The organism is Streptomyces sp. NPDC012510 (genome assembly GCF_042955065.1).
In the GTDB taxonomy this organism is placed as follows: Bacteria; Actinomycetota; Actinomycetes; order Streptomycetales; family Streptomycetaceae; genus Streptomyces.
This window is the reverse complement of the sequence record NZ_JBIBEN010000014.1, coordinates 54,740-261,200: the sequence shown is the minus strand read 5'-3', so window position 1 is coordinate 261,200 and position 206,461 is coordinate 54,740. Positions and strand designations below refer to the sequence as shown.

Annotated in this window: 173 protein-coding genes, 5 pseudogenes and 1 riboswitch (1 of these 179 only partly in view); of the genes and pseudogenes, 98 read left to right on the top strand and 80 right to left on the bottom strand. The window is 70.9% G+C overall.

The features are described from left to right. Nucleotides 1-142 precede the first annotated feature (142 nt). The 7 genes from ACFY9I_RS26205 to ACFY9I_RS26175 all read right to left on the bottom strand — a co-directional run bounded on the left by ACFY9I_RS26205 (nucleotide 143) and on the right by ACFY9I_RS26175 (nucleotide 9,098). Entirely contained in the window at nucleotides 143-784 is a 642-nt protein-coding gene (locus ACFY9I_RS26205) for a dual specificity protein phosphatase family protein (protein ID WP_391005603.1), read from the bottom strand. A gap of 247 nt (nucleotides 785-1,031) precedes the next feature. Further along, nucleotides 1,032-1,919 carry a hypothetical protein gene (locus ACFY9I_RS26200; protein ID WP_391005601.1) on the bottom strand — a complete coding sequence of 296 codons (888 nt, stop codon included), beginning with the start codon at nucleotides 1,917-1,919 and terminating at the stop codon, nucleotides 1,032-1,034. Beyond that, nucleotides 1,919-4,288, bottom strand: a complete 2,370-nt coding sequence (locus tag ACFY9I_RS26195) for a PEP/pyruvate-binding domain-containing protein (protein WP_391005599.1) — start codon at nucleotides 4,286-4,288, stop codon at nucleotides 1,919-1,921. The genes ACFY9I_RS26200 and ACFY9I_RS26195 overlap by 1 nt, the downstream gene beginning before the upstream one ends. Nucleotides 4,289-4,527: 239 nt before the next feature. Further along, nucleotides 4,528-5,940, bottom strand: coding sequence for an aminotransferase class I/II-fold pyridoxal phosphate-dependent enzyme (locus tag ACFY9I_RS26190; RefSeq protein WP_391005598.1), 1,413 nt, complete (start codon nucleotides 5,938-5,940; stop codon nucleotides 4,528-4,530). A 268-nt stretch (nucleotides 5,941-6,208) separates the two neighbouring features. Next, nucleotides 6,209-7,696, bottom strand: a complete 1,488-nt coding sequence (locus tag ACFY9I_RS26185; protein ID WP_391005596.1) for a glutamate synthase small subunit — start codon at nucleotides 7,694-7,696, stop codon at nucleotides 6,209-6,211. 153 nt (nucleotides 7,697-7,849) lie between these two features. Further along, the gene (locus ACFY9I_RS26180; protein ID WP_391005594.1) at nucleotides 7,850-8,329 is read right to left on the bottom strand and encodes an anthrone oxygenase family protein; all 480 of its coding nucleotides are present in this window, start codon (nucleotides 8,327-8,329) and stop codon (nucleotides 7,850-7,852) included. 85 nt (nucleotides 8,330-8,414) lie between these two features. Further along, nucleotides 8,415-9,098, bottom strand: coding sequence for a DUF2293 domain-containing protein (locus tag ACFY9I_RS26175; RefSeq protein ID WP_391005592.1), 684 nt, complete (start codon nucleotides 9,096-9,098; stop codon nucleotides 8,415-8,417). A 92-nt stretch (nucleotides 9,099-9,190) separates the two neighbouring features. Between ACFY9I_RS26175 and ACFY9I_RS26170 the strand changes: the two genes are divergently transcribed. Further along, on the top strand, nucleotides 9,191-9,832 hold the full coding sequence (locus ACFY9I_RS26170) for a uridine kinase (RefSeq protein ID WP_391005590.1): 642 nt from the start codon (nucleotides 9,191-9,193) through the stop codon (nucleotides 9,830-9,832). 166 nt (nucleotides 9,833-9,998) lie between these two features. Next, the gene (locus ACFY9I_RS26165) at nucleotides 9,999-10,427 is read left to right on the top strand and encodes a CBS domain-containing protein (RefSeq protein WP_391005588.1); all 429 of its coding nucleotides are present in this window, start codon (nucleotides 9,999-10,001) and stop codon (nucleotides 10,425-10,427) included. A 16-nt stretch (nucleotides 10,428-10,443) separates the two neighbouring features. Here ACFY9I_RS26165 and corA read toward each other — a convergent pair whose 3' ends face one another. Then, a complete protein-coding gene (gene corA / locus ACFY9I_RS26160) occupies nucleotides 10,444-11,571 on the bottom strand; it encodes a magnesium/cobalt transporter CorA (protein WP_391005586.1) in 1,128 nt (375 codons plus the stop codon). 258 nt (nucleotides 11,572-11,829) lie between these two features. Between corA and ACFY9I_RS26155 the strand changes: the two genes are divergently transcribed. Further along, nucleotides 11,830-12,627, top strand: a complete 798-nt coding sequence (locus ACFY9I_RS26155) for a methyltransferase domain-containing protein (RefSeq protein WP_391005584.1) — start codon at nucleotides 11,830-11,832, stop codon at nucleotides 12,625-12,627. A gap of 281 nt (nucleotides 12,628-12,908) precedes the next feature. Here ACFY9I_RS26155 and ACFY9I_RS26150 read toward each other — a convergent pair whose 3' ends face one another. Both ACFY9I_RS26150 and ACFY9I_RS26145 read right to left on the bottom strand, forming a co-directional pair. Then, entirely contained in the window at nucleotides 12,909-13,811 is a 903-nt protein-coding gene (locus ACFY9I_RS26150; protein WP_391005627.1) for a PfkB family carbohydrate kinase, read from the bottom strand. Between the two features lie 37 nt (nucleotides 13,812-13,848). Continuing rightward, complete coding sequence (locus ACFY9I_RS26145) at nucleotides 13,849-14,787, bottom strand: pseudouridine-5'-phosphate glycosidase (RefSeq protein ID WP_391005582.1); 939 nt, start codon at nucleotides 14,785-14,787, stop codon at nucleotides 13,849-13,851. Nucleotides 14,788-14,853: 66 nt separating this feature from the next. On the opposite strand from ACFY9I_RS26145, the gene ACFY9I_RS26140 reads away from it, so the two are divergent. Further along, nucleotides 14,854-15,282: a VOC family protein gene (locus ACFY9I_RS26140; RefSeq protein ID WP_391005580.1), complete on the top strand. Its 429-nt coding sequence runs from the start codon at nucleotides 14,854-14,856 to the stop codon at nucleotides 15,280-15,282. A 132-nt stretch (nucleotides 15,283-15,414) separates the two neighbouring features. Here the strand turns inward: ACFY9I_RS26140 and ACFY9I_RS26135 are convergent, their stop codons facing one another. Next, nucleotides 15,415-15,969, bottom strand: a complete 555-nt coding sequence (locus ACFY9I_RS26135; protein WP_391005578.1) for a methylated-DNA--[protein]-cysteine S-methyltransferase — start codon at nucleotides 15,967-15,969, stop codon at nucleotides 15,415-15,417. Nucleotides 15,970-16,077: 108 nt separating this feature from the next. Continuing rightward, a complete protein-coding gene (locus ACFY9I_RS26130) occupies nucleotides 16,078-16,947 on the bottom strand; it encodes a glycerophosphodiester phosphodiesterase family protein (protein WP_391005576.1) in 870 nt (289 codons plus the stop codon). A 280-nt stretch (nucleotides 16,948-17,227) separates the two neighbouring features. Here ACFY9I_RS26130 and ACFY9I_RS26125 point away from each other — a divergent pair, with 280 nt between their 5' ends. The 6 genes from ACFY9I_RS26125 (at nucleotide 17,228) to ACFY9I_RS26100 (ending at nucleotide 25,706) form a co-directional block, all read left to right on the top strand. After that, on the top strand, nucleotides 17,228-18,097 hold the full coding sequence (locus ACFY9I_RS26125) for an MHYT domain-containing protein (protein WP_391005574.1): 870 nt from the start codon (nucleotides 17,228-17,230) through the stop codon (nucleotides 18,095-18,097). 127 nt (nucleotides 18,098-18,224) lie between these two features. Further along, the gene (uvrB, locus tag ACFY9I_RS26120) at nucleotides 18,225-20,354 is read left to right on the top strand and encodes an excinuclease ABC subunit UvrB (RefSeq protein ID WP_391005572.1); all 2,130 of its coding nucleotides are present in this window, start codon (nucleotides 18,225-18,227) and stop codon (nucleotides 20,352-20,354) included. A gap of 173 nt (nucleotides 20,355-20,527) precedes the next feature. Next, nucleotides 20,528-21,106 carry a TerD family protein gene (locus ACFY9I_RS26115; protein WP_391005570.1) on the top strand — a complete coding sequence of 193 codons (579 nt, stop codon included), beginning with the start codon at nucleotides 20,528-20,530 and terminating at the stop codon, nucleotides 21,104-21,106. A gap of 46 nt (nucleotides 21,107-21,152) precedes the next feature. Then, entirely contained in the window at nucleotides 21,153-23,213 is a 2,061-nt protein-coding gene (locus ACFY9I_RS26110; RefSeq protein ID WP_391005568.1) for a TerD family protein, read from the top strand. Nucleotides 23,214-23,492: 279 nt separating this feature from the next. Further along, entirely contained in the window at nucleotides 23,493-24,494 is a 1,002-nt protein-coding gene (locus ACFY9I_RS26105) for a TerC/Alx family metal homeostasis membrane protein (protein WP_391005566.1), read from the top strand. 111 nt (nucleotides 24,495-24,605) lie between these two features. Next, entirely contained in the window at nucleotides 24,606-25,706 is a 1,101-nt protein-coding gene (locus ACFY9I_RS26100; RefSeq protein ID WP_391005565.1) for a calcium:proton antiporter, read from the top strand. Between the two features lie 84 nt (nucleotides 25,707-25,790). On the opposite strand, the gene ACFY9I_RS26095 is transcribed toward ACFY9I_RS26100, so the two are convergent. Beyond that, nucleotides 25,791-27,101, bottom strand: coding sequence for an MFS transporter (locus ACFY9I_RS26095; RefSeq protein ID WP_391005563.1), 1,311 nt, complete (start codon nucleotides 27,099-27,101; stop codon nucleotides 25,791-25,793). Between the two features lie 90 nt (nucleotides 27,102-27,191). After that, nucleotides 27,192-28,238 (bottom strand): LD-carboxypeptidase, encoded by a 1,047-nt coding sequence (locus tag ACFY9I_RS26090; protein ID WP_391005561.1) that lies wholly within the window; start codon nucleotides 28,236-28,238, stop codon nucleotides 27,192-27,194. Nucleotides 28,239-28,339: 101 nt separating this feature from the next. Between ACFY9I_RS26090 and aroQ the strand changes: the two genes are divergently transcribed. Beyond that, nucleotides 28,340-28,813 carry a type II 3-dehydroquinate dehydratase gene (aroQ, locus tag ACFY9I_RS26085; RefSeq protein WP_391005559.1) on the top strand — a complete coding sequence of 158 codons (474 nt, stop codon included), beginning with the start codon at nucleotides 28,340-28,342 and terminating at the stop codon, nucleotides 28,811-28,813. A gap of 135 nt (nucleotides 28,814-28,948) precedes the next feature. Here aroQ and ACFY9I_RS26080 read toward each other — a convergent pair. After that, nucleotides 28,949-29,035: pseudogene (locus ACFY9I_RS26080) on the bottom strand (peptide ABC transporter ATP-binding protein); the annotation flags it as partial. Nucleotides 29,036-29,531: 496 nt separating this feature from the next. Then, nucleotides 29,532-29,822, bottom strand: a complete 291-nt coding sequence (locus ACFY9I_RS26075) for a hypothetical protein (protein ID WP_391005557.1) — start codon at nucleotides 29,820-29,822, stop codon at nucleotides 29,532-29,534. Between the two features lie 226 nt (nucleotides 29,823-30,048). Here ACFY9I_RS26075 and ACFY9I_RS26070 point away from each other — a divergent pair, with 226 nt between their 5' ends. Further along, on the top strand, nucleotides 30,049-30,294 hold the full coding sequence (locus ACFY9I_RS26070) for a hypothetical protein (RefSeq protein WP_391005555.1): 246 nt from the start codon (nucleotides 30,049-30,051) through the stop codon (nucleotides 30,292-30,294). Between the two features lie 290 nt (nucleotides 30,295-30,584). On the opposite strand, the gene ACFY9I_RS26065 is transcribed toward ACFY9I_RS26070, so the two are convergent. Continuing rightward, entirely contained in the window at nucleotides 30,585-31,238 is a 654-nt protein-coding gene (locus ACFY9I_RS26065) for an MBL fold metallo-hydrolase (protein WP_391005553.1), read from the bottom strand. Between the two features lie 36 nt (nucleotides 31,239-31,274). Further along, nucleotides 31,275-31,988, bottom strand: a complete 714-nt coding sequence (locus ACFY9I_RS26060) for a maleylpyruvate isomerase family mycothiol-dependent enzyme (protein WP_391005552.1) — start codon at nucleotides 31,986-31,988, stop codon at nucleotides 31,275-31,277. 226 nt (nucleotides 31,989-32,214) lie between these two features. On the opposite strand from ACFY9I_RS26060, the gene uvrA reads away from it, so the two are divergent. Next, nucleotides 32,215-35,277 carry an excinuclease ABC subunit UvrA gene (gene uvrA, locus ACFY9I_RS26055; RefSeq protein WP_391005550.1) on the top strand — a complete coding sequence of 1,021 codons (3,063 nt, stop codon included), beginning with the start codon at nucleotides 32,215-32,217 and terminating at the stop codon, nucleotides 35,275-35,277. A gap of 182 nt (nucleotides 35,278-35,459) precedes the next feature. On the opposite strand, the gene ACFY9I_RS26050 is transcribed toward uvrA, so the two are convergent. Continuing rightward, on the bottom strand, nucleotides 35,460-36,032 hold the full coding sequence (locus ACFY9I_RS26050; RefSeq protein WP_391005548.1) for a YceI family protein: 573 nt from the start codon (nucleotides 36,030-36,032) through the stop codon (nucleotides 35,460-35,462). 101 nt (nucleotides 36,033-36,133) lie between these two features. Between ACFY9I_RS26050 and ACFY9I_RS26045 the strand changes: the two genes are divergently transcribed. After that, nucleotides 36,134-36,988: a helix-turn-helix domain-containing protein gene (locus tag ACFY9I_RS26045; protein WP_391005546.1), complete on the top strand. Its 855-nt coding sequence runs from the start codon at nucleotides 36,134-36,136 to the stop codon at nucleotides 36,986-36,988. 109 nt (nucleotides 36,989-37,097) lie between these two features. Here ACFY9I_RS26045 and ACFY9I_RS26040 read toward each other — a convergent pair whose 3' ends face one another. The 3 genes from ACFY9I_RS26040 to ACFY9I_RS26030 all read right to left on the bottom strand — a co-directional run bounded on the left by ACFY9I_RS26040 (nucleotide 37,098) and on the right by ACFY9I_RS26030 (nucleotide 40,019). After that, on the bottom strand, nucleotides 37,098-38,009 hold the full coding sequence (locus ACFY9I_RS26040) for a PfkB family carbohydrate kinase (protein ID WP_391005544.1): 912 nt from the start codon (nucleotides 38,007-38,009) through the stop codon (nucleotides 37,098-37,100). 440 nt (nucleotides 38,010-38,449) lie between these two features. Next, a complete protein-coding gene (locus ACFY9I_RS26035; protein ID WP_391005542.1) occupies nucleotides 38,450-39,430 on the bottom strand; it encodes a hypothetical protein in 981 nt (326 codons plus the stop codon). A gap of 214 nt (nucleotides 39,431-39,644) precedes the next feature. After that, the gene (locus ACFY9I_RS26030; RefSeq protein ID WP_391005540.1) at nucleotides 39,645-40,019 is read right to left on the bottom strand and encodes a response regulator; all 375 of its coding nucleotides are present in this window, start codon (nucleotides 40,017-40,019) and stop codon (nucleotides 39,645-39,647) included. Nucleotides 40,020-40,223: 204 nt separating this feature from the next. On the opposite strand from ACFY9I_RS26030, the gene ACFY9I_RS26025 reads away from it, so the two are divergent. The 14 genes from ACFY9I_RS26025 to pgi all read left to right on the top strand — a co-directional run bounded on the left by ACFY9I_RS26025 (nucleotide 40,224) and on the right by pgi (nucleotide 61,566). After that, a complete protein-coding gene (locus ACFY9I_RS26025) occupies nucleotides 40,224-41,612 on the top strand; it encodes an extracellular solute-binding protein (RefSeq protein WP_391005538.1) in 1,389 nt (462 codons plus the stop codon). 149 nt (nucleotides 41,613-41,761) lie between these two features. Continuing rightward, nucleotides 41,762-43,063, top strand: coding sequence for an extracellular solute-binding protein (locus tag ACFY9I_RS26020; protein WP_391005536.1), 1,302 nt, complete (start codon nucleotides 41,762-41,764; stop codon nucleotides 43,061-43,063). Between the two features lie 174 nt (nucleotides 43,064-43,237). Beyond that, nucleotides 43,238-45,919, top strand: coding sequence for a PAS domain S-box protein (locus ACFY9I_RS26015; RefSeq protein ID WP_391005626.1), 2,682 nt, complete (start codon nucleotides 43,238-43,240; stop codon nucleotides 45,917-45,919). 328 nt (nucleotides 45,920-46,247) lie between these two features. Next, nucleotides 46,248-46,919, top strand: a complete 672-nt coding sequence (locus tag ACFY9I_RS26010; protein WP_391005535.1) for a response regulator — start codon at nucleotides 46,248-46,250, stop codon at nucleotides 46,917-46,919. 65 nt (nucleotides 46,920-46,984) lie between these two features. Next, entirely contained in the window at nucleotides 46,985-50,161 is a 3,177-nt protein-coding gene (uvrC, locus tag ACFY9I_RS26005) for an excinuclease ABC subunit UvrC (protein WP_391005533.1), read from the top strand. Then, nucleotides 50,158-51,228, top strand: a complete 1,071-nt coding sequence (gene yvcK / locus ACFY9I_RS26000) for a uridine diphosphate-N-acetylglucosamine-binding protein YvcK (RefSeq protein ID WP_391005531.1) — start codon at nucleotides 50,158-50,160, stop codon at nucleotides 51,226-51,228. The genes uvrC and yvcK overlap by 4 nt, the downstream gene beginning before the upstream one ends. Next, nucleotides 51,219-52,208 carry a DNA-binding protein WhiA gene (gene whiA / locus ACFY9I_RS25995; RefSeq protein ID WP_391005529.1) on the top strand — a complete coding sequence of 330 codons (990 nt, stop codon included), beginning with the start codon at nucleotides 51,219-51,221 and terminating at the stop codon, nucleotides 52,206-52,208. Before yvcK ends, whiA begins: the two co-directional genes overlap by 10 nt. 178 nt (nucleotides 52,209-52,386) lie before the next feature. Continuing rightward, nucleotides 52,387-55,341, top strand: coding sequence for a M14 family zinc carboxypeptidase (locus ACFY9I_RS25990; RefSeq protein WP_391005527.1), 2,955 nt, complete (start codon nucleotides 52,387-52,389; stop codon nucleotides 55,339-55,341). A 268-nt stretch (nucleotides 55,342-55,609) separates the two neighbouring features. Beyond that, nucleotides 55,610-56,620, top strand: coding sequence for a type I glyceraldehyde-3-phosphate dehydrogenase (gap, locus tag ACFY9I_RS25985; RefSeq protein WP_391005525.1), 1,011 nt, complete (start codon nucleotides 55,610-55,612; stop codon nucleotides 56,618-56,620). A gap of 136 nt (nucleotides 56,621-56,756) precedes the next feature. Then, the gene (locus ACFY9I_RS25980; protein ID WP_391005523.1) at nucleotides 56,757-57,968 is read left to right on the top strand and encodes a phosphoglycerate kinase; all 1,212 of its coding nucleotides are present in this window, start codon (nucleotides 56,757-56,759) and stop codon (nucleotides 57,966-57,968) included. A 6-nt stretch (nucleotides 57,969-57,974) separates the two neighbouring features. Beyond that, nucleotides 57,975-58,751, top strand: a complete 777-nt coding sequence (gene tpiA, locus ACFY9I_RS25975) for a triose-phosphate isomerase (protein WP_391005521.1) — start codon at nucleotides 57,975-57,977, stop codon at nucleotides 58,749-58,751. 101 nt (nucleotides 58,752-58,852) lie between these two features. Next, complete coding sequence (secG, locus tag ACFY9I_RS25970) at nucleotides 58,853-59,083, top strand: preprotein translocase subunit SecG (protein WP_029181151.1); 231 nt, start codon at nucleotides 58,853-58,855, stop codon at nucleotides 59,081-59,083. A gap of 205 nt (nucleotides 59,084-59,288) precedes the next feature. Continuing rightward, nucleotides 59,289-59,624: an RNA polymerase-binding protein RbpA gene (locus tag ACFY9I_RS25965; RefSeq protein WP_003957010.1), complete on the top strand. Its 336-nt coding sequence runs from the start codon at nucleotides 59,289-59,291 to the stop codon at nucleotides 59,622-59,624. 286 nt (nucleotides 59,625-59,910) lie between these two features. After that, nucleotides 59,911-61,566 carry a glucose-6-phosphate isomerase gene (gene pgi / locus ACFY9I_RS25960; protein WP_391005519.1) on the top strand — a complete coding sequence of 552 codons (1,656 nt, stop codon included), beginning with the start codon at nucleotides 59,911-59,913 and terminating at the stop codon, nucleotides 61,564-61,566. A 51-nt stretch (nucleotides 61,567-61,617) separates the two neighbouring features. Here pgi and fabG read toward each other — a convergent pair whose 3' ends face one another. The 12 genes from fabG to ACFY9I_RS25900 form a co-directional block, all read right to left on the bottom strand. Beyond that, nucleotides 61,618-62,334: a 3-oxoacyl-ACP reductase FabG gene (gene fabG / locus ACFY9I_RS25955; RefSeq protein ID WP_391005517.1), complete on the bottom strand. Its 717-nt coding sequence runs from the start codon at nucleotides 62,332-62,334 to the stop codon at nucleotides 61,618-61,620. Between the two features lie 200 nt (nucleotides 62,335-62,534). Beyond that, nucleotides 62,535-64,121, bottom strand: a complete 1,587-nt coding sequence (locus tag ACFY9I_RS25950) for an MFS transporter (RefSeq protein ID WP_391005515.1) — start codon at nucleotides 64,119-64,121, stop codon at nucleotides 62,535-62,537. A gap of 40 nt (nucleotides 64,122-64,161) precedes the next feature. Next, on the bottom strand, nucleotides 64,162-65,082 hold the full coding sequence (locus tag ACFY9I_RS25945) for an NAD-dependent epimerase/dehydratase family protein (protein ID WP_391005513.1): 921 nt from the start codon (nucleotides 65,080-65,082) through the stop codon (nucleotides 64,162-64,164). Between the two features lie 3 nt (nucleotides 65,083-65,085). Beyond that, nucleotides 65,086-65,640 carry a hypothetical protein gene (locus ACFY9I_RS25940; protein WP_391005511.1) on the bottom strand — a complete coding sequence of 185 codons (555 nt, stop codon included), beginning with the start codon at nucleotides 65,638-65,640 and terminating at the stop codon, nucleotides 65,086-65,088. Next, entirely contained in the window at nucleotides 65,637-67,370 is a 1,734-nt protein-coding gene (locus ACFY9I_RS25935; RefSeq protein WP_391005509.1) for an AMP-binding protein, read from the bottom strand. Before ACFY9I_RS25935 ends, ACFY9I_RS25940 begins: the two co-directional genes overlap by 4 nt. Further along, a complete protein-coding gene (locus ACFY9I_RS25930) occupies nucleotides 67,357-68,208 on the bottom strand; it encodes a hypothetical protein (protein WP_391005508.1) in 852 nt (283 codons plus the stop codon). The genes ACFY9I_RS25935 and ACFY9I_RS25930 overlap by 14 nt, the downstream gene beginning before the upstream one ends. Continuing rightward, a complete protein-coding gene (locus ACFY9I_RS25925) occupies nucleotides 68,205-69,749 on the bottom strand; it encodes a beta-ketoacyl synthase N-terminal-like domain-containing protein (protein WP_391005506.1) in 1,545 nt (514 codons plus the stop codon). The genes ACFY9I_RS25930 and ACFY9I_RS25925 overlap by 4 nt, the downstream gene beginning before the upstream one ends. Continuing rightward, nucleotides 69,739-70,080 carry an acyl carrier protein gene (locus tag ACFY9I_RS25920; protein WP_391005504.1) on the bottom strand — a complete coding sequence of 114 codons (342 nt, stop codon included), beginning with the start codon at nucleotides 70,078-70,080 and terminating at the stop codon, nucleotides 69,739-69,741. The genes ACFY9I_RS25925 and ACFY9I_RS25920 overlap by 11 nt, the downstream gene beginning before the upstream one ends. Continuing rightward, entirely contained in the window at nucleotides 70,077-70,352 is a 276-nt protein-coding gene (locus ACFY9I_RS25915; protein WP_391005502.1) for a phosphopantetheine-binding protein, read from the bottom strand. The genes ACFY9I_RS25920 and ACFY9I_RS25915 overlap by 4 nt, the downstream gene beginning before the upstream one ends. A gap of 76 nt (nucleotides 70,353-70,428) precedes the next feature. Next, complete coding sequence (locus ACFY9I_RS25910) at nucleotides 70,429-71,841, bottom strand: AMP-binding protein (protein ID WP_391005500.1); 1,413 nt, start codon at nucleotides 71,839-71,841, stop codon at nucleotides 70,429-70,431. Between the two features lie 6 nt (nucleotides 71,842-71,847). Beyond that, a complete protein-coding gene (locus tag ACFY9I_RS25905) occupies nucleotides 71,848-73,128 on the bottom strand; it encodes a 3-dehydroquinate synthase II family protein (RefSeq protein WP_391005498.1) in 1,281 nt (426 codons plus the stop codon). After that, nucleotides 73,125-73,955, bottom strand: a complete 831-nt coding sequence (locus ACFY9I_RS25900; RefSeq protein WP_391005496.1) for a 2-amino-3,7-dideoxy-D-threo-hept-6-ulosonate synthase — start codon at nucleotides 73,953-73,955, stop codon at nucleotides 73,125-73,127. Before ACFY9I_RS25900 ends, ACFY9I_RS25905 begins: the two co-directional genes overlap by 4 nt. A gap of 503 nt (nucleotides 73,956-74,458) precedes the next feature. Here ACFY9I_RS25900 and ACFY9I_RS25895 point away from each other — a divergent pair. After that, nucleotides 74,459-75,895, top strand: a complete 1,437-nt coding sequence (locus ACFY9I_RS25895; RefSeq protein WP_391005494.1) for an MFS transporter — start codon at nucleotides 74,459-74,461, stop codon at nucleotides 75,893-75,895. 277 nt (nucleotides 75,896-76,172) lie between these two features. Here the strand turns inward: ACFY9I_RS25895 and pgl are convergent, their stop codons facing one another. The 5 genes from pgl to tkt are packed head-to-tail and all read right to left on the bottom strand — an operon-like array spanning nucleotide 76,173 to nucleotide 82,887. Continuing rightward, the gene (gene pgl / locus ACFY9I_RS25890) at nucleotides 76,173-76,955 is read right to left on the bottom strand and encodes a 6-phosphogluconolactonase (RefSeq protein ID WP_391005492.1); all 783 of its coding nucleotides are present in this window, start codon (nucleotides 76,953-76,955) and stop codon (nucleotides 76,173-76,175) included. Then, entirely contained in the window at nucleotides 76,952-78,106 is a 1,155-nt protein-coding gene (opcA, locus tag ACFY9I_RS25885; RefSeq protein ID WP_391005490.1) for a glucose-6-phosphate dehydrogenase assembly protein OpcA, read from the bottom strand. Before opcA ends, pgl begins: the two co-directional genes overlap by 4 nt. Then, entirely contained in the window at nucleotides 78,103-79,635 is a 1,533-nt protein-coding gene (gene zwf, locus ACFY9I_RS25880; RefSeq protein ID WP_391005624.1) for a glucose-6-phosphate dehydrogenase, read from the bottom strand. Before zwf ends, opcA begins: the two co-directional genes overlap by 4 nt. Further along, nucleotides 79,632-80,750 carry a transaldolase gene (gene tal / locus ACFY9I_RS25875; RefSeq protein ID WP_391005488.1) on the bottom strand — a complete coding sequence of 373 codons (1,119 nt, stop codon included), beginning with the start codon at nucleotides 80,748-80,750 and terminating at the stop codon, nucleotides 79,632-79,634. The genes zwf and tal overlap by 4 nt, the downstream gene beginning before the upstream one ends. 34 nt (nucleotides 80,751-80,784) lie before the next feature. Next, nucleotides 80,785-82,887, bottom strand: coding sequence for a transketolase (tkt, locus tag ACFY9I_RS25870; protein WP_391005486.1), 2,103 nt, complete (start codon nucleotides 82,885-82,887; stop codon nucleotides 80,785-80,787). Nucleotides 82,888-83,260: 373 nt separating this feature from the next. On the opposite strand from tkt, the gene ACFY9I_RS25865 reads away from it, so the two are divergent. From ACFY9I_RS25865 to ACFY9I_RS25850, 4 genes are all read left to right on the top strand, one after another. Further along, entirely contained in the window at nucleotides 83,261-84,217 is a 957-nt protein-coding gene (locus ACFY9I_RS25865) for a heme o synthase (protein WP_391005484.1), read from the top strand. 172 nt (nucleotides 84,218-84,389) lie between these two features. Next, the gene (locus ACFY9I_RS25860) at nucleotides 84,390-84,752 is read left to right on the top strand and encodes a hypothetical protein (protein WP_391005482.1); all 363 of its coding nucleotides are present in this window, start codon (nucleotides 84,390-84,392) and stop codon (nucleotides 84,750-84,752) included. Between the two features lie 57 nt (nucleotides 84,753-84,809). After that, nucleotides 84,810-85,916 (top strand): amidohydrolase family protein, encoded by a 1,107-nt coding sequence (locus tag ACFY9I_RS25855; RefSeq protein WP_391005481.1) that lies wholly within the window; start codon nucleotides 84,810-84,812, stop codon nucleotides 85,914-85,916. 18 nt (nucleotides 85,917-85,934) lie between these two features. Continuing rightward, nucleotides 85,935-86,723: a nucleotidyltransferase domain-containing protein gene (locus ACFY9I_RS25850; RefSeq protein WP_391005479.1), complete on the top strand. Its 789-nt coding sequence runs from the start codon at nucleotides 85,935-85,937 to the stop codon at nucleotides 86,721-86,723. A gap of 32 nt (nucleotides 86,724-86,755) precedes the next feature. Here ACFY9I_RS25850 and ACFY9I_RS25845 read toward each other — a convergent pair whose 3' ends face one another. From ACFY9I_RS25845 to ACFY9I_RS25830, 4 genes are all read right to left on the bottom strand, one after another. Next, on the bottom strand, nucleotides 86,756-87,769 hold the full coding sequence (locus ACFY9I_RS25845; RefSeq protein ID WP_391005477.1) for a COX15/CtaA family protein: 1,014 nt from the start codon (nucleotides 87,767-87,769) through the stop codon (nucleotides 86,756-86,758). 59 nt (nucleotides 87,770-87,828) lie between these two features. Beyond that, nucleotides 87,829-88,608, bottom strand: coding sequence for an ABC transporter permease (locus ACFY9I_RS25840; RefSeq protein ID WP_391005475.1), 780 nt, complete (start codon nucleotides 88,606-88,608; stop codon nucleotides 87,829-87,831). 181 nt (nucleotides 88,609-88,789) lie between these two features. Then, nucleotides 88,790-89,713, bottom strand: coding sequence for an ATP-binding cassette domain-containing protein (locus ACFY9I_RS25835; protein ID WP_391005473.1), 924 nt, complete (start codon nucleotides 89,711-89,713; stop codon nucleotides 88,790-88,792). Nucleotides 89,714-89,723: 10 nt separating this feature from the next. Then, a complete protein-coding gene (locus ACFY9I_RS25830) occupies nucleotides 89,724-90,557 on the bottom strand; it encodes an AAC(3) family N-acetyltransferase (RefSeq protein WP_391005471.1) in 834 nt (277 codons plus the stop codon). 161 nt (nucleotides 90,558-90,718) lie between these two features. Here ACFY9I_RS25830 and ACFY9I_RS25825 point away from each other — a divergent pair, with 161 nt between their 5' ends. From ACFY9I_RS25825 to ACFY9I_RS25790, 8 genes are all read left to right on the top strand, one after another. After that, on the top strand, nucleotides 90,719-91,450 hold the full coding sequence (locus ACFY9I_RS25825) for an ArsR family transcriptional regulator (protein WP_391005469.1): 732 nt from the start codon (nucleotides 90,719-90,721) through the stop codon (nucleotides 91,448-91,450). Then, entirely contained in the window at nucleotides 91,447-92,871 is a 1,425-nt protein-coding gene (gene sufB, locus ACFY9I_RS25820; RefSeq protein WP_045560921.1) for a Fe-S cluster assembly protein SufB, read from the top strand. The genes ACFY9I_RS25825 and sufB overlap by 4 nt, the downstream gene beginning before the upstream one ends. Nucleotides 92,872-92,960: 89 nt before the next feature. Continuing rightward, nucleotides 92,961-94,154, top strand: a complete 1,194-nt coding sequence (gene sufD, locus ACFY9I_RS25815) for a Fe-S cluster assembly protein SufD (protein ID WP_391005467.1) — start codon at nucleotides 92,961-92,963, stop codon at nucleotides 94,152-94,154. Continuing rightward, nucleotides 94,151-94,471, top strand: a complete 321-nt coding sequence (locus ACFY9I_RS25810) for a Rieske 2Fe-2S domain-containing protein (RefSeq protein ID WP_391005465.1) — start codon at nucleotides 94,151-94,153, stop codon at nucleotides 94,469-94,471. Before sufD ends, ACFY9I_RS25810 begins: the two co-directional genes overlap by 4 nt. A gap of 7 nt (nucleotides 94,472-94,478) precedes the next feature. Next, the gene (gene sufC, locus ACFY9I_RS25805) at nucleotides 94,479-95,243 is read left to right on the top strand and encodes a Fe-S cluster assembly ATPase SufC (protein WP_391005463.1); all 765 of its coding nucleotides are present in this window, start codon (nucleotides 94,479-94,481) and stop codon (nucleotides 95,241-95,243) included. Continuing rightward, complete coding sequence (locus ACFY9I_RS25800; protein WP_391005461.1) at nucleotides 95,240-96,496, top strand: SufS family cysteine desulfurase; 1,257 nt, start codon at nucleotides 95,240-95,242, stop codon at nucleotides 96,494-96,496. Before sufC ends, ACFY9I_RS25800 begins: the two co-directional genes overlap by 4 nt. Before the next feature lie 16 nt (nucleotides 96,497-96,512). Next, the gene (gene sufU / locus ACFY9I_RS25795) at nucleotides 96,513-96,977 is read left to right on the top strand and encodes a Fe-S cluster assembly sulfur transfer protein SufU (RefSeq protein WP_391005459.1); all 465 of its coding nucleotides are present in this window, start codon (nucleotides 96,513-96,515) and stop codon (nucleotides 96,975-96,977) included. Further along, nucleotides 96,974-97,306 (top strand): metal-sulfur cluster assembly factor, encoded by a 333-nt coding sequence (locus ACFY9I_RS25790; protein WP_020130530.1) that lies wholly within the window; start codon nucleotides 96,974-96,976, stop codon nucleotides 97,304-97,306. The genes sufU and ACFY9I_RS25790 overlap by 4 nt, the downstream gene beginning before the upstream one ends. A gap of 73 nt (nucleotides 97,307-97,379) precedes the next feature. Here ACFY9I_RS25790 and ACFY9I_RS25785 read toward each other — a convergent pair whose 3' ends face one another. After that, nucleotides 97,380-98,300 (bottom strand): AbfB domain-containing protein, encoded by a 921-nt coding sequence (locus ACFY9I_RS25785; protein ID WP_391005457.1) that lies wholly within the window; start codon nucleotides 98,298-98,300, stop codon nucleotides 97,380-97,382. 334 nt (nucleotides 98,301-98,634) lie between these two features. Here ACFY9I_RS25785 and ACFY9I_RS25780 point away from each other — a divergent pair, with 334 nt between their 5' ends. From ACFY9I_RS25780 to ACFY9I_RS25755, 6 genes are all read left to right on the top strand, one after another. Next, nucleotides 98,635-98,955: an SMR family transporter gene (locus tag ACFY9I_RS25780; protein ID WP_391005455.1), complete on the top strand. Its 321-nt coding sequence runs from the start codon at nucleotides 98,635-98,637 to the stop codon at nucleotides 98,953-98,955. After that, nucleotides 98,955-99,491 carry a TetR family transcriptional regulator gene (locus ACFY9I_RS25775; protein ID WP_391005453.1) on the top strand — a complete coding sequence of 179 codons (537 nt, stop codon included), beginning with the start codon at nucleotides 98,955-98,957 and terminating at the stop codon, nucleotides 99,489-99,491. The genes ACFY9I_RS25780 and ACFY9I_RS25775 overlap by 1 nt, the downstream gene beginning before the upstream one ends. A gap of 391 nt (nucleotides 99,492-99,882) precedes the next feature. Beyond that, nucleotides 99,883-100,863 carry a 2,3,4,5-tetrahydropyridine-2,6-dicarboxylate N-succinyltransferase gene (gene dapD, locus ACFY9I_RS25770; protein WP_391005451.1) on the top strand — a complete coding sequence of 327 codons (981 nt, stop codon included), beginning with the start codon at nucleotides 99,883-99,885 and terminating at the stop codon, nucleotides 100,861-100,863. Nucleotides 100,864-100,967: 104 nt separating this feature from the next. Continuing rightward, a complete protein-coding gene (locus tag ACFY9I_RS25765) occupies nucleotides 100,968-101,192 on the top strand; it encodes a hypothetical protein (protein ID WP_391005449.1) in 225 nt (74 codons plus the stop codon). 168 nt (nucleotides 101,193-101,360) lie between these two features. After that, a complete protein-coding gene (locus tag ACFY9I_RS25760) occupies nucleotides 101,361-101,915 on the top strand; it encodes a SigE family RNA polymerase sigma factor (protein WP_391005622.1) in 555 nt (184 codons plus the stop codon). Continuing rightward, nucleotides 101,912-103,141 (top strand): WD40 repeat domain-containing protein, encoded by a 1,230-nt coding sequence (locus tag ACFY9I_RS25755; protein WP_391005447.1) that lies wholly within the window; start codon nucleotides 101,912-101,914, stop codon nucleotides 103,139-103,141. Before ACFY9I_RS25760 ends, ACFY9I_RS25755 begins: the two co-directional genes overlap by 4 nt. Before the next feature lie 45 nt (nucleotides 103,142-103,186). On the opposite strand, the gene dapA is transcribed toward ACFY9I_RS25755, so the two are convergent. After that, nucleotides 103,187-104,086 (bottom strand): 4-hydroxy-tetrahydrodipicolinate synthase, encoded by a 900-nt coding sequence (gene dapA / locus ACFY9I_RS25750; RefSeq protein ID WP_391005445.1) that lies wholly within the window; start codon nucleotides 104,084-104,086, stop codon nucleotides 103,187-103,189. Nucleotides 104,087-104,330: 244 nt separating this feature from the next. On the opposite strand from dapA, the gene ACFY9I_RS25745 reads away from it, so the two are divergent. The 3 genes and pseudogenes from ACFY9I_RS25745 to ACFY9I_RS25735 all read left to right on the top strand — a co-directional run bounded on the left by ACFY9I_RS25745 (nucleotide 104,331) and on the right by ACFY9I_RS25735 (nucleotide 106,241). Further along, nucleotides 104,331-104,783: a phage holin family protein gene (locus ACFY9I_RS25745; RefSeq protein WP_391005443.1), complete on the top strand. Its 453-nt coding sequence runs from the start codon at nucleotides 104,331-104,333 to the stop codon at nucleotides 104,781-104,783. Then, nucleotides 104,780-105,034: pseudogene (locus ACFY9I_RS25740) on the top strand (DUF3618 domain-containing protein); the annotation flags it as partial. The gene ACFY9I_RS25745 and the pseudogene ACFY9I_RS25740, both read left to right, overlap by 4 nt. Before the next feature lie 34 nt (nucleotides 105,035-105,068). After that, nucleotides 105,069-106,241 carry an amidinotransferase gene (locus ACFY9I_RS25735; RefSeq protein WP_391005441.1) on the top strand — a complete coding sequence of 391 codons (1,173 nt, stop codon included), beginning with the start codon at nucleotides 105,069-105,071 and terminating at the stop codon, nucleotides 106,239-106,241. Nucleotides 106,242-106,328: 87 nt separating this feature from the next. On the opposite strand, the gene ACFY9I_RS25730 is transcribed toward ACFY9I_RS25735, so the two are convergent. Next, nucleotides 106,329-107,372 carry a YhjD/YihY/BrkB family envelope integrity protein gene (locus ACFY9I_RS25730; protein WP_391005439.1) on the bottom strand — a complete coding sequence of 348 codons (1,044 nt, stop codon included), beginning with the start codon at nucleotides 107,370-107,372 and terminating at the stop codon, nucleotides 106,329-106,331. 114 nt (nucleotides 107,373-107,486) lie between these two features. On the opposite strand from ACFY9I_RS25730, the gene ACFY9I_RS25725 reads away from it, so the two are divergent. Further along, complete coding sequence (locus ACFY9I_RS25725; protein WP_391005437.1) at nucleotides 107,487-108,194, top strand: antibiotic biosynthesis monooxygenase; 708 nt, start codon at nucleotides 107,487-107,489, stop codon at nucleotides 108,192-108,194. 98 nt (nucleotides 108,195-108,292) lie between these two features. On the opposite strand, the gene ACFY9I_RS25720 is transcribed toward ACFY9I_RS25725, so the two are convergent. Next, a complete protein-coding gene (locus ACFY9I_RS25720; RefSeq protein ID WP_391005436.1) occupies nucleotides 108,293-110,116 on the bottom strand; it encodes an endonuclease/exonuclease/phosphatase family protein in 1,824 nt (607 codons plus the stop codon). Between the two features lie 460 nt (nucleotides 110,117-110,576). On the opposite strand from ACFY9I_RS25720, the gene ACFY9I_RS25715 reads away from it, so the two are divergent. The 3 genes and pseudogenes from ACFY9I_RS25715 (at nucleotide 110,577) to ACFY9I_RS25705 (ending at nucleotide 114,729) form a co-directional block, all read left to right on the top strand. Next, a complete protein-coding gene (locus tag ACFY9I_RS25715) occupies nucleotides 110,577-112,061 on the top strand; it encodes a hypothetical protein (protein WP_391005434.1) in 1,485 nt (494 codons plus the stop codon). Between the two features lie 629 nt (nucleotides 112,062-112,690). Further along, nucleotides 112,691-113,329 (top strand): annotated as a pseudogene (locus tag ACFY9I_RS25710) (GntR family transcriptional regulator); the annotation flags it as partial. A gap of 380 nt (nucleotides 113,330-113,709) precedes the next feature. Then, on the top strand, nucleotides 113,710-114,729 hold the full coding sequence (locus ACFY9I_RS25705) for a 1-aminocyclopropane-1-carboxylate deaminase (protein WP_391005432.1): 1,020 nt from the start codon (nucleotides 113,710-113,712) through the stop codon (nucleotides 114,727-114,729). 152 nt (nucleotides 114,730-114,881) lie between these two features. Here ACFY9I_RS25705 and ACFY9I_RS25700 read toward each other — a convergent pair whose 3' ends face one another. The 4 genes from ACFY9I_RS25700 to ACFY9I_RS25685 form a co-directional block, all read right to left on the bottom strand. Further along, complete coding sequence (locus tag ACFY9I_RS25700) at nucleotides 114,882-116,105, bottom strand: TerD family protein (RefSeq protein WP_391005620.1); 1,224 nt, start codon at nucleotides 116,103-116,105, stop codon at nucleotides 114,882-114,884. A gap of 351 nt (nucleotides 116,106-116,456) precedes the next feature. Further along, entirely contained in the window at nucleotides 116,457-116,705 is a 249-nt protein-coding gene (locus ACFY9I_RS25695; protein WP_391005430.1) for a hypothetical protein, read from the bottom strand. A gap of 84 nt (nucleotides 116,706-116,789) precedes the next feature. After that, nucleotides 116,790-117,779 (bottom strand): DUF4872 domain-containing protein, encoded by a 990-nt coding sequence (locus ACFY9I_RS25690; protein WP_391005428.1) that lies wholly within the window; start codon nucleotides 117,777-117,779, stop codon nucleotides 116,790-116,792. A gap of 258 nt (nucleotides 117,780-118,037) precedes the next feature. Further along, nucleotides 118,038-118,847, bottom strand: a complete 810-nt coding sequence (locus ACFY9I_RS25685; protein ID WP_391005426.1) for an NAD-dependent epimerase/dehydratase family protein — start codon at nucleotides 118,845-118,847, stop codon at nucleotides 118,038-118,040. A 217-nt stretch (nucleotides 118,848-119,064) separates the two neighbouring features. Between ACFY9I_RS25685 and ACFY9I_RS25680 the strand changes: the two genes are divergently transcribed. Both ACFY9I_RS25680 and ACFY9I_RS25675 read left to right on the top strand, forming a co-directional pair. Further along, nucleotides 119,065-120,024: a 5-dehydro-4-deoxyglucarate dehydratase gene (locus ACFY9I_RS25680; RefSeq protein WP_391005424.1), complete on the top strand. Its 960-nt coding sequence runs from the start codon at nucleotides 119,065-119,067 to the stop codon at nucleotides 120,022-120,024. A gap of 38 nt (nucleotides 120,025-120,062) precedes the next feature. Beyond that, nucleotides 120,063-121,229: a hypothetical protein gene (locus ACFY9I_RS25675; RefSeq protein ID WP_391005422.1), complete on the top strand. Its 1,167-nt coding sequence runs from the start codon at nucleotides 120,063-120,065 to the stop codon at nucleotides 121,227-121,229. A gap of 79 nt (nucleotides 121,230-121,308) precedes the next feature. Here ACFY9I_RS25675 and ACFY9I_RS25670 read toward each other — a convergent pair whose 3' ends face one another. Together ACFY9I_RS25670 and ACFY9I_RS25665 are read right to left on the bottom strand one after the other, a co-directional pair. Continuing rightward, nucleotides 121,309-121,851, bottom strand: a complete 543-nt coding sequence (locus ACFY9I_RS25670; RefSeq protein ID WP_391005420.1) for a GNAT family N-acetyltransferase — start codon at nucleotides 121,849-121,851, stop codon at nucleotides 121,309-121,311. 91 nt (nucleotides 121,852-121,942) lie between these two features. Then, nucleotides 121,943-122,317: a VOC family protein gene (locus ACFY9I_RS25665; RefSeq protein ID WP_391005418.1), complete on the bottom strand. Its 375-nt coding sequence runs from the start codon at nucleotides 122,315-122,317 to the stop codon at nucleotides 121,943-121,945. Nucleotides 122,318-122,757: 440 nt separating this feature from the next. On the opposite strand from ACFY9I_RS25665, the gene ACFY9I_RS25660 reads away from it, so the two are divergent. From ACFY9I_RS25660 to ACFY9I_RS25570, 19 genes are all read left to right on the top strand, one after another. Beyond that, a complete protein-coding gene (locus ACFY9I_RS25660) occupies nucleotides 122,758-123,423 on the top strand; it encodes a TIGR03086 family metal-binding protein (RefSeq protein ID WP_391005416.1) in 666 nt (221 codons plus the stop codon). 78 nt (nucleotides 123,424-123,501) lie between these two features. Beyond that, entirely contained in the window at nucleotides 123,502-124,251 is a 750-nt protein-coding gene (locus ACFY9I_RS25655; protein WP_391005414.1) for an MBL fold metallo-hydrolase, read from the top strand. Between the two features lie 149 nt (nucleotides 124,252-124,400). Next, entirely contained in the window at nucleotides 124,401-125,072 is a 672-nt protein-coding gene (locus ACFY9I_RS25650; RefSeq protein ID WP_391005412.1) for an FCD domain-containing protein, read from the top strand. A gap of 115 nt (nucleotides 125,073-125,187) precedes the next feature. Then, a complete protein-coding gene (locus ACFY9I_RS25645) occupies nucleotides 125,188-126,099 on the top strand; it encodes a dihydrodipicolinate synthase family protein (protein ID WP_391005410.1) in 912 nt (303 codons plus the stop codon). Further along, entirely contained in the window at nucleotides 126,096-127,817 is a 1,722-nt protein-coding gene (gene araD / locus ACFY9I_RS25640) for an L-arabinonate dehydratase (RefSeq protein ID WP_391005408.1), read from the top strand. The genes ACFY9I_RS25645 and araD overlap by 4 nt, the downstream gene beginning before the upstream one ends. Before the next feature lie 186 nt (nucleotides 127,818-128,003). Beyond that, nucleotides 128,004-128,948 carry an ABC transporter permease subunit gene (locus ACFY9I_RS25635; RefSeq protein ID WP_391005406.1) on the top strand — a complete coding sequence of 315 codons (945 nt, stop codon included), beginning with the start codon at nucleotides 128,004-128,006 and terminating at the stop codon, nucleotides 128,946-128,948. Beyond that, nucleotides 128,945-129,847 carry an ABC transporter permease subunit gene (locus ACFY9I_RS25630; protein WP_391005404.1) on the top strand — a complete coding sequence of 301 codons (903 nt, stop codon included), beginning with the start codon at nucleotides 128,945-128,947 and terminating at the stop codon, nucleotides 129,845-129,847. The genes ACFY9I_RS25635 and ACFY9I_RS25630 overlap by 4 nt, the downstream gene beginning before the upstream one ends. Continuing rightward, nucleotides 129,844-131,160 (top strand): polysaccharide lyase family 1 protein, encoded by a 1,317-nt coding sequence (locus ACFY9I_RS25625; protein ID WP_391005402.1) that lies wholly within the window; start codon nucleotides 129,844-129,846, stop codon nucleotides 131,158-131,160. Before ACFY9I_RS25630 ends, ACFY9I_RS25625 begins: the two co-directional genes overlap by 4 nt. Beyond that, on the top strand, nucleotides 131,157-132,332 hold the full coding sequence (locus tag ACFY9I_RS25620) for a Gfo/Idh/MocA family oxidoreductase (protein ID WP_391005400.1): 1,176 nt from the start codon (nucleotides 131,157-131,159) through the stop codon (nucleotides 132,330-132,332). The genes ACFY9I_RS25625 and ACFY9I_RS25620 overlap by 4 nt, the downstream gene beginning before the upstream one ends. Then, nucleotides 132,332-133,177, top strand: a complete 846-nt coding sequence (locus tag ACFY9I_RS25615; protein ID WP_391005618.1) for a DUF6807 family protein — start codon at nucleotides 132,332-132,334, stop codon at nucleotides 133,175-133,177. The genes ACFY9I_RS25620 and ACFY9I_RS25615 overlap by 1 nt, the downstream gene beginning before the upstream one ends. Continuing rightward, complete coding sequence (locus ACFY9I_RS25610) at nucleotides 133,174-134,781, top strand: family 43 glycosylhydrolase (RefSeq protein WP_391005398.1); 1,608 nt, start codon at nucleotides 133,174-133,176, stop codon at nucleotides 134,779-134,781. Before ACFY9I_RS25615 ends, ACFY9I_RS25610 begins: the two co-directional genes overlap by 4 nt. Before the next feature lie 37 nt (nucleotides 134,782-134,818). Then, complete coding sequence (locus ACFY9I_RS25605; protein WP_391005396.1) at nucleotides 134,819-136,879, top strand: pectinesterase family protein; 2,061 nt, start codon at nucleotides 134,819-134,821, stop codon at nucleotides 136,877-136,879. 71 nt (nucleotides 136,880-136,950) lie between these two features. Continuing rightward, a complete protein-coding gene (locus ACFY9I_RS25600) occupies nucleotides 136,951-138,303 on the top strand; it encodes an extracellular solute-binding protein (RefSeq protein ID WP_391005394.1) in 1,353 nt (450 codons plus the stop codon). Between the two features lie 179 nt (nucleotides 138,304-138,482). Further along, complete coding sequence (locus ACFY9I_RS25595) at nucleotides 138,483-139,292, top strand: GDSL-type esterase/lipase family protein (RefSeq protein ID WP_391005392.1); 810 nt, start codon at nucleotides 138,483-138,485, stop codon at nucleotides 139,290-139,292. A 110-nt stretch (nucleotides 139,293-139,402) separates the two neighbouring features. After that, complete coding sequence (locus ACFY9I_RS25590; protein WP_391005390.1) at nucleotides 139,403-140,710, top strand: polysaccharide lyase family 1 protein; 1,308 nt, start codon at nucleotides 139,403-139,405, stop codon at nucleotides 140,708-140,710. After that, nucleotides 140,710-141,843: a pectinesterase family protein gene (locus tag ACFY9I_RS25585; protein ID WP_391005388.1), complete on the top strand. Its 1,134-nt coding sequence runs from the start codon at nucleotides 140,710-140,712 to the stop codon at nucleotides 141,841-141,843. The genes ACFY9I_RS25590 and ACFY9I_RS25585 overlap by 1 nt, the downstream gene beginning before the upstream one ends. Nucleotide 141,844: 1 nt before the next feature. Beyond that, nucleotides 141,845-142,873 (top strand): pectinesterase family protein, encoded by a 1,029-nt coding sequence (locus ACFY9I_RS25580; RefSeq protein WP_391005386.1) that lies wholly within the window; start codon nucleotides 141,845-141,847, stop codon nucleotides 142,871-142,873. Beyond that, nucleotides 142,860-144,065 carry a dienelactone hydrolase family protein gene (locus ACFY9I_RS25575; protein WP_391005384.1) on the top strand — a complete coding sequence of 402 codons (1,206 nt, stop codon included), beginning with the start codon at nucleotides 142,860-142,862 and terminating at the stop codon, nucleotides 144,063-144,065. Before ACFY9I_RS25580 ends, ACFY9I_RS25575 begins: the two co-directional genes overlap by 14 nt. Nucleotides 144,066-144,187: 122 nt before the next feature. Beyond that, entirely contained in the window at nucleotides 144,188-145,306 is a 1,119-nt protein-coding gene (locus ACFY9I_RS25570; protein ID WP_391005382.1) for a right-handed parallel beta-helix repeat-containing protein, read from the top strand. Between the two features lie 23 nt (nucleotides 145,307-145,329). On the opposite strand, the gene ACFY9I_RS25565 is transcribed toward ACFY9I_RS25570, so the two are convergent. The 3 genes from ACFY9I_RS25565 to ACFY9I_RS25555 form a co-directional block, all read right to left on the bottom strand. Beyond that, nucleotides 145,330-145,728, bottom strand: a complete 399-nt coding sequence (locus ACFY9I_RS25565) for a VOC family protein (RefSeq protein WP_391005380.1) — start codon at nucleotides 145,726-145,728, stop codon at nucleotides 145,330-145,332. Further along, a complete protein-coding gene (locus ACFY9I_RS25560; protein ID WP_391005379.1) occupies nucleotides 145,725-146,246 on the bottom strand; it encodes a cupin domain-containing protein in 522 nt (173 codons plus the stop codon). The genes ACFY9I_RS25565 and ACFY9I_RS25560 overlap by 4 nt, the downstream gene beginning before the upstream one ends. Nucleotides 146,247-146,335: 89 nt before the next feature. Beyond that, nucleotides 146,336-148,564, bottom strand: coding sequence for a family 43 glycosylhydrolase (locus ACFY9I_RS25555; RefSeq protein ID WP_391005378.1), 2,229 nt, complete (start codon nucleotides 148,562-148,564; stop codon nucleotides 146,336-146,338). A gap of 248 nt (nucleotides 148,565-148,812) precedes the next feature. Here ACFY9I_RS25555 and ACFY9I_RS25550 point away from each other — a divergent pair, with 248 nt between their 5' ends. Then, a complete protein-coding gene (locus tag ACFY9I_RS25550; RefSeq protein ID WP_391005376.1) occupies nucleotides 148,813-149,967 on the top strand; it encodes a right-handed parallel beta-helix repeat-containing protein in 1,155 nt (384 codons plus the stop codon). 272 nt (nucleotides 149,968-150,239) lie between these two features. On the opposite strand, the pseudogene ACFY9I_RS25545 reads toward ACFY9I_RS25550, so the two are convergent. The 4 genes and pseudogenes from ACFY9I_RS25545 to ACFY9I_RS25530 all read right to left on the bottom strand — a co-directional run. Beyond that, nucleotides 150,240-150,371: pseudogene (locus ACFY9I_RS25545) on the bottom strand (hypothetical protein); the annotation flags it as partial. A gap of 15 nt (nucleotides 150,372-150,386) precedes the next feature. After that, nucleotides 150,387-150,560, bottom strand: coding sequence for a hypothetical protein (locus ACFY9I_RS25540; RefSeq protein ID WP_391005374.1), 174 nt, complete (start codon nucleotides 150,558-150,560; stop codon nucleotides 150,387-150,389). 105 nt (nucleotides 150,561-150,665) lie between these two features. Further along, entirely contained in the window at nucleotides 150,666-151,538 is an 873-nt protein-coding gene (locus ACFY9I_RS25535) for a hypothetical protein (protein ID WP_391005372.1), read from the bottom strand. After that, complete coding sequence (locus ACFY9I_RS25530; RefSeq protein WP_391005371.1) at nucleotides 151,535-152,167, bottom strand: SigE family RNA polymerase sigma factor; 633 nt, start codon at nucleotides 152,165-152,167, stop codon at nucleotides 151,535-151,537. Before ACFY9I_RS25530 ends, ACFY9I_RS25535 begins: the two co-directional genes overlap by 4 nt. A 271-nt stretch (nucleotides 152,168-152,438) precedes the next feature. Between ACFY9I_RS25530 and ACFY9I_RS25525 the strand changes: the two genes are divergently transcribed. Continuing rightward, nucleotides 152,439-153,890 carry a solute carrier family 23 protein gene (locus tag ACFY9I_RS25525; RefSeq protein ID WP_391005369.1) on the top strand — a complete coding sequence of 484 codons (1,452 nt, stop codon included), beginning with the start codon at nucleotides 152,439-152,441 and terminating at the stop codon, nucleotides 153,888-153,890. 156 nt (nucleotides 153,891-154,046) lie between these two features. Here the strand turns inward: ACFY9I_RS25525 and ACFY9I_RS25520 are convergent, their stop codons facing one another. Beyond that, nucleotides 154,047-155,498 carry a penicillin-binding transpeptidase domain-containing protein gene (locus tag ACFY9I_RS25520; protein WP_391005367.1) on the bottom strand — a complete coding sequence of 484 codons (1,452 nt, stop codon included), beginning with the start codon at nucleotides 155,496-155,498 and terminating at the stop codon, nucleotides 154,047-154,049. A 96-nt stretch (nucleotides 155,499-155,594) separates the two neighbouring features. Continuing rightward, a complete protein-coding gene (locus ACFY9I_RS25515; RefSeq protein ID WP_391005365.1) occupies nucleotides 155,595-156,368 on the bottom strand; it encodes an IclR family transcriptional regulator C-terminal domain-containing protein in 774 nt (257 codons plus the stop codon). A gap of 207 nt (nucleotides 156,369-156,575) precedes the next feature. Here ACFY9I_RS25515 and ACFY9I_RS25510 point away from each other — a divergent pair, with 207 nt between their 5' ends. The 7 genes from ACFY9I_RS25510 (at nucleotide 156,576) to ACFY9I_RS25480 (ending at nucleotide 163,217) form a co-directional block, all read left to right on the top strand. Beyond that, on the top strand, nucleotides 156,576-158,042 hold the full coding sequence (locus ACFY9I_RS25510; protein ID WP_391005616.1) for an aldehyde dehydrogenase family protein: 1,467 nt from the start codon (nucleotides 156,576-156,578) through the stop codon (nucleotides 158,040-158,042). Nucleotides 158,043-158,130: 88 nt separating this feature from the next. Continuing rightward, a complete protein-coding gene (locus ACFY9I_RS25505; protein WP_391005363.1) occupies nucleotides 158,131-158,739 on the top strand; it encodes a DUF1349 domain-containing protein in 609 nt (202 codons plus the stop codon). Nucleotides 158,740-158,915: 176 nt separating this feature from the next. Further along, a complete protein-coding gene (locus ACFY9I_RS25500) occupies nucleotides 158,916-159,428 on the top strand; it encodes a GNAT family N-acetyltransferase (RefSeq protein WP_391005361.1) in 513 nt (170 codons plus the stop codon). A 114-nt stretch (nucleotides 159,429-159,542) separates the two neighbouring features. Beyond that, a complete protein-coding gene (locus ACFY9I_RS25495) occupies nucleotides 159,543-160,271 on the top strand; it encodes a DsbA family protein (RefSeq protein WP_391005614.1) in 729 nt (242 codons plus the stop codon). A gap of 126 nt (nucleotides 160,272-160,397) precedes the next feature. Then, on the top strand, nucleotides 160,398-161,447 hold the full coding sequence (locus tag ACFY9I_RS25490; RefSeq protein WP_391005359.1) for an aminotransferase class V-fold PLP-dependent enzyme: 1,050 nt from the start codon (nucleotides 160,398-160,400) through the stop codon (nucleotides 161,445-161,447). Nucleotides 161,448-161,503: 56 nt separating this feature from the next. Then, nucleotides 161,504-162,112, top strand: a complete 609-nt coding sequence (locus ACFY9I_RS25485; RefSeq protein WP_391005357.1) for a sigma-70 family RNA polymerase sigma factor — start codon at nucleotides 161,504-161,506, stop codon at nucleotides 162,110-162,112. 76 nt (nucleotides 162,113-162,188) lie between these two features. Beyond that, a complete protein-coding gene (locus tag ACFY9I_RS25480) occupies nucleotides 162,189-163,217 on the top strand; it encodes a maleylpyruvate isomerase family mycothiol-dependent enzyme (RefSeq protein WP_391005355.1) in 1,029 nt (342 codons plus the stop codon). 230 nt (nucleotides 163,218-163,447) lie between these two features. Here ACFY9I_RS25480 and thpD read toward each other — a convergent pair whose 3' ends face one another. The 5 genes from thpD to ACFY9I_RS25455 form a co-directional block, all read right to left on the bottom strand. Continuing rightward, nucleotides 163,448-164,362 carry an ectoine hydroxylase gene (thpD, locus tag ACFY9I_RS25475; RefSeq protein ID WP_391005353.1) on the bottom strand — a complete coding sequence of 305 codons (915 nt, stop codon included), beginning with the start codon at nucleotides 164,360-164,362 and terminating at the stop codon, nucleotides 163,448-163,450. A 7-nt stretch (nucleotides 164,363-164,369) separates the two neighbouring features. Next, nucleotides 164,370-164,774 (bottom strand): ectoine synthase, encoded by a 405-nt coding sequence (locus ACFY9I_RS25470; protein WP_391005352.1) that lies wholly within the window; start codon nucleotides 164,772-164,774, stop codon nucleotides 164,370-164,372. 127 nt (nucleotides 164,775-164,901) lie between these two features. After that, complete coding sequence (gene ectB / locus ACFY9I_RS25465; RefSeq protein WP_391005351.1) at nucleotides 164,902-166,173, bottom strand: diaminobutyrate--2-oxoglutarate transaminase; 1,272 nt, start codon at nucleotides 166,171-166,173, stop codon at nucleotides 164,902-164,904. Nucleotides 166,174-166,235: 62 nt separating this feature from the next. Beyond that, complete coding sequence (gene ectA, locus ACFY9I_RS25460) at nucleotides 166,236-166,766, bottom strand: diaminobutyrate acetyltransferase (protein WP_391005350.1); 531 nt, start codon at nucleotides 166,764-166,766, stop codon at nucleotides 166,236-166,238. A 271-nt stretch (nucleotides 166,767-167,037) separates the two neighbouring features. Then, nucleotides 167,038-168,207, bottom strand: a complete 1,170-nt coding sequence (locus ACFY9I_RS25455; protein ID WP_391005349.1) for an aminotransferase class V-fold PLP-dependent enzyme — start codon at nucleotides 168,205-168,207, stop codon at nucleotides 167,038-167,040. 190 nt (nucleotides 168,208-168,397) lie between these two features. On the opposite strand from ACFY9I_RS25455, the gene ACFY9I_RS25450 reads away from it, so the two are divergent. The 4 genes from ACFY9I_RS25450 to ACFY9I_RS25435 are packed head-to-tail and all read left to right on the top strand — an operon-like array spanning nucleotide 168,398 to nucleotide 172,017. Further along, complete coding sequence (locus tag ACFY9I_RS25450; RefSeq protein ID WP_391005347.1) at nucleotides 168,398-169,249, top strand: transporter substrate-binding domain-containing protein; 852 nt, start codon at nucleotides 168,398-168,400, stop codon at nucleotides 169,247-169,249. Beyond that, the gene (locus ACFY9I_RS25445; RefSeq protein ID WP_391005345.1) at nucleotides 169,246-170,085 is read left to right on the top strand and encodes an ABC transporter permease subunit; all 840 of its coding nucleotides are present in this window, start codon (nucleotides 169,246-169,248) and stop codon (nucleotides 170,083-170,085) included. Before ACFY9I_RS25450 ends, ACFY9I_RS25445 begins: the two co-directional genes overlap by 4 nt. After that, the gene (locus ACFY9I_RS25440) at nucleotides 170,082-170,915 is read left to right on the top strand and encodes an ATP-binding cassette domain-containing protein (protein ID WP_391005343.1); all 834 of its coding nucleotides are present in this window, start codon (nucleotides 170,082-170,084) and stop codon (nucleotides 170,913-170,915) included. The genes ACFY9I_RS25445 and ACFY9I_RS25440 overlap by 4 nt, the downstream gene beginning before the upstream one ends. A 10-nt stretch (nucleotides 170,916-170,925) precedes the next feature. Continuing rightward, nucleotides 170,926-172,017 carry an amidohydrolase family protein gene (locus ACFY9I_RS25435; RefSeq protein ID WP_391005341.1) on the top strand — a complete coding sequence of 364 codons (1,092 nt, stop codon included), beginning with the start codon at nucleotides 170,926-170,928 and terminating at the stop codon, nucleotides 172,015-172,017. A gap of 24 nt (nucleotides 172,018-172,041) precedes the next feature. On the opposite strand, the gene ACFY9I_RS25430 is transcribed toward ACFY9I_RS25435, so the two are convergent. Both ACFY9I_RS25430 and ACFY9I_RS25425 read right to left on the bottom strand, forming a co-directional pair. After that, complete coding sequence (locus ACFY9I_RS25430; RefSeq protein WP_391005339.1) at nucleotides 172,042-172,419, bottom strand: hypothetical protein; 378 nt, start codon at nucleotides 172,417-172,419, stop codon at nucleotides 172,042-172,044. 10 nt (nucleotides 172,420-172,429) lie between these two features. Beyond that, nucleotides 172,430-179,482 (bottom strand): polymorphic toxin-type HINT domain-containing protein, encoded by a 7,053-nt coding sequence (locus tag ACFY9I_RS25425; protein ID WP_391005337.1) that lies wholly within the window; start codon nucleotides 179,480-179,482, stop codon nucleotides 172,430-172,432. A 425-nt stretch (nucleotides 179,483-179,907) separates the two neighbouring features. On the opposite strand from ACFY9I_RS25425, the gene ACFY9I_RS25420 reads away from it, so the two are divergent. The 5 genes from ACFY9I_RS25420 to ACFY9I_RS25400 all read left to right on the top strand — a co-directional run bounded on the left by ACFY9I_RS25420 (nucleotide 179,908) and on the right by ACFY9I_RS25400 (nucleotide 186,603). Further along, nucleotides 179,908-180,762, top strand: coding sequence for an ABC transporter permease subunit (locus ACFY9I_RS25420; RefSeq protein WP_391005335.1), 855 nt, complete (start codon nucleotides 179,908-179,910; stop codon nucleotides 180,760-180,762). After that, complete coding sequence (locus ACFY9I_RS25415) at nucleotides 180,759-181,691, top strand: ABC transporter permease subunit (RefSeq protein WP_391005333.1); 933 nt, start codon at nucleotides 180,759-180,761, stop codon at nucleotides 181,689-181,691. Before ACFY9I_RS25420 ends, ACFY9I_RS25415 begins: the two co-directional genes overlap by 4 nt. A gap of 38 nt (nucleotides 181,692-181,729) precedes the next feature. Further along, the gene (locus ACFY9I_RS25410; RefSeq protein WP_391005331.1) at nucleotides 181,730-183,379 is read left to right on the top strand and encodes a sugar ABC transporter substrate-binding protein; all 1,650 of its coding nucleotides are present in this window, start codon (nucleotides 181,730-181,732) and stop codon (nucleotides 183,377-183,379) included. A 107-nt stretch (nucleotides 183,380-183,486) separates the two neighbouring features. Further along, on the top strand, nucleotides 183,487-184,602 hold the full coding sequence (locus ACFY9I_RS25405; protein ID WP_391005329.1) for a substrate-binding domain-containing protein: 1,116 nt from the start codon (nucleotides 183,487-183,489) through the stop codon (nucleotides 184,600-184,602). Nucleotides 184,603-184,704: 102 nt separating this feature from the next. Further along, a complete protein-coding gene (locus tag ACFY9I_RS25400; protein ID WP_391005327.1) occupies nucleotides 184,705-186,603 on the top strand; it encodes a DUF2264 domain-containing protein in 1,899 nt (632 codons plus the stop codon). A 110-nt stretch (nucleotides 186,604-186,713) separates the two neighbouring features. Here ACFY9I_RS25400 and cobC read toward each other — a convergent pair whose 3' ends face one another. The 3 genes and pseudogenes from cobC to ACFY9I_RS25385 form a co-directional block, all read right to left on the bottom strand. Beyond that, nucleotides 186,714-187,790, bottom strand: coding sequence for an Rv2231c family pyridoxal phosphate-dependent protein CobC (gene cobC, locus ACFY9I_RS25395; protein ID WP_391005325.1), 1,077 nt, complete (start codon nucleotides 187,788-187,790; stop codon nucleotides 186,714-186,716). Then, nucleotides 187,780-188,715, bottom strand: a complete 936-nt coding sequence (locus ACFY9I_RS25390) for a CbiX/SirB N-terminal domain-containing protein (RefSeq protein ID WP_391005323.1) — start codon at nucleotides 188,713-188,715, stop codon at nucleotides 187,780-187,782. Before ACFY9I_RS25390 ends, cobC begins: the two co-directional genes overlap by 11 nt. Nucleotides 188,716-188,961: 246 nt before the next feature. Continuing rightward, nucleotides 188,962-189,697, bottom strand: a pseudogene (locus ACFY9I_RS25385) (cobalamin biosynthesis protein); the annotation flags it as partial. Between the two features lie 280 nt (nucleotides 189,698-189,977). Between ACFY9I_RS25385 and ACFY9I_RS25380 the strand changes: the two are divergent. Further along, nucleotides 189,978-190,706, top strand: a complete 729-nt coding sequence (locus tag ACFY9I_RS25380) for a ZIP family metal transporter (RefSeq protein ID WP_391005321.1) — start codon at nucleotides 189,978-189,980, stop codon at nucleotides 190,704-190,706. An 80-nt stretch (nucleotides 190,707-190,786) separates the two neighbouring features. On the opposite strand, the gene ACFY9I_RS25375 is transcribed toward ACFY9I_RS25380, so the two are convergent. From ACFY9I_RS25375 to ACFY9I_RS25345, 7 genes are all read right to left on the bottom strand, one after another. Beyond that, entirely contained in the window at nucleotides 190,787-192,346 is a 1,560-nt protein-coding gene (locus ACFY9I_RS25375; RefSeq protein ID WP_391005612.1) for a cobyrinate a,c-diamide synthase, read from the bottom strand. A gap of 94 nt (nucleotides 192,347-192,440) precedes the next feature. Continuing rightward, nucleotides 192,441-193,049 carry a cob(I)yrinic acid a,c-diamide adenosyltransferase gene (gene cobO, locus ACFY9I_RS25370; protein WP_391005319.1) on the bottom strand — a complete coding sequence of 203 codons (609 nt, stop codon included), beginning with the start codon at nucleotides 193,047-193,049 and terminating at the stop codon, nucleotides 192,441-192,443. Next, nucleotides 193,049-195,076: a putative cobaltochelatase gene (locus ACFY9I_RS25365; protein WP_391005317.1), complete on the bottom strand. Its 2,028-nt coding sequence runs from the start codon at nucleotides 195,074-195,076 to the stop codon at nucleotides 193,049-193,051. The genes cobO and ACFY9I_RS25365 overlap by 1 nt, the downstream gene beginning before the upstream one ends. A gap of 406 nt (nucleotides 195,077-195,482) precedes the next feature. Beyond that, entirely contained in the window at nucleotides 195,483-197,015 is a 1,533-nt protein-coding gene (locus ACFY9I_RS25360; RefSeq protein ID WP_391005610.1) for a cobyric acid synthase, read from the bottom strand. Nucleotides 197,016-197,077: 62 nt separating this feature from the next. After that, nucleotides 197,078-198,085, bottom strand: a complete 1,008-nt coding sequence (locus tag ACFY9I_RS25355; protein WP_391005315.1) for a cobalamin biosynthesis protein — start codon at nucleotides 198,083-198,085, stop codon at nucleotides 197,078-197,080. A gap of 99 nt (nucleotides 198,086-198,184) precedes the next feature. Beyond that, nucleotides 198,185-198,328: riboswitch (cobalamin riboswitch) on the bottom strand. Between the two features lie 594 nt (nucleotides 198,329-198,922). Continuing rightward, the gene (locus tag ACFY9I_RS25350) at nucleotides 198,923-199,144 is read right to left on the bottom strand and encodes a hypothetical protein (RefSeq protein ID WP_391005313.1); all 222 of its coding nucleotides are present in this window, start codon (nucleotides 199,142-199,144) and stop codon (nucleotides 198,923-198,925) included. A 31-nt stretch (nucleotides 199,145-199,175) separates the two neighbouring features. Then, complete coding sequence (locus tag ACFY9I_RS25345; protein WP_391005311.1) at nucleotides 199,176-200,441, bottom strand: inorganic phosphate transporter; 1,266 nt, start codon at nucleotides 200,439-200,441, stop codon at nucleotides 199,176-199,178. Nucleotides 200,442-200,943: 502 nt separating this feature from the next. On the opposite strand from ACFY9I_RS25345, the gene ACFY9I_RS25340 reads away from it, so the two are divergent. From ACFY9I_RS25340 to ACFY9I_RS25330, 3 genes are all read left to right on the top strand, one after another. After that, a complete protein-coding gene (locus tag ACFY9I_RS25340; RefSeq protein ID WP_391005309.1) occupies nucleotides 200,944-201,675 on the top strand; it encodes a class II aldolase/adducin family protein in 732 nt (243 codons plus the stop codon). A gap of 107 nt (nucleotides 201,676-201,782) precedes the next feature. Next, on the top strand, nucleotides 201,783-202,910 hold the full coding sequence (locus tag ACFY9I_RS25335; RefSeq protein ID WP_391005307.1) for an alpha/beta fold hydrolase: 1,128 nt from the start codon (nucleotides 201,783-201,785) through the stop codon (nucleotides 202,908-202,910). A 203-nt stretch (nucleotides 202,911-203,113) separates the two neighbouring features. Further along, the gene (locus ACFY9I_RS25330; protein WP_391005305.1) at nucleotides 203,114-204,511 is read left to right on the top strand and encodes a hypothetical protein; all 1,398 of its coding nucleotides are present in this window, start codon (nucleotides 203,114-203,116) and stop codon (nucleotides 204,509-204,511) included. A 23-nt stretch (nucleotides 204,512-204,534) separates the two neighbouring features. Here the strand turns inward: ACFY9I_RS25330 and ACFY9I_RS25325 are convergent, their stop codons facing one another. Beyond that, a complete protein-coding gene (locus ACFY9I_RS25325) occupies nucleotides 204,535-204,948 on the bottom strand; it encodes a VOC family protein (RefSeq protein ID WP_391005608.1) in 414 nt (137 codons plus the stop codon). 253 nt (nucleotides 204,949-205,201) lie between these two features. On the opposite strand from ACFY9I_RS25325, the gene ACFY9I_RS25320 reads away from it, so the two are divergent. Beyond that, nucleotides 205,202-206,461, top strand: partial view of an ATP-binding cassette domain-containing protein gene (locus ACFY9I_RS25320; RefSeq protein WP_391005303.1) — the 5' portion only. Its footprint extends 339 nt past the window's final position; only the first 1,260 of its 1,599 coding nucleotides appear in the window; its start codon is at nucleotides 205,202-205,204; its stop codon lies beyond the right edge, outside the window.

The following is a 206,461-nucleotide window of genomic DNA, read 5'->3' as shown; positions in this document are numbered from 1 at the left end:
CCACCCCCCAGGTCATGCGTTCGACAGGGGGCAAAAGTCATGCCGGGCCCGGAGGCCAGCGGCCCTCTTGCAGGACCGCAAAAAACATAACGGGGCCGGCGCAGCGCACGCACGGCGCTTCATGGGGGCTGTGCACCGGCGTCTACAGGTAGGACCAGATGCGGCGCGGTGCGTCGACGAGACGGCTCACCGCGACCACCGGGAGCGGCGGCTGCACGGTCTCCCGCTCCCGCTCCAGCATCAGCCCGTAGTAGATCTGCTCGACGGACGGGGGTCCGACCGACAGGTTGCGCCAGACCGCTCCCGACGCCTCCTCCTGCCCGGTCCGCACCAGGTAGGCCGCAGCCATCGTGCCCGTACGGCCGACGCCGGCCCCGCAGTGCACGAAGACAGGCCCGGAGCTCTCGGACACGGTGTCCAGCAGGCGCTGCACCTGCTCCGGTGTCGGCGTCTGCCCGTCCCGCATCGGCACCCGTACGACATCGAGCCCCGCCTCGCGCGGCAGGTCGAGCTGAGCGGCGCTCAGGTCCTCGGCGCGCAGGTCGACGACGGTGGTGAAACCGAGGTCGGCGAGTGCCCGGTAACCGGCGGGGGAGGGCGCGGCCCCGCGCCACAGCTCGCCGTCCGTGCCGATGGGCTGGAAGTTGTGGATGCCCTTCACCGAGCGGGTGCCCTCGGGCTCCGAAGTCGTCTCACGCGCCACGTACGACACCGCCAGGACGCCGAGCGAACCCGTGGCCCACAGGGCGAGACAACCGAGCAGCACCCCGACGAGCACCTGCACCGCTCTTCTGCGGAGCGAGCGGGGCCGGGCAGGAGCGGTGTGGAGCGGACCTGGGCGAACGGGCGGCGGTGTGAGGGTGACAGACATGAAGGACCAGAGAGGTTGGGGACGGGGGGTCTGCTCAAAAGCGTAGCCTGCCCGCTATAAGTACTCTGTCTGGTTGTTGTCTATATCACATTACTTGCCGTCACTTGCGTAGATTTATGTCGCTGATGAGGTTTTGTCGGTCTCGTGGAGAAGGCCGGTTTCACTCTTCGCCGGTATCGCCGATGCCCACGACCGTCAAGAAGGCGCGGTCCACCTCGGCGTCCTCCAGGCAGCCCCGCAGCCGCAGGCGGTCGTGGTCGGTGAGGGCGGGGCGGACGACTCCGGCGAACAAGCCGTCGCCGAGTTCGCCGAGTGTGGTCCGCCGCAGAGGCACCGACGTGGAGTTCCGGCAGTGCTCCCACGCCTGGGACGCGGCCATGGACTGCCGCTCGGCGGTCACGGGCACACCGCGCATGTCCACCTGGACCAGCACCGAGGTCGCCTCGGCCCCGCTCCTCTCCTCCTGCCTCGTCTGCGTGAGGTCGGCGAGCCCGACTACGAGCGAGGCCAGCAGTGCGACGCCGACACCCACGGTGACCAGCCGGGCCGCCCGGCTCCGGGTGCCGCCGCCGGGCGGAGGCACGTCCTCCAGATCCGTGTTCTGAGCCGGATCGGGCGAGGTCAGCACGGCCAGCTTCCCGGCAAGGCGCCGCTCGGCCATGGGCCGGGCCGTGACCGACGCGACCCGCTGCACCAGCCAGGCGATCCCGGACAGCACCACTCCGGTGACCATCAGCACCGGCACGAAGACATGACTGCGGCTCGCCGGATCCTCCAGCCACCGGAACCGGTCGCCCCGCTCACGCGTGTGCGTCTGCCGGAGCCGGGCGAGCGCGTCCTCCTGCCGCCGGTCGCTTTCCCGGATCCGTTCCTCGATCCGCGCGAGACGCCCCAGCACCACGATTCCGAGCAGCAGCACCCCGACGATCAGGAGCAGCACCCCGCTGAGGATGGCCCGCTGCCACTGCCACCGGTAGAGGTACACGACGAAGTAGACGCCCGCGCCGATCGCCGCCGCGCCGCCGAAGAGGTAGGCGAGGCGCCGCATCACGCACCCTCCGCCCGCACGTCGCCGGAACCACCGTCCACCGTCAGTCGCGAGCCCGGCGGGAAACGACGTACCGCGTCATCGACACCGACCACCGCGGGTACCCCGAACTCCCGGGCCAGCACCGCGAGATGGGACAGCGGACTGCCCGTCTGCGCGACCAGTCCGGCGAGCCGGGGCAGCAGCGGGGCGAGCGCCGGATCGAGGGTGCGGACCACCAGGACGGCGTCCGGCGGGGCCGCGCCGTCGCCGTCCCACACGGTGCCGAAGCCGCGCCCGGCGGAGACACCGCGGCCTCCGTCGCCTCCGTCGCCTCCCGCACCTCCGTCGCCAGAGGCCCGGGCGGTGGGTTCGGCGACGACCACGCCGCCGTCCGCGAGCCGGAAGCGGTCGGGCAGCGGGGCGGACGCGGCCCGGGGCAGCCGCTCCTCGAAGTCACGGGGCAACCCTCCCGCCTCCAGCGCGGTGACGAACTCGTTCCATCGCAACAGTCCCACCCGTCGGGCATCACCCAGCACGCCCCGCACCTGCAGCCTCCGGCCTGCCTCCCGCACCAACCTGACCTGCAACTCCTGCACCCAGCGAACACGCAGCCGCAGGCCCTCGCGGGGCGGAAGGGCGCCGAGGGAGACGGAAGCGGTGCGGTGACGGGCGAGGGGTGGGGTGGTCGCCGTCTGGGTGGGGGTGGGGGTGGGGGTGGGTGTGGGGGCGGCGGTGGTCGCAGTGGTGGCGGGTGTGGAGGGCGCCGTGCGGGCAGTGGCGGTGGGCGTGGGTGCCGCCGAACCGTCGCGCATCGTAGTCTCGCCGTCGCGAATCGAGGTCTCGGGCCAGGGGAGTGGCAGGTCGCCCCAGAGGCGGGGGGCCGTGAGCGCGAGGAGCACGGGTTCCCTGGCCACCACCTCGTGGTCCGGCATGTCCTGGTGCCAGGTCTCCGCGAGCGTGGCGAGGGCCGTGCCCGCGACCGTGACGTGAGGCTGTGGGAGCAGGGCGCCGGCCAAAGCCTCCTGGGCGTGGAGCGAGACCAGGGTGGCGCGGGTCCAGCGGAGGGTCGTGATCAGCTCGACGGTCGGCAGCTCCGAGGGCGGCGGGGTCTCGGTGAGCCGTCTGTCGACGTCGGCCAGCAGATCCATGGCCAGGCCCGGCAGCGTCGAGGTCAAGCGCCCCACCCGCCAGGCCGTACCCAGCCGCCGGGCCCCCGGCGCCGGATTGAGCCACGCGAGCCGGGGGTGCCTCGGCGGGACGGCGCCCAGCAGCCGCAGGTCCGCCGCGGCCCGACCGCCGACCGTCGTGACGACCGGGGCGGTCCGCAGATGCCGGCGCGGCGCGCTGCCGCCGATGTCGAGAGCGAAGGCGAGCCCACGGGCCATGGGTGCCACCCACAGGTCCTCCTCCAGCGGCTCCAACTGGTCCGGCAGGGTTTCCGCCACCGGCCCGGGACCGAGGAGCCGGGCGCCGCGCGGTGGCCGCGCCGCCATCGCCGTGATCGGCCGACTCTGGAACAGCCACAGCCGCCCGGCCTCGTCGAAGCCGAACTCGATGTCCTGCGGTCCACCGAAGACCCGGGCAGCCCGCCGTGCGAGCCGAGCGAGCCGACGCAGTTCGGAGGGGGTGAGCAAGGGCGTGGAGTCATTCCGCTCCGCCGACTCGGTCCGCAGCAGCCGCCCCCACCTGCTCAGGCAGTAACTCGTCCCCGGCCGATCACCGCCGACCAGCGCGTCGGGTCCGCCCCGCACCGCGCTGACCAGCATGTGATCGGTCCGCCCTGCCACGGGGTCCGCGCCGAACAGCACACCTCCGACCCGGGCCCGGAGCATCGGCTGGACGAGCACCGCCATGGGCGCGCTGCCGCCGTCGGGCCGCCGCGCCGAGCCGAGCACGGTGCGTACCGCCGCGAGGAACTCCTCCCACCCACGCACCCCCAGCACGGAGTCGAACTGCCCCGCCATGGACGAGTCCCGGGTGTCTTCCTGCGGCGAGGAGGACCGTACGACGAGGGGGAGCGCACCGTGTTGCGACAGCTCTTCCCAGGCGCGCGACAGGGCGGACGCCCCGCCCGCGCCCCGCTCCTCGTAGGCGCCGTCCGTGCCGTCCGTGCCGTCCGTGCCGTCAGCGGTGTGTGTGCCCTCCGCGCCGTGCCCGCTGTACGAACCGTCCAGCCGGGGAGGGATCACGAAGCCGGGCAGCACCGGCAGCCCCGCGCGAGCCGCTCGTGCGAGATGCGCCGCCTTGTTACCGGTGAGCAGGGGGAGCGAGGCCGTGGCCCGGCTCAGGGGGACGACATGAGAGCCGAGTGTGCCGCCGCACCGGGACGGCGCCCCGCCGCGCGCACCTTCGTCATGTTTTCCGTGACGTTCGTCGACCGTCGTCATCGAGCACCCTCCGGGACCGGCCGTCAACAGGGGGGACGCGAGGGAGGGGCCCTACGCCTGACGACGGAACGAAGGATGGGGCAGGTCACCGCCGGATTGTCGGGCCCACGGCAGCGGCGACGTACCTCCTGGCATCAATGGTCCCACCGCCGCCGTTTTCCTGTCGACCGGGAACCGGCCCGGCGACCAGGGTCCGACGCCCACGGCCGACCCACCGCCGCTCCACCCCGGCGCGCCGCTCACCTGGGCGGCAGCACGTCGCACAACGCCTCCAACGCCGCCCCGTACGCATGCTCCGGAGGCGTCGCGTATCCGACGACCAGCCCGTCCGGCGCCTCCCCCGTCGCGCCGGGGTGCCGGAACGCCGCCAGCCCGTCGAGCGCGACGCCCCGCCGGGTCGCCGCCTCCACCACGGACCGCTCCGTCCCGGGTGGCAGCCGCAACACGGCGTGCAACCCGGCCGCGATCCCCCTGACCTCGATGTGCGGCGCGTGCGTCGCGAGGGCGACGACCAGACGGTCGCGGCGCGCCCGGTACCGCTGCCGCATCCGCCGTACATGGCGGTCGTACGCCCCCGACACGACGAAGTCCGCGAGCGCCAACTGGTCCGGCGTGCTCGCCCACGCCTCCCGGTCCCCCTTCACCTCCAGCACGGCGTCGACGTACCGCTCCGGCAGCACCATCCACCCCAGCCGCAACGCCGGTGACAGGCTCTTGCTGACCGACCCGATGTGCACGACCCGTTCGGGGTCGAGTCCCTGCACGGCCCCGACGGGCTTACGGTCGTAACGGAACTCCCCGTCGTAGTCGTCCTCCAGGATCACCCCGCCACGCGCGCGTGCCCAGTCGACGACGGCGGCCCGCCGGGCTGGATGCAGCGGCCCACCCGTGGGGAACTGATGTGCGGGCGTGAGCAGCACGGCCCGTTCCCGGCCCAGCCCGTCCACGTCGGCACCGTCCTCGTCGAGTGGCAGTGGAACGGTGCGCACGGAGGCCTCCGCCAACAGCTCACGGTGGAAACCCAGACCGTACGCCTCCACGGCCAGCGGGCCCCGCAGCACCCGGCCGTGGAACAGCAGCCGCAGCGCGTGCGCGAAGCCGGAGCAGATCACGATCCGCGACGGCTCGGTACGCACACCACGCGCGCGTGCCAGGTACTCGGTGAGCGCCTCCCGCAGTTCGACCCGGCCCGCCGGATCACCCGGCCCGAACGCCTCGTTGGGCGCCCGCATCAGAGCCCTGCGGTACGACGCCGCCCACGCCGCTCGCGGGAACGCCGACGCGTCCGGCGTGCCCTGCCGCAGATCGTGCCGCGGCCCACGTGCGAGAGGAGGCCCCTTCCGGGGTACGCGCGCGGGGGCGCCCAGCGGTACGGCCCGCTCGGCCACCCGTGTGCCCGAGCCCTGCCTGGCCGTCAGCCAGCCCTCGGCCACCAGCTCCGCGTACGCGTCGGCGACCGTGTTGCGGGCGATGCCCAGGTCCGCTGCGAGCGAGCGGTACGGGGGCAACCGGGTCCCGGGAGCGAGTCGGCCACCACGCACCGCGTCCCGCAGCGCCCGGATCAACGCGGCTCGCCGCCCACCCGTGCCCGACAGCTCAAGATGCAGATCGACCCCGATCCGCTCCGCCGTATTGACCCACGAGTCCACCACGAAAATGCACTCTACGGGAGGTCTTTCCGGAGGCGTTTCCGCACCGTGGATTCATGGTCATAACGACGAGATCCCGGTCTGCCGCGAGGCCCGACACTTTGCTTCCGGAGAGCCCTCTCCACCGCCAACCAGGCCGGCATGCACAACCGCTAGCGCGGCGGGGCCCGCCGATGCCCAACCGGCCGATGCCCAACCGGCCGCTGCCCGAACCGGCCGCTGCGTGAACCGGCCGCTGCCGAGGGTGGTGGCGTGCCCGGCGGTCGAGCGGTCACGCCGTCATCGGGCGGTCGTACGGTCCTATCGGGGCCGGTAGCCGGTCCGAGCCGGTCAGGGCGCGGTCGACCGCGGCGGCCACCGCCCGCCCCTCGGCGATCGCCCAGACGATGAGGGACTGCCCCCGAGCGGCGTCCCCAGCGGCGTACACACCGGGCACATTGGTTCCGAAGTCCGGCCCCCGAGCGATCGTCCCGCGCGGTTCGAGGGCCAGCCCCAGTTGGTCCACAAGCCCGTCACGGCGGTCAGGTCCGGAGAATCCGAGGGCGAGCAGGACGAGATCGGCGGGCAGTGTCCGCCCGGTTCCGGGCCGGGCCCGCCGCCGCTCGTCCACCTCGACCAGACGCAGCGCCCGCACGTGCCCCTCGGAGTCCCCCGTGAAGCGGAGCGTGGACGCCGCGAACAAACGCGCGTCCGCGTCCGCCGACGGCGCCGTCTCCAGATCGCGCGCCTCCTCATGCGCCGCCGAGAGCCGGTACACCTTCGGATACGTCGGCCAGGGGTCGACATCCTCGTCGCGCTCCGCCTCGGGGAGTGGATAGATGTCCAACTGCGTCACCGACGCGGCGCCTTCCCGCACCGCCGTCCCCAGACAGTCCGCCCCCGTGTCCCCACCTCCGACGATCACGACATGCTTCCCGGCCGCCGACAGCGGCGACACCTCCAGATCCCCCTCACACACCCGGTCGGCCAACGGCAGATACTCCATCGCCTGGTGAATCCCGCCCAACTCCCGCCCCGGCACGTCCAGTTCACGCCAGGCCGTGGCCCCCGTGGCGATCACCAGGGCGTCGTACCGGGACCGCAGCTCAGCCGCCCCGATGTCCGCTCCCACGGCGGTCGACGTACGGAACCTCGTGCCCTCCGCCCGCATCTGCTCCAACCGCCGGTCCAAATGTCGCTTCTCCATCTTGAACGCGGGGATCCCGTACCGCAGCAACCCCCCGATCCGGTCAGCCCGCTCATACACGGCCACCGTGTGCCCGGCCCGCGTCAACTGCTGCGCCGCCGCCAGCCCTGTCGGCCCCGAGCCGACGACGGCGACCGTCTTCCCGGACAGCCGGTCGGGCGGGCGGGGCGGCGTGAAACCTTCGTCCCAGGCCCGGTCCGCGATGGCCACCTCCACGTTCTTGATGGTCACCGCGGGCTGGTTGATAGCCAGCACACACCCCGCCTCGCAGGGCGCGGGGCACAACCGTCCCGTGAACTCGGGAAAGTTGTTCGTGGCGTGCAACCGGTCGCCGGCCGCCCGCCAGTCCTCCCGTGACACCAGATCGTTCCACTCCGGGATCAGGTTGCCCAGCGGACAGGCTTCGTGGCAGAACGGGACCCCGCAGTCCATGCAGCGGTCCGCCTGCCTGCTGATGATCGGCAGCAGCGCCCCGGGAACGTACACCTCGTTCCAGTCCCGCACCCGCTCCTCGACGGGCCGGCGCGGCCACTCCTCGCGTGGCGTGGTCAGAAAACCCTTGGGATCGGCCATGGCCGTCTCCCTCACGTATCTCATGCGCGTACGCGCACGGCCGTACACTGGCGGACTCGGATCGGCGTGAGGCGCGGGGCGCGAAGCGCGCGGCTGTACGCCTTAGGGCGGCCTCCCTTCCCGCCACGATACGACGCGCCCGCCGCGCCCGCCTCAGGCGAGCGCGAGCAGATACGACAGGGCGGCGGCGGCCGAGGCGGCCGTGCGGACGTGGTTCCACGTCGTCCACTGGCTCACGTACTCCCGCCAGTACGTCGCCGCCTCGCGCGTGCCCGCGTCCAGCTTGGCGAGCGTCTCGTTGCGCGGCACGTTCGCCACCATCGTCACCCCGAAGGAGCCGAAGAGATACAGCGCACTGCCCAGCAGCAACTCCACTCTTCCCTCGCCCGGCCACAGCACGAACGTCACGACGGCCAACACGGCGCACAACACCGCCGTACCAGTGAACAGGAGCATGAACGCCGGGGTCAGGGCACTCACATTGATCGCCTGCATCGCCGCCACGCCCTGCGCCGGCGGCAACGATGCGAGCCCCCTCATCACGAAAGTCGAGAAACCGCAGAACACCCCCGCCACGATCGCCGTCCCCAGCAGCCCCAGCACCGTCAGCACGAAGTACGGCCCATCGATCATGTCCGCTCCCACCTCGATCCCCGAACCCAGAGCCTGCCCGCACCGCCCGCCCCCTACCGTCGTCCAACTGAACATCCGGCCCCTTTCACCCCACTGCCCGCCACCCCCGCAACGTCGTCTCCACCGCCCTCGCGATCCGTCGCCTCGCCTCGTGCCGGGGTACGCCGCTCATGAGGAGCTGGTCGTACGGCGTGTCCACGTGGCGAACGGAGGCGATGACCGCTGAGGTCACGGCGACCTCCGACAGGGCGCGGCCGGCCGCGCTCCGGCCGACGCGGCCGCTGCCGCGCACGGAGGCGTGGGCGGCGATCTCCCGGGCACGCTCGGCCGGGCACGCGGGGAACAGCCGACGTATCTCCCCGGCGAAAGCGTCCGTGAAGCGCAGGTCCTCAGCCTCCCGCCGCCGCGCGTCCCGCGCCCGCCGCCGGCGTCGTGCCTCCGCGTCGGCCAGGCAACGCTCCTCGGCCCGGTCGAGCCCTGCCTCCTCGACCAGGACGCCCTGCCGCTCGTACCGGCTCCGACGCCGGTTGAACCGTACGACCACGGCCGACAGAGCGCTCTCCTCCCGGGCTCTGCGGGTGAGCGCGGTGTCGCCCCTGGGCAGGAAGACCAGGTGCCCGAGGTCCGCGCAGTCGAGACAGCGCGGTGCTCCCGCCTCCAGCACGAGCAGCGCCACCGGGCCGCCACGGCACTCGGCACAGTGCTTCTTCCTGAGTGCCTGCACGACGACAGGTCCGGTACGGGGCGGGGGAGTGGCGAGCGCTGCCATACGCGGTTCATTCCCCCTGGTGCCCGCACGGTCACGCGGCCTTCGTACCGGCGTCCCGGCCGGCTCGGGCCCGCTGTTCCGGGCGCGGCATCATGGGCCGTGTGCGATTCGAAGCGATCACCTGGGAACGGCTCGGCGACCTCCTCGCCGACCGCCTCCTCGACCTGAAGCCGGACGACGGGTCTCCCTGGCCGCGCGTCGCCTTCGACGGCGCCCCGGCCGCCCGCCCGGGCGAGCTCGCCGCCCGCGTCTGTGAGGCGCTGCGCGTACGTGGTCGGCCCTCGCTCGTCGTGGGCACCGACGGCTTCCTGCGGCCGGCGTCGCTCCGCTTCGAGTACGGCCACGAGGACGTGGAGGCGTACTACGACGGCTGGTTCGACATCGCCGCCCTGTGGCGCGAGGTCTTCGGTCCGCTCGATCCGGGCGGTACGGGTCGCGTCCTGCCCGATCTCTGGGACCCCGCCACCGACCGCGCGACCCGCAGCCCCTACGTCCGACTCCCGCCCGGCACCATCCTGTTGACGCATGGTCCCCTCCTCCTGAAGCACTGGTTCCCCTTCGATCTGACCGTCCACGTCCTCCTCTCCCCGGGTGCTCTGCGCCGCCGCACTCCCGCGAACGAGCACTGGACCCTCCCCGCCTTCGAGCGCTACGACGCCGAGACCGACCCGGCCACCACCGCCGACGTCCTGGTGCGCGCCGACGACCCACGGCACCCGGCCTGGAACGGCTGACAGGCGAGGCCGTCGAGATGCGAATCTCCGCCCGGCCTCGGTCCGGTGTCCGGGTCGGCCGTGTGCCTCCGCATGCGCTGCGCCCCGGTCGCGGCAAGAATGAAGGACGCCGGGACTAGCGGTGCGTCCTGCGCCGCGCCGGCCGTCCGGCAACGGGAGGTACTACATGACCACCGCCGGAGACATCATGCACCGCGGTGCCCAGTGGATCCCCGCCCGCGAAACCCTGGACCGCGCCGCCCAGCTCATGCGCCAGCTCAACGTCGGAGCGCTTCCCATCAGCGATGAGAACGAACGGCTCTGCGGCATCCTCACCGACCGCGACATCGTCGTGGGCTGCGTGGCCCTGGGGCACGATCCGTCGCAGATCACGGCGGGCGACCTGGCCAAGGGCACACCGCGCTGGATCGACGCGAACGCCGACATCAGCGAGGTGCTCGAGGAGATGAAGGGGCACCAGATCCGTCGGCTCCCGGTGATCGAGAACAAGCGTCTCGTCGGCATGATCAGCGAGGCCGATCTGGCCCAGAACCTGTCGGACGACCAGATCGCCTCCTGGGTCGAGAGCGTCTACGCCAAGAGCGCCACGCACTGACCCGATCGGGCCCCTGTCACAGCCAGCCGCTGCGCTTGAAGCCCCGGTAGAGGGTGATGCAGGCGATGGCTATGACTCCCAGGACCAACGGATAGCCGAACTTCCAGTGCAGTTCGGGCATGTGCTCGAAGTTCATGCCGTAGACCCCGCACACCATGGTCGGTACGGCGATGAGCGCGGCCCACGCCGTGATCTTCCGCATGTCCTCGTTCTGCGCGACGCTGACCTGCGCGAGATGCGCCTGCAGGATCGAGTTCAGCAGTTCGTCGAACGCGGCGATCTGCTCGGTCGCCCGCAGCAAGTGGTCGGAGACGTCCCGGAAGTAGGCCTGTATCTCCGGGTCAACCACCCGGATGGGCCGTGAGGTGAGCTCCAGGAGCGGGCGGGCGAGCGGGGCCACCGCCCGCTTCAGTTCGAGCAGTTCACGCTTGAGCTGGTAGATACGTCCGGGGTCGACCCGTGCGCCGTTGGCGGCGAACACATCGGTCTCGACCTGGTCGATGTCCGTCTGCACCGAGTCCGTGACGTTCAGATAGTCGTCCACCACGTGGTCGGCGATCGCGTGCAACACCGCCGCCGGTCCCTTGGCGAGCTGCTCGGGATTGGCCTCCAGCTCCTCGCGCAGCGGGCCGAGGGAGCCGTGCCGCCCGTGTCGTACCGTGATCACGAAGTCCGAGCCGACGAAGACCATGATCTCGCCCGTGTGCACCACCTCGCTGGTGGCGGTCAGTTCGGTGTGCTCGACGTAGCAGACGGTCTTGAACACCGCGAACAGTGTGTCGCCGTACCGCTCCAGCTTCGGGCGCTGATGGGCCTCGACCGCGTCCTCGACCGCCAGCGGATGCAGGTCGAACAGCTCGGCGATGCCGGCGAACTCCCGCTGCGTCGGCTCGTGCAGCCCCAGCCAGACGAAGCCGTGGTCATGCCTGCGAATCTGCCTGACGGCCTCGGTCACATCACGACCCCCGGGGGAGCGGACGCCTTTGTGGTACGTCACGCAATTCACCACCGAGGTGCCCAGCGGGGAACGCGCCGGATGGCTGAGGTCCACCCGGGGGCGACGCCGTGCCAGCCGTGCCATTCTGCGCAGATTGCCGACCTTGTCGAGGCCGGCGACCTTCCGCAGATTCCCTGCCATGGACATCTGGCTCTCCTTGCGTGAATCTCCCCGCACCGCATTCCGTGCCTTGTCGCGCCAGTTTGCCAGGGCTGAATGAGTACCGGGTAAGCCTGTGGGAACGGAATGTTCCGCTTCGTTTGTGGAGACGGGTCGGCCGATCCAGCCGTTCCTCCGTCCATCCGTTCCGTCGGTCACGTCCGTTCCCGCTGCTGTCGGAGCGGGCGCGGCGGGCTGCGGGAGAGTCGCATTAGTAATAAGTCCACTAAATGGGATGATCGCGGCATGATGCCAACCGATGGACATCTCCTCAGCGACCGACAGGGCGAGGCGGGGCAGCGCTCCGACGCCTTCGCCGTGCTCTTCGACCACACCACGTTCCGGCACCTGGAGGGCTTCGGACTCGGTTCCGGCTGGCGTTGCTGGGAGGTCGGTGCCGGCGGCACGTCCGTGGTCTCCTGGCTGGCCAAGAAGGTCGGACCGACCGGCAAGGTCGTGGCGACCGACACCGACATCTCCTGGGCCGTGCCCTCGGTCACCCGCCCTCCGGTTGAGGCCCTGGCGCACCAGGCGGGCGTCGATCAGCCGCCAGGGGAGAACTTTGACCTTGTCCACGCCCGGCTCGCCCTGGTGCACGCGCCGGACCCCGAGCGGGCGTTGCTGTCGATGATCAGTGCCGTGCGCCCCGGTGGACGGCTTCTGGTTGAAGAGGCCGACAGCGCCCTGCAACCTCTGGCCTGCCCCGAGGAGTCCGCCCCGGAGCACCACCTGGCCAACCGCCTCCGCCAGGCCGTCCGTACCCTGCTCGCCGACCGTGGAATCGACACGGCGTACGGCCGCAGACTCCCGCGGCTGCTGCGCGCGGCGGGCCTGCGCGGTGTGAGGGCCGACGCGTACTTCCCCGTCGCCTCGCCGGACTGCGCCGCCCTGGAGGCGACGACCGTCGAACGGCTCCGAGAAGACCTCGTCACGGCGAACCTCGCCACGGACGAGGAGATCGACCGGCACCTTTCCCATGTGGCCTCCGGCGCGATGGACGTCGCCGCCCCGCCGCTGATCTCGGCATGGGGACGGAAGGCGTAACGGCACCCATGGCCTGCGGCCGGGCGCACGCCGCAGGGAGTCGCACGCTCGAGGCGACGGGGCCGCACCGTTGACGCGACGATGCCGTGCCGACGACGCGACGATGCGACGACGTGGCGACGCGACGGCGCCGTCCGGTGGACGTGAAGGACCGCGCTGATGACGCGACGGCGCCGCTCCCATGCAGTTACCGGGCGAGCCGGTGACACCACCGGGCCCGGCCGCGACAGCACGGGGCGGAGTCCCGCACACAAGGGCCCACGTCCGCGCCCTCGCAGGTCTCAGGCGGCTGTCGGTGGCCTCCCGCCCACCCTTCCCACTGCCAGCGCTCCCGCCCCACACCCCTCGACCGCCGCCTCCTCGGCCTCCGCGCCCGCGAGCAGCGCCGCGAGGAACGCACCGGTGAAGGCGTCACCCGCTCCGGTGCTGTCGTGCGGCGTGGCGGGGGCCGCGGGAATCCTGGACTCGACGACGCCGTCACGGGCGACCAGAGCACCGTCGGCCCCCTGCTTGGCCACGACCAGGGGAAAAAGGCGGCTCAACTTGGCGGCCGCGTCGACCGGTTCGGGCAGTCCCGTCAGAAGACGCGCCTCGTCGCGGCTGGGCAGCAGCACGTCGACCCCCTCGGCGAGCGCGAGAAAACGGTCCACCCCGAGCCCCGTGAGAAACCCCGCCGACGCGGGGTCCACGCTCACCGGCACCCCCCGCGCGCGTGCCGAGTCCAGAGCCACGGTGACCAGCGCGCGACTCGGCTCCGAGAAGAACAGATAGCCCGACAGATGGAGCCGCGCGACGCCGTCGAGCAGGGACGGCGACCAGTCGTCCGGGTTCAGCCGCAGCGAGGCACCGCTGTCCGTGAGGAACGTGCGTTCGGCCGCGTCCGCCGCGTCCACCAGGCATATCACCGTCCCCGTCGCCGCCTCGGGGTCGACGACCAGGTGGGGACGTACACCCGAAGCCCGCAGCTCCCGCTCGTGCCACGCGGCCCCGTCCCTGCCCACCCGCCCCAGCAGTCGCACATCCGCGCAGCCCCGATGGGCAGCCCAGCAGGCGACGTTGGCTCCCGCCCCACCCGGCAGCGTCCGGATGGCGGAGGCCGTGTCGGTGCCCGACGCGAGCGGACCGCTGTGCCGGGCGACCACATCCGTCACGACATCCCCCACGACGAGCAGCGCCCCGCGCACCTCGTCGCCGGGCTCCCTCGCGCCCCGTGGCGTCACCTCACCCCCCGGCCCAGGCCGCAGCGATCCGCGACGCCAGGCGTACGTTGCCCCGGACCGCCGCCAGGTTGGCGCTCAGGGAGGCGCCGTCGGTGTGCCGTACCAGATGGGCCAGCAGGAAGGGCGTGACCGCCTGACCCGTGACGCCCTGTGCCTCGCACTCGCGCAGCGCCTCGGCGAGCACGCGCGCGTGCAACTCGGGATCGAGCTGCTCCTCCTCGGGCACGGGGTTGGCGACGATCAGCGCCGACTCCGGGCCGTCGAGCGCGTCCTGCGCCCGCATGACGTCCGCGACCTCGCCCGGCGACCGGAGCGTCCACTCCACCGGGTGCCCCGAGTCGGACAGATAGAAGCCGGGGAAACGCTCCGTGCCGTACCCGGCGACCGTGACACCCAGTGTCTCCAGGCGCTGCAAGGTCGCCGGCACGTCCAGAATCGACTTCACGCCCGCGCACACCACGGTGATCCGGGTCCGTGCCAACAAACCCAGGTCGGCGGACTCGTCCTGGGTCACCGTCCACTCCCGGTGCACGCCCCCGAGCCCACCCGTGGCGAACACCCGTACGCCTGCGAGGGCCGCCAGTTGAGCGGTGGCCGACACGGTGGTCGCGCCGCTCACCCCGGCGGCCACCGCCGGCGGGAGATCCCGATGCCCCAGCTTGCGGATGCCGTCCTCGTTGGCGACCCGTTCCAACTGGTCCTTGTCGAGGCCGATGTGGGGGCGCCCGTCGAGCACGGCGATCGTCGCCGGTACGGCGCCCTCCTGCCGTACGACCTCTTCCAACTCCAGTGCCACCTGCAGATTGCGCGGGCGGGGCAGCCCGTGCGCGATGATCGTGGATTCCAGCGCCACCACGGGCCGACGCGCGTCGACCGCTTCCCGCACCTCTTCGGACACCACCAGCACGCGCTCGCCTCCTGTCTGTCGTTCCTTCCTCATCCATGGCGGACGGCGCGCCCGGCCAAACCCTTGCGTGTTGTGGCGCGAGACACCAGCCTGAGGTGCATGAAGGACAACACGACACGTCTCGACCACGTCGTCCTCTGGGTCCAGGAGCCGATCGCCGCAGCCGAGTTCTATGAGAAGGCCGTCGGACTGGAGCCCGTGCGACTCGGCGAGTACGCCGCGGGACAGGCCCCCTTCCCCTCCGTTCGCCTCAACGACGAGACCATCCTCGACCTCATGCCGCTCACTGTGGCCGAAACCCTGCAGATGGTGCCCGGCGCCGCCGACAGCGCCGGGCATCCCGTCAACCACGTCTGCCTCGCGATGCCCGGCGACGCCTTCGACGAACTGCGCGCCCGGCTGGAGGAACGGGCGGTCCCCGTCTCGGAGTTCTCGTACGACTCGTTCGGCGCACGGGGAGCGGCCCGACGCAGTTTCTACTTCCGAGACCCGGACGGAAACGTGTTCGAGGCGCGGCATTACGAGTAGTTTCCGGCCACCCTTCCTTCACGCGCCGGGGCGACGACGAACGACCGATTGGTGGCACGGGCTCGCCTGTCGGCGACTCACCTGCGAAGCCGGCGCACGGGCTCACAGGGGCGCCCCCTGGCCCGCGGCCCCTCAGAACAGCGGCTGCGGGAGCACCCCTTCCAGTGCCAGCAGCTTCCGCTTGGTCTCCAGCCCGCCGCCGAACCCCCCGATGCCACCATCGCTCTCGACCACCCGGTGGCACGGCACCACCACGGGCAGGGGATTCGATCCCATCGCGGCGCCGACCGCCTGGGCCGCGCCCGGCTGCCCAACCCGGCGGGCGAGGTCCCCGTAGCCCACGACCGAGCCGTACGGGACACCGGACGCCAGCTCTCGCAGCACCTGGCGGTTGAACCCGGAGATCAGCGACCAGTCCAGCGGCAGTTCGAAGGAATGCCGGTCGCCCGCGAGGTACGCCTCGACCTGACGTATCGCCTCGGCCAGCTGAGGGGCGCCAGGCGCCTCGACGGGCACCGTGCCCAGGCGGGAGGCGAGCCGGTCGAGCGCCTTGTCGCGCACCGCGTCCGTGGCGTGGAACACGACGTTCACCAGGCCGTCGTCCGTCGCGGCCAGCAGCAGCGGGCCGATGTCCGTGCCGACGACGGCCCATACGACCTGCTGCTCGTCCTGCGCATGGCTGTTCATGTGACCACCGTAGGGCCCGCCACTGACAACACCCCTGGCGTGCGCTCCGCCCGGAACGCGAACGCCGGGGACCAGGGCGCGCCCGGTCAGCCCTGGGTGGCGTCTCGGTCAGCCCTGGGTGGCGTCTCTGACGACGTCCGGCTTGTTGGTGATGATGCCGTTCACGCCGTAACCCGTCACCCGGCGGGCGTTCTCCGCGTCGTTCACGGTCCAGGTGAGGATCTCCAGAGGCTTCTCGTGCGGACCCTTCAGCCCGTGGATCGCGGCCACGTAGGACGCGGAGATGGTCGTGTACGAGGAATTGATCTGGTCGCTGAACTTCGCGTACTCGGGCAGGTCGGCGATGTCCGGGGTACCGAGGAAACCGGTCTTCACCGCCGGGAGCAGGGCGTGCACCAGCCGTACGGTGTCGGCGCTGAAGCTCTGGATCACCAGCTTCTCGAGGTGTGCCGGGCCGAGCCACCCCTCGTTGCTGAGCACCTTCAGGGTCTGCTGTTCGATGCCCGGGTAGAGCTGGGGGTTCTTGATCTCCAGGACGAGCTTCTGGTTGTTGCGTGTGACACGCCTCATGTACTGCTCCAGCGTCGGCACGCGCGCGCCCGCGTAGCCGCTGTCGAACCAGCTGCCCGCGTCCAGGCGAGCGATCTCCGCGGCGGTGAAGTCCCGCACGTTCCAGGGCGCGCGGTCGGGATAGAGCTCCTCGACGTTGGTCGTCCGCGCGAGTGTCGCGTCGTGCACGACGACGAGTTCGCCGTCCTTGGTGCGCTGGACGTCGTTCTCGACCCAGTCGAAGCCCATCTCGTCGGCCTTGTCGACGGCGGCCAGGGTGTTCTCGGGCGCGTAGGCGGAGGCTCCGCGATGTGCGACGACCAGCGGATTAGCGGCGTCGGCGGCCGCATGAGCGGCGGAAGTGGGGAGCAGGAGGACGGTGGCCCCCAAGAACGCGGTGGTCGCGGCGGCAACTGCGCGCACGTGCATGCGTACTCCTCGCGTCGATCGATCACGGTCAGCTCAAGCGTGACAGCAGAGGGTCAACAGCAGGAGTGCGCAGGATGGCCACGAATTGAATGGAGTTGCCCAAGTCCGCTCACGGGCACCGCACAAGTGGGGCAAGGGCGTGTTTCTTTGCCGGAAAATCGTTCGACCATTCCGGTGGGGGTCATACTCTCTGCGACACCCCACACCGTCATCGCGGTCCCGGGGGCGGGGGCGGTGCAGGGAATCCAGGGACGCGTCAGGGCGGGAAAGGCAGCCGCGCATGCAGGGCACGGTCGACGGCTTCAGCTACGGACTCGTCACACCGGTGGTGGCCTATCTCATGGCCTGCCTCGGTGGCGCGCTCGGCCTGCGCTGCACCACCAGAGCGATGCTCGTCGACGGCCGCTGGCGGATCGGCTGGCTCGCGCTGGGGTCGGCGGCCATCGGCTCCGGAATCTGGACCATGCACTTCGTCGCGATGATGGGGTTCACGGTCCTGCGGACGCCGGTCGAGTACGACCCACTGACCACCTTCGCGAGCCTCGCCGTCGCGATCGTCATGGTCGGAATAGGCATCTTCATGGTCGCCTCCAAGGGCGCGACCGGAGCCGCGCTCTTCACCGGGGGCACCATCACCGGCCTCGGCATAGCCTCCATGCACTACCTGGGTATGGCGGGAATGCGCCTCAACGGCACGCTCGAGTACAACACCGTGACCGTGGCCGCCTCGGTGGTCATCGCCGTGGTGGCCGCGATCGCCGCGCTGTGGGCGGCCGGGCAGGTCCGCGGCTTCCTGTGGAGCGTGGGCGCCAGCCTGGTCATGGGGTTCGCGGTCAGCGGTATGCACTACACGGGCATGGCCGCGCTCAGCGTCCATCTGCACAGTGCCGCATCCACCGCACCGGCCGGCGGCTCCTCGTCCGCCGCCCTGCTCGCCCCGCTGATGATCGGCCCGCTGGTCTTCCTGCTCCTCGCGGGCGTCGTCGTCATGTTCGACCCCTTCATGATCATGGGTAGGTTCCACGGAGGGCCGGTCGAGCGGCGGCCCGGCATCCCCGCCCAGGCCAGCGCGCACACCTGCCGACGCCAGGAGTCCTACGCGGGTCGGGAGCACCATGAGCGCCGTTCCCGCACCCCCCAGAACCGCTGATCACCTCCTGCGGAACCGCCGGCCCCGTCCCGCGGAACCGCCGGCCCCGTCCCGCGGAACCGCCGGCCCCGTCCCGCGGCACCGCTGATCGGAGCCCGTTGTCAGTGCGGGGTCGTACGGTTGATTCATGCGGCCCGTTTCCAAGATCGAACGCACGGTGGCGCCTCTCGAGGTCGTCAGCCCCTACCAGCCGAGCGGTGACCAGCCCACGGCCATCGCCGAGCTCGCCCAACGCATCGGAGCAGGTGAGAAGGACGTCGTCCTGCTCGGCGCGACCGGCACCGGCAAGTCCGCCACCACCGCGTGGATGATCGAGAAGCTCCAGCGCCCCACCCTGGTGATGGCGCCGAACAAGACGCTGGCCGCCCAGTTGGCCAACGAGTTCCGCGAGCTGCTGCCCAACAACGCGGTCGAATACTTCGTCTCGTACTACGACTACTACCAGCCAGAGGCCTACGTCCCGCAGTCGGACACCTACATCGAGAAGGACTCCTCGATCAACGAGGAGGTCGAACGGCTGCGCCACTCCGCGACCAACTCGCTGCTCACCCGCCGCGACGTCGTCGTGGTCGCCTCGGTCTCCTGCATCTACGGCCTCGGTACACCGCAGGAGTACGTCGACCGCATGGTCCCCCTCAAGGTCGGCGACGAGTACGACCGGGACGAGCTGCTGCGCCGCTTCGTGGACATCCAGTACACCCGCAACGACCTGGCCTTCACCCGGGGCACCTTCCGTGTCCGGGGCGACACCATCGAGATCTTCCCGGTCTACGAGGAGCTCGCCGTCCGCATCGAGATGTTCGGCGACGAGATCGAGGCCCTCTCCACGCTCCACCCCCTCACCGGCGAGATCATCAGCGACGACCAGCAGCTGTACGTCTTCCCCGCCTCCCACTACGTCGCCGGCCCCGAGCGCCTGGAACGCGCCGCCAACGACATCGAGAAGGAGCTGGGGGAGCGCCTGGCGGAGCTGGAGAAGCAGGGCAAGCTCCTGGAGGCCCAGCGGCTGCGCATGCGCACGACGTACGACCTGGAGATGCTCCGCCAGATCGGCTCCTGCTCCGGCGTGGAGAACTACTCGATGCACTTCGACGGCCGCGAGCCCGGCTCCCCGCCGAACACGCTGCTGGACTACTTCCCCGACGACTTCCTCCTCGTCATCGACGAGTCCCATGTCACCGTGCCGCAGATCGGCGCGATGTACGAGGGCGACGCCTCCCGGAAGCGCACCCTCGTCGACCACGGCTTCCGGCTGCCGTCCGCCCTCGACAACCGGCCGCTGAAGTGGGAGGAGTTCCAGGAGCGCGTCGGCCAGACGGTCTACCTCTCGGCGACCCCCGGGCAGTACGAGCTCTCCCGCTCCGACGGCCACGTCGAGCAGATCATCCGCCCCACCGGCCTCGTCGACCCCGAAGTGGTCGTCAAGCCCACCGAGGGCCAGATCGACGACCTGGTGCACGAGATCCGCAAGCGCACCGAGAAGGACGAGCGGGTCCTCGTCACCACCCTCACCAAGAAGATGGCGGAGGACCTCACCGACTACTTCCTGGAACTCGGCATCCAGGTCCGCTACCTGCACAGCGACGTCGACACCCTGCGCCGCGTGGAACTGCTGCGTGAACTGCGCGCCGGTGAGTACGACGTCCTGGTCGGCATCAACCTCCTCAGGGAGGGCCTCGACCTCCCCGAGGTCTCCCTGGTGGCGATCCTCGACGCGGACAAGGAGGGCTTCCTGCGCTCCGGCACCTCGCTCATCCAGACCATCGGCCGCGCGGCGCGCAATGTGTCGGGTCAGGTCCACATGTACGCGGACAAGATCACCCCGGCGATGGAGAAGGCCATCGACGAGACCAACCGACGCCGGGAGAAGCAGGTCGCGTACAACAAGGCGAAGGGCATCGACCCCCAGCCGCTCCGCAAGAAGATCAACGACATCGTCGCGCAGATCGCCCGCGAGGACGTCGACACCGAGCAGCTGCTCGGCTCGGGCTACCGCGCGGGCAAGGACGGCAAGGGCGCCAAGGCCCCCGTGCCCTCCCTCGGCGGCAAGGCGGCCAAGCCCGCCAAGGGCAAAGCCAAGGAGACCGTCCCGACCGACCGCCCCGCGGCCGACCTCACCCAGCAGATCGAGGACATGACGGAGCGGATGCGCGCGGCCGCCGCCGACCTGCAGTTCGAGATCGCGGCCCGGCTGCGCGACGAGGTGTCCGAGATGAAGAAGGAACTCAGGCAGATGAAGGAGGCCGGTCTGGCCTGACGGGTCCCGCTCGGAGCCCGGGGGAGGGGCCGTGCTCCCGGGCGCCGCGCTGTGTTGCAAGACCGACACAAAGTGCGACACAGGCTGCGGCAATGTCAGTGCTGCTGCGTAAGGTGCTGCACATCCGTGGACTCCGCGGAAAACAGGGGACAGTTCGAGAGGGGAATCAGCGCGTGACCGTCAACATGACCAAGGGTCAGGCCATCAGTCTGCAGAAGAACGACGGAGGCAGTCTGACCGCGGTGCGCATGGGTCTCGGCTGGCAGGCTGCCCCCCGCCGTGGCCTGTTCGGATCCCGCACCCGGGAGATCGACCTCGACGCCTCCGCCGTGCTGTTCGCGGACAAGCAGCCCGTCGATGTCGTCTTCTTCCGCCACCTGGTGAGCGACGACGGCTCCGTCCGCCACACCGGCGACAACCTGGTCGGCGGCGTCGGCCAGGGTGGTGACGACGAGGCGATCCTCGTCGACCTGGCCCGGGTGCCGGTCCACATCGACCAGATCGTCTTCACCGTGAACTCCTTCACGGGCCAGACCTTCCAGGAGGTGCAGAACGCGTTCTGCCGACTGGTGGACGAGACCAACGGCCAGGAGCTCGCCCGCTACACCCTCGCGGGCGGCGGACAGTACACGGCCCAGATCATGGCCAAGGTGCATCGCGCGGGCACCGGCTGGCAGATGACCGCCATCGGCTCGCCCGCCAACGGCCGTACGTTCCAGGACCTGATGCCGGCGGTCCTGCCGGTCCTGTAGGCAACCGGACGCACCGCACAGCACGCGACACAGGGGGACGAAGTCGATGACGGCCGAGCTGGTCCGGGGCCAGAACCATCCGCTGCCCGAGGTCCGACTGGAGATCCGCGTCTCGGCCGGCACGCCGCTCGTGGCCGGGGCAACCCTCGGCGACGAGCAAGGCCGGGTGCCCGGCGTGGAATGGGTCGCCCACCCGGGCGCGCCGACCCTGCCGGGGATCGAGGTCTCCCAACAGGCGGCGGCCGACCATCGCCTCGCCGTGGACCTCGACGCCCTGGCGCCGTCCGTGCACCGGGTGACCGTGCTGCTCGCCCTGCCGTCCGGGCACGGCGGCCCGGGGCGGTTCGGCGCCGTCGCCGCCCCCTTCGTCGCGGTCACCGGCCTCGACGGCACCGAGGTCGCCAGCTACACCCTCACCGATCTGGAGGCGGAGTCCGCCGTCATCGCCCTGGAGCTGTACCGCAGGCAGGGGGCCTGGAAGGTCCGCGCGGTCGGCCAGGGGTACGCGGGCGGCCTCGCGGAGTTGTTCGCAGACCAGGGCCTGCCCCAGGCGCAGCAGCTCGCGGGCGGCATCCACGAGGCGGTGGCCCAGGGGCTCGCCCGCTCGGTGTCCGCACCCCCGCCCCGCCTGTCGGACGCGGACCGCCCCCGCCGGACCGCCGCACCCGCGTCGGGCCCCGACCAGACCCACGGCGGCACGCCCCCGCAGGGCCTGGCCGGTGACACGCCGTCCCAGCAGGGACACCAGCCCGCCTCCCCGTACGGCACCACACCTCCGTACGGCTCGTCCCACGACGCCACGCCGCCCGACCACGCGTCCGCGCGGCACGGTGGCCCGGTGCCGACCGACCCGGCCCCCGGCGGCCGGCCCGCCTCGCCCACGACCGATTCCGTCAACTACAGCCACCCCGGTCGACAGACCACCGCGCCTCCACCGCCCCCGCCAACCGCGCCCCCGGCTCAGTCGGGGCAGCCCGCACGGCCCGTCGCCGGGGACGCGACCGGCTGGTCCATGGAGGAGCGGCTGTACAACCAGGTATGGGGCATGTTCGAGGACCTCGCCCGTACCACGGCCGCGTACCGCAGTGCGGTCGACTTCGCCGAGTCCCGCATGGAGCAGGAGCTGGACAGGGTCCTGTCCGACCCGCGCAGCCGCACCGGCGGTCAGGGCGACGCCGCGCGCGAGTCCGCCCGCGCCCGGCACGCCCAGCTCGTGGACCAGGCCAGGGCCGCCCTCGACCGCGACCTCGCCCAGCTCCGGGCCGAGGCCGATGTCGTCGAACCCGCGCTGCCCCCGGCGTTCGCGAGCTGGGACAACCCGGTCTGGCACGGCTACCGGGTGCCGATGGAGATACCGATGGCCCTGCGCCTCGGCGACCTCCACCTCCCGGAGAGCGACGGCGTGCGCATCCCGATGCTGGTCCGACTGCCCCTGGAGCGCGGCCTGTGGATCGACAGTGGTCGCTCCGGTTCTCGCGGCTCGCTCGCCGACTCCGACGAGCTACGCCGTCTCGCGCTGGACACGGCGGTGGCGATCGCGGCCCGTCTGCTCGCCGTCTATCCGCCGGGTGAGTTCGCGGTGCATGTCATCGATGCGGCCGGGGCCGGCACGTCCGCGTTGGCACCGCTGGTGGGGGCCGGTGTGCTCACCGGACCGCCCGCCGCCGGGGCCGCGGGCGTCGCGGAGGTCCTGGGACGGCTGACCCAGCGGGTCGACCTCGTACAGATGGCGATCCGCGGTGGCGCGGCCGACGCACTGCCCCCGGGGTTCGACACGGCCGAGCAGTTGCTGATCGTCAACGACTTTCCGCACGGGTTCGACGACCGCGCCGTGACCCAGCTCCGCTACCTCGCGGACGAGGGCCCGGCTGTCGGCGTCCATCTGATGATGGTCGCCGACCGGCAGGAGGCCGCCGCCTACGGGCCGTTGCTCGACCCGTTGTGGCGTTCGCTGCTGCGACTCACGCCCACCCCGGACGACCACCTCGCCGACCCCTGGGTCGGGCACGCATGGACGTACGAGCCCGCGAGCGTCCCGCCCGGCAGCCGGGTCCTGCACGGCGTACTCACCCGGGTCGCGGAGGCCCGCCGCTCCTGGAACCGGTGAGCACCACCCCGCACCAAACTCTCGTAAAGCTCCGTGACCAGCAGTTTTGATTCTTTCTTTGCCTCTCCCTTTACCTTCTCTTGGTGATTGGGTACTCTTTTCGTGCGGAGGGGAGTACTCCCTACATGCTGCGGCGTACCCGTCAATACGGATCAGGCCAGATCCCGGGGCGTCGGCCCGGCGGCACCAGGCGTTGTGGAACGCCCTGGAGGACCGGGTGGAAGAGACCTCCGGTAGCGACGACGCTGAAATTTGCCGTTACGTACTGCCGGAGGCGCAGTGGATGTTTCCACGACCCTGTGGGTCACGACTGTTCTGGGCCTTGCCGCCCTCATCGCGGTCGACTTCTTCATCGGCCGCAAGCCCCATGACGTGTCCATCAAGGAAGCCGGAATCTGGACGGTCGTCTGGATCGTCCTGGCCGCCCTCTTCGGACTCGGGCTGCTCGTCTTCGCCGGCGGTCAGCCGGCCGGAGAGTTCTTCGCGGGCTTCATCACCGAGAAGTCCCTGAGCGTCGACAACCTCTTCGTCTTCGTCCTGATCATGGCGAAGTTCGCGGTGCCCTCGCAGTATCAGCAGCGGGTGCTGCTGATCGGTGTGCTGATCGCCCTGGTGCTCCGCGCGATATTCATCGCGGCGGGCGCGGCGATCCTCGCCAGCTTCGCCTGGGTCTTCTACATCTTCGGCGCGTTCCTGATCTACACCGCCTGGAAGCTCATCCAGGAGGCCAGGGCCGACGAGGCGGAGGAGGACTGGGAGGAGAACAAGCTCCTCAAGGCCGCCGAGAAGCGCTTCGGTGTCGCCGACCGCTACCACGGCACCAAGCTGTGGATCGAGCAGAACGGCAAGCGCGTCATGACGCCGATGCTGGTCGTCATGCTCGCGATCGGCACCACCGATGTCCTCTTCGCGCTGGACTCGATCCCGGCGATCTTCGGTCTGACCCAGGACCCGTACATCGTGTTCACGGCCAACGCGTTCGCGCTGATGGGCCTGCGGCAGCTCTACTTCCTCATCGGCGGCCTGCTGAAGAAGCTGGTCCACCTGTCCTACGGTCTGTCGGTCATCCTCGGCTTCATCGGTGTGAAGCTGGTGCTGCATGCACTGCACGAGTCCGGGGTACACGTTCCCGAGATCTCCATACCGGTGTCGCTCGGAGTGATCTGCGCGGTTCTGATCGTCACCACGATCACCAGCCTGATCGCGTCCAAGAAGCAGGCGCAGGCAAATGCCGAGCAGAAGAAGGCCGAAGGCGCGGAGAAGGACAGCATCGAGGCCTGACCAGGGCAGACACCGCACAGCAACTCAATGATGGGGCCCCGTACCACGGAGACGTAGATCCACCGCGTCGCCCGGAGTGCGGGGCTTCTTCACGCCTGAAAGGATCACCGTATGCTCGCTCGGCTCCGGTCGCTCACGACGCGATGGACTGCCGTCGTCCCGGGGACCGCAGTCGTCCTGCTCGTTCTCACCTGGGGGCGTGAGCTGCCCGGTGCGGCCGTGGCCGTGGTGACACTGGTGCTGGCGGGAGCCGTACTGGCCGCCGTCCACCACGCCGAGGTCGTCGCACACCGGGTCGGTGAGCCGTTCGGTTCCCTCGTCCTCGCCGTCGCCGTGACGATCATCGAGGTCGCGCTGATCGTCACATTGATGGCGGACGGCGGTGACAAGAGCGCGACCCTCGCCCGCGACACCGTCTTCGCCGCCGTGATGATCACCTGCAACGGCATCGTCGGCCTGTGCCTGCTCGTCGCCTCACTGCGCCACGGGCTCGCCGTCTTCAACCCGGAGGGCACCGGCGCGGCCCTCTCGACGGTCGCGACGCTGGCCACGCTCAGTTTGGTCCTGCCCACCTTCACCACCAGCAAGCCGGGCCCGGAGTTCTCCACGGCCCAGCTCACCTTCGCCGCCCTGTCCTCCCTGGCCCTGTACGGTCTGTTCGTCGCCACCCAGACCGTGCGCCACCGGGACTATTTCCTGCCGATCACCCGGCTGGGCGAGGTGATCACCCAGGACGACCACGCCGAGGCGCCCTCGGCCCGCACCGCCGGGATCAGCCTCGGACTGCTCGGCCTGGCGCTTGTCGGCGTGGTCGGTCTCGCCAAGGGCGTCTCACCCACGATCGAGTCCGGTGTCGAGGCGGCCGGACTGCCGCACGCCGTCGTCGGTGTGATCATCGCGCTGCTCGTGCTGCTGCCCGAGACCATTGCCGCCCTGCGCGCGGCTCGACGCGACCGCGTCCAGACCAGCCTCAATCTCGCCCTCGGCTCCGCGATGGCCAGCATCGGCCTGACCATCCCGGCCGTCGCCCTCGCCTCCGTCTGGCTGTCCGGTCCGCTCGTCCTCGGCCTCGGTGCCACCCATATGGTGCTGCTCGCCCTGACCGTGGTGGTGGCCTCGCTGACCGTCGTCCCAGGACGCGCCACACCGCTCCAGGGTGGGGTCCATCTGGTGCTGTTCGCGGCGTACCTGGAGCTGGCGGTCAACCCTTAGCACCGGTCACGTGGCACCGGCACGCCCTAGCAGCGGCGCTCACCCCGCCGTGTATCCGCCTCCGTCTGACAGCCGTCCCCCACGTCACCCGGCGGTTGCCTCCGCCCCCGCCGCCGTCGCCCGTGGCACCGGTCGGGTCTCCGGCAGCAGCGCGAAGCAACCCAGACTCAGCAGGGCGATGCCGGTCAGATAGGCGCCCACACCCCAAGGCACCCGTCCGCCCTGCGCCACGGCGGTGGCCACGATCGGTGTCAGTGCGCCACCGACCACCCCGCCGAGGTTGTAGCCGACAGCCGCCCCCGTGCAGCGCACCCGGGGCTCGTACAGCTCCGGCAGATACGCGGCGATGACGGCGAACATCGTGACGAACGCGAGCATCGCCACGAGGAAGCCGAAGAAGATCAGCAAGGGCTCACCCGTCGACAGCAACGCGACCATGGGGAACATCCACAAGACGGTGACGGCACAGCCGGTCAGACACATCGGGCGGCGCCCGTACCGGTCGCCCAGCACCGCCGCCAGCGGTGTCAGAGCGCCCTTCACCACCACGGCCGCCATGATGCAGGTCAGCATGACGGTACGGCTCACCCCGAGCCGTTCGGTCCCGTACGCGAGGGACCAGGTGGTCACCGAGTAGAACACCGCGTACCCGATCGCGAGTGCCCCGGCCGTCAGCAGGACGAGGCGCCAGTGTCCGCGCACCACCTCGGCGAGCGGCACCCGCGCGTGATCGTCGATCTCCAGGAACTGGGGGCTCTCGGTGAGCGACGAGCGCAGCCACAGCCCCGCCACTGCCAGCACGCCCGCCGCCCAGAAGGGCACCCGCCAGCCCCACGCGGTGAACTGGGCCTCGGTCAGGCCCGCCGACAGCGCCAGCATCACCCCGTTGCCCAGCAGGAAGCCCACGGCTGGCCCGACCTGCGGGAAGCTCGACCAGAGAGCACGCCGCTCGGCAGGCGCGTGCTCCGCCGTCAGCAGCACCGCACCGCCCCATTCCCCGCCCAGCCCGAGCCCTTGCAGGAAGCGCAGCACAAGGAGGAGGAAAGGGGCGGTCACGCCGATCGAGTCGAACGTGGGGACGCAGCCGACCGCCACGGTCGCGCCTCCGGTCAGCAGCAGCGAGGCGACGAGGACCGGCCGTCTGCCGTGCCGGTCCCCGATGTGCCCGAACAGCACCGAGCCCAGCGGCCGCGCCACGAATCCGACTCCGAAGGTCGCGAAGGCCGCGAGGGTGCCCGCCAGGGGCGAGAACGTCGGGAAGAACAGTGGCCCGAGGACGAGGGCCGCGGCCGTCCCATAGACGAAGAAGTCGTAGAACTCGATGGCCGTCCCGGCGAGCGCGGCGGCCGCGAGTCGCAGCATGGAGGGCGGTTTCACGGTGCGTGCTGGTTCCATGCCGCGTCAACTACCCACAGTGACCGACGGTTACGGGGGCGTGCGGAGGCCCGTACGGCGTCAGTGGGGCTCAGGAGGCGTCAAGAGACCTCAGTACGTCACGGTGATGCGCCGTGCGGGCCCGTCGACCCTGATCACGCCCCCGTAGGGGATGACGAGTTGCGGATCGGTGTGACCGAGGTCCACATCGAGGACGATCGTGGCGTCGGGGGCGTACGTCCGCATCGCGCGCAGCACGGCCTCCCGCTGTCCGGCCGCGTAACGAGCGGCGTCCTCAGGGGCGTTGGGCCGCTCGAAGGACCAGGTCTTGGGACGGCCCATCAGGAGTGCGGAGAACCGCCGGAGCAGACCGCGCTCGCCCATGTTCCGCAGGGTGCGGAAGACCTCCTCGCCGCTCGGCAGTTCCTCCGAGGTCTCCAGGAAGAGCACGCCGCCGTCGAGGACGGAGAGGTCGCGCGGCACCTCGCGGTCGGCCATCAGCAACCAGCCGAGGATCTCCAGACAGCCGCCCCAGCAGCGGCCCTCCACCACGCGGCCGGGGTTCACCCAGGTCCACCCGGTGCCGGGCACGGTCTCCGGTTGCGCGTCGAAGGTCGCCGGGTCGGCCCAGTCCCGGTCGACGTCGTTGAAGCGCTCGGCGGGCCGCAGTTCGTAGGGCCCCGAGGTGAACAGGGCCGCGCGCAGGGACTCGGCGGTCAGCGGGTCCATCGCGCCGGACCTGCCCAGCGACGTCATCACGGTCCCGCCGTGATAGCCGACGACCCCGGAGTTGTACAGGAACGCCAGGCAGTTGGTGTTGTCGCTCATGCCGAAGAAGGGTTTGGGGTTGGCCCGCAGCAACTCCCGGTCGAGCAGCGGTAGCACGGTGATCTGGTCGTCGCCGCCGATCGAGGTGAAGACCGCCTTGATGTCCGGGTCGGCGAAGGCCGCGTGGACATCGTCGGCCCGCTCCCGGGGCGTCGCGCCCATCTTCCGGGTCGTCGGATACTCGACCGGTTCGAGGCCGTACTCCTCGCGCAGCCGTTCCAGGCCCAGTTCGAAGGGGCGGGGAAAGAGTCCGGGCAGACCGGCGCCGGGCGAGATGACGGCGACACGGTCGCCGGGCGAGGGCTTGGGAGGGTACGAGGGAGTGGTCATGCGGTGAGGCTATGACCCATCGACTCACCGTTTCACCGTGATAAACCGGGTGCGAGCAGCGGTCCCGACGGGCCGCCCACCCCGAACGGACCGGAGGAACCGTGCCCCGCACCCTGGCCAACGCCCCGATCATGATCCTCAACGGCCCCAATCTGAACCTTCTGGGTCAGCGGCAGCCCGAGATCTACGGCTCCGACACGCTCGCGGACGTCGAGGCGATGTGCGCCAAGGCGGCAGCCGCTCACGGGGGCACGGTGGACTTCCGGCAGTCCAACCACGAGGGCGAACTGGTCGACTGGATCCACGAGGCGCGGCTCCACCACAGCGGGATCGTCATCAATCCCGGTGCCTACTCGCACACGTCCGTGGCGATCCTCGACGCCCTCAACACCTGCGACGGGCTGCCGGTGCTGGAGGTCCACATCTCCAACATCCACCGGCGCGAGTCGTTCCGGCACCACTCGTACGTCTCCCTGCGCGCCGACGGGGTCATCGCCGGCTGCGGCGTGCAGGGCTATGTGTTCGGCGTGGAGCGGGTCGCCGCTCTGGCGGGGGTGGGGGAGGCGGAGGCGTGAGCAGCCGCCTGCAGACCGACGCGTAAGCACCGCGCCCGGAGACCGGTGCCTGGCCCCCGCGCCCGACGACCGACGCCGTGATGCCCGCTCTCCAGGCGTCCGCCTCTTCCAGGCGGCCCGCCTCCATGATCCGTCGAGGCGGCCCGCCTCCACGATCCGTCGCAGGAACCGCCGTGTGCGTTCCTGCCGCGGGCCGCCGAAGACCTGCTCCGCGGTGCCCTGCAGGACAGGGCGCATGGCGTGAGATTGGCAGCGCGGTGTTCTGTCTGTCGAGGTCAAACCGGGCGATTGTCTGCCATGTGGGAATGAGCGTCGCATTCTTGTGAACGCTGGGCGGGGCCGCCGGCCGAGGGCGGGGTTGGAGAGGCCGGCGGCCCATCCGCACAGGAGCCGTCATCCCGTGCGGACCTGCCTCCATTGGACTACGCCACGGCGTGCGCCGGGAGCGCGCGTGGGGCACCGGCGCGTGCGTTCGATTCACACGGGGCGCGTGCGGGGGGCCGCCGCGAGCCCCGTGCGTGTCCCCCAACTGTCGGAGCGCGGCGAGGAGTTCACCACCGCCGCGCCTGGACCACCCACCGCTGGGACGACCGCCCCACCCGGCGACCATGAGCCCACACCATCTGCGCGAGTTCTCACCAGCTCCAGTGAAGCACCCAGGGAGAACGGGATCTGTCCCTTGAGCTACGAGAGCCTGGCGGCTGTCGGCGGCAGTGGGTTACGGCATTGCCGCGAATGCCTCCCGATGGTCACGTGCCCACCGCTCGAACGTGCCCGCCGGTCGGCCGAGCACCTGGGGCACGTGGTCGGTGACGTAGGCCGCACCGCCGGCCCGCGCCCAGCCGATGCCAGTGCTCATCCCGGCCGGCAACTGGTCGAGCGCATTCGTGTCGGTGATCTTGACTGGCCGTTCCAGCACGCCCTCCAGGAACGCCGCCTGGTCTGCGAACGTCAGCAGCTCTGGCCCGGTCAGGTCGTACCGCTGCCCGTCGTGCGCATCGCTGGTCACCGCGGGTCGGCGCCCCGCCGCGACTTCGTGCGCTGCCTGAGTTCCAAGACACGGCAGACGGCACGTCCTTGGCACGCCTTTCGTGCTCGCGTGAACGGGTGCGGATGCGCTCTGCCTCCGCCGGGGTGAGGCTGGCGGCATGGCTTCCGCCCGTGGTCGTATACCCGCCCGACGAGGACGGCGGGTGGCGGGCCGGAGGAGTGGGGCTACCACCAGGGAGACAAACATGACTGTCCGTACCTACGTCGCGACGACTGTGCGGAACGACCGTGTCGACGACGTTCTCCACGCGCTGGAGAACGTGGATCCGGATGCGATCGTGGCATCCGTCAACCGCTCGGACGCTCCTGGCGTCCCCGCCGAGGTATCGGTATCGCTGACCGGTGATGCCCGTGAGGCGGTGAAGAAGCAGCTCGATGTGATTCCCGATCTGGAGTGCGAGATTGACGTGCGTGACACCGAGGATCTGTGAGCCGGACAAGCGGTGGCCCTCGCCCGGTCCTGGTGACCAAGCGCGGGGCCATCCGTCACGGCGGCCAGGAAGACTCAGTGCTTACCTGCTTCGTGCGTACGGGGCCAGGCGTTGTGCGCCCGCCGGACGACCCGGAGCAAGCTTCCTGCCGAGACGAGGCAGCGCAACCTGAAGAGTGGGAATCGCGCCGGGCAGCCCTCCGTAGGGCATGACGCTCCTCGAGCGTCGACGGGCCTGAACGCGCGGCCGCCCCGCTTCGGTTTCGAAACGGGGCGGCCGTCGTTGGACGGTTACCAGCCTCGTGCGCGCCACTCCGCGAGGTGGGGCCGCTCCGCGCCGAGGGTGGTGTCATTGCCGTGACCGGGGTAGACCCAGGTCTCATCGGGCAGGACGTCGAACACCTTGGTCTCCAGGCCGTCCATCAAGGAGTTGAACTCCTCCGGCCGTGTCGTCCGACCAGGACCGCCCGGGAAGAGGCAGTCTCCGGTGAACACGTGCGGATGCCCGTGCGGGTCGTCGTAGACCAAGGCGATCGAGCCCGGCGTGTGGCCGACCAGATGGCGCGCGGTGAGTTCCACGCGCCCCACCCGGAGCGTGTCGCCGTCGTCGACGAGCACGTCGGTGGTCACGGGGATGCCCTCGGCGTCGTCCCGGCCCGCGTGCGTACGGGCGCCCGTGGCGGCCACCACCTCGGCGAGTGCCTGCCAGTGGTCACCGTGCTGGTGCGTGGTGACGACGGACGCGATCCCGTCGTCACCGATCAGTGTGAGCAGCGTGCCGGCGTCGTTCGCGGCGTCGATCAGCAGCTGCTCGTCGGTGGCCCGGCAGCGCAGCAGATAGGCGTTGTTGTCCATCGGGCCGACCGCGACCTTGGAGATCATCAGGTCCGGCAGCTCGTGCACATCCGCCGGACCGCCGACCTTCACCGCTCCGCTGTACGTCATGGTCGTCAGTCTAGGACGCGGGGGCACACGCGGCCGCTACAGCGGGGGGAGGGCGGGCAGGGTGCCTCCCTCGACGTGCAGCGCGGCTCCGTCTCGCCGTCCGGCCAGCCAACCGAGGAGGTCGGCGCGGGTGCCGCCGACCGTGAGGTGACGGCCGCTTTCGAGGTGTTCCGGGGGGACGGACCCGACGGCCCCGGTGGAGATCACGCGCCCGTCGTCCTGTTTGATCATCATCGAGGGAACGCCGGGGTGGTCGCGGAACCGATCGGCCAGGAAGTCGATCTCGCGCTGGGTGAACTCCTCCGGCAGGTCCTCCAGCTCGTACCCGATCCCCAGGTCCACGTGATGGAGCTCCACCTCGATCCAGCGCCGGAACGGCACCCGGGACGCCGACTCGGTGACGCCGTTGCGCAGCTCGACCGTGCGCGACCAGTCCGCCGGGACGGAGGCGGCGTCCCGGAAACGGTTCGCGCTCAGGCGCACATCGGCGAGCTGCGTGTCCAGGGGCCGTGGCGCGCCCCGCTCGATGTCGGCGTCCCGGGCCTCCCCGGAGACGTACATGGGCCGCCCTTCGAGGACGTTCACGAGCGCGTCAGCGTTGCGGGCGAGGTGGGCGAGGACGTGACCACGGGTCCAGCCGGGCAGCCGTGACGGCTGTGTCACAGCGGCGTTGTCCCGTTCGGCGACCGCGGTGAGTAGCCGGTCGGTCGCTTCGCATACAGAGGCCAGGTCACGGGCGTGATCCATCATGACGTCGACCCTAGCCCCGGCCACACCTTCGGGTGAAGACAGCGGACTGCGGCCGTAAATCGAATGCACGTGCTATATGGTCGGTCGTGGCGTCGGGCATGCTGGAAGGCCCGGGATTGTTGTGGGAACGGGGAAACAGGACCGGCGCTGTCAGTGGCTCCCCCTAGTCTGTGGAGGACGGGGGCTCCGGCCCCTGTCACTTCACTCAAGAAAGGTGCGGACCGGCGTGGCCGACCGTCTCATCGTCCGTGGCGCGCGCGAGCACAACCTGAAGAACGTCTCGCTCGACCTGCCACGCGACTCGCTCATCGTCTTCACGGGCCTGTCGGGGTCGGGCAAGTCCTCGCTGGCCTTCGACACGATCTTCGCCGAGGGGCAGCGCCGGTACGTCGAGTCGCTCTCCTCGTACGCCCGGCAGTTCCTCGGGCAGATGGACAAGCCCGACGTCGACTTCATCGAAGGTCTGTCCCCGGCGGTCTCCATCGACCAGAAGTCGACCTCGCGCAACCCGCGCTCGACGGTCGGCACGATCACCGAGGTCTACGACTACCTGCGTCTGCTCTTCGCGCGCATCGGCAAGCCGCACTGTCCCCAGTGCCGTCGGCCGATCTCGCGCCAGTCGCCGCAGGCCATCGTCGACCGGGTGCTGGAGCTGCCGGAGGGGAGCCGCTTCCAGGTGCTGTCGCCGCTGGTGCGGGAGCGCAAGGGCGAGTTCGTCGACCTCTTCGCCGACCTCCAGACCAAGGGGTACAGCCGCGCGCGGGTGGACGGCGAGACGGTGCAGCTCTCCCACCCGCCCACCCTGAAGAAGCAGGAGAAGCACACCATCGAGGTGGTCATCGACCGCCTCACGGTGAAGGACTCCGCCAAGCGCCGCCTCACCGACTCCGTGGAGACCGCCCTCGGCCTCTCCGGCGGCATGGTCGTGCTCGACTTCGTCGACCTCCCCGAGGACGACCCCGAGCGCGAGCGCATGTTCTCGGAGCACCTGTACTGCCCTTACGACGACCTGTCCTTCGAGGAGCTGGAACCCCGTTCCTTCTCCTTCAACTCGCCCTTCGGTGCCTGTCCCGACTGCTCCGGCATCGGTACGCGCATGGAGGTCGACCCCGAGCTGATCGTCCCGGACGAGGACAAGTCGCTCGACGAGGGCGCCATCCACCCCTGGTCGCACGGCCACACCAAGGACTACTTCGGCCGCCTCATCGGAGCCCTCGCGGACGCGTTGGGTTTCCGGACGGACATCCCCTTCGCCGGGCTTCCGCAGCGTGCGAGGAAGGCCCTGCTGTACGGCCACAAGACCCAGATCGAGGTCCGCTACCGCAACCGGTACGGCCGCGAGCGCGTGTACACCACGGCCTTCGAGGGCGCCGTCCCCTTCGTGAAGAGGCGGCACAGCGAGGCCGAGAGCGACGCCAGCCGTGAGCGCTTCGAGGGCTACATGCGCGAGGTGCCCTGCCCCACCTGTGAGGGCACACGCCTGAAGCCGATCGTCCTCGCGGTCACGGTCATGGAGAAGTCGATCGCCGAGGTCTCCGCGATGTCGATCAGCGACTGCGCGGACTTCCTGGGCGAGCTGAAGCTCAACTCCCGCGACAAGAAGATCGCCGAGCGGGTGCTCAAAGAGGTCAACGAACGGCTGCGGTTCCTGGTCGACGTCGGCCTGGACTACCTCTCGCTGAACCGCGCGGCCGGCACGCTCTCCGGCGGTGAGGCCCAGCGCATCCGTCTGGCCACCCAGATCGGCTCCGGCCTCGTCGGCGTGCTCTACGTCCTCGACGAGCCCTCCATCGGTCTGCACCAGCGTGACAACCACCGGCTCATCGAGACCCTGGTCCGGCTACGCGACATGGGCAACACGCTCATCGTCGTCGAGCACGACGAGGACACCATCAAGATGGCCGACTGGATCGTCGACATCGGCCCCGGCGCGGGCGAGCACGGCGGCAAGGTCGTGCACAGCGGCTCCCTGAAGGAGCTGCTCGACAACGCCGAGTCGCAGACCGGGCAGTACCTCTCGGGCAAGAAGGCCATCCCGCTGCCCGACATCCGTCGCCCGCTCGACCCGACCCGGCAGCTCACCGTGCACGGCGCCCGGGAGAACAACCTCCAGGACATCGACGTGTCCTTCCCGCTGGGCGTCCTCACCGCCGTCACCGGCGTGTCCGGTTCCGGCAAGTCCACGCTGGTCAACGACATCCTGTACACGCACCTGGCCCGCGAGCTGAACGGCGCGAGGAACGTACCGGGGCGCCACACGCGCGTGGACGGCGACGACCTCGTCGACAAGGTCGTGCACGTCGACCAGTCACCGATCGGACGCACCCCCCGGTCCAACCCGGCGACGTACACGGGCGTCTTCGACCACGTGCGCAAGCTGTTCGCCGAGACCACCGAGGCGAAGGTCCGCGGCTATCTGCCCGGCCGCTTCTCCTTCAATGTCAAGGGCGGCCGCTGCGAGAACTGCGCGGGCGACGGCACCATCAAGATCGAGATGAACTTCCTCCCGGACGTCTACGTCCCGTGCGAGGTCTGCCACGGTGCCCGGTACAACCGGGAGACCCTGGAGGTCCACTACAAGGGCAAGTCCATCGCCGACGTCCTGAACATGCCGATCGAGGAGGCCACGGACTTCTTCGAAGCCGTCCCCGCGATCGCCCGCCACCTCAACACGCTCAAGGACGTCGGCCTCGGCTACGTCCGGCTCGGCCAGTCCGCGACCACCCTGTCCGGCGGTGAGGCGCAGCGCGTCAAACTCGCCAGCGAGCTGCAGCGCCGCTCCACCGGGCGCACGGTCTACGTCCTGGACGAGCCGACCACCGGGCTGCACTTCGAGGACATCAGCAAGCTCCTCAAGGTGCTCTCCGGCCTGGTCGACAAGGGCAACACGGTCATCGTCATCGAGCACAACCTCGATGTCATCAAGACCGCCGACTGGGTCGTCGACATGGGTCCCGAGGGCGGCGCCGGCGGTGGCCTCGTCATCGCCGAGGGCACGCCCGAGCAGGTCGCCGGGGTTCCGGCCAGCCACACGGGCAAGTTCCTGCGGGAGATCCTCGGCGCTGACCGGATCAGTGACGCCGCCTCTGTAAAGGCGCCGCGCAAGGCCGCGGCCAAGAAGACGGTCGCCGCCGGGTCGACGGCCAAGAAGACGGCGACGGCCCGGACGGCCACGGCCGCCAAGAGCACGCCGGCCAGTAGCGCAGCCACCAAGAAGACGGCTGCGGCCACGAAGAAGGCGACACCCGCGACACCCGCGAAGAAGACCACGCGGGCGCGCAAGGCCTGAGGCCTGGTGGCGCGCAAGGCCTGAGGCCTGGTGGTGCGCAAGGCTTGAGGCCTGGCACGGTGCGCGAGGTCTGAGGTGCCAGACGGGCAGGGCGTGTCAAGTCCGGAAAAATGCGGCGGCCCGCGGGAACTCCCCGCGGGCCGCCGCACGTTCCACCATCAGCGGCCCTGGCCCTGCAGTGATCAGCCCTCCCGCCGCACGGGCTCGACGAACTGCATGTCCAGTTGCACCTTGACAACATCACCGAGAAGACCGGCCCCGAAGTCCAGCCCGAAGTCGCTGCGCCGGATCTCGCCCGTCGCCTCGAACCCGGCGTGCCTCCTACCGTCCCCGGGGGAGTCCACCACCCCACCGAACTCGACGGCGAGCGTCACCGGCCGGGTCACGTCGCCGATGGTCAAGTCCCCTTCCATCGCCCACTCCTCGCCCGCCCCACGCACCCGCGTCGAGCGGAAGGTCATCGTCGGACGTTTCTCGACATCGAGCAGATCGGCCGAGCGCGTGTGCGCGTCACGGTCGGGGTTCCCGGTGTCGAGGGACGCCAGAGCGATCTCCGCGCTCACTCGCACGTCGTCGACCGTCCCACCGGCGTACAACTCGGCCGTGAACTGCTCGAACCGGCCCCGCACCTTCGCGATCCCGAGGTGCCGGATCGTGAAGTTGACGGCCGAGTGCAGCGGGTCGAGTTCCCAGTCGCCGGGGGACAGGGGCAGAGCGGTGGAGTTCGGGTCGGGTGAGGTGCTGTCCTGAGTCATGCCTCCACCATCCGTCGTACCGCACCTCGGAAGGGAGACCGGGCCGATGGTGGTAGTACGAGGGCCACCCTCGGCGGCGGCACACCCTGTACGTTCGAAGGGTGAGCGACAACGAGTTGGCCGACTTTTTGCGCAGCCGCCGCGAGGCCATCACCCCTGCCGAGGTGGGCCTGCCCACTGGAGCTCGCCGCCGCACCCCCGGCCTGCGCCGCGCCGAGCTGGCCACCCTCGCCGGAATCAGCGTCGAGTACCTCACCCGGCTGGAACAGGGCCGGGATCGCAATCCCTCGCCCCAGGTGCTCGGTGCCCTCGGCGACGCGCTGCACCTGCGGGTCCCGGACCGGATCCTGTTGCGCCGACTGGCCAAGGAGAGCGGCGACGACAAGGCGCTCTGCACGGCGGCCGCCCCGCCGCTCCGCACCGTGCGCCCCAGCGTACGGGCCCTCCTGGACCGGCTGGAGCCCACCCCGGCCGTGCTGCTCAACTGGCTCGGCGACATCGTGGCGTTCACCTCCGGCTATGAGCGGTTCGCCCGCCCACTCGGGCTGCTCGACGGCGACCAGCCCAATGTCATGCGGTATCTGTTCACCGACGAACGGGCCCGCGTGGTGTATCCGGCCTGGGAGCGACTCGCCGACGAACAGGTCGCGCACCTGCGCCACGAGGCCTCCCTGCAGGATCCGTACGTCGCCGCCCTGGCCGATGAGTTGACGGTCACCGCGGGAGCCCGGTTCACCCTGCGGCTGAAAGCCGTACCGGCGATGCCGCTGCGCAACGGCACGGACCTCGTCGAGCACCCGGAGGCGGGGCGGCTGCGCCTGTCGTACGAGACGCTCGCCCTGCCGGACGACGGTCAGCGCCTCACCGTCCACCTTCCGGCCGACGAGGCCACCGCCATCGCCCTCGACCACCTCAACGGCCGCGGATCCGGGGGCCTGCGCGCGGTGAGCGGCTGACCGGTGGCTCAGCCGAGGCGCTGGTGCGCGGGGCGACGTGCCGCCTCTGCCGTCTCCACCGCGTCCGCCGCCTGTTCGGGCCGCGCGGGGTCCGCACGGCTGAGGCGGTTCAGACCTCGCCCACCTCCGCCGCGTACGGCGGCTCCGCGCCCGCTCGGGAGCAGGTGATCGCCGCCGCGCGGGCTGCGAAGCGCAGCAAACGGGTCCAGTCGTCGGCGCCCAGGTCCGTGAGGGCTTCGGTGGAGAGGGCGTTCCAGGTTGCCAGGCCGTGGAGCAGGGCCGCGTTGACCGTGTCGCCGGCGCCAATGGTGTCGACGACGTCGATCTCCTCGCCCGGTACGGAGTGCTTGAGTCCGGCGCGGGTGTGGACGGTCAGGCCGTCGCCGCCGTGGGTGATGACGACCGCCGAGGGCCCGGAGTCAAGCCACAGACGTGGGGTGCCGCCCAGCCACTCCGCGTCCTCCGCCGAGAGCTTGAGAAAGGACACCGAGGGCAGCCAGCTCTTGAAGCGGGCCCGGTAGGTGGCCGCGTCGGGGATCAGAACCGGCCGGATGTTCGGGTCGAGAGCGGTGAACAGGCCCTGGGCGGCAGTGGCGTGCAGCAGCTTCTCGTACGCGCTCGCGCCAGGTTCCAGGACCAGCGAGCAGGTGCCGAAGGAAACCGCGCGGGTGCCCTCGGGGAGCCGGTCGGGGGCCTCGAACAGCCGGTCGGCGCTGCCCTCGACATAGAAGGAGTACCGGGCCGCGCCGTCCTCGCCGACCGGGGCCAGAGCGAGCGTCGTCGGCTCGGGGCCCCGCTGTACGGCGGTCACCTCCACGCCCGCGTCGCGCAGACCGTCCAACAGGGCTTCGCCATAGGCGTCGTACGACATCCGCGAGCAGAATGCGGTGGGGGAGCCGAGGCGGCCGAGTGCCACCGCCGTGTTGTAGGGACCACCGCCACGCGCCGGCCGTAGATCGGCGAGCGTGCCCGCGCCCCTGGGGACCAGATCGATCAGGGCTTCACCGGCGACGACGATCACGAGGCGGATCCTTTCTCGGAACTCTCGGCCGGAAGGTATCCCATGCGCCTGACCACCGCGACGGCCGCTCCGCGACGGCCGCTCCGCGACGGCCGCTCCGCGACGGCCGCTCCGCGACGGCCGCTCCGCGACCGCCGAGCACTGCAAGGGTTGGGTTGGGTGCCGCGAGGGTGGGATGTCGCGAAGGCGACCACCTTGTGCGGGGCCCCGACCGTCACGTCCGCCCCTCACGACGCCTCATGCCGCAGCATCGACCCGGCCGACACCCAGGTTCCCTGACGCCCGACCACCCCTGTCGCCCGACCACCCCTGTCGCCGGACAACCCCGGGCCGCCGGACAACCCCGGGCCGCCGGACAACCCCGGGCCGCCCGGCTCCCTGATGTCCGCTCCCCTATAAGCCGCCCCCGGACTCTCAGCCGCCGTCCCGCCTTCGGCCGCTCACTCCCAGTCCCAGCTGATCCCCACGATGCCTGTGCGTACGCGGGGTTCGACGAGGTGGACCGAGCTGTGGTGGCGGCTCAGGGGGAGGGGGTGGCGGCCGCTGCGCGGGGCCGCCGCCGAGTGCTGGTTGAAGCGGTGGCAGCGTACGGGCAGGGCGCGTTCGTCGAAGCGGACCTGGAGGGCGTACTGGCCGCCCGCCGAACGGAAGCCGCGGACGTACTCGGCGCAGACACCGGCAGTGCCGTCGTCGAAGCCGTAGCGGAAGAGGAACGTGTCGCCGCTGCGCAGCCGCGTGTCGAAGAGGAGTTCCGCGACGAGGACCCCCGTGTCGTGGTCCCACCGCACCCGCCCGCTGCGGCAGTTCTCCAGCGCTCGGACGGCCATCCGCTCCGGTGCGCACCCCGGGTCACCGTGGTGGACGGCCACATAGCGGTCGACACCGTCCTCGTGGGCGCGCACGATGTGCTGGGACTCGCGGCCCAGCAGCTCCCGCCGCGCGCCGACACGGACCCGCTCGTGGTGGCCGACGGTGTGTACCCCGCCGTCGAACGGCACCCCCAGTTCGGAGAGAAGCCGTTCCAGGACACCGGAGGCCTCCACCACCGAGCGGTACGGCCGTCCGGCGGGCCGTTCCGGGCCGAGGTGCTCGTCGGCGTGGCCGAGCAGCCGGATCAACGACTCCTCAGGGAGCTGGAGGATCTCCTCCAGGGCCCGCACGGCCCGCAACGACTCGGGGCGCTGCGGGCGCCGGGCACCCTGCTGCCAGTAACTCAGGCTGGTGACGCCGACCCTGACCCCGTAGCGCGACAGATGGTGCTGCACGCGCTGCAGCGGCAGACCGCGGGCGGCGATCGCGGCGCGCAGCGCGACATGGAAGGGGCCGCCCCTCAGGACCGACTCCAATTCCTCCGTGGCGACGTCCGTCGTGGCGACGTCCGTGATCGTCGCGACGTCCGCGTGCTCTGTGGCGTGCCGCATGCAGGGGCCTTTCTGTGGAGGAGTGCGCGACGGATGCTCGGACCGCGCGGGCCGACGGGGGCGCCCGTAGGGCGCTCGGGGGGACTCGGCGGCCGTCCGTCTTCACATGCGTACGACGGCGTTCCTTGTCCCGAGTTCCCCCGCATTGAAGCGTGTTGACCCTGTCCCGACAACACCTGATGTGTGACATGGCCGGACATCGCCCTCGAGGCCCTCAAGGCGCCCAGGACCCGTGATCCGGCCCCAGGAGCTCCCGCAACGCGTGTCCCGAGAGCTTCGACTTGTGCAGAAAGCCCCGGGCGGGACTGGCGGCGACGAGTTCGTGGATGTCGTCCAACGGGTGCGTGGAGGTGAGGACGATGACGGACGAGGCGGTGCGCGCGAGCTTCGGTGCGAGGTCCAGTCCGCTCTCGCCGTCGAGGTCGATGTCCAGCAGGACGAGATCGGGGGCCAGCTCCACGGCCCGTGCCAGCGCCTCCGTGCCCGTGGAGGCCACGCCGACGACGCGAATCCCGTCGCGCTCCAGCAATGCGCGGGCAGTCTCCAGGAACCGGGCACTGTCATCGACGATGAGACAGCACATGGACATGGTCACAGCCTCCCGAGGCGGGCGTGGACACACATCCCGGCTAGCCGGAAAGTGTCGGCCCCGCCGGATTCCGGTTAGCCGGAATGTGCTGAAGTCCCGTGCCGGGTCCAGGGTTCCCTCTCACCCAGGGAATCGAACGCGACACCAGGAGTAGCATGTCGCTGCCCTGGGGGCCGTGTCGTCCGGTCGAGTTGGGGGTGTGCCATGAGAATGCCGCGCCGGGACCTCGGAAGAAGGCGTGTTCGCCATGCCCTGATGTCGGGTTTGGCGGCGACCGCACTGCTGTTGGCCGGATGCAGTGCCGGGGACGAGGACAGCCGGTCGATCGAGGGGGAGAAGGCGGCGGGGGACACCACCTGCGACGGGAAGATCGAGGGCACGGCCCACATCACGATGTGGTTCCACGCGGGACAGAGCGGTGAGCAGAGCACGCTGCGCAGCCAGGTCAAGGAGTTCAACAAGGCCCAGCGGCAGGTGCGGGTCGAACTGGTCACCCTGCCTGAGCAGCGCCCGTACAACGAACTCGTCCTGTCCGCGGCGGCCAGCGGCGACCTGCCGGACCTGCTCGACTTCGACGGCCCCAATCTCTACAGCTACGCCTGGTCCGGCACCCTCAAGCCGATCGACTCCTGCGTGCCCGAGAGGATCCGCGACGACCTGCTCCCCTCCGTCCGGGCGCAGGGCACGTACGACAAGCGGTTGTGGGGCGTCGGCACGTTCGATTCCGGACTCGGTCTGTACATACGGCCGTCGGTGCTGAGGGAAGCGGGCGTCCGCGTCCCCAAGGGTATCGACGACGCCTGGACAGCCGAGGAGCTGACGGAGATTCTGCGCACCCTGCGCGCGGAGGGCTACGAGACCCCGCTGGACCTCAACTTCGCCGACTCCAGGCTCGCCGACGAGTGGAACACCTACGCCTTCGCCCCGGCCGTGTGGTCCGCGGGTGGCGACCTCATCGACCCCGAGGAGTTCCGCACGGCCGACGGGTACCTCAACGGCCCCGAGGCCGTGGGAGCTCTCACCACCATGCAGAGCTGGGTCGACGAGGGATACGTCGACCGGAGCAAGGACAAGAGCGGGTTCCTGAAGGGGCGCAGCCCCATCTCCTGGATGGGGCACTGGAGGCACGGCGAGTTCAGCGAGGCCCATCCCGGCGATGTGGCGATCGTGCCGCTGCCCGACTTCGGGACGGGACCGGTCACCGGCATGGGTTCCTGGCAGTGGGGCATGCCCTCCGGGGACGCCGACGGCGACGCGGTGTGGGCGTTCCTGGAGTACCTGTTGCGGCCGGAGCAGGTGGTCAGGATGAGCGAGGCCAACGGCGCCATCCCGGGGACCGAGCGAGCCGTGAAACGCTCCCCGTCGTACGACGAGGACGGCGCGGAGCGACTGTTCATCGAGCAGTTGCGCAGCGGGGTCGCCCGGCCCCGGCCGCAGACGCCGGCGTATCCGTCGGTCACCGTGGCCTTCTCGCACGCCGTCGCCGACGTCGTCTTCTCCGGGGCGCCCGCCCAGAAGACGCTGGACGAGGCGGTCGCGGCCATCGACCAGGATCTCGCCGCCCACGACGGTTACCCGAAGAGCGGTCCGTGACCCGCGCCGCCGGGCCACGGCGAAGCACCGCGGGGGCACCCGGACGGCCCAGCGGGGCGAGGACACCCGCCCACCGTTCCGTCGCGGTATCCGCCCACCGTTCCGTCGCGGTACCCGCCCGCCGTTGCGTCGGGGCGCTCGCGCTGTGTATGGCCCTGCTGCTCGGGGGCTGCGACGTGGGCGGGGACCGCGGCGAGAACACCCGACGCGGCGCCGACGCGACCTGTGACGGGCGTATCGACACGCCCGCGCAGATCACGATGTGGTTCCACGAACCGGCGGCACGCGGCGAACTGGACGCCGTACGGGCCCAGGTGAAGGCGTTCAACACCTCCCAGGACGAGGTGAAGGTCCGTCTCGTCAGCCTGCCGGAGGGGGAGTACGACGACCTGGTCCGTACGGCGGCGACCGACGGCGAACTGCCCGACCTGCTCGACTTCGACGCCCCGAAGCTGTTCAGCCACGCCTGGGCGGGCGACCTCCGGCCGATCGACTCCTGCGTCCCCGAGGAGCTGCGCGCCGACCTGCTCCCCTCGGTCCTCGAACAGGGCACCTACCGAGGCAGGTTGTGGGGCATCGGCACCTTCGACTCCGGACTCGGCCTGTACGTACGGCCGTCGGTGCTCAAGAAGGCGGGCGTCCGGATCCCGAAGGGCGTCGGCGACGCCTGGACCGCCGACGAGTTCACCGGCATCCTGAAGAAGCTGCGCACGCTGGGCTATGAGAGCCCGCTGGATCTCCACCTGCCGTGGGTCGGCACCGAATGGGGAACGTACGGGTTCGCGCCGGCGGTGTGGTCGGCGGGCGGCGACCTGATCGAACGCTCCACCTATCGAACGGCCGAGGGAGTGCTCAACGGGCCGCGGTCGGTCGAGGCGCTGACGACGCTGCAGGGCTGGGCGAAGGCGGGATACGTGGACGCGAACAAGGACTCCGGGGCCTTCCAGAAGGGCAGGAGCCCCGTGTCCTGGACCGGCCACTGGTGGTACGGGCGCTACACCGAGGCCCACCCGGGCGACATCGCGCTGGTGCCGCTGCCCGACTTCGGCACCGGCTCCGTCACCGGGATGGGGTCCTGGCAATGGGGCATCCCCGCGGGCACGGCCGACGGGGACGCCGTCTGGCGCTTCCTTGCCTTCCTGCTGCGCCCCGACGAGATTCTGCGCATGACGGACGTCAACGGCGCGATACCCGCGACCGGCACCGCGATCGAACGCACCGCGGCGTTCGCCGAGGGCGGCCCGGCGCGCCTCTACATAGACCAACTGCGCGACGGGACCGCCCGCCCCCGGCCGCAGACCCCCGCCTACCCGGCGATCACCGAGGCCTTCGCCGAGGCGTTCGCCGAGATCATGCGCGGTGCGCCCGTGCGGCCCGCCCTGGACGAGGCGGTGCGTACCGTCGACAAGGACCTCGCGGACCACAGCCACTACCCGCCGACGGGACCCTGAGGACCGGCCGTGCTCCGCCCCTCGTCCCGCAGACGACTCCCCGCCCCACCGCCCACCGCGGCGCGAGTCGGACGACTCCCCGCCCCACGGGCTACCGAGGCGCGCGTCCCCGGACGGGCCGCGACCGCGGGGACCGTGCCCTTCCTGGCCCGGTTGCGCGTCGGCCCCAAGCTCATGCTGCTGGTCCTGCTGCCGGTCACCGTCCTGCTGGCCGTCACGGCCCTCGCCGCCGTGACCCAGTGGGAGGAGGCGCGGACCCTGCGCGACTTCGACAACGCGGTCGAGGTGTCCTTCGCCACCAGCGAGGTCGCGGAGGCCGTCGCGCGCGAGCGGATCGCCGCGGTCGAGGCCCGGCTGAGCGGCGAACCGGGGTCCCTGCGCGGGCGGTCCGAAACCCAACGGACCACCGACGAGGCACTGCGGCGCGCCATCGGGGGATCCGTCGGCCGGCCGGTGCCCGACGTCGCCGGCGTCCTCGACGCCGTACGCCGCCAACTGCACGCCCTCCGGGTACAGACGGGCACGGGATCACTGGACGCCCGGGCCGTGGCCCAGAAGTACGAGGTCATCGAGAACAAACTGATCGACGTCGTCGCCGCACTCGAATCCGGGCGCCCCACCCGGGCCTCGGGGCGCGCGGCCGACGCCCACATCGCGATGGTCCGGGCCGTCGCCGCCGCCGAGAGCGAAAGGGCGGAACTCGCCATCCTGTTCCACACGCCCGGCGACGGACACGTCCACGCGACCGCGGGCCGCTGGACCGAACTGGAGAAGGCCCAGTTGAGGGCATTCAGGCAGACCGCCTCCGACGCCCTGGAGGCGGAACTGCACACCGCGATCTTCCAGGAACCCGGACGCCGGGTCCGCAAGGCCCGCGACCTGCTCGCCGACACCGAGCACCGGCCCGCCGAGTGGCCCGCGTACCAGGTCTGGCTCACCGACTCCGAGGAGTACGTCGACGCCCTGCGCGGCATCCAGGAGCGGGCCGCCGACGAACTCCACGTGACCGCCCACCGCGATCTGCGGGCCACCCGCGTCCAGGCCTTCACCGAACTGGCCGTCTCCCTTGCCGTCCTCGGCCTCGTCACCCTCCTCGCACTGGCCCTGCGCCGATCGATCACCCGCCCCCTCGGACAGGTCTCCGAGGGAGCCCGCGCCCTGTCCGACGGCGACCTCTCCTACGACATCCGCTACGCGGGACGCGACGAACTCGGGGACGTCGCCGACACGTTCCGTGAGCTGCGGGTGACCAGCGAGCGGCTGGCCGGCGAGATCCGCGCCATGAACACGGCGATCGACGCGGGCCGGCTCGAACACCGGGCCGACGTCGACTCCTTCGACGGCACCTGGGCCCTGCTGCTGCGCGGCATGAACGGCACCATGTCCTCCTTCGCCGCCGCCCACGGCCGCCGCAGAAGGGCCGAACGGGAGCTGGAGGGCATCTTCAACCTCTCCCTGGACCTGCTCTGCATCAGCGACGTCGACGGCTACTTCAAGCGGGTCAACCCGGCCTTCGAACGCACTCTGGGCTATCCGATCGAGACGCTGACCTCCCGGCCGCTCATCGACTTCGTCCACGAGGAGGACCGGGACATCACCCGCGAGGCTCTCGCGCTGCTGGCGAGCGGCGCCGAGGTCGCCGAGTTCGTGAACCGGTACATCCGCGCCGACGGCACCGAGTGCTGGCTGCAGTGGAGCGCCCGGCCGGTCGCCGAGGAAGGCCTCGTCTACGCCGCCGCCCGTGACGTCACCGAGAGCCGCCGGGCCTCGCTGGAGCAGGCCGCGCTGCGCCGGGTCGCCACCGAGGTCGCGCGCGGGGTGCCGCCGGCCCAGGTGTTCACGACGGTGGCGGAGGAGGTCGGGGCGCTGCTGGACACGGCCGCCGCCGTACTGCGGTACGAACCCGACCGCGGCGTCACGGTCCTCGGCGCCGCCCACGCGCGGGCCGACGCGACCGCCGAGGCCGCCCGGATGATCCGCCGGGAGGGGGCCCGCAGGACCATCGACCAGGTGGCCCGGACCCGGTCCGCCGCCCGATCGGGCACCTCCGTGGGCGCCCCCATCGTCGTCGACGGCCGGCTGTGGGGGGTCGTCGTGGCGGCCTCGCTCCTGGATCCGCTGCCGGACGGCACCGAGTCCCGGCTCGCCGACTTCACCGAACTGATCGCCACCGCGATCGCCAACGCCGACAGCCGTGCCCAGCTCACCGCCTCCCGTGCGCGCGTGGTGGCCGCCGGGGACGCCTCCCGTCGCCGTATCGAACGAGATCTCCATGACGGTGTCCAGCAGCGCCTGGTCTCCCTCCAACTGGAGCTGCGGATGACGGAGACCCTGGTGGAGGACCGCTCCTCGGAACTCGCCCGGCAACTCGACCACCTGGGCAAGGGCCTCGACAGCGTCTTCCAGGACCTGCTCCGGGTGGCCCGGGGCATCCACCCCGCCGTCCTCTCCCGAGGCGGCCTCGGCCCCGCCCTGCGCGCCCTGGCCCGCCGCGCCGCCGTCCCCGTGGAACTCGACCTCGGCTTGGCCGGCGCCCGCTTCCCGGAACAGGTCGAGGTGGCCGCGTACTACGTCACCTCCGAGTGCCTCACCAACGCCGTCAAGCACGCGCGCGCGAGCGTGGTCACGGTGGCGGCCGAGGAACGTTCGGGCGTCCTGGAGCTGGTCATCGCCGACGACGGTGTCGGGGGAGCGGAACCCGACAAGGGGTCGGGCCTGATCGGGCTCATCGACCGGGTGGAGGCGATCGGCGGCCGGTTGACCGTGACCAGCCCGCCGGGCGCCGGTACGACGCTGACGGTGCGGCTGCCGGTGACGCCACCGGAGGAGGCCGCGGACGACCTGCCGTACGCGTGACCGCCCGGAACGACGCGTCGTGCGCGACCGCCCGAAGCGTACGCGGTGAGGCCCGATTCAAGGGGGAGTCCGGGACTCGGTACGGACGTACGTTCCGGGCGGTCGGGTCGGACGGCGGAGACGGCCGTCCGCTCCGGGGCAGGCGGACGCCCACCGTCCTCGTCCGAGGCGGCCGGTCGACCCGCGCTGCACTTTCGAGCATGGCGCGTGCACGTTCAGGTGTCTTCCTGGCCCGCCCCCAACTAGGCTTCCTGCTAGCCGTAAGACCCGTGTTCAGGCAGGCTGTTGGAACAAACGGGACAGGTCGGGCAAGGGGGAGACCGAGACCATGGAGGCCGATCAGCATCCGGTGCGCGGGCGAGTGGTGCTCGCGGACGACGACGTGCTTCTGCGGGAGGGGCTGGCGAGCCTCTGCGAGCGCGTCGGCTACGAGGTGGTGGGGCAGGCCGGCGACGCCGCCGGGCTCATGGACCTCGTGGAGAACGAGCTGCCGGACATCGCCATCGTCGACATCCGCATGCCACCGACGCAGTCCACCGAGGGGCTGAAGGCGGCCGGCGCCATCCGGGAGCGGTATCCGTCGGTCGGGATCCTGGTGCTCTCGGCGTTCGTCGAGGTCGAGGACGCGTTGGAGCTGCTGGCCGGTGGGCGCAGCATCGGCTACCTGCTCAAGAGCCGCATCACGGTCGTGGACGAGTTCCTGGAGACCCTCGACCGCATCCGGCGGGGCGGGTCCGTGGTCGACCCGTCGCTGGTGCGGGAGCTGGTCGCCGCGCAGCGACGCGACGACCCCTTGTCCATGCTGAGCAACAGGGAGCGTGAGGTCCTCGGCCTCATGGCCGAAGGGCGCTCCAACGCGGGGATCGGGAGGCGGCTGTGGGTGACCGAAGGGACCGTCGAAAAGCATGTGCGCAGTATTCTGGGGAAGCTGCGGTTGCCCGAGGAGCCGGATGATCACCGGAGGGTGCTCGCGGTTCTGACGTTTCTGGAGACGCGTTAGACCGCGCTCCGCACGGGGGTCTGCCGGCCCCCGTGATGTCAGCGGGCGCCAGTAGGGTGTGGAGCATGGCCGATCCCTCCAGCTACCGCCCCAGTCCGGGGCAGATCCCGGACTCCCCCGGGGTGTACAAGTTCCGTGACGAGCACCGCCGGGTGATCTACGTCGGGAAGGCGAAGAGCCTGCGCCAGCGCCTGGCGAACTACTTCCAGGACCTGGCGGGCCTCCACCCGCGCACCCGCTCCATGGTCACCACGGCCGCCTCCGTGGAGTGGACGGTGGTGTCCACGGAGGTCGAGGCGCTTCAGCTGGAGTACTCCTGGATCAAGGAGTTCGACCCCCGGTTCAACGTCAAGTACCGCGACGACAAGAGCTATCCGTACCTCGCGGTCACGATGAACGAGCAGTACCCGCGCGTGCAGGTGATGCGCGGTCACAAGAAGAAGGGCGTGAGGTACTTCGGGCCGTACGCGCACGCGTGGGCGATCCGGGACACGGTCGACCTGCTGCTGCGGGTCTTTCCCGTGCGCACCTGCTCGGCCGGGGTGTTCAAGAACGCGGCCCGCACGGGCCGGCCCTGTCTGCTCGGCTACATCGGCAAGTGCGCGGCCCCCTGCGTCGAGCGGATCTCCGCCGAGGACCACCGCGAACTGGCCGAGGAGTTCAGCGACTTCATGGCCGGGCGGACGGGCACGTACCTCCGCCGCCTCGAGAAGCAGATGACGGACGCGGCCGAGGAGATGGAGTACGAGCGGGCCGCCCGCCTGCGTGACGACATCGAGGCCCTGAAGAAGGCCATGGAGAAGAACGCGGTCGTCCTCGCCGACGCGACCGACGCCGACCTGATCGCGGTCGCCGAGGACGAGCTGGAGGCGGCCGTCCAGATCTTCCACGTCCGCGGCGGACGCGTACGTGGCCAGCGCGGGTGGGTCACCGACAAGGTCGAGGCCGTCACCACCGGTGACCTCGTCGAACACGCCCTCCAGCAGCTGTACGGGGAGGAGACCGGGGACTCGGTGCCCAAGGAGGTGCTGGTTCCCGCCCTGCCCGACCCCGTGGATCCCGTGCAGCAGTGGCTGACCGAGCGCCGCGGCTCCGGCGTGTCGTTGCGCATCCCGCAGCGCGGCGACAAGAAGGCGCTCATGGAGACCGTCGCGCGCAACGCCCAGCAGTCGCTCGTCCTGCACAAGACCAAGCGCGCCTCCGACCTCACCACCCGCTCCCGCGCCCTGGAGGAGATCGCCGAGGCCCTCGACCTGGACAGCGCGCCGCTGCGGATCGAGTGCTACGACATCTCCCACCTCCAGGGCGACGACGTGGTGGCGTCGATGGTCGTCTTCGAGGACGGGCTCGCACGCAAGAGCGAGTACCGGCGCTTCCAGATCAAGGGGCGGGTCGGGGACACGCAGGTCTGGCACGGCGAGGGGCAGGACGACGTCCGGTCCATGCACGAGGTGATCGCTCGCCGCTTCCGCCGCTACCTCGCCGAGAAGGAGAAGACCGGCGAGTGGCCGGACGACTCCGACGGGGCGGAGAGCCCCGGGGACGGCCTCGGCGGCCCCGCGGCGAACGGCCTCAAGGACGACGACGGCCGCCCCAAGCGCTTCGCCTACCCGCCCCAGCTCGTCGTCGTCGACGGCGGGCAGCCCCAGGTGGCCGCCGCGCGGCGGGCCCTGGACGAGCTGGGCATCGACGACATCGCCGTGTGCGGCCTCGCCAAGCGCCTGGAGGAGGTCTGGGTCCCCGGCGAGGACGACCCGGTGATCCTGCCCCGCACCAGCGAGGGCCTGTACCTGCTCCAGCGTGTCCGGGACGAGGCCCACCGCTTCGCCATCACCTACCAGCGCACCAAGCGGTCCAAGAGGTTCCGGGCGAGCCCCCTGGACGACGTGCCCGGACTCGGCGACACCCGCAAGCAGGCGCTGCTCAAGCACTTCGGCTCACTGAAGAAGCTCCGTGCCGCGACGATCGACCAGATCTGCGAGGTCCCCGGTATAGGACGCAAGACGGCCGAGACCATCGCCGGGGCCCTCGCCCGGGCGGCTCCGGCCGCACCCGCCGTGAACACGGCCACTGGGGAGATCATGGAGGAAGAGGAGCCCGGTACGACCGCGGACCCCTCTGGGGAGCCCGTGGCCGCGGGCCCCCCCGGACCGGCGGCGAGGGCAGGAGACATGACCGAGTACGACGAGCGCTCAGCACCCACGGAGCGCTCAGCACCCACGGAGCGCTCAGAGCGTCCGGAAGAACAGCACCACGAGCACACAACGGAGCGCGGGGCGGCCCACAGCGCGGCGGGCGAGCATGCCTCACAGCACCCAGCGCCACAGGAAGACGGAGCACACGTGAGTACGGGCATCGAAACAGCCGGGGTCCCCGAGGCGGCCATCCCCGAGCTGGTCATCATCTCCGGTATGTCCGGCGCCGGACGGTCCACGGCCGCCAAGTGTCTGGAAGACCTCGGCTGGTTCGTCGTCGACAACCTGCCGCCCGCGCTGATCCCCACCATGGTGGAGCTCGGCGCCCGCTCCCAGGGGAACGTGGCGCGGATCGCGGTCGTCGTCGACGTCCGAGGCCGCCGCTTCTTCGACAACCTGCGCGACTCCCTCGCCGACCTGGAGACGAAGAACGTCACCCGGCGGATCGTCTTCCTGGAGTCCTCCGACGACGCCCTCGTGCGCCGCTTCGAGTCCGTGCGCCGCCCGCACCCCCTCCAGGGCGACGGCCGCATCACCGACGGCATCGCCGCCGAGCGCCAACTGCTGCGCGAGCTGCGCGGCGACGCCGACCTGGTGATCGACACCTCCAGCCTGAACGTGCACGAGCTGCGCGCCAAGATGGACGCCCAGTTCGCCGGTGAGGAGGAGCCCGAGCTCCGGGCCACCGTCATGTCCTTCGGCTTCAAGTACGGCCTCCCGGTCGACGCCGACCTGGTCGTGGACATGCGCTTCCTGCCCAACCCGCACTGGGTCCCCGAGCTGCGCCCGTACACCGGCCTCAACGAGGAGGTCTCCGCGTACGTCTTCAACCAGCCCGGCGCCAAGGAGTTCCTCGACCGCTACACCGAGCTGCTCCAGATGATCGCCGCCGGCTACCGCCGCGAGGGCAAGCGGTACGTGACCATCGCGGTCGGCTGCACCGGCGGCAAGCACCGCTCGGTCGCCACCTCCGAGAAGCTCGCCGCCCGCCTCGCGTCCCAGGGCGTCGAGACCGTGGTCGTGCACCGGGACATGGGGCGCGAGTGACCGGACGTACCGCGCTGCGGCTGGGCAGGCTGCGCCGGGGCACCCCCGAGGGTGGCGCCGCCCGGCCCGCCGAGGCCCGCGGGGCCAGGCCGCGCCGACGGGGCGCCCAGCCCAAGGTCGTCGCGCTCGGCGGCGGCATGGGCCTGTCCGCCTCGCTCGCCGCCCTCCGTCGGATCACCGGCGACCTCACCGCCGTCGTCACCGTGGCCGACGACGGAGGCTCCAGCGGGCGCCTCCGTGACGAGCTGGGCGTGCTGCCGCCCGGCGACCTGCGCAAGGCGCTGGCCGCGCTGTGCGGCGACGACGACTGGGGCCAGACCTGGGCCCGGGTCATCCAGCACCGCTTCCAGTCCCAGGGCGAGCTGCACGAGCACGCGGTCGGCAACCTGCTGATCGTCGCCCTGTGGGAGCAGCTCGGCGACCATGTCCAGGCCCTTGACCTGGTCGGCAGGCTCCTCGGCGCCCAGGGCCGGGTGCTGCCCATGTCGGCCGTACCGCTGGAACTCCAGGCCTTGGTCAAGGGGCACGACCCGGCGCGTCCGGACGACGTCGACACCGTCCGGGGGCAGGCGACCGTCGCCCTCACCCCCGGCGAGGTGCAGTCCGTGCACGTCGTACCGCACGACCCGCCCGCCGTGCCCGAGGCCGTGGCGGCGGTCCGCGACGCCGACTGGGTGGTCCTCGGTCCCGGCTCCTGGTTCTCCTCGGTGATCCCGCACCTGCTCGTGCCCGAGCTGCTCGACGCCCTCACCGAGACCAAGGCCCGGCTCGTGCTCTCGCTGAACCTCGCTCCGCAGCCCGGAGAAACCGATGGCTTCTCCCCGCAGCGTCATTTGGAGGTTTTGGCACGACACGCCCCTAAACTCGCCCTGGACGTGGTGCTGGCCGACGAGGCCGCCGTGCCCGACCGCGATTCCCTGACCGACGCCGCCAAACGGTTCGGTGCCGCGGTCGAGCTGGCGCCCGTGGCCCGGACCGATGGATCTCCACGGCACGATCCGGAGCTGTTGGCCGCCGCGTACGACCGTATTTTTCGGATGCATGGAAGGATCGGCCCATGGCGATGACGGCAGCGGTGAAGGACGAGATCTCCCGGCTACCCGTCACCCGGACCTGCTGCAGAAAGGCGGAGGTCTCGGCGATCCTGCGGTTCGCGGGCGGGCTGCACCTGGTGAGCGGCCGCATCGTGATCGAGGCGGAGCTGGACACCGCGATGGCGGCCCGCCGCCTCAAGCGGGACATCCTGGAGATCTTCGGCCACAGCTCCGAACTGATCGTGATGGCCCCCGGCGGACTGCGCCGCGGCTCCCGGTACGTCGTCCGTGTGGTCGCGGGCGGTGACCAGCTCGCCCGGCAGACGGGCCTGGTGGACGGCCGCGGCCGACCCATCCGGGGCCTGCCCCCGCAGGTCGTCTCCGGGGCCACCTGCGACGCCGAGGCGGCCTGGCGCGGCGCGTTCCTGGCCCATGGCTCGCTCACCGAGCCCGGCCGCTCGTCCTCCCTGGAGGTGACCTGCCCGGGCCCGGAGGCGGCACTCGCCCTCGTCGGCGCCGCCCGCCGGCTGTCGATCGGGGCGAAGGCCCGCGAGGTCCGGGGCGTCGACCGGGTCGTCGTACGGGACGGGGACGCCATCGGCGCGCTCCTGACCCGTCTCGGCGCCCATGAGTCGGTGCTGGCGTGGGAGGAGCGGAGGATGCGCCGCGAGGTCCGCGCCACGGCCAACCGGCTCGCCAACTTTGACGACGCCAACCTGCGCCGTTCGGCCCGTGCCGCCGTCGCCGCCGGCGCCCGGGTGGGCCGCGCCCTGGAGATCCTCGGCGACGACGTTCCCGAGCACCTCGCCGCCGCCGGACGGCTGCGCATGGAGCACAAGCAGGCATCCCTGGAGGAGCTGGGCGCACTCGCCGACCCGCCGCTCACCAAGGACGCCGTCGCGGGCCGTATCCGTCGGCTGCTGGCCATGGCCGACAAGCGTGCCTCGGACCTCGGCATCCCCGGCACCGAGGCCAGCATCACCGAGGAGATGGCCGAGAACCTGGTGGGCTGACAGAGCGCCAGGACAGCTCAACCAGCGGGTGTCGATGCCTACTTGGGGTGTCGGCACCGGCTTTCGTATTTCTGCGTGAATTCCGTGTATGGCCTGTGCGGCCCCCTTGACGTGGCTCATGTCTGACATGAGCCTGGCGTCTGTTCACCACAGTGGCGAACCACTGCAAGGGGGGCTCATGAGACGAAGAGCGAGATCGATCCTCGCCGCGGGCGCGCTCCTGCTGGGCGGAGGCGCGGGACTGGCGCCGTTCGCCCAAGCGGCCGAGAACGAGGGTTCCGACGCGGACGAAGTCAAGGTGTTCCGCGCCGAGGTGACGAAGAAGCAGGTGCCCCTGTTGCTCGCGGCCGGGCAGGACGGGCACGAACTCAGCGAGCAGGCGCCGGAGAAGGGCACCGCGTCGGTCGAGGTCTACCTCACCGACAAGCAGGCGGACGCCCTGGAGAAGCAGGGCGTCGAGCTCAAGGAGCACAGGCTCACCAGCAAGGCGGAGGCCCGTGTGGCCGCCGCCGGTGACGGGGTCTACCGCCCGTACAGCGGCGCGGGCAACCTCAAGGAGGAGATCCTCCGTACGGGCCAGGAGAACCCGTCGCTGACCAAGGTGGTCTCCATCGGGAAGTCCCTCCAGGGGCAGGACATCCTCGCGCTCAAGCTGACCAAGAACGCGAAGAAGACCAAGGACGGCGCCAAGCCCTCCGTCCTGTACATGTCCAACCAGCACGCGCGTGAGTGGATCACGCCGGAGATGACCCGGCGCCTGATGCACCACTACCTGGACAACTACAAGACGGACAAGCGGATCAAGAAGATCATCGACACCACCGAGCTGTGGTTCGTGATCTCCGCCAACCCGGACGGCTATGACTTCACCCACCAGGCCGACGCCAACCGCCAGTGGCGCAAGAACCTGCGGGACGTCAACGGCGACAAGGTGATCACGGTCGGCGACGGCGTCGACCTCAACCGCAACTTCGCCTACAAGTGGGGCTACGACGACGAGGGCTCGTCCCCCTACCCCACCAGCGAGACCTATCGCGGCGGCGGCCCCAACTCGGAGCCCGAGACCAAGGCCCTGGACGCCTTCGAGAAGCGCATCGGCTTCGAGTACGGCATCAACTACCACTCGGCCGCCGAACTCATCCTCTACGGGGTCGGCTGGCAGGTGGCCAGCCCCAGCCCGGACGACGTGCTCTACAAGTCCCTGGCCGGTACGCCGGAGAACCCCGCGATCCCCGGCTACCACCCCCAGCTCTCCTCCGAGCTGTACACCACCAACGGTGAGGCGGACGGCCACGCGGCCAACGTCAACGGCACGGCGATGTTCACCCCCGAGATGTCGACCTGCCAGACCGTGTCCGCCATCGACCCGGACGACGCGTGGAAGCCCGAGGACTGCGCCTCCGTCTTCACCTTCCCGGACGACGAGAAGCTGATCAAGCAGGAGTTCGAGAAGAACATCCCGTTCGCGCTCTCCGTCGCCGAGTCCGCCGTCAGGCCGGACCAGCCGAAGTCCTCGGTCGGCGTCGACGCCCCCGACTTCACCCCGGCCGACTTCACCACGTCGTACTCGCGCGGCGCCGACCAGACGATCTCCGTCGTCGCCCGCAAGTCCGTGCGGGACAAGGAGCTGAGGTACCGGATCAACGGCCGGGGCCCCACCTACGACCAGACGCTCAAGCCCTGGAAGGGCGGCGAGACGTTCGGCGGTGAGGACAACCTCTGGTTCGACGAGTACCGGGCCAAGGTCCAGGACGGCGAACCGGGCGACAAGGTCGAGGTCTGGTTCACCGGCGAGACGAAGAGCGGCAAGCCCACCCGCAGCGAGCGCTTCACCTACACGATCGCCGAGCGGCCCAAGGCCGACACCCTGGTGGTCGCCGAGGAGGGCGCGACCGCGACCCAGGCGCAGACCTATGTCGACGCGCTGAAGGCCAACGGCAAGAAGGCGCTCGTCTGGGATGTCGCGACCCAGGGCGCACCCGACGCGCTCGCCGTACTGAAGCACTTCAAGCAGGTCGTGCACTACACGGGCGCCGTCCGGCCGGGCGTCGCCACCCAGCTCGAGCTGCGCGCCTACCTCAACGAGGGCGGCAAGCTGATCGAGTCCGGCGAGAGCGCCGGCGGCGCCGTCGATCTTGGCGACGGCACCCTGTCGAACGACTTCAGCCAGTACTACCTGGGCGCCTACAGCCGTACGTCCCTGCCCGACGCCAAGGCCTTCGCGGGCCTCGCCCGGCTCGACGGCTTCACGGGAACGCTCGGCGACGCGCCCGGCAACCCGCTGAACACCGCCGGATCGTTCGGCATCACGTCGGACGCCCTGCCGGTGGAGACGTACCCGCAGTTCGCGAGCGCCGGCGCGGGCCAGTACCCCGGCACCGTCAACCCCTACGGTCCGTACGAGGGCGCGTCCATGGCGGCCGTCACGCACAGCGACTACGCCTGGAACCGTCTGACCCGCACGATCGACCTCACCTCGGTGAGCGCGGCCGACAAGCCGACGCTGCGCACCCAGATGCTGTGGAACACCGAGGAGGGTTACGACCACGCGGTCCTGGAGGCGCACACGGCCGGGGCGGACGACTGGACGACGCTGCCGGAGACGAGTGGCGCCACCTCCGCCGCCGTGCCCGTCGAGTGCGAGGCCGGGTACTTCATCCAGGGCCACCCGGCCTTGAAGCGGTACCTGACCCTGGGCGCCGGGGGCTGTGTGCCGACCGGCACCAGCGGTGCCTGGAACAGCTTCACCGGGGCCTCCGACGGCTGGCAGAAGGTCGAGTTCGATCTGTCCGCGTACGCCGGGAAGAAGGTCGAGGTGTCGCTCAGCTACATCACCGACCCCGGCAGCGGCGGTCGCGGCGTCCTCGCCGACAACGCCGGCCTCGTCATCGGCGGCACGCCCGGCACGGTCGACGGATTCGAGACGTCGCTCGGTGCCTGGAGCGTCGCCGGCCCGCCCGCGGGCAGCCCGGCGGTCGTGAAGGACTGGGGCCTGTCGGGTGAACTGTTCAAGACGTACGGAGCGGTCACCACGGACGACACCGTGCTGCTGGGCTTCGGCCTGGAGCAGGTCCCCTCGGCGGCAGACCGCAAGGCACTGCTGGGCAAGGCGCTGGCGGCGCTGAGGAACTGAGCGCCGACTGCGCCGACCGGCTGACAAGAGGCTGGTGAGCGGCCCTCCGGACGTCTGAAATCAGATGATCGGAGGGCCGCTCAAAAGGTAATCAGCTTGTAAAACCCGGGCGGTCCGTGCCCCTACTGGCGAGTACGGACCGCACCGGCATGTATAGGGCATCTCGATGTCACTCGACGGCCCCTGGGGAGGTAGGGTCGTAGGCGGTCGGGGACATCCCATACAGCTCGCCGGCACTGAGCCGGCGTACCAACGAGGAGATCGGTTCGTGACGATCCGCGTAGGCATCAACGGCTTTGGCCGCATCGGTCGTAACTACTTCCGCGCGCTGCTGGAGCAGGGTGCAGACATCGAGATCGTGGCTGTCAACGACCTGGGTGACACCGCGACCACCGCTCACCTGCTGAAGTACGACACCATTCTGGGCCGTCTCAAGGCCGAGGTGTCGAACACCGCCGACACGATCACTGTGGACGGCCACACCATCAAGGTCCTCTCCGAGCGCAACCCCGCCGACATCCCGTGGGGCGAGCTGGGCGTGGACATCGTCATCGAGTCCACCGGCATCTTCACGAAGAAGGCCGACGCCGAGAAGCACCTCGCCGGCGGCGCCAAGAAGGTCCTCATCTCGGCTCCGGCCAAGGACGAGGACATCACCATCGTGATGGGTGTCAACCAGGACAAGTACGACCCGGCGAACCACCACGTCATCTCCAACGCGTCCTGCACCACCAACTGTGTGGCACCGATGGCCAAGGTCCTCGACGAGAACTTCGGCATCGTCAAGGGTCTGATGACGACGGTCCACGCCTACACCAACGACCAGCGCATCCTGGACTTCCCGCACTCGGACCTGCGTCGCGCCCGCGCCGCCGCCGAGAACATCATCCCGACCACCACGGGCGCCGCGAAGGCCACCGCGCTGGTCCTCCCGCAGCTCAAGGGCAAGCTCGACGGCATCGCGATGCGCGTCCCGGTCCCGACCGGATCGGCCACCGACCTGGTCGTGACGCTCCAGCGCGAGGTCACCAAGGACGAGGTCAACGCCGCGTTCAAGAAGGCCTCCGAGGACGGCGACCTCGCGGGCTACCTGGCCTACACCGAGGACGCGATCGTCTCCTCTGACATCGTCAGCGACCCGGCCTCCTGCACCTTCGACTCCTCCCTGACCATGGTCCAGGAGGGCAACTCGGTGAAGATCCTCGGCTGGTACGACAACGAGTGGGGCTACTCCAACCGCCTCGTCGACCTGACGGTCTTCGTCGGCAACCAGCTCTGATCCACAGAGCAGGCACCTGGATGTGACGGCAGGGCTCGGGCGGCGCAGCGACGCGCCGCCCGGGCCCTGACGCACGTACGAAAGCGCCCCTCCTACGTTCACGAGCACCACACGTCCTCTTCGGGAGCCCCTTCACATGAAGACGATCGACGAACTCCTCGCCGACGGAGTCGCCGGCAAGCGGGTCTTCGTCCGCGCCGACCTCAACGTGCCGCTGGACGGCACGCGCATCACCGACGACGGCCGCATCCGCGCCGTCCTGCCCACCGTGAAGGCGCTGGCCGAGGCGGGCGCGCGCGTCGTCGTCGCCTCCCACCTGGGCCGCCCCAAGGGTGCCCCGGACCCGGCCTTCTCCCTCGCCCCGGCCGCCGCCCGCCTCGGTGAACTCCTCGGCGCCGACGTGGCGTTCGCGACGGACACGGTCGGCGAGTCCGCCACAGCCACGGTCGCGGGCCTGACCGACGGCCAGGTCGCCGTGGTCGAGAACCTCCGCTTCAACGCCGGCGAGACGTCCAAGGACGACGCCGAGCGCGCTGCCTTCGCCGACCAGCTCGCCGCCCTCGCGGACGTCTACGTCGGTGACGGCTTCGGTGCGGTCCACCGCAAGCACGCCTCGGTCTTCGACCTGCCGGCCCGGCTGCCGCACTACGCCGGGTACCTGATCGCCACCGAGGTCGGCGTCCTGAAGAAGCTCACCGACGACGTCCAGCGCCCCTACGTCGTCGCGCTCGGCGGCGCCAAGGTCTCCGACAAGCTTGCCGTCATCGACCAGCTGCTCGGCAAGGCCGACCGCATCCTCATCGGCGGCGGCATGGCGTACACCTTCCTCAAGGCCAAGGGCCACGAGATCGGCGGCTCCCTGCTCCAGGAGGACCAGCTCGCCGCGGTCACCGAGTACCTGGAGCGCGCGGAGAAGACCGGTGTGGAGCTGGTCCTCCCCGTCGACGCCGTCGTCGCGCCCGCGTTCCCGGACCTGAAGAGCAAGGCTCCGGCCGACGCCACCGCGGTCGCCGCGGACGCCATGCCGACCGACCAGATGGGCCTGGACATCGGTCCGGACTCCCGCAAGCTGTACGCCTCGAAGATCGCCGACGCCGCCACCGTCTTCTGGAACGGCCCCATGGGCGTCTTCGAGCACCCCGACTTCGCCGAGGGCACCAAGGCCGTCGCCCAGGCACTCCTCGACTCGGAGGCCTTCACGGTCGTCGGCGGTGGCGACTCCGCCGCGGCCGTACGCATCCTGGGCTTCGACGAGAACGCATTCGGCCACATCTCGACCGGTGGCGGCGCCTCCCTCGAATACCTCGAGGGCAAGACGCTCCCCGGCCTCGCCGCACTGGAGGACTGACCCTTTATGAGCACGCGCACGCCGCTGATGGCGGGCAACTGGAAGATGAACCTCAACCACCTCGAGGCCATCGCCCACGTCCAGAAGCTCGCCTTCGCCCTCGCCGACAAGGACTACGAGGCCTGTGAGGTCGCGGTCCTGCCGCCCTTCACCGACCTGCGCTCGGTCCAGACCCTGGTCGACGGCGACAAGCTCAAGATCAAGTACGGCGCCCAGGACCTCTCGGCGCATGACTCCGGCGCCTACACCGGCGAGATCTCCGGCCCGATGCTGGCCAAGCTGAAGTGCACGTTCGTGGCGATCGGCCACTCCGAGCGCCGCCAGTACCACGACGAGACCGACGAGATCGTCAACGCCAAGGTCAAGGCCGCCTTCAAGCACGGCCTCACCCCGATCCTCTGCGTCGGCGAGGAGCTGGAGGTCCGCGAGGCGGGCAACCACGTCACCCACACCCTCGCCCAGGTCGAGGGCGGCCTGAGGGACGTCCCCGCCGAGCAGGCCGAGACCGTCGTCGTCGCCTACGAGCCCGTCTGGGCCATCGGCACCGGCAAGGTCTGCGGCGCCGAGGACGCCCAGGAGGTCTGCGCGGCCATCCGCGGCAAGCTCGCCGAGCTGTACTCCCAGGAGACCGCCGACCGGATCCGTATCCAGTACGGCGGCTCGGTCAAGGCCGGCAACGTCGCCGAGATCATGGCCCAGGCCGACATCGACGGCGCGCTCGTCGGCGGCGCCTCGCTCGACGCCGACGAGTTCGTCAAGATCGTGCGCTTCCGCGACCAGTGAGTAGGCGGTAGCAGCGAGACGTCGTACTCTTGCGGGGACCGGCCGCCGCGGCCGGTCCCCGCAGTCCATCAGAATCCGAGGAAGTTGGTCCAGCCGTGGTTATGGGGTTCTCGATCGCCCTGATCGTCTTCAGCCTGCTGATGATGCTGCTGGTGCTGATGCACAAGGGCAAGGGCGGCGGCCTCTCCGACATGTTCGGTGGCGGTATGCAGTCGTCCGTCGGTGGCTCCTCGGTCGCCGAGCGCAACCTCGACCGGATCACCGTGGTGGTCGGTCTGCTCTGGTTCGCGTGCATTGTCGTACTCGGCATCCTGATGAAGGTCAACAACTGACCGGCGTCACGGACGCACCATTCCGCACGTAAAGCCCCATGCCGGGTCCGCGACTTCGAACGCGGCCTATCATGGGGCTTGCGTCTGTGGGCGGGATGTAACTCCAATCACTGGACGCGCGTTGGGCCTTACGTAGACTGAGGCGCTCGCAGCGAAGCGAAACGCCGACTCGCTTCGCCGCACCATCACGCAGGGAGTTACGACCGTGGCAAGTGGCAACGCGATCCGAGGAAGCCGGGTCGGGGCGGGGCCGATGGGCGAAGCCGAGCGCGGCGAGTCCGCACCCCGGCTGCGCATCTCCTTCTGGTGCTCCAACGGACACGAGACCCAGCCGAGCTTCGCCAGCGACGCTCAGGTCCCCGACACCTGGGACTGCCCGCGCTGCGGCTTCCCGGCCGGACAGGACCGGGACAACCCGCCGGACCCACCGCGCACCGAGCCCTACAAGACCCACCTCGCCTATGTGCGGGAGCGGCGCAGTGACGCGGACGGCGAGGCGATCCTCGCCGAGGCGCTCGCCAAACTGCGGGGCGAGATCTAGACGTTGACACCGGCCGGGCACCGAAGGGTGCCCGGCCGGAGGCGTTCGTGTTCGGGCTGCTTCGCCGCGACTCCTCCGCCTTCCCGGTCCTGGTGCGGCCGGGGCACCCCTGGGCTCCCCTTCTGTCTTTCGCCGCGCTGTACCGGCGCTCAAGGCAGACGTATCCGTTGTCGAGCCGGACGACGACACGGCGACAGCTCGTGTTCCGTCGTGATCGATTAAGTTGGGACCGGCAGCGGGGCAAGGTACAGGCAGGACCAGGTAGGAAAGAAGGCTGAAGTCCGAGATGAACGCAGAAAGCCGTACCAGGCTCAACCGGACGCCGGAGTGGACCGCGCTGGCCGAGCACCGGGAGCAGCTGGGCGATGTGCAGCTGCGTGAGCTGTTCGCGACCCAACCGGGGCGCGGCGCCGGGTACACACTGGAGGTCGGCGATCTGCACGTCGACTACTCCAAGCACCTGGTCACCGACGAGACACTGCGGCTGCTGCGCGAGCTGGCCGCCGCGACCGACGTCTTCGGGCTGCGGGACGCCATGTTCCGCGGCGAGAAGATCAACACCACCGAGGACCGCGCCGTCCTGCACACCGCGCTGCGCGCCCCGCGTGACGCGGTGATCGAGGTCGACGGCGAGAACGTGGTGCCGGGTGTCCACGAGGTGCTCGACAAGATGGCCGGCTTCGCCGAGCGGATCCGCTCCGGCGAGTGGACCGGACACACGGGCAGGCGCATCAAGAACATCGTCAACGTCGGTATCGGCGGTTCCGACCTGGGCCCGGCGATGGCGTACGAGGTGCTGCGCTCCTACACCGACCGTGATCTGACCGTCCGTTTCGTGTCGAACGTGGACGGCGCGGACCTGCACGAGGCGGTGCGGGACCTGGACGCGGCCGAGACGCTGTTCATCATCGCCTCGAAGACGTTCACCACGATCGAGACGATCACCAACGCGACCTCCGCGCGCGACTGGCTGCTCACCGAGCTGAAGGCCGGATCGGAGGCTGTGGCCAAGCACTTCGTGGCGCTGTCGACGAACGCCGAGAAGGTGTCGGACTTCGGGATCGACACGGCCAACATGTTCGAGTTCTGGGACTGGGTCGGCGGGCGGTACTCCTACGACTCGGCGATCGGCCTGTCGCTGATGATCGCGATCGGCCCCGACTGCTTCCGGGAGATGCTGGACGGGTTCCACCTCGTCGACGAGCACTTCCGTACGGCACCCGCCGAGTCCAACGTGCCGCTGCTGCTGGGCCTGTTGGGCATCTGGTACGGCAACTTCCACGACGCCCAGTCGCACGCGGTGCTGCCGTACAGCCACTACCTGTCCAAGTTCACGGCCTACCTGCAGCAGCTGGACATGGAGTCCAACGGCAAGTACGTGGGCCGGGACGGCGTGCCGGTGGAGTGGCAGACCGGGCCGGTGGTGTGGGGCACGCCGGGGACCAACGGGCAGCACGCGTACTACCAGTTGATCCACCAGGGCACGAAGCTGATCCCGGCGGACTTCATCGGTTTCGCCGAGCCGGTCGCCGATCTCGGCGACCGGTTCAAGGCCCAGCACGACCTGCTGATGGCCAACTTCTTCGCCCAGACCCAGGCGCTGGCCTTCGGCAAGACGCCGGACGAGGTACGGGCCGAGGGGGTGGCCGAGGAACTGGTGCCGCACAAGACGTTCAAGGGGAACCACCCGACGACCACGATCCTGGCGAAGGAACTGACCCCGTCGGTCCTCGGCCAGCTCATCGCGCTGTACGAGCACAAGGTGTTCGTCCAGGGTGCCGTCTGGAACATCGACTCCTTCGACCAGTGGGGCGTCGAGCTGGGCAAGGTCCTCGCCAAGCGGGTCGAGCCGGCGCTGACGGAGGGGGCCGAGGTGCCGGGGCTGGACGAGTCCACGACGGCGCTGGTCGCCAAGTACCGGGAGTTGCGCGGCCGGGAGTAGAGGCATCGGGTGGGGAGGGGGAGGCACGCTGTTCCCCTCCCCACCCGGGATTCAGTGGCCCAGACCGGCGCCCCCGTCGACCGGGATGACGGCCCCCCGGACGTAACCGGCGCCGGCGAGGAACGCCACCGCGTCGGCGACCTCCTCGGGGCGGCCGAGACGGCCGGCGGGGGTGGTGCGCAGCAGGTCCCGGCGCTGTTCGGGGGTGAGGGCGCGGCTCATGTCGGTCTCGGTGAGGCCGGGGGCCACGACGTTGCAGGTGATGTCGCGGGGGCCGAGTTCCTGAGTCAGGGACCGGGCGAAGCCGACGAGTCCGGCCTTGGCGGCGGCGTAGTTGGTCTGTCCGGGGGCGCCGTGCAGGGCGGCCGTGGAGGAGATCAGGACGATACGGCCGTGGCCCGCGCGGAGCATGCCGCGCACCGCGCGCTGGGCGACACGGAAGGCGCCGGTGAGGTTGGTGTCGATGACGGAGGTGAAGTCCTCCTCGGTCATCCGTACCAGCAGCCTGTCGTGGGTGACGCCCGCGCCCGCGACCAGGACGGTGACCGGACCGTGGGCCGCCTCGGCCTCCTTGAAGGCCTGATCGACCTGTCGGCTGTCCGTCACATCGCACCGCACGGCGAGGAACCCCTCGGACGCGGGGGGTACCTCGCCGCGGTGGGTCACGGTGACCTGGTCCCCGGCGGCCGAGAAACGGCGGGCTATGGCGAGTCCGATGCCCCTGTTCCCGCCGGTGACGAAGACTGAGCGGGGGGTGGGCTGTGTCATCGGGGATCCCTCTTCGTACGTGGGGGCTAGGGTTCGTTGTCGGGTGCGGCTCCGGTGGGGCTTCTCGCGCCGTTCCCCGCGCCCCAGAAAGCCCCGGCCCCGGTGGGCTGGAAGGCGACGGGCGGGTGGGTCCGAAAGGCATGGGGCGCAGCCCCTGCAAGCAGCCCCTGCAAGCAGCCCCTGCATTCAGCCGCCGCATTTCAGGAGCTCGGGGAACTGCGCGACAAGCCCTCACGTTCGGGCGCGGTACGGGGGCGCAGGCCCGCGGCTGCCACCACGCAGCCGATGAGGGCGAGGGCGGCGACGGAGAGCGTGGCGGCGTACATGGCGTCGAGGAAGGCGCGGTCGGCCGCGGTCGCGAGGCCGGGCAGGTTCAATGAGTCGGCCAGGGAGCGGGCGGCCTCGGCGGAGGTGCGGGCCTGTTCCTCGGCGGCCGGTGACAACCCCGGGGCGGTGGTGGAGAGTTCGGCGCCGGCCATCCGGTCCCGGTAGACGGCCGAGAGAATCGAGCCGGCCATGGCCACACCGAGGGTGCCGCCCACCTGCCGGGTGACGCTGTTGACGGCGGAACCGGCGCCCGCGAGCCGGGGTGGCACCCCGCGCATCATCACGGCGGTGACCGGAGTGCCGACCAGGCCCATGCCGAAGCCCTGGATCCACAGCAGCGCGGCCACGACCGAGAGGGGGGTCCGCCCGTCGAGCCAGGCGTAGGCGACATAGGTGAGGGCGGTGGCCAGGACGCCGGACGCGACCGTCCAGCGGGCCGAGAGCCGACGGCTCAGCGCGGGGGATGCCTGGCTGCCCAGGACGATGCCGACCGCCGCGGCGATCATGACGGTTCCGGCGTCGGCGGGGGAGAGGCCACGAGGGCCCTGCAGATAGAAGGCCGCGTAGAACAGGTGACCGGCCAGCGCCATGAAGGCGATGAGCAGGACCACACTGCCCGCCGTGAAGCCGGGCTGCCGGAAGAGCCGCAGATCCAGGCTGGGCGTCGCGGACCGGCGCTGACCGGCGACGAAGACGGCCAGCACGACACCGCCCAGCACCAGAGGCAGCAGCACACGCGGGCCGTACCAGACGCTGCCGCCGCCGAGCTCGATGATGCCGTAGACGACCCCGCCCAGGCCGAGCACCGACAGGACGAGACCGGGCAGGTCGAGCACCCGGCGGCGGGAACCGCCCAGGTTCGGGACGACGGTCACGACCGCCAGCAGACACAGCGCGACGATCGGGACGTTCACCAGGAACACCGAGCCCCACCAGAAGTGGCTGAGCAGAGCCCCGCCCGCCACCGGGCCGACGGCCACGCCCAGCCCGCTCGACGAACTCCAGATCGCGATGGCCCGGGTGCGCTTCTCCTCGGGGGTGCACTGCACGATGACGGTCAGCGTCGCGGGCATCAGCAGACCGCTGCCCGCGCCCATGAAGGCCCGCGCCACGATCAGCCACGCCGGACTCTCCACGAACGCGCCCGCGCCGGAGGCCACACCGATCAGAGTCAGCCCGGCGAGCAACGTGTTCCGGGGGCCGAAGCGGTCGGCCAGCGCCCCGCCCGCGAAGAGGGTGCCGGCGACGACCAGGGTGTAGGCGCTCGCCACCCACTCCAGTTCGCCGGGGGTCGCGCCCAGGCCCTCCTCCGGGTCGGCGAGCGTGGTGACGGCGACATTGAGGATCGACGTGTCCAGCCAGACCAGCATCTGCGCGCAGACCACGACCAGGAGGACGGGCCAGGAACGGGTGGGCGCGGCGGCCGGTCCTTCGCTCGTCCGGCTCACGGTGCTGCTCATCGGTCGCCTCCCGCGCTCTCACGCCCCGGTTCCAGACCGGTCATTCCTGACCCAGCCCGTCGCGCCAGCTCGATCGCGTGGGCTTCCAGCCCAGTGCCGTACGAGCCCGGTCGTTGGCGGCACCGTGCGCGGAGGTGAGCTGGTGGGCCATGAACCAGCCCAGGAGACGAGGCGCGAGGGCGGCCGGAACCGTGCGCGGCGACGGGCCGGTGAGCGCAAGGGCGAAGTGGGGCAGCCACTGCGCGGCGGGAGCCGGATCGTCGTCCGTCACATGGAACACCCCGGTGGCCTCGGACTCGACGGCCGCCACGGCCGCCCCCACGGCGTCCTCGACGTGCAGGAACGACATGATCCCCGAGCCACCGCCCGGCAGGGGGAGCCGCCCGGCCAGGACGGAGCGGGCGGTCGCGCCGGTACGGGCGTAAGCGGTGCCGGGGCCGTACAGGGTGCCGTAGCGGAGCACCACGCCGTCCAGGCCGCTGCTCGACACCAGACGTTCCAGCTCGGCCACGGCCCGTACCGTCGAGGCCCAGCCAAGGTCGGGGGCGTCCACGTACAGGGGCGCGTCCTCGTCGAGGACCGGGTCGCCGGCCGGGGCGGCGGCGAAGGCGATGGACTGGGCGACCAGCCGGCGCGCACCGGCCGCTCGGGCCGCCTCGATCAGATGGGCGGTGCCCTCGGTGCGCAGCCGGGCGGTGAGGGCGAAGGCGCCCGGCGGGTCGTCCGCCAGCAGCCGCAGCGCCGACATCTGGTGGACGACCACCTCGGGCCGGGCGGCCGACACCGCCGCCAGCACGGCGTCACGGTCGAGGGCGTCGGCGACCACGGTCTCGTCCGCCTCGGGGGCCCGGCCCCGCGCGCCCTGCCGTACCAGCGCGCTCACCCGGTGTCCCCGCGCCCGCAGTGCGCCCACCAGCGGATACCCGACCACTCCGGTGGCCCCGGCGACCAGTACGCGCATGTCTCAGCCCTCCGTGTCCGTGTCGAGTGGCGTGGCGACCCGCAGCAGCAGTCGGCATGCCTTGTCGCCGTCGCGCAGACAGCTCTCGGCGCGGTTCTCCGTCAACGTGACGCCCAGCCCCTCGGACCAGCCGTCGTGGACGGCGGTGCAGGGGCACCGGTAGCCGTCCAGGGAACCGGCCATCCGGACCATGGTGATGGCGAAGTTCCGCTTCAGGGTCAGCACGATCAGGTCGTCGTCCTCGACCTCGGTGGAGGCGTTGCGCAGCTCCTGCGGGAACATCCGGTCGCCGCAGTCGTCGTAGCGGCGGCGCAGCTCCTCCAGGTCCTTGCGGCTGTCGCCGGTATCCGGGAGCGGGCCCGACCGCCGGGCCACCCGCTGTCCCACGTGCAGGGCGACCTTCCGCATCGCCTCCGCGTTGATCTCGTTCGCGGCCTCCTGCCCGAACCTCGCGGCGACGCCCTGGTACCAGTTGGCGTCGTGCTGCCACCACAGCCGGTACGCCTCACTCGCGCGGGCGCGGTGATTGACGCCGTCGGCGTCGGTGTGCGTGCTCATATGTGCTGCTCCTTGGCGGCGAAACGGTCGCGCATCACTCGTTTGAGAACCTTGCCGGTGGCGCCCTTGGCCACGTCGCCGGGCTTCATCCGCAGGGCACGGGTCACCGGCGGGAACCCGGCGGCCGTCAGCACGGCGTTGACCCGCGCGGTCCACGCCTCGTCGCCCTCATCGACGCCAGTCCCCTCCCCCTCACCCTTACGCTCGCCCTCGCCCTCGCCCTCGCTCTCGCCCTCACCCTCGCTCTCGTCCGCGAGCTGGAGCAGCGCGTACGCCTCCGCCTCGCCGTCGCCGTCCCAGTCCGCGCGGACGCCGTCGGGGGCGACCGCGACCACCGTGCAGTCGGCGAGTCCGGGCAGCTCGGCCAGGAGCAGTTCCTCGGTACGGGTGCTGAAGACGATGCCTGCGCGGGTGCGGATGGCGTCCGGGGCCCGGTCGAGGTGGTAGAAGTTGCCGTCCTCGTCCTGGCGGGCGAGGTCACCGGTGAGCCAATAGCCGCCGAGCCGCATCCGGTTCCAGGTCAGCGAGTCGTTCCAGTAACCGGGCGTGAGCGTGGGTGACTTGATGCCCAGCCGGCCGATGTGTCCCGGCGGCAGCGGGGTGCCGTCCTCGGCCAGCACCGCGGCCTCGGCGAAGCTGATGGGCTTGCCGACGCGGCGGGAGTAGGCGGAGGTGTCCTTGGTGTGCCGGTTGTGGAAGACGGAGTAGCCGGCCTCCGACGAACCGAGCCCGTCCACGAACACCGAGCCGTCGACCCGGACACGGCTCAGGTCCCGCCGGACCTCGAGGTGGCTCCCGTGCCGCACGAGCGCCCGGATGTGCGCCTCGTGCGCCGCGTCCCCGGTGTTGAACCACACCTGCACGCTGGACAGGTCACGCGCCGCCAGATCCTCCGCCGCCATCTCACCGAAGGTGCCGGCGAACGCCAGTACGGTCGTCGGCCGGTACTCCTCCACGGCGTCCAGCACATCCGTGCCGCGCTGGCTGGAGAGCAGCTTGATGTCCGTGCGCAGCAGCAGGCAGTACAGCAGCGTCGCCACCATCGCGTTGTGCGCGCCCGGCAGCCCCACCAGGGTGCGCTCCATGTCGGCGCCGGTGGAGAACCGCAGCCGGTGCACCTGGGCGTACATCAGCGTCCGGTGTGTGTGCGGCACCCCCTTGGGCAGCCCCGTGGTGCCGGACGAGTGGGAGATGAGCACCGGGTCGCTCGGGTCGTGCCGGTACGGGTACGACGGCGGCAGCGACGCGCGGTGCTCCGGCCGGATCTGGTCGGCGGTCACCCGGAAGCGGAGCCCGAGCTCGGTTCCGGCCGGCACCTCGTGGTGCGCCTGGTCCGTGAAGGCACCCACCGCGCCCTGTCTGCGTACGTACTCCCGGGCGATCTCCGGGGCCAGATTGCCGTTGACGAAGGAGGGGATGGCGCCGAGCGAGGTCAATGCCAGGAAGTTCACCGCGAACTCCGCCGCCGAGAAGGAGTGGACGGCAACCGGGTCGCGGGGGCGCACGCCCCGCGACGCGTACCAGCCGGCGTATGTCTCGACCACCTCGTGAAGCTGCCCGAGCGTCAGCACGCCGGGGCGGCTGCCGTCGGGTGCCTGCCAGGTGCCGTCGGTGCGCAACACCGGCTCTGTGAGCGGGCGTTCGTATGCCCGCAGTCGCTGGAGGATGTTGCCGGCGCCGAGTGCGGTGTCGGAGCAGATCCGGGCCCGCTCCTGTCTAGTGATGAGCATGGGTCTCCGTCTCGTCGCTTTCCGGAAGCCGTTCGGCGCTGAGGAGGAAGGCCGGCGTCCGGGGTGCGGTGACCAGGACGTGGGTACCGCCATCCCGGAGCAGCCGTCGGTGCGCGGCGGCCAGGTCGAAGAGCCCCTGGACGCTGCCGGGGTGTGCGGCGGTGGCCGGCCGGCCCTCGTCGTGGGTCTCCGTCGAACGGATCGTCACCGGCGCCTCGGTGCCGGGGCGGGCCAGCAGCAACGCCACGGCGAGGGCCGCGGACTCGGGGAGGTCGGGGACCGGGTGGGCGCCGTCGGCGGTGAGTTCCCGGTGCACGGCGGCCAGGCGTTCGCCGCCGCCCAGTTCCACGCCGACCACCAGGACCCGGTCCAGCTCCGGGTCCTCCAGGAGCAGGTCCGCCATGGCCAGCAACTCGGTCACCGGGTCGTCCGGGGTGGAGAGGCTGAACATCTGGCCGGTGATCCCGAACTCCCGGCTGATGTGTCCCAGCACGGAGTTGGGGGTGGCCTGCATGAACAGCAGCGGGTTGTGGACCCGCCCCGCCACCACACGCCGGCTCGCCAGATCGGCCGTGGTGGTGTCCCCCATCAGGGACGCCAGCGCCACCGCCGTACGGGAACCGTCGCCCGGCCGCTCGGTCAGACACCGCGCGGCCACCTCGTACGCCAACGGGCTGAACGCCGACTCCACGAACCCCGGCAGCCGTGGCAACGGGATGTCACCGTCCCGCCCGGTCCCGTGGGTCGCGGTGGCGACGGCGAGCACACCGAGCGGCGAACGCGGCGGCGCCTTGTCGGCCGACGACGCGGACGTGTCGCTGTTCTCCTTCGTCGTCATGGCCGCTCCAGGACGAGTGCGGTGTTGGCGCCCCCGAAGGCGGCGTTGACGGTGAGGGCTCGGCGGACGTCGGCCTGGCGGGGCTGGTTCGGCACATAGTCCAGGTCGCACTCCGGATCCGCCCGGGTGTAACCGGCGGTCGGCGGCAGTACGCCGTCCGTCAGGGCCAGCATGGTGATCACGAACTCCACGACACCGGCCGCCTCCAGCAGGTGCCCGGTGGTGCTCTTGGTGGAGCTGACCGGTATCGACCCGGCCCGCTCCGGGAAGGCCGCGCGCAGCCCCCGGGTCTCGGCACCGTCGTTGTACCTGGTGCCGGTTCCGTGGGCGTTGACATAGCCGAGGCCCGCCCCGTCGGGGTCCCCGGCGAGCCGCAGTGCCTGCCGGGCGGCGCGGGCAAGGCCGACGCCCTCCGGGTGCGGCTGGGCGATGTGGTGGGCGTCGGTGGCCGCGCCCCAGCCGACCACGCTCGCCAGGGGCCGGGCCCCGCGCCGCCGCGCGTGCTCGGCGGACTCCAGCACCACCGCCGCGACCCCGTCACCGAGCAACAGACCGCTGCGGTCCGCGCTGAACGGCCGCACCCTCCCGTCACGGGACAGTGCCCGCCCGGAGTCGAACTTCCCGAACGTCTCCTCCTCCACGAGGTAGCCGCCGGCGCACACCGCCACGTCGATCCGGCCGGAGGAGATCAGCCGGCACGCGTGGATGATCGCGGCGGCCGAGGCGACGCACGCGTTGGTGAAGGTCAGCCGGGGCCCGGTCAGTCCGAGGCCGCCGGCCAGCGACTCGGCGAGATACGCGGGCACGGCATCGACGAGCCGGGCCGGCCCGGAGAGAACCGAACCACTGCCGACCACCGGTTCCGCCAGGGCCGAACCACTGCCGAAGGCTTGCCCGGCGAGGTCCGTACCCGGCCGCGGCGTACTGCTGCCGAGCGCTCGCCCGGCCAGGGCCGAACCACTGCCGACCACCGGCCCCGCCAGGGCCTCGGCGGAGCGCTCGGACCCGTCGCCCGTCCCCTTTCCGGCGGAGCGCCCGGAGCCGTCGCCCGTCCCTTCCCCGGCAGACCGCTCGGACCCTTCTCCAGCCCCCTGGCAGGGAGCGAACCGTCCTGCCTCGGCGGTCGTCCTCTCCCGCCGTCCGTCCGTGTCGCCGGGCCACGCCCCGCCGGTGCCTCGGCCCGCGTCGGCGCGCTCGCGGTGCGTCGCCGCCTTGGCCGCCTCCCGCCAGTACCCCGTGATGCTCGTGCAGTCGCCCGCGATGCCGAGCAGGACCGCCGCGTCCGTGCCCCGTGGCAGGCCGGCCATGTCGAGTGCTTCGGCACCGCACCGGGCGAGGGCGGGGCGGAGGGCCCAGCCCTCGACCATGTCGGGGCCGTCGGGGGCGGCGCCCGCCATCGGCGTACGGTACGGGGCGGTGTCGAAGCGGGTGGTGGGGGCGAAGGAGGGGACGCCCGCGAAGACCCCGCGCCGGAGGGCGTCCGCGCCGGTGCCGAAGGCGGTGCGTACGCCGAACCCCGTCACCGTCACGTCACCGGTCATCGCGGCCACCCCCTTCCGCCGCGTCCGCCCCGGCCCCGCTCAGGAACTCGGTGAGCCGCCGGAGCGAGGTGAGCCGCGCGATGTCCTCGTCGCCGGGCTCCACGACCAGGCCGTACCGCTCCTCCACCACATGCAGCAGCCACACCAACCCCAGGGAGTCCAGGACCAGTTCGGCGTCGTCCCCCAAGTCGTCGGGGACCCCGGGGAAGACCTTGCGGTCGGAGAGCATCTCCCGGACGGTGTCCGTGGTGATGAGGGGTGGCGGAGCGGCTTCCGTGACAGGCGGACAGGGCGCTTGCGTCTCGGCCGGCGCGGAGGCTTCCGTGCTCATGCCTTGGCACCGCGCCCGACGACCTCGGAGACGAGCCCGCCGAGGGTCAGAGAGGCCAGCGGCTCGATGTCGGTGTCCGGGATCTCCACGCCGAACCGTGTCTCCAGCCGGAGTGTGAGCTCGATCAGGCTCAGGGAGTCCAGCTCCAGTCCGCCGACGGTGACGGGGCTCTCGTCCGTGATGCCGTCGCGGCTCAGCAGGATGTTCATCTCGTCGATGACCGTGGTCAGGACGAACTCGCGGATCTCGTCTTCCAGCAGTGACGTGCTCATGATTCAAGCTCCTGAGAAGGTTCCGGTGAAGTTCCAGTGCAAGATGTCCGCCCCGAAGGGACGCCGGGAACCGCGCTCAGCCGACGCAGCGCTCACGCAACGCGGCCGCCTGACGGACCAGCTTCCCGTTGGAGGTGCGGGGCAGGGAGTCCAGCACCCGGACCACGCGGGGCAGCTTGTAGTCGGCCAGTCGCTCCCGGCACCAGCGCAGCAGCTCCTCCGCCGACGGACCCCCGGCCCCGGCGGCGAGCGCCACATACGCCTCGGTCACGTCCTCGTGGACCAGGACCGCCTGCTCGACGGCCGGGTGCGCGCGGAGCACCTGCTCGACCTCGGTGAGGTCGACCTTGAGGCCGCCGACGACGACGAGGGAGTCGGCGCGGCCGCGCACGGTGACCGTTCCGTCGGCGGCCACCGAGGCCCGGTCGCGGGTGTGCAGCCAGCCGTCCGTGTACTGGGTGCCGCCCGAGTCGAAGAGATACGGCGACTCGGCGAGCGCCACGTCCAGTTCACCCTTGTGCTCCCGGACGACCACGCCCGGTGCGGGCCGGCCGACCGAGGGCCGGAGCGTGCCGCCGACGTCGATGGCGACGATGCCGGTCTCGGTGGTGCCGTAGGCCTCGCCGACCCTGACGCCGTACCGTTCGGCGAACCGCGCGGCGACCTCCGGGGGCATCAGCTCGCCTCCGGACACGGCGGTCCGCAGCTCGGGCAGACCGGGGGGATCGAGGGCGGCGGCGAGCAGTTCGTAGTGTGTCGGCACCCCGAACAGCGTGGTGATCCGGTGCTCGACGACGGTCCGCAGGATGTCGCGGGCCGAGACCCGGGGTGCGAAGACGACGGAGACACCGGCCGCAAGTGAGTGCAGCAGCCCGCCGAGCAGGCCGAAGCTGTGCGCCGTCGAGCTGAGCAGCAGCAGCCGGTCACCCTCGCCCGGCATACCGGGGACGGCGGCGAACGACTCGACCTCGGCGGCGATCGACGCGGTCGTCCGGCCGATCACTTTCGGCCGCCCGGTGGACCCCGAGCTGAACTGCACCAGCCGGTGCCCGCCGGCGGCGGGCCGCCCCGCCCTGCGGCACTCGGTGGCGACCTCGTACTCGGGCCGGAAGCCGAACGCCGCCCGGACGTTGGAGCCGGCCCGGACCATGAACTGCGGCCGGCAGCCGGCACAGAGCGCGTCCACCTCGGCGGGCTTGAGCCGGAAGTCGAAGAGCATCACCTGCGCGCCCAGCCGCCACAGCGCGAGCAGTACCTCGACCTGGGTGAAGCTGGGCGGCGTACGGAGCCCCACGGTGCTGCCGGGACCGATGTCGTAACCGGCGAATACGGCGGCCTGCTTGGCCACCCGCTCCCGTAACTCGCCCCGGGTGACGGTCTCCCGCTGATGCGTCAGATACGGCAGGGTGTCGTCCCGCGTGTCGAACAGCCGCTGGACCAGGACGCCCATCCCGTCCTCGCCGGCCGCGGCCGCCACGAGTTCGCCCATGAGGTCTCAGACCTCCTTGCAGAACTCGCCGATGGGCAGGCCCACATGACGCTTGTCCTGGGCCAGATAACCGAGCAGCTCGTCGCCGGTCTGCAACTCGGTGACGTTGAGGACCTTGCCGCCCGGCCCGAGCACCCGTACGTGCCAGTCGTCCTGCACGGTCAGGCTCACCAGCCGCCCGTCCTCCGCGTGTGTGCGGATCTCCAGCAGCGGCCGGGACTCCAGCTTGGCCCGCCCGACCACCACGCGCCGGGTCCGGCCGTCGGCGCCGACCGCCAGCAGGGCGCTCCCGGAGCCGACCTCGCTGAGGTAGTTGGTGCGGTTGTCGGGGCCCAGCGTGTACGAGTGCAGGGCGCCGGCGTTGACCCGGAACGGCCTGGTCGGCATGTACGGCAGCGGGTGGGTCTCGCTGCAGCAGAGCACGAAGCCTGAGGAGTACGAGCCGACGAGGATGCCCTCGTCCTCCTCGAAGTGCGAGCAGGTGTCCACGCAGACCCGGTCGCCGAGCCCGACGTGCCGGATGCTCTCGACCGTGAGCGTGGACAGCTCCAGCTGCGGGGTGGTCGCCTCCAGCAGCCGGGCCAACGCGAACACGTCGTCCGCGCTCCGGGGGGTGAACAGGATGCCGTCGGAACCGCGTTCGAGCACATCGAAGACGATGGCCGCCTCCTCCAGGTCCCCGACGACCGTCACCAGCTTGCCCTCGGCCGACTCGGCCGCCGCGAGCACGATCTCCAGCGGGATCTTGGTCGGGTCGGCGAAGTGGATCACCGTGTACGGCAGCGCCATCGCGCCCGCGCACGACAGCTGAAGGGTGCGGTCGTCCCGTACGTCGATGAAGCCGGCGACGGGAGCACCACCGGCGGCGGCCCGGTTCGCCGAAGCGAGGGAGTCCAGCTCCTCCTGGGTTCCGAACGTCCGCAGCAGGAGGTCGATTCCGGAACCGGCGGCAGCGGAGGTCTCGGCATCGGCCGCGGCCTTCGCCTCCTTGCCCCCCTTGGCGGCGACGCCCTCACCCGGGCCCTTGCGGGAGACGCTCTCCCCAGCACCCTTCCCGGAGACCTTCTCTCCCGCCCCCTTCGCGGAGACGGTCTCGGCCGCATGCCGCAGCGGTGCCGCCGCGGATGTCCCGGGTACCAGCACCCGGGTCACGGTCGGCGGCAACGTCCCCAGCAACTCGGCGTCGGCGGAGACCACCCCGGCCATCCGGGCGTGGACGGCGGCGTCCACCACCGCCTGGAGCTGTGGACGGGGGACTTCACGGAGATCGATCCACGCGAACCTCATGCGACACCTGCCACGATCGTCGAGTAAGGGGTTTCGGTGCTCATGCTCATGTCATTCACGACTTCGCCCGCGCGGCCGTGCACCACTGCGGCCAGCCGGGACACCAGGGAGGCGGGTGAGGGGGCGGAGAAGATCCGGCGGCCGACGGCCAGCCCCCGGCAGCCGGCGGTCATCACGGCCGTGCCGTACTCGATCAGGTCGGAGCCGTCCGGTGGCCCGCCGGCCGCGAGGACGGGGATGGGGCTGTGGGCCACCACCTCGGCCATCCGGTCGAGCGGCAGGGCGACCGACGTCTTCACCAGGTCGGCGCCCAGATCGGCGGCGACGTTCACGATGTGCGCGAGGAGGGCGGGATCGTGCGGGTTGTCGATCCGGGGGCCGCGCGGATAGACCATCGCGATCAACGGCATGCCCCAGGTGTCGCAGGACCGGGCCACCGCGCCCAGGTCGGCCAGTTGGCGCCCCTCGGTGTCCGAGCCGATGTTCACATGGACGCTGACCGCGTCGGCGCCGAGCGCCACCGCCTCCTCGACATCGCCGACCAGCACCTTGGCGTCGGCGTCGGCGGAGCAGACCGTACTGGCGCTCAGATGCACCACCAGCGCGCAGCCCTTGAGGATGTCCGGGGTGAGCGTGCGGGCCCGTCCCTTGTGGACGATGATTCCGTCGGCCCCGCCGGCCACCAGCGCCCTCAGCAGCCCTTCCCACTGTCCCGGAGGGGCGACCGGGCCGTCCGAGACGCTGTGGTCGAGTGGAATGAGCAGGTGCCGGTCGTCACCGGCCGGCGAAAGTCTTCTCAAGCGTAATGGCTTGCCAGTTTTCAGCATGGTTAATGCGCCTTCCTGGCTCCGAGGCCGCATTTCAGAAAGTCGATCCACGACGGCCCGCCGCGGTCTCCATGTCCGAAAAACGATGTTCGTAGAACTTTCAAGTTCTGCCGGGCGTCAGCATTCCGTGCGTGATCGGGTGTTGGCAAGGCGTGACCGTCGGCGAATTTTTATGCCGACAGCGGCATAATATTGACAGTGGGTTGATAGGGGCCTGTGACTTGACGGCGCTCGAGGGTGCTGTGCGTAGGACATTTTGCCGATCTGTCCCCACGCATGACAAGATCACCCGCTTTACCCGACATTGTCCCGCATAATCGACGCCTCTTCTTCCTTCGAAACAATTCGACGAAGTGTCCGCGCGACCTTTTCCGAAGCTTCCTTGTGGGAATCGAATTTCCCGGCCTAGGGTGACAGCCACACTCCGGTTCGTGTTTCATGCGTGGCCGTCCCCATCGGGGCCCGGACCATTCGTGTCCGGGCGTACCGGAAGTGAGCCCCCCATGCCCGAATCCCCGTCCAAGACCGTCGCCGAGACCATGGGCCCCAGATCGGTCGCCTTACCGCCGTCGCCGGCCGACACGAGCAAGGCGTCCAAGGTCGCCGCCGCCAGTCTCGTGGGCACCACGATCGAGTACTACGACTTCGCCGTCTACGGCACGGCCTCCGCGCTCGTCCTGGGACCGGCCTTCTTCCCCTCCGGCAACGCCACGGTCTCCTCCCTCGCCGCGTTCCTCACCTTCGCCGCGGCCTTCCTCTCCCGCCCCCTCGGTGCCGTGCTCTTCGGCACGATCGGTGACCGGCTCGGGCGCCGGACAGCCCTGGTCGCGTCCCTGCTGCTGATGGGCCTGGCGACGGTCGGCGTCGGCCTGCTGCCGACCTACGAGACCGCCGGACTCCTCGCGCCCGTCCTCCTGGTGACACTCCGTCTGCTGCAGGGCGTCAGCATGGGCGGCGAATGGGGCGGCGCGGTACTCCTGGCCGCCGAGCACGCTCCGCCGGGGCGCCGCGCGCTGTACGCAGCCGTCCCCAACGTGGGTCCCTCGCTGGGCTTCCTCCTCTCCAGCGCCGTCATCCTGCCCACCCTGCACCTCGTGGGCCGCGACGGGTTCACGGAGTGGGCCTGGCGGGTGCCGTTCCTCCTCAGCGCCGTGCTGGTGGTGGTCGGGCTGTGGGTGCGTACGACGGTGTCGGAATCGCCGGTGTTCCAGGCGGAGGCCGGCCGTACCGCGGTGGGGGCGGCCTCGGACGCGGCGACGGTGCCCTCGGCGCCCTCGGCGCCCTCGGCGCCCTCGGCGCCCTCGGCGCCCTCGGCGCCCCCGGCGTCGCGTTTCCCGCTCGGCACGCTCGTCGCGCGCCACCCCGGGCGACTGCTGCTCGGTACCGGTGCGGCGATCGGCGGCTCGGCCGTCTACTACCTGACGATCGTCTACAGCCTGTCCTACGGGCCGAAGACGCTCGGTATCCCGCAGAACACGATGCTCATCGCGGCGAGCGTGGGGGCGGCGGCCGGGATCGCCCTCACCCTGCCCGTCGCCAGGCTCGCCGATCGCGTCGGACGACGGCCCCTCATGCTGACGGGGGCCGCCGGGTCCGTCGTCTGGGCCGTCCCGATGTACGCGTCGCTCAGCACCGGCGACGCCCTCGTCATCACCGGTGCCTACACGGTCGGGCTGATGCTGCTCGCGGTGATGTTCTCGCCGGTGGCGGCGTTTCTCGCGGAGCTGTTCCCCGCGAGGTTGCGGTACACCGGGGCCTCGGCGGCGTTCATCCTGGCCAACACGCTCGGCGGCGGGTTCGCTCCGCTCATCGCGACGTGGTTGAACAGCCAGTGGTCCTCGCCGCTGGTCCTGGGCTTCTACACGGGTGGGTTGTGCCTGGTCAGCCTCGTGTGCCTGCTGGCTCTGCCGGAGACCCGAGGGGACGACTTCCACGCCTGAGGATTTCGCCCCCGCCGCCCTTACCCGTCCCGTCCCCAGGGGCTGCGCCCCTTCGACCCCGAGGGGGTTGGGTTGTCGGGTGCGGGTGGGTGGGGGCTGGTCGCGCCGTTCCCCGCGCCCCTGGAAGGTGGGGCTGCGCCCCTTCGACCCCGAGGGGGTTGGGTTGTCGGGTGCGGGTGGGTGGGGGCTGGTCGCGCGGTTCCCCGCGCCCCTGGAAGGTGGGGCTGCGCCCCTGCCTTCCAGGGGCGCGGGGCGTGGTGGGGGCGGAGTCAACCTTTCATGGCGAGGCCGGTGGGTACAGCGAGCGGGGCAGTTGCGACGCCGCCGCCGAATCCAGCAGCCACAGAGTCCGCGCCCTGCCGTACGCGCCCGCCGCAGGAGCCTGGATCTCACCCGCACCGGAGAGCGCGATCGCCGCAGCCCGTGCCTTGTCCTCCCCGGCCGCGAGCAACCACACCTCCCGCGCCGCGCGGATCGCCGGCAACGTCAACGTCACCCGGGTCGGCGGCGGCTTCGGCGCGCCCCGCACCCCCACCACGGTCCGCTCGGTCTCCCGTACGGCAGGCAACTCGGGGAACAGCGAGGCCACATGGGTGTCCGGTCCGACCCCGAGCATCAGCACGTCGAACGTCGGCACGGAGCCGTGGTTCTCCGGCCCCGCCGCCCGCGCCAACTCCTCCGCGTACGCGGCGGCCGCCGCGTCCACATCGACACCCCACGGCCCGTCCGACGCGGGCATGGTGTGCACCCGCTTCGGATCCAGCGGCACCGAGTCCAGCAGCGCCTCCCGGGCCTGGGTGACATTGCGCTCCGGGTCACCCTCGGGCAGGAACCGCTCGTCGCCCCACCACAGGTCCAGCCGGCCCCAGTCGATCGCATCCCGGGCGGGGGCCGCCGCCAGTGCCGCGAGCAGTCCGTTGCCGTTGCGGCCACCCGTGAGGACCACCGAGGCGTAACCGCGCGAGGCCTGCGCATCCACGACCTTGGTGATCAGACGGGCCGCCCCGGCCTGCGCCATCAGCTCCTTGTCGTGGTGTACGACCAACTGCGGCGTACTCACTGGGGCGCCGCCTTCTTCACGTGCGGCATCTGCGCGGGGGTCGGTCGCTCGGCATCACCGTCACCGTCCGAGCCCGCCGGACCCGACCGTACGGCGGGCGGCAACGCCGGCGCCGAAACCGACGCGGAAGCCGACCCCGAAGCCGTACTCGCGTCCGCAGCCGCCGACGTACCCGCCGTCAGCGCGGCGCCGCTGCCACTGCCCGTGCCGGTCCCGCTCCACGACACACCCCCCAACCGATCCACCCCGAACCGCAGCGCGGACGCGTACGTGTCGTCCGGGTCCAGCCGGCGCAGCTCCTCCGCCAGCAGCTCGGACGTCTCGCGGCGCTTCAGCGCGACCGCCCGGTCCGGCTGGCCCTCCAGCGTGAGAAGGGCGAGCCCTCCGGCGGGCCGGTACAGCCGGATGGGCCCGGTGCTGGTCAGCAGCCGAACCTCGTTCAGGCCGGGCCCGGCCGACACCCCACGGCGTACGTGCACATGGAGCCGGTCCGCCAGCCACATCGCGAGGAGCTCGACACTCGGGTTGTACTGCTCGCCCTGTACCTCCGCCGAGATGACCTCGCAGTCCACCTGGTCGAGGGCGGCGGCCAGCATGGAGCGCCAGGGCGTGATCCGGGTCCAGGCCAGATCCGTGTCGCCGGGCTCGTAGTTGTCGGCGCGGACCCGCAGCTCGTCGATGGGCTTCTCCGCGGCGTAGCTGTCGGTGACCCGGCGCTGGGCGAGCGCGCCCAGCGGGTCACGGGCCGGGTCGAGCGGCGCGTTGACCGGCCACCACACCACGACCGGCGCGTCCGGCAGCAACAGCGGGAGCACCACCGACTGGGCGTGGTCCGCGACCTCGCCGTACAGCCGGACCACGACCGTCTCGCCGGTGCCCGCGTCCGCGCCCACCCGTACCTCGGCGTCGAGGCGGGACTTCGTACGGTCGCGGGGGGAGCGCGAGACGCGCTTGATGACCACGATCGTGCGCGAGGGGTGCTCGCGGGAGGCGTCGTTGGCGGACTTGAGAGCGTCGTAAGCGTTCTCCTCGTCCGTCACGATGACCAGCGTGAGCACCATGCCGACGGCCGGGGTGCCTATCGCCCGGCGGGCCTTCACCAGCGCCTTGTTGATCTTGCTGGCCGTGGTGTCCGTGAGGTCTGTCTTCATGGCCGGCGCCAGCTCCGTCCGTCTCGCTCCAGCATCTCGTCCGCCTCGACGGGACCCCACGTGCCCGCCTGGTACTGCGCGGGCCTGCCGTGCTTGTCCCAGTACTCCTCGATCGGGTCGAGGATCTTCCAGGACAACTCGACCTCCTCCGTGCGCGGGAAGAGGTTGGAGTCGCCGAGGAGGACGTCCAGGATGAGGCGTTCGTACGCCTCGGGCGACGACTCGGTGAAGGACTCGCCGTACGCGAAGTCCATCGACACGTCCCGGATCTCCATCGACGTGCCGGGCACCTTGGAGCCGAAGCGGACCGTGACACCCTCGTCCGGCTGGACGCGGATGACGATCGCGTTCTGCCCCAACTCCTCGGTGGCGGTGGAGTCGAAGGGGGAGTGGGGCGCGCGCTGGAAGACCACCGCGATCTCGGTGACCCGGCGGCCGAGGCGCTTGCCCGTCCGCAGATAGAACGGGACCCCGGCCCAACGGCGGTTGTCCACCTCGACCTTGATGGCAGCGTAGGTGTCGGTCTTCGACTTGCGGTCGATGCCGTCCTCTTCGAGGTAGCCGATGACCTTCTCACCGCCCTGCCAGCCGGCCGCGTACTGCGCGAACACGGTGTCCCGGCCCAGGTCCTTCGGCAGCCTCACCGCGCCGAGGACCTTGGTCTTCTCGGCGGCGAGCGCGTCCGCGTCGAAGGAGGCGGGCTCCTCCATCGCGGTCAGCGCCATCAGCTGGAGCAGGTGGTTCTGGATGACGTCACGGGCCGCGCCGATGCCGTCGTAGTACCCGGCGCGACCGCCGATGCCGATGTCCTCGGCCATCGTGATCTGGACGTGGTCGACGAAGGACCGGTTCCAGATCGGCTCGAACATCGTGTTGGCGAAACGGAGCGCCAGGATGTTCTGGACGGTCTCCTTGCCCAGGTAGTGGTCGATGCGGAAGACCTGGTCCGGGGCGAAGACCTCGTGGACCACCTTGTTGAGGTCCTCGGCCGACTCCAGGTTGTGGCCGAACGGCTTCTCGATGACCGCCCGGCGCCACGAGCCGCTGCTCTGGTCGGCCAGACCGTGCTTCTTGAGCTGCTGGATGACGACCGGGAACGCGGACGGCGGTACGGAGAGGTAGAAGGCGAAGTTGCCGCCCGTGCCCTGCGCCTTGTCCAGCTCCTCGATGGTGTCACGCAGCCGCTCGAAGGACTCGTCGTCGTCGAAGGTGCCCTGGACGAACCGCATGCCCTGGATGAGCTGCTGCCAGACCTCCTCGCGGAAGGGAGTACGGGCGTGCTCCTTGACCGCGTCGTGCACCTCCTGCGCGAAGTCCTCGTTCGCCCACTCACGCCGGGCGAAGCCGACGAGCGAGAAGCCCGGCGGCAGCAGTCCGCGGTTGGCGAGGTCGTACACGGCAGGCATCAGCTTTTTGCGTGACAGATCGCCTGTGACGCCGAAGATGACCAGGCCCGACGGCCCCGCGATACGCGGGAGCCGTCGGTCCGCGGCGTCACGCAGCGGATTGCTGCTCGACAAGGTTTTCAGCCCTCCGAGGGTGCGAGGCGCTGAAGCTCCGCCTCGGTCGACTTGAGCAGGTCGTTCCAGGACGCCTCGAACTTCTCGACGCCCTCGTCCTCCAGCAGCTGCACGACCTCGTCGTAGGAGATCCCGAGCTTCTCGACCGCGTCCAGCTCGGCACGCGCCTGCTCGTACGTCCCGGCGACCGCGTTCCCGCGGATCTCACCGCTCTGAGCGGTGGCCTCCAGCGTGGCCTCCGGCATGGTGTTCACCGTGTTCGGCGCGACCAGCTCGTCGACGTACAGCGTGCTCTTGTACGCCGGGTCCTTCACACCGGTCGAGGCCCACAGCGGACGCTGCTTGTTGGCGCCCGCGCTCTCCAGGGCGGTCCAGCGGTCGGTCGAGAAGACCTCCTCGTACGCCTGGTAGGCGAGGCGCGCGTTGGCGACACCGGCCTTGCCGCGGGCGGCCTTGGCCTCGTCGGTGCCGAGCGCGTCGATCCGCTTGTCGATCTCGGTGTCGACACGGGACACGAAGAACGACGCCACCGAGTGGATCTTCGACAGGTCCAGACCCCGCTCCTTGGCCTTCTCCAGACCGGCCAGGTAGGCGTCCATGACCGCGCGGTAGCGCTCCAGGGAGAAGATCAGCGTGACGTTGACGCTGATGCCGAGGCCGATGACCTCGGTGATCGCCGGCAGACCGCCCATCGTGGCCGGGATCTTGATCAGCGTGTTGGGCCGGTCCACCAGCCAGGCCAGCTGCTTGGCCTCGGCGACCGTGGCCTTGGTGTCGTGCGCCAGGCGGGGGTCGACCTCGATGGAGACCCGGCCGTCCTGGCCACCGGTCGCGTCGAACACCGTCCGCAGGATGTCGGCGGCGTCACGGACATCCGCCGTCGTGATCATGCGGATGGCCTCTTCGACCGTGACCTTGCGGGCGGCGAGGTCGGAGAGCTGCTGGTCGTAGCCGTCCCCCTGCGAGATCGCCTTCTGGAAGATCGACGGGTTGGTGGTGACGCCCACGACGTGCTGCTGGTCCATCAGCTCGGCGAGGTTGCCGGACGTGATGCGCTTGCGCGACAGGTCGTCCAGCCAGATCGCGACGCCCTCCTCGGAGAGGCGCTTGAGTGCGTCTGTCATGGAAATTCCATCTCCTACGTGTCGTGTATAGACGTCAGCGCTGAGCCGCTGCGAGGGATTCCCGCGCCACTGCGGCCACGTTCTCGGCAGTGAAGCCGAACTCGCGGAAGAGGACCTTGCCGTCGGCCGAAGCGCCGAAGTGCTCCAGCGAAACGATGCGGCCGGCGTCCCCGACGTACTTGTGCCAGGTGAGTCCGATACCGGCCTCGACCGCGACACGCGCCTTGACGGACGGCGGCAGAACGCTGTCCCGGTACCCCTGGTCCTGCTCCTCGAACCACTCCACGGACGGCATGGACACGACCCGGGTGGGCACGCCCTGCTCCTGGAGCCGCTCCCGCGCCTCGACGGCCACATGCACCTCGGAACCGGTGGCGATCAGGATGACCTGAGCGTCGGCGTTCTGCCCCTCGGGCCCCTCGGCGTCGAAGAGGACGTAACCACCCTTGGCGGCACCCTCGTTGGCCTCGTACGTCGGCACACCCTGTCGGGTCAGCGCCAGGCCGTGCGGGGCGCCCTTGCCGAACTCCTTGGTCCAGCGCTTGAGGATCTCGCGCCAGGCGATCGCCGTCTCGTTGGCGTCGGCCGGGCGGACGATGTTCAGGCCCGGGATGGCCCGCAGCGAGGCCAGGTGCTCGACGGGCTGGTGCGTGGGACCGTCCTCGCCCAGACCGATCGAGTCGTGCGTCCACACGTACGTCACCGGCAGGTGCATCAGCGCCGACAGCCGCACCGCGTTGCGCATGTAGTCGGAGAACACGAGGAACGTGCCGCCGTAGATACGCGTGTTGCCGTGCAGCGCGATGCCGTTCATCTCCGCGGCCATGGAGTGCTCACGGATGCCGAAGTGGATCGTGCGGCCGTAGGGGTTCGCCTCCGCCAGCGGGTTGTCCGCCGGCAGGAAGGACGACGTCTTGTCGATCGTCGTGTTGTTCGAACCGGCGAGGTCGGCGGAGCCGCCCCACAATTCCGGGATGACCGCGCCGAGCGCCTGCAGGACCTTGCCGGACGCGGCACGGGTGGCGACAGCCCTGCCCGGCTCGAACTCCGGCAGATGCGACTCCCAGCCCTCGGGCAGCTCGCCCGCGCTGATCCGGTCGAACTCGGCGGCCCGCTCCGGCTGGCCGTCGCGCCACTCCTGGAGCTGCTTCTCCCAGGCGGCACGCGCCTCACGGCCCCGCTCGCCCAGCGCGCGCGTGTGCGTGAGGACCTCGTCGGAGACCTCGAAGTCCTTCTCCGGGTCGAAGCCGAGGACCCGCTTGGTGGCGGCGACCTCGTCGGCGCCGAGCGCCGAGCCGTGCGCGGCCTCGGTGTTCTGCGCGTTGGGGGCGGGCCAGGCGATGATCGAGCGCATCGCGATGAACGACGGCCTGTCGGTGACCGCCTTGGCGGCCTCGATCGCCGCGTACAGCGCGGCCGGGTCGAGGTCGCCGTTCTCCTTGGGCTCGACGCGCTGCACGTGCCAGCCGTACGCCTCGTACCGCTGGGTGACGTCCTCGGAGACGGCCGTCTCGGTGTCGCCCTCGATCGAGATGTGGTTGTCGTCCCACAGCAGGATCAGGTTGCCGAGCTTCTGGTGGCCCGCGAGGGAGGAGGCCTCGGCGGAGATGCCCTCCTGGAGACAGCCGTCACCGGCGATCGCGAAGACGTGGTGGTCGAAGGGAGACTCACCCGGCGCCGCGTCCGGATCGAACAGGCCACGCTCGTAGCGGGCGGCCATCGCCATGCCCACGGCGTTGGCGACACCCTGGCCGAGCGGACCGGTCGTCGTCTCGACGCCCTTGGTGTGCCCGTACTCCGGGTGGCCCGGGGTCTTCGAGCCCCAGGTGCGGAAGGACTCCAGGTCCTCCAGCTCCAGGCCGAAGCCCCCCAGGTAAAGCTGGATGTAAAGAGTCAAGGAGGAGTGGCCCGCGGACAGCACGAAGCGGTCACGGCCGGTCCAGTCCGGGTCGGCGGGGTCGTGGCGCATCACCTTCTGGAAGAGGGTGTACGCGGCGGGTGCGAGGCTCATCGCCGTACCGGGATGGCCGTTGCCGACCTTCTGTACGGCGTCGGCGGCCAGGACGCGGGCGGTGTCGACGGCCCGCTGGTCCAATGCGGTCCACGCGAGGTCTGTAGTGGTCGGCTTGGTGCTCACCCTGGGTCAGGGCTCCTCTCCACATGTCTCGTGCCGGTGTCTTTCACGGCACCGGCCGTTGTCGAGCCTACCCCCGTGGGAACGCGCCTTTTTTCGAGTCATTCCAGACTGCCGGGGCGGTGCCGGATCCGCCTCCCGACCGGCGTTCCGCATGGTGAGACCAGGGGGTTCCGCGGTTCGACATCTGAATACGGAGCCGCTCATCCGACTGCTCAACCGAAGTGTGTTCGGCTCCTCCCGGGGTGCCCACCAACACGACCCCACCCCCTTGAAAGGCTCGCTCTGGGCAACGTCTACAGTGGCGTGGTACGCGCGAGCCGTCACGGGGAGTTCACATCCGGAGGCTTGCTGGGAGTCTCTGTCAGGGGTGTGCGTGACGGCCGTCGAATCCCGTCCACCGGGAGTACTTGGCGCGAGCAGCACGAGCAGCAGCCGGGGCCGGCGGCCGATCGGGGCCCGTGTCAAGGCGTTCGTGGCGCTGACGAAGCCGCGGATCATCGAGCTTCTGCTGATCACCACGGTTCCGGTGATGTTCCTGGCCGAACAGGGCGTCCCGGACCTCTGGCTGGTGCTCGCCACCTGCGTCGGCGGTTACCTCTCGGCGGGCGGCGCCAACGCGCTCAACATGTACATCGACCGCGACATCGACGCCCTGATGGAGCGCACGTCGCAGCGTCCCCTCGTCACCGGCATGGTCACCCCGCGTGAGGGCCTCGTCTTCGGCCTCACCCTCGCGGTCGTCTCCACCGTCTGGTTCGGCGTCCTCGTCAACTGGCTGTCCGCCTGGCTGTCGCTCGGGGCGCTCCTCTTCTACGTCGTCGTCTACACGATGATCCTGAAGCGCCGTACCTCCCAGAACATCGTCTGGGGCGGCATCGCCGGCTGTATGCCCGTCCTCATCGGCTGGTCCGCCGTCACGAACTCCGTGTCCTGGGCCGCCGTCATCCTCTTCCTCGTCATCTTCTTCTGGACCCCGCCGCACTACTGGCCCCTCTCCATGAAGGTGAAGGAGGACTACGCCCGCGTCGGCGTCCCGATGCTCCCGGTCATCGCCTCCAACAAGGTCGTCGCGCGCCAGATCGTTCTCTACAGCTGGGTGATGGTCGCGGTCTCCCTGATGCTCACCCCGCTCGGCTACACGGGCTGGTTCTACACCTCGGTCGCCCTGGTGACGGGCGGCTGGTGGCTCTGGGAGGCCCACGCCCTCCAGACCCGGGCGAAGAACGGCGCGACCGGCGGCAAGCTCAAGGAGATGCGCCTGTTCCACTGGTCGATCACCTACGTCTCCCTCCTGTTCGTGGCGGTGGCGGTGGACCCCTTCCTCCGCTGAGGCGGCCCCGTGAAGGGCGCGGGGCCGTGTCCATGCGCGCCCTCCGCCGCGTGGGCGCGAGCAACCAGGAACAACCCGCACGCGCCCACTCAGGACGACGCACCACGACGAGTGGCAAAGCCCACTCGCCCTGCCATCGCAGCCGGCCCTACCCCTCGGTAGCATCCTGCCCATGGCAGACACCAAGCAGGTAGACGAGGCGAAGGCGGCCAAGACGGCCGCCAAGGCCGAGCGCAAGGCAGCCAAGCTCGCGCAGCAGATCACCTCGTTCGCGAAGGCGCACGGCGGCGCCGAGGCCCAGGTCGCCTACATCGGTCAGCTGGGAGCCCGCATCGTCCTCGTCGGCGAGGACGGCAACTGGGGCGACCTGGTGGCCCCGAGCTACGCCATCGCCGACCAAGCCGTACAGAAGGCAGGCGTCACCGTCCACGAGGACTTCGACGGTGAATTCGCGGCCAAGGTCCGGACCGGCCCGTACGAATGGACCCGGATGGCCGGAATCCAGGTCGGCGGTCCGAGCAACAGCAACACCTGAGCCCGGCTGACCCGTTAGGACCTGTGGGAGCACACAGGTCCAAGCGCGGGAGTCCGGATGATCGAAACGCCGTCCCTCGTGGACCAGTACTGCCACGGTGTACTGAGAACGGAGCTGGGCCTCGGCACCTTCGAGGCCCACCTCGCCCGCAGTGAGGGCCCGCCGGCGCCCGGCACCACCTTCTTCGACACCCAGACGGGCTTCGCCGTGCGCCGCTGGTGTCCGCCCCTGCTGGGTCTGGAGCCGCACTGCCCACCGGCCCGCTATCTCGCCCGCCGCCGCGAACTGGGCGTCCTGGAGGCGGGCCGCAGACTGCTGCGGGGCAGCGGCATCACCACCTATCTGGTCGACACCGGCCTGCCCGGCGACCTCACCGGCCCGCAGGAGATGGCCTCCACCGGGGACGCCGTCGCCCACGAGATCGTCCGCCTCGAACTCCTCGCCGAACAGGTCGCCGACACCTCCGGCACCGTCGAGTCGTTCCTGGCCAACCTCGCCGAGTCGGTGCACGCGGCGGCCGCGAACGCCGTCGCCTTCGCGTCGGTCGCGGGTGTCCGCCATGGCCTGGCCCTCGCGCCCGAACCGCCGGGCCCGGGGGAGGTGCGGGGCGCGGTGGGCCGCTGGCTGGCGCACCGGCCGGTCGGCGGCGCGCTCACCGACCCGGTTCTCCTCCGGCATCTGCTGTGGATCGCCGTCGCCTCCGGCCGCCCCCTCCAACTCCACGCGGGTCTGGGCGAGGCCGGGCTGCGCATCGACGCCACCGACCCGGCCCTGCTCACCGAGTTCGCCCGCGCCACGGCGGGCCTCGGCACCGACCTGGTCCTGCTCCACGGCTACCCCTACCACCGCCACGCGGCCCACCTCGCCGGTGTCTTCCCCCATGTCTACGCCGACCTGGGCGCCGAACTCGTCCGCACCGGGGCCCGCGCCACCGCCCTACTCGCCGAGGTCCTGGAACTCGCCCCCTTCGGCAAGCTGCTCTTCTCCAGCGGCGCCCACGGTCTGCCCGAGCTGCATGTGGTCGGTGCGCGGCTGTTCCGGGAGGCATTGGCACGGGTGCTGGGCACCTGGGTGGCGGAGGACGCCTGGTCACTGGCGGACGCCCAGCGTGTGGCGGGACTGATCGCGGCGGGGAACGCGCGGCGGGTGTACGGGCTGGAGTGAGCTGTGGAGACTGAGCGCATGACACACAGCGACGCCATTGTCGGCTTACCCGGCTCCACCACCGACACCGAGGCTCTGGTCGAACGTTTCCTCGACGGCCTGCGGGAACTGACCCCGAGCGCCGTCTGGGCCCATGGTTCGCTCGGCGGAGGGGACTACCAGGAGGGCCGCAGCGACCTGGATCTGATCGCCGTCCTCGACGCTCCCGTCACCGCCCGGACGGCCTGGAAGGTGGGGCGGCTGCACGCCCGGCTGCGCCACGACCCGCTGGCCGCCCTGCTGCACTGCACCTATCTGACGCCCGGCACGGCGTCCGACCCCCAGCGGCGCCACCTCACCTGGGCACACGCACACCTGTTCCGGCGCACCGTCACCCCGGTCACCCGGCGCGAGCTGCACACCTTCGGCCTAGTCCTGCACGGCGAACCGCCCGAGACGCTGCTCCCGCCGGTCTCCGACATCGAGCTGGACGCCTTCGTCGTCCGCGACCAGCAGGAGTTCTGGCGCCCGGCGGTCGACAGGGCCCACCTCTGGGAGAGGGACGTCTGGGTCGACCTGGGCCTGCTCACCTTCGCCCGGGGCACCGCCACCCTGCGCGAGGGCCGTCTGATCTCCAAGCGCGAGGCCCTGGACCTGCTGCCCGCACTGGGCGCGCCCATCGAGGTCGTCGAGGACATCAGGCGGCGCCGGTACGGGGGCCAAGGCCGCCGCTACGGAGGCCAAGGAGAACGGGTGCCCCGGCGGGGTGAGCTGACCCGGCTGTTCCTCGGCCCGGCGATCGACGACCTGGTGCGGACGTACGGCTGAGGCCGTCGCGCCTCCTCGGACGTACGGCTGCGTCAGCCGCGTGCGGCGACCGGGGTCTCCACCGCCGCCGGAGCGGGCACCTCCACCTCGTCCGCCGGCCGTTCCCGCAGGGACAGCAGGACCCGGAGGGTGGCGATCCACACCAGGCAGGAGCCGAGCATGTGGGCGCCGACCAGGACCTCGGGGAGGTCGGTGAAGTACTGGACGTAGCCGATGGCGCCCTGGGCGAGGAGGACCAGGAACAGGTCGCGGGTGCGGTTCAGCGGGCCGCGCGGGGCGTCCACCGCCTTCAGGACGAACCACAGGGCGAAGGCGAGCGTCACCACGATCCAGGCGAGGACGGCGTGCAGCTTGGTGACGGCCTCCCAGTCCACCGGCATACGGGGAACGTCACTGGAGTCACCCGCGTGCGGGCCGGCTCCGGTGACCACCGTGCCGACCAGGATCAGTAGCGCGCACGCGGCGATCATGGCCCACACCAGCTGCCGCACGGCCTTGCCGACCACCGGCCGGGCGACGGCGTCGCTCTCGGGCACGCGGTGCCACATGACCACGGCGACCGTGATCAGCGCGGTGGTGGCGAGGAAGTGGGCCGCGACCGTGTACGGGTTCAGGCCGACCAGGACCACGATGCCGCCGAGCACCGCGTTGCTCATGACGACCCAGAACTGCGTCCAGCCCAGCCGGGTGAGGCTGCGGCGCATCGGCTTCTGCGCGCGCGCAGCGATGATCGCCCAGCCGACCGCCGCACACAGCACGTACGTCAGCATGCGGTTGCCGAACTCGATGGCCCCGTGCAGGCCCATCTCCCGGGTGGCGGTGAGCGAGTCGTCCGTGCACTTGGGCCAGGTCGGGCAGCCGAGGCCCGACCCGGTGAGCCGTACGGCACCGCCGGTCACCACGATGACCACCGCCATCACGAGGGCGGCGAGAGCCGCCCGCCGGACCGTTCTCGGGTCCGGGGTCCAGCGTTCGGCGATGAAGGCGAGCGGGTTGCGCGCAGCGGAGACGACGTCGTCGCGGGTCACTTTCGGCACGCGCACCATGGTAGGCCGCCCGCTTGTGCACGTATTCACGAGGGGGCGCACCCGGGCCGTGACCTGCGCTACTCCCAGCGGAAGAAGCGTGCCGCCGCGCCCAGCCCGAGCACCGCCCACACGGCGAGGATCCCCAGGTCGCCCCACGGCATCCCGGCGCCGTGCTGGAGGACGTCCCGCAGGCCGTCCGACAGGGCCGAGATCGGCAGCAGTCCGAGCACGCCCTGCGCCGCGTCCGGGAACTTGTCCAGCGGGACCACCACGCCACCGCCGACGAGCAGCAGCAGGAAGACCAGGTTCGCCGCCGCCAGAGTCGCCTCCGCCTTCAGCGTGCCCGCCATCAGCAGACCGAGGCCCGAGAAGGCGGCCGTACCGAGGAGCAGCAGCAGGAGCACGGCGAAGGGACTGCCGTGCGGGTTCCAGCCCATCGCGAAGGCGATCACCGTGACCAGGACGACCTGGAGGGCCTCCGTGACCAGTACGGACAGGGTCTTCGCGGTCATCAGGCCCCAGCGGGGGAGGGGCGAGACCGCCAGCCGCTTCAGGACGCCGTAGCGGCGCTCGAAGCCGGTGGCGATGGCCTGGCCGGTGAACGCCGTCGACATCACGGCGAGCGCGAGGACGCCGGGGGCGAGGAAGTCGACGGCCTTCCCCTCGCCCGTGTCGACGATGTCCACCGAGCCGAAGAGCGCGAGCAGCAGGGTCGGGATCACGACGGTCAGGAGCAACTGCTCACCGTTGCGCAGCAGCATCCTCGTCTCCAGGGCCGCCTGCGCCGCGATCATGCGGGGGAGGGGGGCGGCGCCCGGCTTCGGCGCGTACACGCCGGTGGTCGTACCGGTGCTCATGAACGCAGCTCCTTGCCGGTCAGCTCCAGGCTGTGCCTTTCCGGGGGACAACCCCCGGACCCCCGGCAGATGCGTGTGTCGTCCGGGATCACGAGCGCAGCTCCTTGCCGGTCAGCTCCAGGCTGTGCCTTTCCGGGGGACAACCCCCGGACCCCCGGCAGATGCCGTGTGTCGTCCGGGATCACGAGCGCAGCTCCTTGCCGGTCAGCTCCAGAAAAACGTCTTCGAGGGTGTGTCGTTCCACCGAGATCCTGTCCGGCATCACGCCGTGCTGGGCGCACCAGGAGGTGACGGTCGCCAGGAGTTGCGGGTTGACCTTTCCGGTCACCCGGTAGACGCCGGGCGTCAGTTCCACGGCGGTGGAGTCCGCCGGGAGGGCCTTCAGCAGGGAGCCGACGTCGAGGGCCGGGCGGCCGGTGAAGCGCAGGGTGTTCTCGGCGCCGCCCCGGCACAGCTCCTCGGGCGTGCCCTGGGCGATCACCCGGCCGGCGTCGATGATCGCGACGTCGTCCGCGAGCTGCTCGGCCTCGTCCATGTAGTGCGTGGTCAGGATGACCGAGGCGCCGTCCGCGCGCAGATCCCGGACCAGCTCCCAGGTGGCCCGGCGCGCCTGCGGGTCCAGACCGGCCGTCGGCTCGTCGAGGAAGACCAGCTCCGGGCGGCCGACCACGGCCATCGCGAGGGCGAGCCGCTGCTGCTGGCCGCCGGAGAGCCGTCGGTAGGTCGTACGGCCGCAACCGCCGAGACCCAGGCGCTCGATGAGGGCGTCCACGTCGAGGGGGTGGGCGTGCAGCTTGGCCACGTGGCGGAGCATCTCGTCGGCGCGGGCACCCGAGTAGACGCCGCCGGACTGGAGCATCACGCCTATCCGGGGGCGCAGGGCCGCCGCCTCGCGGACCGGGTCGAGGCCGAGGACGCGGACCGAGCCGGAGTCCGGCTTGCGGTAGCCCTCGCAGGTTTCGATCGTGGTCGTCTTGCCGGCGCCGTTGGGGCCGAGCACGGCGGTGACGCCCCCTCGGGCCGTCAGATCGAGGCCGTCCACCGCGGTCTTGTCGCCGTACCGTTTCACCAGGGACCGGACCTGGACCACGGGGTCACATCGCATGGGCCCGAGTCTAGGTACGCGGCCGGGTGCCGAGACGGGCGGGTCCGGAGATCTCCTCCTCACGGGGACGGTGCAACGGGAGCCAGCGCTCGGCGTACGCCACCGCGTCGGCCACCGGGAACAGACGTGTGTCCGCCGTACCCACCTTTCCCCGTACGACCTCGTGGTCGCGCTCGAAGTCCCGGCCCAGCTCGTCGAAGCGGTCCGAGTCGATCGACACCTCGGTCACCACCTCCCAGCCGTCCGGGCCCGGTCGGCCGACCTCGACCAGGGGCGAGGGGATCCGGTACTCGGCGAGGTGGAAGCTGGTGCAGGACCCGTAGCCCGCGCCGAGCAGCAGCACCCGGGCGCCCGCCCGCTCAAGCCGGGCCAGTGGACTGTGCTCGCCGAGGCGGCAGTCGGGCGCGTGGTCCGCGAGGATCGCCGCCGCGCCGGGGCCGATAGCCGCGAAGGACGTCTGGGGGTGGGCGCTGCGCAGGGCCCCCGGCCAGGTCCGCACCGTCTCGGGGATCACTCCGACCCCGCGGGTGGGCGTGGTGCGCGGGTCGTAGGCGGGCATGGAAGCCCGGATCAGCCCCCACCACTCCTCGGGCACCGGCGGATGCGCCCAGAGCGACGGGTCCGAGAGCTGGCCGGTCTGGCTGGGGACGACCAGGGTGCCGTCCGGGCCGAGCGCGTCGAGCAGCGCCTGGACGACCGCGACGGCACCTCCGCAGACCCAGCCGAGCGCGCTGAGCGAGGAGTGCGCGAGGAGGGTCTCACCGGGCTCGACACCGATGGCGCGCAGGTCCGCCGCCAGGCCGGCTCGAGTGACGAGTGGGCCGGTGTGAGGGGTTGTCGACATGGTGGGGCAGTCTTCCCCAGCGGCCTGCGCGGCGCCACCGGTTTGATCGATCAGTGATCGTTTGCGCAGGTCAGCTTAGGTTCACCTAAGTGATGTACGGCACCGCCCGTCCGGCCGGACGCGGCTTGCCCGCCTCCGAGGAATTACGCAACAATGGCGTTGTGAAAAACGTTGGCGAGGCTCCGCAGGAGGAACTCGCGACCGGGGAGCGGTCGACACGCAACCGGGTCGCGCGGTCCATCCTGGATCACGGCCCGTCCACAGTGGCCGACCTCGCCGGGCGTCTGGGGCTGACCCAGGCGGCCGTCCGTCGGCACCTCGACGCACTGGTCGCCGACGATGTGGTAGAGCCCCGTGAGCAGCGCGTCTACGGCACGCGTACGCGCGGGCGCCCGGCCAAGGTGTTCGCCCTGACGGACTGTGGGCGCGACGCCTTCGACCAGTCGTACGACAAGCTCGCCGCGGACGCGCTCCGCTGGATCGCGGACCAGGAGGGCGGGGAGCAGGCGGTCGCCGCCTTCGCCCGCGCCCGGATCGCCGCCCAGGCAGGCGCCTACCGCAAGGCCGTCGAGACGGCGGCCCCCGGGGAGCGGACCGAAGCCCTGGCCAAGGCCTTGAGCGCCGACGGGTACGCTGCTACGGCACGCAGTGCCCCCCACCCCCACCAGGGTGAGCAGCTCTGCCAGCACCACTGTCCGGTGGCCCATGTGGCCGGGCAGTTCCCGCAGCTCTGCGAGGCCGAGACCGAGCTCTTCGCCGAACTGCTCGGTACGCACGTCCAGCGGCTGGCGACCATCGCCCACGGCGACGGCGTCTGCACGACGTTCATCCCCAGAGTTTCCAAGACAGCCACCAACGCATCCGCAAGCACGGCCGGGAGGAACCCCGCATGACTCTCCCCATCGAGGAGACAGCCCACCCCGAGCTCGAGGGCCTGGGTAAGTACGAATACGGCTGGGCGGACTCCGACGAGGCCGGCGCCTCTGCCAAGCGTGGCATCAACGAGGACGTCGTCCGGGACATCTCCGCCAAGAAGAACGAGCCGGAGTGGATGACCAAGCTCCGTCTCAAGGGCCTGCGCCTGTTCGAGAAGAAGCCCATGCCGAACTGGGGCTCGGACCTCTCCGGCATCGACTTCGACAACATCAAGTACTTCGTGCGCTCCACGGAGAAGCAGGCGGAGTCCTGGGAGGACCTGCCCGAGGACATCAAGAACACCTACGACAAGCTCGGCATCCCCGAGGCGGAGAAGCAGCGCCTCGTCGCCGGTGTCGCGGCCCAGTACGAGTCCGAGGTCGTCTACCACCAGATCCGCGAGGACCTGGAGGAACAGGGCGTCATCTTCCTCGACACCGACACCGCCCTGAAGGAGCACCCGGAGCTCTTCAAGGAGTACTTCGGCACCGTCATCCCGGTCGGCGACAACAAGTTCGCGTCGCTGAACACGGCCGTGTGGTCCGGCGGCTCCTTCATCTACGTGCCGAAGGGCGTGCACGTGGAGATCCCGCTCCAGGCCTACTTCCGTATCAACACGGAGAACATGGGCCAGTTCGAGCGGACGCTGATCATCGTCGACGAGGACGCCTACGTCCACTACGTCGAGGGTTGTACGGCACCGATCTACAAGTCCGACTCCCTGCACAGCGCGGTCGTCGAGATCATCGTCAAGAAGGGCGCCCGCTGCCGCTACACGACCATCCAGAACTGGTCGAACAACGTCTACAACCTGGTCACCAAGCGCGCCGTCGCCTACGAGGGCGCGACCATGGAGTGGGTCGACGGCAACATCGGCTCCAAGGTGACGATGAAGTACCCGGCCGTCTACCTGATGGGCGAGCACGCCAAGGGCGAGACCCTCTCCATCGCGTTCGCGGGCGAGGGACAGCACCAGGACGCCGGCGCCAAGATGGTCCACATGGCCCCGAACACCTCCTCGAACATCGTCTCCAAGTCGGTGGCTCGCGGTGGCGGCCGCACCTCGTACCGCGGTCTCATCGAGATCGGCGAGGGCGCCCCGGGCTCCAAGTCGAACGTGCTGTGCGACGCGCTGCTCGTCGACACCATCTCCCGCTCGGACACGTACCCGTACGTCGACGTCCGTGAGGACGACGTGTCCATGGGCCACGAGGCGACCGTCTCCAAGGTCTCCGAGGACCAGCTCTTCTACCTGATGAGCCGTGGTCTGAGCGAGTTCGAGGCGATGGCGATGATCGTGCGCGGCTTCGTCGAGCCGATCGCGAAGGAGCTGCCCATGGAGTACGCGCTGGAGCTCAACCGGCTGATCGAGCTGCAGATGGAAGGCGCGGTCGGCTAAGCACCGCCCTCCGGTCCAGCAGCAGGCGGCCCGCCTCTCCGGGGCGGGCCGAAGATCGAAGAACGTAGGAAGAGAGCAGACCGACAGCCATGGCTGAGGCTCAGAACATCCCCGTGGGGTCCACCACCGCGGGCCAGATCGCGGTGGCCGCCGAGTCGACCGTCGCCACGCGCATGAGCGCGCCCCCGTCCTTCGACGTGGCGGACTTCCCGGTCCCGCACGGCCGTGAGGAGGAGTGGCGGTTCACCCCGCTGGAGCGCCTGCGTGGGCTGCACGACGGCACCGCCGTCGCCACCGGCGACGGCCTGAAGGTCGACGTCCAGGCCCCCGAGGGCGTCACCCTCGAGGCCGTCGGCCGCGACGACGCCCGCCTCGGCAGGGCCGGCACCCCCGTGGACCGCGTCGCCGCCCAGGCGTACTCGGCGTTCGAGAAGGCCGGCGTGATCACCGTTCCCCGGGAGACGGTGCTCGCCGAGCCGATCCGGATCGCCGTGCACGGCGAGGGCGGCACCGCCTTCGCCCACCAGGTGATCGAGCTGGGCGCCTTCGCCGAGGCCGTCGTCGTCATCGACCACACCGGTGACGCGGTGCTCGCCGCCAACGTCGACTACGTCCTGGGCGACGGCGCCAAGCTGACCGTCGTCTCCGTCCAGGACTGGGACGACAAGGCCGTGCACGTGGCCCAGCACAACGCCCTGGTCGGCCGGGACGCGTCCTTCAAGTCGATCGTCGTCACCTTCGGCGGCGACGTCGTCCGCCTCCACCCGCGCGTCTCCTACGCCGGCACCGGCGGCGAGGCCGAACTGTTCGGGCTCTACTTCACCGACAAGGGCCAGCACCAGGAGCACCGCCTCCTGGTCGACCACAACACCCCGCACTGCAGGTCCAACGTGGTCTACAAGGGCGCCCTCCAGGGCGAAGGCGCCCACGCGGTGTGGATCGGCGACGTGCTCATCGAGGCCAAGGCCGAGGGCACCGACACCTACGAGATGAACCGGAACCTCGTCCTCACGGACGGCGCCCGGGTCGACTCCGTGCCGAACCTGGAGATCGAGACCGGCGAGATCGTCGGCGCGGGGCACGCCTCGGCGACCGGCCGCTTCGACGACGAGCAGCTCTTCTACCTGATGGCGCGCGGCATCCCGGCCGAGGAGGCCCGCCGCCTCGTCGTCCGCGGTTTCTTCGCCGAGCTGGTCCAGCAGATCGGCATCGACGACATCCAGGAGCGCCTCCTCGTGAAGATCGACGAGGAGCTGGAAACGGTGTCTGGATCGGGCCGATGACCATCTACGTACGCGCCTGTGGGCTGAGCGAGCTGGAGGAGGACACCCCGAAGCGGGTGGAACTCGACGGCACGCCGGTCTCGGTCGTGCGGACCGAGGGCGAGGTGTTCGCCATCCACGACATCTGCTCCCACGCGAACGTCTCGCTCTCCGAGGGCGAGGTGGAGGACTGTCAGATCGAGTGCTGGCTGCACGGCTCCGCGTTCGACCTCAGAACCGGCAAGCCGTCCGGCCTACCCGCGACGCGCCCCGTCCCCGTATACCCCGTAAAGATCGAAGGGGACGACGTGCTCGTCTCCCTCACCCAGGAGTCCTGAGGCACCCATGGCAACGCTTGAAATCCGAGACCTGCACGTCACCGTCGAGGCCGACAACGCCACGAAGGAGATCCTCAAGGGCGTCGACCTCACAGTGAAGCAGGGCGAGACGCACGCCATCATGGGCCCCAACGGCTCCGGCAAGTCGACCCTCGCCTACTCCCTCGCGGGTCACCCGAAGTACACGATCACCGGCGGCACCGTGCTGCTCGACGGCGAGGACGTCCTGGAGATGTCCGTCGACGAGCGCGCCCGCGCCGGCCTGTTCCTCGCGATGCAGTACCCGGTCGAGGTCCCCGGTGTCTCCGTGTCGAACTTCCTGCGGACCTCCGCCACCGCCATCCGCGGCGAGGCCCCCAAGCTGCGCACCTGGGTGAAGGAGGTCAAGGAGGCCATGCAGCGCCTCAACATGGACCCCGCCTTCGCCGAGCGCAACGTCAACGAGGGCTTCTCCGGCGGTGAGAAGAAGCGCCACGAGATCCTTCAGCTGGAGCTGCTCAAGCCGAAGGTCGCGATCCTCGACGAGACGGACTCCGGTCTGGACGTCGACGCGCTGCGGATCGTCTCCGAAGGCGTCAACCGCGTCCGCGAGACCGGCGAGGTCGGCACCCTGCTGATCACGCACTACACGCGCATCCTGCGCTACATCAAGCCCGACCACGTGCACGTGTTCGCGAACGGCCGTATCGCCGAGTCCGGCGGCCCGGAGCTCGCGGACCAGCTCGAGTCCGAGGGCTACGACAAGTACGTGAAGGGTGGCGCATCCGAGTGACACAGCTGCCGGGCCTCCTCGACACCGAGGCGATCCGTAAGGACTTCCCCATCCTGGACCGTCAGGTCCACGACGGCCGGAAGCTCGTGTACCTGGACAACGCGGCGACCTCGCAGAAGCCGCGCCAGGTGCTGGACGCCCTGAGCGAGTACTACGAGCGCTACAACGCCAACGTCCACCGCGGTGTGCATGTGCTCGCCGAGGAGGCCACGGCGCTGTACGAGGGTGCGCGGGACAAGGTCGCGTCGTTCATCAACGCGCCCAGCCGCGACGAGGTGATCTTCACCAAGAACGCCTCCGAGTCGCTGAACCTCGTGGCGAACATGCTCGGCTGGGCCGACGAGCCCTACCGGGTGGACTCCGAGACCGAGATCGTCATCACGGAGATGGAGCACCACTCCAACATCGTGCCGTGGCAGTTGCTGGCGCAGCGCACCGGCGCGAAGCTGAAGTGGTTCGGGCTGACCGACGACGGCCGGCTCGACCTCTCCAACATCGACGAGGTCATCACGGAGAAGACGAAGATCGTCTCCTTCGTGCTGGTGTCCAACATCCTCGGCACGGTCAACCCCGTCGAGGCGATCGTGCGACGGGCGCAGGAGGTCGGCGCCCTGGTCTGCGTCGACGCCTCGCAGGCCGCGCCCCACATGCCGCTGGACGTCCAGGCCCTCCAGGCCGACTTCGTGGCCTTCACCGGCCACAAGATGTGCGGTCCGACGGGCATCGGCGTGCTCTGGGGCCGCCAGGAGCTCCTGGAGGACCTGCCTCCGTTCCTCGGCGGCGGCGAGATGATCGAGACGGTGTCGATGCACTCGTCGACGTACGCTCCCGCCCCGCACAAGTTCGAGGCGGGCACCCCGCCGATCGCGCAGGCGGTCGGGCTGGGCGCGGCGATCGACTACCTGAACTCGATCGGGATGGACCAGATCCTCGCCCATGAGCACGCGATCACCGAGTACGCGGTGAAGCGGCTGGTGGAGGTCCCGGACCTGCGCATCATCGGGCCGGCCACGGCCGAGGACCGGGGTGCGGCGATCTCCTTCACGCTCGGCGACATCCACCCGCACGACGTGGGCCAGGTCCTCGACGAGCAGGGCATCGCGGTCCGGGTGGGTCACCACTGCGCCCGCCCTGTCTGCCTGAGGTACGGAATTCCCGCGACCACCCGAGCGTCGTTCTATCTGTACTCCACGCCGGCCGAGATCGACGCCCTGGTCGAAGGCCTGGAGCACGTACGGAACTTCTTCGGCTGAGGGGACGAGCGATCGCATGAAGCTGGACTCGATGTACCAGGAAGTCATCCTGGACCACTACAAGCACCCGCACGGGCGGGGCTTGCGGGACGGTGACGCCGAGGTACACCACGTGAACCCGACGTGCGGCGACGAGATCACCCTGCGAGTGAAGTACGACGGCACGACCATCGAGGACGTGTCGTACGAGGGCCAGGGCTGCTCGATCAGCCAGGCCTCGGCCTCCGTGCTGAACGACCTCCTCGTCGGCAAGGACCTCGCGGACGCGCGGAAGATCCAGGAGACCTTCCTGGAGCTGATGCAGTCCAAGGGGAAGATCGAGCCGGACGACGCGATGGAGGAGGTGCTGGAGGACGCGGTCGCGTTCGCCGGTGTCTCCAAGTACCCCGCCCGGGTCAAGTGCGCCCTCCTGAGCTGGATGGCGTGGAAGGACGCGACGGCCCAGGCGCTGGGCGCCGACGTCGAAAGGAAGACGGCATGAGCGAGACCCTGGAGATGAAGCCGGCCTCCGAGGAGGAGGTCCGCGAGGCCCTGTACGACGTCGTCGACCCCGAGCTGGGCATCGACGTCGTCAACCTCGGGCTGATCTACGGCATCCACATCGACGACGCGAACATCGCGACGATCGACATGACCCTGACCTCCGCGGCCTGCCCGCTGACGGACGTCATCGAGGACCAGGCCAAGTCCGCCACGGACGGCCTCGTCAACGAACTGCGCATCAACTGGGTCTGGATGCCCCCGTGGGGCCCCGACAAGATCACCGACGACGGTCGAGAGCAGCTTCGGGCGCTCGGGTTCAACGTCTGAGACACCGGACACGGGTGTGGCCCCTGGCGAGATCGCCAGGGGCCACACCCGTGTCGGCGGTGGGGGCTTGCGGTCAGGAGAAGCCCTTCACCAGGTTGAACGTGGCGGCCGCGTAGAAGTAGCCGCTGTGTTCGGCGCGCTCCAGGCGGAGCTGGAAGTTGCGGTGACGGACGAAGTGGCCGGGGTAGTTCACCGATTCCAGCAGGACCGAGCCCGAGTAACCGGAGCGCGGGCAGAAGGTGGCGTCCTGCTTGAAGAGCTGGGAGCCGTCGTGGCCCGCCGCGCGGAGCACGAAGTTCTGGTGGCGTACGTAGCGGCCGTCCGCCATGCGGAAGGAGTAGCAGGAGGAGTTGGCGAGCCCGGAGACGACCTTGAAGGAGGAGTCCTCCCTGGTCTCGCTTCCGCTGCGGGAGCTCACCTGGTCCAGCTGGATCACACCGCTGCGCAGATGCCAGTAGCGGTCCGGGTAGTTGACGGACCGTACGGACTTGCTGGTGGTCGAGGTGGACGGCGGCTTCCTGGGCGCCGTGGTCGACTTCGACGGCTGGGACGTCGGCTTGGCCCCGCCCTGCTGGCTCTCGGAGGATTCGGAGTCCTCCGTGTCCTCGGCGGAAGAACCCTTGTCCTTGTCCTTGTCCTTCGACGCGTCCTCGGAACCCTGGGGCTCCGACAGACCGCTCTTGCCGTCCGGCGCACCGGTCGTGGCGGGCGACTCGGGCGGGAGGGAGAGGGAGGGCAGGTCCCGGTCGTCGGCGGCGGTCGTGTGACTCTCGCGCTGTGACGAGTCGTCAGGTCCCGAGCCCTGCAGGGTGAGCGCGGTCACGCAGGAGGAGACGACGGCCAGGGCGAGGGCGCCGGCCAGCCAGAGGCGGCGCGTGCCCGGTATTCGCGTGTCGTCCGGGGCGACACCGGTCTCCCACACCTTCGCTGATCGGAGCACCGGAAGGTTGGGCGTGGTCTGGTCCGGATCAGGTCCGGGCTTTCGTGGCGGCATGCGCGGTTCCCTCGGCGTCGCACAGGCGGACGCGAATTCGTCATGCGGGTCAGGGGAGGTGGTACGTGTCACCGGTGTGCGAAAACCTTGGCGGTCGTCACACAATCGGGAGATTGACCGTTGAAACAGTAGTGGACCAAGGGGTGTGCGGGGAGCCCTTTCAGTGAGCGCTTCCATAACGGAACGGCCCCGAAACGGCGCCCACTTGGCGGTCGACGGCACTCAATTCCGCCCATATCCGAGCCTGTACACCTGGCGTGTACGTCTACACCTGCTGTGTACATCCGTACGCATCATGTGTACACCCGTACTTATGGTGTGTACGCTCGTACACATGGGATATCTGTTGCTCGCCGCGGCCATAGCCGCCGAAGTGGCCGCCACCACCGCCATGAAGTACAGCGACGGCTTCAGCAAGGTGGGGCCGTCGGTGGTCACCGGCGTGGGCTACGTCATCTCCTTCGTGCTGCTCGCCCAGGCGCTGAAGTCGATGTCGATCGGTACGGCGTACGCGATCTGGTCCGGAGTCGGCACCGCGACCGTCGCCGCGCTCGGCCTGGTGCTCTTCGGGGAGGGGCTGAGCTTCACCAAGGTCGCCGGGATCGGGCTGATCATCGCGGGAGTGGTGGTGCTGAACCTGGGAGGCGCCCACTGATGGCCCGGCGCCACGACCCCGACCGGCGACAGCGGATCATCGACGCGGCCATCCGGGTCGTCGGGGAGAAGGGCATCGCCGGGCTGAGCCACCGCACGGTGGCCGCCGAGGCGGACGTCCCGCTCGGCTCGACGACCTACCACTTCAAGTCCCTGGACGATCTGCTGGTGGCCGCCCTGCGGCAGGCCAACGAGGCTTTCGCGAAGACCTACGTCGCCCGCGGCGCCCTTCGGGACCCCGACACCGACCTCGCCACCGAACTCGCCGCGCTGGCCGGCGAATGGTTCACCGGCGACCGTACGGGCCTGGAGGTGGAGTACGAGCTCTACCTCGCCGCCCTGCGCCGGCCCGCGCTGCGGCCCGTCGCCGACGAGTGGGGGCGCGGCTTCGCCGACTGCCTCGCCCGCCGCACCGACCCGGTGACCGCGCGAGCCCTGGTCGCCCTGGTCGACGGGATTTGCCTGCAGGTCCTGTTGACGGGAGTGCCCTACGACGAGGAGTACACACGGGAGGTGCTGGCGCGCGTCATTCCCTGAAGACACCGGCCGGAAGACAGTGCGGGCAGCGTGAACCTTTCCCGGGGCATCGGGCCAGCAGTCGCCCGGCACCGGCATGGAGTGGGCTTTGGTCGCCCGCCACCGTCATGAAGTGGGCGCTGACCGCTCGGCACTGCGAAAAGTGGCCCATGACCGCTCGGCACTGCGAAAAGTGGCCTATGACCGCCCGATACCGTGCGGAGTGGGCAAGTCGCACGGCATCGCGCGGCATCGCACGGCATCGCGCGGCTTCGCACGGAGTGGGCTCAGGTCGCTCGGTATCGCACGGTGGGCCGGTTGCTCGGCACCGTATGTCCGGGAGGTGCCCGGCTCCTGAGACGCCCCCGCCACGGGTTGGCCCGTACCGCCCCCGGCCGGTTAGGTTGCCGTCATGACTGCTCCTCGCACCACCGGCGCCGTGGCCGCCGGCCTCGCCACGATCGCCGCCGACGGCACCGTCCTCGACACCTGGTTCCCTGCACCCGAGCTCTCCGCCGAGCCGGGCCCCTCCGGCACCGAGCGGCTGACCGCCGAGCGGGCCACCGAGCTGCTGGGCGGCGGCGCGACCGCCGCGATCGGTCGGGACGCGCGGCGGGGCGTCGAGGTCGTCGCGGTCCGTACGGTCATCGCCTCGCTCGACGAGAAGCCGATCGACACGCACGACGCCTACCTGCGCCTCCACCTGCTCTCGCACCGTCTGGTCAAGCCGCACGGCCAGAGCCTGGACGGCATCTTCGGCCTCCTCCCCAACGTCGCCTGGACCTCGCTCGGCCCGGTCGCCGTCGACGAACTGGAGACGGTGCGTCTCAACGCGCGCGCCGAGGGCCTGCACCTCCAGGTCACCTCCGTCGACAAGTTCCCCCGCATGACGGACTACGTGGCCCCCAAGGGCGTCCGGATCGCCGACGCCGACCGCGTCCGCCTCGGCGCCCACCTCGCCGAGGGCACCACGGTCATGCACGAGGGCTTCGTCAACTTCAACGCGGGCACCCTCGGCACCTCGATGGTCGAAGGCCGTATCTCCGCCGGTGTCGTCGTCGGCGACGGCTCGGACATCGGCGGCGGCGCCTCCACCATGGGCACGCTGTCCGGCGGCGGCAACGTCATCATCTCCATCGGTGAGCGCTGCCTGGTCGGCGCCGAGGCGGGCGTCGGCATCGCCCTGGGCGACGAGTGCGTCGTCGAGGCCGGCCTGTACGTCACCGCGGGCACCCGCGTCACCATGCCCGACGGCCAGGTCGTCAAGGCACGTGAACTCTCCGGCGCCTCGAACATCCTCTTCCGCCGCAACTCGGTCACCGGCACGGTCGAGGCCCGCCCGAACAACGCGGTCTGGGGCGGCCTGAACGAGATCCTGCACAGTCACAACTGAACCCGTAAGGGTTGCTCGGCGTGACCTTCGCGCGGTGCAGGCAGATGAACTGGTGGACACAGTGTCCGATCAGTGGCCGAACCGACGAGATGAGGGGCCGAGGGATGAGGAACGACCGGGCGGGGACCGTGGCGCGAGTGGTCACGGGAGTGCTGGCCACGGCGGCGGTGTGCTGGCTGCCGACCGGGGCCGCGCACGCCGACGAGACCAACAAGTCCTCGCACAACGGCCCCCGGATCGGGCTCATCAACGTCGGACAGGTCGACGACCCGATGGAGGACGTGTTGGAGCACACCCTCCTGTTCGGCGACGGGTACCGCTGGGGCTGATCCAGGGCGGTTCGACGACTCGGGGCCCGTACGCGCACGCGCGCGTACGGGCCCCGAACGCGTTCCCGGCACATTTTCTCCGCGCGATGGCATAGCCGCGCGCCGGTCCGCGCGTCACAAGGAACACAGGGGTGGGACACGGGGTCCGCCGGGGAAGAGAAGGTGACGATGGATGCCGCGGGGCAGGAGAGTTTCCGGGAGTTCGTGGCCGGGCGGTCGTCGACGCTGCTGAAGACGGCCGTACTGCTGAGCGGCGGGGACCGGCACGCCGCCGAGGACCTGCTGCAGAACGCGCTGATCAAGGCGGCCGGCCGGTGGCAGCGCATCGACGAGCCGGAGGCGTACGTACGGCAGATCCTCTACCGGCAGCAGGTCAGCCGCTGGCGGCTGAAGTGGCGGCGCCGGGAGCTGACCGTCGCCGAACCGCCGGAGAGCGGCGGCGCCGTGGACGGGGCGGCCGGGGTGGAACTGCGGCTGGTGATGCGCGGGGCGCTGGCCCGGCTGACCGCCCGGCAACGCACCGTGCTCGTGCTCCGCTATTTCGAGGACCTGCCCGAGCGCGAGGTGGCCCGGATCCTGGGGTGCTCGGTCGGGACCGTCCGGTCCACCACCCACCGGTCGCTCGCCCGGCTGCGCACGCTCGCGCCCGAGCTGGCCTCGCTCGGTCCCGCCGCCGAGCAGCAGCCGTCCCGTGACTTCTCGCCCGTGGAGGTGCGTCCGTGAACGTCGATGAACTGGTGCGCGACTCCCTGAGGGAGCAGGCCGCGGCGGAGCCGCCCCTGGCGGCGGGCTTCGCCGACCGGGTGCTGACCGCCCGGCGCCGGCGCCGGACCCGTACGATCGCGACCGTCGCCGCGGCCACCGCCGCCGTGGTCGCGGTCGCGGTGGCCGTGCCGCTGCTGGACTCCGGCAGGCACGAGGTCCGACTCGCGACCGAGAAGAACCAGAGCGACATCATCGCCCACCCCGACCAGTCGCCGCCGCGCGACGTGATCGCGGCGGGGGACGTGGCACTGGCCGCGTGGTACACCTCCGACAACGTCAAGACGTCGAAGGACACCGCCGTCCGCCAGCGCACCTACCGGATCCTCGACCAGGAGACGGGCAAGTACGTCAAGGACACCCGCTGGTCCATGGTCGCCGTCGCCCCCGGCATGCGGACCGCGGCCGTCCTGGAGAAGGAGCTGCCGGCCAAGCGGATCGGGCTCCTCGACCTGCTCACCGGCGAGGTCGAGCGCTGGATCCCGGTCGACCGGGGTGTCGCGAGCGTCGAGTTCTCGTCCGACGGCGGCAAGCTGGTGGCCACTACCTACAGCAAGCACCCCGACCTGCTGAACAGGGCGGACTACGACTCGGACGGTGACGGCAAGAAGAACGACTTCGAGTCGGACTGGTCCACCTCCTACCGGACCGGCTTCTACGTTGTCGACGTCGACTCCGGGAAGAGCCAATGGAGCGGGGTCACTCTCGACGAGGGCAACGAGATGGGAATCCTCAACGCCCGCCAGGACTTCTCCTTCAGCGGTGACGGAAAGCTGGTCCGCTCCGGGCTGACCATGGAACCGTACGACCAGTACTACGACCTGAAGGGCGCCAAGGTCGACAAGCCGGCCGCCGAGAAGTACCTGACCTGGTCGGTGGAGGCGGGGCTCTCACCGAACGGCAAGCTCGCGGCGGGCGGCTTCGCGGGCGGCGCCAGAACCACCGCCTCGGAGATCCTCGACCCGCGCACCGGCAAGCGGCTCCACAAGATCCGCGGACAGCAGCTGCTCGCATGGGTCGACAACAAGCGGCTCATCGCCTGGGACATCACGCCAGGCGACAACGAGTTCCACAACGCCCTGGTGCTCGTCACCATCGGCAGCGACAGGACGCTCCCGCTCAGCGGCGCCCGCAAGGGCAACGACGGCGCGGCCGGGCGCTGGACCCCGGTCTTCGCCACCCGCTGACCGCCCCGTCGGACCTCAGGCCGAGACCAGTCGCTCGTTCGGACCTCAGGTCGAGACCAGTCGCTCGTACGCCCTCAGCAGCCCGTCGGCCGTCTCGCGGTCGGCGGGCCGCAGGGGTGCGCGCACCGGTCCGCCGGGCAGCCCCAGCCGCCCGAGCAGAGCCTTCGCCGTGACCGTGCCGGGCAGGCCGGAGCCCATCATCAGCTCGGTGAGCCGGACGGTCGCCCGCTGCAGCCGCGCCGCCTCGGCGGTGTCACCGGCGTCGAACGCGTCGATGACCGCCCGGAAGGGCCAGGGCGCCACGTTCGCGACCGTGCTGATGTAGCCCGCGCCGCCGATCGCGTACAGCGCCAGCACGTACTCGTCGCAGCCGGTGTAGTACGCCAGCTCCGTCTCGGCCAGCACCTTCTGGGTGCCGAGGAGGTCGTACGCGCAGTCCTTCACCGCCACGATCCGGGGGTGGGCCGCGAGCCGGATCATGGTCTCCGGTTCGATGCGGGTGCCGGTGCGGCCGGGGATGTCGTACAGGGCGACGGGCAGTCCGCAGGCGTCGGCGAGTGTGCGGAAGTGCATCTCGACCGCGTCCTGCGGGGGTCTGCTGTAGTACGGCGTCACCGCCAACAGGCCGTCCGCGCCCGCCTTCTCGGCCGCCAGCGCCAGCTCCACGGTGTGCCGGGTGTCGGCGGTGCCGACCCCCGCCACGATTGTGGCGCGGTCGCCGACCGCCGCGCGCACGGCACGGATCAGCTCCGTCTTCTCCGCGTCCGTCGTCGTCGGCGACTCACCCGTCGTCCCGGACAGCACCAGCCCGTCGCAGCCCTCGGCCACCAGCCGGCCGGCGAGCCGCTGGGCGCCGTCGAGATCGAGCGCGCCGGACGCGGTGAAGGGCGTGATCATCGCGCAGAGCGCGCGGCCGAACGGGGCGGGGCGGTGGGTGAGGGTCATGGGGGTAGTCTCGGCGGCCACCATTATGAAGCTCCACTTAATTTCTCTAAGAGATATCTGGAAGATTTCCTACGAGGATGAGAGTGAGAGCGGGGACGGGGACGAGGACGAGGACGGGGACAGGGACGGGGGCAGGGGCAGGGACAGGGAGGAGCACCGCAGGGCGGCCGCCGAGTTACCGCAGGGGTAGCGCGCGCCCGGCAGGGTACCCGGGGTGTCCCGATATGTGAGGAGGCGGGACACCGTGACCGGTACCACCGAAACCAGGCCCCCGCGATTCATGCGGTCCGAGCGTTCGGGGCCCAGTGACCACGACCACCACTCCGTGGGTGAGCTGGTCGGGCAGGCCACCGAACAGCTCTCCCTGCTCGTCCGCCAGGAACTGGCGCTTGCCAAGGAGGAGCTGGCCGAGAAGGGGCGGCGCGCGGGGCGGGGCGGCGGGCTGCTCGGCGCGGCCGGTGCCGTCGCCTATGTGGGCTTCATGGCCCTCGCCGCCGCCGGCATCGGGGCGCTGTCCCTGGTGCTCGACGTGTGGGCGGCGGCGCTCATCGTCATGGGTGTGCTGTTCGTGATCGCCGCCGTGCTGGCCGCGGTCGGGCGCGCGCAGCTACGGCGGGCCACTCCCGCCAAGCCGGAGCGGGCGCTCGACAGCGTCAAGGCGGACATGGACGAGATCAAGGGAAGGGCTCGGCGATGACGCACACATCCGGCACGTCCGGTGCCTCCAAGTACACCAGTGGTTCCGTGGGCGCCAAGGGGCCCGACGAACTCCGCCGGCAGATCGAGACGACCCGCTCCCAGCTCGGTGACACGGTCGAGGAACTGGCCGCCAAGGCCGATGTGAAGGCCAGGGCGCACTCCGCGTGGGACCGGGTCCCCCGCGAGGCGTTGGTCGTGGGCGGCGCGGGGGTGGCGGTCGTGGCCGCCGGGGTCTTCGTGTGGCGGCACTACCACTAGCCGGGCCTGAGGAGACGCATCGGCCATGGTGAGTCATGTGAAGCCGGCGCCCTCGGCCGTCGGTATCGCGCCCGCGCGTGCCGACGCCCCGGCCCCGGCCGTCACCGTCTCGGAACCCCGTGTCTCGCCGGTCTGCTCGCACAACGAGTGGGACCCGCTGGAGGAGATCGTCGTCGGCCGGCTCGAAGGCGCGACGATCCCCTCCGGCCACCCGGTCGTGACCTGCAACGTCCCGCCGTGGGCGGCGCGGTTGCAGGGGCTGGCGGCGGGCTTCAGGTATCCCCGGGTGCTGATCGAGCGGGCGCGGCACGAACTCGACGAGTTCGTCGCCCTGCTGCGGTCGCTCGGGATCACGGTCCGGCGCCCGGACGCGGTCGACCACCGGCGCCGCTTCAGCACCCCCGACTGGTCGTCCCGCGGTTTCTGCAACACCTGCCCCCGCGACAGCATGCTCGTGATCGGCGACGAGATCATCGAGACGCCGATGGCCTGGCCGTGCCGTTACTTCGAGGCCCACTCCTATCGCGGCATCCTCAAGGACTACTTCCGGCGCGGTGCCCGCTGGACGGCGGCCCCCAAGCCCCAGCTCACCGACGAGCTGTTCGACGCGGACTTCCGAATCCCGCGGCCCGGCGAGCCCCCGCGCTACATCCTCACCGAGTTCGAGCCGGTGTTCGACGCGGCGGACTTCGTGCGCGCGGGACGCGACCTGTTCGTGACGCGGAGCAATGTCACCAACCGGATGGGCATCGAGTGGCTGCGGCGCCACCTCGGCCCGGACTACCGCATCCATGAGATCGAGAGCCGCTGCCGTACGCCGATGCACATCGACACCACGTTCGTGCTGCTGGCCCCCGGCAAGGTGCTCGTCAACCCCGAGTACATCGACGTGGACCGGCTGCCCCACGTCCTGGACTCCTGGGACGTGCTGGTCGCCCCCGAGCCCGACCCGATCGACGAGCGTCTGCTCGGTATCACCTCGATGTGCGGCAAGTGGCTCAGCATGAACGTGCTCATGATCGACGAGAAGCGGGTGGTCGCGGAGCGCCACCACACCGGAATGCTGCGCGCCCTGGAGAAGTGGGGGTTCGAGCCGATCCCGTGCGACCTGCTGCACTACGCCCCGTTCGGCGGCTCGTTCCACTGCGCGACATTGGACATCCGCCGCCGTGGAACGCTGCGGTCGTACTTCGACTGACCGCCGGTCGGGACTGCCGCTCGGGACCGCCGGTCGGGACTGCCGGGCCGGTCGGTGCGTCGGCCGGCCGGTGGTCCGCGCCGCACCTCAGCCGACCGGCCCGACCGGCCCGGTCGGCCCCGTCGTCCGCTTGTGGGCCTCGCGCAGGGCACGCAGCCGGGGCGGCCACGTACGGGTGTCGCGGGGTTCGACATAGGGCTCGTCGGTGGCGCACCGGCCCTCGGCGATAGCGCGTTCCCGGGAGAGTTCCGCGTCGAACTCCAGGCCCAGGAGGATCGCCAGGTTGGTGAGCCAGAGCCAGACGAGGAAGACCACGGCACCCGCGAGGGTGCCGTAGGTCTTGTTGTACGAGCCGAAGTTGGCGGCGTAGACGGCGAAACCGGCGGACGCGGCGAGCCAGATGAGCGTGGCGACGACACCACCGGGGCTGACCCAGCGGAAGCCCCGGCCCCGGACGTTGGGGGCGGCCCAGTAGAGCAGCGCGATCATCACGGTCACCAGCACCAGCAGAACCGGCCACTTGGCGATGTCCCAGATCGCGATGGCCGCGCCGCCCAGCCCGATCGTCGTGCCGGCGCGCTCGGCCAGCGGACCGGTGAACACCACGATCATCGCGCTCACCGCCAGCATCAGCATCAGCACCAGGGTCAGGACGATCCGCAGTGGCGTCAGCTTCCACACCGGGCGGCCCTCCGGCAGGTCGTACACCGCGTTGGACGTCCGGATGAACGCGGCCACGTACCCCGACGCCGACCACACCGCCGCCAGCAGACCGACGATGGCCAGCACCCCGCCCGCGCCCCCGCTATCACCCAGTTGGACGACGGCGTCACGCAGGACGTCCCGTGCGGGGCCCGGTGCCAGGCCCCCTATGTTGTCCAGGAGTCTGTCGGTCGCACGCTGTCCGACGACCCCGAGCATCGACACCAGCACCAGCAGCGCCGGGAACAGTGACAGTACGCCGTAGTACGTCAACGCCGCCGCCCGGTCGGACAGTTCGTCGTCCTGGAACTCCTTGATCGTGCGCCGCACCACCGCCCACCACGAACGCCTGGGCAGTCCGACGGGGCTGTCCGCCCCGGCCCGCCGCTCGGTCTCCGCCCGCTCGGCCTCGGGCCGCTTCTCGTCCATGAGCGGCGGGTGTCCCGAAACCCGGCCCCGAATCGCGGACTTGACCTGAATCTTGGTTGAGGTTGAAAGGTGGTGGGTGCAAGGACACCGAGTACCGAAACCCGGGAGAGCGGCATGACCAGTCGTACGCACCACCACCCCGTTCTCGACCGACCTGAAGTCGGGGCACCCTTCTTCAGCACCTGGCAGGTGGGCACCCCCGAGCGGCAGCGCCGGACCGTCGAGGCCATCGCCGACACCTGGGAGCGGCGGCCCTGGCCCCCGGAAGGGCTGTTGGGGTACTACGTCTACACGGCGGAGGACGGCTCCGGCCTGCTGCACTACTCCCAATGGGCCGACGAGCAGGCGTACGAGGCGTATGTGCGGACGCGTCGGTCGGAGCGCAACGACGCCGTCGACACGGCCGTGCAGGGGATCGAGCGGCAGTGGCTCGGGCGCTACCGGCACTACCGCAGCCTCGAGAGCGGCGAACGCGCGGGACGAGTGCCGGGATGCGTCGTGATCGTCGACATCGAGTTCGACGGGCCGGACCCGGACCGGCAGCGCGGCTGGGTGGACGCCGTCGAAGAGGCGTTGGCTGCGGAGCCGCACCCGCGCCCCGGAGGTCTCTCCGCCCATTTCCATCTCAGTACCGACGGCACCCGCGTCCTCAACTACGCCGAGTGGGAGAGCGCTCAGCAGCACATCGACGCCCTCGCCGCGCCCGGCGACGGCGTCGGCTCGCCCTCGGAGCTCTGGCAGCGCGTACAGACCTGGCCCGGGCTGACGAAGAACGGATCGGTGATGCGCTACGAGTACGCCCTCGGTCTGGTCCCGCACTGACCCGCCGCCCGTGGGCTCTCCGAGAACTCACCTTGTCAGGACAGGGAAAGGCTGGCTGAACGAGGCGTTCAGCCAGCCCTGAGGCACCCCGGACGGTGTTACGGCCTGAACCGCAGCACCTGTGGGTCGTGGTCGCTGATCTGGTCGTTGAACTCCGCGTTGATGTGCACGCTGTCGTAGGTGAACTCGCAGGAGCGCCGGATCGAGGGGCTGATCAGGATCTGGTCGAGGACCTGGGCGTTGCCCTGGAAGACGTAGGAGTAACGCTCGCTCTTGGGCAGCGACTTGAACGCCGACCACAGGGCGCCGCCGTCCTCCAGGCGCTCGGCGGTGCCGGAGAACTCGAAGTCGTTGATGTCGCCGAGGGCGATGACGTCCGCGTTCCGCTCCTTCGCCAGGATCTCCTTGACGAAGGAGTTCACGGCGGTCGCCTGGAGGTGACGCTGGGTCTCCGAGACACGCGCCGGCGGCTGGAACTCCGAGTGCAGCGACTGGTCCCCGCCCTTGGAGGCGAAGTGGTTCGCGATCACGAAGACGGACTTGCCCCGGAAGGAGAACTCGCCCACGAGCGGCTTGCGGCTGTTCGTCCAGGCGGCGTTCGCCGGGTCGATACGGCCGGGGGAGACCGTCAGCCGTGCCCTGCCCTGGGACTTCGTGACACCGACGGCGGTCGTGGCGTCGCCGCCCGCGCGGTCGGTGAAGGAGACCCGGCCGGGGTTGAAGAGGAACACCTGGCGGATGTTGCCGCCGGGCTCACCGCCGTCCGCGAGGTCGACCGGGTCGACCGACCGCCAGTCGTACGTCGGGCCGCCGGCCGCCGCGATCGCGTCGACCAGCTTCTTCACCGTCTGGTCGGCGGCGACCGTACCGTCGTTGGTGGCGCCGTTGTTGTCCTGGATCTCCTCCAGGGCCACGATGTCGGGCGACTGGAGGTTGTGCACGATGGCGGCCGCGTGGTCCGCGAAGCTCGCGTCGGACGGGTCGAGGTTCTCGACGTTGTACGTCGCCACCGCCAGCTCGCCGCGCGCCTGCCTACGGGTCGTCTCGCGCTCCGGACCGCTCTGCCGCAGGGTGCCGAGCTGGTTGGCGACGAGTGTGTAGCCGCCGAACTGGTTGTAGTCCAGCGGGCCGGCCGTGGTGCCCTTCAGCACATCACCGACGTTCGCCTTCGGGAAGTCGGCGACCGCGCCCAGCGACTGGATCTGCAGCCGGCCGGTGTTCTGCGAGGTGTAGGAGCCGTACACCGTACCCCCGCGCCGGTTGGCGTTCTCCCGGGGCTTCACCGTGACCCACAGTTCGGTGTGCGGGTCGGTGGCACCCACCACACGGGTGTCGGCGACCTGGACGTTCATGCCCTCCAGGGACTCGTAGCGGTCCAGGGCGTAGGCGGAGGGGGCGAGCGTCAGGTCGTCGATCGAGCCGCCGGCGGCGGGGTCGCCGGCCGGGGCGTACCGGCTCGGCACCGACCTGGCGTCGATGACCGTCGGCGCCGGGACGGCGTTGCCCGAGGAGATCACCGTGATCGTGGGCCGGGTGATCTGCGTCACGGACTGGTTTCCGGACGAAGTGCCGCCCGGCACGAACTCGGAGACCGTGCCCGCGACCGTCACCGCGTCGCCCACCGCGACCGTCGGCCGGGAGTTGGTGAAGACGAAGACGCCCTCGCTCGTGGCCGGGTCGGCGTCCGCCCGGGTGTCCTGGATCCAGAAGCCGCGCGCGCCGTAGGTGCGTACGCCCGTGACGACACCCTCCACCCCGGTCACCTGCTGACCGGCGAGCGGTGACGTCCGGGTGGTGCCCTGGATGTCGTGGATACGCAGGGACTCCGCCTCGGCGGGCGAGGTCAGGACCACGGTGGACACCGTGGAGCAGATGGCGGCGACGGTCAGCGCGCCTATGCGCGCGGTTCTCTTGCTCGACAAGGGGATCCCTCCGGGGACGTACATGAGCGCCGGGACGAGGGTGGACGGGGGGTGGCCTGCGACCGGTGGGGCGGTGCGACGCGCGTAGAACTCCGACGGATCCGACGACCTCAGGAGGTCGCGTCCGTGGGTGGTCCCGGAGTCGACCCAGAGCTACCCATGAGTTTCTACGCGCGTCAATCTCCTGCCTGGTCAGGGCACTTGTCAAGGTTTCAGCCACGTCCAGCTTCTGGCAGGTACATGAACCGGGCGGCATGGGCGGAAATCCGTCTAGGCTGAGCGGCTGCCGTACTCGTACGGGTGCCGCGCGTGATCGGACGGCGCTTTCCGCCCGTACATGTGGGTGCAGTCGTACGGGTGTAATCGTGCAGGTGTACTCGTGCGCGTAGGCCTGTCCTGTACGGACACCGTCAGTACGGCCCGCATCGTCGTCACCGCTCGTTCCGAGGAGATCCCACCGATGTCAGACAGCTCGCCACTGCCGCCGGTGCGGCTTCTCTCCGAAGCGGAGCTGGCGCGCGAGGCGCTCGCGACACCGCTGCTCTCGCGCGCCGTACGGCTAGCCCGCTGGGCCGGGCCGGACACGCGGGTGGGCCCGGGGGGCGAACTCGTCGACGAGCAACTGCCCGCCGCCGCCGAGGCGCTCGGACTCACCGGCGAGGGCGTCGAGGACGACGACGCGGCGGCCTCCGCCAGCGAGGCCTGGAGGGTGGCCGTGGACACCGGCCTCGTCGAGATCGTCGACGAGGAGCGGGGCACGGTCTCCGCCGGCACGGAACTGGCGCTGCTCACCTCCGGCGGCCCGCAGGACGTGCTCGGCGTCTGGCTCACCGCCCTGGAGACCGCCCTCGCCGACGCGAGCGTGCCCGACCTCGACGGGCTCGTCGACGCCATGGACTCCGGTGGCACGATCGACTTCTCCGAGCTGGACTGGGACCCTGACGCCGAGGCGGAGTTCCTCGACGGGGTGCTCGGCAACCTCTACCTCCTCACCGTCAGCGAGGACGGCCCCGGCGACGGCCCGGTGCCGCTGCCCGCCCTCGCCGCGTCGATGCTCGTCCCCGACGACATGGGAGAGCCCACCAATGACGTGCTGGAGCAGGTCTCGGACGCGATGATGCGGCTCGACGACCAGTTCCGGGTGCTGGAGCCGGTCGGTCTGGTGCGGTACCAGCCCGTGGACGAGGGGCTGATGACGGACACGGAGGAGGAGGCCGTCGCCGCCGAGGAGCCCGGTGCGCCGGTCGTCGACGAGACCGACGTCACCCGGTACGGCATGGTCCGGCTCACCCCGCTCGGGCTGTACGGGATGCGGGCGCGGCTCCAGGAGGCGGGAGTGCCCGCGCCCGCCGTCGGGGACCTCGTCGACAAGGGCGCGGACGCGCTGCTGGACGGCACCGCCACGTTCCCGCCCGCGGCGGCGCAGGCCGAGACCGAGCAGTGGCTCGCGCGCCGTGAAGCCCTGGACGCGGCCCGGGAGTTGCTGGCCGCCGCCCGAGGGTCCGACGCGGGTGCTCCGCTGCGGCGGCTGCGTTGCCAACAGGCGCTGTCCCTGGTGGGCGTCGTCGCCGAGCCCGCCCTGCGGGAGGTGCTGGACGATGCCGAGCTGGGCGGGCTCGCGCGGGTCTGGCTGACCGAGCGCGGCGCGGCCGACGTGCCCGCGCCGTCCGAGGCCATGGTCTTCTGGCTCACCATCGACACGGTGGCCGCGCAGCTCGCTGCCGAGGGGAACTCCGCGGAGCTGCGGGCGCTGGTGGAGGGGCTTGCCCAGCAGCACGGTGCGTTCTTCGACGCGGCGTGGCGGGTGGAGCATCCCGCCACGCCCGATGTCCTGGAGGCGATGGGGCGTATCCACCCCGACAAGAAGGTGGCGAAGGAGGCTCGGAAGGCGGCGTTCAAGGCGCGCTCGCAGACCGGCCTTCCAGGGGGCGGGGGCGCCCAATAGCTCGGGGGTGTGGGTTCGTCGGCGGGTGCGGGTCCGGTGGGGCGTCTCGCGTAGTTCCACGCCCATGACCAGCAGGGGCTGCGCCCCGCGCTCTCCGGCCTAGGGCCGTGTCTTTGAGGCCCGCAGGGCCCGGTCTCCCAGGGCCTCGCGGGCCTGGGCTTCAGTCCTGAGGGCCCGGTCCGTCAGGGGCGCGGGGCCCTGTCTCTCAGGCTCGCCGGGCGTGGTCTCTCGGGCGCTGGGCCTGGGCTTGTGGGCCCGTGGGGCCTGGTTCTTTTTTCGGGGGCGCGGGGAACTGCGCGAGAAGTCCCACTCGCCCGCACTCGCCCATGCACCCCGGGTTCTCTGCGCCAGGAGGTCGAAGGGGCGCAGCCCCTTGGGGATTCACCGAAGGCACGGGGTGCCCTTGTCCCCCGTTCGGCCGGCGTTCTGCCGCACGCGGAACCGTGAGGCCGAGCCAACTCGGGTTTGGCGCCGCGGCCATCCACGCCACGCAGGAGACAGCATGTCGCCCGAGCGCCTTGCGCACCTTCCTGCGGCCGCCTCCTGACTCTGGGGCTGCTCACGGCCGGGGATCACGAGGCGACTGGACCCCTTGTCCGAACTCACGCTGACATCTAACATTTCAGTTCATGGAGGCCATACGACCGGTCGGCCGCACCCTGCTGAGGGACCGTGCCTACCGAGCCATTCGCGACGCCATCGTGGCCGGGGAGATCGAGCCCGGCGCGGTGGTGCGGGACGCCGAGCTCGCGGAGTTGCTGGGGCTGTCCCGGGCGCCGGTGCGGGAGGCGTTCTCGCGGCTGGTGGACGAGGGGCTGCTGGAGAGCAAGCCGCAGAGCTACACGCGGGTGACGGCCGTCGTCGCCGCCGAGGTGCGGGACGCGGCGGCCGTGGTCGGCGCGATGCACGAACTGGCCACCCGGGTCGCCGTGCCCCGGCTGTTCGCGGCGGACGTCGAGACGATGCGCTCGGCCAACGAGCGGTTCTCGGCGGCCGTGCAGGCGGGCGACGTCGACGCCGCCCTGGTCGCCGACGACGAACTGCACGACGTCCTCGTCCGGGTGAGCGGCAACCGCGCGGCCGCCGCGACCATCGCCCGTTACACCCCGCTCATCCGCCGGCTGGAGCGACGCCGCTTCGGCGAGGGCGGCAACTGCCGCTCGGCGGGTCTGCACCAGCGGTTGATCGAGGCCTGCGCGGCCGGGGACACGGCCGAGGCGGTCCGTGTCACGGCGGAGATCTGGCGGGGCCTGGCCGCCCTCGCCGACGAACCCGAGAACGCACCCGGCGCAGTCGGCGCACCGGGTGAACCTGGCGGCGAACTTCTCCGGCGACCCCCCGGCGCACTCGACGAACAACCGGACGGCGAGCCCGCCGGGGCGACCTGAGGCGACTTGAGGCGAGCCTGCCGAGATGGCCCGAGGCGAGCCGGTCGTCGTGGTTCGCGGCCCGGTCTCGTCGAGGCGGCCCGAGGACACTCCGTCGAGGTGACCCTGACCCCAGGAGGCACTCGGTGAAGGTGGCCTGGGTGTCCGCGTCGAGGCGACCCGAGGGTTTCCCTGACGCGCTCGTCCTCGCGGCGGGCCACTGACGCACCCGTTTTCCACTCCACCCCACCCCACCCGCCAACCCCACCCCGGGAGGACCCGTGTCCCTTGCTTCGTTCGAGCGCTACCCGCTGCTCTTCGGGCCCTCACCGGTCCACCCGCTGGAGCGTCTGACCGCCCACCTCGGCGGCACCTCCGTCTGGGCCAAGCGCGAGGACTGCAACTCCGGCATCGCTTACGGCGGCAACAAGACCCGCAAGCTGGAGTACCTGGTCGCCGACGCGATCTCCCAGGGCTGCGACACCCTCGTCTCCATCGGCGGAGTGCAGTCCAACCACACCCGCCAGGTCGCCGCCGTGGCCGCCCACGCCGGGCTCAAGTGCGTTCTGGTACAGGAGAGTTGGGTCGACTGGCCGGACGCGGTGTACGACAGGGTGGGCAACATCCTGATCAGCCGGCTGGCAGGAGCCGACGTACGGCTGGTCCAAGCCGGATTCGGCATCGGCTTCAAGGAGAGCTGGGAACTGGCGCTCAGTGAGGTCGAGGAGAGCGGCGGCAAGCCGTACGCCATCCCGGCGGGCGCCTCCGACCACCCCCTCGGCGGCCTCGGCTTCGCCGGCTGGGCCTACGAAGTCGCGGAGCAGGAACGGGAGTTGGGCGTTTTCTTCGACACCGTGATCGTGTGCTCGGTGACCGGTTCCACCCAGGCGGGCATGGTCGCGGGCTTCGCCGCGCTGGAGGAGGCGGGCGGACGCCCCCGACGTGTCCTCGGCATCGACGCCTCCGCCAAGCCCCTCAGCACCCGCGAGCAGATCGCCCGCATCGCCCACAACACCGGCCGACTGATCGGCGTCAAGCGTGAGTTGGGCGTGGCCGACATCGAACTTGACGAGCGCTACCACGCCGGGATCTACGGAGTTCCCGACGACGCCACCCTCGTGGCGATGCAGCTCGCCGCCCGTACCGAGGGCATGATCACCGACCCCGTCTACGAGGGGAAGTCGATGGCCGGGCTGGTCGACCTGATTGAGCGTGGCGAGATCGGGCCGGAGTCCACCGTGCTCTACGCCCACCTCGGCGGACAGCCCGCGCTGAACGCGTACAGCGGGGTGATCCAGTGACGCCGGGCGCGCCGCTGCCTGGCTGAACCCGCTCGCCGGCTCCTGTCGGAGCCGACACCTGGCGGGGATGCGCCGGGCAGTGAACCGCCTCTGCCCGGCGCACGCGCCGGGCGCCCCCGCCCGGGGTGCCCGGCGTCGTCGCGCATGTGCCCTCAGAGCGCCTGGGCCGCCGGCTTCACCATGCCCCGGACCGTACGGGACTTCACGAAGTCGCCCATCGCGGTCATCTCCCACTCGCCGGAGAACTGCTTGATCAGCTTGGCCATCATCACGCCCGTCTGCGCCTCGGCGTTGGTGAGGTCGAAGCGGACGAGCTCCTCGCCCGTGGCGGCGTCGAGCAGGCGGCAGTAGGCCTTGGCGACCTCGGTGAACTTCTGACCGGAGAAGGAGTTCACGGTGAAGACCAGCCCGGTGACCTCCTGGGGAATCCGTCCGAGGTCCACCACGATCACCTCGTCGTCGCCCCCGCCCTCACCCGTGAGGTTGTCGCCGGAGTGCTTGATCGCGCCGTTGACGATGGACAGCTTGCCGAAGTAGCAACTGTCGATGTGGTTGCGCTGGGGGCCGTACGCGATGACCGACGCGTCCAGGTCGATGTCCTTGCCCCGGTACGCGGGCTCCCAGCCGAGCCCCATCTTGACCTGGGAGAGCAGCGGGCTGCCGCCCTTGACCAGGGAGACCGTCTGGTTCTTCTGGAGGCTGACGCGGCCCTTGTCCAGGTTGATCTTCCCGGCGCCGGGGGCGGGCGCGGGGGGCGCGGCCGGAGGGGCGGGCGGGGCCGGGGGCGCGGTGAGACGGGGGTCCGGGGCCGGGGGGACCACCGGGGGCTGCATGGTGGGTACGGGCGGGGCTACGGGGGCTGGCTGGGCCGGGGCCGGGGCGGGTTCCTCCACCGTGACACCGAAGTCCGTCGCGATGCCCGCGAGGCCGTTCGCATATCCCTGGCCGACCGCGCGTGCCTTCCAGGCGCCGTTGCGCAGATAGATCTCCACCACCACCAGGGCCGTCTCCGTGCCCAGTTGCGGCGGGGTGAACGTGGCGATCACGGAGCCGGTCGCGGCGTCGCGGATCGTCGCCGTCGGTTCGATGCCCTGGAACGACTGGCCCGCCGCGTCCGGGCTCGCCGTGACGACGATCTTCTCGATGCCCGGGGGGACGGCCGTCGTGTCCACCGTGATCGAGTCGGGCGTCGTGCCGCCGCCGGAGCGGTAGGTCACGCCCGGGCCGGTCGGCTGGTTGTAGAAGATGAAGTCGTCGTCCGAGCGCACCTTGCCGTCGGCGGTGAGCAGCAGGCCCGATACGTCGAGCCGCACCGGGGCGGCGACGTCCACCGCGACGCGGGTGACAGGCAGCGGGATGTTCGAGCCGGGGGTCATAGCGGTCATGCGTGGTGAACGATTCAGGCCGCTTTACCGTTCCCTTACCGAGCGCCGATGAGGGCCGTTCGGGGGCTGCCGGGTCCTCCTAGGAGCCCGGGGCACGGACCGGAGGCGGCCCGTCTCCCCGAGGCGGCCCGTCTCGGCCCGATGCGGCCCGTGGCGGTGGGCGGTGGGCGGTGTGCCGGTGGCGGCCGGTGTCGGCGGGCGGTGGCCGAGGCAAGCCCGTGTTGGTGGGTGGCGCCCGGGGCGGCCGGTGTCGGTGGGCGGTGCCCGAGGCGGCCGGTGTCGGTGGGCGGTGGCCCGTGGCGGTGCGCCGTGCGGTGCGGCAGGCCGCTGTGTTCGCGGGCGTCAGCGGCGATCGCGTGGGGTGGCGCCGGGGCGGTTGCGGGGGTGGTCGCGGGCGGTGCGTTCGTTGCCCCGGCGGTAGTTGCCTGTCCAGCGGGCCATGACCAGTTGGGGGTCGGGGGCCGTCTCCACCTCGGCGAGGAACTGGGCGGCTCGCGGTCCGCGCAGGGTGGTGGCCCCCCGGCCGTGGTGGGTGATGGTGGCGATGCCGTCGGAGTGCTGCTCGTAGGTGAATCCCTGGGGGCGTGGCATGCGCGGATGCTAGCCCGGACGGCCGATCAGCCGCCTCGGCTTTTCGCCCACCTCGTCGAGGCCTGGAGGCGGGGGCCGGCCCGGTCACGCCTCCAGGCGGCTCAGCGCCCGCATGGCCTCGCGTTCGAGGCGGGCGAGATCGCCGAGGACCGTGCCGGCCTCGTCGAGGTGCCGCTCCTCACCTGACTCACCGGCCTTCTCGATCAGTGCCGCCACGTGCGTCCACAGGATGGCCGCCTCGGTGTACAGGGTGTGCCCGGTGCGCAGACGGCCGTCACCGAGCAGGTCGGCGCTCTCGGCGAGGAAGTCGCGGTACAGGTTGCGGAAGAGGGCGCCGCCGGTGCCCGCCTTCTCCATCAGGAGGGCGGCCTGAGGCAGGTCCCGCTCCGGGTGGTCGGTGCGCCGGAGCCAGGTCCGTACCCGCTTGCCCGCCGTCTCGATGCCTCGATGGCCCAGGTTGGCGATGGGCGGGTCGAGGAAGGCGTCGGCGCAGGCGGTGACGGCGGGGACGATCCGGTCCCGTGGGGAGGGCGCGTCACGCGGAGCGGTGAGGGTGAAGGAGCGGTGCCTGGCGCTCATCGGGCCCCGTGCGGCCCTGGCCCTGGCGAGACCGGTCAGGCTGGTGGACACCGCTCCGCCCTGCTGCTCGGTGTCCACCAGCAGGGCGTTGCGGTCGTCGTAGCCGTACAGGGCGACGACATGGCCGGCGAAGTGGACCTTCGATGTGAAGTAGTCCAGGTGGTAGCTGTCGAGCTGCAGCCCGACCGGCGTACCGGCGTCGACGAGGGCCGTCACGTTCTCCCAGGCCCGGCGGGGTGAACCGGTCTCGCGCACCTGGAGCTCCAGCCCGAGCCGGTCGGCGAGGTTCCTGGTGAGTTCGAACGGCTTGACGCGCCCTCCGAGGAAGGGAAAGTCCATGTTCTTGCTGTCCCAGTAGATGAAGGACAGCCCGGAGCCGAGCCCGAACAGCATGGGCTCGGACAGATCGAGCCCCTGGTGCCGCAGCAGCACGCCCAGCACCGTGGTCTCGCAGTGGTGCGTACCGCGAGCATCGACACCCCGCACTTCGGTCATGCCGCCCCTCCTCGACAGGATGATCACGGCGGTCGTCGGTTCTCCCCGCGGTGCGCCGCTGGGCCCGGGGCCCGGAGGCAGTTCTACAACGGGTGCGCGGCGCCGACCAGTTCTGCGGCGCCGACCAGTTCTGTCGAGTGGAACCGGGTACCAGGCGTGTCCGGACACGGGAGCGGGCGGGCCCGTTCGGTGCCCGCCCGCTCCTTCCGTACGACGTACGGCCCTCGTTTCCCGTACGGCGTACGAACCTGTGCGCGCTCAGTACGGCCAGATCGGCGGGTCGGTCACGAAGTGGCCGCCCAGGTTGGCGTGCGCCTCGTTCTCGGGGTCCAGGTCGCCCTGCTCGGCGATCAGCTTCTCGGCGTACGGCTCGGAGTCGTCCCGCGGGTCGTAGCCGAGGGCGCGGGCGGTGGAGAGGTCCCACCACAGGCGGGTGTTGGCGGAGGAGCCGTAGACCACGGTGTGACCGACGTGCTCGGCGGTCAGGGCCGCGTGGAAGAGGCGGGCACCGTCGGCCGGGCTCATCCAGAGTGAGAGCATGCGGACGCTGGTGGGCTCGGGGAAGCAGGAGCCGATGCGCACGGAGACGGTCTCCAGTCCGTGCTTGTCCCAGTAGAGCTGGGCCATGTCCTCGCCGAAGGACTTGGACAGGCCGTAGAAGGTGTCGGGGCGGTGCGGGGTGTCGACCGGGACCAGCGGGTCCCGGCCCTGCGGACGGGGTGTGTAGCCCACCGCGTGATTGGAGGAGGCGAAGACGATCCGGCCCACGCCCTCCTCGCGGGCGGCCTCGTACAGGTTGTACGTCCCCTCGATGTTCGCCTTGAGGATCTTCTCGAAGGAGGCTTCCAGGGAGATGCCCGCGAGGTGGATGATCGCGTCGAGGCCCCGTACGGCCTCGCGCAGGGCCGCCTTGTCGGCGAGGTCGGCCGTGATCGCGTCCGGCTCGCCCTCGATCGGCACCAGGTCCAGAAGGCGCAGCTCGTAGCCGTGGGCCGGGAGCAGCTCCCGCATCAGGGTGCCGAGTCCACCGGCGGCGCCGGTGAGCAGAACGGTGCGGGGAGCGGGCATCCGGGGAACTCCTTGCATCGCCATCTGTGCACATGGGCGTCCGACATTCACATTCGTGGACACGCTAGGGAGTGCGGGTCGCCTGCGTCAAGTGGGGCGCGCGGCGGTGGGCCGAAGGCGTGAAATCGCTGGTGCGGCGCGGGTTGTCCGGCTTGACCGGTGCCAGGAGGGCGCCTTAGCGTGCTCTTGTTCAGAAATGTAAACACTGATCAGCGACATGGACTTGGGAGAGCGCGTGACGTCAGCCCCTCTCGCCGCCCGGCTCAGGGTCCCCAGCGGACCGCTGTTCTTCCCCGTCACGGCGTACGGGCCGGACGGCACGGTCGACCTCGACGCCTATCGCGCGCACGTCCGGCAGGGTGTGGAGGCCGGGGCCGCGGCGGTCTTCGCCTGCTGCGGCACCGGCGAGTTCCACGCGCTCACTCCCGAGGAGTTCCAGGAGTGCGTACGGGCGGCCGTCACCGAGACGGCCGGACGGGTGCCCGTCGTGGCCGGCGCGGGCTACGGCACCGCCCTGGCCGTGCGCTACGCCCGCCTCGCCGAGGAGGCCGGCGCCGACGGTCTGCTGGCCATGCCGCCGTACCTCGTCGTGGCCGCCCAGGAGGGCCTGCTGCGCCACTACCGCGCACTCGCCGCGGCGACCTCCCTGCCGGTCGTCGTCTACCAGCGCGACAACGCGGTCTTCACCCCGGAGACCGTCGTCGAGCTGGCCCGCACCGAAGGCATCGTGGGCCTCAAGGACGGCCTCGGCGACCTCGACCTGATGACGCGGATCGTGAGCGCGGTGCGCGCCGAGGTACCTGAGGGGTTCCTGTACTTCAACGGTCTGCCGACCGCCGAGCTGACCCAGCCGGCGTACCGGGCCGTCGGGGTCCCCCTGTACTCCTCGGCCGTCTTCTGCTTCGTCCCGGAGATCGCCCTCGCCTTCCACCAGGCGCTGGAGACCGGCGACCGTACGATCGTGGAACGGCTGCTCGACGGGTTCTACCGGCCCTTCGTCGAACTCCGTGCCCGCGGACGCGGCTATGCCGTGTCACTGGTCAAGGCCGGGGTACGGCTACGGGGGCTGGACGTGGGAGAGGTACGGCCGCCGCTGCACGAGCCGGCCGAGGAAGACGTCAAGCAACTGGGCCAGTTGATCGAGCGCGGGTACGCGCTGGCGGAGTCCGGACAGTAGACGGACCCCGCGAGGCACGAGGAGCACTTGGAGGGCAAGTGAAGGCGTCGACGTTCGTCTACCCGTGGGACGTCAACGGGGACCCGGCCGCCGCGGAGCGCGTCGCCGGACTGGGCGTGCGGCAGGTGACGCTCGCCTCCGCGTACCACTCCACGCGCGCGCTCACCCCCCGCCACCCCCGGCAGCGCATCGTCACCGCCGAGCACGCGGCCGTGCTGTACCCGCCGGGCGAGCGCTGGGAGGGCCGTACGCTGCGGCCGTACCCGGCGGGGGAGTGGGCGCCGGGCGACGCGTTCGGGAAGGCGGCCGGGGCCCTGGCCGCCGCCGGTCTGGAGGTGCACACCTGGGTCGTCCTGGCCCACAACTCCCGCATGGGCGCCGAGCATCCCTCGACCTCCGTGGTCAACGCGTACGGGGACCGGTATCCCTGGGCGCCGTGCGTCGCGCAGCCGGCGACCCGCGAGTACCTCGTCGATCTGGCGGTGGAGGCGGCGGTCCGGCCGGGAGCCCTGGGCACGGAGCTGGAGTCGCTCGGCTGGTACGGGATCTCCCACCTGCACGCCCACGACAAGACGGCGGGGGTCGGGCTGGGGGACGCCGGGCAGTACCTGATGTCGCTGTGTTTCTGCGTGACCTGCCGCGACGGGTACGCCGGGATCGGCCAGGACCCCGACGAACTGGCGGCGGCCGTCCGCGACGGGCTGGAGCCGCTGTGGCGGGGCGAGGCCGTCGACGAGGGCTGGCCGGCCGTCGAGAAGCTCCTCGGTGCGGAGCGGGCCGCGGGCACGCGCGTGTGGCGCGACGCGATCGCCCGCTCGCTCCAGGAGGAGGCCGTCACGGCGGTGCGGGCCGCCGCGCCGGAGGGTTTCCAGATCCTGCTGCACGCGGACCCGGTGACGTACCACTGCGGGGCGAACCCCGGGGTGGACCCGAAGCACGTCCTCGGCGTCGCCGACGGCGTCGTCGTCCCGTGCGCGGGCGGGCCGGGGCTGCTGCCCGCGTTCGCGGAGGTCGGTGCGGAGGGGGCCGTGCTGGCCGCCAACTTCGGTGTGGTGTCGGGTATGGGCGGCAGTCCGGTGACCCTGGCCGAGGACGCGGGGCGGGCGGCGGAACTGGGAGCGACGGAACTGCGGCTCTACCACGCCGGGTTGGCTTCGGACCAGGACCTGGCGGCGGTGCGGGAGGCGTTGACGGCGGTGGGGTGACCCGGGGCCTCGTACGGCCCGCGCCCCTCCGGGGGCGCGGGGAACCGCGCACCGCACCGCCACCGACCGTCGGACGCGGCTAGCCCTTCGTGCCGGGCTTCCAGTCCTGGGCGAGGAGCCCGAGCACCACCTCGTCCAGGAACTCGCCCATCACCCAGGCCGAGGAGCGCAGCACGCCCTCGCGGACGAAGCCGTTGCGCTCGGCGGAGCGCAGCATCGCGGTGTTGTCCGACAGGGTCTCGATCTGCAGCCGGTGCAGACCGCGCACGACGAAACCGTAGTGGCACAGCACCGCGACCACGTCGGTGCCGTAGCCCTTGCCGCGCGAGGACGGCAGCAGCCCCAACCCGACGTGCGCGGACCGGTGGTGAGTGTCGATGCCCCACAACGTGGCGGTGCCGACCAGCGTGCCGCCCTCCAGCTCGACCACGGAGAACGGGACGCGCCCCTGCTCCTTGTCGTCCACCACGAGCCGCGGATCCTTCGAGCCGGGCGTGATCGGCCGCCACGGCGCGGCTTCGGCGCGCGCGGCGTTTACCACGTCGTCGTAGAGCTCGGCCCGCAGAACCGGTATGTCGTCGTCGTGACGGGCCCTCAGCCCGACCTTGTCGCCCTTCAGCATGTCGGCTTCCTATCCGACGGGGCCGACCTGCGGCAAACCGATTGGCAGTCGGCCGCGCCGGTCACGGGCCAGGACGGCGGGCCCGGCGGGCTCAGTGGAAGCAGAGGCAGAACGGATGGCCGGCCGGGTCCGCGTAGACCCGCCAGTTGGCCCCCGGACGGAGCTGGTCCGTCCGCTCCAGGACGGTCGCGCCGAGGGCGAGCGCGCGCCTCTCCTCCCCGTCGAGGTCGTCCACGTCGAAGTCCAGGTGGACTTGTTGCGGGCGCTCCTGACCGGGCCATTCGGGCGGTCGGTAGCCGTCCACCCGCTGGCAGGCCAGCGGTGTCCCCTCGAACCCGTGCACCTCGACCCAGTCGGGTTCCTCCGGCTTCGCGACCACCCGGCCGCCGAGCAGGTCCGCGTAGAACCGCGCGAGCAGAACCGGATCAGCGCAGTCCAGCGCGACCGCCTGCAGCTTTCGAATCACTTCCGACGTCCTCCCTCTCCGGCCGCTCGCGCGGCGCCCGTACGGGCCGGTGCGTACCCGCCCTCCCGGCGGACATGCGCGCCGGCACCCCGGGCCGCCGCCGTTGCTCATCCGGAACGGCGTCTCAGCCCGGCCGCCGTCCCCAGGCACAGCGCCCTCACCCCCGCCGACAGCACCTGGAGGTCGATCAGTTGCACCAGGCCCGCGCCGATCGCCGAGCCCACCGCCGTCGGGGCGAAGAGCAGGGTGTGGGCGGTGGCGGTGGTGCGGCCCAGCAGGTGCGGCGGGTCCGGCGCTGGACCGTGGTGAGCGTGGCGACCAGGACGCAGGGGAGACCGAGGCTGATCGCGTCCGTAGAGGCCGTCGCGCGGCGAGCGATGAGTTCCGGGCGGACCGGGGGTCTACATGGGCAAGGGGGGCACGTCTGTGAGGAGCAGCGGATGACCGACCACGACACCAGCGGCACCAGCGACACCACTGGCACCACCGACACCACCGACACCACCGACACCAACGACACCAACGACACCACGACCCTCGACCTGGGCCCCCAGACCCGCGTCGTCGCCCGGCTCGTTCGGGGCGTCAGGGATGGGCAGCTCATGGACCCGACACCGTGCCCGGACTACGCGGTGCGCCATCTGCTGGGGCATCTGCTCGGCCTCGCCGTCGCCTTCCGTGACGCGGGCCGGAAGGACCTCGGTCCCACGACGGACACCGACCCACAGGCGGCCCTGCCGGACGTCGGCCCCGACTGGCGGGAGGCCCTGCCCGTGGTGCTCGACGAGCTCGCCGAGGCCTGGCGCGACCCGGCCGCCTGGACCGGTGACACCAGGGCCGGCGGGGTGTCGCTGCCGGGCGCCGTCGCCGGTGCCGTGGCCGTCGACGAACTCGTCGTGCACGGCTGGGACCTCGCGCGGGCGACCGGTCAGGCCTACGACCCCGATCCGGCCGCCCTCGCCGCCACACACTCCTTCCTCGATGCCGCGATCGACGACCCGGGGCGCGGCGAGATCTTCGGCCCCGTGGTGCCCGTGCCGGACGACGCGCCGCTGCTCGACCGTGTGATCGGGTTGAGCGGACGCGATCCGATGTGGAAGCCATAGGGCAACGGCGCGAGCAACCCACGAAAGAACGCGCAGAACGCGGCACGGGCCCCCACCCGCCTCCGTACGCTCCCCCACATGCCCCTGAGCCTCACCGTCCTCGGCACCGCCTCACCGCATCCCGGCCCGGACCGGCCCGCCTCCGGCTATCTGCTGCGCGGTGGGGGCGCCGAGATATGGGTGGACGCGGGATTCGGTACCTTCGCAGAGTTGCAACGGCACACGGACCCCACCCGGCTCACGGCGATCTGGATCTCCCACCTGCACGCGGACCACAGCGCCGACCTGGTGGCCGCGGTGTACGGGTTCGCGTACGGCGGCCTGACCCTGCCCGCGCCCCTGCCGGTCTACGCGCCCGGCGACTGCGCGCGGCGGCTCGCGGGGTTCTTCGGGCGGTCGGACACGGAGTTCCTGGACGCGGTCTTCGACTTCCGCCCCCTGTACGACGGCCACACCGTACGGCACTGGAACCTCACCCTCACCGCCCGCGCCGTGGTCCACGACGTGGAGTCGTACGGGCTGCGGGCCGAGTGCCAGGGGCGGGTGTTCGCCTACTCGGGAGACAGCGGGCCGTGCGAGGCGCTGCACCTCCTGGCGGGCGGCGCCGACCTCTTCCTGTGCGAGGCGGACCTCGACACACATCGCGATGGCGAACCCCGGGTGCATCTCACGCCGGAGGAGGCCGGGACGTACGCCGAGGGCGCGAGCCGGCTGCTCGTCACGCATGTGGGGCCCACGCTGACCACCGAGGCGGCGACCGGGCGGGCAGCCGCGGTCTTCGGGGGTCCCACCGAGAGCGCGCGTGAGGGCGACACCAAGATCGTGTGACCGCGTGCACATCTTCTTCTGTCAGAGGCATTGACGAAACGACGGCTCCCTCCCTACCTTCAACGCGTCGTACTTCGTACGTCATATATGAGACGCGATACGGGAGATCTCATACGTGGGATCCCGTACGTAACATTCGAGAGGCGCGCATGACCTCTGTGCCCACGCCGATCCCGTCCCGCACGCAGTTCGTGCTGGAGGGGATCAAACACCGCATCCTGACCGGTCAGTTGACGCCCGGTCAGGCCCTGGTCGAGACCGAGCTGGCCGCGCAGTTCGGGGTGTCCAAGACGCCCGTGCGCGAGGCGCTGAAGACGCTGGCCGGCACCGGCCTCGTCGTGATGAGCCAGTACAAGGGCGTCACGGTGCGCATGGTGGACGCGGACATGGCGCGCGAGGTCTACGACGTACGGCTGCTCCTGGAGCCGGAGGCCCTGCGGCGCTCGGTGCGCCGCGGTGCCCCCTGGGACGCGGCGAGCGACGCGCTGGCCAGGGCCGACGAGGCCACGGACACCGCCGAACGGTCGCTGGCCAACCGGGAGTTCCACCGCGCGCTGTACGTACCGTGCGGCAACCCCCTGCTCGGCCGAATGCTCGACGAGGTGCGTGACCAGGCAGCGCTCGTCTCGGCCGTGGCCTGGGCGGCCGACCCCTCCTGGGAGCGGGAGGCCGCCGAGCACCGGGAGATCCTGCGGCTCGCCCTCGACGGCGACGCCGACGGCGCCGCCGCCGCCCTGCACGCGCACATCGCCTCCTTCGTGGAGCGGGCCTTCCCCGAGGCCCGTGACGCCGACGGGGCCCGGCACCCGCACCAGACCTAGGGACCGCGAGCCCCGCCCCGCACAGCCCGCGAAACCAAGCAAGCCACCGAGTCCACGAGGTCAGTGAGCGGCGAAGCCGCACAGCCTCCGCAGTCCTCGAAGAGGAAGGTCATCCATGAGCAGCGTGACGTTCGAGACCCAACGGACGGCCCTGGCCGACGTGGTGGCCATCCCGGTGACTCCGTTCGCCGAGGACGGCACCGTCGACCAGGGCGCCCACCGGGCCCTGCTGCGTCGGCTGCTCGACGGAGGGATCACCACCCTCACCCCGAACGGCAACACCGGTGAGTTCTACGCCCTCACCCCCGAGGAGCGCCGTCTGGTCACGGAGCTGACCATGGACGAGGTCGGCGACCGGGCGGTGATCCTGGTCGGCGTCGGACACGACGTGCCGACCGCGATCGCCTCCGCCGAGCACGCCCGCGAGGTCGGCGCACAGATGGTGATGGTCCATCAGCCGGTGCACCCCTATGTCTCGCAGGGCGGCTGGGTCGACTACCACCGGGCGATCGCCGAGGCCGTGCCCGAGCTGGGCGTGGTGCCCTACATCCGCAACGCCCAGCTCACCGGCGCCCGCCTCACCGAACTCGCCGACGCCTGCCCGAACGTGGTCGGAGTGAAGTACGCCGTCCCGGACGCCGCCCGCTTCGCCGCCTTCGCACGCGACGCCGGCCTGGAGCGCTTCGTCTGGGTGGCCGGGCTCGCCGAGCCGTACGCGCCCTCCTACTTCTCGGCCGGCGCCACCGGCTTCACCTCGGGTCTGGTGAACGTCGCCCCGGCCGTTTCGCTGAACATGATCGAAGCGCTTCGATCGGGCGACTTCCCGGCCGCGATGAAGGTTTGGGAGCAGATCCGCCGCTTCGAGGAGCTGCGCGCCGCCCACGGCTCAGCCAACAACGTGACCGTCGTCAAGGAGGCCCTCGCCTCCCTCGGCCTCTGCCGCCGCGACGTCCGGGCGCCCAGCAGGGAGCTGCCCGAGGCCGAGCGCGCGGAGGTCTCCGCCATAGCCGCCGGGTGGTCGATATGAAGAAGCCGGAAGAACTGAGGAGCCACCAGTGGTACGGCACGGACGGGCTGCGCTCCTTCAGCCACCGGGCCCGCACCCGCCAGCTCGGCTATCTCCCCGAGGAGCACCTGGGCAAGCCGGTCATCGCGATCCTCAACACCTGGTCCGACATCAACCCCTGTCATGTGCACCTCCGTGACCGCGCTCAGGCGGTCAAGCGGGGCGTCTGGCAGGCGGGTGGCTTCCCGCTGGAGTTCCCGGTCTCCACCCTCTCCGAGACCTTCCAGAAGCCGACCCCCATGCTCTACCGCAACATGCTCGCGATGGAGACCGAGGAGCTGCTGCGCTCGTACCCGGTCGACGGGGCCGTGCTGATGGGCGGCTGCGACAAGTCGACCCCGGCGCTGTTGATGGGCGCGGCGAGCGTCGACCTCCCCGCCGTCTTCGTGCCGGCCGGCCCGATGCTGCCGGGCCACTGGCGCAACGAGGTGCTCGGCTCCGGCACCGACATGTGGAAGTACTGGGACGACAAGCGCGCCGGGCTCATCGGCGACTGCGAGATGACCGAGCTGGAGTCCGGTCTGGCGCGCTCACCGGGCCACTGCATGACCATGGGGACGGCTTCCACGCTCACCGCCGCCGCCGAGGCCCTCGGGGTCACGGTTCCGGGAGCGTCCAGCATCCCGGCCGTCGACTCGGGCCATGACCGCATGGCCGCCGCCGCCGGACTCCGGATCGTCGAACTGGTCCACAAGGACCGGAAGCTGAGCGACATCCTCACCGCCGACGCCTTCGAGGACGCGGTCACCACCGTCCTGGGACTCGGCGGCTCCACCAACGCGGTCATCCATCTGATCGCCATGGCCGGGCGTGCGGGCGTCAAGCTCACCCTCGACGACTTCGACCGCATCGCCCGTACGGTCCCGGTGCTCGCCAACGTCCGGCCCGGCGGCCGGACGTACCTGATGGAGGACTTCCACTTCGCGGGCGGCCTGCCAGGCTTCCTGTCCCGGATCACCGACCTGCTCCACCTGGACCGGCCGACCGTCTCGTACGACACGATGCGCGAGCAGCTCGACGGCGCGCTCGTCCACAACGACGACGTGATCCGCACCCGGGACAACCCGGTCGCCACCGAGGGTGGCGTCGCCGTCCTGCGCGGCAACCTCTGCCCGGACGGCGCGGTCATCAAGCACATCTCCGCCGAGCCGCACCTGCTCAAGCACACCGGTCCGGCCGTCGTCTTCGACGACTACCGGACGATGCAGCGAACCATCAACGACCCCTCGCTCGGCATCACCGCCGACAGCGTGCTGGTGCTGCGCAACGCCGGCCCCAAGGGCGGTCCCGGCATGCCCGAGTACGGGATGCTGCCCATCCCCGACCACCTGCTGAAGCAGGGCGTACGGGACATGGTGCGGATCTCCGACGCCCGGATGAGCGGCACGAGCTACGGCGCCTGCGCCCTGCACGTGGCACCGGAGTCGTACGTCGGCGGACCCCTCGCCCTCGTGCGGACCGGCGACTCGATCACCCTCGACGTCGAGGCCCGCACCCTCCAGGTCAACCTGGACGACGAGGAGCTGGAACGCCGACGAGCCGAGTGGACCCCACCGCCCACCCGCTACGAACGCGGCTACGGCGCCCTCTACAACGACCAGATCACCCAGGCCGACACCGGCTGCGACTTCGAGTTCCTCGCCAGACCGGGCAAGGTCCCGGACCCGTACGCGGGCTGAACGATGTGACGCCGGGTGCCAACAAGGGGGCGCGGGGAACTGCGCGAACAACCCCGACGCACCCGCACCCGCCACCCAACCGCAGGTGGCACCCCGTACCGCGCGATCCAGCACACCCATGCAGATCGAGAAAGCGCTTCCTGCACGACAACGCACCACGACGTACCCAGAAACGGAGCCCCAGTCATGGCCCAAGCCGCAGCCGTGGCGAAACCCCCCACGCCACCCCGGCGGAGCCGTGCGCGCCGTGCCTCCGCGACCCCGCGCAGGCTGCCCTACCTGCTGATCGCCCCGGCCGCCCTGCTCATGCTGGGCTTCATCGCCTACCCGGTCATCAGCGTCTTCTACTACAGCCTGCAGCACTACAACCCCACCAAGCCCTGGCGGAACGGCTTCGCCGGCTTCGACAACTTCGTCCACGCCTTCACCGAGGACCCGCTGTTCTGGGACACCCTGGTCTTCAGCGCCAAGTGGGTGATCGTCGAGGTCTCGCTGCAGCTGCTGTTCGGTCTCGCCCTCGCGCTGATCGTCAACCAGACGTTCGTCGGCCGCGCCGTCGGCCGCGCGCTGGTCTTCTCGCCCTGGGCCGTCTCCGGGGTGCTGACCTCCGCGATCTGGGTGCTCCTCTACAACTCCCAGACCGGCATCAGCCGTTACCTCGCGGACATGGGCATCGGCGAGTACGGCACCAGCTGGCTCTCCGACACCTCCACCGTCTTCTCGGCGGCGATCGTCGCCGACCTGTGGCGCGGTGTCCCCTTCTTCGCGATCCTCATCCTCGCCGACCTCCAGTCCATCTCGAAGGACCTCTACGAGGCCGCCGAGGTCGACGGCGCCAGCCGCGTCCGGCAGTTCATCCACATCACGCTGCCGCACCTCAAGGACGCGATCATCCTCTCCACGCTGCTGCGCGCGGTGTGGGAGTTCAACAACGTCGACCTGCTCTACACGTTGACGGGTGGCGGACCGGCCGGAGTGACCACGACCCTCCCGCTGTACATCGCCAACACCTCCGTCGACGCCCACAACTTCGGTTACGCGTCCGCCCTCACCACGGTCGCGTTCGTGATCCTGCTCTTCTGCTCGATGGTCTATCTGCGGCTGAGCAAGTTCGGAGGCGAGTCCAAGTGATCACCAAGGACGCCGAGAGGACCGTACCGGTGACGTCCGCGCCCGCGGCCGAGGAGCCCCCGCAGCGGCCCGGCAAGGTCCGCCGGGCCTGGGACGAGGTGCCGCGCTGGCAGATCTACCTGCCGCTGGGGATCTATCTGGTCTTCACCCTCGTCCCCTTCTACTGGATCCTGCTCTTCGCGCTGCGCAAGCCCGGCTCGACCTCGCTCGTGCCCTGGCCGATCACCTTCGAGCACTTCGAGAAGGTGTGGAACGAGCGGTCCTTCGGCACCTACTTCCAGAACAGCATCCTGGTCGGTGTCGTCACCCTGCTGATGACCACCCTGGTCGCCCTGGCCGGCGGTTACGCCCTCGCCCGCTTCGACTTCAAGATCAAGCGCGGGTTCATGCTGGCGCTGCTCTGCTCCCAGTTCGTGCCGGGCGCGCTGCTCCTGGTGCCGCTGTTCCAGATCTTCGCCGAGCTGCGGATGATCAACTCGCTCGGCAGCGTCATCCTCGCCGAGACGGTCTTCCAGCTGCCGCTGTCGATCATCCTGATCAGCAACTTCATCAAGAACGTGCCGTACTCCCTGGAGGAGGCGGCCTGGGTGGACGGCTGCAACCGGTTCACCGCGTTCCGGGTGGTCGTACTGCCGCTGCTACGGCCCGGTCTGATCGCCGTCGGCTCCTTCGCCTTCGTGCACTCCTGGAACCACTTCCTGTTCGCCCTGATGTTCCTCAGCAACCAGGAGAAGCAGACCATTCCGGTCGGCCTGAACACCCTGCTCAGCGCCGACAGCGTCGACCTGGGCGCGCTGGCGGCCGGCGGCATCATCGCCGCCGTCCCGGTGGTCATCGTCTTCGCCTTCATCCAGAAGTGGCTCATCACGGGCTTCAGCGCCGGGGCGGTGAAGGGATGAGGCCACGGGGGCTCGCCACGCGCAGAGCCGTGCAACTGGTCGCTCTGGCAGGGGTGTTGGGCCTCACGCTCACCACCCCGGCCGGGGCGGAGTCCCGGGACATCAGCCGGGACACGCTCGCGGCGGACGACGGCTGGGCCGCGGCCGACGGTGGAACCACGGGGGGTTCCACCGCCGACGACGCCCACGTCTTCACCGTACGCACCCGCGGCGAGCTGGTCCGCGCGCTGGACGGCGGCAGCGCCACCCCGAAGATCATCCGCATCGCCGGGACCATCGACGCCAACACCGGGGACGACGGCCGCCGGCTCGACTGCGCCGACTACGCGACCGACGGCTACGACCTGAAGAAGTACCTGGCCGCGTACGACCCGCGCGTCTGGGGCGCCGCCAAGCCCAGCGGCCCCCAGGAGGAGGCCCGCCGGGCGTCGGCGGCGAAGCAGCGCGAGCGGGTCGAACTGGCCGTCGGCTCCAACACCACGATCGTCGGCCTCAGGGGCGCGGTGCTCAAAGGCGCGAGCCTCCAGCTCAAGGGCGTGGACAACGTCATCGTCCGCAACCTCGAACTCCGCGACGCCTACGACTGCTTCCCCGTCTGGCAGCCCAACACCGGCGGCCTCGGCGACTGGAAGACCGCGTACGACAACATCTGGGTGAGCGGCTCCAGCCACGTCTGGGTCGACCACGTCACCGTCTCCGACAAGGGGCACCCCGACGAGGACGAGCCCACCTACTTCGGCCGCAACTACCTCCGCCACGACGGCCTGCTCGACATCACCAACGCCTCCGACCTGGTCACCGTCTCCTGGAGCCGCTTCGTCGACCATGACAAGGGGATGCTCATCGGCAGCGGGGACACGGCCACCGGCGACCGGGGCAAGCTCCGGGTGACGCTGCACCACAACCAGTTCGAGAACGTCGTGCAGCGCGCCCCGCGCGTCCGCTTCGGACAGGTGCACGTCTACAACAACCGGTACGTCGTCCCGGCCGACGCCCACGACTACCGCTACTCCCTGGGAGTCTCCACCGAGTCCGCCGTGTACGCCGAGAACAACGCCTTCACCACACCCGGCCACGTCGAGGTCGCCGACCTGGTGAAGAACTGGAACGGCACCGCCCTCCACCAGACGGGCACCCTCTTCAACGGCTATCCGGTGGATCTCCTGGCCATCCACAACGCCTACAACTCCGGCAGCGAGCGTGATCTCACGGCCGACGTGGGCTGGACACCTACCCTGCACCAGAAGATCGACAGCGCCGTCAAGGCCGACCGAGAGGTGGCACGCGGCGCGGGCGCAGGGAGGATCCGATGACCACCAAGACGTACGAGAACCCGCTTCCGCTCGTCCTCGCGGGCGCCCGGGGCCACGGCCGCTGGCACCTGGAGAACATCCGGCGTCTGGCGGACAAGGGGATCGTCCGGCTCGCGGGCATCTGCGAGCTGACGCCGCTGGGCGCGGACGAGATCCCGGACGGCCTCGGCACCCCCGAGCAGTCCGCCGACTTCGGGGCGCTCCTCGACTCCACGGGCGCCGCGATCGCGGTGATCTGCACGCCCATCCCCACCCACACCGACCTGGCCCTCACGGCGGCCGAGCGGGGCGTCCACATCCTGCTGGAGAAGCCGCCGGCCCCCTCCTACGCCGAGTTCCGCCGGATGGCCGACGGGGTGGCCGCCGCCGGAGTGGTCTGCCAGATCGGCTTCCAGTCGCTGGGCTCGCACGCCGTGCCCGCGATCCGGCGGATGGTCGCCGACGGCTTGATCGGTGAGGTCGTCGGCATCGGCGGCGCCGGGGCCTGGGCCCGCGCCGAGGCCTACTACCGGCGGGCCCCCTGGGCCGGCAAGCGTCGCCTGAACGGCGTCGACGTGATCGACGGGGCACTGACCAACCCCCTCGCGCACGCCGTCGCCACCGGGCTCGCGCTCGGCGGCGCGGGCCGCGCCGAGGACGTCACCGCCATCGAAACCGAACTGCTGCGGGCCAACGACATCGAGTCCGACGACACCTCGTGCGTACGGGTCACCACCGCCGACGGCGGCCGGATCACCGTCGCCGCCACGCTGTGCGCCGAGAACCCGGGCGACCCCTACAACGTCGTCCACGGCACCAGCGGCCGGATCACCTTCTGGTACAAGCAGGACCGCGTCCTCGTCCAGCGGGCCGGGCACGGCCCGGAGGAGATCGAGTACGGCCGCACGGACCTGCTGGAGAACCTCGTCGACCATCTCGTCGACGGCACCGATCTGCTGGTCCCACCGGACACGACCGGCGCTTTCATGAAGGTCGTCGAGGCGATCCGGGTCGCCCCGGATCCGATCGCGCTCCCGGCCGAAGCCTGGCACAAGCTGCCCGACGAGGACCGGCGGGTCGTCGACGGCATCGACGCCCTCGTCACGGCCGCCGCCGACAACCTCGCCCTCTACTCCGAGCTGGGCGCCCCCTGGGCGCTCCCCGAAGCTCCAGCGAAAGAGGTGAGCACATGATGACGACCGACGAGTCCCTGGTCCTGCGTGTGGCGGGCCGGCCGGTGGGCCGTTACCTCACCCGGCCCGAGCTGCCGGACCGGCTCTCCCCGCGTCCCTTCCTGCACCCTGTCACCACCCTGTCCGGTACGGCGGTCACCGAACTGAGCCCCGCCGACCACCTCCACCACCTCGGCGTCGGTGTCGCCGTTCCCGACGTCGAGGGGCACAACTTCTGGGGCGGACGCACCTACGTCCGAGACCAGGGCCCGACCGAGCTCGACAACCACGGCGCCCAGCGCCACACCGCCTTCCAACTGCGCGACCCCGACGGCTTCGTCGAGGAACTGCGCTGGGTGGCCTCCGGCCGGGAACTGCTGCGTGAGCGCCGTACCGTCGCGGCCACCGAACTAACCGACACCGCCTGGGCGTTGGACTTCACCTTCTCCCTCACCAACACCACCGGCGCGCCGGTGTCGATCGGCAGCCCCGCCACCAACGGCCGCCCCGGCGCCGCGTACGGCGGCTTCTTCTGGCGGGCCCGCAAGGAGGACCGGGCACCCCGTGTCTTCACCGCCGACGCCGAGGGCGAGTCCGGGGTGCACGGCGCCCGCGCCGACTGGCTCGCCCTGGCCGGCGGCCACTGGACGCTCGTCTTCGCGGGGGCCACCGACACCACCCGCCGCGACCCCTGGTTCGTGCGCGCCGACGAGTACCCGGGCGTCGGCTCCTCCCTCGCCCACACCGAGCGGCTCCCGGTCGAGCCGGGGGAGACGGTGGTACGCCGGGTCGTCACCGTCGTCGCCGACGGCACCCTCGACCGGGGCGAGGCGGCGGCCCTCGTCCGCAAGGCGGTGAGCCCGTGAGCGAGACGCTCGCCGCGACCGCTGTGGGAGCCGCCGCCGCCACCTCCGTCGGCGCGACCCCCGCCACCGCCGTCGCCCCCGCCTTCTCCGCCGACCGGGGCGACGGGACGTACCGCAATCCGATCCTCGACGCCGACTGGTCCGACCCCGATGTCCTGCGCGTGGCCGACGACTTCTACATGACGGCCTCCAGCTTCGGCCGGGCCCCGGGCCTTCCCCTGCTCCACTCCCGGGACCTGGTCAACTGGACGCTCGTCGGCCACGCGCTCCCACTCCTCGAACCGGCCGCCGAGTTCAAGGTTCCGCGTCACGACTGCGGGGTGTGGGCGCCCTCGCTGCGCCACTTCGACGACCGGTTCTGGATCTTCTGGGGCGACCCCGACCACGGCATCTATCAGGTGAACGCCCCGGGAATCAGGGGCCCTTGGACCCGCCCGCACCTGGTCAAGGAAGGCAAGGGACTCATCGACCCCTGCCCGCTGTGGGACGAGGAGACCGGCGAGGCGTACCTCGTGCACGCGTGGGCCAAGTCCCGCTCCGGGATCAAGAACCGGCTCACCGGGCACCGGATGCGACCCGACGGCACCGGGCTGCTCGACGAGGGCAAGGTCGTCGTCGACGCGGACCGGCTCCCCGGCTGGTTCACCCTCGAAGGGCCCAAGCTCTACCACCACGACGGCTGGTACTGGATCTTCGCCCCCGCCGGGGGAGTGGAGACCGGCTGGCAGGGCGTCTTCCGCTCCCGCGAGTTCTTCGGCCCGTACGAGGAGCGGGTCGCCCTGGAGCAGAAGGACACCGAGGTCAACGGGCCGCACCAGGGCGGCTGGGTGCGCACGGCGGCCGGCGAGGACTGGTTCCTGCACTTCCAGCAGCGGGGCGCGTACGGCAGGGTCGTCCATCTCCAGCCGATGCGCTGGGGGCAGGACGGCTGGCCGGTGCTCGGCGACGAGGGCGCTCCCGTCGCCGAGCACCGCAAGCCGGAGCTGCCCCCGCAGCCGGCGGCCGCGCCCGCCACCGACGACGACTTCCCCGGCGGCCGCTTCGGACGCCAGTGGCAGTGGACCGCGAACCCCCAGGACGGCTGGGCCACCCAGCACTCCGGGGACGGGCTGCGGCTCACGTGCGTGCGCTCTGTGCACACGCACGACCTGCGGAAACTGGCGAATGTGCTCACACAGCGGCTGCCGGGGATCCCGGCGGTCATCGAGGTCGGGCTGAGGCTCGACAGCGAGGAGCCGGGGGCACGGGCCGGGCTGGCCGTGCTGGGGGACGCGTTCCGCTGGATCGGACTCCAGCGGGGCGCCGACGGGGCCGTGCACCTGGTGCACCGGTTCGCCGAGACCGTGGCCGAACGGGAACGGGACGCCGACCATCCGCGCTCGGCGCCCGAGGGACGGGTCCGGCTGCGGATCGAGACCTCGGCCGGGGCCCGCTGCCGGTTCTCCTACGACGTCGGGGAGGGGTGGGAGTCCTCGGGGCAGGTCTTCGCCGCGACCCCCTGGCGCTGGGTCGGTGCCCTGCTCGGCCTCTTCGCGGTCGCGCCCACCGGCGGGGGGCACGCCGGGGCGGCCACGTTCACACAGTTCCGGATCGTCCGTTCGTAGCTCGACTCATGTACCTGTACGTCTGTTGGGAGCCGCAATGACGCACCCCCTCCGTAGCAAGCGCTTGCCCGAGCCGCCGGGGTCACGACCCCGACCCGGCCGGGCCCTGGTCACGGCCGCCGTCCTGGTGGCCGGGCTGGGCCTCGGAACCATCGCCCCTGCCGAGGCTTCCCCGAGAACCGCGCCCGCCGCCGACTCGGCCGGAACCGCCGGCACCGCCGGTACCGCCGGTGCCGGGGCGCCCGGCCGCTGGAGTGACGAACCCCATGGCTTCGCCTCTCTCGCCGGCGGTACCACCGGCGGCGCGGGCGGCAAGGTGGTGACGGTCACCGACCACGCCTCGCTGAAGAAGTACGCCTCCGCCGAGGAACCGTTCGTGATCCGGGTCAAGGGGGCGATCGACGTCGACCCCTTCGGCTCTGACATCGTCGTGGCCTCGAACAAGACGCTGATCGGCGTCGGGAGCACCGGTGAGATCGTCCACGGCGAACTGCACCTGAACCCCGGCACCAGCAATGTGATCATCCGTAACCTGACGATCCGCGACAGCTACGTCGAGGGCGACTGGGACGGCAAGACGAACGACTTCGACGCGATCCAGATGGACACCGTCGACCACGTCTGGATCGACCACAACCGCTTCGAGCACATGGGCGACGGCCTCCTCGACATCCGCAAGGACAGCCGGTACGTCACCGTCTCCTACAACCAGTTCAAGGACCACAACAAGGCCATCGGGATCGGCTGGACGACCAACGTCCAGACCGAGATCACCATCGACCACAACTGGTTCACCGGCACCAAACAGCGCAACCCCTCCGCCGACAACTGCGCCTACGCGCACCTCTACAACAACTACCTGTCGGCGCAGGTGGCCGACGGCGACCCCGTGTGGACGTACGGGAACTGGGCGCGCGGCAAGACCAAGATGGTCATCGAGAACAGCTACTACTCCGGTGTCCAGCACCCCTACCAGGCCGACGCCACCGCCGAACTGGTGCAGCGCGGCTCGATCCTGAAGAACGTCAGCGGGCGCAAGGACGCCTGGGGCAAGGCCTTCAGGCCGAAGGACTTCTACCACTACCGGCTGGACCCGGCCGCGGCCGTCCCCGCGCTGGTCACCCGGTTCTCCGGCCCGCAGAAGAACCTCGGCACGAACACCGTGCTGAACGTCCCCGCCGACTACCCGACCGTGCAGGCCGCTGTGGACGCCGTGCCCGCCGGCAACGACGGCACGGTCACCCTGCGCGTAGCGCCCGGTACCTACCGCGAGAAGGTCTTCGTCCCCGCGAACAAGCCGAATCTGGTGCTGCAGGGGACTGGACGGCACCGCTCGGACACCGTCATCGTCTACGACACGCCCGCCGAGTACGGCGGTTCCACCGGCAGCGCCACCGTCCGGATCGCCGCCAGTGACGTGACCGTCCGCAACATCACCTTCAACAACGACTTCGACGAGGCCGCGCACGAACTGAAGGGCGAGCAGGCGCTGGCGATGAAGACGACCGGTGACCGGATCGTCTTCGAGAACACGGGCTTCCTGGGCAACCAGGACACCCTGATGACCGAGAGCCCCAAGCTTGAGGTCCAGAGCCGGGTCTACATCCGCGACTCGTACATCGAGGGCGACGTCGACTTCATCTACGGTCGCGCGACCACGGTCATCGAGCGCTCCGTGATCAGGGCGCTGAACCGGGGCTCGACCACCAACAACGGCTGGATCACGGCCGCGTCGACCTGGAAGGACAACCCGTACGGCTTCCTGATCACCAGGTCGAAGGTGGTCAGTGACGCGCCCGCCGGGTCGTTCCACCTCGGTCGGCCCTGGCACCCGGGCGGCCAGCCGGACGCCATCGCCCAGGTGCTGTTCCACGACACCTACCTGCCCGCCGCGATCAAGTCGTCGCCGTGGACCGACATGAGCGGCTTCTCGTGGAAGGACGCGAGGTTCGCGGAGTACGGCACCTACGGCCCGGGCGCCGGGGTGACCGCCGACCGGCCGCAGCTCCCGGCCGCCGAACTTCCGAATCACACGGTCGCCAAGTACCTCGCGGGCACGGACGGTTGGGCGCCGCATCGGGTGCGCGCCGCCCGCTGAGTCCGCTCCCTGGACGGAACAGACCCCCCACAACTTCATAACCCTCGTATCCAGAAGAAGAGAGCCGTTCAATGAAGATCAGCAATCGCAGAAGCAGGCGGGCCGCCGCGGCCATCGCCCTGGGATCCGTGCTCGCGCTGACCGCCACCGCCTGCGGTGACGACGGCAGCGGCGCGGGCGGCGACAAGGGCTCCGAGGGCAGCGGCAAGGGCGAGATCGTCTTCTGGGACAACAACGGCGGTGTCCGCACCGACATCTGGAAGGAGATCATCGCCGACTTCGAGAAGGCCAACCCGGACATCGACGTCGAGTACGTCGGGATCGCCTCCACCGAGTACCAGTCCAAGGTCGACACCGCCCTTCAGGGCGGCGGGCTGCCCGACGTCGGCGGTGTCGGCGCGGCCATGGCCGCCGGGTTCGCCGCGCAGGGCGCGCTGGAACCGCTCGAGGACCGGCTCTCCAAGTCCTCGCTCAACGGCAAGCTCAACGAGGCGATGATCGAGTCGCTGAAGTCCGCCGGCGGCGGCGACGCCCTGTACTCGATCCCGACCTCCGCCAACAACGGCGTCCTGTACTACCGCACCGACCTGTTCAAGGCGGCGGGCCTGGCGGAGCCGACGGACTGGGACAAGTTCTACGAGGCGGCCGAGAAGCTCACCGACAAGGACGAGAACAAGTTCGGCTACACCATCCGCGGTGGCGCCGGCTCCATCGCCCAGGCGCTGGACGCGATGTACGGACAGTCCGGGATCACCTCGTTCTGGGACGCGAGCGGTGAGAAGACCACCGTCAACGACCCGAAGAACGTGGCGGCGCTGGAGAAGTACGCGGCTCTCTTCAAGAAGACCACCCCGGCCGCCGACCTCAACAACGACTTCACCAAGATGGTCGCCCAGTGGGACTCGGGCACCATCGGCATGCTCAACCACAATCTCGGCTCCTACCAGGACCACGTGAAGGCGCTCGGCGTCGACAAGTTCCGGGGAATCCCGCAGCCGACCGGCCCCGGGGGCAAGCGCGTCCAGGTCTCCAACCCGGTCGACGGCCTCGGCCTGTTCAAGAGCTCCAAGAACAAGGAAGCGGCCTGGAAGTTCATCGAGTTCGCCGTCTCGGCCGCGGAGAACTCCAAGTGGAACGAGTCCGCGGGCGCGGTGCCGGCGAACACGGATGCCGCCAAGGACGCCTGGATCTCCAAGGCCGAGCCGACCAAGCTGGCCGCCGAGGCGCTGTCCGACGGCTCCACGACGATCGTCCAGCTGCCGTACTACCTGCCGGACTGGAACACCATCTCCAAGTCCGACAACGAGCCCGCCTTCCAGAAGGTGCTGAGCGGGTCGATGAGCGCGAAGGACTTCCTGGACACGCTGGCGGACCAGCTGAACGAGGCCCAGAAGGAGTGGACCAAGCAGAAGGCCGCCTCGTAGTCGGCGGAGGTCGGTGTCGGCTGCCCTCCGTACGTGGCTCGGCCGCCCGCGGCCGAGCCACGATCAAGCACGGCCCCCGCGCCCCCGAAGCGCGGGGTCACCCCCACTGTGAGAAGCACGGCCGAACGCTCCCCCTGCAATCCGTGTTCGGCACCCTGTTGAGAAAGGCTCCCCCTCTCATGTCTCTCTCCCGCAGACAGGTCACCACCGCGGCCCTGGCCGCCGTCCCCCTCGCCGCCGCGGCCACGTCCGCCGCGGCCGCGCCCGCCGCGGCTGCCTCGGCCGTCCGCCAGGCAAGGAAGATCTACATCGCCGGTGACTCCACCGCCGCCCAGAAGTACACCAACGCCGCCCCCGAGACCGGCTGGGGCATGGCCCTGCCGTTCTTCCTCAACAACGGCCTGACGGTCTCCAACCACGCGCAGAACGGCCGGAGTTCGAAGAGCTTCATCGACGAGGGCCGTCTCGACGCCATCCTGCGCGTGATCCGGCCCGGCGACTTCCTCCTGATCCAGTTCGGCCACAACGACGCCAAGGTGGACGACCCCACCCGCTACACCGAGCCCTGGTCGACGTACCAGAGCTACCTGCGCCGGTACATCAGCGGCGCGCGGGCCCGCGGTGCCCGGCCGGTCCTGGCGACCTCCGTCGAGCGCAGGAAGTTCGACTCGGCCGGCAAGGCTGTGTCCACCCACGGCGACTACCCGGCCGCCATGCGCGCCCTCGCCACGCAGGAGGGGGTGACCCTGCTCGACATCCAGGCCCTGTCCATCGCCCTGTGGCAGCGACTGGGCGTCGAGCAGACCAAGACGTACTTCAACTGGACCGCGACCGAGCAGGACAACACGCACTTCAACCCTCCGGGGGCGATCGCCGTAGCCCGGATGGTGGCGAAGGAGTTGCTCCGTCACCGGGTGCTGACGCCCCAGGACACGCGTCGCCTCGACAGCGAGATCCCGGAGTCCTGGATCACCTGGCCCGCCGCGTAGCGCTCCGCTCACAGACCGGTTCCGACCGCGCGCCCGTTGCGGCGGGCGCGCGGTCCCCGCGCCCCTGACAGGGGCGCCACCCCCCTTTGCGTCGAAAGGAATGCGCACTCATGCGTTCTCGTATCTGGCAGGTTCATGCCACCACGGCCATCGTCGGTTGCACCGCTCTCGTGCTCGGAGTCACCGGGACGGGCGTCGCCCAGTCCCACGGGCGCGACCTCGGTCGCCAGGTTCTCGGTGCCGGTGACGGCTGGGGGTCGGCGGAGGGGGGTACCACCGGCGGCTCGGCGGCCGATGCCGAGCACGTCTACACCGTCACCGACTGGGCGCAGTTCAAGGCGGCCCTGAAGGACGGCGGCGACGCACCGAAGATCATCAGGGTGAAGGGGATGATCGACGCCGTCTCGCAGGGCTGCGAGGCCTTCGTGACCGACGGCTACGACCTCCAGCAGTACCTCAAGGACTACGACCCCGCCGTCTACGGCAACGACAAGGTCGCCATGGGCCCGCAGGAGGACGCGCGGGTCGCGTCCGCCGCCAAGCAGGACACGGAGATCAAGGCCAACATCCCGAGCAACACCACCATCGTCGGTGTCGGCAAGAACTCCGGCATCCTCGGCGGCAGCCTCCAGATCAAGGGCGTCTCGAACGTCATCATGCGCAACCTCACCATCGAGGCCCCGCTCGACTGCTTCCCGAAGTGGGACCCGACCGACGACAACGCCACCGGCGCCTGGAACTCCGAGTACGACGCCGTGGTCGTCTACGGCACCGACCACGTGTGGCTCGACCACAACACGTTCACCGACGGGCGCTACCCCGACAGCGAGCGGCCCGTCTACTTCAACAAGGTGTTCCAGCAGCACGACGGGCTCACGGACATCGTGCGCGGCTCCAACTACGTGACCGTGTCCTGGAACCGCTATCAGGACCACGACAAGAACATGCTGATCGGCAACGGAGACGGCCTCGCCGCCGTCGACGCCGGCAAGCTCAAGGTCACCATGCACCACAACCGCTTCGAGGGCATCCTCCAGCGCTCCCCGCGCGTGCGGTTTGGGCAGGTCGACGTCTACAACAACCACTACGTGGTGACCGAGGAGCAGAAGGCCGACTACTACATCTTCGGCATCGGCATCTCCTCGCAGCTCTACGCCACCGACAACGCCATCTCGCTGCCGGCCGGCGCCAGTGTCGGCAAGGTGCTGAAGAAGTGGATGGAGTCCCCGCTCACCGCCGAGAACAACTACGTCAACGGGAAGCGGACGGACCTGATCGCCGTCCACAACGCCGAGATCCCCGAAGAGTTCCTGCAGTCCGGCGCCGGCTGGAAGCCGACCCTGCGGACGAAGGTCGACTCACCGCGCGCCGTGCCCGCCATCCTCAAGGCGCAGGCAGGCGCCGGGAAGGTGTGCTGATGACGGAACGTCGCTCGGGCCCGAGCAGACGGTCCTTCGTCGCCGCGAGCGCCGGTGCGGCGCTCGCGGCGGGACTGGGCCTCGCCCCCCAGGCCCATGCCGCCCCCGCCGCCCGAAGGCGCTCGCCCTTCGGGCGGTACGGATCGCCGTCCGCCCGGCTCACCGAGCGGACCCTGTACGTGGACGCCCGCGGCGCCGGTGACTTCACCACCGTCCAGGCCGCCGTGACCGCGGCGAGCGGCAGCGGGTACACGCTGGTCGTGGCGCCGGGTGTCTACCGGGGGACCGTCGCCGTCAGTGTCGCCCGTACGGAGATGACCTGGATCGGTGCCTCCGGCAACGCCCGGGACGTCGTGGTCGTCTACGACAACGCCGCCGGCACCCCCAAGCCCGGCGGTGGCACCTACGGCACCACCGGCTCCGCCACGACCCTGGTGCAGGCCGACGGGTTCACCGCGCGGGACATCACCTTCGCCAACGACTGGCTGCGCGCCGACCACCCCGACATCAGCGGCACCCAGGCCGTGGCCATCAAGGTGCAGGGGGACCGGGCCGCGTTCCTGCGGTGCCGGTTCCTGGGGCACCAGGACACGCTGTACGCCGACTCGATGGCGCTCGGCACCTTCGCCCGGCAGTACTTCCGCGACTGCTACGCCGAGGGCGACGTGGACTTCGTCTTCGGACGGGCCACCGCCGTCTTCGAACGCTGCCACTTCCACACGCTGACCAGGACCGACCTGGCCTCCGCGCCCTACGGGTTCGTCTTCGCGCCCTCCACCGCGGGCGCCAACCCACGCGGCTACCTGGTGACCCGCAGCCGGATCACCAGCGAGGCCCCGGACGCCTACTACAAGCTGGCCCGCCCCTGGGTGCCCAGCTCCGACACCACCGCCCGGCCCATGCTCACCGTGCGCGAGACCCGCCTCGGTGCCGGGATCGACGCGGTCGCGCCCTACACGAACATGTCGTCGGGCTTCCCCTGGCAGGACCAGCGGTTCGCCGAGTACCGGAACACCGGACCGGGCGCCGTCGTCTCCGTCCCCGCCAACCGGCCCCAACTCACGGCGGCACAAGCCGCGTCGGCCACCCGTGAGACCTACCTCGGCGACTGGGCCCCGTGGGAGAGGTGCTGAGATGCGCCGGCGCACACTGCTCACCGGGATCGCCGGCGGCCTGGTGGCCGCCGGCGCTGCCCCCGCCCTCGCCCACGGCCGCCGGGTGCTGCACGTCCGGCCCGGCGGTTCCGTCCAGGCCGCCGTGGACGCCGTCACCGGCCCCGGGTGGACGATCGTCGTCCACCCGGGGACGTACCGCGAGGTCGTCGACATCCCATCCGGCAAGGAGGAGTTGACCCTGCGCGGCGCGTCCCGCGACCCCCGCGCGGCCGTCATCGTCTTCGACCGCGCCAACGGCACACCCCGCCCCGAGGGCGGCACCTACGGCACCGCGGGCTCCGCCACCTTCACCTCGGCGGCGCCCGGCCTGACCGTCCGCGACCTGACCCTCGCCAACGACTGGCTGCGCGCCGACCACCCCGACATCACGGGCACCCAGGCGGTCGCCGCGTACGTCACCGGGGACCGGTCGCACTTCGAGAACGTCCGGTTCCTCGCCCACCAGGACACCCTCTTCGCGGACACCACCGCGCTGGACGCCTTCGACCGGCAGTACTACCGGAACTGCCACATCGAGGGCGACGTCGACTTCGTCTTCGGGCGGGCCAGGGCCGTCTTCGACTCGTGCCGCTTCCACACCCTCCAGCGGGACGTGTCCTTCACACCCAAGGGCATGGTCTTCGCGCCGTCCACGGCCCGCGCCAACCCGTACGGCTTCCTGGCGATCCGCTCCCGGATCACCTCCGGCGCCGAGGACGCCGCGTACAAGATCGCCCGGCCCTGGGTGCCCTCGTACGAGACGACCGCCTGGCCCTCGCTGGTCGTGCGGGACACCTGGATCGGCCCCGGCATCGACGCCGTCACCCCCTACACCAACATGCGTGACGCCTACCCGTGGCAGACCATGCGCTTCCGGGAGTACGCCAACTCCGGTCCAGGAGCGGTCATCTCGGTGCCGGAGAACCGGCCCCGGCTGACGGCTGCCGAGAGCAGGGAGCACACCCGGCGGACGTATCTGGGGGACTGGAGGCCCTGTGGCCACCCCTGAGCCGGCGGCCGACCGTGATCCCGTGGGGCGCCGCGCGTTCGTGGTGGGTGCGGGGACGGCGGCGCTGTTCGCCGGGCCGGGCACGGGGACGGTCGCCGGGGCGGAGCCCGTGGCAGCCGCCGAGGCGGCAGGTCTGGAGGGTGCCCTCCCCGGCTTCCATCCCCTGCTCAAGGACGAGCTCCGCTTCCCGCTCGCCTGGGGCACCTCACCGATCCGGGACTTCCGCACCTGGCGACGGGTGGCGCGGTCGAAGGTCGAGGAGCATCTCTTAGTCGCCCGGGACGACACCCCGTACGACCCGGTCCTCGGCGAGCAGCGCGAGGAAGGAGACGGCTTCACGCGGGAGTTGGTCACCCTCTCCCTCACCCGGTACGGCCGCACCCGTGCCGTCCTGCTCACCCCGCACGGCACCGGACCGTTCCCGGCCGTGCTCCTCCTGCACGACCACGGCGCCAGGTTCGACATCGGCAAGGAGAAACTGGTCCGCCCCTGGTACGACGACACCCGGCTGACCTCGGCGCGGGAATGGGCCGACCGGTACTTCAGCGGGCGGTTCGTGGGCGACGAACTGGCCCGGCGCGGCTATGTCGTCCTCGCCGTCGACGCGCTCGGCTGGGGCGACCGGGGGCCGACCACCTACGACCAGCAGCAGGCCCTCGCGAGCAACTTCTACAACCTGGGCTCTTCCCTCGCCGGGCTCATGGCCAGGGAGGACGTCCGCGCGGCGGCCTTCCTGGCCGGCCTCGACCGGGTGGACCGGCGACGGGTCGGGGCGCTCGGTTTCTCGATGGGCGCGTTCCGGGCCTGGCAGACGGCCGCGCTCAGCGACGACATCGCGGCCGCCGTGAGCGTCTGCTGGATGACCGGCCTGAAGGAGGTCATGGTCCCCGGCAACAACATCCTGCGCGGCCAGTCCTCCTACTACATGCTCCACCCCGGGCTCGCCCGGCACCTGGACTTCCCCGACGTGGCGAGCATCGGCGCTCCCAAGCCGATGCTCTTCCTCCACGGCGGCCAGGACCCCCTCTTCACCGGCGAGGGGCTCCGGGTCGCCCACGAGAAGCTGCGCGCCGTCTGGCGCTCACGTCACGCCGGGGAGCGGTTGGACATCCGCGTCCGGCCGGACCTCGGCCATGTGTTCACCGCACCCCAGCAGGACGACGCCTTCACATGGCTGGACGCCGTCCTGTAGCACCACCGGTTCCCCGGCACCACCGGTTCTCCGGCACCACCGGTTCTCCGGCACCACCGGTTCTCCGGCACCACCGGTTCTCCGTCCCCCTTCTGCGTCACGACCGAAAGGACCCGCACGTGATGCGTCGTACGAGGATCTCTCTCACCGCTCTCGCCACGGCCGCCGCGACCGCCGCCGGCGTCGGCGTCCTGGCGACCCCCGCCCAGGCCGCCACCGTGGTGGTCAGCAACTCCACCGACCTGTCCAACGCCATCAAGAACGCCACCGCCGGCACGGTCATCCAGGTGCGCGGCGGCACGTACTACCCGACGGCGACCCTCCAGTCGACGGCGAACGGCACGTCGTCCAACCGGATACACCTCCAGCCGTACGGCTCGGAGTCCGTGAAGATCGACGGCTCGAACCTCCCCGACGGCGGCTGGATCTTCAAGCTGACCGCCGACTACTGGACCGTCTCCGGGATCACCTTCCAGAACTCCCCGGACAGTGCGGTCGTCTGCCAGTCCTGCGCCTCCACGGTCTGGGACAACATCAAGACCATCAACGGCGGTGACTCCGGCTTCACCCTCACCGGCGACAGCACCACCAACAACACCGTCCGGAACATCGACTCCTACGGCCACTACGACCCGGCCAACCACGGGGAGAACGCCGACGGCATCGCCGTGAAGTTCGGCTCCGGCTCCGGCAACCTCATCACCGGCGCCCGTCTCTACAACAACTCGGACGACGGCCTGGACTTCTGGTCCTTCTCCTCGCCCGTCACCGTCGAGCACACCTGGGCGATGGGCAACGGCAAGAACCGCTGGTCCGACTCCGCCTTCGCGGGCGACGGCAACGGCTACAAGCTGGGCGGCGACGGCGAGACCGTGGCCCACGTCATCAACAACTCGGCCGCCTGGGACAACGCGGGCAACGGCATCACCGAGAACAGCAACAGGGGTGCCATCGTCATCAACCGCACCACCGCCTACGCCAACGCCAAGTGGGGCTACTACTTCGCCACCGGCGCCGCCAGGCTCGGCAGGAACCTGGCGGTCGGCAACGGCTCCGGCTCGGTGACCAAGGGCTCCTCGGTCGCCTCGTCGGGCAACAACTGGGACTCCGGCATCGCGACCCCGGCCTTCCGTTCCACCAACGCCTCGACCACGTACAACGCCCGTTCGTCGAACGGCACCCTGCCCGCGACCACGTTCCTGACCACGGGCAGCACGACGATCGGCGCCACCATGAACTGAGCCGGCCCCGTGCCGGACGGTTCCTAGCCCCAGGTGCGGGAGCACAGGACGAGGCGGTAGCCGTCCGGGTCGGCGACCGTGACCCCGTGCTCGTCCCAGTACGGGTTGTGCGCGGGGACCCGGCGCCCCCCGGCGGCGACCAGACGGTCGGTCAGCGTCTCGTCCACGGGGGCGCCCAGGTAGAGCACGAACAGGTCGTCCACGGTCGGGGTGGGGTCCAGCGGCTGCTCGGGATCGTGGGTCAGTTCGAAGTGCCAGGACGCGCCGGGCGGGCCGACCATCAGCAGATCGTGCTCGCCCGGGACCCGTTCGGTGGTCCCCCACAGTACGTCCAGGCCGAGGCCGTCCACGTAGAAGCGCTCGGCGGCGGCCAGGTCCCGGGAAGGCCGGGCCACGCGGACATGGGTCGTGGAGTCGATCACGCCGAGCCCTCCAGGGCGGCGCGCCAGACGGGGCTGTCGACGTAGTGGTTGTCGAAGCGTTCCGAGGACTCGGCGATCTCCCGGGGGTCGGCCTCGCCCCGCATCACCCGGCTCAGCAGTCGCAGGTAGTCGAACCGGCCCATGCCCGGCGTGAACACGAACAGGACGTCCGCCGCGGAGCCGGGGGCCGCGGCGAAGGCGTGCGGGGTGTGCGGCGGAACCGCCAGGAAGTCCCCCGCGTCGAGGACGGTGACCTCCTCGCCCACCAGCACCCGCAGGGATCCGCTGATCACGAAGAACAGCTCCGTCGCCTTGGTGTGGAAGTGGGCCGGTGCGCCGACCGCGCCCTCGGCGAAGGTCGACCGGTAGCTGGTGAAACCACCGCCGGCGTCGGCCGACTCGCCCAGCAGGGTCATCACACTGCTCGGATCGGCGCAGGTCTCGGCCTCCGCGCAGCGGGTCAGCAGCGCCCGGTCGGGCGTGGAGGTCATGGATGTCGCGGATGTTCCCTCAGTCATGAGCAAGACTCTACGGCGCCGAAATGACCTGCGTGCAGGGTCATTTCGGCGCCGGAATCATGGGTCAATCAGGGGCCCGGCAAGGAGTCCTACCGGCGCCGCACCGGCTTGATCGACTCCAGGGTCGGCACCACCGGCACAATCGTCCCGTCGGCCGCGAACTCCATGCGGTCGACGGTGGTCTCCCGGTGCGTGCCGTCCCCGCCGGACTTGCCGGGACCGTTGAGGGCGAACCGGTGGTAGACCATGTACCAGTCGTCGGTCCCCGGCACGTTCACCACGGAGTGGTGGCCGGTCGCCTTGATGCCGTACTCGGGTCGCTTCGACAGGATCGTGCCCCGCTTGGTCCACGGGCCGAGCGGGGACGGTCCGGTCGCGTACGCGACGTGGTAGTTCTCGCTGCGGGTGTCGTCCTCGGACCACATGAAGTAGTACGTGCCCCTGCGCTTGACCACGAAGGAGCCCTCCCGGAAGTTGTCCGGGGTGATGTCCTTCACCGTCGTCGCGTCGAACGACACCATGTCGTCGTTCAGCGGTACGACGTACCCGTGCCCGTTGCCCCAGTAGAGGTACGCCTGCCCGTCGTCGTCGACGAAGACCGACGGGTCGATGGCCTGTCCGCTGTACCGGCCCTTGGCGACCAGGGGTTCGCCGAGGGCGTCCCTGAACGGGCCGGTGGGGGAGTCCGCGACCGTGACGCCGATGTTCCCCTCGGCGCAGAAGTAGAAGTAGTACTTACCGTCGCGCTCGGCGATCGCCGGGGCCCAGGCGTTCTTGTCGGCCCAGGTGACGTCGGGGCCCAGGTCGAGGATCTGGCCGTGGTCCTTCCAGTGGACCAGGTCCTTGGACGAGAAGGCCTTGAACCGGGTGCCACTCCAACCGGGGAAGCCGTCCGTAGTCGGGTAGATCCAGTAGCGGCCGTTCATGTACTTCACGTCGGGATCGGCGTAGAGGCCCGGCAGGACCGGACTGCGGGTGGGCACCGCCTCGACCGTCCAGACGCGCTTCGTCCCGTCCGCTGCTGTGACCGTGTACTTCCGCGGCTTGCGGAAGTCGCGGCGCGTGCCCGACCGCGGGCTCACCGTCGCACCCTCACCCAGCCACAGCCTCGGCGCGAGGCGCCGGAGGTCGGCGTCCGGTTCCATCGGCAGCACGACCTTCGAGGACGCCTCCGTGACGACGGCGTACCCCTCCTGGTCCTTCGCCGTCACGTCCACCACGGAGGTGGGGCTCTCCGGGTACGCGGCCAGCAGTCGGTCGTACTCCTGCCCGGTCACCGGGATGACCGTGCCGTGGCGCGGGCTGGCCGGGAGTTGGTAGTCCGTCGACGGGGTCCACCTGCCGGAGTCGAGGTCGGTCGTCTCGAAGGGGAGGTAGCCCCGGCCGCCGTACTCGTCGATGAACAGGTACCACTTCTCCTCGGTGTTCGACTTGAACACCGTCGGGCCCTCGCCCCGGTCCATGGCGCCGTTGCCGATGCAGTCCGCGACGAAGCCGTACTCCGTCGAGGTCAGCGAGGTCGACTTCTCACCGGTGATGAACTTGGCGCAGGGGCTGGAGGAGGTGGGGTCCCGCTCGTCCTTGGTGTAGCGGTAGTACGTGCCGTCGTGCTGCACGACCGTGGAGTCGATGACCGAGTAGCCCGGGTCGTTCCAGACCTTCGGCGCGCTGAACGTGCGGAAGTCCTTCGTCGTCGCGTACAGCATCTTGTTGTACGTCGAGCCGGTGTGGTCCGGGTCGTCGTCGGCGTACAGCTTCGACGCCCAGAAGACGACGAACTCACCGAGGCTGTCGTCCCAGTAGGCCTCCGGTGCCCAGGTGTTGCCCGCGTTGTCGGGGGAGACCTTCACCAGGCGCTGGTCGGTCCAGTTCACCAGGTCCGTGGACTCCCACACCATGATCGACTTGCTGCCGTGTCTCTGGACCTGGTCCCAACTGCCGCTGCTGTTGCGGTACATCCGCAGGTCGGTCGCGATCATGTAGAACTTGTCGCCCTCGGGGGAGCGGATCACGAACGGGTCGCGCAGGCCCTTCTCGCCGATGGTGGACGTGAGGACCGGCTTCCCCGCGTTCAGCTCCCGCCAGTGCAGGGCGTCGTTGCCACGGCTGAGGGCGTAGCGGATCTGCTCGCCGTCGGCGGTGCCCTCGCCGGTGAAGTAGGCGAAGAGATAGCCGGCGTACTCCGGCTTCTTCCCGGCCTTCCGCGCGGACTGGTGCGTGGGGTCGGGTGCCGGTTGGGCCGCGCCCGGTGGGGCGGCCAGAAGGCCGAGGACGAGGGCCAGGAGGGGGAGCAGGAGCGTACGGGCGGTGGGGCGCATGACACATCCTGTGAGAGTCTGATGGATTCTGTTTGGCGAGTCGCTCTCGGAGTCTCATCAGTGCGGTTCAGGGCGTCAATCGGTGTGCGTGTGAAGACTCCGAGCGAAACTTTCGAGCGATTTCACGGGGGCGCGGCAACCCTTTCCCGACGGGCGGCGACCAGTGAGCAGAAGCGGGCCGGGGCGGCCCCTCCGGCCCGCTTCGTTCCCCGTCTCCCGAAAACGCGTCCCCTGCGAAAGGAACACCCGTGCGTCAGATCTACGGACGCCATCGAAGAACCCGGACCCTGTCGATCGCCGCCGCCGTGTCCGTCGCCGCGGGGGCGGGCGGCGTCTACCTGGGCCTCGCGCACGACGGAGCCCAGGCCGCCGCCACCACCGTCACCGTCTCCAGCAGCGCTGCGCTGGAGTCGGCCGTCGCGAACGCCGTCGCCGGTACGACCATCCAGGTACGAGGCGGCACCTACCGGCCCACACGGACATTGAAGTCCACGGCGAACGGCACCCCCTCCGCCCGGATCACGCTCACCGCGTACGGCAGGGAGAAGGTCAAGGTCGACGGGTCCGCCCTGCCCGCCGGCTCCTGGCTCGCAGGGATCTACGGCGACTACTGGACGGTCTCCGGGCTGACCTTCCAGAACTCCCCGGCCCAGGGCTTCGTCGCCACGTCCTCGGTCGGCGGTGTCTTCCAGAACCTCGTCACCGCGAACAACGGCGACTCGGGTTTCACCCTGCGCGGTGACGGCACGACGGACAACCTCGTGCGGAACCTCGACAGCCACGGCAACTACGACGCCGCGACCCACGGCCAGAACGCCGACGGCATCGCCGTGAAGTTCGGCTCCGGCACCGGCAACAGGATCACCGGCGTTCGTCTTCACGACAACGCGGATGACGGGCTCGACCTCTGGCAGTTCTCCTCGCCCGTCACCGTCGACCACTCCTGGGCCTTCGGCAACGGCAGGAACCGCTGGGACGACCCCGCGTTCGAGGGCAACGGCAACGGGTTCAAGCTGGGCGGCGGCGGAGCCTCGGTCGCGCACTCCGTCAACAACAACGCGGCCTGGGACAACACGTTGCACGGGTTCACCGAGAACTCCAACACCGGCGCGATCCTGCTGAACCGCAACACGGCCTACGCCAACAAGGAGAACGGGTTCTACTTCGCCACCGGCAAAGCCCGGCTGGCGCGGAACCTCGCGGTGGGCAACGGGACGGGGAAGGCGAAGCTGGGCTCCGCCACGGTATCGGCCGCCAACAACTGGGACAGCGGCATCACCGTGCCGGCCTTCCGGTCCACGGACGCGGCCACCGCGTACGCCGCCCGGCGGACGGACGGCTCCCTGCCGGTCACGACGTTCCTCACCACGGGCTCCCAGGCCATCGGCGCGACGATGAACTGACCTGCCGCGCAAGGCGCGACGCGCGGGGTAAGAGCGCGTGAGGTGAGAACACGCGGGGCGAGAGGAAGGCGCCCCCCGCCGGTCGTCACCGGCGGGGGGCGTTTTCCGTGCCGACCCCGAGGGGGGCTCCGGTCGGCACCTGCTGCCGGCCGAGGGGGGCTCGGGCCAGCAGGTCCACGCAGTCGAACGAGGTGCCCGGACCGAGGAAGCCGGTCATTGATGGATACCCGCGGTCGCCCGCCCGCGAACGCGTCCGTGACCCCGATCCGCAGGGTGTGCGCGACGGCGGCCTGCGCGGGCGTGAGCTCGAAGCGGATCCGGATGCCGTCGTCGACTTCCTGCCAGATGTACGCGGGGAAGGACGCCGCCGCATCGCGCCGCCCAGGGTGACGACGCCGGTCCACTTCACCGCCCGGCCGTCAGACGGATGCGTAGGAGACGGCCTTGCTGCCCTTGGCCGTCGGCCAGGTGGCGGCGGCGCCGGCGGGGGACAGCAGCGACGTCGTGACGAGTGCGCCGCCGGTGAGGGCGAGGGCGGCCACCGAGCCGGTCACGGCCCGCCCGGCCGGTGACCCGACGGCGGTGCCGGACACGCTGTTCCGCAGGTGCGGTCATGTACCCGTTCCTTGGTGGTGGTGACGCTTGCGTCTTCTGGTCGCCACCGGTGGAGAAAGGGTTGCCGCGACTACATCTTCTTTTTACGAATCGCCCGCGTCCGAGGAGCCGTTGTCGCCGTGGGCCTCGAAGTCGCCCGCCACCGTGAGGTTTTCGCCGCCCGCCCTCGCCGTCATCGCGTAACCGTCGCCGCCCGCGTCCCGGCCCCCGCGCTCGTGGTTGTACTGCCCGGCGAAGACGAACTCGCCCTTCGGAACCGTACGGCCGTCCTTGAGCACCCAGGTGTAGACCAGGAAACCGTCGTCCTCCTCGACCGTCAGGTCGAAGTCCTGCTCCGGCAGCGAGCGCCAGGCCCCGGCCGAGGAGACCCCGCCGGTCTGGGCGACCCGCAGCTGCACGGTCAGCTCGGTGAGCTGCTCGCTCGTCTTCAGCGTCAGATTGCTCTGCGCCCAGAAGTCGTTGCTGTGCGGGTCGACCGAGCCGTCCGACCAGAGCGGACCGTCCGCCTCGTTGCCCGAGGTGGGCAGCTCCGGCACGGTCCTGTCCTGCCCCGACGGGGAGCTCGACGGATTGGACCTGGGCTTGTCGTCCTTCTCGTCGCCGGTGCCCGGGCTGGGACGCTCGGGGGAGATGGGCGCCCGGCTCGTCGCCGCCGGGGAGTCGACCGGCGTCGGGGAGACCACGACGCGGCCCCGGTCGGCCGGCGGCGCCTCGTCGCCCTTCACCGCGGAGGCGACCGCGTACCCGCCGACCGCGAGCACACCCGCGACACCCGCGGTGGCGGTGACCACCCGTACCCAGCCCCACAGTGGCGGCCGCGTCGCCTCGCGGACGCGACGCTCCTCGGGGGCGGCCATACCGCGCTCGATGCGGGCCAGGATGCGGGCGCGGTCGGGCTCGTGCGCCTCGGCCGACTCGCGCAGCCGGGCACGCAGCTCCTCGTGCACGTCCCTCATCGGTCCCTTCCTCCGCTGCCCGGCGCACTCGCGCCGCTCACCCTCGCTCCCGGCACACGCGTACCGGTCCCGCCTGAGCCCCGCACGCCCGCGCCCGTGACGCCGGCAGGCATCCGGCGCGGCGTGTCCTCGGTGCCGAGCAGCTTCTGCAACTCGGCCATCCCCTTGGACGTCTGGCTCTTCACGGTACCGACCGAGACGCCGAGGGCGAGCGCCGTGTCCTTCTCCGAGAGGTCGAAGGCGTGCCGCAGGACCACACATGCCCTCTTGCGGAACGGCAGCCGGCGCAGCGCCGACTGGACGTCGACCGCACCGGGCACATCCGGATTCTCGGTCTTCTCCTCGCGCTGCGACCAGAACAACGTGATCCTGCGGCGCTCGCGGACCGCACTGCGGATCCGGGTACGGGCGAGGTTGGCGACGACGCCACGGGCGTACGCCACCGGGTGGTCCGCCGCGCGGACCCGGTCCCAACGGTGCCACATCGCGAGCAGCGCGTCCGCGGCCAGGTCGTCGGCGGCGTCGGCCTCACCGGTCAACAGATGGGCCAGACGGGAAAGTTCGGCGTAGTGACGTTCGAAGAAGGCGTGGAACTCCACGGAGGCTGCGTCGTCGACGACAGTGCCCACGGGGACCTCTCTTCTCGCTGCGGCCACAGACGGCCGAGCCGGCTGTCTGTGCGTGTCATGTGAATGACATGTGCTCGTCCGGGGTCGACCACGGGCGAGATCCGGAAGAGTAGCAGTGATCGTGAAAGGTGTTCGTACGCGGCTTCGAACGCCGTCTTGCAGGGAGAACTCCGATTCCGTAACACGGGGAAAACCTGAATCGGGTTCAACGGGGGAGACAATCCAGCCAGCATCCGCGCGTAGTCCACGCATGTCACTAGGAGCACCGTTCATGTCCGACGCACAGAAGGTGGCCGACCGCCCCGCAGCCGAGCCACCAGGGGCGAACAGCGTCGATCGCTTCTTCAAGATCACCGCACGGGGATCCAGCTTCGCCCGCGAGATACGCGGCGGCTTCGCCACGTTCTTCACGATGGCGTACATCCTTGTCCTGAATCCCATCATCCTCGGGAACGCGAAGGACAAGTACGGCCACACCCTCGACGGCGCCGAACTCGTCACCGCCACCGCCCTCGTGGCCGCCGTGATGACGATCATCATGGGCGTCGGCGGCAACCTGCCGCTGGCCCTCGCCGCCGGCCTCGGACTCAACGCGGTCGTCGCCTTCCAGATAGCCCCGCTGATGAGCTGGTCCGACGCGATGGGCCTGGTCGTCCTCGAAGGCCTGCTGATCTGCGTCCTGGTGGTCACGGGCCTGCGCGAGGCCGTGATGCACGCCATCCCGCAGCCCCTCAAGCAGGCGATCAGCGTCGGCATCGGACTGTTCATCGCCTTCATCGGCTTCGTCGACGCCGGGTTCGTCAGCCGCATACCGGACATCGCGAACACCACGGTCCCGGTACAGCTCGGCGCCACCGGTTCGCTGTCCGGCTGGCCCGTCCTGGTCTTCTGCCTCGGCGTTCTGCTGACCATCGCGCTGCTCGCCCGCAAGGTGAGGGGTGCGATCCTCATCAGCATCCTGACGATGACGGTCGTTGCGATCGTGATCAACTCGGTGGCCGACGTCAAGAGCTGGGGCCTGACCACCCCGAAGGTCCCCGACGACCTCGTAGCCGCCCCCGAGTTCGGACTGATCGGCGACTTCAGCCTCTTCGGCTCGTTCGGCGAGACCACCGTCATCACGGTCGTCCTGCTGATCTTCACCCTGCTGCTCTCGGACTTCTTCGACACCATGGGCACGGTCGTCGGCATCACCGCCGAGGCGGGCCTCCTCGACGAGGAGGGCAAGGTCCCGAACCTCGGCCGTGTCCTCCTCATCGACGGTACGGCGGCGGTCGCGGGCGGCGCCGCCTCCTCGTCCTCCGCGACCTCCTACATCGAGTCCGCGGCGGGCGTCGGAGAGGGCGCGCGCACCGGCTTCTCCAACCTGATCACCGGTGGCCTGTTCGCGATCGCCCTCTTCCTGACCCCGCTGCTGACCATCGTGCCCATGCAGGCCGCCGCGCCCGCGCTCGTCGCGGTCGGTTTCCTGATGATGACCCAGGTCAAGCACATCGACTGGGACAGGTACGAGATCGCCATCCCGGCGTTCCTCACCATCGCCGTCATGCCGTTCACCTACTCCATCACCAACGGCATAGGCGCCGGCTTCCTCGCCTTCGTCCTGATCAAGACGGTCCTGGGCAAGGCCAAGGAGATCCACTGGCTGCTGTGGGCCACTTCGGCGCTGTTCCTGATCTACTTCGCCATCAACCCGATCCAGCAGCTCTTCGGCGTCAGGTAGCCACGGGCCCCGCAAGGGGCGCGGGGAACTGCGCGACAAGCCACGAACGACCCGCGGCCGAAGACGGAGGGCCGCCCTCCGGGGGGAGTGAGGGCGGCCCTCCTATTCAGGTGGTTCCAGGGGGTCCAGGAGGTCCCAGGCGGACCTCCTGGACCTTCAGCTCTTCAGCGCGGCCTCCATGGCCGCCTTGGCCACCGGCGCCGCCAACCCGTTGCCGCTGACCTCCGACCGCGCCGCGTTCGACTGCTCGACGACGACCGCGACGGCGACCTCCTTGCCGTCGGCCTTCGCGTACGAGGTGAACCAGGCGTACGGCGTCTTGCTGTTGTTCTCGCCGTGCTGGGCCGTACCGGTCTTGCCGCCCACGGTCGCCCCGCCGATCCGCGCGTTCGTGCCGGTGCCGTCCTCGACGACGGTCTGCATCGCCGACCGCAACTGCTCGGCGGTGCCGGAGCTGAGGATCTCCTTCGTGCCCGCCTCGGAGTCGTAGTCCTCCAGCACATCGCCCCCACCGTCGGTGAGCTGCGACACCATGTGCGGCGAGACCAGCTTGCCGTCGTTGGCGATGGCCGCCGACACCATCGCCATCTGCAGCGGCGTCGCGGTCACGTCGTACTGGCCGATACCGGTCAGGGCGGTCGACGACTCGTCCATGCCGGACGGGTACACGCTCTCGTACGCCCGCACCGGTACGTCCTGCGCCTTGTCGTTGAAGCCGAACTTCTCGGCCATCGCCTTCACCTTGTCCTGGCCGAGGGCGACCGCCATCCTCGCGAAGACGTTGTTGCACGAGTACTGCAGAGCCGTACGGATCGTGGCGTTCTCGCAGGGCGCGCTCGGGTTCTCGTTCGACAGCTCCGTGGTCGTGCCCGGCAGGGTGTACGGGTCGGGGCTGTCCGTCCTCTCGTCCACCGACGAGTACAGTCCGTCCTCCAGCGCGGCCGCCGCCACGACCAGCTTGAACGTCGACCCCGGCGGCAGCGGCTGGCGCAGCGCCCGGTTGGTCAACGGCTTGTCCGGGTCCGCGTTGAGCTTCTTCCAGCTCGCACCGGCGGTGTTGGCGTCGGTGAGCGAGGACGGGTCGTACGACGGCGTCGACACCACCGCGAGGATCTTCCCCGTCGCCGGATCGACCGCGACGGCCGCGCCCTTCTTGTCGCCGAGCGCCTCGAACGCCGCCTTCTGTACGGCCGGATCGATCGTGGTGATCACATTGCCGGGCTTCGCCCGCTCGCCGGTGACCGTGTCCATCACGGTCTTCAGCCGCAGGTCCGTCCCGTCGAGCAGGTCCTGGTAGATGCCCTCCAACTGGGTCGGCGCGTACGCCTGCGAGGCATAGCCCGTGACGGCCGCGTACAGCTCGCCGTCCGTGTACGTGCGCTTGAACGCGAGGTCGCTGCTCTTCGTCCGCGCCGAGCCGGTGATCGCGTCGCCGGCCACGATGATGTTGCCGAGCGGGTCCGCGTAGGTCTTGATCGCGTTGCGTCGGTTGTGCTGGTCGTCCGCGAGCGCCGTGCCCTCGTAGAACTGCACCCATGTCGCCCTCACCAGCAGGGCGAGCACAAGCAGCAGAGTGAAGACGGCGGAGCGCCTGATCGTTGTGTTCATCGCACCCGGAAGGACGATCCGGATGCGATCAGTCGTTCCCTTCGCCCGGTTTTCTCATCGGGTCCTCATGAAACCGGGGTTGCCCTCCGGGCCGGTTCACAGTCGCCGCGTCGCCAGCGTCAGCCGGTCACGGGCGTCGAAGAGGGCGTCCTTGACGAGTTGCTCATGGGCGGGGGTCAGCCGGGCCACCGGGACCGAGCAGCTGATGGCGTCACGGGCCGGAGTGCGGTACGGGATCGCCACCCCGAAGCAGCGCAGCCCGAGCGTGTTCTCCTCGCGGTCGACGGAGAACCCCTGCTCGCGGATCTGGCGCAGTTCCTCGATGAGCTGCTCCCGGTCGGTGATCGTGTGCTCCGTCAGCGCCGGCAGGGTCTCCGGGAGCATCTTGCGGACCTGCTCGTCGGTGTGGGTGGCCAGCAGCGCCTTGCCGAGCGAGGTGGAGTGGGCGGGCAGCCGTCGGCCGACGCGGGTGAAGGGTCTCAGATAGTGCTGCGACTGCCGCGTCGCCAGGTACACCACGTTGGTGCCGTCGAGGCGGGCCAGGTGGATCGTCTCCGTCGTGTCGTCCGACAGCCGGTCCAGCGTCGGCCGGGCCAACGTCACCACCTCGTCGCCGTCGATGTACGACGTGCCCACGAGCAGGGCCCGGACACCGATGCCGTACCGTGTGCCCGTCGCGTCCGTCTCCACCCAGCCCAGCTCCACCAGGGTGCGGAGCAGCATGTACAGGCTGGACTTGGGGTAACCGACGGCCTCCTGGACCACTGCCAGGGAGTGCATACCGGGGCGTCCGGCGAAGTATTCGAGCAGCTCAACGGTCCGTACCGCCGACTTGACCTGTGCTCCGCCGCCCGTCTCGACTGCCGACATCGCCCTTGACCCCTTCGTTCGACGGGAAATAGTCTCCGACAGCATATTCATCATCAGAGACAGCGTTCAGCATATCGAACGACCCTGGTGAATGACCCAGATATACCCTGGTGAATGACACCAGAAATACGTGGAGGGACCGCGGTGGCAGCAGCACCAGTCTGGAGTGTCGACCCCCGAACCGGGAAGCAGCGCGAGCAGGTTGCGGTGGAGGCCACAGCCCAGGAGGTGGACGCCGCCGTCCGCGCCGCGCACGCCGCCCGAGCCTCCCTGGCCGACCGCACGATCCGTTCGGCCTTCCTGCGCACGGCCGCCGACCAGCTCCAGGCGGCCAAGGACCAGCTTGTCGAGGTCGCCGACGCAGAGACCGCGCTCGGCCCGGTCCGGCTGACCGGCGAGCTCGCCCGCACCTGCTACCAGCTGCGGGCCTTCGCCGACATCGTGGACGAGGGCGCGTTCCTCGACGTGGTGATCAACCACCCCGACGACACCGCGACCCCGCCCATCCCGGACCTGCGCCGCTACAAGGTCCCCCTCGGCGTCGTCGCCGTCTACTCGGCCTCCAACTTCCCCTTCGCCTTCTCCGTCCCCGGCGGCGACACGGCGAGCGCCCTTGCCGCCGGCTGCCCGGTCGTCGTCAAGGCCCACCCCGACCACCCGGCCCTGTCCGAGCTGGTCGCGATCGTGCTGCGCCGGGCCGCAGCCGAGCACGGCATCCCCGAGGGCGTCCTCGGCCTCGTGCACGGCTTCGAGGCGGGCGTCGCACTTGTCAAGCACCCGCTCGTCACCGCCGCCGGCTTCACCGGTTCGGTACGCGGCGGTCGCGCCCTCTTCGACGCGGCGGCCGCCCGTCCGGTGCCGATCCCGTTCCACGGCGAGCTGGGCTCCCTCAACCCCGTCCTGATCACGGAGGCCGCCGCCGCCGAGCGCGCCGAGGCGATCGGCGCGGGTCTCGCCGGTTCCATGACCCTGGGTGTGGGCCAGTTCTGTGTGAAGCCCGGACTGGTGCTGGCCCCGTCGGGTGACGCGGGCGACCGTCTGGTCAAGTCGCTCACCGACGCGGTCAGCGACGTCGGCTCCGGGGTCCTGCTGGACCACCGGATGCGCGACAACTTCCTCGCGGGTGTCGCCGAGCGCGCCGAGCTGCCCGACGTGGAGTCCCCGGTGACCGCCGGCGCGGGCGGCGAGCACACCGTGAGCCCCGGTTTCCTGACCGTGCCCGCGGACAAGCTGGCGGTCGAGGGCCGGCACGACCTGCTCCTGGAGGAGTGCTTCGGGCCGCTCACGATCGTGGCGCGCTACGCGGACGAGGACGAGGCCAAGTCGGTGCTGTCCCGGCTGCCGGGCAACCTGACCGCGACGGTGCACGTGTCCGGCGAGGAGGCGGCCGGAGAAGGGCGCGGACCGGAGCTGCTGGCCGAGCTGACGCCGCTGGCCGGGCGTGTGCTCGTGAACGGCTGGCCGACGGGTGTCGCCGTGGCGGCGGCCCAGCACCACGGTGGTCCCTACCCGGCGACGACGTCGACGTCCACGTCGGTGGGCGGTACGGCCATCGAGCGGTGGCTGCGGCCGGTCGCCTACCAGGGGGCGCCCGAGGCGCTGCTTCCGCCGGAGCTGAAGGACGACAATCCGCTGGGGCTGCCGCGTCGGTTCAACGGCGTTCTGGAGCGCTAGCGCTCCGCGCGGGGCGCCGTAGGGGGTGCGGTTCCCCGCGCCCCCGAAAGGCCCGCTGTCGTGGGCCGGGAGCTGCGAGAATCCCCCGATGGACCTCGACATACCGGAACTCCCGTTTCCGCTGCGTACGTATGGCCCCGATGGGCACTGGTCCTACGAGGACGGGGTGCTCACGGGGTGGGCCGGGGCTCGGCAGGACCGGTTCGTGTCGCCCACCGGTGAGGGGCTGGACCCCGCTTCGGACGCGCCCAGGCTGCTGGGCGCGCCGGAGGGGGACTTCCAGCTGATCGCCCGTGTGACTGTCGGCTTCGCCGCCGGGTTCGACGCGGGCGTTCTCTATGTCCAGGTGGGGGAGCGGGCCTGGGCGAAGCTCTGCCTGGAGTACGCGCCGGATGTGCCGACCGTGTGCACCGTCGTGACCCGGGGGCACTCCGACGACGCCAACGCCTTCACCGTGGAGGGAAGTTCGGTGTGGCTGCGGGTCAGCCGCACCGGCCGGGCCTTCGCCTTCCACGCCTCCCGCGACGGCAAGAGGTGGACTTTCGTCCGCCTCTTCACCCTCGCCGGCGAGCGCGAGAGCGGCGCCGCCCTGGTCGGCTTCATGACCCAGTCCCCGATGGGAGAGGGCTGCGTGGTGACCTACGACGAGCTCGAGTTCCGCCCGAACTGGCCGAAGGACCTGAGGAACGGCAGCTGACACCCGGCCCCTCGAAGGGGCGCGGGGAACTGCGCGAACAGCCCCCACCAGCCGCAGACGAAAGGCGCACTGGCAAGGGGGCGAAGGGGCGCACCCCCTGGGGTGGGACGGGTAGGGGCGGCGGGGGCGAAAAAACTCCCCGGAACCGCGCCGCCCCCCTCCACGTCCTCCTCGGCATGATCAAGGACCGTGTGACCCGCCTCACCGGAGCGCGCGTGATCAGAACCGCGCTCCCCGCCGAGTCCCCAGCCATCAGCGCCCTTCACGCCCGTGCCCGCGCGACGTACTACCCGGACGGCGTCCCCCAGGACGGCACGGACTGGCTCGCCTCCTGGCGCCACGCCATCGAACGCCCGGACGGCCACGTCCTGTGCGCCGTGGAGGACGGCCGCATCACCGCCATCGCCTCCTTCCGTACGCCGGACGGCGTGCCCGCCGACACCGTGTACCTCGCGCAGTTCCACGTCGACCCCGACCGGTGGCGCCGGGGCACCGGCCGGGCCCTGCACGCGGCCTGCGTGGAGGAATGGCGGGCCGACGGCAAGCGCACGGCCGGCCTCTCCGTCCACGTGGACAACCGCCGGGCCCGCGCCTTCTACGCGGATCTGGGCTGGACCCCCGATCCGCAGAATCCGCCCGCCCCGGGCGACCATCACCTTCTCCTGACCTTCGCGGTGACCGGGCACTGAGCAGGGCACTGAGCCGGGGAATGAGCCGGGCTACTTGAACGTTCACCGACCGTGGAGGCGGAGGGCGTCTCCGTACCCGCACGACACCCGTACGACCTGGAGAGAGCTGTGACCATGCGCGTCGAGATCTGGAGCGACATCGCCTGCCCCTGGTGCTACGTGGGCAAGGCCCGCTTCGAGAAGGCGCTCGCGGCCTTCCCGCACCGTGACGGCGTCGAGGTGGTGCACCGTTCCTTCGAACTCGACCCGGGCCGGGCCAAGGACGACATCCAGCCGGTGCTCACCATGCTGAGCAAGAAGTACGGGATGAGCGAGGCCCAGGCCCAGGCCGGTGAGCACAACCTCCGCGAGCAGGCCGCCGCCGAGGGACTCGCATACCGGGCCGAGGGGCGCGACCACGGCAACACGTTCGACATGCACCGGCTGCTGCACTTCGCCAAGGAGCAGGGGCTGCAGAGCGAGCTGCTCCAGGCCTTCTACCGGGCGAACTTCGCCGAGGAGCGGTCCGTGTACGCGGACGCCGACGGGTATCTGGTCGAGCTGGCCGTCGAGGCGGGGCTCGACGGGGAGGCCGCGCGCAAGGTGCTGGCCGACTCGGACGCGTACGCCGACGCCGTCCGGGCCGACGAGCGGGAGGCGGCGGAGCTCGGCGCGAACGGGGTGCCGTTCTTCGTACTGGACCGGAAGTACGGGGTCTCCGGGGCGCAGCCCTCGGAGGTGTTCGAGAAGGCGTTGGCGCAGGCGTGGGGGGAGCGGCCGCCGCTGAAGCTGGTGGTGGCGGAGGGCGCGGAAGGGGCGGAGGCCTGCGGGCCGGACGGTTGTGCCGTGCCGCAGGAGCGGTGACGGTTTCCGGGCGCACCTGACGGGGCGCGGCGGTGCAGGTCAACCGCTATGTATAAGCAACGCTTGGGGAATACGGTCAGAATGTCTCAATAGACGTGGGATGGGCCCGGCCCCCACAGTGGAACCATGGAGACCTTCGAGAGCCTCGTTCGTGCCGAGTTCGCCCCGAAGAACACCTATCTGAACACCGCCAGCACCGGGCTGTTGCCCGCCCGCGCGGTCGACGCCATCAAGGCCGGAGTGGAGTCCGTGGCGGCCGGGCAGCCGCAGGACATGTTCGCCGATGTGGAGGCCGCGCGGGCGGCCTTCGGGCGGATCGTCGGGGTGCCGGACCGCCGCGTGGCGGCCGGGGCCTCGGTCGCCGTCTACAGCGGGCTCGTCGCCGCCTCGCTGCCCGAGGGCGCCGAGGTGCTGACCGCCGAGGGCGATTTCACGTCCCTGGTGAACCCCTTCCACGTGCGCGGCGACCTCAAGGTGCGCCAGGTGCCGCTGGAGCGCGTCGCCGAGTCGGTGCGCCCCGGCACGGCGCTCGTCGCGGTGAGCGCCGTGCAGTCCGCCGACGGCCGCGTCGCCGAACTGGACGCGATCCGGGGGGCCGCGCGGGAGTGCGGGGCCCGGACGTACGTCGACGCCTCGCAGTCCGCCGGATGGCTGCCGATCGAGGCGGACGCCTACGACTACGTGGTCTCCGTCGCCTTCAAGTGGCTCGTGTGCCCGCGCGGAGTGACCTTCCTCGTCGTCCCGGAGGACCTCGGCGGACTCAGCCCCCTCTTTGCTGGCTGGGTCGCCGGGGAGGAGCCGTGGGACAGCTGCTACGGCCCCGTCGAGCAACTCGCCCGCACCGCCCGCCGGTTCGACGAGAGCCCCAGCCTGTTCTCGTACGCCGGCGCCCGCCGGTCCCTGGCGCTGATCGAGGAGTTGGGCGTGGCCAACGTCCGGGACCACGACCTGGCGCTGGCCGACCGCTTCCGCGCGGGACTTGCCCGACTCGGCCACGAACCGGTGCCCGCGCCCGGCTCGGCGATCGTGTCGGTGCCCCGGCTAGGCCACCGCCAGGCGGAGTTGAGCCGAGCGGGCGTGGAGGTCTCCGACCGGGCGGGCCATCTGCGGGCCGCCTTCCATCTGTACAACACGCCGACGGACGTCGACCGGCTGCTGGACGTTCTGTCCGGCTGACTTCCGAAGACCCACTGGCGCGGGACCGGGCGGGGACGCTAGGAAGGCACCACGAGGTGGTGGTGCCGGTGGAGCCGACGCTCGAACAGCCGTCCACCGATGCGGACTTGCATCGGCGGCTGGTGTACGGGGACGAGTCCGCGCTGCGTGAGGCGTACGCGGCGTACGGGGGACTCGTCCGGCGGGTGGCCGTACGGGTCACCCACAGTCCGGCGGCCGCAGAGGACGTGGCGCAGGAGGTCTTCGCCCAGCTGTGGAGCAGACCGTACGGCTTCGACGCGCGCCGGGCCTCGCTGCGCACCTGGCTGTCCATGATCGCCCACCGGAGGGCCGTGGACTGGGTGCGCGGCGAGGCCCGGCACCGCAAGGACGTCCGCGCGGATGACGCGGCGCTGCACGCCATCCCCGACACCGGGCCCGGTCCGGACGAGGCGGTCGTCGACCGTGAGCGTTCCCTCCTGCTGCACACCGCGCTAGCCGAACTCCCGCGCCCCCAGCGGGAAGTGGTGCACCTCGCCTACTTCGCCGGCCGCACCTACCGCCAGGCCGCCGACGAACTGGGCATACCCGAGGGCACCGCGAAGACCCGGCTCCGCTCGGCCCTGCGCAAGCTGGCCCGGTCCCTCGCGGACCCGTCGGACCCCGCGACGGCGAGGGGCGCGTGATGGGGGCGCACGCGACCGTCCGGACCGTAGGGGTCCTGCGTATCGTGGACCTGGCAGGGCGAAAGGGCGGCGCGCGATGACCAACGACCACGACGGCGTACGGGAGTTGCTGGCCGCCTGGGCGGTCGGCGCGCTCCCCCTCGGCGACGCCAGAACGGTGCCCCTGCACCTGGCCGTGTGCGAGGAGTGCGCGACGGAGGCGGAGGAGCTCCGGGCCGCGGTGCGTCTGCTGGACGGCACTCCGGGCGGTACGTCCGCCGTCCCGTCCGGCGCGGTGAACGGCGGCGTGGACCGGATCCTCGCCCCGGCTCTCCGCTCCCGCCGCCCCCGTGCCGCCGAGGTCGCCCATCACGCGGCCCCCTACGCCGCAGCCGTGGCCGGACTCCACGCGCTGGTCCCGGAACTGGAGGGCCGCTGGGGTACGCCGGTCGTCCACGACTGGGACGCGCACGCCACCGTCGCGCACCTCGTCGCCGCCGACGAACACCTGGCCGTACGCCTCGGCATCGACGCGTGCCTGCCCGCCTCGCACATCCCCGAGGGAATCTCCGCGGGGGACGCCTGGGCCAGGCGCACCGCCGACGCCATCGCCCACGAGCACGGGCGCACACCGGCGCAGACGGTCGCCACCTGGGCCGCGCAGGCCGCCGCGCTGCTGGCCACGCCCGAGGCCCGCGACCCCGAACCGGCCGCCCGCGCCGTCTCGGTGATGGGCCTGAGGCTGCCGGTCGCCGACCACTTCGTGATCCGGGCCTTCGAGGCATGGATCCACACCGACGACATCGGGCGGGCCGTCGGCCTCGCCGTCCCCCCGCCCCCCGACGAGCACCTCTGGACCCTGGTCCGCCTCGCCGTCCGCCTCCTCGGTCTGGCCCTCCACGACGCGCCGCCCGTCTTCCTGGAGGTCACCGGCCCCACCGGGGCCCGCTGGCTCCTGGGCTCCGACGCCGCGCCCGTACGCGCCGAACTCACCCTGGACCCGGTCGACTTCTGCCTCCTGGTGGGCGGCCGCCACGCCCCGCAGGACGTACCGAGGGGGGTCACGGGCGACGAGGCCGCGGCACGCAACGTACTGGAGAGAGCGGCATCACTGGCGTGGCTGTGAGGGGGCGCCCCTCGGCGGCCGGAGAGAGGGAAAAGGGCCGGGCGGCCGCTCAGGGGTCAGCGGCCGCCCGGCCCGGTCGGAGTGACGGCCAGGTCACCGCCCGGCCCGGTCGGAGTGACGTCGAGGTCACCGCACGGGGCGTTCCCGTGTTCACCTCACCGGGGTGAAGTCCCGCGCCCCGATGCTGCGTACTCCGGGGGGCGACCCCCGGACCCCCGGCCGGCGACGGTTCACCTCACCGGGGTGAAGTCCCGCGCCCCGATGAATTCCGGCCGCCGTACCGGCGCCGCGAACGGCTCAACCGCCGCGTTCTCCACGCTGTTGAAGACGATGAAGACGTTGCTGCGCGGGAACGGCGTGATGTTGTCGCCGGAGCCGTGCATGCAGTTGCAGTCGAACCAGGTCGCCGAACCGGCCTTGCCCGTGAACAGCTTGATGCCGTACTCCGAGGCCATGGTGGTGAGGGCCTCGTCGGAGGGCGTGCCGGCGTCCTGCATCTGCAGCGACTTCTTGTAGTTGTCCTTGGGGGTGGCCCCCGCACAGCCGAGGAACGTCCGGTGCGACCCCGGCATGATCATCAGACCGCCGTTGGTGTCGTAGTTCTCGGTCAGGGCGATCGAGACGGACACCGTCCGCATGTTCGGCAGCCCGTCCTCGGCGTGCCAGGTCTCGAAGTCGGAGTGCCAGTAGAAACCGGACGCGCCGAAGCCCGGCTTCACATTGATCCGCGACTGGTGGACGTAGACGTCCGAGCCGAGGATCTGCCGGGCCCGCCCGACGACCCGCTCGTCGCGCACCAGCCGCGCGAACACCTCGCTGATCCGGTGCACCTCGAAGACCGACCGGATCTCCTGCGACGTCGGCTCGACGATCGAGCGCTCGTCGGCGCGGATCGCCGGATCGGTCACGAGCCGCTCCAGCTCCTGCCGGTACACGGCGACCTCGTCCGGCGCGATCAGCTGCTCGACGGGAAGGAAGCCGTCGCGCTCGTACGCCTGGAGTTCGGCGAGGGAGACGGGGCCGGGGGTGCCGGGGGAGCCCCAGACGACCGGGTCCTGGCGCGGGACCGACACCTCGGTCGCCCCACGGCTCGGGTAGAGGTCGGGAACGGTGGTGGCGGTGTGCATGGTGGTGGTCGTGGTCATGGTGATGTCAAACCTCCTCCGGCTCGGTGAGCAGCGGATAGACGCCGTTCTCGTCGTGGTCCTCCCGTCCCGTGACGGGCGGGTTGAAGACGCAGAGGCAGCGGAAGTCCTCCTTGACCCGCAGCGTGTGCCGCTCGTGGCCGTCAAGGAGGTACATGGTTCCGGGCGTGATCGTGTAACTCCGCCCGGTCTCCTGGTCGGTGAGTTCGGCCTCGCCCTCGACGCACACGACGGCCTCGACGTGGTTCGCGTACCACATCGACGTCTCCGTACCCGCGTACAGGATCGTCTCGTGCAGTGAGAAGCCGACTCGCTCCCTGGCGAGGACGATGCGTTTGCTCTCCCAGGTGCCCGACGCGGCCTTCACATGCCGGTCGGTGCCTTCGATGTCCTTGAACGAACGGACGATCACGGTGTAGCGATGCCTCCTCGATCGGTGTTTCTCTGTCCGGCGCTGTTTCTCTGTCCGGTGTTCCTCTGTCCGGCGCTTGTCTGTCCGGCGCTTGTCTGCTCGGTGCCGCTGCCGGTCGGCAGTGGTGTCAGACGGTCTCCCGCACGGCCCGTGCGAGGACGCGCAGGCCTTCGTCCAACTCGTCGGGGGTGATGGTGAGGGCGGGCAGCAGTTTGACGACCTCGCTCTCCGGGCCGGACGTCTCGATCAGCAGCCCGAGCTCGAAGGCCCGTTTGGCCACCCGTCCCGCGCGCTCCTTCTCGTGGAACTCGATGCCCCACACCAGGCCGCGGCCCCGGTACTCCTTCACATCGGCGAGGTTCTCCTCCGTGAGGGAGATCAGGGCCTGCTCGACCTGCTCACCGCGCTTCCGCGTCTGCTTCTCCATGGCGGAGCCGTCCGCCCAGTACGCCTCCAGGGCGGCCGTCGCCGTCACGAACGCCGGGTTGTTGCCGCGGAAGGTGCCGTTGTGCTCGCCCGGCTCCCAGATGTCCAGCTCCGGCTTGAACAGGCAGAGCGACATCGGCAGGCCGTAGCCGCTGATGGACTTGGAGACGGTGACGATGTCGGGCGTGATGCCCGCCTCCTCGAACGAGAAGAAGGCGCCCGTACGACCGCAGCCCATCTGGATGTCGTCGACGATCAGCAGCATGTCCTGCCGCTCGCACAGCTCGGCGAGCGCGCGCAGCCACTCCGGGCGGGCGACGTTGATGCCGCCCTCGCCCTGCACGGTCTCCACGATCACCGCGGCGGGCTTGTTGAGCCCGGACCCCTGGTCCTCCAGGAGCCGCTCGAACCACAGGAAGTCCTCGACCGTGCCGTCGAAGTAGTTGTCGAACGGCATCGGGGTGCCGTGCACCAGCGGGATCCCCGCCCCGGCCCGCTTGAACGCGTTGCCGGTGACGGCGAGCGAACCGAGCGACATGCCGTGGAAGGCGTTGGTGAACGACACGATGGCCTCGCGCCCCTTCACCTTCCGGGCCAGCTTCAGCGCCGACTCCACCGCGTTGGTGCCGGTCGGCCCAGGGAACATGACCTTGTACGGCAGATCGCGCGGGCGCAGCACCAGGTTCTGGAAGGACTCGAGGAACGCCCGCTTGGCGGTCGTCGACATGTCGAGCGCGTGGGTGACGCCGTCCCGTTCCAGATAGTCGATCAGGGCGCGTTTGAGTACCGGGTTGTTGTGGCCGTAGTTGAGTGAGCCGGCCCCTGCGAAGAAGTCCAGGTACGCGTGGCCGTCCTCGTCGAACATCCGGCTGCCCTGCGCGCGGTCGAAGACGGTGGGCCAGCCGCGGCAGTAGCTGCGCACCTCGGACTCCAGGGTCTCGAAGACGCTCAGGTCGGGCTGGGTCATGGTCACGTCGAATCGCTCCTCGGTACGTGGGGGCGGGAGGGGGAGGGGGTGCGTGTGCTGGGGGAGCCTCAGGGGGACAGCGGGCCGATGCGGTGGAGCACCTCGGGCTGGTGCGGGCCGTCCGGGAAGTCCGCGGCCTCGAACAGGACCGTGCGCTCGACACACGCGCCATGACGGTCGGCGTACGCGGCGAACAGTCGCTCGGAGGCGGTGTTGCCCGGCGTGATGGTGGTCTCGACGGTGGTCACGGGGTGCACCCGCGTGACCCGTTCGGTCAGTCCGTCCAGGAGGGCGGCCGCGAGTCCGCGTCCCCGGTGCGACTCGTCGACGGCCACCTGCCACACGAGCAGGGTGTCCGGCCGCTGCGGCCGCACGTACCCGGTCACGAACCCGACCGGTTCACCGGTCTCGTCCCGCGCCACCGCCGAGGTGTCCGCGAAGTCCCGGACCCACAGCAGATAGCTGTACGAGGAGTTGAGGTCCAGCGCTCCGGAGTCCCGCGCGATGCGCCACAGCGCAGCGCCGTCCGCCACGTCCGGGCGATCGATCCGAATCCCTTCCGCGATTTCCGTCTGTGGTTCTGCTTGTGCGGCAGTCATAGGGCTTGAATTTACCCATGGGAATTTCGGATTGCATCGCCGCGTGGGGTTACGTATGGGCGCTTCACGTGTTATCACGCGGGCGTGAGCGACCTGAGGGAACCGGGTTGATCTGAGACGTTCTGCCCGTAAATTACCGCACAAAAAGGACGCGTTGTGGAGTCGGTCACACATGTGCAACCCTCACGGGATCTGCCCGAATCGGCCCCGTCGTCGTTCGCGAAACCTTTGCGTTTAGGCGAGAGATAAGCGGGCAGAAGAATACGGGATTCTATTCTGTGAATTCCACTGCATTTCCGTCGTCAAAGCGACCCGCACTTTTCTCGGCATGGATCGTTCCCCGGGCCCAGGCCTCCGCCGCCGCGCGGCGAGCCCCTTCCGGGTCGACCGCCGTCCCGAACTCCGCCAGCGCGGCCCCGAGCCCGGCGAGGCCGGAGTGCACGGCCCCCGGGGTCGCGTGGGGCCCGTAGTGGTTCACGCGGATCATCTCGCGGGCCAGGGCGCCACCACCGGCGGCCAGCGGCAGGGCGGGGTCCGTGGCCAGCGCCTTGGCGACCAGCTCCGACGCGTTCACGCCGGCGGGGGTCCGGAGGGTCGTGGCGACCGGCGCGGCGTGGGCGGCCTCGTGGACGTACGGCTCCAGGCCGCCGCCCAGGGCGAGCGCCCCCGCCCGGGTCGCCGCGGCGGCGGACGCGTGCCGGGCCATCACCACGTCGAGCCCCTCCGCCTCGACGCGCTCCAGACAGGCCTCCAGGGCGAGCATCTCCAGTTGGGCGGGTGCGTGGAGGAGAGTGCGGCGGCCGCCGTCGATCCAGCGCTCCTTCCAGTCCAGGAGGGAGAGGTACGAGTGGCGCGGGGCCCGCGGGTTGGCCGCCATGCGTGCCCATGCCCGCTCGCTCACGGAGATCGCCGACACCCCGGCCGGACCGCCCATCGCCTTCTGTGCCCCGATGACGCACAGGTCGACGCCCCAGGCGTCGGGCAGCACCGGCTCGGCGCCGACGGAGGCGACGGCGTCCAGGTAGAAGAGGGCGCCGTGCTCGCGGACGACCGCGCCGATCTCCGCGACGGGGTTGGTGTTGCCGGTCGCCGCCTCCGCGTGGACCAGCGACACGAAGTCGATCGCCGGGTGCGCGGCGAAGGCCTCCCCGATCCGCTCGGCCGTGGCCGCCGTGTGGAACGGCACCGCCAGATCGATCACGGTCGCGCCGCAGTCCCGCAGCCAGTCGCCGAAGGTCTGCCCGTACGGGCCGGTGATCACGTTCAGCGCGGTCGTCCCCGGACCGGCGGCCCCGCGGATCGCCCCTTCCAGTGGCAGCAGCGCCTCGCCCTGTGTGATCACCACGTCCTGGTCGGTGGAGAGCAGCCGGGCCACCCGGTCCTCGATCGACGCGAAGCGCGCCGCGCTCAACGGGGCCAGATCCAGAAACGGGTGCGTCACAGGATGCTCTTTTCGCTCACGGGGTAGATGGTGTCGAGGGTACCGACGGCCCTGTGGGCCTCTTGTGCACCCTTCACCGGCGACATCTGAGGTCAGACGGCCCAGTAGCCATTGGATTGGTTTGAGCAAGTCAAACAATTCCTTATAATCTGATGTCAGCGTTCTTCCAGCTCCCACAGGAGGTCTCCCCGTGAACTCGGTCCCCGGACGCCGGACCCGCATCCTGGCCGCCACCACCGCCGCGGCCGGACTGCTGCTCGTGTCCGGCTGTTCCTCGGACGGTGACGGCGGCGGCGGCACCAAGACCGCGGCCGGCGGGGTGGAGTTGGTGAAGGCCGGTCGGCTCACGACCTGCACCCACCTCCCGTACCCGCCGTTCCAGTCGGAGATCGACGGCAAGGTGCAGGGCTTCGACGTCTCCCTGATCGACCTCGTCGCCGAGGACCTCGGCGTGAAGCAGGAGATCCGCGACACCCCGTTCGAGAACTTCAAGACGGGCGCCTTCCTGAACTCCGGCGAGTGCGACCTCGCCGCGGCCGGCATGACGATCACCGACGAGCGCAAGAAGAACGTCGACTTCTCCGACCCGTACTTCGAGGCCACCCAGGCCGTCCTCGCCGACAGGAAGGCCGGCGTCGGCTCCTTCGCGGACCTCAAGGGCAAGAAGGTCGGCACCCAGGCGCAGACCACCGGCGAGGACTACGCCAAGAGCCAGGGCCTCGACCCCGTCTCCTTCGAGTCCTCCGACGCCGTCCTCAACGGCCTGCGCACCCGGCAGGTCGACGCCGTGATCATCGACTACCCGGTCGTCCAGGGCTGGCTGAAGGACAAGGCCAACGCCGACGCCTTCGAGGTCGCCGAGCAGATCAACACCGGCGAGCAGTACGGCTTCACGGTGAGGAAGGGCAACACCAAGCTCCTCGCGGCCGTCAACAAGGCGCTCACGGACGCGAGGGCCGACGGCACGTACAAGAAGCTGTACGAGCAGTGGATCGGCCCGTACGACGAGAGCGCCGCCTCGGCATCCCCGTCGGCGTCATGAGCGTGACCGACACGGACGCACCGGGCACGCCGCGCAGAAAGGGCCTGAGCCGGAGCCGCAAACGCACCCTCTCCCGGGGCGCGCAGTACGTGGTGTTCGTCGCGGCCGTCATCGCCTTCGCGCTGTCCGCCGACTGGGACCGGCTGAAGAACCAGTTCGCCCAGTGGGACATCGCCGAGCAGATGTTCCCCGACGTCATCACGCTCGCGCTGAAGAACACCGTGCTCTACACGCTGTCCGGCTTCGTCTTCGGACTCGTCCTCGGCATGGTCATCGCGCTGATGCGGCTGTCGTCGGTGGGCCCGTACCGCTGGTTCGCCGGCGTGTACATCGAGATCTTCCGGGGTCTGCCCGCCCTGTTGATCTTCATCTTCATCGGCGTCGCCGTGCCGCTCGCCTTCCCCGGCACGGAGATCCCCGGCGGCACGTACGGCAAGGTCGCGCTCGCACTGGGCCTGGTGGCGGCGGCGTACATGGCGGAGACGATCCGCGCGGGCATCCAGGCGGTCCCCAAGGGGCAGATGGAGGCGGCCCGTTCGCTCGGGTTCTCACCCGCGCGCGCCATGGTGTCGATCATCATCCCGCAGGCGTTCCGGATCATCCTCCCGCCGCTCACCAACGAGTTGGTCCTGCTCTTCAAGGACTCCTCCCTCGTCCTGTTCCTCGGCGTCACCCTGGAGGAGCGCGAACTGTCCAAGTACGGACGCGACCTGGCCAGCACCACGGCCAACTCGACGCCGATCCTCGTCGCCGGCCTGTGCTACCTGCTGGTGACCATTCCGCTCGGCTTCGTCGTACGACGTATGGAGGCGAAGGCCCAGGAGGCCGTGAAATGAGTACCGGGACCACCAGCGCCACCAGCGCCACCGGGGCAGAGATCCAGGTCCGAGGTCTGCACAAGTCGTTCGGCGCCAACGAGGTGCTGAAGGGCATCGACCTGGAGATCCGGCGGGGCGAGGTGGTCTGTGTCATCGGCCCGTCCGGCTCGGGCAAGTCGACCCTCCTGCGGTGCGTGAACCTCCTTGAGGAGCCCACGAAGGGCCGGGTCTTCGTCGGCGGCACCGAGCTGACGGACCCCGACGTCGACATCGACGCCGTACGCCGCCGTATCGGCATGGTCTTCCAGCAGTTCAACCTCTTCCCCCACCTCACGGTGACCGAGAACCTCACGCTGCCGCAGCGCCGGGTGCTGAGGCGGGACAAGGCGACGGCGGCGAGGGTCGCGGCGGAGAACCTGTCCCGGGTGGGCCTGTCGGAGAAGGCGAACGCCTACCCCGCCTCCCTCTCCGGCGGCCAGCAGCAGCGTGTGGCGATCGCCCGCGCCCTGTCGATGGGCCCCGAGGTGATGCTCTTCGACGAGCCGACCTCGGCCCTCGACCCGGAACTGGTGGGTGACGTCCTGGCGGTCATGCGCATGCTCGCTCAGGACGGCATGACCATGATGGTGGTGACCCACGAGATGACCTTCGCCCGCGAGGTCGCCGACCGTGTCGTCTTCATGGACGACGGCGTGATCGTCGAGGACGGCGCCCCCTCCCAGGTCATCGGCAGCCCCCGGCACGAGCGCACCCGCCACTTCCTGTCCCGTCTGCTGGACCCGGCGATGGCGGAGGTGGAGGAGGGGACGTCGGACCGGGAGGGCAAGGCCGACCAGCCGGGTGACTAGTCTGCGGTGCATGAACGATGAGCCGGTGCTGCATGTGAAGGGCCGGGTGCTGGTCGGGCCCGAGGACGTCCGCGACGAGCTGTGGGTCGTGGACGGCCGTATCACCTACGACCGTCCCGTGAACGCCAGTGACATCCGCACGGTGTCGGGATGGGCCCTGCCCGGGCTGGTGGACGCGCACTGCCACGTCGGCCTGGGCGTGGAGGGCCCGGTCGACGTCGACGTGGCGGAGAAACAGGCCCTGACGGACCGCGACGCCGGCACCCTCCTGATCCGCGACGCGGGCTCCCCCTCCGACACACGCTGGATCGACGACCGCGACGACCTCCCGGACATCATCCGGGCCGGCCGCCACATCGCCCGCACCCGCCGCTACATCCGCGGTTTCGCCCACGAGATCGAGCCGGACGAACTGGTCGCGTACGTCGCCCAGGAGGCCCGGCGCGGTGACGGCTGGGTGAAGCTGGTGGGGGACTGGATCGACCGTGAGGTGGGCGACCTGGCGCCGTGCTGGCCGCGCGAGGCGGTCGAGGCGGCGATCGCGGAGGCCCACCGACTGGGCGTCCGCGTGACCGCCCACTGCTTCGCCGAGTCGTCCCTCCGCGACCTCGTCGAGGCGGGCATCGACTGCGTCGAACACGCGACGGGCCTGACGGACGACCTGATCCCCCTGTTCGCCTCGCGCGGCGTCGCCATCGTCCCGACCCTGGTCAACATCGCCACCTTCCCGTCCATGGCGGCCGGCGGCGAGACCAAGTTCCCCCGTTGGTCCGCCCACATGCGCCGCCTTCACGAACGCCGCTACGACACCGTCCGCAACGCCTACGACGCGGGCATCCCGGTCTACGTCGGCACCGACGCGGGCAGTTCCCTTCCCCACGGCCTGGTCGCCGCCGAGGTCGCGGAACTGGTGACGGCCGGAATCCCCCCGGTCGAGGCCCTCTCGGCGACCACCTGGACCGCCCGCGAGTGGCTGGGCCGCCCCGGCCTGGACGAGGGCGCCCCGGCGGACCTGGTGGTGTACGAACGGGACCCCCGCACGGACGTACGCGTGCTGGGGGCCCCGTCGAGGGTGGTGCTGAACGGATGGGTCGTCGATTGAGAACCCGTCCGCGAGAAGCGTGAGCTAGGTCGTTTGCTCCGGAATCGCCATGACGTCCTCCCTCCGTGCGTTCAGCGGAACGATTCCGTCGAAGCTGTAGGAGTCGTCGCAGAAGACGACCTGATGGCCAGCCGGTACGAGACCTCGGTACCAGACGACGAAGTCGGCCACGATGTCTAGTGGGCCCTCCAGGTAGACGCCCCGGCCGTCCGCGTGGGCGTATCCCTCCAGGTCTCCCGGTCCGGAGGGGTAACGCCACTCCACATCCCGCACCTCGGAGCCGGCAGCCCCCGGCGTCGCGAGCGTCACCTCGGCTTCGGGCCAGTCCTGGGCGAGGGCCCGCACCAGAACATCCCTGTCGAGGCGCCAGGCGTCGCTCTCGAAGACGGCGAGATACGTCACTGACCTTCTCCTATCTCACGACAACGGAGCCGGGGATGCCGTGTTGCTGCATCAAACCCTGGAAGTATGGCACCGCGCCCTGGTGATTCGTGATCACGCGTAGCCCCGTCAGGGGGTTCGACGGATCATTGATCACGGACGCGTACCGGCTGAACTCGTCGTCGATCTTGGCTCCGATCTTGTTCCGGATGAAGTCCGGAATGCCGGAGCCGGGGATGAACGGACTACGGCCGGGATTGTCGATGAACTTGGCGTCGAGGAGCTCGCCTGTGTTCCTGTCCATCCCGTCCGCCCACACCCGCTGACCGCCACCGACCGCCCGGTACTCGGTGGCCCCGGTCTGAGCGACCTGGTAGGCCTGCGAGTTCCCGGCGCCGACGGCAGGGCGCGTTTCGAGAGACATCTGGTACGACGTGGTGCAGTTGTGAACCAGGGTCGGTGCGGCCCCTGCCAGCACGTAGAACGTGTGCAGGCCCTCGACACTCAGGTTGTGGACCGTCGCCTGTGCCCTGTGTGCCTTGACCGCAGTGATCTGGATCCAGCTGCCGCTGCCCGTGCTCAGCCACTGCCCGCGCTTCAGGTCGCCGGCGTCCACCCACTGCGCCAAGTCCGGCAGCCAGAACGGATGGCCGTCGGTGGCCGTGATCGTGGAGGTGGCGTCGCCTGACCGGCCGTCCGTGTCGACCGTGATCGTCACCAGGCGCTTCTTGCCCTCACCCTTGATCGTGCGGGTCACCGTGCGGGTCTGGGTGTCGTCCGTCTCCACGTCCGACGCCGCGACCTTGTCACCGACCTCGACGTCCTCGATCGCCTTCGTGGAACCGTCGGCCATCAGGACCTCGGTGCCGGGGACGAAGCTGTTCGTGCACGTCGGCGGGGCGTCCGGCGGTTTCGGAGCGGCCGGTGCCGGGGCGTCGGCCGCCGGGGGGTTGGTCGTCCCCGTGGGGGGCGGGTCGGCAGCGCCGGCAGGCGGCGGGTTGGCTCCGCCCGTCGACGGCGGATTCGCGCTGCTCGTCGGCGGTGTCGCCGCGCCCGACGGGACGTTGCGGCTGACATCGCTCGCCGTGTCCAGCGCCTCCAGGGCCTCGTCGCCGTACTTGGCCACCTTCGCCGCCGTCGCCCCGTACCCCGCGAACGGGATCGCCGAGGCGCAGGACAGGGCCGCGTCGACGTACTCGCCCTCGGCCGCGTACCAGCCGCAGTTGGCCAGGTCCGCGACCTCGCCGACCACCGGGATCAGGCCGACCACGTCCAGGGCGGCGTGGCCGATGTCGGACCAGGAGAGGCCGAACAGGTGGCCGTCGATCTCGATGAAGGAGATCGGGTTGCCGCCGGCGAAGGCGTAACGGTTGCCCGTGAAGGGGTCCGTCGACAGGCTCATGTCCGCCAGGGCGCCGCCGTACATGTCGCGGGTCAGGAAGCGGTTCAGGCCCGGGTCGTACGTGCGGAAGCCCATGTCGTACGTGCCGGAGGCCGTGTCGTAGCGTTTGGCGTTGAAGCGGTACGCGTTGTACGGCTCAGCGGCCTCACCGCCCGCCCCCGGCTTGTCCGCGCCCGTGAACTGGGCCGTGTCGTTCTTGCCGTACGCCGTGTAGCCGTACGTCGTCTTCGTGTCGCCGTCGGAGTCCGTCAGCCCCTCCACGTCGCCGTGCGGGTGGTAGAGGTACTGCGTGGTCTCCGGGGCCTTGTCCTCCTCGTCCTTGATCTGGGTCAGCTTCTGGCCCCAGGACGCGTACTGGAAGGAGGTGACACCCTCGCCCGTCACCTCCTCCCTGAGGGAGTTCGAGGTGATGCCCAGGTAGGTGAAGAGGGTGGTCTTCGCGTCGTCGCCGCTGCCGACCGCCTCCTTCACCGTGCGGTCGAACGCGTCGTACGTCATACGGGTCGTCCGCGCCGCGTCGCCGGTGCCCGACGTGATCGACTCCGGCCGGTCGAAGCCGTCGTAGCGGTACTTCTGGATCGTCTCGCCGCCGAAGGAGACGGTGTCGAGGCGCCCGAGCGGGTCGTAGTTGTAGGTGGACGACGCGCCGTCCGCCGTCGACGTCAGGAGGCGGTTGCGGTCGTAGCGATGGGTCGTCGTCGTGTCGTCGACCGTCTGCCAGACCACGTTGCCGGCCGCGTCGTGCCGGTACTCCTCCGTCTTCTCGTCGTCACCGGTCTTCCCGACCTTCACGATCCGGTCCCGCGGGTCGTACGTGTACGCGTACGTGTTGTCGATCGTGGAGCCGTGGTCGTCGGCGTCCATCAGCTTCAGGACGTCCTCGACCTTGTGGCCGTTGGCGTTGTACTTCAGGGCGTGCTCGGCGACGAGCGTGTCGTCGGACTGCCGCTCCGTGGTCTTCTTCGTCGCGCCGTCGAGGTAGTAGCCGACGGTCAAAACGTTGCCGTTCGGCTTGGTCTGTTCGGCCAGTTCTCCACGGGCCGTGTACTTCAGTGAGGTGATCTGCTGGTCGCCGGCCGTCGGTGAGGCGGCGTTGGTGATGCGCTCGACCCGGTCCAGCGCGTCGTACTCCAGCTTGCTCCAGGTCAGGTCGTGGGTCGTCGTCAGCGTGTTGCCGTTGGCGTCGTACGTCAGGGCCGTCGTGTCGCGGACACGGTCCCCGTCGTGCTCCATCACCTCGGTGAGCTGGTTGAGTTCGTCGTAGGCCAGGGTGTAGCGGTCGGTCTCGACGCCGGGGCTGTTGTCGATGATCTCGGTCTGGTTGCCGTTGGCGTCGTAGCGGTAGGAGAAGTCCTTCTTCTCGTTGTCGGTGTCGCCCTCGTAGTCGCGGACCAGCCGGACCGCGTCCGCGACCACCGTGCCGGTCGCCTCGTCGGTGAGCGTGACCGCCTGACCGGTGTCCTCGGCGAAGGCGTACTTGCCCAGGGAGCGCCACTCACCGGGGAGTTCGCTCTGGTCGAGCGTCCTGGTCTCGGTGCCGTCCTTGTGCTTGATCTCGTAGGCGGCGTCCTTCGCCGCCCCGTCGACCTTCGGGTACCGGACGTAGACCGTGTAGTCGCCGGCCTGCGGGATCGTCAGCTGCCAGACGAAGCGGTCCTCGCCGGCACCGGGCGCGTGCGTCTGCGCGTTGTAGCCGTACGAGCCCTCGGCGTCGACCGAGGCCCACGTGCCCTGCTGCGCCGTGTTGTTGATGTCGCTGTTGTCGACCAGGGCGACCTGGAGGCCCACCGGCACTCCGTCGTCCGAGCGGGACTTGAGGGCACCGCTGGGGTAGAAGGAGGAGTTGAGGGTGCGGGAGACCGAATCGCCCGCGCTGCTCAGGGTGTTCTGGATCTGCTGGCCGAGGTCGTTGTACCGGTAGGTGTTCCTGATGTCGAAGGCGTCGACCGACGTCCTGATCCAGCCGGTGTCGAAGTAGGTGTACTGGGTCTCGTTGCGGACGCTCTGGCCCTCGGACGGCGGAGCGCTGACCTTCTTCACCCGGCTCAGCGCGTCGTACTCGTACGTCGTACGGTCCGGGGTGTCGTAGCGGTCGTCGTCCGGGTCGAAGGGGCTCAGGGTCTCCTTGACGCGGTTCAGCTCGTCGTAGACGGTCTCGGCGGCGAAGTCCTTCGGGTCGTCACCGGTCTCCATGCCGCGCGGGGTGACGACCCGGGTCTGGTTGCCGACCTCGTCGTACTCGAAGCGGGTCCTGCGGACCACCGCGTCGTCGCCGTCCCCGTCGTGCGGGACGTGCGCCTCGACCAGGGCGCCGCGGGCGTCCAGGACCAGTTCGGTGCGGTTGCCGTCCGCGTCGGTGGTGGCAGTGGTGAGACCGTCCCAGTCGTAGGTGCTCGTCGTGGACTTCCCGGCCGCGTCGGTGGTCTCCAGCAGCCGGTGGTCGAGGTCGTAGCGGAACTTGCTGGTGTAGTCGTCGGGGTCGTCGGTCTCGTTCTTGCGGGCGTCGACGACCTTCACCAGGTCACCGACGTCGTTGTAGACGGCCGAGGCACGCTTGCCCGCCGCGTTGACCGCCTCGATCGGCTGGTAGACCTCGTCGTACTTCGTCGTGGAGGTGAAGTCGCCCGGTGCCCGGGTCAGGTTGCCCTTCGGCTCCGTGGAGGTGAGCTGGTTGCCGACCTTGTCGTACGTGAAGGTCGACACGCGTGCGGGCGCGCCCTCCTCGTCGCCCGGCTGACTGGACTGCAGGAGCTGGTCCGCGGCATCGAACTCGCTGGTGCTCGACACCCCGTTGGGGGCGGTGAAGACGAGGGTGTTGTCGTTCCTGTCGTACCGCGGCGCGGGCGTGACGATGAACTCGCCTGCCTGCTGGTCCTTCGGCCTGCGGTTCTCCAGCGGACGCCCGAACAGGTCGTACGTCTGCGTGGTCGTCGCCCCGTCGGCCTCCTCGACCTCGGTGACGTTGCCGCGCACGTCGTACACCGTCGTCGTGCGGTTGCCGAGGGCGTCGACGATCACCCGCGGGTAGCCGGACGGGTCGTAGTCCTCGAACTTCGTGGTGTGCTCGTTGGCGTCGGTCGCGGAGACGAGCCGGCCACGTGTGTCGTAGGCGTTGGTGGAGGTGTAGTCGTCCGCGGGCTCGCTCGCCACGCCCTTCGGGTCGGTGACCGAGGTCATGTTGCCGCGCGCGTCGTAGCCGAACTGCCAGGTACGGCCCTCAGGGGAAACCCGGCGCACCAGGTCGGCGATGTAGCCGTTCTCGCCGGTCGCGTAGGCGAGCGTGGCGGCGGGCCGGTCGTTCTTCACCGACTCCGCGTCCCGGCTCTCCAGCGGATAGCCCGTCTTCGGGTCGTACGTCCAGGTGCGGGCGGCGCCGTTGTTCTCTTCCAGGCGCGTGACGTTGTTGTCCGCGTCCCAACCCAGTTTCGTGGTCCGCTTCTTGGCGTCGGTGAGTTTCACGGGACGGCCGTAGCCGTCCATCCGCTGGGTGGCGGGGTTGCCCTCGGCGTCGGTGACGACCGTCTCGGTCCCCTTGCCGTCATGGCCGTCGGGGTCCTTGTAGCGGTACTCGGTCACACCGCCGAGCCGGTCCGTGACCGCCTTGGTGTACCCCAGGTAGTGCAGTTGGTCCTTGTCGTGCGGGCCGACGTAGTCGACCTTCGAGGCGTTGCCGCGCGGGTCGGTGACCTCGACGAGCTTCACGCCGGGGTGGTCGAACTCCTTGCCGTAGTCGAACCTGAAGACCTTGCGCAGCCTGTCGTCCGTCGAGTTCGCGCCGTCCGTCAGCCGCGCCAGCAGGCCCTTCTCGGTGAACGTGAAGTCGACGCGCCGTCCCGAGACGTCGGTGACGGAGCGGACCTTGTCGACGATGAACGGGTTGAGGAGGCGCCTGCCCTCCTTGACCTCACCGTCCTTGTCGACGTACGAGTACGCCTCGCCCTTCTCCCAGTAATCGACGGTGAGCGTGCGCCGGCCCTCGGCGTCGGTGACGTACCTCAGCAGCTTCGACGGGTGCCCGAGCAGCCGCTCCTCGTACGTGAACTCCATCCGGTTGCCGTTCTTGTCCACCTGGGCGCTCGGATAGCCCTGGCAGTCGAAGAGGAACCGGGTGCGGTCCGGGCGCAGGAACTCCCAGGCCTCGCGCTGGTGGGGGTGGAGCAGACAGTCCTTCTCCACCTGCCTGACGCGGAAGTGGACGCCGGCTGGGGCGTCCCACTCGCCCTTCTTGTTCTTGCTGAAGACATGGCTGGTGCCGTCGCCGTCGGTCAGCGTGATCTGCTTGGGCAGCAGCGCGGCCGGATGGAAGTCCAGCGGAGTGCCCAGCCGGACCGGCGAGGAGGCCTGCAGCGACCAGCCGAAACCGGCCGGAGTGCTGGACGCGTCCTGCGAGTTGTAGGCCAGCCGCAGGAAGGTCGAGAAGCCGAGCGAAGGGTTCGAGAAGGCGTTGTACGACCACACCGCGTTGCCCGCGTGAAGGTTGCTCATCAGCGCCGAGCCCGCGCCGGTGTTCTTGCCGGCGTACGAGTGGAAGTCCTCCAGGCCGAGCTGGTCGGAGGTCGGGTACTCGGCGGTGACCTGGTGCTTCGAGGGCGGCACCCCGTCCGTCTCGGACAGCCAGTCGCCGCCGGCCTTCTCCCGCAGGTCCCACTCCAGACCGAAGGTGAGCCGCTTGTCGAGCGGGTCGACCAGGACGGGGGCCTTCAGTTCCGCGTCGAAGGTGACCGTCTCACCCGGCGCCACATCCTTCGGCAGCCCGGTCGCGTCCTTGTTGAGCAGGTTGGTGACGTCCTTGCCGTCCAGCGTCCAGCGGTACGACAGGACGCGCTCGCCCTTCTTCCACACCGTGTCCGTGGTGTTGGTGAGCGTCGCCTCGACGGTGGCCTTCTCACCGGGGATCATCCGCGCCGGCGTGTACGGCAGGAAGTACGTCTCACCCTCGGGGGCGGCGAGCAGCCTCCCGCCCTTGAACACCTTGCCGATGGTGGGCAGTTCGACCGAGCGCGCCGGACCGGCCAGGAGCTTGCCCTCCTGGGTGCGGACGACGATCCGGTAGTGGTGGGCGCGACCCTCGCCGCCGCTCTTGCCCTCACCGTCACCGCCACGGTCGAGCTTCGGGGGCGCGGTGCGGTCGGCGAAGGTCCGGGTGTCGCGGTCGACGGGTGCGACCAGGGTCTCGTCGGTGGGGGTGAAGTCCTTCTTCGTGGAACGGTGGACCTCGTACTCCCGCAGCCCCTTGCCCCGGTACGCGCTCCAGGAGAGGTCGGCCCCGGTGGCGTGGGTGGTGCGGGGGGCCGCGATACGGACGCCGGCGGCGTCGCCCGAGACACCCCGGTGGGTCAGGGAGGAGGAGCCACGGGCGCGGTCGAGCGAGATGCGGGGCGGATCATGGTCACCGCCGCTCTCCGCCTCGTCCTCGTCGTCATTGCCGAAGAGGCGGTCCAGGAGGCCCGGTTCGTCCTTGTCCCCGGCGAGTTCACCGGCGGGACGCCAGCCCTCGCGCGGGTCACTGCTGTCGGGTTCGACCGCGGCCACGGGTCTCGCCTCGCTCGGTCTGGCGAACGTGGCGGGCGCGGTACTCATGATCAGCGCCGTCGCCACGCCACTGACCAGTGCGGCACGCAGACGGTGACGGCTCGGACGGATGCGGCGTAGGCGGATACGGGCGTGGTCCAGGACTGCCATGAAGGGCTCCTTGTTCCCATGGGCGCTCCCCATGGGCACAGGGACCGCACAGGACTCGCCGGGCCCCACTGTGTACCAAGGCCCCCCAAAGACGTGTCAATGGCATGTCAAAAGGATGCGGCGAATTTCGGACTGCGAATGATGCGGAGGAGTTCTGGAGGGGTGCGGGTGGCGCCGTGAAGCCCGTAGAAGCGGAACGTCCGGAACCGGTCATCGCCTCAACTGCCCTTGGGTGTCAGGACTGTTGACCGACTCATGAAAACGTTTTAACTTCCCCTCACTCCGATTTCGAGATGTGAGGGGGACCCGTGGGCTCAGCACTGCGGGAACATGTAGGTAAAGAGGAGGACAGCGCTACTTCCCATCGAGCGGACGCCGCGCGACCGAGACGAAAACGCTTCCAGTCATCTGCCCTCGTCCTGCTCATGCTCCCCGGCCTCGTCTACTTCCTCCTGTTCCACTACGGCGCGCTGGCCGGCAATCTCATCGCGTTCAAGGAGTACGTCCCGTTCGACGGCGTCTGGGGCAGCCCCTGGGTCGGCACCGGCAACTTCCGGCGTATGTTCGACGACGGGGCGTTCTGGGCGGCCGTCCTCAACACGCTCTGGATCGCGGTCCTCCAGCTCGTCTTCTACTTCCCCGTACCGCTCGCCCTCGCCCTGCTGCTGCACAGCCTCACCCGGAGCAGCGTCCGCCGTTTCGTGCAGTCGGTGGCATACCTGCCGCACTTCATCTCCTGGGTGATCGTCGTCGCCCTGTTCCAGCAGGTGCTCGGCGACACCGGACTGCTCAACTCCTCGCTGCAGGGCATGGGGTTGAGCACCGTCGACATCATCGGCAACCCCGGCGCCTTCCGGCCGCTCACCGTCGCCCAGGTCATCTGGAAGGACGCCGGCTGGGGCACGATCATCTTCCTCGCCGCCCTCGCCCAGGTCGACGAGCAGCAGTACGAGGCCGCCGCGATCGACGGCGCCGGGCCCTGGCGGCGCTTCTGGCACGTCACCCTGCCCGCCCTCCGCCCGGTGATCGTGCTGCTGCTGATCATGCGGCTCGGCGACATCCTCTCCGTCGGCTTCGAGCAGATGCTGCTCCAGCGCGACGCGGTCGGCCCCGAGACCGCCGAGATCATCGACACCTTCGTCTACCACCAGGGCATCGTCGGCGGCGACTACGGATTCGCCGCCGCGGCGGGCCTGTTCAAGGGCGTCATCGGCGCGCTGCTCGTGTACGCCGCCAACAAGGTCGCCCACCGCCTCGGCGAACAGGGGGTCTACAAGTGAGCGCCCACCCCGGATCCACCCGCCCCGCCCGTCGCGTCCGGGAGAACCGGTCCGCCCGCCCCGGATGGCTGGAGAAACCCAAGCCCGTCACCCAGGCCGCCAAGGCCGTCGCCCTCGTCGCCGTCGTCCTGCTGGTCTGCGTACCGTTCCTGGTGATCGTGTCCACGTCCCTGGCCTCGACGGACGAGGTGGTCGCGGGCGGCGGCTGGGTGCTGTGGCCGACCGAGCCGTCGTTCGACGCGTACCGCGACATCCTCGACGGCGGCATCGTCACCCACGCCCTCGGCGTCAGCGCCGGAGTCACCCTCGTCGGCACCCTGCTCAGCCTCGCCTGCACGGTCACCCTGGCCTATGCGCTCTCCCGCCCCGGAGTCCTCGGCGGCAGACCGGTCCTCCTGCTGATCCTCTTCACGTTCCTCTTCCCGCCCGGCATGATCCCCAGCTTCCTGCTGGTCAAGGAGCTGGGCCTGTTGGACAGCTACGCCTCACTGGTCCTGCCGGTTCTCGTGAACGTCTTCAACCTGGTCGTCCTGCGCGGCTTCTTCCAGGGCATCCCCGAGGAGCTGTACGAGGCAGCGCGACTCGACGGGGCGGGGGACTGGCGGGTGCTCGTCTCGATCGTGCTGCCGCTGTCGAAGGCCGCGCTCGCCGTCGTCGGCCTCTTCTACGCGGTCACCTACTGGAACTCCTGGTTCTACGCCTCGCTGTACCTGGAGAGCGACCACTGGCCCCTCCAACAGGTCCTGCGCACCTATGTGGTGGCCGGCTCCGGCCTCACGGACGCGACGACCGGCGAGGCCACCGTCACCGCACCGCAGACCGTGCAGATGGCGGTCCTGGTGATCGCCACCGTCCCGATCCTGCTCGTCTACCCGTTCCTGCAGAAGTACTTCACGAAGGGCGTGCTCACCGGCGCCGTCAAGAGCTGAGCCCCGTCAACAGCCGTGTGTGGAAAGGTGACCTGCCCATGTCCCGCATGTCCCGTCGTACCCTGCTGCGCTCCATGGCCGTCGGCGGCGCCGCCGTCTCCGCCCCCGCCCTGCTGACCGCCTGCTCCACGAGTTCCGGCGACAGCGACGTCTCCAACGCCGGCAAGGATCTCGCCCCCTGGCCCACTCACAAGCCCGCCCGGGGGCCCGAGCCGGACCTCGCGCCCACCGAGGCCGGTGTCCAGGCCGGCTACACCGCCTACCCCGCCGACCTGACCCGGTCCGTCTCCCGCACCCCCGGTGACGGTTCGACCGTCAAGGTCATGTCGGTGTCGTTCGGCACCCCGCCCAAGCCGGTCTCCGCGAACCGGTTCTGGGCGGCCGTCGAGAAGGCCCTCGGGGTGAAGATCGAGTACACGATCATCTCCCAGGCCGACTACCAGAAGAAGATGGCGACGGTCATGGCCGGCGACGCCGACACCCTGCCGGACATCATGAACGTCTTCTCCGGCTTCGTCCTGCCCCGCGAGGCCGAGTTCGTACGGCGCCGGTCCGAGGACCTGACCCCGTTCCTCTCCGGGGACGCGATCGCCGACTATCCGAACCTCGCGAACATTCCCACTCACGCCTGGCGCGACATGGGCCGCATCGGCGGACGGATCCACGGCATCCCCCTGGAGCGCCCGCTGCCCGGCTCCACGCTCTGGCTCAACCAGGGCATGTTCACCGACGCGGGCATGACGGAGGGCTGGACCGCCGACGACTTCGCCGCCGTCGCCAGGAAGGCCACCGCCGGCCGCGCCTACGCCCTCGGCGCCGCCGCCGGCTCCCTCTTCGGCAACGCCGTCCACGCGGCCGCGCACAACGCGCCCCTGGAGTGGGCCGTCACCGGGGACGGCACCTTCGAACCCGGCTGGGCGGACGAGCGCTTCAAGGCGGCCATCGCCTTCCAGGCACGACTGCGCAAGGACGGCTCGTACCACCCCGACGCGACCTCCGTCTCCCAGATCGACCTCACCACCCTCTACTACAACGGCACGGTCGGCTCCATGCAGGACGGCTTCGGCGCGTACCTCCCCAAGTACCGAGAGAGCAAAGGCAAGTTGACCCCTGCGGCGGCCCTGCCGTACAGCGTCGGCGGCGAGCCCGGCGGAATCGTCGCTGCCCGGCGCTCCTTCGGCCACACCGTGCTGAAGAAGGCGAAGAAGGAACGGATCGAACTGCTGCTGCGCATCCTCGACTACCTTGCCGCCCCCTTCGGCAGCCAGGAGTGGGAACTCGTCCACCACGGCGTGGAGGGCATCCACTTCACCCGGGGCGCGGACGGCTCCCCGCAGGCCACCAAGCTGGGCGAGGTCGAGAACAACACCAATCTGCCGTGGAAGTACCTCGCCGAGGGTCCGCAGGTGCTGTTCGTGCCGGGCATGCCGGACGCCGTACGGGCCCTGCACGCCTGGCAGCGCGAGGTCGTGCCGCACGCCGTCCGCAACGCCTCCTTCGGGCTTCAGTCCGCCACGAAGAACGCCCGGGGCGCCACCCTGAAGGCCCTCGTCGACGACACGGTCACCGGCATCGTCGCCGGGCGGCTCCCGCTCTCCGAGTGGGACGCGACCGTGAAGAAGTGGCGGCAGCGGGGCGGCGACAGAATGGCCGACGAGTTCGCGAAGGACTACGCGGCCAACAGGTGAGGCCGCCGGGCCGGGCGGAGGCTCGCGGCCGGCCTGTCGACGGACGTCCGCGCGGCAGCGCACGGGTCGGTGCCCGCACGGGCACGGTGGAGAAGGAGACGCGGGGGATGGGGAGCGAGATGGCGTCCAAGGGGACGGGGTCCACAGGGGCGGGGTCCAAGGGGGCGGCTGCCAAGGGGCGGGTCACGATCCGGGAGGTGGCCGAGCGGGCCGGGGTGTCGATGGCCACGGCCTCCCGCGCGCTCAGCGGGAACCATCCGGTGCCCGCCGCCACCAGGGCCCGCGTCCTGCGCGCCGCCCGCGACCTCGACTACGTCGCCAACGCGCACGCCCGCGCTCTGGTCGGCGGCGGCCGCAAGATGGCCGCCGTCGTCGTCCGCCAGGTCACCAGCCCCTTCTACGCCCAGGTCGCCGAGGGCGTGGAGGCGGAGGCCGCCGACCGGGGCTGGCTCTGCGTGGTCGGCGCCACCGGCGGTGATCCCCAGCGGGAGATGGACTTCGTGCGGCTGATGCGGGAGGAGGGCGCACGCCTGGTGATCCTGGTCGGAGGGGTCGTCGAGGACGACGCGTACCGGGAGCGGGTCGCCCACTACGCGCATGCCCTGGACTCGTCCGGCGCCCGGCTGGTGCTGTGCGGCCGGCCGTCTCCGGGCCCCGGGGTGCCCGCACTCGTCGTCGAGTTCGACAACGAGGCCGGGGCCCGCGCCATCACCGGGCATCTGCTGTCCGTCGGGCACCGCCGCATCGTCTTCCTCGGCGGGTTGCCCGGCAACACCGCGCTCGACGCCCGCGTCGCGGGGTACCGGGCCGCGCTGGCCGAGCATGGGCTGCCGCCCGAGGCCGCGCACGTCGTCGACTGCGGGCTCGGCCGCCCTGCCGGGCTGCGTGCGATGACCGAACTGCTCGAGCGGACCCGGGAGTTCACGGCCGTGTTCGCGGGGGACGACATGGTCGCGGCGGGGGCGCTCCGCGCGATCGCCGACGCGGGGTTGCGTGTCCCCGAGGACGTGTCGGTCGTCGGATACAACGACATCCCCCTGGCCGAGGACTTCAACCCGCCGCTGACCACGGTTCACACGCCGGCAGAAGAGCTCGGGCGGGCGGCCGTACGGATGGCGTTGCGCGACCCGGAGCATGCCGCGGGGAGCCACCACCTGTTGGGCACGCACATCGTGGTGCGCCGCAGCGTCGCCCCACCAGGCGCTCTGCCGGCAGGGCCGTAGGGCAGCCGCAGGTGATCGGTGGCCGGTCGCGCGGTTCCCCGCGCCCCCGCCGGGGGCGCGGTCCTGCCCTTGACCACAACCGGACGGAGGACCCACCCCCGTATGACCGCGCCCCACGTGTCGCTCCCCGATGACGCGACCTTCCTGCCGAACCTCCCCGATCTGCCCCCGCCCGACCACTCCCTCTCGCCCCTCACCGGCTGGACCCGCGCACACTGGGAAGCCGTTGCCGATCGGCTGCTCGACGGGCTGTCGCCGTACGCCTCCCCAGGGTTCGCCCAGTACAGACTGCCCGGTCGGGCCAGCCACTCCGGCGAATGGTCGGACGGCCTCGAAGGGTTCGCCCGGTCGTTCCTGCTGGCCGCCTTTCGTATCGCGGGGTCGGGCGGGCGGGTCGGGCCGGCCCTGATCGAGCGGTACGCGGCCGGGCTCGCCGCCGGGACCGATCCGTACGGCGAGGAACGCTGGCCGCCCGTCACCGACCGGGCACAGCCCATGGTGGAGGCCGCGTCCGTGGCGATCGCGCTGCACGAGACCCGTCCCTGGCTGTGGGTCCACCTGAACGACGCCGTACGCGACCGTGTGACCACCTGGCTGGGCGGCTTCGTCGGGGCGGAAGTCAACGACTCCAACTGGCGGCTCTTCCAGGTGATCGCGGAGGAGTTCCTGGCGTCGGTCGGCGCCCCGCACCGCCGCGCGGAGATCGACGCGGGGCTCGCGCGGCTGGAGGACTGGTACCGGGGCGGCGGCTGGTACACCGACGGCGACGGGCGGAAGTTCGACTACTACAACGGCTGGGCGCTGCATCTGTATCCGGTGCTGTGGGCGCGGATCGCGGGACCGAGGGCGGATACGGATCTGGTGGCCAGGCACCGGTCGCGGCTGCGCGAGTTCCTCTCCGTCCACCAGCACTTCTTCGGCGCCGACGGGGCACCGGTGCACCAAGGACGGTCGCTCACCTACCGTTTCGCGACCACCGCCCCGCTGTGGGCGGGTGCCCTCGCCGACGCCACGCCGCTGCCGCCGGGCCGCACCCGCCGGCTCGCCTCCGGTGCGGTGCGGCACTTCGCCAGGCGGGGCGTTCCCGACGAGCGGGGCCTGCTCACCCTGGGCTGGTACCGGCCCTTCCTCCCCGTCACCCAGCGCTACTCGGGCCCCGCGTCCCCCTACTGGGCGAGCAAGGCCTTCCTCGGGCTTCTCCTGCCCGAGAGCCACCCCGTGTGGACCGCGCCGGAGGAGCCCGCGCCCATCGACACGGCCGACACCGTACTGGCCCTGCCCGGCCCCGGTTGGCTGCTGCACTCCACCGCCGCCGACGGACTCGTACGGCTCGTCAACCACGGCAGCGACCGGTTGCCGCCGCCGCCCGCCACGGCCGAGGACAGCCCGCACTACGCCAGGTTCGGCTACTCCAGCGGCACCGCGCCCGAGACCCCGGCCGGCCCCGACAACCACCTGGCGCTCCTCGCTCCCGACGGCACCCCCTCCCCGCGCGGCCGTATCCACCCGCTCGGCGTCGACGGCCGCCGTGCCGCCTCCTGGCACGAGCCCCTGGGGCACCGTGTGGAGACGGTGAGCGTGGTGCGCGGTCCGTGGGAGGTACGGGTGCACCGACTCGACGCACCGCCTGGAACAGTTGTACGGGAAGGAGGCTGGGCGGTGGCCGACGACGCGGCTCCGCCCGTGGGGGAGTCCGGGCCGGGGTCCCGGGCGCTGGCCCGCCGCGTGGACGGCCTGACCAGCGCGATCGTGGGCCTGCACGGCTGGAGTGGGGACGGCGCCGTCGTATCCGCTCGCGACACCAACGCATACGGACTCCACTCGGCGACGCCCGTGCTCGAAGGGAGCGCCGCCCCCGTCCTGGTCACCCTCGTCATGCTCAGCGGTGATCCGTGTGCCTCGCACGCCGGCGCGAGCGCCACGATCGATGACGACGGGACTGTGGACATCTGCTTCCCCGACGGCACCCGGGAGCGGGTGCGGCGCGAGGAAACACCCTGAAGTGCCACGGACGCCGACGCCCCCTCAGGGGCAGTGACGGAAGGGGGCGCTCCGAGGAACCCGTCGACTCCCCGGCCTGGTTGCGCGCCGCACCCGCCGTCCCCCTTCGCTCAGCGGTCCGCCAGCGTCATCGCACGGTCAAGTGCCTGGAGGAACCCGTTGACCGTGACGCGGTCGCGGACCGCCAGGCGCAGCCATTCACCGTCCAGCCCGGGGAAGGTGTCACCGCGTCGCACGGCGAAGCCGAGGGTGCGCAGGTGGCGTCGTACGGCCGCCGCGCGGGGCAGCCGGACCAGCACGAACGGGCCCTCGGCGGGTTCGGCCACGACCAGGCCGTCGGGACCGAACTCGCGCAGTCCGGCGACCAGATGGGCACGGTCGGCGGCGATCCGGCCGGCCGCGGCGGACGCCTCCGCCAGGGCCCGCTCGGAGACACACGCCTCGGCCGCCGCGAGGGCGGGCGTGGACACCGGCCACAGCGGCTGGGCACGTTCCAGCTCGGCGATCGTGTCGGGGGCGGCGAGGACATAGCCGATCCGCAGACCGGCCAGCCCCCAGGTCTTGGTGAGACTGCGCAGGACGACGAGACCGGGCACATCGGTCCGTCCGGCCAGCGCCTCGCGCTCACCCGGCACCGCGTCCATGAACGCCTCGTCGACGACCACCGTCCGCCCCGGCCGGGCGAGTCGAGCCAGGGACGACGCCGGGTGCAGGACGGACGTGGGGTTGGTCGGGTTGCCGACGACGACCAGGTCGGCGTCCTCCGGCACGTCCGCAGGGTCCAGCCGGAAGCCGTCCGCCTCCCGCAGCAGCACCCGCTCCACGGTGTGCCCGGCGTCCCGCAGCGCGGCCTCCGGTTCCGTGAACTGCGGGTGCACGACCACCGCCTGCCGGACCTTCAGGGCGCGCGCGAGCAGTACGAAGGCCTCGGCGGCCCCCGCGGTGAGCAGAACGCGGTCCACCGGCAGCCCGTGACGGGCGGCGACCGCCGCCCGTGCGGCCCGGCCGTCGGGGTAGGCGGCCAGCCCGGACAGCGACCCGGCTATCCGCTCCCGCAGCCAGGCGGGCGGTGTGTCGGCCCGGACGTTGACGGCGAGGTCGATGAGCCTCGCCCCGTCGTCCCGTACCTCGGCATCGCCGTGATGCCGCAGGTCATGGCCGTTCGCGGTGTCCCGTTCAGTGTGCATGGGAGTGCGCGTGTCCCCCGTGGTGATGGTGGTGGTCGTGATGGTGCCCGTCGTCGTCCGGGTGGAAGTGCGGCTGCCGCGGCGACCCGACCCCGTCCTCGAAGCCCGGCAGGGCGACGCGACAGACACAGGAGCCGCCGGTCAAGCGCGGATCGCCCGCCACCGCCTCCCGGTACCGCTCCATCACCAGATCCAGCAACTGCGGTGCCGGTCCGATGACATCGGCAGACCGTACCTTGATCTCCGGACGCGCGGCAGCCCAGCCCTCGCTCTGCATCCGCACCCGGTCCGGCAAGGCGCCGGGGAACAGGAAGTACGGCAGCACGACGATCCGTCGGGCACCCAGCTTCACACACCGGTCGAGACCGCTCGCGACGTCCGGCGCCGCCAGCGACACGAACGCCGTCTCCACGCCCGCGTACCCGCGCCCCTCCCACAGCAGCCGGGCCGCCCTGTGTACCTCGGCGTTGGCATCGGGGTCGGTGGACCCGCGCCCGACCAGCAGCACGGTCACATCGGCACGGTCGTTCGGCGTACGTCCGCCGGTCGCCCCCAACGCCTCGTCCAGGCGCCGCTCCAGCACACGCAGCAGCGCGGGGTGCGGACCCAGCGGACGGGCGCAGGTGTACGAGATCCCCGGGTGCCGCTCCTTCTCCCGGGTCAGAGCCGCCGGGATGTCCCCCTCGGCGTGCCCGGAGGACACCAGTGTCAGCGGGACGACGGCGAACCGCCGCGCCCCCCGCTCCACCAGTTCGGTCACGGCCTCGCCCAGCGGCGGCGGGGACAGCTCGACGAAGCCGCCCGCGACGGGCAGCTCGGGGTCGCGGCGCCCCAGCTCCCGCACGAAATCGCGGAACGCCTCGGCCCCGACGTCGTCCCGGGTGCCATGACCGGCGATGAGCAGGGCGGGCGGCGGGGTGGTCACGATGTCTCCTCGGATCACGGAACAAAGGGCTGCGGCAGGACGCCGGGCGGAGCTGCGGCCGGCGAGTCCCCATCCTCCCCGGTCGGCACCACAGGTGCGTGGGAGGGCCACATGGTTCACCGGATGTCCACAGGACCCTTCCGCGTCTCCTGCCGACGGCGGCCGCGCCGCGTCACCACGCGCCTCGCGGTCCCACAGGCCGCCGGGTTGTCATGTGGTGCGGCGGTCCCGTGGGTGGCTGGGTTGTCATGGGTGCGGCGGTCCCGTGGGTGGCCGCGTCGCCACGCGCCCAGCGGTCCCACGTGCCGCCGTGCCCGCCGACGCTCACGGCGGTCCTCATGCCGACCGTCGCCGGGCCCGCCGAGGCCAGGGGCGTCAGCCGGCCCGACCCGCCCGGCCGTGAGGCGTTCCGTACCCGGTCGCGCCCGAGTGACGCCCCGAGGACCACGACGGCGGCCGACGCGGCCGTGACACGGGGCGCACCGGGCGCACCAGGCGCACCGGGCGCACCGGCCACGTCTATGTCGTCGGAGGCCTCCGACGACATAGACGTGGCCGACGCCATGGCCTTCCCGAGCACCGCGGGCCGCCCCCGCCCCGCCCGCCGCGCGACCGCGCACGTCGCCATCGCCGGTCGCCCGTCCGACCGCTCCGACTTCCGCTTGGGGACGAGAAGGGCACCGCCGCCCGCGAGGGCGGCCGCTTCGGCGACGGAGGGGGTGCCCAGGGCCGCGAGGGGCGCGTCGGAGGGGTTCGGCACCCGTACCGCCGCCAACTCCTCGGCGGAATAGGCGACCAGGGGGACACCGAGACGCACGGCCGCCCCCACGATGCCGGGTTCGTCGGACTTGGCGTCGACGGTGGCGAGTTCGGCGAGGGAACCGGGGGAGAGGCCGGCGTCCCGCAGGGCGCCCTCGATCAGGACGAGGATCTCCTCCACCGGCGCGCCCCTGGAGGCGCCCACCCCCACGACGAGGGACGCATCCGCCTCGCCGACCGCCCGCGTCCCCGAGACCGTCGGCGGATCAGCGGCCCCGGGCCCGGCGCCGGCGAAGGCGACTTCGCCGGTATCAGCGGCCATCGGGGATCGACCCCTTCCGAGGGGCGTCGCGCCCCAGGGGCGCGGGCCGTGACGCACACGGTTCGGCCGGGAGTGGGGGAGCGACCGGCCGCCGACGGACCCGCAGACGATGAACGGCCTCCCGAGCGGGACGTTCGCGCGCCGCGGACAGGAGGCCCGGCCCATCCGGTAGCAAGGGACCATGGCGGTCTTCGTAGCGCTCGGCGCGTTCCTCATGACGCTGGTCGGCGGCTGGACGGCACAACGCGTGACGGACCGCCGTCACCTCGTGCTGGGCCTGGCCGGCGGCCTGATGCTGGGCGTGGTCGGCCTCGACCTGCTGCCGGAGGCCCTGGAGGCCGCCGGCGACGAGGTCTTCGGCGTCCCCGCCGCACTGCTGCTGTTCGTCGCCGGCTTCCTCCTGGCCCACCTGGTGGAACGCCTGCTGGCGGCACGGCAGGCCGCGCACGGCGCCGAGGAGCACGACGGCCGTACGCCCCAGGTGGGTCTGACGGCCGCCGCCGCGATGGTCGGGCACAGCGCCATGGACGGCGTCGCGATCGGCGCGGCCTTCCAGGTCGGCGAGGGCATGGGCATCGCGGTCGCGCTCGCGGTGATCGCCCATGACTTCGCGGACGGCTTCAACACGTACACCCTGACGAGCGTGTACGGCAACGCCCGCCGCCGCGCGCTCGCGATGCTGTTCGCGGACGCGGCGGCCCCGGTGGCGGGAGCCGCCTCGACCCTGCTGTTCACGATCCCGGAGGGGCCCCTCGGCTGCTACCTCGGCTTCTTCGGCGGGGCGTTGCTCTACCTCGCCGCCGCCGAGATCCTGCCCGAGGCCCACCACGAGCACCCGGCCCGCTCCACCCTGCTGTGCACGATCGCCGGAGCCGGCTTCATCTGGCTGGTGGTGGGGGTGGCGGAGTGAAAGGACGCCCCCGGGACCGGTCGACACGGTTTCCGCCCGCGCCTGCCGCCCGCACTCGTACGCCCCGATCGGCCTGCCGCTCACGACGTCCGGCACCTCTCCACGAACCGACGGGCGACACCGGGCTCGGACGCCCAGTGGGTGTGCAGATAGCTGGCGTGCACACCGCCCCGCACAAAGCCCTCGACCCGGCGCAGAGGTGTCCGTATCCCCCAGGCGGGAGACGGCCCGGCCCCCGGCTCGACGACCGTCCGATGGAACTCGTGCCCCCGCATCCGTGTCCCGGCCACCGCCAGCACACTGTCGCCGACGGCCACCGCGTCCCGATACCCCAGGGTGAGCCGGGCGTCCATCCGGGCCGTCGCGTCGAGCACCCCGCACATGGGCCGCCCGTCCAGCTCCCGGCACAGGTACAGCAGCCCCGCACACTCGGCGGCCACCGGAGCCCCGCTCAGCGCGAACTCCGCGACGACCTTCCGCAACGGCTCATTGGCCGACAACTCGGCGGCGTACACCTCCGGAAACCCACCCCCGATCACCAACCCCCGAGTTCCCTCGGGCAGTTCCTCGTCCCGAAGCGGGTCGAACACGACGACCTCGGCCCCGGCGGCAGCCAACAGCTCCCCGTGCTCGGCATAGGAGAAGGTGAAGGCGGGCCCACCGGCAACGGCGACCCGAGTGGGCCGCGCCTGCGCCTCAGCCGTGCGGTGGCTCGGGGATCCGGTCCGGCCTCCTCCGGCCCGTCCGGTGTCGAGGGACGAGGCCGGGGGCGAGGCCGGAGGCGAATGGTGGGTGTCTGAGGACGCGGTCCCGCACCCTCCAGCCCGCCCGCTGTCCGAGGACGAGGCCGCTGGCCGAAAGCGGGGGTCCGGGGGCGCGGCCCGCGGGGACGGGACGGGTAGGGGCGGCGGGGGCGAGGAGGCCAGGGCCGCAGCCGCGTCCCAGGCCACTCCCGACAACGCCCCCGCACTCCGCGCCAGCGCGACCAGCCCCTCCAGATCACACCCCGCCCGCACCTGCGCGGCCATCGCGGCAACCGCCTCCACCGCCGCCGCCCGCCGCTCGGCGACCGGCACCAGCCCCAGATGCCTGGACGGCGTGTCCACCTGCGGAGCCCTCCGCAGGACCCCCAGCACCGGCACCCCCGCCGACTCCATCGCCTCCCGCAACAACTCCTCGTGCCGGTCCGACGCGACCTTGTTGAGGATCACACCCCCGACCCGCACCTCGGGATCCCAGGACACGAACCCGTGCACCAGCGCCGCCACGGACCGCGACTGCGACGACGCGTCCACCACGAGCACCACCGGCGCCCGCAGCAGCTTCGCCACATGCGCGGTGGACGCCAACTCCCCTTCGCCCGCGGCCCCGTCGTACATCCCCATCACACCCTCGACGACGGCGATGTCACACCCGCGCGCCCCATGGGCGAACAGCGGCGCGACCAACTCCGGCCCGCACAGATACGCGTCGAGGTTGCGCCCCACCCGCCCACTGGCGAGCGCGTGGTACCCGGGGTCGATGTAGTCCGGCCCCACCTTGTGCGGGGACACGACGAACCCCCGCTCGGTGAGCGCGGCCATCAACCCCGTGGCCACGGTCGTCTTGCCGCTGCCCGAGGAGGGCGCGGCGACCACCAGCCGGGGAACGGAGGAAGCGGCGAAGGCCGGGGAGGGGGACGGGGAGGAGGCCGTGGAGGAGGCCGTGGAGGAGGACGGGAAGGAGGTCACGACATCACCACTCGATGCCCCGTTGGCCCTTCTGGCCCGCGTCCATCGGGTGCTTGACCTTGGACATGTCGGTCACGAGGTCCGCGAAGTCGACGAGCTTCCCGGGCGCGTTCCGCCCGGTGACGACCACATGCTGGGTGCCCGGCCGATTCCTCAGCACTTCCACGACCTCGTCGGTGTCGACCCACCCCCAGTGCAGGGGGTACGCGAACTCGTCGAGGACGTACAGCTTGTACGTCTCGGCGGCCAGGTCCCGCTTGACCTGCTCCCAGCCTTCCCGGGCCTTCTCCTCGTTGGTCGAGTTGTCACCCTGGATGCCGCGCTGCACCCACGACCAGCCCTCGCCCATCTTGTGCCAGTCCACGGACCCGCCCTCACCGGACGCCCCGAGCACCCGCAGCGCGTTCTCCTCGCCGACCTTCCACTTCGCCGACTTGACGAACTGGAACACCCCGATCGGCCACCCCTGGTTCCAGGCGCGCAGCGCCATGCCGAACGCGGCGGTGGACTTGCCCTTGCCCACCCCCGTGTGCACCATCACCAGCGGCCGATTACGGCGCTGACGAGTCGTCAGTCCGTCGTCCGGCACCACACTCGGTTGTCCCTGCGGCATTACGCGACCCTCCTGGAAGTCTTGGGCGAAGCCCCCTGCACATCCCGTACCAGCCCGGCGATGGAGTCCGCCCGAAGCTCGTCCAACGTCACCGCCGTACCGCCCAGTTCACCCGCGAGCCGCCCGGCCAGCCCCAGCCGGACATGGCCCGACTCACAGTCCACGACCACGGAGGCGACGCCCTCGGCCGAGAACAGTCCGGCCGCCCGCCCGGCGAGCGCGACCGGTTCGGGGCCACCCGTGGCCCGCCCGTCGGTCACCACCACGACCAGTGGCCGCCGCGCGGGGTCCCGTAGCCGCTCCACCCGCAGCACCTCATGGGCGCGCAGCAGCCCGGCGGCCAGCGGCGTCCGCCCACCCGTCGGCAGCGACTCCAGCCGGGCCGCCGCCGCGTCCACGGACGAGGTCGGCGGCAAGGCCAGCTCGGCGGCCGATCCCCGGAAGGTCACCAGCCCCACCTTGTCCCGCCGCTGGTAGGCGTCGAGCAGCAGGGACAGCACGGCCCCCTTCACGGCGCTCATCCGCTGCCGGGCCGCCATCGACCCGGAGGCGTCGACCACGAACAGCACGAGGTTGCCCTCGCGCCCCTCCCGCGTCGCCTGCCGCAGATCGTCACGGCGCACGACCAGACCCGGCCCGGACCGCCCCCGCGTCCGCTGGTGCGGCGCGGCGGCCTGGACGGTCGCGGCCAGGTGAAGCTTCGTCAGCGTGCCGCGCGGCCTGCGCGCCCCGGTGGTGCGCCCGTGCTCGGTCCGTGCCCGGGACCGCCGCCCGGCAGCGCCCTCACCGAGTCCCGGCACACTCAGCACCTTCGTACGAAAGGGCTCGGCGGCCCGTACGGCGGACTGCTCGCCGGCCCCGGCGCCGGAGGTCTGCGGCTCCCCGCCCTCCCCGCCCTCGGACCGTGCGCCCGTGTCACCGCCCTGCGGCCCGTCGGGCTCGGACGAGGGCGGCTGCCCGCCACCGCCGGGTCCGTCCGGACCCGGATCGGGGTCCTCGTCCCCGGAGTCCTGCGACGGCGGCCCGAACTCCTCCAGCGTCTCGTCGAGCTTGTCCTCGTCCAGCCCCGGGGCGTCGAACGGGTTGCGCCGCCGTCGGTGCGGCAGCGCCAGCAGCGCCGCCCGGCGCACGTCCTCCGCGAGCACCTCGGTCCGTCCGGCCCACGCGGCCAGCGCGGTCGCCGTCCGGGCCATCACGATGTCGGCCCGCATCCCGTCCACCTCGAAGGCCGCACAGGTCGCCGCGATCTGCCGCAGCGCCGCGTCACCGAGCTCCACCGACGGCAGCAGCTCCCGCGCCGCCACGATCCGGGCCCGTACGGCGGCCTCCTCGTCGGCCCAGCGCGCCGCGAACCCGGCCGGGTCGTCGTCGTGGGCGAGGCGCCGCCGTACGACCTCCACCCGCTGGTCCGGCTCCCGCGAGGCCGCGACCTCGACGGTCAGCCCGAACCGGTCGAGGAGCTGCGGCCGCAGCTCGCCCTCCTCCGGGTTCATCGTCCCGACGAGCAGGAACCGCGAGGCATGCCGTACGGAGACGCCCTCACGCTCGACATACGAGGCACCCATCGCGGCCGCGTCCAGCAGCAGGTCGACGAGGTGGTCGTGGAGCAGGTTCACCTCGTCGACGTAGAGGATTCCCCGGTGCGCGTCCGCGAGCAGGCCCGGCTCGAACGCCTTCACGCCCTCCGAGAGTGCCCGCTCGATGTCGAGCGCGCCGACGAGTCGGTCCTCGGAGGCGCCGACGGGCAGCTCGACCATGCGTGACGCACGCGTCTCGAACGCCGGCTCGTGCGGCCCGTCCGGGCACGCCGGATCGGGCTTCGCCGGGTCGCACGAGAAACGGCATCCGACGACGACCTCCACCTCCGGCAGCAGCGCCGACAGCGCACGCACGGCGGTGCTCTTCGCGGTCCCCTTCTCACCGCGCACCAACACCCCGCCGACCGCGGGCGACACCGCGTTCAGCAACAGCGCCAGCCGCAGGTCGTCCTGACCGACGACGGCCGTGAACGGAAACGGGGTGGTCATGCGGCGATCACTCCTTCGTGTGCGTCGTGTGGGGCATGTGGGGCGTGTGGGGCGACTGGAGCGTCCGCCCTCGCGAGGGTCTCGTGGAGCCCGGGACGCCGGAGGCGGAGTCGCCGGCCGAGTCGTCCCTGCCCGCCGGTGCGGTGGTCGAGGCGTCGTGGTCTCTCGGCCTCGTCCCCCAGCGGGACCGTGGGCACGCCCCGGGTCTTCGACCGCGCGCGCCCGTCCTCGCGGGCCCGCACGCCACCCGGCAGCCGTCCGACGGCGCCGTCCGCGCCCTCGGTCGGACCGGGCGGCTCCCGCTCGACATCCACCCGGGTCGGATCCCCGCGCCGGTACGAGGCGCCACAAGCGGCCCTGGCCGACGGCGGATCCGTGTCGGCTGTGGCCGACGGCGGCACCCGGCTCATGCGGGCGCTCCCGGTGGAACGAAGGGCAGTCCCGCCGGCGCGCCCGACTCGATGAGCCGCCAGAGCGCGTCGGTGTCCGCGTGTTCCTCGATCAGATCGCCGAGCCGGTCCAACTGCTCCTCGCGCAGCGCCGCGAACGAGGTGTCGGCCGCCGGCACGAAACGGCGCCCGGCGGCGGCCGCCACCTCCCGCAGAAACGCCCGCCGGAACCCGTCCGACTCCAACGACCCGTGCCAGTGCGTACCCCAGGTCTGCCCGACGCGGCACCCGTCCAGGCTGTGTCCGTCGTCATCGGAGATGAACGCTTCACCGCCGACGACTTCGGCGACCCCGTGATGGATTTCGTACCCCTCGACCCGTTCCCCGAGGGCTTCCCCGACGGGCCGGGTGAGCGTCTTCTCCCGCGCGAACCGCACGCGGACGGGCAGGATTCCGAGCCCCTCGACATGCCCGCGCCGGCTCTCGACCTCGTCCTCGATGTGCTCGCCGAGGGCCTGGAACCCACCGCAGACGCCGAGGATCGGCCGCCCCTCGGCGGCCCTGCGCAGGAGGGCGTCGGCGAGGCCCCGCTCCCGCAGCCACTCCAGCGCCCGGACCGTGCCCCGGGTCCCGGGTATGACGACGAGGTCGGCGTCGGCCAACTCCTCGGCCCGGTCCACGAACCGCACGACGACACCCGGCTCGGCGGCGAGCGCGTCCACATCCGTGAAGTTGGACATCAGCGGAACCGCGCACACGGCGACCCGCAGCACGTCCTCCCCGACGGGCGGCGCGGCGTTCGACTCCCGGACCGTCCCCCGCAGGGACACCCGCAGTCCGTCCTCCTCGTCGATCCCGAGCCCGTGCCGGAAGGGCAGCACCCCGTACGTGTGGCGCCTGGTGAGCCCGTGCAGCATGTCGAGCCCCGGCTCCAGCAGGGAGACGTCCCCACGGAACTTGTTGACGAGGAATCCGGCGACCTGTGCCTGATCCTCGGCGGAGAGCAGCGCGACCGTCCCGAAGAACGACGCGAAGACGCCCCCTCGGTCGATGTCCCCGACGACGAGCACGGGAAGCTGGGCGTTGCGGGCGATTCCCATGTTGACGATGTCGGTCCGCCGAAGATTGATCTCGGCAGGACTGCCGGCCCCCTCACAGATCACCGCGTCATACGTGCCCCGCAACTCCGCGAGGCAGTCGAGCACGGTCCCGAGAAGCTTCTGCTGCCGCCCTCCGTGATACCCCCGCGCGCTCATCTCCCCCACGGGCTTCCCCAGCAGCACCACCTGACTGCTGCGCTCCCCACCGGGTTTGAGCAGCACCGGGTTCATGAGCGCGCTCGGCTCGACCCGACAGGCCTGGGCCTGCATGGCCTGGGCCCGCCCGATCTCGGCGCCCTCACTCGTCACGAACGAGTTCAGCGACATGTTCTGCGCCTTGAACGGCGCGACCTTCACACCCTGCCGCACCAACCACCGGCAGATCCCGGCGGTCACGACACTCTTCCCGGCGTCGGAGGTGGTCCCGGCGACGAGCAACCCACCGCCCAGGGCCCGACCACCACGCACGAGGCTTCCTCCCCCACCGCTCACGAGGCTTCCTTCCCCACCGCTCACGAATGCCGCTCCGACCGCTGGACGCGCGAGTGGGGGAGAGCCGGCACGGCCCCCGGCGCCGGGCGCCCTCCGACCCTGGCCCGCAACACGGACGCCCCCGCACCGACCCCCAACGCCAGCCAGCTCACCCGCCGGGACAACCGCACAGCCCGCTCGATGTCCGCGACCACCACCGCTCGCCCCTCCCCGTTCAGCACAGGCCGATGCTCCACCCGCCCCGCATAGGACAACGTGCCCCCCAACCGCACTCCGAGCGCCCCCGCGAACGACGCCTCCACCACTCCCGCGTTGGGACTGGGATGCTTCCCCGCATCGGCCCGCCAGGCCCGCACGGCCCCCCGAGCGTTCCGGCCGGCGGCAGCCGCCAGCACCGCCGTCAGCCGAGCCCCCGGCCACCCCGCCACGTCGTCCAGCCGCGCCGAGGCCCACCCGTAGCGGCGATACCGCCGCGACCTGTGTCCCACCATGGCGTCCAGCGTGTTGACGGCCCGGAACCCCACCAGCCCGGGCACTCCGCCCACGGCCCCCCACACGAGCGCTCCCACCACCGCGTCCGACGTGTTCTCGGCGACGGACTCGACCACGGCCCGTGCGATCCCGTCCCTGTCGAGTGCCTGGGGATCACGCCCACACAGATGAGGCAGCCGGGCCCGTGCCCCCTCGATGTCCCCGGCCTCCAGGAACCGCCCCACGGCCCGAGCCTCGCGCCCGAGTGAAGTCCCCCCGACGACGGCCCAGGTGGCGGCGGCGGTCAACGCGACAGAGGCCGCACGCGAGGGCCGTACGACGGACGAGGCCACGGCCCCGAGCGCCACGGCACCACCCGCGCACACGGCGGTGTGCAGTGCGCCCCACCCCCGGTGGTCCCGCCACAGCACCCGCTCCACGGCCCCGGCCGCCCGCCCGAACAAGGCGACCGGATGCCCCCGGCGAGGATCACCGAGCAGCAGGTCACCGAGGAGGCCGGCGGTGGCGCCGTACGCGAAAACGCGATCGGCACGCATCGGCTCAGCCGATCACAGGGTCGGGCAGGGACCGGAGGGCAAGACTCGACGGGCGGCCGCGCATGGCGATATGTCCTCACTCAGGGTGTCCACGCCCTGGTTCGACGAGACCGACGGCGAGAGTTCCTGGCTCCCGGGAAGGTTCTTCCCCGGTGACAGTGGCGGGACCGCGCCGGACTCGCACCGGCTTCCTCTCCTGCCGTCGTAGATGGCCCCGGCAGTCCACCACGCCCCTTCGAGAGCAGTCAACTTGCTGTTGACCTGCACAGCAGCGGTGTGCTGAGCCCCACACCGCTGACTTGTCGTCAGACGACGGTGTGGATCAGGAGGAGCCACTCCGGCGACGGGGCCGGCCCGGTGGAAGTGGCCGCCGAGGGCAGGCGTGCCCTGGCCCGTGACGCGAACGGGATCAGTGACGCACTGCTCGTCTTCCGCTACCCGGTGCGGTGGGGTCTTCCGGCCGTACTTGTGGACCCGGGAGCGGGTGGATCGTGAAGATCCGCTCGGGACGGGAGGTCGCACATCGAAGACCGGGCGAGGGAGACCGCCTCGGCGCTCCCGCGGCAGCCCGGCGTCTGCCCTGGCCGCTCTTCTCGTGGCGAGCGGTGAGGCGCGTGCTCAGGTCTGGCTGGTGGTGACCGTTCTCGGTGCCGCTCAGCCTGAGGAGGCCGCGCCCACGGCGCCGATCAGCGCCGAGCCGAGGGGGACGCGCCGCCGGGCGGAACGCCCCGTCCGGCTGTCCCACACGAACGAGACCCCCGTAGGCGCCACAAGACGTCTACGGGGGTCGTTGCGAAGCCGCCCATGTCGGCCCCGGAGGGCCGTGGGTTCTCGATGTCAGGTCATGATGAGGGAAATGCCGTACGCCACTGCCCCCGCGCACAGCGCGAAGCAGACGTACGCCCCTGTGGTCGCCGCCGCCACCGAGTCACCCCGGGTTGACGCCTCCTCCCGCTTGGAGAGGCCGACGATGCCCAGGGTGAAGAGGCCGACGAGGGCCACGGTGACCACGAGGCTGACTCCGAAGACGGAGCCGAGAGCTGCCCAGTCGATGTGCATGGTGGTGATCTTCCTCAGGAGGTCGCGGAGCTCAGACGGCGGGCGTGGGCGTGGACGAGTTCGCCGCGGCCGTGGTCTCGACGGCGGTCGCGGCCACGGGGGCCGGGACGGTAGCCGCCGGCTGCTCGGTCACGGGGCCGACCGGCGGCGGGGTCACCGCGGCGATGGCCGTGGTCACCACACCCGGGGGCTCCTCGGCGTGGTCGTTCACATTGGTGTGGTCGACCACCTCACGGCGCGAGATCAGCCAGATCGCGGCGCTGGAGGCGACGAGGAAGACTGCGACGGCGGCCGTGCCCCAGGTACCGAGGGCCGTCACCCACTCGGCGAGCGCGGCGACCAGCGCCGCGGCCGGCAGGGTCAGACCCCAGGCGACGAACATGCGGGTGGCGGTGGACCAGCGGACCACACCGCCCTTGCGGCCGAGGCCCGCGCCCATCACGGCACCGGAGACCGAGTGCGTGGTGGAGAGGGAGAAGCCGAGGTGCGAGGAGGCCAGGATGACCGTGGCCGCGCTGGTCTGGGCGGCGAAGCCCTGCTGCGGCTGGAGGTCGGTCAGGCCCTTGCCCATCGTGCGGATGATGCGCCAGCCGCCCAGGTAGGTGCCGAGCGCGATGGCCAGACCGGCGGAGACGATGACCCAGACCGGCGGGTCGGAGTCGGGCGCGAGGGCACCGCCGGCGACCAGGGCCAGGGTGATGATGCCCATGGTCTTCTGGGCGTCGTTCGTGCCGTGGGCCAGTGAGACCAGGCCCGCGGAGGCGATCTGACCGGCGCGGTAGCCCTTGCCGGAGGCCTTCTCGTTGGTGTGCCGCCCGAGCTTGTAGGTGAGCCGGGTGGCGAACATCGCCGCGACACCGGCGACCAGCGGGGCCGCGACGGCCGGGATCAGCACCTTGGTGACGAGCACGTCGCCGTGGACCGCGCCCACGCCGACCGAGGCGATCGTGGCGCCGATGAGGCCGCCCATCAGGGCGTGCGAGGAGCTGGACGGCAGCCCGACGAGCCAGGTCAGCAGGTTCCAGAGGATGGCGCCCACGAGCGCCGCGAATATGACCTCTGGCTGTATCCCGGACTCGTCGACGAGTCCCTTGGAGATGGTGTTGGCGACCTCTATGGACAGGAACGCGCCGACAAGGTTGAGCACGGCGGACATGGCAACCGCGACCTTGGGCTTCATGGCGCCGGTCGAGATGGTGGTGGCCATCGCGTTGGCGGTGTCGTGGAAACCGTTCGTAAAATCGAACGCGAGCGCGGTGATCACCACTATCGCGAGGATCAGCGAGAAGTTTTCCATTTACCCGGGCTTCTTTCGGACGTCAGTGGCATATGGACCGTAGGCAACCTGGGTGAACGGGAGATGAACTGAGGCGGACCTGTGGGTGTAGCAATAGGGGTGCCGCCGTTCCGCTTGTCCCCCGACGGCTGAGTCGGGCCGTCGGAAGCGGGGCGCGTTCTCGAACTGAAGCGGAATACTGGGCTCCGCGGCTGGGCCCCAGCCCCTGGTGAACTCCCTCAGTCGGCTCACGGAGCCGTTGGAGAGATTTCGGTCACCCGGCAGGCTCCGCGGCAGCGTCCGTCGGTCCGCGCGCCGTCGTACCGGCCGCAGTACGGGCGAGGCGGCGAGAAAGCATCCGGAGGCTACTGGAAGATCCCCGCAGCCCGGTCCGATCGATCGCCGGTCGCTCGCCAACTCGGGGTGATGCGGGGACGTATGGCCTCTTCCGGAGGTCCGGCGCCTGCTTCGCGGTGCCCGTGCCCGGGGCCCGTGCCCACGGACCGCCTGGCAGGATCGCGGCATGGCTGATCAGCAGGGGAACGCCCGCGACGAGCGGGGCGAGCGTGCGGACGCACGGGGTTCACGAGACGCACCGCGGCGGGGTGCGCCGGACGAGGTGGCACACGCGTGGGACGAGCTCGTCGCGACGGCCCGCCGGACGGTGGCCGACGGTCTGGTCGTCGGTACCTCCGGCAACGTCTCCGTACGCGTCGGGGACACCGTCCTGGTCACACCGACGGGCGTGCCCTACGACCGCCTGACGCCGGACGACGTGACGGGGGTCGACCTCTCCGGGCGACAGGTCCTCGGCACCCTCCGTCCGACGAGCGAGCTCCCCATGCATCTGGCGATCCACACCACCACCGACGCCCGTGCCGTCGTCCACACCCACGCGGTCCACGCGACGGCCGTCTCCACCCTCGTGGAGGAGCTGCCGTTGATCCACTACATGGCCGCCGCCCTCGGCGGATCCGTCCGCGTCGCCCCCTACGCGACCTACGGAACACCGCGGTTGGCCGAGAACATGCTCCGCGCACTGACGGGGCGCAGCGCCTGCCTCCTCCAGAACCACGGCACGATCACCTACGGCGACACCCTCTCCGAGGCCTACGACCGCACGGCCCAACTCGAATGGATGTCCCACCTCTGGCTGACCGCCTCCTCCGTCCCGGCCCGCACCCCGACCCTCCTCACCCACGACCAGGTGGCGGAGGTGGGGGAGCGTCTGCGGGGGTACGGCCAGCCGAAGTAGAGGGCCCGCCCGACCACCCCCGGGGCGCCGCACGATGTCACCCCCCCCGGTCACCCCGGATCCCACGCCCACTGGCCCGGCGCGAGGTCCGCCGGGACACTGGACGGGTGGGTGCAGTCAAAGCAGCAGTCGCGGCGGTCGGGTTCGCGTTCGCGGTCGGCGCGGCCAGTGTCGCCGTCGGCCGGTTGGCCAGTGACGCCGCGTTGAAGGCTCCGCCGGGCGGGCCCCTGCCCACGGAGCCCCGGCTGACGGTGCACTCCACCGCGGCGGGCCGCATCGCCCTGACGCGCGCCTTCGCCTCCCAGCGCCCCGGCACCTACGGCCTCACCGGCCCCCGCTCCCACGCGGTCGTCGGCAACGTCCTCGACGGCGCCCCCCACGCCCCCGACGCGGTCGTACGCCGTCTGGAGCGCGTCACCCAGGGCACCCTGGAGCCCGGCGACCGGGTGTGGCTCACCCCGAACATCCACATCGGCGACCCCCGCACCGCCCTCGGCCTCGACCACGACGACATCGACGTCCCCGGCGAACTGGGCACCCTGCCCGCATGGCTGGTCCCCGCGGCCCGGGACACCTGGGTGATCGCGGTGCACGGTCTGGGGGCCACACGCGAACACCCCATGAACATCATGGAGTTCCTGCACCGCCACCACTTCCCGGTCCTCGCCCTCGCCTACCGGGGCGATCCGGGCGCACCCCGCTCCCCGGACGGCCTGAACCACCTCGGCGAGACCGAGTGGCGCGACGTGGACGCGGCCATCCGCTACGCCGTCCGCTCCGGAGCCCGCCAGGTCGTCCTGCACGGCTGGTCCACCGGCGCCACCATGGCCCTGCGCGCCGCCGCGCACTCGCCCCTGCGCGACCGTGTCGCCGGGCTCGTCCTGGACTCCCCGGTCCTGGACTGGACGGCCACCCTGCGGGCCCTCGCCGCCGCCCGCCGCACCCCCGGCGCCCTGCTGCCCCTCGCGGTCCGCGCCGCCCAGGGCCGCACGGGGCTGCGCGCCGCCCCCGCCGGCCAGGCCGCCGTCGCGCCGGAGGTCAGGACCCCGACCCTGATCCTCCACGGTCCCGACGACGTCGTCGCCCCCTGGGACCCCTCCCGCCGTCTGGCCGCCCGCCATCCGGACCTCGTCACCCTTCGCGCGGTCCGCCACGCCCCGCACGCCGCCATGTGGAACGCCGACCCCCCGGCCTACGAGGAGGCCCTGCGCCGCTTCCTCACGCCGCTCACGTAGCAGCCGCCGCCGAAACCCGACAGACCGCCGGACGCGTCGCGAACCGCTGCACCACAGAGAGGTACGCCACATTCCGTTTAGTGTCGCGCCAGGGCGATCCGCCCCGGTGTCGACCCCTTGGGGAACCCGTGCGTTGGCCACCCCTGTCGCCCGCTGTGACATTCCGTTTGGGTTTTCGGACCGTCAACCGGAAGACTGCCCCCGTGACGTCCCGTAATCCGCGCGACTCCAGGCTCCGACTCGTCAGCCCGCGAACCCTGGCCGCCGCTCCCCGAGCAGCAGTGACCCAGCGCCGCCGACCGGCTCCCCGGCCCCCGGAGGGCACACCGCCGCCCGCGGAACTCGCCCGCATGGCCCGCGCCGTCCTGGCGGACGCGGCCCGCGTCGCCCACTGGGCCGACACGGCCCTGCGCCCCGGCCGCGAGGGCGCGAGCTCCGGGGGCAAGGGCACTCTCTCCGCCGCCGCCGCCGAACGGGCGGCCGCCGAGCTGGGGCTGACACCGGATCAGGTGCACCACGACTGGGACACCGCACGTCTGGCCGGCCTCGTCGAGGTGCACGGCGACAGCGCGCGCCCCGGCTGGCGACTGCGCGCCTGGCACCGCGACGACAGCGCCGTGCTGCGCGGCTGGGTCGCGTTCTTCGACGCCTGGTCCATCGCCCACCCCGAGCCCGAGGACCGGGAGCCCGCCGCCGTCGCCGAGGTCGTCTCGGCCATGCCGCAGGTGCTCTCGTTCCTCCAGCTCTCCGCAGGGCCCGTCCCCGTGGAACAGCTCCTCGACCTCCTGGAGCAGCGGGTCACCGAACTGCGCACCGAGCGCTGCGAGGTGGCCTACGTCCCGCAGCCCGAGCCGAGCGCGGAGCCCAGCACCGAGGACACCCCGCTCGCCCCCCTCCTCGACTGGTCCCTGAACGCCATCGCCTCCGTCGGCGCCCTCACCTACGGGGCCGGCCAGGCCACCCTCACCCCGCTCGGAAGCTGGGCGGTGTGGGTGAAGCTGGAGCAGATCTGCGTCGCCGCACAGAGCCCCGCCGGGAACATCGAGGTCTCCGCCGAGGACATGCTCCGAGGCTGCGCCCAGCTCCGCCCGAACGCGGCCCGCGCCGAGTACCGCGCCTGGCTCGCGGCCCGCACCGTCGGTGCCGCCGTCACCCAACTCATCGACGCCGCCCGCGGCGAGGACGCCCTCATCCGGGGCCTCGCCTTCGAGGCGCTGCGCGTCGTCGGCGCCCCCGCCGAGCCGGATGTGCGCACCGTCGTCGAGGAGACCCCGCTACGCCCCTACGCCCTGCTCTGGCTCGCCGAGCACGACGGCGCGGACCCCGAGGACGCCCACGAGGTCCTCACTCGTGAGGAAGCCACCTGGCTCTGGGTGGACACCGCCGCCGCCGTCGCCGACCACGGTGAGGCGCCGCTCCTCGTACGGCATCTGGAGTCCGCGGTGCAGGCCACGGTCCCCGCTCTGCTCGACGAGGTCCGCGCGGTCGGCCACCCCCGCACCGTCCAGGTCCTGGTCGCCCTCGCCGCAGCCCACCCGGACCCGGCCCTCGCCAAGGCCGTCCGCCGCGCCGCCTTCCAGGTGCACACCGGAGGAAGCTGACGCGGCAACCGGATGCCCGGGCGTCAGCCGCCCACCTCGGGGGCGTACGTGCCGAAGCTCCACACATTGCCCTCGGCGTCCCGGGCCATGTAGTCCCGCGAGCCGTAGTCCTGGTTCGTCGGGGGCATCAGGATCTCCACGCCGTGCTCCACGGCCCGCCGGTGGTGGGCGTCCACGTCGTCGACGACGACGTACACCCCGGCGGGCCCCGCGCCCTTCATCGCCCCGTCGAAGACGCTGCCGCTGCCCTTGGAGCCGATCATCACCGCGCCGTTGCCCTGGGCGAGCTCGGCGTGCCGCACGACCCCGTCCTCGCTCTCGTACACCGAGAGTTCGCTGAAGCCCAGCGCCTGCGTGAGCTGTCTGATGGCCGCCTTGGCGTCCGCGTACAGCAGCGTCGGACAGATGCTCGGGCGCCCGTCGGTCCTGCCTGTCATCCCGATCACGACCTCTCCGTCGTCCGGAACACGAGCCGCTGTCCAGTCTGGCACCCACCACCGACAACGCGCCGCCGGGCGGACGAGCGGGCGGGGCCGGTGACCGAGACCACGTGATCCCTTGTCATACGGGCGGAAAACCGCTTGCCGCCCCCCGTTAGAATTGGCCCATGGCCATTCTCCTCGCGCATTAGACGGCGGGAACGTCCTCAGCCGCCCACCCGCCACCCCCGATCCGCCCTGGAGTCTGTCCGTGATCTCCGCCTCCGCCGTCGAGCTGCGCGCCGGTGCCCGCGTCCTCATCGAGTCCGCCACCTTCCGCATCGCCAAGGGTGACCGCATCGGCCTGGTCGGCCGCAACGGCGCCGGCAAGACCACCCTCACCAAGTGCCTGGCCGGCGAGGGCATCCCGGCCGGTGGCACCATCACCCGCTCCGGCGAGGTCGGCTACCTCCCGCAGGACCCCCGCACCGGTGACCTCGACGTCCTCGCCCGCGACCGCATCCTCTCCGCGCGGGGCCTGGACGTCCTGATCCGCAAGATGCGCGAGAACGAGCAGCGCATCGCCAACGGCAAGGGCTCCACCCAGGAGAAGGCGCTCAAGCAGTACGAGCGCCAGGAGACGGAGTTCCTCACCAAGGGCGGGTACGCCGCCGAGGCCGAGGCCGCCACCATCGCCGCCGCGCTCAACCTGCCCGACCGGGTGCTCGGACAGCCGCTGCACACCCTCTCCGGCGGTCAGCGCCGCCGTATCGAGCTGGCCCGGATCCTCTTCTCCGACGCGGACACCCTGCTCCTCGACGAGCCGACGAACCACCTCGACGCCGACTCGATCATCTGGCTGCGCGACTACCTCAAGACCTATCGCGGCGGCTTCATCGTGATCTCCCACGACGTCGACCTGGTAGAGACGGTCGTCAACAAGGTGTTCTACCTGGACGCCAACCGCGCCCAGATCGACGTCTACAACATGGGCTGGAAGCTCTACCAGCAGCAGCGCGAGGCCGACGAGAAGCGCCGCAAGCGCGAGCGGCAGAACGCCGAGAAGAAGGCCGCCGCCCTGCACTCGCAGGCCGACAAGATGCGCGCCAAGGCCACCAAGACCGTCGCCGCGCAGAACATGGCCAAGCGCGCCGACCGGCTGCTCGCCGGCCTGGAGGCCGTCCGCGTCTCCGACAAGGTCGCCAAGCTGCGCTTCCCCGAGCCCGCGCCCTGCGGCAAGACCCCGCTGACCGCCGAGGGCCTGTCGAAGTCGTACGGCTCGCTGGAGATCTTCACCGACGTCGACCTGGCCATCGACAAGGGCTCCCGGGTCGTCATCCTCGGCCTCAACGGCGCCGGCAAGACCACCCTCCTGCGCCTCCTCGGCGGCGTCGAGAAGCCCGACACCGGCGAGGTGATCGAGGGCCACGGCCTCAAGCTGGGGTACTACGCGCAGGAGCACGAGACCCTCGACCCGGAGCGCACGGTCCTGGAGAACATGCGCTCCGCCTCGCCCGACCTGGACCTGGTC

Bases quoted from the DNA above. Each gene is read 5' to 3' on its own strand.
- ACFY9I_RS25790 (WP_020130530.1), top strand. From the start codon at position 96,974: ATGAGCGAGACCCTGGAGATGAAGCCGGCCTCCGAGGAGGAGGTCCGC.
- secG (WP_029181151.1), top strand. From the start codon at position 58,853: ATGGGGTTCTCGATCGCCCTGATCGTCTTCAGCCTGCTGATGATGCTG.
- ACFY9I_RS25480 (WP_391005355.1), top strand. From the start codon at position 162,189: ATGACCAACGACCACGACGGCGTACGGGAGTTGCTGGCCGCCTGGGCG.
- ACFY9I_RS26025 (WP_391005538.1), top strand. From the start codon at position 40,224: ATGAGAATGCCGCGCCGGGACCTCGGAAGAAGGCGTGTTCGCCATGCC.
- ACFY9I_RS26030 (WP_391005540.1), bottom strand. From the start codon at position 40,019: ATGTCCATGTGCTGTCTCATCGTCGATGACAGTGCCCGGTTCCTGGAG.
- pgi (WP_391005519.1), top strand. From the start codon at position 59,911: ATGAACGCAGAAAGCCGTACCAGGCTCAACCGGACGCCGGAGTGGACC.
- uvrB (WP_391005572.1), top strand. From the start codon at position 18,225: ATGCGGCCCGTTTCCAAGATCGAACGCACGGTGGCGCCTCTCGAGGTC.
- ACFY9I_RS25650 (WP_391005412.1), top strand. From the start codon at position 124,401: ATGACCTCTGTGCCCACGCCGATCCCGTCCCGCACGCAGTTCGTGCTG.
- ACFY9I_RS25920 (WP_391005504.1), bottom strand. From the start codon at position 70,080: ATGAGCACGGAAGCCTCCGCGCCGGCCGAGACGCAAGCGCCCTGTCCG.
- ACFY9I_RS26050 (WP_391005548.1), bottom strand. From the start codon at position 36,032: ATGACTCAGGACAGCACCTCACCCGACCCGAACTCCACCGCTCTGCCC.
- ACFY9I_RS25365 (WP_391005317.1), bottom strand. From the start codon at position 195,076: ATGACCACCCCGTTTCCGTTCACGGCCGTCGTCGGTCAGGACGACCTG.
- ACFY9I_RS25685 (WP_391005426.1), bottom strand. From the start codon at position 118,847: ATGCCCGCTCCCCGCACCGTTCTGCTCACCGGCGCCGCCGGTGGACTC.
- ACFY9I_RS25905 (WP_391005498.1), bottom strand. From the start codon at position 73,128: ATGAGGTTCGCGTGGATCGATCTCCGTGAAGTCCCCCGTCCACAGCTC.
- ACFY9I_RS25440 (WP_391005343.1), top strand. From the start codon at position 170,082: ATGAGTACCGGGACCACCAGCGCCACCAGCGCCACCGGGGCAGAGATC.
- ACFY9I_RS25400 (WP_391005327.1), top strand. From the start codon at position 184,705: ATGACCGCGCCCCACGTGTCGCTCCCCGATGACGCGACCTTCCTGCCG.
- ACFY9I_RS26195 (WP_391005599.1), bottom strand. From the start codon at position 4,288: ATGACGACGGTCGACGAACGTCACGGAAAACATGACGAAGGTGCGCGC.
- ACFY9I_RS25855 (WP_391005481.1), top strand. From the start codon at position 84,810: ATGATCGAAACGCCGTCCCTCGTGGACCAGTACTGCCACGGTGTACTG.
- ACFY9I_RS26130 (WP_391005576.1), bottom strand. From the start codon at position 16,947: ATGCACGTGCGCGCAGTTGCCGCCGCGACCACCGCGTTCTTGGGGGCC.
- ACFY9I_RS25590 (WP_391005390.1), top strand. From the start codon at position 139,403: ATGCGTTCTCGTATCTGGCAGGTTCATGCCACCACGGCCATCGTCGGT.
- ACFY9I_RS25410 (WP_391005331.1), top strand. From the start codon at position 181,730: ATGTCCCGCATGTCCCGTCGTACCCTGCTGCGCTCCATGGCCGTCGGC.
- ACFY9I_RS26065 (WP_391005553.1), bottom strand. From the start codon at position 31,238: ATGACGTACAGCGGAGCGGTGAAGGTCGGCGGTCCGGCGGATGTGCAC.
- cobC (WP_391005325.1), bottom strand. From the start codon at position 187,790: ATGCACACTGAACGGGACACCGCGAACGGCCATGACCTGCGGCATCAC.
- ACFY9I_RS26095 (WP_391005563.1), bottom strand. From the start codon at position 27,101: ATGGAACCAGCACGCACCGTGAAACCGCCCTCCATGCTGCGACTCGCG.
- ACFY9I_RS25715 (WP_391005434.1), top strand. From the start codon at position 110,577: ATGTCAGACAGCTCGCCACTGCCGCCGGTGCGGCTTCTCTCCGAAGCG.
- ACFY9I_RS26110 (WP_391005568.1), top strand. From the start codon at position 21,153: ATGACGGCCGAGCTGGTCCGGGGCCAGAACCATCCGCTGCCCGAGGTC.
- ACFY9I_RS25930 (WP_391005508.1), bottom strand. From the start codon at position 68,208: ATGACGACGAAGGAGAACAGCGACACGTCCGCGTCGTCGGCCGACAAG.
- ACFY9I_RS25695 (WP_391005430.1), bottom strand. From the start codon at position 116,705: ATGCCACGCCCCCAGGGATTCACCTACGAGCAGCACTCCGACGGCATC.
- ACFY9I_RS26175 (WP_391005592.1), bottom strand. From the start codon at position 9,098: ATGGCAGCGCTCGCCACTCCCCCGCCCCGTACCGGACCTGTCGTCGTG.
- ACFY9I_RS25555 (WP_391005378.1), bottom strand. From the start codon at position 148,564: ATGCGCCCCACCGCCCGTACGCTCCTGCTCCCCCTCCTGGCCCTCGTC.
- ACFY9I_RS25765 (WP_391005449.1), top strand. From the start codon at position 100,968: ATGAGGAACGACCGGGCGGGGACCGTGGCGCGAGTGGTCACGGGAGTG.
- ACFY9I_RS25775 (WP_391005453.1), top strand. From the start codon at position 98,955: ATGGCCCGGCGCCACGACCCCGACCGGCGACAGCGGATCATCGACGCG.
- ACFY9I_RS26140 (WP_391005580.1), top strand. From the start codon at position 14,854: ATGAAGGACAACACGACACGTCTCGACCACGTCGTCCTCTGGGTCCAG.
- ACFY9I_RS25345 (WP_391005311.1), bottom strand. From the start codon at position 200,441: ATGGAAAACTTCTCGCTGATCCTCGCGATAGTGGTGATCACCGCGCTC.
- ACFY9I_RS25655 (WP_391005414.1), top strand. From the start codon at position 123,502: ATGCCCCTGAGCCTCACCGTCCTCGGCACCGCCTCACCGCATCCCGGC.
- ACFY9I_RS26060 (WP_391005552.1), bottom strand. From the start codon at position 31,988: ATGATGGATCACGCCCGTGACCTGGCCTCTGTATGCGAAGCGACCGAC.
- ACFY9I_RS25605 (WP_391005396.1), top strand. From the start codon at position 134,819: ATGACGCACCCCCTCCGTAGCAAGCGCTTGCCCGAGCCGCCGGGGTCA.
- ACFY9I_RS25935 (WP_391005509.1), bottom strand. From the start codon at position 67,370: ATGCTCATCACTAGACAGGAGCGGGCCCGGATCTGCTCCGACACCGCA.
- ACFY9I_RS25690 (WP_391005428.1), bottom strand. From the start codon at position 117,779: ATGACCGAAGTGCGGGGTGTCGATGCTCGCGGTACGCACCACTGCGAG.
- ACFY9I_RS26135 (WP_391005578.1), bottom strand. From the start codon at position 15,969: ATGAACAGCCATGCGCAGGACGAGCAGCAGGTCGTATGGGCCGTCGTC.
- ACFY9I_RS25625 (WP_391005402.1), top strand. From the start codon at position 129,844: ATGAGGCCACGGGGGCTCGCCACGCGCAGAGCCGTGCAACTGGTCGCT.
- ACFY9I_RS25940 (WP_391005511.1), bottom strand. From the start codon at position 65,640: ATGAGCACGCACACCGACGCCGACGGCGTCAATCACCGCGCCCGCGCG.
- ectA (WP_391005350.1), bottom strand. From the start codon at position 166,766: ATGACTGCCGCACAAGCAGAACCACAGACGGAAATCGCGGAAGGGATT.
- tpiA (WP_391005521.1), top strand. From the start codon at position 57,975: ATGAGCACGCGCACGCCGCTGATGGCGGGCAACTGGAAGATGAACCTC.
- ACFY9I_RS25730 (WP_391005439.1), bottom strand. From the start codon at position 107,372: ATGGACGAGAAGCGGCCCGAGGCCGAGCGGGCGGAGACCGAGCGGCGG.
- ACFY9I_RS25860 (WP_391005482.1), top strand. From the start codon at position 84,390: ATGGCAGACACCAAGCAGGTAGACGAGGCGAAGGCGGCCAAGACGGCC.
- ACFY9I_RS25615 (WP_391005618.1), top strand. From the start codon at position 132,332: ATGACGACCGACGAGTCCCTGGTCCTGCGTGTGGCGGGCCGGCCGGTG.
- ACFY9I_RS25840 (WP_391005475.1), bottom strand. From the start codon at position 88,608: ATGAGCACCGGTACGACCACCGGCGTGTACGCGCCGAAGCCGGGCGCC.
- sufD (WP_391005467.1), top strand. From the start codon at position 92,961: ATGGCTGAGGCTCAGAACATCCCCGTGGGGTCCACCACCGCGGGCCAG.
- sufC (WP_391005463.1), top strand. From the start codon at position 94,479: ATGGCAACGCTTGAAATCCGAGACCTGCACGTCACCGTCGAGGCCGAC.
- thpD (WP_391005353.1), bottom strand. From the start codon at position 164,362: ATGACCACGACCACCACCATGCACACCGCCACCACCGTTCCCGACCTC.
- whiA (WP_391005529.1), top strand. From the start codon at position 51,219: ATGGCGATGACGGCAGCGGTGAAGGACGAGATCTCCCGGCTACCCGTC.
- cobO (WP_391005319.1), bottom strand. From the start codon at position 193,049: ATGCCGCAGGGACAACCGAGTGTGGTGCCGGACGACGGACTGACGACT.
- ACFY9I_RS26020 (WP_391005536.1), top strand. From the start codon at position 41,762: ATGGCCCTGCTGCTCGGGGGCTGCGACGTGGGCGGGGACCGCGGCGAG.
- ACFY9I_RS25680 (WP_391005424.1), top strand. From the start codon at position 119,065: ATGGACTTGGGAGAGCGCGTGACGTCAGCCCCTCTCGCCGCCCGGCTC.
- ACFY9I_RS25595 (WP_391005392.1), top strand. From the start codon at position 138,483: ATGTCTCTCTCCCGCAGACAGGTCACCACCGCGGCCCTGGCCGCCGTC.
- ACFY9I_RS25925 (WP_391005506.1), bottom strand. From the start codon at position 69,749: ATGACCGGTGACGTGACGGTGACGGGGTTCGGCGTACGCACCGCCTTC.
- ACFY9I_RS25525 (WP_391005369.1), top strand. From the start codon at position 152,439: ATGTCCGACGCACAGAAGGTGGCCGACCGCCCCGCAGCCGAGCCACCA.
- ACFY9I_RS25635 (WP_391005406.1), top strand. From the start codon at position 128,004: ATGGCCCAAGCCGCAGCCGTGGCGAAACCCCCCACGCCACCCCGGCGG.
- ACFY9I_RS25580 (WP_391005386.1), top strand. From the start codon at position 141,845: ATGCGCCGGCGCACACTGCTCACCGGGATCGCCGGCGGCCTGGTGGCC.
- ACFY9I_RS25325 (WP_391005608.1), bottom strand. From the start codon at position 204,948: ATGACAGGCAGGACCGACGGGCGCCCGAGCATCTGTCCGACGCTGCTG.
- tal (WP_391005488.1), bottom strand. From the start codon at position 80,750: ATGACAGACGCACTCAAGCGCCTCTCCGAGGAGGGCGTCGCGATCTGG.
- ACFY9I_RS26090 (WP_391005561.1), bottom strand. From the start codon at position 28,238: ATGACCACTCCCTCGTACCCTCCCAAGCCCTCGCCCGGCGACCGTGTC.
- ACFY9I_RS25835 (WP_391005473.1), bottom strand. From the start codon at position 89,713: ATGCGATGTGACCCCGTGGTCCAGGTCCGGTCCCTGGTGAAACGGTAC.
- ACFY9I_RS25600 (WP_391005394.1), top strand. From the start codon at position 136,951: ATGAAGATCAGCAATCGCAGAAGCAGGCGGGCCGCCGCGGCCATCGCC.
- ACFY9I_RS25780 (WP_391005455.1), top strand. From the start codon at position 98,635: ATGGGATATCTGTTGCTCGCCGCGGCCATAGCCGCCGAAGTGGCCGCC.
- ACFY9I_RS25505 (WP_391005363.1), top strand. From the start codon at position 158,131: ATGGACCTCGACATACCGGAACTCCCGTTTCCGCTGCGTACGTATGGC.
- ACFY9I_RS26180 (WP_391005594.1), bottom strand. From the start codon at position 8,329: ATGATCGATGGGCCGTACTTCGTGCTGACGGTGCTGGGGCTGCTGGGG.
- ACFY9I_RS25700 (WP_391005620.1), bottom strand. From the start codon at position 116,105: ATGACCCCCGGCTCGAACATCCCGCTGCCTGTCACCCGCGTCGCGGTG.
- ACFY9I_RS25850 (WP_391005479.1), top strand. From the start codon at position 85,935: ATGACACACAGCGACGCCATTGTCGGCTTACCCGGCTCCACCACCGAC.
- ACFY9I_RS25735 (WP_391005441.1), top strand. From the start codon at position 105,069: ATGGTGAGTCATGTGAAGCCGGCGCCCTCGGCCGTCGGTATCGCGCCC.
- dapD (WP_391005451.1), top strand. From the start codon at position 99,883: ATGACTGCTCCTCGCACCACCGGCGCCGTGGCCGCCGGCCTCGCCACG.
- ACFY9I_RS25445 (WP_391005345.1), top strand. From the start codon at position 169,246: ATGAGCGTGACCGACACGGACGCACCGGGCACGCCGCGCAGAAAGGGC.
- ACFY9I_RS25845 (WP_391005477.1), bottom strand. From the start codon at position 87,769: ATGGTGCGCGTGCCGAAAGTGACCCGCGACGACGTCGTCTCCGCTGCG.
- ACFY9I_RS25560 (WP_391005379.1), bottom strand. From the start codon at position 146,246: ATGACTGAGGGAACATCCGCGACATCCATGACCTCCACGCCCGACCGG.
- ACFY9I_RS25910 (WP_391005500.1), bottom strand. From the start codon at position 71,841: ATGGGCGAACTCGTGGCGGCCGCGGCCGGCGAGGACGGGATGGGCGTC.
- ACFY9I_RS26145 (WP_391005582.1), bottom strand. From the start codon at position 14,787: ATGAGGAAGGAACGACAGACAGGAGGCGAGCGCGTGCTGGTGGTGTCC.
- ACFY9I_RS25515 (WP_391005365.1), bottom strand. From the start codon at position 156,368: ATGTCGGCAGTCGAGACGGGCGGCGGAGCACAGGTCAAGTCGGCGGTA.
- opcA (WP_391005490.1), bottom strand. From the start codon at position 78,106: ATGAAGACAGACCTCACGGACACCACGGCCAGCAAGATCAACAAGGCG.
- araD (WP_391005408.1), top strand. From the start codon at position 126,096: ATGAAGAAGCCGGAAGAACTGAGGAGCCACCAGTGGTACGGCACGGAC.
- ACFY9I_RS26155 (WP_391005584.1), top strand. From the start codon at position 11,830: ATGATGCCAACCGATGGACATCTCCTCAGCGACCGACAGGGCGAGGCG.
- ACFY9I_RS25915 (WP_391005502.1), bottom strand. From the start codon at position 70,352: ATGAGCACGTCACTGCTGGAAGACGAGATCCGCGAGTTCGTCCTGACC.
- sufB (WP_045560921.1), top strand. From the start codon at position 91,447: ATGACTCTCCCCATCGAGGAGACAGCCCACCCCGAGCTCGAGGGCCTG.
- ACFY9I_RS26185 (WP_391005596.1), bottom strand. From the start codon at position 7,696: ATGGCCGATCCCAAGGGTTTTCTGACCACGCCACGCGAGGAGTGGCCG.
- fabG (WP_391005517.1), bottom strand. From the start codon at position 62,334: ATGACACAGCCCACCCCCCGCTCAGTCTTCGTCACCGGCGGGAACAGG.
- ACFY9I_RS25380 (WP_391005321.1), top strand. From the start codon at position 189,978: ATGGCGGTCTTCGTAGCGCTCGGCGCGTTCCTCATGACGCTGGTCGGC.
- ACFY9I_RS26015 (WP_391005626.1), top strand. From the start codon at position 43,238: ATGCTGCTGGTCCTGCTGCCGGTCACCGTCCTGCTGGCCGTCACGGCC.
- ACFY9I_RS25495 (WP_391005614.1), top strand. From the start codon at position 159,543: ATGCGCGTCGAGATCTGGAGCGACATCGCCTGCCCCTGGTGCTACGTG.
- corA (WP_391005586.1), bottom strand. From the start codon at position 11,571: ATGTCCATGGCAGGGAATCTGCGGAAGGTCGCCGGCCTCGACAAGGTC.
- ACFY9I_RS25520 (WP_391005367.1), bottom strand. From the start codon at position 155,498: ATGAACACAACGATCAGGCGCTCCGCCGTCTTCACTCTGCTGCTTGTG.
- ACFY9I_RS25420 (WP_391005335.1), top strand. From the start codon at position 179,908: ATGCTCCCCGGCCTCGTCTACTTCCTCCTGTTCCACTACGGCGCGCTG.
- ACFY9I_RS26035 (WP_391005542.1), bottom strand. From the start codon at position 39,430: ATGCGGCACGCCACAGAGCACGCGGACGTCGCGACGATCACGGACGTC.
- ACFY9I_RS25405 (WP_391005329.1), top strand. From the start codon at position 183,487: ATGGGGAGCGAGATGGCGTCCAAGGGGACGGGGTCCACAGGGGCGGGG.
- ACFY9I_RS25670 (WP_391005420.1), bottom strand. From the start codon at position 121,851: ATGCTGAAGGGCGACAAGGTCGGGCTGAGGGCCCGTCACGACGACGAC.
- ACFY9I_RS26165 (WP_391005588.1), top strand. From the start codon at position 9,999: ATGACCACCGCCGGAGACATCATGCACCGCGGTGCCCAGTGGATCCCC.
- ACFY9I_RS25490 (WP_391005359.1), top strand. From the start codon at position 160,398: ATGGAGACCTTCGAGAGCCTCGTTCGTGCCGAGTTCGCCCCGAAGAAC.
- ACFY9I_RS26200 (WP_391005601.1), bottom strand. From the start codon at position 1,919: ATGCGGCGCCTCGCCTACCTCTTCGGCGGCGCGGCGGCGATCGGCGCG.
- ACFY9I_RS25660 (WP_391005416.1), top strand. From the start codon at position 122,758: ATGACCGACCACGACACCAGCGGCACCAGCGACACCACTGGCACCACC.
- ACFY9I_RS25340 (WP_391005309.1), top strand. From the start codon at position 200,944: ATGGCTGATCAGCAGGGGAACGCCCGCGACGAGCGGGGCGAGCGTGCG.
- ACFY9I_RS25620 (WP_391005400.1), top strand. From the start codon at position 131,157: ATGACCACCAAGACGTACGAGAACCCGCTTCCGCTCGTCCTCGCGGGC.
- ACFY9I_RS25725 (WP_391005437.1), top strand. From the start codon at position 107,487: ATGACCAGTCGTACGCACCACCACCCCGTTCTCGACCGACCTGAAGTC.
- ACFY9I_RS26070 (WP_391005555.1), top strand. From the start codon at position 30,049: ATGACTGTCCGTACCTACGTCGCGACGACTGTGCGGAACGACCGTGTC.
- ACFY9I_RS25535 (WP_391005372.1), bottom strand. From the start codon at position 151,538: ATGAGGGACGTGCACGAGGAGCTGCGTGCCCGGCTGCGCGAGTCGGCC.
- ACFY9I_RS25570 (WP_391005382.1), top strand. From the start codon at position 144,188: ATGCGTCGTACGAGGATCTCTCTCACCGCTCTCGCCACGGCCGCCGCG.
- ACFY9I_RS26170 (WP_391005590.1), top strand. From the start codon at position 9,191: ATGGGCCGTGTGCGATTCGAAGCGATCACCTGGGAACGGCTCGGCGAC.
- ACFY9I_RS25585 (WP_391005388.1), top strand. From the start codon at position 140,710: ATGACGGAACGTCGCTCGGGCCCGAGCAGACGGTCCTTCGTCGCCGCG.
- sufU (WP_391005459.1), top strand. From the start codon at position 96,513: ATGAAGCTGGACTCGATGTACCAGGAAGTCATCCTGGACCACTACAAG.
- ACFY9I_RS25980 (WP_391005523.1), top strand. From the start codon at position 56,757: ATGAAGACGATCGACGAACTCCTCGCCGACGGAGTCGCCGGCAAGCGG.
- dapA (WP_391005445.1), bottom strand. From the start codon at position 104,086: ATGACCCTCACCCACCGCCCCGCCCCGTTCGGCCGCGCGCTCTGCGCG.
- ACFY9I_RS25760 (WP_391005622.1), top strand. From the start codon at position 101,361: ATGGATGCCGCGGGGCAGGAGAGTTTCCGGGAGTTCGTGGCCGGGCGG.
- ACFY9I_RS25425 (WP_391005337.1), bottom strand. From the start codon at position 179,482: ATGGCAGTCCTGGACCACGCCCGTATCCGCCTACGCCGCATCCGTCCG.
- uvrC (WP_391005533.1), top strand. From the start codon at position 46,985: ATGGCCGATCCCTCCAGCTACCGCCCCAGTCCGGGGCAGATCCCGGAC.
- ACFY9I_RS26125 (WP_391005574.1), top strand. From the start codon at position 17,228: ATGCAGGGCACGGTCGACGGCTTCAGCTACGGACTCGTCACACCGGTG.
- ACFY9I_RS25500 (WP_391005361.1), top strand. From the start codon at position 158,916: ATGATCAAGGACCGTGTGACCCGCCTCACCGGAGCGCGCGTGATCAGA.
- ACFY9I_RS25785 (WP_391005457.1), bottom strand. From the start codon at position 98,300: ATGCCGCCACGAAAGCCCGGACCTGATCCGGACCAGACCACGCCCAAC.
- ACFY9I_RS25950 (WP_391005515.1), bottom strand. From the start codon at position 64,121: ATGAGCAGCACCGTGAGCCGGACGAGCGAAGGACCGGCCGCCGCGCCC.
- ACFY9I_RS25355 (WP_391005315.1), bottom strand. From the start codon at position 198,085: ATGCGTGCCGATCGCGTTTTCGCGTACGGCGCCACCGCCGGCCTCCTC.
- ACFY9I_RS25895 (WP_391005494.1), top strand. From the start codon at position 74,459: ATGCCCGAATCCCCGTCCAAGACCGTCGCCGAGACCATGGGCCCCAGA.
- ACFY9I_RS25900 (WP_391005496.1), bottom strand. From the start codon at position 73,955: ATGCTGAAAACTGGCAAGCCATTACGCTTGAGAAGACTTTCGCCGGCC.
- ACFY9I_RS25645 (WP_391005410.1), top strand. From the start codon at position 125,188: ATGAGCAGCGTGACGTTCGAGACCCAACGGACGGCCCTGGCCGACGTG.
- ACFY9I_RS26010 (WP_391005535.1), top strand. From the start codon at position 46,248: ATGGAGGCCGATCAGCATCCGGTGCGCGGGCGAGTGGTGCTCGCGGAC.
- ACFY9I_RS25435 (WP_391005341.1), top strand. From the start codon at position 170,926: ATGAACGATGAGCCGGTGCTGCATGTGAAGGGCCGGGTGCTGGTCGGG.
- ACFY9I_RS25350 (WP_391005313.1), bottom strand. From the start codon at position 199,144: ATGCACATCGACTGGGCAGCTCTCGGCTCCGTCTTCGGAGTCAGCCTC.
- ACFY9I_RS25810 (WP_391005465.1), top strand. From the start codon at position 94,151: ATGACCATCTACGTACGCGCCTGTGGGCTGAGCGAGCTGGAGGAGGAC.
- ACFY9I_RS25945 (WP_391005513.1), bottom strand. From the start codon at position 65,082: ATGCGCGTACTGGTCGCCGGGGCCACCGGAGTGGTCGGGTATCCGCTG.
- ACFY9I_RS26100 (WP_391005565.1), top strand. From the start codon at position 24,606: ATGCTCGCTCGGCTCCGGTCGCTCACGACGCGATGGACTGCCGTCGTC.
- ACFY9I_RS25990 (WP_391005527.1), top strand. From the start codon at position 52,387: ATGAGACGAAGAGCGAGATCGATCCTCGCCGCGGGCGCGCTCCTGCTG.
- ACFY9I_RS25830 (WP_391005471.1), bottom strand. From the start codon at position 90,557: ATGTCGACAACCCCTCACACCGGCCCACTCGTCACTCGAGCCGGCCTG.